The organism is Kluyvera sp. CHPC 1.251, assembly GCF_036759945.1.
Taxonomy (GTDB): Bacteria; Pseudomonadota; Gammaproteobacteria; order Enterobacterales; family Enterobacteriaceae; genus Kluyvera; species Kluyvera sichuanensis.
Genome location: NZ_JAPKIC010000002.1, coordinates 295,716 through 526,401, shown reverse-complemented (window position 1 = coordinate 526,401; position 230,686 = coordinate 295,716). Strand labels below are relative to the sequence as shown.

At 53.3% G+C, this 230,686-nt stretch carries 189 protein-coding genes, 2 tRNA genes and 2 pseudogenes (2 of these 193 only partly in view); 115 read left to right on the top strand and 78 right to left on the bottom strand.

Features of this window, described 5'->3' with window-relative positions; all coding sequences use genetic code 11:
* The 3 genes from V6940_RS06805 to V6940_RS06795 form a co-directional block, all read left to right on the top strand.
* Nucleotides 1-459 carry the 3' portion of a fimbrial protein gene (locus V6940_RS06805; RefSeq protein ID WP_333495313.1) on the top strand. The gene continues 114 nt to the left of window position 1, outside the view, so 459 of the gene's 573 nt are visible here — the last part of the coding sequence; its start codon lies off the left edge, out of view; it ends in the stop codon at nt 457-459.
* Nucleotides 460-765: 306 nt separating this feature from the next.
* The gene (gene dnaQ / locus V6940_RS06800) at nt 766-1,512 is read left to right on the top strand and encodes a DNA polymerase III subunit epsilon (protein WP_333495312.1); all 747 of its coding nucleotides are present in this window, start codon (nt 766-768) and stop codon (nt 1,510-1,512) included.
* Between the two features lie 130 nt (nt 1,513-1,642).
* Nucleotides 1,643-1,719: transfer RNA gene (locus tag V6940_RS06795), tRNA-Asp, on the top strand.
* A 59-nt stretch (nt 1,720-1,778) separates the two neighbouring features.
* On the opposite strand, the gene V6940_RS06790 is transcribed toward V6940_RS06795, so the two are convergent.
* Nucleotides 1,779-2,660, bottom strand: coding sequence for a LysR family transcriptional regulator (locus V6940_RS06790; RefSeq protein WP_333495311.1), 882 nt, complete (start codon nt 2,658-2,660; stop codon nt 1,779-1,781).
* A gap of 104 nt (nt 2,661-2,764) precedes the next feature.
* Between V6940_RS06790 and eamB the strand changes: the two genes are divergently transcribed.
* The gene (gene eamB / locus V6940_RS06785) at nt 2,765-3,352 is read left to right on the top strand and encodes a cysteine/O-acetylserine transporter (RefSeq protein WP_333495310.1); all 588 of its coding nucleotides are present in this window, start codon (nt 2,765-2,767) and stop codon (nt 3,350-3,352) included.
* A 1,222-nt stretch (nt 3,353-4,574) separates the two neighbouring features.
* Nucleotides 4,575-7,115 carry an autotransporter family protein gene (locus V6940_RS06780; protein ID WP_333495309.1) on the top strand — a complete coding sequence of 847 codons (2,541 nt, stop codon included), beginning with the start codon at nt 4,575-4,577 and terminating at the stop codon, nt 7,113-7,115.
* 65 nt (nt 7,116-7,180) lie between these two features.
* Here V6940_RS06780 and V6940_RS06775 read toward each other — a convergent pair whose 3' ends face one another.
* Both V6940_RS06775 and fadE read right to left on the bottom strand, forming a co-directional pair.
* Nucleotides 7,181-7,951: an amidohydrolase gene (locus V6940_RS06775; protein WP_333495308.1), complete on the bottom strand. Its 771-nt coding sequence runs from the start codon at nt 7,949-7,951 to the stop codon at nt 7,181-7,183.
* 129 nt (nt 7,952-8,080) lie between these two features.
* Nucleotides 8,081-10,525: an acyl-CoA dehydrogenase FadE gene (gene fadE / locus V6940_RS06770; RefSeq protein ID WP_333495307.1), complete on the bottom strand. Its 2,445-nt coding sequence runs from the start codon at nt 10,523-10,525 to the stop codon at nt 8,081-8,083.
* A 238-nt stretch (nt 10,526-10,763) separates the two neighbouring features.
* Here fadE and lpcA point away from each other — a divergent pair, with 238 nt between their 5' ends.
* Both lpcA and V6940_RS06760 read left to right on the top strand, forming a co-directional pair.
* The gene (gene lpcA, locus V6940_RS06765) at nt 10,764-11,345 is read left to right on the top strand and encodes a D-sedoheptulose 7-phosphate isomerase (RefSeq protein WP_035894459.1); all 582 of its coding nucleotides are present in this window, start codon (nt 10,764-10,766) and stop codon (nt 11,343-11,345) included.
* A 41-nt stretch (nt 11,346-11,386) separates the two neighbouring features.
* Nucleotides 11,387-12,154, top strand: coding sequence for a class II glutamine amidotransferase (locus V6940_RS06760; RefSeq protein WP_185669675.1), 768 nt, complete (start codon nt 11,387-11,389; stop codon nt 12,152-12,154).
* On the opposite strand, the gene dpaA is transcribed toward V6940_RS06760, so the two are convergent.
* Nucleotides 12,125-12,865 (bottom strand): peptidoglycan meso-diaminopimelic acid protein amidase, encoded by a 741-nt coding sequence (dpaA, locus tag V6940_RS06755; protein WP_333495306.1) that lies wholly within the window; start codon nt 12,863-12,865, stop codon nt 12,125-12,127. The two genes, V6940_RS06760 and dpaA, sit on opposite strands and share 30 nt — an antisense overlap.
* 560 nt (nt 12,866-13,425) lie before the next feature.
* Between dpaA and V6940_RS06750 the strand changes: the two genes are divergently transcribed.
* The 9 genes from V6940_RS06750 (at nt 13,426) to V6940_RS06710 (ending at nt 21,083) form a co-directional block, all read left to right on the top strand.
* Entirely contained in the window at nt 13,426-14,769 is a 1,344-nt protein-coding gene (locus V6940_RS06750) for a Na(+)-translocating NADH-quinone reductase subunit A (RefSeq protein WP_333495305.1), read from the top strand.
* 3 nt (nt 14,770-14,772) lie between these two features.
* Nucleotides 14,773-16,011: an NADH:ubiquinone reductase (Na(+)-transporting) subunit B gene (locus tag V6940_RS06745; RefSeq protein ID WP_185669693.1), complete on the top strand. Its 1,239-nt coding sequence runs from the start codon at nt 14,773-14,775 to the stop codon at nt 16,009-16,011.
* The gene (locus V6940_RS06740; protein WP_333495304.1) at nt 16,004-16,798 is read left to right on the top strand and encodes a Na(+)-translocating NADH-quinone reductase subunit C; all 795 of its coding nucleotides are present in this window, start codon (nt 16,004-16,006) and stop codon (nt 16,796-16,798) included. Before V6940_RS06745 ends, V6940_RS06740 begins: the two co-directional genes overlap by 8 nt.
* Nucleotides 16,791-17,429: an NADH:ubiquinone reductase (Na(+)-transporting) subunit D gene (locus V6940_RS06735; RefSeq protein ID WP_333495303.1), complete on the top strand. Its 639-nt coding sequence runs from the start codon at nt 16,791-16,793 to the stop codon at nt 17,427-17,429. The genes V6940_RS06740 and V6940_RS06735 overlap by 8 nt, the downstream gene beginning before the upstream one ends.
* A 6-nt stretch (nt 17,430-17,435) precedes the next feature.
* Complete coding sequence (nqrE, locus tag V6940_RS06730; protein WP_185669670.1) at nt 17,436-18,032, top strand: NADH:ubiquinone reductase (Na(+)-transporting) subunit E; 597 nt, start codon at nt 17,436-17,438, stop codon at nt 18,030-18,032.
* Between the two features lie 12 nt (nt 18,033-18,044).
* Entirely contained in the window at nt 18,045-19,268 is a 1,224-nt protein-coding gene (gene nqrF / locus V6940_RS06725; RefSeq protein WP_333495302.1) for an NADH:ubiquinone reductase (Na(+)-transporting) subunit F, read from the top strand.
* Nucleotides 19,269-19,270: 2 nt separating this feature from the next.
* Complete coding sequence (nqrM, locus tag V6940_RS06720; RefSeq protein WP_333495329.1) at nt 19,271-19,486, top strand: (Na+)-NQR maturation NqrM; 216 nt, start codon at nt 19,271-19,273, stop codon at nt 19,484-19,486.
* Between the two features lie 95 nt (nt 19,487-19,581).
* On the top strand, nt 19,582-20,637 hold the full coding sequence (gene dinB / locus V6940_RS06715) for a DNA polymerase IV (protein WP_333495301.1): 1,056 nt from the start codon (nt 19,582-19,584) through the stop codon (nt 20,635-20,637).
* 2 nt (nt 20,638-20,639) lie between these two features.
* On the top strand, nt 20,640-21,083 hold the full coding sequence (locus V6940_RS06710) for a GNAT family N-acetyltransferase (protein WP_333495300.1): 444 nt from the start codon (nt 20,640-20,642) through the stop codon (nt 21,081-21,083).
* A gap of 90 nt (nt 21,084-21,173) precedes the next feature.
* On the opposite strand, the gene pepD is transcribed toward V6940_RS06710, so the two are convergent.
* Complete coding sequence (gene pepD, locus V6940_RS06705; protein ID WP_333495299.1) at nt 21,174-22,631, bottom strand: cytosol nonspecific dipeptidase; 1,458 nt, start codon at nt 22,629-22,631, stop codon at nt 21,174-21,176.
* A 257-nt stretch (nt 22,632-22,888) separates the two neighbouring features.
* Here pepD and gpt point away from each other — a divergent pair, with 257 nt between their 5' ends.
* The 8 genes from gpt (at nt 22,889) to V6940_RS06665 (ending at nt 31,307) form a co-directional block, all read left to right on the top strand.
* On the top strand, nt 22,889-23,347 hold the full coding sequence (gene gpt, locus V6940_RS06700) for a xanthine phosphoribosyltransferase (protein WP_010427903.1): 459 nt from the start codon (nt 22,889-22,891) through the stop codon (nt 23,345-23,347).
* Nucleotides 23,348-23,453: 106 nt separating this feature from the next.
* The gene (gene frsA / locus V6940_RS06695; protein WP_333495298.1) at nt 23,454-24,698 is read left to right on the top strand and encodes an esterase FrsA; all 1,245 of its coding nucleotides are present in this window, start codon (nt 23,454-23,456) and stop codon (nt 24,696-24,698) included.
* A gap of 57 nt (nt 24,699-24,755) precedes the next feature.
* On the top strand, nt 24,756-25,157 hold the full coding sequence (gene crl, locus V6940_RS06690) for a sigma factor-binding protein Crl (protein ID WP_333495297.1): 402 nt from the start codon (nt 24,756-24,758) through the stop codon (nt 25,155-25,157).
* A gap of 588 nt (nt 25,158-25,745) precedes the next feature.
* Entirely contained in the window at nt 25,746-26,258 is a 513-nt protein-coding gene (locus V6940_RS06685; RefSeq protein ID WP_333495296.1) for a fimbrial protein, read from the top strand.
* A gap of 86 nt (nt 26,259-26,344) precedes the next feature.
* Complete coding sequence (locus V6940_RS06680; protein ID WP_333495295.1) at nt 26,345-27,046, top strand: fimbrial biogenesis chaperone; 702 nt, start codon at nt 26,345-26,347, stop codon at nt 27,044-27,046.
* Nucleotides 27,047-27,110: 64 nt separating this feature from the next.
* Nucleotides 27,111-29,681, top strand: coding sequence for a fimbria/pilus outer membrane usher protein (locus tag V6940_RS06675; protein WP_333495294.1), 2,571 nt, complete (start codon nt 27,111-27,113; stop codon nt 29,679-29,681).
* A 41-nt stretch (nt 29,682-29,722) separates the two neighbouring features.
* Nucleotides 29,723-30,259 carry a fimbrial protein gene (locus V6940_RS06670; RefSeq protein WP_333495293.1) on the top strand — a complete coding sequence of 179 codons (537 nt, stop codon included), beginning with the start codon at nt 29,723-29,725 and terminating at the stop codon, nt 30,257-30,259.
* A 73-nt stretch (nt 30,260-30,332) separates the two neighbouring features.
* A complete protein-coding gene (locus V6940_RS06665) occupies nt 30,333-31,307 on the top strand; it encodes a fimbrial protein (protein WP_333495292.1) in 975 nt (324 codons plus the stop codon).
* Nucleotides 31,308-31,511: 204 nt separating this feature from the next.
* Here the strand turns inward: V6940_RS06665 and phoE are convergent, their stop codons facing one another.
* Entirely contained in the window at nt 31,512-32,600 is a 1,089-nt protein-coding gene (gene phoE, locus V6940_RS06660) for a phosphoporin PhoE (protein ID WP_333495291.1), read from the bottom strand.
* Nucleotides 32,601-32,887: 287 nt separating this feature from the next.
* Between phoE and proB the strand changes: the two genes are divergently transcribed.
* The 5 genes and pseudogenes from proB to V6940_RS06635 all read left to right on the top strand — a co-directional run bounded on the left by proB (nt 32,888) and on the right by V6940_RS06635 (nt 36,339).
* The gene (proB, locus tag V6940_RS06655; RefSeq protein WP_185669662.1) at nt 32,888-33,991 is read left to right on the top strand and encodes a glutamate 5-kinase; all 1,104 of its coding nucleotides are present in this window, start codon (nt 32,888-32,890) and stop codon (nt 33,989-33,991) included.
* Between the two features lie 10 nt (nt 33,992-34,001).
* The gene (proA, locus tag V6940_RS06650) at nt 34,002-35,252 is read left to right on the top strand and encodes a glutamate-5-semialdehyde dehydrogenase (protein ID WP_333495290.1); all 1,251 of its coding nucleotides are present in this window, start codon (nt 34,002-34,004) and stop codon (nt 35,250-35,252) included.
* Between the two features lie 113 nt (nt 35,253-35,365).
* Nucleotides 35,366-35,441 (top strand) — tRNA-Thr (locus tag V6940_RS06645).
* Between the two features lie 234 nt (nt 35,442-35,675).
* Nucleotides 35,676-36,008, top strand: a pseudogene (locus tag V6940_RS06640) (tyrosine-type recombinase/integrase); the annotation flags it as partial.
* 19 nt (nt 36,009-36,027) lie between these two features.
* A complete protein-coding gene (locus V6940_RS06635) occupies nt 36,028-36,339 on the top strand; it encodes a hypothetical protein (RefSeq protein ID WP_333495289.1) in 312 nt (103 codons plus the stop codon).
* A gap of 709 nt (nt 36,340-37,048) precedes the next feature.
* Here V6940_RS06635 and V6940_RS06630 read toward each other — a convergent pair.
* The 3 genes from V6940_RS06630 to V6940_RS06620 are packed head-to-tail and all read right to left on the bottom strand — an operon-like array spanning nt 37,049 to nt 38,316.
* Nucleotides 37,049-37,384, bottom strand: a complete 336-nt coding sequence (locus tag V6940_RS06630; RefSeq protein ID WP_220423074.1) for a hypothetical protein — start codon at nt 37,382-37,384, stop codon at nt 37,049-37,051.
* Nucleotides 37,385-37,414: 30 nt separating this feature from the next.
* On the bottom strand, nt 37,415-37,774 hold the full coding sequence (locus tag V6940_RS06625) for an acyl-CoA dehydrogenase (RefSeq protein WP_220423073.1): 360 nt from the start codon (nt 37,772-37,774) through the stop codon (nt 37,415-37,417).
* A 14-nt stretch (nt 37,775-37,788) separates the two neighbouring features.
* Nucleotides 37,789-38,316 (bottom strand): hypothetical protein, encoded by a 528-nt coding sequence (locus tag V6940_RS06620; RefSeq protein ID WP_220423072.1) that lies wholly within the window; start codon nt 38,314-38,316, stop codon nt 37,789-37,791.
* A 190-nt stretch (nt 38,317-38,506) separates the two neighbouring features.
* On the opposite strand from V6940_RS06620, the gene V6940_RS06615 reads away from it, so the two are divergent.
* The 5 genes from V6940_RS06615 to V6940_RS06595 all read left to right on the top strand — a co-directional run bounded on the left by V6940_RS06615 (nt 38,507) and on the right by V6940_RS06595 (nt 41,546).
* Entirely contained in the window at nt 38,507-38,881 is a 375-nt protein-coding gene (locus tag V6940_RS06615; RefSeq protein WP_333495328.1) for a helix-turn-helix domain-containing protein, read from the top strand.
* Nucleotides 38,882-39,142: 261 nt separating this feature from the next.
* A complete protein-coding gene (locus V6940_RS06610) occupies nt 39,143-39,535 on the top strand; it encodes a DUF2787 family protein (protein ID WP_220423084.1) in 393 nt (130 codons plus the stop codon).
* A gap of 119 nt (nt 39,536-39,654) precedes the next feature.
* Complete coding sequence (locus V6940_RS06605) at nt 39,655-40,116, top strand: hypothetical protein (RefSeq protein ID WP_220423083.1); 462 nt, start codon at nt 39,655-39,657, stop codon at nt 40,114-40,116.
* A gap of 1 nt (nt 40,117) precedes the next feature.
* Nucleotides 40,118-40,570: a RadC family protein gene (radC, locus tag V6940_RS06600; protein ID WP_333495288.1), complete on the top strand. Its 453-nt coding sequence runs from the start codon at nt 40,118-40,120 to the stop codon at nt 40,568-40,570.
* A 46-nt stretch (nt 40,571-40,616) separates the two neighbouring features.
* Nucleotides 40,617-41,546: a tyrosine-type recombinase/integrase gene (locus tag V6940_RS06595; RefSeq protein ID WP_220423070.1), complete on the top strand. Its 930-nt coding sequence runs from the start codon at nt 40,617-40,619 to the stop codon at nt 41,544-41,546.
* Here the strand turns inward: V6940_RS06595 and V6940_RS06590 are convergent.
* Complete coding sequence (locus V6940_RS06590; protein ID WP_220423069.1) at nt 41,533-42,147, bottom strand: hypothetical protein; 615 nt, start codon at nt 42,145-42,147, stop codon at nt 41,533-41,535. The two genes, V6940_RS06595 and V6940_RS06590, sit on opposite strands and share 14 nt — an antisense overlap.
* A 221-nt stretch (nt 42,148-42,368) precedes the next feature.
* Between V6940_RS06590 and V6940_RS06585 the strand changes: the two genes are divergently transcribed.
* A complete protein-coding gene (locus tag V6940_RS06585; RefSeq protein ID WP_220423068.1) occupies nt 42,369-42,566 on the top strand; it encodes a helix-turn-helix transcriptional regulator in 198 nt (65 codons plus the stop codon).
* Nucleotides 42,567-43,285: 719 nt separating this feature from the next.
* On the opposite strand, the gene V6940_RS06580 is transcribed toward V6940_RS06585, so the two are convergent.
* Entirely contained in the window at nt 43,286-43,573 is a 288-nt protein-coding gene (locus tag V6940_RS06580) for a hypothetical protein (protein ID WP_220422898.1), read from the bottom strand.
* A 219-nt stretch (nt 43,574-43,792) separates the two neighbouring features.
* On the opposite strand from V6940_RS06580, the gene V6940_RS06575 reads away from it, so the two are divergent.
* The 4 genes from V6940_RS06575 to V6940_RS06555 all read left to right on the top strand — a co-directional run bounded on the left by V6940_RS06575 (nt 43,793) and on the right by V6940_RS06555 (nt 49,280).
* Entirely contained in the window at nt 43,793-43,993 is a 201-nt protein-coding gene (locus V6940_RS06575) for a helix-turn-helix transcriptional regulator (protein WP_220422899.1), read from the top strand.
* A 113-nt stretch (nt 43,994-44,106) separates the two neighbouring features.
* Complete coding sequence (locus V6940_RS06570; protein WP_207292298.1) at nt 44,107-45,219, top strand: hypothetical protein; 1,113 nt, start codon at nt 44,107-44,109, stop codon at nt 45,217-45,219.
* A 556-nt stretch (nt 45,220-45,775) separates the two neighbouring features.
* Nucleotides 45,776-47,218: a hypothetical protein gene (locus V6940_RS06565; protein ID WP_245005222.1), complete on the top strand. Its 1,443-nt coding sequence runs from the start codon at nt 45,776-45,778 to the stop codon at nt 47,216-47,218.
* 589 nt (nt 47,219-47,807) lie between these two features.
* Nucleotides 47,808-49,280 (top strand): Eco57I restriction-modification methylase domain-containing protein, encoded by a 1,473-nt coding sequence (locus V6940_RS06555; RefSeq protein WP_312887893.1) that lies wholly within the window; start codon nt 47,808-47,810, stop codon nt 49,278-49,280.
* A gap of 37 nt (nt 49,281-49,317) precedes the next feature.
* Here V6940_RS06555 and V6940_RS06550 read toward each other — a convergent pair whose 3' ends face one another.
* The 3 genes from V6940_RS06550 to V6940_RS06535 form a co-directional block, all read right to left on the bottom strand.
* Nucleotides 49,318-50,190 (bottom strand): hypothetical protein, encoded by an 873-nt coding sequence (locus V6940_RS06550; protein WP_220422901.1) that lies wholly within the window; start codon nt 50,188-50,190, stop codon nt 49,318-49,320.
* A gap of 964 nt (nt 50,191-51,154) precedes the next feature.
* On the bottom strand, nt 51,155-52,474 hold the full coding sequence (locus V6940_RS06540) for a tyrosine-type recombinase/integrase (protein WP_220422902.1): 1,320 nt from the start codon (nt 52,472-52,474) through the stop codon (nt 51,155-51,157).
* A 418-nt stretch (nt 52,475-52,892) separates the two neighbouring features.
* Complete coding sequence (locus tag V6940_RS06535; protein ID WP_333495330.1) at nt 52,893-53,252, bottom strand: hypothetical protein; 360 nt, start codon at nt 53,250-53,252, stop codon at nt 52,893-52,895.
* Between the two features lie 803 nt (nt 53,253-54,055).
* Between V6940_RS06535 and V6940_RS06530 the strand changes: the two genes are divergently transcribed.
* The 4 genes from V6940_RS06530 (at nt 54,056) to V6940_RS06515 (ending at nt 58,723) form a co-directional block, all read left to right on the top strand.
* Nucleotides 54,056-54,580: a hypothetical protein gene (locus tag V6940_RS06530; protein ID WP_333495287.1), complete on the top strand. Its 525-nt coding sequence runs from the start codon at nt 54,056-54,058 to the stop codon at nt 54,578-54,580.
* Nucleotides 54,581-54,620: 40 nt separating this feature from the next.
* Nucleotides 54,621-55,322 (top strand): hypothetical protein, encoded by a 702-nt coding sequence (locus V6940_RS06525; protein WP_333495286.1) that lies wholly within the window; start codon nt 54,621-54,623, stop codon nt 55,320-55,322.
* 103 nt (nt 55,323-55,425) lie between these two features.
* Nucleotides 55,426-57,024, top strand: coding sequence for a DUF1269 domain-containing protein (locus V6940_RS06520; protein WP_333495285.1), 1,599 nt, complete (start codon nt 55,426-55,428; stop codon nt 57,022-57,024).
* Nucleotides 56,996-58,723 (top strand): LeoA/HP0731 family dynamin-like GTPase, encoded by a 1,728-nt coding sequence (locus tag V6940_RS06515; RefSeq protein ID WP_333495284.1) that lies wholly within the window; start codon nt 56,996-56,998, stop codon nt 58,721-58,723. Before V6940_RS06520 ends, V6940_RS06515 begins: the two co-directional genes overlap by 29 nt.
* A gap of 148 nt (nt 58,724-58,871) precedes the next feature.
* Here the strand turns inward: V6940_RS06515 and zorD are convergent, their stop codons facing one another.
* The 6 genes from zorD to V6940_RS06485 all read right to left on the bottom strand — a co-directional run bounded on the left by zorD (nt 58,872) and on the right by V6940_RS06485 (nt 68,471).
* Entirely contained in the window at nt 58,872-62,114 is a 3,243-nt protein-coding gene (gene zorD, locus V6940_RS06510) for a type I Zorya anti-phage system protein ZorD (protein ID WP_333495283.1), read from the bottom strand.
* Nucleotides 62,114-63,796 (bottom strand): type I Zorya anti-phage system protein ZorC, encoded by a 1,683-nt coding sequence (gene zorC / locus V6940_RS06505; RefSeq protein ID WP_333495282.1) that lies wholly within the window; start codon nt 63,794-63,796, stop codon nt 62,114-62,116. The genes zorD and zorC overlap by 1 nt, the downstream gene beginning before the upstream one ends.
* Complete coding sequence (gene zorB1, locus V6940_RS06500; RefSeq protein WP_333495281.1) at nt 63,793-64,533, bottom strand: type I Zorya anti-phage system protein ZorB1; 741 nt, start codon at nt 64,531-64,533, stop codon at nt 63,793-63,795. The genes zorC and zorB1 overlap by 4 nt, the downstream gene beginning before the upstream one ends.
* A gap of 13 nt (nt 64,534-64,546) precedes the next feature.
* The gene (gene zorA1, locus V6940_RS06495) at nt 64,547-66,736 is read right to left on the bottom strand and encodes a type I Zorya anti-phage system protein ZorA1 (protein ID WP_333495280.1); all 2,190 of its coding nucleotides are present in this window, start codon (nt 66,734-66,736) and stop codon (nt 64,547-64,549) included.
* Nucleotides 66,737-67,161: 425 nt separating this feature from the next.
* Nucleotides 67,162-67,680, bottom strand: coding sequence for a hypothetical protein (locus V6940_RS06490; protein WP_333495279.1), 519 nt, complete (start codon nt 67,678-67,680; stop codon nt 67,162-67,164).
* Complete coding sequence (locus V6940_RS06485) at nt 67,680-68,471, bottom strand: winged helix-turn-helix domain-containing protein (protein ID WP_333495278.1); 792 nt, start codon at nt 68,469-68,471, stop codon at nt 67,680-67,682. Before V6940_RS06485 ends, V6940_RS06490 begins: the two co-directional genes overlap by 1 nt.
* Nucleotides 68,472-68,657: 186 nt before the next feature.
* Between V6940_RS06485 and V6940_RS06480 the strand changes: the two genes are divergently transcribed.
* A complete protein-coding gene (locus tag V6940_RS06480; protein WP_333495277.1) occupies nt 68,658-69,038 on the top strand; it encodes a helix-turn-helix domain-containing protein in 381 nt (126 codons plus the stop codon).
* A gap of 50 nt (nt 69,039-69,088) precedes the next feature.
* Here the strand turns inward: V6940_RS06480 and V6940_RS06475 are convergent, their stop codons facing one another.
* The 3 genes from V6940_RS06475 to V6940_RS06465 form a co-directional block, all read right to left on the bottom strand.
* On the bottom strand, nt 69,089-70,462 hold the full coding sequence (locus V6940_RS06475; RefSeq protein ID WP_333495276.1) for an HlyD family type I secretion periplasmic adaptor subunit: 1,374 nt from the start codon (nt 70,460-70,462) through the stop codon (nt 69,089-69,091).
* The gene (locus V6940_RS06470) at nt 70,449-72,620 is read right to left on the bottom strand and encodes a type I secretion system permease/ATPase (protein ID WP_333495275.1); all 2,172 of its coding nucleotides are present in this window, start codon (nt 72,618-72,620) and stop codon (nt 70,449-70,451) included. The genes V6940_RS06475 and V6940_RS06470 overlap by 14 nt, the downstream gene beginning before the upstream one ends.
* 103 nt (nt 72,621-72,723) lie before the next feature.
* Nucleotides 72,724-74,055 (bottom strand): TolC family outer membrane protein, encoded by a 1,332-nt coding sequence (locus tag V6940_RS06465; protein WP_333495274.1) that lies wholly within the window; start codon nt 74,053-74,055, stop codon nt 72,724-72,726.
* 399 nt (nt 74,056-74,454) lie between these two features.
* Between V6940_RS06465 and V6940_RS06460 the strand changes: the two genes are divergently transcribed.
* Both V6940_RS06460 and V6940_RS06455 read left to right on the top strand, forming a co-directional pair.
* Nucleotides 74,455-74,835, top strand: coding sequence for a hypothetical protein (locus V6940_RS06460; RefSeq protein WP_333495273.1), 381 nt, complete (start codon nt 74,455-74,457; stop codon nt 74,833-74,835).
* 236 nt (nt 74,836-75,071) lie between these two features.
* Nucleotides 75,072-75,425 (top strand): tryptophan synthase subunit beta, encoded by a 354-nt coding sequence (locus V6940_RS06455; RefSeq protein WP_333495272.1) that lies wholly within the window; start codon nt 75,072-75,074, stop codon nt 75,423-75,425.
* A gap of 95 nt (nt 75,426-75,520) precedes the next feature.
* On the opposite strand, the gene V6940_RS06450 is transcribed toward V6940_RS06455, so the two are convergent.
* From V6940_RS06450 to V6940_RS06440, 3 genes are read right to left on the bottom strand one after another with little or no spacing between them, the layout of a single operon-like run.
* Nucleotides 75,521-76,390: a transporter substrate-binding domain-containing protein gene (locus tag V6940_RS06450; protein ID WP_333495271.1), complete on the bottom strand. Its 870-nt coding sequence runs from the start codon at nt 76,388-76,390 to the stop codon at nt 75,521-75,523.
* Nucleotides 76,368-77,342, bottom strand: a complete 975-nt coding sequence (locus tag V6940_RS06445; protein ID WP_333495270.1) for a transporter substrate-binding domain-containing protein — start codon at nt 77,340-77,342, stop codon at nt 76,368-76,370. Before V6940_RS06445 ends, V6940_RS06450 begins: the two co-directional genes overlap by 23 nt.
* Nucleotides 77,287-79,479 (bottom strand): putative bifunctional diguanylate cyclase/phosphodiesterase, encoded by a 2,193-nt coding sequence (locus V6940_RS06440; RefSeq protein WP_333495269.1) that lies wholly within the window; start codon nt 79,477-79,479, stop codon nt 77,287-77,289. The genes V6940_RS06445 and V6940_RS06440 overlap by 56 nt, the downstream gene beginning before the upstream one ends.
* Before the next feature lie 541 nt (nt 79,480-80,020).
* On the opposite strand from V6940_RS06440, the gene V6940_RS06435 reads away from it, so the two are divergent.
* The 10 genes from V6940_RS06435 (at nt 80,021) to V6940_RS06390 (ending at nt 94,345) form a co-directional block, all read left to right on the top strand.
* Complete coding sequence (locus tag V6940_RS06435) at nt 80,021-82,213, top strand: sensor domain-containing phosphodiesterase (RefSeq protein ID WP_333495268.1); 2,193 nt, start codon at nt 80,021-80,023, stop codon at nt 82,211-82,213.
* Nucleotides 82,214-82,305: 92 nt separating this feature from the next.
* Entirely contained in the window at nt 82,306-84,369 is a 2,064-nt protein-coding gene (locus V6940_RS06430) for a methyl-accepting chemotaxis protein (RefSeq protein WP_333495267.1), read from the top strand.
* The gene (locus tag V6940_RS06425; RefSeq protein ID WP_333495266.1) at nt 84,356-85,405 is read left to right on the top strand and encodes a chemotaxis protein CheB; all 1,050 of its coding nucleotides are present in this window, start codon (nt 84,356-84,358) and stop codon (nt 85,403-85,405) included. The genes V6940_RS06430 and V6940_RS06425 overlap by 14 nt, the downstream gene beginning before the upstream one ends.
* Entirely contained in the window at nt 85,402-86,829 is a 1,428-nt protein-coding gene (locus V6940_RS06420; protein WP_333495265.1) for a CheR family methyltransferase, read from the top strand. Before V6940_RS06425 ends, V6940_RS06420 begins: the two co-directional genes overlap by 4 nt.
* Before the next feature lie 11 nt (nt 86,830-86,840).
* A complete protein-coding gene (locus V6940_RS06415) occupies nt 86,841-88,976 on the top strand; it encodes a hybrid sensor histidine kinase/response regulator (RefSeq protein ID WP_333495264.1) in 2,136 nt (711 codons plus the stop codon).
* A 17-nt stretch (nt 88,977-88,993) separates the two neighbouring features.
* Nucleotides 88,994-89,374: a response regulator transcription factor gene (locus V6940_RS06410; RefSeq protein WP_333495263.1), complete on the top strand. Its 381-nt coding sequence runs from the start codon at nt 88,994-88,996 to the stop codon at nt 89,372-89,374.
* A complete protein-coding gene (locus tag V6940_RS06405) occupies nt 89,371-91,056 on the top strand; it encodes a GGDEF domain-containing response regulator (protein ID WP_333495262.1) in 1,686 nt (561 codons plus the stop codon). The genes V6940_RS06410 and V6940_RS06405 overlap by 4 nt, the downstream gene beginning before the upstream one ends.
* A complete protein-coding gene (locus V6940_RS06400; RefSeq protein WP_333495261.1) occupies nt 91,053-91,577 on the top strand; it encodes a chemotaxis protein CheW in 525 nt (174 codons plus the stop codon). The genes V6940_RS06405 and V6940_RS06400 overlap by 4 nt, the downstream gene beginning before the upstream one ends.
* Nucleotides 91,561-91,920, top strand: coding sequence for a hypothetical protein (locus V6940_RS06395; RefSeq protein WP_333495260.1), 360 nt, complete (start codon nt 91,561-91,563; stop codon nt 91,918-91,920). Before V6940_RS06400 ends, V6940_RS06395 begins: the two co-directional genes overlap by 17 nt.
* Before the next feature lie 202 nt (nt 91,921-92,122).
* Nucleotides 92,123-94,345: a sensor domain-containing phosphodiesterase gene (locus tag V6940_RS06390; protein ID WP_333495259.1), complete on the top strand. Its 2,223-nt coding sequence runs from the start codon at nt 92,123-92,125 to the stop codon at nt 94,343-94,345.
* A 43-nt stretch (nt 94,346-94,388) separates the two neighbouring features.
* Here V6940_RS06390 and V6940_RS06385 read toward each other — a convergent pair whose 3' ends face one another.
* The 6 genes from V6940_RS06385 to V6940_RS06360 all read right to left on the bottom strand — a co-directional run bounded on the left by V6940_RS06385 (nt 94,389) and on the right by V6940_RS06360 (nt 102,395).
* On the bottom strand, nt 94,389-95,459 hold the full coding sequence (locus V6940_RS06385) for an ABC transporter ATP-binding protein (protein ID WP_333495258.1): 1,071 nt from the start codon (nt 95,457-95,459) through the stop codon (nt 94,389-94,391).
* Complete coding sequence (locus V6940_RS06380) at nt 95,452-97,221, bottom strand: ABC transporter permease (RefSeq protein ID WP_333010029.1); 1,770 nt, start codon at nt 97,219-97,221, stop codon at nt 95,452-95,454. The genes V6940_RS06385 and V6940_RS06380 overlap by 8 nt, the downstream gene beginning before the upstream one ends.
* Nucleotides 97,222-97,298: 77 nt before the next feature.
* The gene (locus tag V6940_RS06375; RefSeq protein ID WP_333495257.1) at nt 97,299-98,387 is read right to left on the bottom strand and encodes an ABC transporter substrate-binding protein; all 1,089 of its coding nucleotides are present in this window, start codon (nt 98,385-98,387) and stop codon (nt 97,299-97,301) included.
* Between the two features lie 763 nt (nt 98,388-99,150).
* On the bottom strand, nt 99,151-99,849 hold the full coding sequence (locus V6940_RS06370) for a response regulator (protein ID WP_333495256.1): 699 nt from the start codon (nt 99,847-99,849) through the stop codon (nt 99,151-99,153).
* Nucleotides 99,842-101,494: a sensor histidine kinase gene (locus tag V6940_RS06365; RefSeq protein ID WP_333495255.1), complete on the bottom strand. Its 1,653-nt coding sequence runs from the start codon at nt 101,492-101,494 to the stop codon at nt 99,842-99,844. The genes V6940_RS06370 and V6940_RS06365 overlap by 8 nt, the downstream gene beginning before the upstream one ends.
* Nucleotides 101,495-101,642: 148 nt before the next feature.
* Nucleotides 101,643-102,395, bottom strand: coding sequence for a DeoR/GlpR family DNA-binding transcription regulator (locus V6940_RS06360; protein ID WP_333495327.1), 753 nt, complete (start codon nt 102,393-102,395; stop codon nt 101,643-101,645).
* A gap of 82 nt (nt 102,396-102,477) precedes the next feature.
* On the opposite strand from V6940_RS06360, the gene V6940_RS06355 reads away from it, so the two are divergent.
* Nucleotides 102,478-103,065 (top strand): NUDIX domain-containing protein, encoded by a 588-nt coding sequence (locus V6940_RS06355; protein WP_333495254.1) that lies wholly within the window; start codon nt 102,478-102,480, stop codon nt 103,063-103,065.
* A gap of 60 nt (nt 103,066-103,125) precedes the next feature.
* Here the strand turns inward: V6940_RS06355 and V6940_RS06350 are convergent, their stop codons facing one another.
* From V6940_RS06350 to V6940_RS06255, 20 genes and pseudogenes are all read right to left on the bottom strand, one after another.
* On the bottom strand, nt 103,126-103,626 hold the full coding sequence (locus V6940_RS06350) for a hypothetical protein (RefSeq protein ID WP_333495253.1): 501 nt from the start codon (nt 103,624-103,626) through the stop codon (nt 103,126-103,128).
* 45 nt (nt 103,627-103,671) lie between these two features.
* Complete coding sequence (locus V6940_RS06345; RefSeq protein ID WP_333495252.1) at nt 103,672-105,240, bottom strand: formylglycine-generating enzyme family protein; 1,569 nt, start codon at nt 105,238-105,240, stop codon at nt 103,672-103,674.
* 47 nt (nt 105,241-105,287) lie between these two features.
* Entirely contained in the window at nt 105,288-106,502 is a 1,215-nt protein-coding gene (locus V6940_RS06340; protein ID WP_333495251.1) for an ABC transporter permease, read from the bottom strand.
* On the bottom strand, nt 106,492-107,217 hold the full coding sequence (locus V6940_RS06335; protein ID WP_333495250.1) for an ABC transporter ATP-binding protein: 726 nt from the start codon (nt 107,215-107,217) through the stop codon (nt 106,492-106,494). The genes V6940_RS06340 and V6940_RS06335 overlap by 11 nt, the downstream gene beginning before the upstream one ends.
* Entirely contained in the window at nt 107,217-109,178 is a 1,962-nt protein-coding gene (locus V6940_RS06330; protein WP_333495249.1) for a vWA domain-containing protein, read from the bottom strand. Before V6940_RS06330 ends, V6940_RS06335 begins: the two co-directional genes overlap by 1 nt.
* Complete coding sequence (locus V6940_RS06325) at nt 109,175-110,170, bottom strand: hypothetical protein (RefSeq protein ID WP_333495248.1); 996 nt, start codon at nt 110,168-110,170, stop codon at nt 109,175-109,177. Before V6940_RS06325 ends, V6940_RS06330 begins: the two co-directional genes overlap by 4 nt.
* Nucleotides 110,164-112,887 carry a virulence factor SrfC family protein gene (locus tag V6940_RS06320; RefSeq protein WP_333495247.1) on the bottom strand — a complete coding sequence of 908 codons (2,724 nt, stop codon included), beginning with the start codon at nt 112,885-112,887 and terminating at the stop codon, nt 110,164-110,166. The genes V6940_RS06325 and V6940_RS06320 overlap by 7 nt, the downstream gene beginning before the upstream one ends.
* On the bottom strand, nt 112,887-115,955 hold the full coding sequence (locus tag V6940_RS06315) for a virulence factor SrfB (RefSeq protein WP_333495246.1): 3,069 nt from the start codon (nt 115,953-115,955) through the stop codon (nt 112,887-112,889). The genes V6940_RS06320 and V6940_RS06315 overlap by 1 nt, the downstream gene beginning before the upstream one ends.
* 17 nt (nt 115,956-115,972) lie before the next feature.
* Nucleotides 115,973-117,496 carry an SrfA family protein gene (locus tag V6940_RS06310; protein WP_333495245.1) on the bottom strand — a complete coding sequence of 508 codons (1,524 nt, stop codon included), beginning with the start codon at nt 117,494-117,496 and terminating at the stop codon, nt 115,973-115,975.
* 50 nt (nt 117,497-117,546) lie between these two features.
* Nucleotides 117,547-118,689: a tellurite resistance domain protein gene (locus V6940_RS06305; RefSeq protein WP_333495244.1), complete on the bottom strand. Its 1,143-nt coding sequence runs from the start codon at nt 118,687-118,689 to the stop codon at nt 117,547-117,549.
* Between the two features lie 126 nt (nt 118,690-118,815).
* Nucleotides 118,816-119,298, bottom strand: a complete 483-nt coding sequence (locus tag V6940_RS06300; RefSeq protein WP_333495243.1) for a hypothetical protein — start codon at nt 119,296-119,298, stop codon at nt 118,816-118,818.
* 90 nt (nt 119,299-119,388) lie between these two features.
* Nucleotides 119,389-120,219: a hypothetical protein gene (locus V6940_RS06295; protein ID WP_333495242.1), complete on the bottom strand. Its 831-nt coding sequence runs from the start codon at nt 120,217-120,219 to the stop codon at nt 119,389-119,391.
* 567 nt (nt 120,220-120,786) lie between these two features.
* Nucleotides 120,787-121,746, bottom strand: a complete 960-nt coding sequence (locus V6940_RS06290) for a hypothetical protein (RefSeq protein WP_333495241.1) — start codon at nt 121,744-121,746, stop codon at nt 120,787-120,789.
* A 230-nt stretch (nt 121,747-121,976) separates the two neighbouring features.
* Nucleotides 121,977-124,271, bottom strand: coding sequence for a formate C-acetyltransferase (gene pflB, locus V6940_RS06285; protein WP_333495240.1), 2,295 nt, complete (start codon nt 124,269-124,271; stop codon nt 121,977-121,979).
* A gap of 29 nt (nt 124,272-124,300) precedes the next feature.
* Nucleotides 124,301-125,490, bottom strand: a pseudogene (gene tdcD / locus V6940_RS06280) (propionate kinase).
* 26 nt (nt 125,491-125,516) lie between these two features.
* Complete coding sequence (gene tdcC / locus V6940_RS06275) at nt 125,517-126,848, bottom strand: threonine/serine transporter TdcC (RefSeq protein ID WP_333495239.1); 1,332 nt, start codon at nt 126,846-126,848, stop codon at nt 125,517-125,519.
* A gap of 31 nt (nt 126,849-126,879) precedes the next feature.
* A complete protein-coding gene (gene tdcB / locus V6940_RS06270; RefSeq protein WP_185667243.1) occupies nt 126,880-127,869 on the bottom strand; it encodes a bifunctional threonine ammonia-lyase/L-serine ammonia-lyase TdcB in 990 nt (329 codons plus the stop codon).
* A 99-nt stretch (nt 127,870-127,968) separates the two neighbouring features.
* Nucleotides 127,969-128,907, bottom strand: a complete 939-nt coding sequence (gene tdcA / locus V6940_RS06265; protein WP_333495238.1) for a transcriptional regulator TdcA — start codon at nt 128,905-128,907, stop codon at nt 127,969-127,971.
* A 675-nt stretch (nt 128,908-129,582) separates the two neighbouring features.
* Nucleotides 129,583-130,209 carry a LysE family transporter gene (locus V6940_RS06260; protein WP_185667241.1) on the bottom strand — a complete coding sequence of 209 codons (627 nt, stop codon included), beginning with the start codon at nt 130,207-130,209 and terminating at the stop codon, nt 129,583-129,585.
* A gap of 95 nt (nt 130,210-130,304) precedes the next feature.
* Nucleotides 130,305-131,141, bottom strand: coding sequence for a LysR family transcriptional regulator (locus V6940_RS06255; protein ID WP_333495237.1), 837 nt, complete (start codon nt 131,139-131,141; stop codon nt 130,305-130,307).
* Between the two features lie 96 nt (nt 131,142-131,237).
* Between V6940_RS06255 and V6940_RS06250 the strand changes: the two genes are divergently transcribed.
* From V6940_RS06250 to urtA, 5 genes are all read left to right on the top strand, one after another.
* Nucleotides 131,238-131,972, top strand: a complete 735-nt coding sequence (locus V6940_RS06250) for an SDR family oxidoreductase (RefSeq protein WP_185667239.1) — start codon at nt 131,238-131,240, stop codon at nt 131,970-131,972.
* Nucleotides 131,973-132,243: 271 nt separating this feature from the next.
* Nucleotides 132,244-134,046, top strand: a complete 1,803-nt coding sequence (gene atzF / locus V6940_RS06245; RefSeq protein WP_333495236.1) for an allophanate hydrolase — start codon at nt 132,244-132,246, stop codon at nt 134,044-134,046.
* A complete protein-coding gene (gene uca / locus V6940_RS06240) occupies nt 134,039-137,656 on the top strand; it encodes an urea carboxylase (RefSeq protein ID WP_333495235.1) in 3,618 nt (1,205 codons plus the stop codon). Before atzF ends, uca begins: the two co-directional genes overlap by 8 nt.
* Nucleotides 137,657-137,666: 10 nt before the next feature.
* The gene (locus V6940_RS06235) at nt 137,667-138,365 is read left to right on the top strand and encodes a GntR family transcriptional regulator (RefSeq protein WP_333495234.1); all 699 of its coding nucleotides are present in this window, start codon (nt 137,667-137,669) and stop codon (nt 138,363-138,365) included.
* A gap of 65 nt (nt 138,366-138,430) precedes the next feature.
* Complete coding sequence (gene urtA / locus V6940_RS06230) at nt 138,431-139,702, top strand: urea ABC transporter substrate-binding protein (RefSeq protein ID WP_185667235.1); 1,272 nt, start codon at nt 138,431-138,433, stop codon at nt 139,700-139,702.
* A 721-nt stretch (nt 139,703-140,423) separates the two neighbouring features.
* On the opposite strand, the gene iutA is transcribed toward urtA, so the two are convergent.
* Nucleotides 140,424-142,625, bottom strand: a complete 2,202-nt coding sequence (gene iutA, locus V6940_RS06225) for a ferric aerobactin receptor IutA (protein ID WP_333495233.1) — start codon at nt 142,623-142,625, stop codon at nt 140,424-140,426.
* 541 nt (nt 142,626-143,166) lie between these two features.
* On the opposite strand from iutA, the gene urtB reads away from it, so the two are divergent.
* The 4 genes from urtB to urtE are packed head-to-tail and all read left to right on the top strand — an operon-like array spanning nt 143,167 to nt 147,319.
* A complete protein-coding gene (gene urtB, locus V6940_RS06220; protein ID WP_442910783.1) occupies nt 143,167-144,759 on the top strand; it encodes an urea ABC transporter permease subunit UrtB in 1,593 nt (530 codons plus the stop codon).
* The gene (urtC, locus tag V6940_RS06215) at nt 144,759-145,835 is read left to right on the top strand and encodes an urea ABC transporter permease subunit UrtC (RefSeq protein WP_333495232.1); all 1,077 of its coding nucleotides are present in this window, start codon (nt 144,759-144,761) and stop codon (nt 145,833-145,835) included. Before urtB ends, urtC begins: the two co-directional genes overlap by 1 nt.
* Nucleotides 145,828-146,619 carry an urea ABC transporter ATP-binding protein UrtD gene (gene urtD, locus V6940_RS06210; RefSeq protein WP_333495231.1) on the top strand — a complete coding sequence of 264 codons (792 nt, stop codon included), beginning with the start codon at nt 145,828-145,830 and terminating at the stop codon, nt 146,617-146,619. The genes urtC and urtD overlap by 8 nt, the downstream gene beginning before the upstream one ends.
* Before the next feature lies 1 nt (nt 146,620).
* The gene (gene urtE / locus V6940_RS06205; protein ID WP_333495230.1) at nt 146,621-147,319 is read left to right on the top strand and encodes an urea ABC transporter ATP-binding subunit UrtE; all 699 of its coding nucleotides are present in this window, start codon (nt 146,621-146,623) and stop codon (nt 147,317-147,319) included.
* A gap of 89 nt (nt 147,320-147,408) precedes the next feature.
* Here the strand turns inward: urtE and V6940_RS06200 are convergent, their stop codons facing one another.
* The gene (locus V6940_RS06200; protein ID WP_185667231.1) at nt 147,409-148,317 is read right to left on the bottom strand and encodes a LysR substrate-binding domain-containing protein; all 909 of its coding nucleotides are present in this window, start codon (nt 148,315-148,317) and stop codon (nt 147,409-147,411) included.
* A 136-nt stretch (nt 148,318-148,453) separates the two neighbouring features.
* On the opposite strand from V6940_RS06200, the gene V6940_RS06195 reads away from it, so the two are divergent.
* The gene (locus V6940_RS06195) at nt 148,454-149,647 is read left to right on the top strand and encodes an MFS transporter (RefSeq protein ID WP_333495229.1); all 1,194 of its coding nucleotides are present in this window, start codon (nt 148,454-148,456) and stop codon (nt 149,645-149,647) included.
* A gap of 12 nt (nt 149,648-149,659) precedes the next feature.
* Entirely contained in the window at nt 149,660-150,841 is a 1,182-nt protein-coding gene (locus V6940_RS06190; RefSeq protein ID WP_333495228.1) for an amidohydrolase, read from the top strand.
* A 52-nt stretch (nt 150,842-150,893) separates the two neighbouring features.
* Here V6940_RS06190 and V6940_RS06185 read toward each other — a convergent pair whose 3' ends face one another.
* Nucleotides 150,894-153,152, bottom strand: a complete 2,259-nt coding sequence (locus tag V6940_RS06185) for an FAD-dependent oxidoreductase (RefSeq protein WP_333495227.1) — start codon at nt 153,150-153,152, stop codon at nt 150,894-150,896.
* Between the two features lie 61 nt (nt 153,153-153,213).
* Here V6940_RS06185 and V6940_RS06180 point away from each other — a divergent pair, with 61 nt between their 5' ends.
* Nucleotides 153,214-153,906 carry an IclR family transcriptional regulator gene (locus V6940_RS06180; RefSeq protein WP_333495226.1) on the top strand — a complete coding sequence of 231 codons (693 nt, stop codon included), beginning with the start codon at nt 153,214-153,216 and terminating at the stop codon, nt 153,904-153,906.
* Here V6940_RS06180 and V6940_RS06175 read toward each other — a convergent pair.
* The 3 genes from V6940_RS06175 to V6940_RS06165 form a co-directional block, all read right to left on the bottom strand.
* Entirely contained in the window at nt 153,878-155,209 is a 1,332-nt protein-coding gene (locus V6940_RS06175; RefSeq protein ID WP_333495225.1) for an MFS transporter, read from the bottom strand. The genes V6940_RS06180 and V6940_RS06175 overlap by 29 nt on opposite strands.
* Nucleotides 155,210-155,533: 324 nt before the next feature.
* Nucleotides 155,534-156,424 (bottom strand): dihydrodipicolinate synthase family protein, encoded by an 891-nt coding sequence (locus tag V6940_RS06170; RefSeq protein WP_333495224.1) that lies wholly within the window; start codon nt 156,422-156,424, stop codon nt 155,534-155,536.
* A 122-nt stretch (nt 156,425-156,546) separates the two neighbouring features.
* On the bottom strand, nt 156,547-157,434 hold the full coding sequence (locus tag V6940_RS06165; protein ID WP_333495325.1) for a MurR/RpiR family transcriptional regulator: 888 nt from the start codon (nt 157,432-157,434) through the stop codon (nt 156,547-156,549).
* Between the two features lie 322 nt (nt 157,435-157,756).
* Here V6940_RS06165 and V6940_RS06160 point away from each other — a divergent pair, with 322 nt between their 5' ends.
* Genes V6940_RS06160 through nanQ form a run of 4 tightly spaced genes read left to right on the top strand, consistent with a single transcriptional unit; the run spans nt 157,757 to nt 161,325 of the window.
* On the top strand, nt 157,757-159,247 hold the full coding sequence (locus V6940_RS06160) for an MFS transporter (protein ID WP_333495223.1): 1,491 nt from the start codon (nt 157,757-157,759) through the stop codon (nt 159,245-159,247).
* A 52-nt stretch (nt 159,248-159,299) separates the two neighbouring features.
* Complete coding sequence (locus tag V6940_RS06155; protein WP_333495222.1) at nt 159,300-159,989, top strand: N-acetylmannosamine-6-phosphate 2-epimerase; 690 nt, start codon at nt 159,300-159,302, stop codon at nt 159,987-159,989.
* Complete coding sequence (nanK, locus tag V6940_RS06150; protein WP_333495221.1) at nt 159,986-160,861, top strand: N-acetylmannosamine kinase; 876 nt, start codon at nt 159,986-159,988, stop codon at nt 160,859-160,861. The genes V6940_RS06155 and nanK overlap by 4 nt, the downstream gene beginning before the upstream one ends.
* Nucleotides 160,858-161,325 (top strand): N-acetylneuraminate anomerase, encoded by a 468-nt coding sequence (gene nanQ / locus V6940_RS06145; protein ID WP_333495220.1) that lies wholly within the window; start codon nt 160,858-160,860, stop codon nt 161,323-161,325. Before nanK ends, nanQ begins: the two co-directional genes overlap by 4 nt.
* Nucleotides 161,326-161,415: 90 nt before the next feature.
* Here nanQ and V6940_RS06140 read toward each other — a convergent pair whose 3' ends face one another.
* A complete protein-coding gene (locus V6940_RS06140) occupies nt 161,416-162,684 on the bottom strand; it encodes an MFS transporter (protein WP_333495219.1) in 1,269 nt (422 codons plus the stop codon).
* Between the two features lie 321 nt (nt 162,685-163,005).
* Entirely contained in the window at nt 163,006-163,419 is a 414-nt protein-coding gene (hpaR, locus tag V6940_RS06135) for a homoprotocatechuate degradation operon regulator HpaR (RefSeq protein WP_185667227.1), read from the bottom strand.
* Nucleotides 163,420-163,683: 264 nt separating this feature from the next.
* On the opposite strand from hpaR, the gene hpaG reads away from it, so the two are divergent.
* From hpaG to V6940_RS06085, 10 genes are all read left to right on the top strand, one after another.
* Nucleotides 163,684-164,961, top strand: coding sequence for a 4-hydroxyphenylacetate degradation bifunctional isomerase/decarboxylase (gene hpaG, locus V6940_RS06130; protein ID WP_333495218.1), 1,278 nt, complete (start codon nt 163,684-163,686; stop codon nt 164,959-164,961).
* A complete protein-coding gene (hpaE, locus tag V6940_RS06125; RefSeq protein ID WP_333495217.1) occupies nt 164,958-166,424 on the top strand; it encodes a 5-carboxymethyl-2-hydroxymuconate semialdehyde dehydrogenase in 1,467 nt (488 codons plus the stop codon). Before hpaG ends, hpaE begins: the two co-directional genes overlap by 4 nt.
* Nucleotide 166,425: 1 nt before the next feature.
* Nucleotides 166,426-167,277, top strand: a complete 852-nt coding sequence (gene hpaD / locus V6940_RS06120) for a 3,4-dihydroxyphenylacetate 2,3-dioxygenase (RefSeq protein ID WP_185667224.1) — start codon at nt 166,426-166,428, stop codon at nt 167,275-167,277.
* Nucleotides 167,278-167,286: 9 nt separating this feature from the next.
* Nucleotides 167,287-167,667: a 5-carboxymethyl-2-hydroxymuconate Delta-isomerase gene (locus V6940_RS06115; RefSeq protein WP_333495216.1), complete on the top strand. Its 381-nt coding sequence runs from the start codon at nt 167,287-167,289 to the stop codon at nt 167,665-167,667.
* A gap of 277 nt (nt 167,668-167,944) precedes the next feature.
* Nucleotides 167,945-168,748, top strand: a complete 804-nt coding sequence (gene hpaH / locus V6940_RS06110; RefSeq protein ID WP_220440524.1) for a 2-oxo-hept-4-ene-1,7-dioate hydratase — start codon at nt 167,945-167,947, stop codon at nt 168,746-168,748.
* 15 nt (nt 168,749-168,763) lie between these two features.
* The gene (gene hpaI / locus V6940_RS06105; protein WP_333495324.1) at nt 168,764-169,555 is read left to right on the top strand and encodes a 4-hydroxy-2-oxoheptanedioate aldolase; all 792 of its coding nucleotides are present in this window, start codon (nt 168,764-168,766) and stop codon (nt 169,553-169,555) included.
* Between the two features lie 111 nt (nt 169,556-169,666).
* Nucleotides 169,667-171,043, top strand: coding sequence for a 4-hydroxyphenylacetate permease (gene hpaX / locus V6940_RS06100; protein WP_333495215.1), 1,377 nt, complete (start codon nt 169,667-169,669; stop codon nt 171,041-171,043).
* A 12-nt stretch (nt 171,044-171,055) separates the two neighbouring features.
* Complete coding sequence (hpaA, locus tag V6940_RS06095; protein WP_333495214.1) at nt 171,056-171,946, top strand: 4-hydroxyphenylacetate catabolism regulatory protein HpaA; 891 nt, start codon at nt 171,056-171,058, stop codon at nt 171,944-171,946.
* A 399-nt stretch (nt 171,947-172,345) separates the two neighbouring features.
* Nucleotides 172,346-173,908 carry a 4-hydroxyphenylacetate 3-monooxygenase, oxygenase component gene (gene hpaB, locus V6940_RS06090; protein ID WP_333495213.1) on the top strand — a complete coding sequence of 521 codons (1,563 nt, stop codon included), beginning with the start codon at nt 172,346-172,348 and terminating at the stop codon, nt 173,906-173,908.
* Between the two features lie 19 nt (nt 173,909-173,927).
* Nucleotides 173,928-174,443, top strand: a complete 516-nt coding sequence (locus V6940_RS06085; protein ID WP_333495212.1) for a 4-hydroxyphenylacetate 3-monooxygenase reductase subunit — start codon at nt 173,928-173,930, stop codon at nt 174,441-174,443.
* A gap of 79 nt (nt 174,444-174,522) precedes the next feature.
* Here V6940_RS06085 and V6940_RS06080 read toward each other — a convergent pair whose 3' ends face one another.
* From V6940_RS06080 to V6940_RS22755, 5 genes are all read right to left on the bottom strand, one after another.
* Nucleotides 174,523-175,275 carry an IclR family transcriptional regulator gene (locus V6940_RS06080; RefSeq protein WP_333495211.1) on the bottom strand — a complete coding sequence of 251 codons (753 nt, stop codon included), beginning with the start codon at nt 175,273-175,275 and terminating at the stop codon, nt 174,523-174,525.
* The gene (locus V6940_RS06075; protein WP_333495210.1) at nt 175,272-176,030 is read right to left on the bottom strand and encodes an IclR family transcriptional regulator; all 759 of its coding nucleotides are present in this window, start codon (nt 176,028-176,030) and stop codon (nt 175,272-175,274) included. Before V6940_RS06075 ends, V6940_RS06080 begins: the two co-directional genes overlap by 4 nt.
* 126 nt (nt 176,031-176,156) lie before the next feature.
* Nucleotides 176,157-176,918, bottom strand: coding sequence for an SDR family NAD(P)-dependent oxidoreductase (locus tag V6940_RS06070; RefSeq protein WP_333495209.1), 762 nt, complete (start codon nt 176,916-176,918; stop codon nt 176,157-176,159).
* Nucleotides 176,919-176,934: 16 nt separating this feature from the next.
* Entirely contained in the window at nt 176,935-178,671 is a 1,737-nt protein-coding gene (locus tag V6940_RS06065; protein ID WP_333495208.1) for an FAD-dependent oxidoreductase, read from the bottom strand.
* 351 nt (nt 178,672-179,022) lie between these two features.
* On the bottom strand, nt 179,023-179,322 hold the full coding sequence (locus tag V6940_RS22755; protein ID WP_442910782.1) for an ECs_2282 family putative zinc-binding protein: 300 nt from the start codon (nt 179,320-179,322) through the stop codon (nt 179,023-179,025).
* Between the two features lie 81 nt (nt 179,323-179,403).
* On the opposite strand from V6940_RS22755, the gene V6940_RS06060 reads away from it, so the two are divergent.
* The 8 genes from V6940_RS06060 to tauD all read left to right on the top strand — a co-directional run bounded on the left by V6940_RS06060 (nt 179,404) and on the right by tauD (nt 188,191).
* Nucleotides 179,404-180,702 carry a sensor domain-containing diguanylate cyclase gene (locus V6940_RS06060; RefSeq protein ID WP_333495207.1) on the top strand — a complete coding sequence of 433 codons (1,299 nt, stop codon included), beginning with the start codon at nt 179,404-179,406 and terminating at the stop codon, nt 180,700-180,702.
* A 92-nt stretch (nt 180,703-180,794) separates the two neighbouring features.
* Nucleotides 180,795-181,916: a ribosomal protein uL16 3-hydroxylase gene (locus tag V6940_RS06055; protein ID WP_333495206.1), complete on the top strand. Its 1,122-nt coding sequence runs from the start codon at nt 180,795-180,797 to the stop codon at nt 181,914-181,916.
* 279 nt (nt 181,917-182,195) lie between these two features.
* Nucleotides 182,196-183,605, top strand: a complete 1,410-nt coding sequence (mmuP, locus tag V6940_RS06050) for an S-methylmethionine permease (RefSeq protein ID WP_333495205.1) — start codon at nt 182,196-182,198, stop codon at nt 183,603-183,605.
* On the top strand, nt 183,592-184,524 hold the full coding sequence (gene mmuM, locus V6940_RS06045; protein ID WP_333495204.1) for a homocysteine S-methyltransferase: 933 nt from the start codon (nt 183,592-183,594) through the stop codon (nt 184,522-184,524). The genes mmuP and mmuM overlap by 14 nt, the downstream gene beginning before the upstream one ends.
* 251 nt (nt 184,525-184,775) lie before the next feature.
* Nucleotides 184,776-185,741: a taurine ABC transporter substrate-binding protein gene (gene tauA, locus V6940_RS06040; RefSeq protein ID WP_333495203.1), complete on the top strand. Its 966-nt coding sequence runs from the start codon at nt 184,776-184,778 to the stop codon at nt 185,739-185,741.
* A 10-nt stretch (nt 185,742-185,751) separates the two neighbouring features.
* On the top strand, nt 185,752-186,519 hold the full coding sequence (gene tauB / locus V6940_RS06035; protein ID WP_123650125.1) for a taurine ABC transporter ATP-binding subunit: 768 nt from the start codon (nt 185,752-185,754) through the stop codon (nt 186,517-186,519).
* Nucleotides 186,516-187,343: a taurine ABC transporter permease TauC gene (tauC, locus tag V6940_RS06030; RefSeq protein ID WP_333495202.1), complete on the top strand. Its 828-nt coding sequence runs from the start codon at nt 186,516-186,518 to the stop codon at nt 187,341-187,343. Before tauB ends, tauC begins: the two co-directional genes overlap by 4 nt.
* The gene (gene tauD / locus V6940_RS06025; RefSeq protein WP_333495201.1) at nt 187,340-188,191 is read left to right on the top strand and encodes a taurine dioxygenase; all 852 of its coding nucleotides are present in this window, start codon (nt 187,340-187,342) and stop codon (nt 188,189-188,191) included. Before tauC ends, tauD begins: the two co-directional genes overlap by 4 nt.
* Before the next feature lie 112 nt (nt 188,192-188,303).
* Here tauD and V6940_RS06020 read toward each other — a convergent pair whose 3' ends face one another.
* Together V6940_RS06020 and hemB are read right to left on the bottom strand one after the other, a co-directional pair.
* Complete coding sequence (locus V6940_RS06020; RefSeq protein ID WP_333495200.1) at nt 188,304-190,010, bottom strand: lysophospholipid acyltransferase family protein; 1,707 nt, start codon at nt 190,008-190,010, stop codon at nt 188,304-188,306.
* Nucleotides 190,011-190,221: 211 nt separating this feature from the next.
* The gene (gene hemB, locus V6940_RS06015; RefSeq protein ID WP_035895610.1) at nt 190,222-191,196 is read right to left on the bottom strand and encodes a porphobilinogen synthase; all 975 of its coding nucleotides are present in this window, start codon (nt 191,194-191,196) and stop codon (nt 190,222-190,224) included.
* 525 nt (nt 191,197-191,721) lie between these two features.
* Here hemB and ehaB point away from each other — a divergent pair.
* Together ehaB and V6940_RS06005 are read left to right on the top strand one after the other, a co-directional pair.
* Nucleotides 191,722-194,646 carry an autotransporter adhesin EhaB gene (gene ehaB, locus V6940_RS06010; RefSeq protein ID WP_333495199.1) on the top strand — a complete coding sequence of 975 codons (2,925 nt, stop codon included), beginning with the start codon at nt 191,722-191,724 and terminating at the stop codon, nt 194,644-194,646.
* A 92-nt stretch (nt 194,647-194,738) separates the two neighbouring features.
* Nucleotides 194,739-195,365, top strand: a complete 627-nt coding sequence (locus V6940_RS06005; RefSeq protein WP_333495198.1) for a helix-turn-helix domain-containing protein — start codon at nt 194,739-194,741, stop codon at nt 195,363-195,365.
* Here the strand turns inward: V6940_RS06005 and ampH are convergent.
* Entirely contained in the window at nt 195,362-196,519 is a 1,158-nt protein-coding gene (gene ampH / locus V6940_RS06000) for a D-alanyl-D-alanine-carboxypeptidase/endopeptidase AmpH (protein ID WP_333495197.1), read from the bottom strand. The genes V6940_RS06005 and ampH overlap by 4 nt on opposite strands.
* A 331-nt stretch (nt 196,520-196,850) precedes the next feature.
* On the opposite strand from ampH, the gene sbmA reads away from it, so the two are divergent.
* Together sbmA and V6940_RS05990 are read left to right on the top strand one after the other, a co-directional pair.
* The gene (gene sbmA / locus V6940_RS05995; RefSeq protein ID WP_333495196.1) at nt 196,851-198,074 is read left to right on the top strand and encodes a peptide antibiotic transporter SbmA; all 1,224 of its coding nucleotides are present in this window, start codon (nt 196,851-196,853) and stop codon (nt 198,072-198,074) included.
* A gap of 31 nt (nt 198,075-198,105) precedes the next feature.
* Nucleotides 198,106-199,209, top strand: a complete 1,104-nt coding sequence (locus tag V6940_RS05990; RefSeq protein ID WP_333495195.1) for a DUF1615 domain-containing protein — start codon at nt 198,106-198,108, stop codon at nt 199,207-199,209.
* On the opposite strand, the gene V6940_RS05985 is transcribed toward V6940_RS05990, so the two are convergent.
* Complete coding sequence (locus V6940_RS05985; protein WP_185667205.1) at nt 199,206-199,508, bottom strand: DUF2755 family protein; 303 nt, start codon at nt 199,506-199,508, stop codon at nt 199,206-199,208. The genes V6940_RS05990 and V6940_RS05985 overlap by 4 nt on opposite strands.
* A gap of 249 nt (nt 199,509-199,757) precedes the next feature.
* Between V6940_RS05985 and V6940_RS05980 the strand changes: the two genes are divergently transcribed.
* On the top strand, nt 199,758-199,952 hold the full coding sequence (locus V6940_RS05980; protein WP_185667204.1) for a DUF2754 family protein: 195 nt from the start codon (nt 199,758-199,760) through the stop codon (nt 199,950-199,952).
* Nucleotides 199,953-200,147: 195 nt separating this feature from the next.
* Here V6940_RS05980 and ddlA read toward each other — a convergent pair whose 3' ends face one another.
* A complete protein-coding gene (ddlA, locus tag V6940_RS05975; RefSeq protein ID WP_333495194.1) occupies nt 200,148-201,248 on the bottom strand; it encodes a D-alanine--D-alanine ligase in 1,101 nt (366 codons plus the stop codon).
* Nucleotides 201,249-201,523: 275 nt separating this feature from the next.
* Between ddlA and V6940_RS05970 the strand changes: the two genes are divergently transcribed.
* The 4 genes from V6940_RS05970 (at nt 201,524) to V6940_RS05955 (ending at nt 205,234) form a co-directional block, all read left to right on the top strand.
* The gene (locus V6940_RS05970; RefSeq protein ID WP_333495193.1) at nt 201,524-202,723 is read left to right on the top strand and encodes a multidrug efflux MFS transporter; all 1,200 of its coding nucleotides are present in this window, start codon (nt 201,524-201,526) and stop codon (nt 202,721-202,723) included.
* 306 nt (nt 202,724-203,029) lie between these two features.
* A complete protein-coding gene (locus tag V6940_RS05965; protein ID WP_333495192.1) occupies nt 203,030-203,284 on the top strand; it encodes a sigma-S stabilization anti-adapter protein IraP in 255 nt (84 codons plus the stop codon).
* Between the two features lie 105 nt (nt 203,285-203,389).
* Nucleotides 203,390-204,799: an alkaline phosphatase gene (gene phoA / locus V6940_RS05960; protein ID WP_333495191.1), complete on the top strand. Its 1,410-nt coding sequence runs from the start codon at nt 203,390-203,392 to the stop codon at nt 204,797-204,799.
* Between the two features lie 99 nt (nt 204,800-204,898).
* A complete protein-coding gene (locus V6940_RS05955; protein ID WP_185667199.1) occupies nt 204,899-205,234 on the top strand; it encodes a PsiF family protein in 336 nt (111 codons plus the stop codon).
* Between the two features lie 67 nt (nt 205,235-205,301).
* Here the strand turns inward: V6940_RS05955 and proC are convergent, their stop codons facing one another.
* Nucleotides 205,302-206,111 (bottom strand): pyrroline-5-carboxylate reductase, encoded by an 810-nt coding sequence (proC, locus tag V6940_RS05950; protein WP_185667198.1) that lies wholly within the window; start codon nt 206,109-206,111, stop codon nt 205,302-205,304.
* Between the two features lie 157 nt (nt 206,112-206,268).
* Here proC and V6940_RS05945 point away from each other — a divergent pair, with 157 nt between their 5' ends.
* The 4 genes from V6940_RS05945 to ppnP all read left to right on the top strand — a co-directional run bounded on the left by V6940_RS05945 (nt 206,269) and on the right by ppnP (nt 208,854).
* Nucleotides 206,269-206,721: a YaiI/YqxD family protein gene (locus tag V6940_RS05945; protein ID WP_220440106.1), complete on the top strand. Its 453-nt coding sequence runs from the start codon at nt 206,269-206,271 to the stop codon at nt 206,719-206,721.
* Nucleotides 206,722-206,994: 273 nt separating this feature from the next.
* Nucleotides 206,995-207,519 carry a shikimate kinase AroL gene (aroL, locus tag V6940_RS05940; protein WP_333495190.1) on the top strand — a complete coding sequence of 175 codons (525 nt, stop codon included), beginning with the start codon at nt 206,995-206,997 and terminating at the stop codon, nt 207,517-207,519.
* 294 nt (nt 207,520-207,813) lie between these two features.
* Nucleotides 207,814-208,491: an AroM family protein gene (locus tag V6940_RS05935; protein ID WP_333495189.1), complete on the top strand. Its 678-nt coding sequence runs from the start codon at nt 207,814-207,816 to the stop codon at nt 208,489-208,491.
* 78 nt (nt 208,492-208,569) lie between these two features.
* Nucleotides 208,570-208,854: a pyrimidine/purine nucleoside phosphorylase gene (gene ppnP, locus V6940_RS05930; RefSeq protein WP_333495188.1), complete on the top strand. Its 285-nt coding sequence runs from the start codon at nt 208,570-208,572 to the stop codon at nt 208,852-208,854.
* Nucleotides 208,855-208,894: 40 nt separating this feature from the next.
* On the opposite strand, the gene rdgC is transcribed toward ppnP, so the two are convergent.
* Entirely contained in the window at nt 208,895-209,806 is a 912-nt protein-coding gene (gene rdgC / locus V6940_RS05925) for a recombination-associated protein RdgC (protein WP_123649988.1), read from the bottom strand.
* An 87-nt stretch (nt 209,807-209,893) separates the two neighbouring features.
* Between rdgC and mak the strand changes: the two genes are divergently transcribed.
* Nucleotides 209,894-210,796 (top strand): fructokinase, encoded by a 903-nt coding sequence (gene mak, locus V6940_RS05920; RefSeq protein WP_333495187.1) that lies wholly within the window; start codon nt 209,894-209,896, stop codon nt 210,794-210,796.
* Nucleotides 210,797-210,895: 99 nt separating this feature from the next.
* Here mak and sbcC read toward each other — a convergent pair whose 3' ends face one another.
* Together sbcC and sbcD are read right to left on the bottom strand one after the other, a co-directional pair.
* Nucleotides 210,896-214,036, bottom strand: a complete 3,141-nt coding sequence (gene sbcC, locus V6940_RS05915) for an exonuclease subunit SbcC (protein ID WP_333495186.1) — start codon at nt 214,034-214,036, stop codon at nt 210,896-210,898.
* On the bottom strand, nt 214,033-215,235 hold the full coding sequence (sbcD, locus tag V6940_RS05910; RefSeq protein WP_333495185.1) for an exonuclease subunit SbcD: 1,203 nt from the start codon (nt 215,233-215,235) through the stop codon (nt 214,033-214,035). The genes sbcC and sbcD overlap by 4 nt, the downstream gene beginning before the upstream one ends.
* A gap of 191 nt (nt 215,236-215,426) precedes the next feature.
* On the opposite strand from sbcD, the gene phoB reads away from it, so the two are divergent.
* The 5 genes from phoB (at nt 215,427) to malZ (ending at nt 222,641) form a co-directional block, all read left to right on the top strand.
* Nucleotides 215,427-216,116 (top strand): phosphate response regulator transcription factor PhoB, encoded by a 690-nt coding sequence (gene phoB, locus V6940_RS05905; RefSeq protein ID WP_185667191.1) that lies wholly within the window; start codon nt 215,427-215,429, stop codon nt 216,114-216,116.
* A 21-nt stretch (nt 216,117-216,137) separates the two neighbouring features.
* The gene (gene phoR, locus V6940_RS05900; RefSeq protein ID WP_333495184.1) at nt 216,138-217,433 is read left to right on the top strand and encodes a phosphate regulon sensor histidine kinase PhoR; all 1,296 of its coding nucleotides are present in this window, start codon (nt 216,138-216,140) and stop codon (nt 217,431-217,433) included.
* A 409-nt stretch (nt 217,434-217,842) separates the two neighbouring features.
* Nucleotides 217,843-219,162 carry a branched-chain amino acid transporter carrier protein BrnQ gene (brnQ, locus tag V6940_RS05895; protein WP_333495183.1) on the top strand — a complete coding sequence of 440 codons (1,320 nt, stop codon included), beginning with the start codon at nt 217,843-217,845 and terminating at the stop codon, nt 219,160-219,162.
* Between the two features lie 127 nt (nt 219,163-219,289).
* Nucleotides 219,290-220,642 carry a proline-specific permease ProY gene (proY, locus tag V6940_RS05890; RefSeq protein ID WP_185667318.1) on the top strand — a complete coding sequence of 451 codons (1,353 nt, stop codon included), beginning with the start codon at nt 219,290-219,292 and terminating at the stop codon, nt 220,640-220,642.
* Nucleotides 220,643-220,820: 178 nt separating this feature from the next.
* Nucleotides 220,821-222,641, top strand: a complete 1,821-nt coding sequence (gene malZ / locus V6940_RS05885) for a maltodextrin glucosidase (RefSeq protein WP_333495182.1) — start codon at nt 220,821-220,823, stop codon at nt 222,639-222,641.
* On the opposite strand, the gene V6940_RS05880 is transcribed toward malZ, so the two are convergent.
* Entirely contained in the window at nt 222,635-223,537 is a 903-nt protein-coding gene (locus V6940_RS05880; RefSeq protein ID WP_333495181.1) for a LysR family transcriptional regulator, read from the bottom strand. The two genes, malZ and V6940_RS05880, sit on opposite strands and share 7 nt — an antisense overlap.
* Nucleotides 223,538-223,787: 250 nt before the next feature.
* On the opposite strand from V6940_RS05880, the gene V6940_RS05875 reads away from it, so the two are divergent.
* The 3 genes from V6940_RS05875 to V6940_RS05865 are packed head-to-tail and all read left to right on the top strand — an operon-like array spanning nt 223,788 to nt 226,921.
* A complete protein-coding gene (locus V6940_RS05875) occupies nt 223,788-224,429 on the top strand; it encodes a hydrolase (RefSeq protein ID WP_185667181.1) in 642 nt (213 codons plus the stop codon).
* Nucleotides 224,430-224,489: 60 nt separating this feature from the next.
* Complete coding sequence (locus tag V6940_RS05870; RefSeq protein WP_333495180.1) at nt 224,490-225,032, top strand: antibiotic biosynthesis monooxygenase; 543 nt, start codon at nt 224,490-224,492, stop codon at nt 225,030-225,032.
* Between the two features lie 20 nt (nt 225,033-225,052).
* Nucleotides 225,053-226,921 (top strand): amidohydrolase, encoded by a 1,869-nt coding sequence (locus V6940_RS05865; RefSeq protein ID WP_333495179.1) that lies wholly within the window; start codon nt 225,053-225,055, stop codon nt 226,919-226,921.
* Between the two features lie 61 nt (nt 226,922-226,982).
* On the opposite strand, the gene V6940_RS05860 is transcribed toward V6940_RS05865, so the two are convergent.
* Nucleotides 226,983-227,156, bottom strand: coding sequence for a hypothetical protein (locus tag V6940_RS05860; RefSeq protein WP_333495178.1), 174 nt, complete (start codon nt 227,154-227,156; stop codon nt 226,983-226,985).
* A 12-nt stretch (nt 227,157-227,168) separates the two neighbouring features.
* Here V6940_RS05860 and V6940_RS05855 point away from each other — a divergent pair, with 12 nt between their 5' ends.
* Nucleotides 227,169-228,527 carry an MFS transporter gene (locus V6940_RS05855; RefSeq protein ID WP_333495177.1) on the top strand — a complete coding sequence of 453 codons (1,359 nt, stop codon included), beginning with the start codon at nt 227,169-227,171 and terminating at the stop codon, nt 228,525-228,527.
* 74 nt (nt 228,528-228,601) lie between these two features.
* Here the strand turns inward: V6940_RS05855 and V6940_RS05850 are convergent, their stop codons facing one another.
* Both V6940_RS05850 and acpH read right to left on the bottom strand, forming a co-directional pair.
* The gene (locus V6940_RS05850; RefSeq protein ID WP_064547849.1) at nt 228,602-229,204 is read right to left on the bottom strand and encodes a peroxiredoxin; all 603 of its coding nucleotides are present in this window, start codon (nt 229,202-229,204) and stop codon (nt 228,602-228,604) included.
* Nucleotides 229,205-229,373: 169 nt separating this feature from the next.
* The gene (acpH, locus tag V6940_RS05845; RefSeq protein WP_333495176.1) at nt 229,374-229,955 is read right to left on the bottom strand and encodes an ACP phosphodiesterase; all 582 of its coding nucleotides are present in this window, start codon (nt 229,953-229,955) and stop codon (nt 229,374-229,376) included.
* Nucleotides 229,956-230,046: 91 nt separating this feature from the next.
* Here acpH and queA point away from each other — a divergent pair, with 91 nt between their 5' ends.
* On the top strand, nt 230,047-230,686 hold the 5' portion of the coding sequence (queA, locus tag V6940_RS05840) for a tRNA preQ1(34) S-adenosylmethionine ribosyltransferase-isomerase QueA (RefSeq protein WP_333495175.1). The gene runs 431 nt beyond the window's last position; 640 of the gene's 1,071 nt are visible here — the first part of the coding sequence; the start codon lies at nt 230,047-230,049; its stop codon lies beyond the right edge, outside the window.

Genomic DNA, 230,686 nt, shown 5'->3' with positions numbered 1-230,686 from the left:
TCAGTTACTTTCAACGTCACTGGGACGATTAAAGAGCCGTCCTGCAACGTAGCCATCACCCCCTCGAGCAGCATTGAGCTAGGCACCGTTGCTTCTCAGCACATGTCCGCACCTGGCGCAACGGGCAGGAATGTCCCTATTGGTCTTGAGCTTTCATCCTGCTCGACAAACTTAACCTCCTTTATACTGACGTTCGATGGCCAACCCTATGACGCAACGTACAACATGATTTATAAAAATCTTCAGGAGGGTGACTCTGCTGCGGATGGTGTTGGGTTACAGATATTTAGCGTCTACGGGGTCGCTTCCTTAGGGCCTGGTGAATGGCAGAAATACGCTTTTACCGATACATCCGGCGAGATGACCTTATATCTTATTGCCAGAATGTATTCTCCCTATGGGATAGTACGCGCAGGCAAAGTGAAATTCAGCGCCACATTTACGATAGTCTATAACTAGAAAATTCAGGGTTCCATGTGGAGACTTGCAGCCTTTTACTGTTAACCATCAGAAAAATAACATTATTCTATTCTCGTTAGTTTGCGATTTTTGCATGAGGGAATGTCATTTCGGGTCTTGACCTCACGATCACTATTGCCCACCACCCGACTACGGGTTTATCGATCCTTTCTGTACGCCGGCTCATTTTGAATGCAAAATAGCAGCGGCGTGAACATTCACGCCTAAGTTTGAAGCCTCTTAGGGCTGGTGATTTGAAAAGTAGAGAGGCTGTTTCTCTCCTGAATTTAAAGGGTTAGATGCATTATGGGCGATATTATTACTAACAATAGCGATAACCGGGTCATCGTCCTCGATACTGAAACCACCGGTATGAACCAAATCGGTGCCCACTATGAAGGCCACAAGATCATTGAGATCGGTGCCGTTGAGGTGATCAACCGTCGTTTAACTGGCAACAACTTCCACGTTTACCTCAAGCCCGACAGGCTGGTGGATCCCGAAGCGTTTGGCGTTCACGGTATCGCTGATGAATTTTTGCTGGATAAACCCACCTTTGCCGACGTCGCTGATGAGTTTATGGACTACATCCGCGGCGCGGAGCTGGTCATCCATAACGCGTCGTTCGATATCGGCTTTATGGATTATGAGTTTAGTAAGCTCAATCGCGATATTCCTAAAACCAACACCTTCTGCAAAGTTACCGATAGCCTGGCGCTGGCGAGGAAAATGTTCCCCGGCAAGCGCAACAGCCTCGATGCGCTCTGCTCACGTTATGAAATAGACAACACCAAGCGTACGCTCCACGGCGCACTGCTCGATGCCCAGATTCTGGCAGACGTCTATCTGACCATGACCGGCGGGCAGACCTCGATTAAATTTGCGATGGAAGGCGAAGCGCAGCAGCAGGCGGGAGATACCGGTATTCAGCGTATTGTACGTGCGGCAAGTAAGCTACGCGTGGTTTATGCGACTGATGAAGAGCTGGCGAATCATGAATCCCGCCTCGACCTGGTGCAGAAAAAAGGTGGAAGCTGCCTCTGGCGGTCGTAAAACGGCTGTTTTTGCTGGGAAAATAAGCGTGTGGGCGATTTTTGCAGCAAACGATTCAAAACAAGAGAAAAAGCGTTGACGGTTTGCTGGGGAGTCCGTAATATTCGCCTCGTTCCCAAGGGAACACAGCGGAGCGGTAGTTCAGTCGGTTAGAATACCTGCCTGTCACGCAGGGGGTCGCGGGTTCGAGTCCCGTCCGTTCCGCCACTTTCAGGAAGCCCGAATCAGCAATGATTCGGGCTTTCGTCGTTTCCAGCCCCTCACATTTATTTCTCCCCCAGCATTTCCACCATACACTCCATAAACACCTGCATAGCAGGGCTAACGGCTTTTCCGGCATGATGCGCGCAAAGGGCACTTATCTTCATCGGTGTTGGGCTAAACGGAAGCTCCTGAAGTTCACCGCTTGCCAGTTCACGCTCGACGGTGAAACGCGGGAGAAACGACACGCCAAGATTCCCCGCTACGCACTGTTTAATGCTCTCAATACTCCACAGCTCAATGGTATTCCCCATGGTGATAGCCCGCTGGCGCAGCGTACTTTCAAATATCTGCCGAAAAATACACTGGGGCTCGTTAATCACGAAGCTCACCGGAATGTGCTGATCCCGACGAGTGAAGTCGTAGCCTTGAAATTCGGGGGATGCCACCAGTACCAGCGGTTGCTCGCCGAAATGGCGTATCGTTAAGGCCTGATCGTTCCCAACCCGATAAAAGACCCCGAGGTCAACCTTATCGTCCAGCAGCGCATCGCGAATGACGTAGCAGTTCAGCGATTGCAGCGACAGTTTCACCTGTGGCGCTAGCTGCTTAAAGCGCTGCAGTACCTGCGGCATTTTATAGGCCAGCAGCGTCTCGCCCGTTGCCACGCGTAGCTCACCCGTCGGCTCGGCGTCCTGATGGGCCGCCATGCGAATAGAGGAGATAACGTTTGTCAGTTCATAAACGTGCGGCAGAATGTTTTTCCCGGCAGTGGTCAGGCACATCCGGCGCCCAATTTTCTCGAATAGCTGCATCGACAGCTCTTGTTCAAGCTGCTGAATATGAAAGGTAACGGTCGACTGGGTACAGCAAAGTTTTTGCGACGCGCGGAGAAATGACCCCTCTTCCACCACGGTTTTCAGCGTAATAAAGCGGCGTAAATCCATCGTGACCTCAATATATCGATATTTTCGAATTCTTAATTAGAAAACATTCATTTTTTTAAATAATTGGCTTCGGGTACTGTCAGGCAAAACTAAGGAGATAACAAGTGACTTCAACCCTGATAAGTGCTTTTTTTACCTATACCCTGATCACCGCGCTGACCCCAGGCCCGAACAATATTCTGGCGCTTAACGCCGTGACTACCCACGGTTTTCGCCAGAGTTCACGAGTGCTGGCTGGAATGGGGGCGGGCTTTTTAGCCATTATGCTGCTGTGCGCGGGGCTGACTTTTTCCCTGGTCAGGCTCGACCCGGCGATGACGCACTGGCTGAGCATTATCGGCGCCGCGTATATCGTCTGGCTTGCCTGGCGTATCGCCATGAGCGCACCGGGTGGGAGTGATGCCAGCCAGCCGCCAGTCAGCTTCTGGGCCGGCTGCGGGCTGCAGTTTGTGAATGTGAAAATTATGCTTTACGGCATTACGGCGTTATCGACTTTTGTGCTGCCCTATACGCGAGAGTGGCACTGGGTGGTTGGTGTCAGCATTCTGCTGGCGCTTATTGGCGTATTAGGCAACGTTTGCTGGGCGCTGGCAGGGCATCTTTTCCAGCGAGTATTTCAACGCTATGGCCGCCAGCTAAATTGGGTACTGGCGGCATTGCTGATTTACTGCGCGGTGCGGATGTTTGTCTGACAAGCGGGCCTGCTCGTAAGACATCACGAACTCTACCGCCGAATTGGCCGTGCCAGGGCGGTTGGTGCATCACTGTCGCCACGATCGAACCAGGCCTGAATCACTCGCGGCGTGGCGGCATTGTTCATCATCAGCAGCGTCACTTGACGCTTTGCCGCGGAAGCTTCCCGGTTGAATGCCAGCGACCGATGCGGCGCTCATAAAAATATTCAGGAATCATATATGATGGATGATACACATCATTAATATGATATTTCCATGGGTGATTCTTATCTATTGATTTATTTTATTTATTAAAAGTATGGAGTTATTGATGAGGTGGGTGTTAAGTGTGTCTATGCACTGACTTCATTAATCAATCTTATAGATTTTATTTCTATTATTTCCTGTCGGGCGTAATGCGATAATTATTGGGAATATTTACTGGTGTAGATAATGAGTTTAATTAAGTACGGTGAAGCTACTTTAAATCAATGGGTTAAACTTAAACTGTAGCTAAATAAAAGAACAAGCATAAGTAATTAGAACGCAATACCTCTTTCCAATATAGTCTATGCGTACTAAATCTCATCGTCATCAAAATGATAAGGAAATCACCTTTGTGAACAAGAGAATTCTTGCTATCGCTATTTCTATGGCTATGGGCTCGCTATATCATTCCAGTCGTGCTGCTACCACGTCGCAAATTAAAGCGGGGTCAGGTGAAACCGTTACGGTTACTGATGATGTTGAATATTCAGGGTTTAACTCCAGCGCGTTGTACGCCCATGATGGAGGGAAAGTTATCTCCGATGGGTTTGATATTCAGGGAGGCAGAGCGGGTAAAACGGTTTATGCTTCAGGTGGAACGATTGAAGTAGCGAATGGTTTAATATCGGGAGAGGACTTAATATCGGTATATGTTGATAAAGGTGGGCAGGTTTTTCTGGATAATATCCAGTTTGGCGACGGGTCCAGTAGCATTCAAGGAACCGGCGAAGGAAGCTTTATTTCCTTTGCGAACTCAATGATTGAGGGTTTTGATGGTTCACTGATCGTCCTTTACGACCAGGCGGGAGTGAGTCTTGATAATGTCCACCTTAACCAGGCGAGTTCTCAAAGTGGAACCGGTATTCTTCGGTTGGATAGTGGTAACAGTGCCATCATTAGTCACTCCAGTTTTAGCTCTGTTAACAGCAGCACAATAGGGGCTGAGGACGGCAGCAGTGTGGTGCTAAACGATGTGGAACTTACCACGACGCACGATAACGGCACCAATCTTAACCACTATACGGCTGTCTCACTGAATAATTCTACACTCAACGGGAAAAATACCACCATTACGGCAAACGGGGATGCGTGGGGTATTCAGGCCTCTAACGGTAGTTCCATTACGATGGATAACCTGACCTTTGAGATGAATGCCAATTCTGATGGCACCAATTATGGAATCTATCTTAATGACAGTTCATTGGCGCTAAGTGATTCCACCATCACCGCCACTGGCAACAACAACATACTCGTTATCGCTAATGGCGGCACGAAGCAGGGTAATAACGTCTCTTTGACCAATACGCAGATTACCTCTATGGGTAACGGCAGCACGGCGTTCTATGCCAGCGGTAACAGCCCTTACAGTATTACTGACAGTGATATTTCAGCGAGTGGCATCTCATCCTATGGCATATACGCCATCAGTACCTCCACGGCAAGCGAACTCACCAATACTAATGTAAGCGCGGAAGGTGAGGGTGCTGTCGCTCTCCGATTGGCCGATACCGGGAAAACCACCGTAACGGGTGGCACGCTCTATTCAAAAGACTACGCCGCGATCATTCTTCAGGACCGCAGCGACACGGGGGATTCGCTAGACCTGGCACTAAATGGCGCAAGGGTCATCAGCGATAGTAACCTGGCGTTAAGAGTGCTGGATTACAACAGCGGTTCAGGTTTGGTATTGGGTGATGTCAACATCGATGCCGCACATGGCACTGAGGTTACCGGCGATGTACTGGTGGAATCTACCAGCGCTGACAGCAATCTGTTCTTTAATCTGACGGATAGCTCCACACTCACGGGAGTCTTCAATACTGAGAATTACGCCGGAACCTCCACGCTCAATGTCGATGCAACCAGTCAGTGGAACGTCACCGGCAGTTCAACCTTGACGACGCTAAACAATGCCGGAACGATCTCCTTTGCAACTCCTGCCGATGCCAGCGGCTTTAAAACCATTACCGTTGACGGCGATTATTACGGTGCCGAGGGTAGCTATTTATCGATGAATACGCAGCTTGGCGACGATAGCTCTCCGACAGACAAGCTGGTTATTAATGGGGACAGCTCGGGAAGTACCAGCGTCAGCTTTACTAACGTTGGCGGCAGTGGCGCGTTGACCGTTGATGGGATAAAGGTTATCGATATCGCAGGGCTTTCCGGCGCGCTTTTCACCATGAGCGGGCGCGCGGTAAAAGGCGGCTACGAATACAACCTGTATCAGGGCAGCCTGAGCGACCCTACCGATGGCGATTGGTACCTACGTTCAGTCGCGACGCCGGATCCTACACCGGATCCGGATGAAGACGATGATGACTCAACCCCGGATGACGGTGGCTCAACCCCGGATGATGATGACTCAACTCCGGATGACGGTGGCACAACCCCGGATGATGATGACTCAACTCCAGACGACGGCGACATAACGCCAGACGATGGCGACTCGACTCCAGACGACGGTGATACAACGCCAGACGATGGCGACGCGACCCCAGATGAAGACGATTCAACGCCGGATCCCGATCCGACGCCAACACCGTCATATAACCCGCATCGCCCGGAAATCGGTGCCTACCTGGGTAACCAGACCGCCGCTATCAATATGTTTGCTCACACCATGCATGAACGTTTGGGGGAGCCTGAGTTTTCCCAGCCTAACAAGGCTGAGGCGGGTGCTGGTGGCATGTGGATAAGAGCATCTAATTATTCCACCGACAGCAAAGCGGCAGGTCAGTCGCTGAACGTGAATACCAACACCGCTATGTTCCAACTGGGCGGTGATATCGCTCACTGGGATAACAACGATCAGCGCTTCCTGCTGGGCGTGATGGCGGGCTACGGCCACAGCGATATCGACAGTACCAACCCAAATGCCTATAAGGCCGGTGCCAGTAAAGCCACGGGGGATGTTGATGGTTACAGCGTTGGCTTATATGCCACCTGGTTCGGTAGTGCGTCCAGGGCGACCGGTGGCTATGTTGATACCTACGTTCAGCACGGCTGGTTTGAGAACACCGTAAAAGGCCAGAGTCTGCCTTCTGAAAGCTACAATAGCCGACTGTGGCAGTGGTCTGTTGAATCTGGCTATGCCTTTGAACTGGGCAACACCGGCAACTACCAGTGGCTGCTTGAACCTCAGGCGCAACTGATTTACGACTGGTATAGCGCCGAAAACCATACCGAACAGAACGGGACGCGTATTCATAGCGCAGATGCCAATGGCCTCACGAGCCGACTGGGAGCCCGTCTCTATGGTCGTATAACAAAAGACGAAGGCATTCAGCCATTTGTTGGCGTTAACTGGTGGCACGGCGAATCGAATAACTCGCTGAAAATGGATGACGATCGTTTCTCGCAGGATATCCCGGATAATCGCTATGAGGTGGAAGCGGGTGTTCAGGCACGCATCAGCAATAACTGGCAGGGCTGGGCGAAGCTGAGCTCTGAAACGGGAGATAACGGCTACCGCAGAAGTGAAGGGGTTATTGGCGTTAAATATGTCTGGTAAATCGCCTGTAGCACAATAAAGCACAACGCCGTCCCGTACCTGGGGCGGCGTTTTTTTGGTGTTCGTTATCCCAGCGCGAAGGGATCGGCATCCTGCCAGGCCGGGAATTTCTCGCGATACTCCTGCAGCGCTGCCAGTGAAAGCTCACCGTCGATACGCGTAGCCTGATGCGGTTCGGCAGTGGCCAGAATCTCACCCTGCGGGGTAATAATCCGGCTGTCGCCACGATAGTGATGACCGTTGCCATCGGTGCCGACGCGGTTGCATCCCACCACATAGGCCTGGTTTTCAATCGCCCGTGCCGTTAACAGCGCCTGCCAGTGCAAAGAGCGGGGCGCCGGCCAGTTGGCGACATAGAGTGCCAGATCGTAGTCATTACGGTTACGCGACCACACCGGGAAACGCAGGTCGTAGCACACCAGTGGCAGAATACGCCAGCCACGCCACGTCAACACTACGCGCTTATCGCCAGCAATATAGTGCTGATGTTCATTCGCCATGCGGAACAGATGCCGTTTATCGTAGCGATGCACGCGGCCTTCCGGCTCGACGAGAAGAAAGCGGTTTACTGCGCCAACGCCCGTCTGCAGCGCCGCGCTGCCAGCAACCAGCGCATTGGTGCGTTCCGCCTGCTCCTGCATCCAGGCTACGACCTCGTCTTCCGACAACGATTGTTCTGCGGCTTCCATCGCAAATCCGGTGGTAAACATTTCCGGCAGGACTATCACATCACGCTCGGTAATCCCTTCCATCTGCCGGGTAAAGTGGCGCAGATTTGCAGGGCCGTCCATCCACACGAGGGGTTGTTGTAAAAGGGTAATCTTCAAGCCAGACATGGTGATACTCCTCTGTTGCAGGACGTAAATCTAACTGTAACACCTTATCAGGCCGCAGCTTTGCTGAGGACCGTTTGCATAAAAAAAAGCGGAGCCAGGCTCCGCTTTGAGGATAACGAATTGAAAACGTTACGCGGCTTCAACCTTGCGCACGTTGTCCGGCAGCTTTACCGGCTTAGTCGCCAGTTCGTCCGGAGCAAAGTCGTCAACGTTGATGCTACGCAGTCGGCTAACTTCTGCTTTAGTCAGAATGTCCGCTTCTTCCTGATCAATCAGGCCTTTAGCCAGCGCGTTACGTGCCAGTTCATCCAGGCGGGTAAACGGCAGGTTTTTGCCAATTTCTTTGCAGATCCGCTGGTGGATAGGGTCGGCTGCCATAACGTCAACCAGCGCTTCTTCCAGCAGGCCAACCGGGTTGTGCTCGCTCGGGGTCAGATACTGACCGCGGCCGATACGTGAACGGGTGGCGCTCGGTGTCTGCAGAATTTTTGCGACGCTGTGGTCCAGCTTATCGGACGGCGCGTTGTAATGACGGCCGGTCGGGAAGATAACCACGCGCATTGCCCCTGCGACAAAGCGGTTTGGGAAGTTCTTCAGCAGGTCGTCAATCGCCTGTTCTGCCTGATGCAGCGCATCCTGAACGCCCCAGTGCACCAGCGGTAAATCTGCTTCATTACGCCCTTCATCGTCATAGCGCTTCAGGACGGAAGAGGCGAGGTACAGCTGGCTCAGCACATCACCCAGACGGGCGGAGATGCGCTCGCGACGTTTCAGGCTGCCGCCCAGTACCGCCATCGATACATCCGACAGCAGGGCCAGGTTGGCGCTCAAACGGTTCAGATGCTGATAGTAGCGTTTGGTGGCATCGCGGGTTGGGGTCGGGCTGGTTAAGCCACGGGTGATACCCAACCAGAAGCTGCGTACTTTATTGCTACCGACGTGGCCGATGTGTTTAAACAGCAGCTTATCGAACGCGTTGGCATCTTTGTTCTGCGCCGCCGCCATCTCTTCCAGTACGTACGGATGGCAACGAATCGCGCCCTGACCGAAGATCATCATGCTACGGGTCAGAATGTTCGCGCCTTCAACGGTGATAGCGATGGGTGCACCCTGGTAAGCTCGCGCCAGGAAGTTACCTTCGCCAAGCATGATGCCTTTCCCGCCGGCAATATCCATGGCGTCAACGATGGACTGCTGGCCGCGGTGGGTACAGTGGTACTTCACGATAGCCGACAGTACCGCCGGTTTTTCGCCGAGCATAATGCCGTAGGTAATTAATGTAGCCGCTGCGTCCATCACGTAGGCGTTGCCTGCGATGCGCGCCAGTGGCTCTTCAATCCCTTCCATTTTACCAATCGACACTTTGAACTGGCGGCGAATGTGCGCATAGGCACCGGTCGCCAGCGCTACGGATTTCACGCCGCCGGTCGAGTTAGACGGCAGGGTAATACCACGGCCAACGGACAGACATTCAACCAGCATACGCCAGCCTTGACCGGCCATTTTCGGCCCGCCAATGATGTAGTCGATTGGCACGAAGATATCCTGACCGCGCGTCGGGCCGTTCTGGAACGGCACGTTCAGCGGGAAGTGACGACGACCAATTTCAACGCCCGGGGTGTTGGTTGGGATCAGGGCACAGGTGATACCCAAATCTTCCGCGCCGCCCATCAGTTTGTCCGGGTCAGACAGCTTGAAGGCCAGGCCCAGTACGGTCGCAATCGGTGCGAGGGTGATGTAACGCTTGTTCCAGGTTAAACGCATACCCAGAACCTGCTCACCCTGCCATTCGCCCATGCAGACGACGCCGGTATCCGGAATCGCACCGGCATCGGAGCCCGCTTCCGGGCTGGTCAGCGCGAAGCATGGGATCTCCTGACCACGCGCCAGGCGCGGCAGGTAGTGATCTTTCTGCTCTTCAGTACCGTAGTGCTGCAGCAGTTCGCCCGGCCCTAAGGAGTTTGGTACGCCGACGGTAATCGCCAGAATGCCGGAAACGCCGGAGAGCTTTTGCAGTACGCGAGCCTGGGCATAAGCAGAAAATTCCAGACCGCCGTACTCTTTCTTAATGATCATCGCGAAGAAGCGGTGCTCTTTCAGATAGGCCCACAGCTCCGGCGGCAGGTCTGCCATCTCGTGGGTGATCGCAAAGTCGTTAGCCATGCGGCACGCTTCTTCAACCGGGCCATCAATAAACGCCTGCTCTTCGGCGGTCAGCTGTGGACGCGGGTAGTTGTGCAGCTTTTTCCAGTCCGGGTTGCCGCGGAACAGATCGCCTTCCCACCAGGTGGTACCGGCATCAATTGCTTCTTTCTCAGTGCGCGACATCGGCGGCATCACTTTGCTGAACATACGGAAAACCGGCGTTGAGATCAGCGCTTTACGCATCGGCGTAAAGTTGAACGGCACCAGAATGATGGCCAGCGGCACCAGCAGCCACAGGTTCCACAGGCCAATCGCACCGAGAGCGGCGGTCCAGGCGAGCAGAATCACGCTGCCGAGCGTCAAACTAATACGGTGATAGAAGAGTGCACCGAGTACGGCAATGGTTAAAACAATACTCAAAATCATCATAGAGAAATGCCCCTGTCTTGTAGGAGGTCTGACCACTTGTGATGTTATGGTTGTAGTTGAAGCGTTTTTATTTAGCAATGTGTTTACAAAATAATTACAACCTCGCTCACATTGTTGCTGCTTTTTAGCGCACTAAAAATCCAAACATCGGGTGAATAGATTCGTGCTTGCTTCTCTGTACTGGCGCTATCCGGTACACTAACGATGACAATTTTATTAATGCTGAAGGATTATCCTCATGTACCAGGATCTTATTCGTAACGAACTGAATGAAGCGGCCGATACGCTGGCAAACTTCCTTAAAGATGAAGCCAATATCCATGCTATTCAGCGCGCAGCAGTCCTGCTGGCAGACAGCTTCAAAGCCGGTGGCAAAGTGCTCTCCTGCGGTAACGGTGGTTCTCATTGCGATGCGATGCACTTCGCGGAAGAGTTAACCGGTCGCTACCGTGAAAACCGTCCGGGATATCCGGCGATTGCGATTTCCGACGTCAGCCACCTTTCCTGCGTGAGTAATGATTTCGGCTATGAATATGTGTTCTCTCGCTACGTTGAATCCGTCGGTCGTGCGGGCGATGTGCTGCTGGGGATCTCCACTTCTGGCAACTCAGCAAACGTGATCAAAGCTATTGAAGCGGCGCGTGCGCAGGGGATGAAAGTGATCACGCTGACCGGCAAAGACGGCGGCAAAATGGCCGGTTCTGCGGACATCGAAATCCGCGTACCGCACTTTGGCTACGCCGACCGTGTTCAGGAAATTCACATTAAAGTGATTCACATCCTGATCATGCTGATCGAAAAAGAGATGGTTAAAGCTTAAGATTTTCGGGGCTCCGGCCCCGATAGCTGTGGGGGTGTGATATGTGCGAACTGCTCGGGATGAGCGCCAATGTGCCAACCGATATTTGCTTTAGTTTTACCGGGCTAGTCCAGCGCGGTGGGGGCACCGGGCCGCATAAAGACGGCTGGGGAATTACCTTCTACGAAGGCAAAGGCTGTCGCACGTTCAAAGATCCGCAGCCCAGCTACCAATCTCCCATCGCCAAACTGGTGCAGGACTATCCTATTAAGTCCTGCTCCGTCATTGCCCATATTCGCCAGGCGAATCGCGGAATGGTGGCGCTGGAAAATACCCACCCGTTTACCCGCGAGCTCTGGGGACGCAACTGGACCTACGCCCACAACGGGCAGCTTACCGGCTATAAATCGCTGGAGACGGGGCAGTTCCGTCCGGTCGGTGAAACCGACAGCGAGAAAGCCTTCTGCTGGCTGCTGCACAAGCTCACCGAGCGCTATCCACGCACGCCGGGCAACATGCAGGCGGTCTTTAAATACATTGCTTCGCTGGCGGATGAGCTGCGTGAGAAGGGTGTGTTTAACATGCTGCTTTCGGATGGTCGTTACGTGATGGCGTTCTGCTCAACCAACCTGTACTGGATAACCCGCCGTGCGCCGTTTGGCGTGGCGAAGCTTCTGGATAGGGACGTGGAGATCGATTTTCAGCAGGAGACCACCGCCAACGATGTGGTTACCGTGATAGCAACCCAACCGCTGACGGGGAATGAAACCTGGCACAAGGTGATGCCAGGTGAATGGCGCTTATTTTGTCTCGGGGAGCGTATAGTTTGATGCCAGCTGCGGCTGGACCACTTCGTGGCTCAGCGGCTTGCTCACTACATAACGCCCATCAACCACGGACACCATCGGCGGCTTATGCGTCTGCTGGAAGTAGTCGTAGCCCGGCTTAAGCTGCTGCCAGAAGTCGTTGAAGTACGAGTATTTGTGGCGCTGCATGTTGGCATCTGTCATGCGGAACGGATAGATGCTGACTTCAACGCTCGACTGACCGAAGACTAACGCGGCGGTCACGAACTGGAAGATCTCATCAATACCGGAATCGGTCATGGCGTAGCAGCCAATCGAGACACAGGCACCGTGAATCATCAGATATTTCCCTTCATAACCGTGAGCACGGTCATAGGCGTTCGGGAAGCCAATATTAATCGCTTTATAGAAGCGGCTATCCGGCTTCAGCTGGCTACGCTGCACCGAGTAAAAACCTTCCGGACTTTTGAAATCGCCCTGACGCTGCTTCGGCCCCAGGCCGCCTGAGTAGTTGCAGATCTTATAGCTATCGAGGAGTTGGTAGGTTTCACCCATCTTGACGAAGAGATCGAGCGTGCGCTCCTCTTTGAAAATCTGGATATAGACCGGGGAGCCCATCATTTGCTGCTTGTATTCTTTGCTGACAGGCGTCGTTGGCGTATTGCTGCTTAATAACCCAGCAAACGAAACGCACGGCATCAAAAGCATCGCAATAACAAATGCGATTTTGCGCATACTACTTGTTCCTTGATAAAAGATAACAACATGCCAGGAAGGCAATCAGGAGAAAAAAGCAGACAAATCTGTTTTTTGTGCGCTCACCTTAGCACCACCGCATTTTTTCGCAAGAGGGGCGGCGGGCGTTTACCATTTCGTAATGCAATCCCGCCTGAACCCGGTGCGTTGTGCTGTTTCTCTGCCTGACGACATCAGCTACAGAGAGTGTTGGATAAGCCGATGATTCACTAGCTATCTTTGTCTGAATCGCGCTCACTTTGCGTATCGGCTCGCAATTTAGCGGCTTCAAAAGCGGAACTGCTGCATCAGAGAAAGAGAAAATGGTAAACTTTCGTAACTGAATCATTCGAGATGGAATTGGGTGGCTTGGTTTTCATCCGAATGGTGAATGTATTTAACTCTCAGAACAGCGTAAGAAAGGATGCTTCAATCTCTCATATGCCCAATCACGGATGGTCATTGGGTTTCAGGTTTTACTCCTTTCTTTTGTTTCGTTAACCAAAACGCTGGCTTCAGCCTCGATCTGACGTCGTCGTTAACGGATACCTGCGAACAGTATGATTAAAATAACTAAAGGCCTCGATCTGCCTATAGCTGGCCTGCCCGACGGGCAACGCATTGATGATGTGACGGTCACGCGTGTTGCGGTGAAAGGTGAAGAATATATCGGGCTTCGCCCATCAATGGCGGTCAAAGAGGGCGACAGAGTTGCCAAAGGGCAGCTGCTTTTCGAAGATAAAAAGATTCCAGGCGTGCGTTTTACCGCCCCGGCCAGCGGCATCGTCAGCGCCATCCATCGCGGTGAGCGTCGGGTGCTGCAATCGGTAGTCATTGATATCGACGGCGATGATGCCGTGACGTTTAACGCCTACGCGCCCGATGAGCTGGCCACGCTGCCACGTGAAACGGTTGTCGCGCAGCTGATTGAATCCGGCCTGTGGACCGCGATGCGTACCCGTCCTTTTAGCAAGACGCCGGTGCCGGGCACCGACCCCGCGGCGATATTCGTCACCGCCATCGACACCAACCCGCTGGCGGCCGACCCGCAGCCGATTATTTTCGCCCAGCGGGATGCCTTCAACGCCGGGCTGACCGTCCTGACGCGCCTGACCGACGGAAAAGTTCACGTCTGCCAGGGCAGCGGCGGTAAGCTGGGCGGGCATCCACAGGGGCAAGTGACTTTTAACCAGTTCTCTGGCCCCCATCCGGCGGGGCTAGTGGGTACTCACATTCACTTCCTTGAGCCAGTGAGCCTGAACAAGCAGGTGTGGCACCTGAACTATCAGGATGTTATCGCTTACGGCAAGCTGTTCCTCGACGGCGTGCTTTGGACTGAACGCATTATTGCGCTCGGCGGCCCGCAGGTGAAACAACCGCGGCTGCTGCGCACCTGTATCGGCGCGGATCTTGACGCCATGCTGGTGGGGGAACTCCATGACGGTGAAAACCGCGTTCTCTCCGGCTCCGTGCTGAACGGCACGCAGGCCGTCGGGCCGCACGCCTTCCTGGGGCGCTTCCACCTGCAGGTCAGCGTGCTGAAAGAAGGGCGCGACAAAGAGCTACTGGGCTGGGTTGCGCCGGGGCGGGATAAGTTCTCTATCACCCGCACCACGCTGGGCCACTTCCTCAAGAAAAAGCTGTTCAACCTCTCCACCGATACGCACGGCGGCGAACGCGCAATGGTCCCGATCGGCAGCTACGAGCGGGTTATGCCGCTGGATATCCTGCCAACCGTCCTGCTGCGTGACCTGCTGGCAGGAGATACCGACAGCGCGCAGGCGCTTGGCTGCCTGGAACTGGATGAAGAAGACCTGGCGCTGTGCACCTACGTTTGCCCAGGAAAATACGAATACGGGCCGGTTTTACGTCGCGTATTAACGCAAATTGAGCAGGAAGGCTAAGTGATGGGCTTAAAACAGCTATTAGAAAAAGTTGAGCCGCACTTCACGCAGGGCGGCAAGCTGGAAAAGTACTACCCGCTGTATGAAGCAACGGCAACGCTGCTCTACACGCCGGGTCACGTGACGAAGGGCGCGGCGCACGTTCGTGATGCTATCGACCTGAAACGTATGATGATCCTCGTCTGGTTCGCCGTCTTCCCGGCGATGTTCTGGGGGATGTACAACGTCGGTCTGCAGACCATTCCGGCGCTGCACAAGCTCTACGGTGCTGAACAGCTCCAGCAGGTGATTGCCAGCAACTGGCACTACAGCGTGGCGCAGGCGCTGGGCGTGAGCTTCGCCCCGGACGCAGGCTGGCTCAGCATGATGATGCTCGGCGCGGTGTTCTTCGTACCTATCTACGCTGTCGTCTTTCTGGTGGGTGGCTTCTGGGAAGTGCTGTTTGCCATCGTGCGTAAGCACGAAGTCAACGAAGGTTTCTTTGTCACCTCGATTCTGTTCGCGCTGATTGTTCCGCCAACCATGCCGCTGTGGCAGGCGGCGCTGGGGATCTCGTTTGGTGTCGTCATTGCCAAAGAGATATTCGGCGGTACCGGGCGCAATTTCCTTAACCCGGCGCTGGCCGGCCGCGCCTTCCTGTTCTTCGCCTATCCGGCGCAAATCTCCGGTGATTTAGTCTGGACCGCGGCCGACGGTTTCTCCGGCGCTACGCCGCTCTCCCAGTGGGCGAGCCACGGCGGTGAGTCGCTGGTTAACGTCGTTACCGGTCAGCCGGTGAGCTGGATGGATGCCTTTATCGGCAATATCCCGGGTTCTATTGGTGAAGTCTCAACGCTGATGATTCTGCTCGGTGGGGCGCTGATTATCTTTGGCCGTGTGGCTTCCTGGCGCATCGTCGCCGGGGTCATGCTTGGCATGATGGCCTGCGCCACGCTGTTTAATCTGATTGGCTCCGACACCAACCCAATGTTCGCCATGCCGTGGTACTGGCACCTGGTGCTGGGCGGCTTTGCCTTCGGCATGATGTTTATGGCAACCGACCCGGTCTCCGCCTCGTTTACTGATAAAGGCAAATGGTGCTACGGCGCGCTGATTGGCGTGATGTGTGTGTTAATCCGCGTGGTTAACCCAGCCTATCCGGAAGGGATGATGCTGGCGATTCTGTTCGCCAACCTCTTTGCGCCGCTGTTTGATTACCTGGTGGTGCAGGCCAATATTAAGCGGAGGAAGTCGCGTGGCTGAAAATAAAAGTAACGATAGCATCGGCAAAACGCTGCTGGTGGTGCTGGTGCTTTGCCTGGTCTGCTCTATCGTGGTGGCGGGCTCCGCCGTTGGGCTTAAGCCTCTTCAGCAGGAGCAGCGCGCGCTGGATAAGCAGCGCAATATCCTGGCGGTTGCCGGGCTGATGCACGATAAAATGTCCGCCGATGAGGTCGCTGAGATCTACGCGACCCGCGTTGTACCGCGTCTGGTGGATTTAAAAAGCGGCGAGATTCTCGACAAAGATCCGGCGAAGTTTAACCAAAGCCAGGCGCTGAAAGACCCAGCGCAAAGCGTCGCGCTGGCCTCTGGCGAAGACCCGGCGGGAATTCGTCGTCGCAGCAACGTGGTGGAAATCTATCTGATTAAAGATGAGCAGCAGAAGTTACAGGAGATTGTCCTGCCGGTGTACGGTAACGGCCTGTGGTCGATGATGTATGCCTTTGTGGCGCTGGACACCGATGGGCGCACCATCCGCGGCATTACCTACTACGACCAGGGGGAAACCCCAGGCCTCGGTGGTGAAATTGAAAATCCGAACTGGCGTGCGCAGTTTGTGGGTAAACGGGTGGTGGACGATAGCGGCAAACCGGCGCTGCGCGTGGTGAAAGGCGCGGCACCGCAGGGTGACCTCTATGCCGTTGACGGCCTGTCCGGCGCAACGCTCACTGCTAACGGGGTGCAGCACAGCTTTGATTTCTGGATGGGTGAAATGGGCTTTGGCCCGTTCCTGAAACAGGTGCGTGAAGGAGGGCTGAACCATGGCTGAGCAGGGTGATATGAAAGAGATGAAGCGGGTACTCGTTGGCCCGCTTATCGCAAATAACCCAATTGCGCTGCAGGTGCTTGGCGTCTGTTCGGCGCTGGCGGTCACCACCAAGCTGGAGACGGCCTTCGTAATGACCATCGCGGTAACGCTGGTCACGGCGTTCTCGAGCATGTTTATCTCGATGATCCGCCATCACATTCCGAACAGCGTGCGTATTATCGTACAGATGGCGATTATCGCTTCGCTGGTTATCGTCGTCGATCAGCTACTGCGCGCGTTTGCGTTCGAGACCTCTAAACAGCTCTCGGTATTCGTCGGTCTTATCATCACTAACTGCATCGTGATGGGGCGTGCGGAGGCCTACGCCATGAAATCTCCGCCATTGGCGAGCTTTATGGACGGTATCGGAAACGGCCTGGGCTACGGCGCCATTCTGCTGATCGTCGGCTTCCTGCGTGAGCTTATCGGCAGCGGCAAGCTGTTCGGTGTCACGGTGCTGGAAACGGTGCAGAACGGCGGCTGGTATCAGCCTAACGGTCTGTTCCTGCTCGCGCCGAGCGCGTTTTTCATTATCGGTTTGCTGATCTGGGCGCTGCGTAGCTGGAAGCCGGAACAGCAGGAAAAGGAGTAACCGATTATGGCTCATTACATTAGCCTGTTTGTCCGCGCGGTGTTTGTTGAAAACATGGCGCTGGCCTTCTTCCTGGGGATGTGTACCTTCCTCGCAGTGTCGAAGAAAGTCTCTACCGCCTTCGGCCTGGGTGTGGCGGTAACGGTTGTGCTCGGCCTTGCCGTACCAATTAATAACCTGGTCTATAACCTGGTACTGCGCGACGGCGCGCTGGTTGACGGCGTGGATCTCAGCTTCCTGAACTTCATCACCTTTATCGGGGTGATTGCGGCGCTGGTGCAGATCCTAGAAATGATCCTCGATAAATACTTCCCGTCACTCTACACCGCGCTGGGCATCTTCCTGCCGCTTATCGCGGTGAACTGTGCCATCTTCGGCGGCGTGTCGTTTATGGTGCAGCGTGACTATAACTTCGGCGAGTCCATCGTTTACGGCTTTGGTTCCGGTATTGGCTGGATGTTAGCGATTGTCGCCATGGCCGGTATTCGCGAGAAGATGAAATATTCAAACGTGCCCGCGGGACTGCGCGGCTTAGGGATCACCTTTATCACCACTGGATTAATGGCATTAGGTTTTATGTCGTTCTCCGGTGTGCAGCTATAAGGGCCGTTAATCATGGAAATATTACTTGGCGTAGTGATGTTTACGCTGATTGTGCTGGTGCTGTCGGTGCTGATTCTGTTTGCCAAATCGAAGCTGGTGAACGCCGGGGACGTGGTCATTGAAATCAACAACGAAGCGGATAAGCAGATCAAAACACCGGCCGGTGACAAGCTGCTGAATACGCTCTCCAGCAACGGTATCTTTATCTCATCTGCCTGCGGTGGCGGTGGTTCCTGTGGCCAGTGCCGGGTGAAGGTGAAAGAGGGCGGCGGCGATATTCTACCGACCGAGCTTTCGCATATCACCAAGCGCGAAGCTAAAGAGGGCTGCCGTCTGGCCTGTCAGGTTGCCGTGCGTCAGGATATGAAAATCGAACTGCCGGATGAAGTGTTCGGCGTGAAGAAGTGGGAATGTGAGGTTATCTCTAACGATAACAAAGCCACGTTTATTAAAGAGCTGAAGCTTGCCATTCCTGCTGGTGAAAGCGTGCCGTTCCGCGCCGGGGGCTATATTCAGATTGAATGTCCGCCGCATAAAGTGGCTTATGCCGATTTTGACGTGCCGGATGAATACCGCGGCGACTGGGATAAGTTTAACCTGTTCCGCTACGTCTCTGACGTCAAAGAGCCAACTCTGCGCGCTTACTCAATGGCGAACTACCCGGACGAGAAGGGCATGATTATGCTCAACGTACGTATTGCGACGCCGCCGCCGTCTGCGCCTGACGCACCGCCGGGAATTATGTCCTCCTATATCTGGTCGCTCAAAGCGGGCGATAAGGTGACAATCTCCGGGCCGTTTGGCGAATTCTTTGCCAAAGAGACCGAAGCGGAAATGGTGTTCATCGGCGGTGGAGCGGGGATGGCGCCGATGCGTTCGCACATTTTTGACCAGCTTAAGCGCCTGCACAGCAAGCGTAAAATCAGCTTCTGGTACGGCGCTCGCTCGCTGCGCGAAATGTTCTATCAGGAAGAATTTGAAAAGCTGGCGCAGGAGAACCCGAACTTCACCTTCCATATCGCGCTTTCCGATGCGCTGCCGGAAGATAACTGGACGGGTTATACTGGCTTTATTCATAACGTCCTGTATGAAAACTATCTGCGTGACCACCCGGCACCGGAAGATTGCGAGTTCTATATGTGCGGGCCGCCGATGATGAACGCTGCGGTTATCAAAATGCTTAAAGATCTCGGCGTTGAGGATGAAAACATCATGCTCGATGATTTTGGAGGCTGATGATGTTAACGGTCTTTCTGGCGACGTTCGGCATTTTTGTGTTGGTGGTTTTTGGCATGTCGCTGGGCTATATCGTGAAGCGGAAAAGCCTGCAGGGCAGCTGTGGCGGAATTTCTTCTCTGGGGATGGAGAAAGTGTGTAACTGCCCTGAACCCTGCGATGCGCGTAAAAAACGCATGGCGAAGGACGCGCAGCGCCAGCAGAACCGTATCCTGTAGTTCCTCTCTTCGCCCGGCGCTGCCGGGCGATTTGTATTCTTCTCATTTGCCAATGTTGTGCTGTATACTTATCCAGTGGTAAGTGAGGGCTAACGATGCGCAAAATAATCCATATCGACATGGACTGCTTCTTCGCGGCGGTGGAAATGCGCGATAACCCGGCGCTGCGCGATATCCCTATCGCCATCGGCGGCAGTCGGGTACAGCGTGGCGTGATAAGCACGGCGAACTATCCGGCGCGTAAATTTGGCGTACGCAGCGCCATGCCGACCGGGATGGCGCTGAAGCTCTGCCCGCATCTCACACTGCTGCCGGGGCGTTTTGAGGCCTATCGTGAAGCGTCCAACCATATCCGGGAGATCTTCTCCCGCTATACCTCGCTTATCGAGCCGCTGTCGCTGGATGAAGCCTATCTGGATGTAAGCGCGAGCCCCCACTGCCACGGGTCGGCTACGCTGATGGCCCAGGAGATCCGCCAGACTATCTTTAACGAACTCTCGCTGACCGCATCGGCGGGGGTAGCGCCGGTGAAGTTTCTCGCCAAAATTGCCTCTGACCTCAACAAACCTAACGGCCAGTTTGTGCTGACGCCGGACGAGGTTCCTGATTTCCTCAAAACCCTGCCGCTTGGCAAAATCCCCGGCGTGGGTAAGGTGTCGGCCGCAAAACTTGAAAGCATGGGGTTGCGTACCTGCGAAGATGTACAAAACAGTGACCTTGCTATGCTGCTCAAACGTTTTGGTAAATTCGGGCGGATCCTCTGGGAACGTAGCCATGGGATCGACGAACGTGAGATCCATAACGATCGCCAGAGAAAGTCGATCGGCGTAGAGCGCACGCTGGAAGAGGACATCCATGAATGGGCCGACTGTGAAGCGATCGTCGAGCGTCTCTATCCCGAACTGGAACGGCGACTGGCGAAAGTCCGGCCGGACCTGCGTATTGCCCGGCAGGGAATAAAACTCAAATTTAATGATTTCCAGCAAACCACCCAGGAGCACGTCTGGCCGAAGCTGACCAAAGACGATCTGCTTGCCACGGCCTATCAGTCCTGGCAGGAACGCCGTGCAGGGCGCGGGGTGCGCCTGGTTGGCCTGCACGTTACGCTGCTCGACCCGCAACTGGAAAGGCAACTTCTCTTAGGGATATAACCATGCTGATTCGTGAATACCGTGACGGTGATTTTTCCACGCTGTGCCAGATTTTTCAGCGCGCGGTACGGGAAACCGCCAGCCAGCACTACTCGCCCGCCCAGGTAAACGCCTGGGTGCAGGTAGATGAAGCCCGATGGCGGCAAAAAATGGCCGACTCTCTGGTTCTGGTGGCTACGGTTGATGACGTGCCGGTGGGCTTTGTTACTGCCGTTGAGCTTTATATTGACCTGCTGTTTGTCGACCCATCGTATTCACGACAGGGGGTCGCCAGCGCACTACTGAAAGCGTTGTTTGCCAGGCTCCCGACGGGAACGTTAACGGTAGAAGCAAGTATCACGGCCAGAGCGTGTTTTGAACGGCTGGGATTTGTGGTGGTGGCAGAACAAGAGGTGAAAGCGCGCGGGGAGACGTTTGTGAACTATCGGATGGAAAAAATCAGGTAGGGTGGTGATATCCCCGGCGTCGTTCCACTCAGTCGGGCTACGTCGAATGTAGCCAGGCTAAGCGAAGCGCCGCCGGGAACGGCTCAAAACTTACTTCGCCGGAATCGCTTTCAGCAGTTCCGTCAGCAGTTGCCAGTACTGGCCAACGCTTTCGATATGAACCTGCTCATCTGGAGAGTGTGGCCCGGTGATGGTTGGCCCAATGGAGACCATATCCATGTCAGGATAAGGTTTCTTGAACAGACCACATTCCAGACCGGCGTGGATGATCTGAATGTTCGGAACCTTATTGAACAGACGCTGATAGGTTTCACGCACCAGGTGCATTACCGGAGAGTTAGCGTCCGGCTGCCAGCCTGGGTAGCCGCCTTTCGGCTGAGTTTTCGCACCGGCCAGCGCGCCCAGAGATTCCAGCATGCTCACCACGTAATCTTTACCGCTGTCGAGCAGGGAACGAATCAGGCAGTGAATGGTGGCGGTATCTTCAGTCATGGATACCACGCCCACGTTCAGCGAGGTTTCCACCACGCCTTTCGCCACGTCGGAGTTACGAATCACGCCGTTCGGAGTCGCGTTCAGCAGCTGAATGAACGCATCGCGAGAAGCGGCGGTCAGCGCTTTACCGTCAACGGTCTGGGTTTCCAGAACCAGCGTCAGGTTTTTCTCTTTCGCCGACAGTTCGTTTTGCAGAATGTGCAGGTAGGTATCAACCAGGCCTTTCAGCGCATCAGCTTTATCCGCTGGGATTGCCAGCGCAGCAGAGGCTTCACGTGGAATGGCGTTACGCAGGGTGCCGCCGGTGAAGTCGACCAGACGCAGATCCAGTTCGCTCGCGTGAGCCACCAGGAAACGGGCCAGCAGTTTGTTGGCATTGCCGAGACCGAGGTGAATATCACCGCCGGAGTGGCCGCCTTTCAGGCCTTTCAGCGTCAGCTTGAAGCCCTGGAAGCCCGCAGGAATCGCTTCACGAGTCAGCGGCAGGTTGCTGGTGAAGTCGATACCACCGGCACAACCCATGTAGATTTCACCCTCTTCTTCAGAGTCGGTGTTGATCAGAATGTCGCCCTGCAGCCAGTTTGGTTGCAGACCGAACGCGCCGTCCATGCCGGTCTCTTCGGTCATGGTCAGCAGCACTTCCAGCGGACCATGCTCAACGGACGCATCGGACAGCACCGCCAGCGCGGAAGCCATACCGATACCGTTATCGGCACCCAGCGTGGTGCCGCGTGCTTTTACCCACTCACCGTCGATGTACGGCTGAATAGGGTCTTTGGCGAAGTCATGAACGGTATCATTGTTTTTCTGCGGCACCATATCGAGGTGGGCCTGCAGTACAACCGGTTTACGGTTTTCCATACCCGGGGTCGCGGCTTTGCGAATCAGAATGTTGCCAACCTGGTCGCGCTCTGCGTGAAGACCTTTTTCTTTCGCCCAGCCAACGATATGCGCGGCGAGCTGCTCTTCATGATGAGAAGGGTGCGGAATAGAACAGATTTTGGCAAAAATATCCCACAGCGGCTGCGGGGATAATTGAGACAGTTCAGACACGGTGAGTCTCCTTACGGCGTTCTGCAAAAGTCGCTTGCAGGTAAAGGGTTAGCACATACACATACCACAAGACTGGCTTGCGCGATGGGGTTGAGAATACCACTTTCTGCCTCTTCCGGTAGAACAAACCACGTAAAAAGCGCGCCGGATTCCGCTTAACACTGGTTTTTAGTGCGTCAGATCTCTATAATCTCGCGCAACCCATTTCCCCCTTGAACATTTTTTAAGCCGTATAACATAGGCTGGGACAACTTCACATGAGCGAAAAATACGTCGTCACCTGGGACATGTTGCAGATTCACGCACGCAAACTGGCCGCACGCCTGATGCCTTCTGAACAGTGGAAAGGCATTATCGCCGTTAGTCGCGGCGGTCTGGTACCGGGCGCACTGCTGGCACGTGAACTGGGCATTCGTCACGTCGACACCGTATGCATCTCCAGCTATGACCACGACAACCAGCGCGAACTGACCGTTCTGAAACGTGCTGAAGGCGATGGCGAAGGCTTTATCGTTATTGACGACCTGGTAGACACCGGCGGTACCGCGGTAGCGATTCGCGAAATGTATCCAAAAGCTCATTTCGTCACCATCTTCGCTAAACCAGCTGGTCGTCCGCTGGTTGACGATTATGTTATTGATATCCCGCAGGATACCTGGATTGAGCAGCCTTGGGATATGGGCGTGGTGTTTGTGCCGCCTATCTCTGGCCGTTAATTCAGTCAATTAATGCGCTTCCAACGCCCGGTTATGCCGGGCGTTGTTTTTTTTAACGCCCCACGCGTTACAATACATCCAGGAAAGTATCTATGGAGGTTTTGTGATGCCAGAAGCTAATCTCAGCGAAACGCTATTCAAGCCGCGCTTTAAACACCCTGAAACGTCAACGCTGGTACGCCGGTTCAACAATGGTAGTACCTCCCATATGCAATCGGCGCTCAGCGGCAATAACGTACCGCACTGGTACCGCATGATTAACCGCCTGATGTGGATCTGGCGCGGTGTTACCCCGCAGGAAATTCTCGACGTGCAGGCGCGCATCGTGATGAGCAAGGCCGAACGTACCGACGACGAACTGTATGACACCGTAGTGGGCTATCGCGGCGGTAACTGGATTTATGAATGGTCTTCTCAGGCCATGCTCTGGCAGCAGAAAGCGACCCAGGAGCAAGACGAAGCCCTCAGCGGCCGCCATTGGCTGCACGCCTCTAACCTTTATAGCATTGCAGCGTACCCGCACCTGAAGGGTGACGATCTCGCCGAACAGGCGCAGGCGCTGGCAAACCGTGCCTATGAAGAGGCGGCTCAGCGCCTACCGGGTGAAATTCGCGAACTCGAGTTTGCCATTCCCGGCGGCTCGCCGGTGACCGGATTCCTGCATATGCCGAAAGGCAACGGCCCGTTCCCAACGGTGCTGATGTGTGGCGGACTCGATGGCCTGCAAACCGATTACTACAGCCTTTATGAGCACTACTTCGCGCCGCTCGGTATTGCGATGCTGACGCTGGACATGCCGTCGATTGGCTTCTCCTCTAAATGGAAGCTGACTCAGGACTCCAGCATGCTGCACCAGCACGCGCTGCGCGCGCTGCCGGATATTCCGTGGATCGATCACACTCGCGTCGCAGCGTTCGGTTTCCGCTTCGGTGCGAACATTGCCGTGCGCCTGGCCTACCTGGAAGCGCCGCGGCTGAAAGCCGTTGCCTGTCTTGGCCCGGTGGTACACGGCCTGCTCAACGACCCGCTGCATCAGGGGCGTGTGCCGGAGATGTATCTCGACGTGCTGGCTTCACGCCTGGGCATGCACGATGCCTCCGATGAAGCGCTGCGCGTCGAACTGAATCGCTACTCGTTGAAGACTCAAGGGCTGCTGGGCCGACGCTGCCCAACGCCGATGCTGTCGGGCTACTGGGATAACGATCCGTTCAGCCCGGAAGAGGAGTCGCGGTTAATTGTTTCGTCATCTGCGCAGGGCAAACTGATGCCGATCCCGTTTAACCCGGTGTACCGTAATTTCGATCGTGCTCTGAAAGAAATTGCCGGGTGGATCAATAATAGATTTTGTTAATATATTGCTAAATTCTATTGATTTGGTAAAACAGTTGCATCACTAAAGGAGATCGCAATGACGTTACCGAGTGGACACCCGAAGAGTAGATTGATCAAGAAATTCACTGCGCTTGGCCCTTATATCCGCGAAGAACAGTGCGAAGATAACCGCTTTTTTTTCGACTGTCTGGCGGTATGTGTAAACGTGAAACCTGCGCCGGAGAAGCGTGAGTTCTGGGGCTGGTGGATGGAGATGGAAGCAGAAGAACGCCGCTTCACCTACAGCTACCAGTTCGGCTTGTTCGATAAAGATGGCCACTGGCAGGCCGTCGCGATCAAAGACCCTGAGGTCGTTGAACGTCTGCAGCAAACGTTGCGCGGCTTCCATGAGCGGGCAAAAGATCTGCTGGCGACGCTGGATCTGGCGCTGGAACCCGCCGATGGCTTTGCCAATGAAGTGGTGAAGCGTACGGCATAAAATGTCCCCCTTCCTTGAGGGGGACATATAATAATATAACGTGAGTTTACAGCCGTCATTCTGCCCTCTGGGTATAATGACGTCTTGTTAATAACAATAGCTATATATTTTAAACGTATTTAACTGACGTAGAGCGACATTTTAAAAAATCATTTGATGTATAAATGATAAATAAAAATATCGCGAACAAATAGGTTATCCAGAGCAATAATCATCATCAATATCGATACTGATGTATCGACGAAAAGAAAGCCATTTTTGCGTTTAAATTCTTTTAAATCAATGTATTGGTAATGCCATTTTTTAGCGCATTGATAATATGTAGATATATGTGCTATATTTTTTCTGGTGCTATTTAGTGCTTTACTTAAAAATAAACTTTAGTTTATACAATTTGGTATTATTTCTGCTGCTGATGTTTCCTGTTTTTAATTTTATTTTAAGTTGATCTTCCTTTATTCGTTCGGTACGCTTGCATTTATCGATAATAAATATTTGTCTTATTTATACAGGAATATCGATAAAGTAGTGAACACACGGATGGCCTCCAGGATAGAGGCGAGAATTTATTAAACAGGAAATAGATAAATGAAAAAAACACTTCTGGCTGTCGTCATGGCAAGCTCCGTATTGGCTGGCGTGGCTCACGCGGCTGACGGTGAAGTTAAGTTTGTCGGTAATATTACGGCAACGGCATGCACCGTTGACTCTTCTTCAAAAAATCAGGAAGTTTCATTAGGTACTGTTGCAACCACCGCATTTACTGCCGCAGGTGACAAAGCGGCACCAAAAGACTTCCAGATTAAACTAACCAGTTGCCCTGAAACGGTAAAAAACATAGTCGTGACGTTTGATGGCATCGCAGACTCTACCAATAAAGCGCTGCTGGCGCTGGATTCTGGTATGACGGCAACCAATGTTGCGGTGGAAATCTCTGACACCTCTGGCAACGTTCTTTTTATGCGCGAAAATTCCGCTCAATACGCTGTCGCGAGCAACCAGGTCACGATCAGTTTAGTGGGACGTTATGTGTCAACGGCTGCGGCCGTCGGTGCCGGTACCGCGAACGCCACCACCCAGTTTACTATCGATTACCAGTAATCGTTATTTTCGAGTCTGCACATGCCCTATGTGCAGACTATTTCATATTGATGAAATGATATAACGATCCTTCAGAGTTAATGTTCATGAATATAAAACAGTTAATCGGCGGAGTGCTGCTGACCTTTTTATTATTAAACGGCAGCGCGCAAGCCGGTATCGTGGTCGGCGGAACGCGGCTTATCTACGATGGCAGTAAACGTGAAGCCTCCCTATCGATTAAAAATCCAGATTCAGTACCTTATCTTATCCAGACGTGGGCCGATGCGGATGGTGTTGCCGGGGGAAATAAAGGCGCGGCTAAACCGCCATTTATGATTACCCCACCGCTATTTCGCCTTGAGAGTGGCAGCGAAAATAGGGTGCGTATTATTCGCACCGGCGGAGACTTACCTGAAGATAAAGAGTCCGTATATTGGCTGAACGTGAAATCCATTCCTTCTTCTTCCCGCAGTGAAGAGAACGTTTTGCAAATTACGATCAAAACACGCATCAAATTATTCTATCGACCGGCCGGATTAAAGGGACTTACCGAAGACGATTACAAATCAGTGACCTTTAATCGGGCGGGCAATAAGCTTCATGTTACCAATCCAACGCCTTATTACCTGACGTTTTACTCTCTGAAAATGGGCAGCGCAGTGTTTGATACCACAAACATTATGGTGCCGCCCAAAGGAAGCGCGGACTATAAGTTGCCCGCATCGGCGGCAGGAAATCAGGTTGCATGGCAGTTGATCAATGACTATGGCGGAGACAGCAAAACGGTGACCACGTTATTGCGCTAAAACGCGGTTATGTTCAGGCCTGGAGAGTTCGGCGGAGTGGGTAACATCAAGTGTGGAAAGGGATATGCACACATTAAAAAAAGAAAAAATGCGGTACTCAGCGTGGCGGTATACGCCGCTTGCGACGCTTCTTTGCATGCTTTTCCCTCAGCAGGGGCATGCAGAAGAGTTTTTTAACCCAAACGCGTTGAAGATCGATAACGCTGACTATCATCCTGTCGACCTCTCGCAATTTTCTACGGTGGGAAACCAGTTACCGGGAACGTATCGCGTAGATGTTTATCTCAACGGCGCTCCGCGAGATACGCTTGATATCACCTTCGCCAAAGGGGCACATGGCGCATTGCAGCCAGCGCTCACCAGCGCACAGCTCAAACAGTGGGGCGTGGCAACCAGCGTGGCGCTGAACGCATTGCGTGATGCTGAAATCATCACCGATCTGCCTCGCTTAATCCCTCAGGCAAGCGCGCAGTTTGATTTCTCTCGCTTACGTCTGAACATTTCTATTCCTCAGGTGGCCATGAAGCCATCCGCTCAGGGCAGCGTTGACCCTAAATATTGGGACCAGGGTATGCCAGCCCTGCTGATGGACTACCGTTTTACCGGGTCCAACACCCGTATGGAGCGGGGCGGCGGGACAAGTGACAGCTATTTCACCAACCTGCGAAGCGGGATCAACATTGGTGGATGGCGTCTGCGCAATTACAGCACCTGGAACTATAACAAGAGCCAGTCTTCGGGCACTGAGGTGACCCATAGCACCTGGGACTCTATCAACACCTATGTTCAACATGATATCCCCGCGATTAACGGGCGTTTTACGGCGGGCGACAGCTATACCCCTTCAGATGTCTTTGACAGCGTGCAGTTTAAAGGGGCTCAGGTGGCGTCAGACGATAATATGCTGCCAGACAGCCTGCGCGGTTTTGCCCCAACGATACGGGGGATCGCGAGCAGCAATGCCCAGGTCACCATCAAACAAAACGGCAGCGTGCTTTACCAGACGTACGTGACGCCAGGGGCTTTTGTCATTGATGACCTTTACCCCACGTCGTTAGGCGGAGACTTAGAAGTCACTATTAAAGAAGCGGATGGATCTACCAGAACCTTTATCCAACCGTTCTCAAGCGTACCGATTATGCAGCGCGAAGGGCGCTTAAAATATGCGGTGACTGCGGGTCGATACCGTGCGCCGGATAACGATGATGATGAGCCCATTATGGGGCAGGCCACCTTACTCTATGGCCTCACGCATCGCGTCACGCTGTATGGTGGTTTTCAGGCCGCAGACAACTACACTGCATTTGCTTTAGGTTCTGGTTTTGGCCTGAATTCGCTGGGGTCGGTTTCTTTAGACGTTACCCAGGCCTATACCTCGCTGAGAAAGCCAAACGAGTCTGGTCGACAGTCAAAAGAGGGGCAGTCTATCCGCTTCCAGTACTCAAAAGAGATTGAAGCGACGGATTCGACAGTCACGCTGGCGGGCTATCGCTACTCCACGAAGGGGTTTTACTCCTTCAGTGAAGCGATGGACTATCACGATGAAGACGATGATAACTACCTGAAAAACAAACGTAGTCGGGTACAGCTCAATTTTACCCAGAACCTGAAAAGCTGGGGTTCGCTCTCGTTTACGGGCTACCAGCAGGATTATTGGTCTGACGATGGCCATGAGCGCAACATCAGCGTGGGATACAGCAACTCATGGAATAGCGTGAACTGGACGCTGATGTATACGTGGAGCACTACCACGGGGCGTGATGCCAACGATAACCGCATGCTCTCGCTGAACGTCAGCGTACCGTTAAGCCGCTGGCTGCCGGGTTCCTACGTGAGTGCAAATACCAACAACGATTTGCACGGGCGCTCAAATAATCAGCTCACATTGAGCGGTACGGCGCTTGAAGCGAACAATCTCTCCTATTCGGTAGGGCAGGGTTATGGTAATCGCGGCCAGCAGAATAGCGGGGCAGCAACGGCGACCTATCGTGGCACCTATGGCGCCGTGAATGGGGGGTACAACTACGACCACGATTCACGCCAGGTAAACTATGGCGCGCAGGGCTCACTTTTACTTCACGCTGATGGGCTAACGCTGGGCCAATCATTATCGGGGGATATGTCCTCTGTCGCACTGGTTCGGGCGCGTGATGCCGAAGGCGTCAATGTTCAGAACGGGACGGGTATTCGTACGGACTGGCGTGGATACGCGATTGTGCCGTATCTCTCCTCTTATAAACGTAGCCGCATTGCGCTGGATTCGAGCTCGCTGGGTGACGATGTCGAACTCAAGCAGAACGTCGTGTCCGTGGTTCCAACGGCAGGTGCCATCGTACTGGCCGAGTTTAAAACGCGAGTGGGGGCTCGTGTTTTGATGACCCTTCTCCACGGCGGTAAAGCCGTTCCATTTGGCGCAACGGTCACGATAGACGGCACTGATGATAATACCGGTATTGTCGGGGATGCAGGGCAGGTTTACCTCAGCGGGGTTCCAGAGGTGGGAGCGCTGACGGCGAAATGGGGCACGGCGGTCGATCAGCAATGTCATGCTGAATTCACGCTGCCGAAGAAAGATAAGCAACAAAGCCACATTACCTATTTGCCGCAGCTGAATCTGAATTGTGTAGAGAAATAATCTCTTGATGAATCCTTTATTAAATAACCGAGGGAATATGAATGCGTGTTAACCAATGGCGTGTATTACCCTTCTCCCTGATGATGCTCTCTCTATTGGCTCCATCGGTAAACGCTGATTCTGTCCAGCTCAACTTTACCGGCTCAATATTAGCAGGCACCTGTTCGGTAGATACAGCCTCCAAAAACCAATCCGTCGCAATGGGCGATGTGGGGACGATTATATTTAGCTCACCGGGCGACCGTTCCCCTGCGCAGACATTCTCTATTGTGTTGAGCTGCGAGGAGAACTCGCCGACGGGGGCGACGGTCACCTTTAGCGGCGCTACCGCCACGGGAGATGCCACGCTTTTAGCGCTGGATAGCGGTACCGATGCGACCACCGGTGTGGCGATAGTGCTGAGCGATAAAGAGGGCAATAAAATTGATTTGGGGAGCGCATCGTCGGTTTATAGCCTGGCGGAGGCGAGTGCTAACGAGATGCAATTTAACGCACAGTATGTCTCGTTAGTTGAACGGGGAGCCATTACGGCGGGGAAGGCAAATGCGACGGCGCAGTTTACGATTAACTATCCCTGAAAGATTAATGTGAGTACTCGTGTTTTCAGTTTAAACGGAATTTATCATTACTTTTAATGAAATGGATGGGTGTATGAATGGATTTCAGTGCCTGAAATTATTATTGCTGTTTCTCTTTTTATTGGGAGGAGGGAAAGCTTTTGCTGCGAAAAATTTTTGTTATTTTACTTACGCTGCTGAAGCAAGTGTTACCATTCCCACCGTCTCAACCAGTGTTCTGGATCCGGTTGGGAGTGTTCTGAGCACAACTGCTACGCCCTCAGGCCAAATATATTGGGGGTGGTGTGCAAAGCAATCGCCTTTCTACAATGAGATGCTCTATTCCTCGCAGCTAACCAGTATTAGCCACGTTTACGCAACTGATCTTCCGGGGATTGGTATTCGATTCACTGATAATAATTATGGTTATACCTTTGACCAGCCAGCGACCAGCTATCTTCTTCCTAAAGATTACGGATGGGATGTTGCATGGCAAGGCGGTATTGTCGAAATCGTCAAGACGGGTCGGGTTACTGCTGGAGTACTGCCTGCGAAAGTGTTGGGCCGTATTTATACGACAGCTGAACTGAGTCCAGTAAACCCCAATCAGGATGGGCTCGCTTTGACCGTTACCCTTTCCAGCCCAGTAGTTATTAACGCCAGCAGCTGTGCCGTTATCACCCCAACAACCCTCAACGTCCCTCTGGGCGATTACCACTCAACCGATTTTGGCGCAGTAGGCAGCACGCTCGGCAGCGCCAATATCGATATGACGTTAAGCTGCTACGACGGCGTGAAAGTGACGGCGGTGATTTCTGCTGATGAAGATGCTGCTCAGTCCGGGGTGATTAAACTGACTGAGGGTTCCGACTCCGCAACCGGGTTGGGCATTCAGATACTGGACGCTAATAACGACCCCTTACCCATTGGCACAGAGATAGCGGTGGGGACGACGACCGTTGAAGGTGAGTACAATATCAACTGGAGCGCGCGCTATATTAAAACGCTGAGCAAGGTGACGGCAGGTAAGGCCAACGCCCTTGCCACGGTAAACCTGAATTACGAATAAACGATGTACGCTGCTACACGGCAACGGTGCTGCGAAGTGCCGGATGGCGCTACGCTTATCCGGCCTACCGCGTGTTCCCATACGTAGGCCGGATAAGGCGAAGCCGCCATCCGGCAACCCCAATATAAAAGGCCAGCGAAATTCGCTGGCCTTTTATATTGATAAGAAAATAACGCCAGCTGTCTGACGTTATTATTTTCTATCTTAGAACTGGTAGGTCATACCAACGGCTACGACGTTATCCGTCATAATTGCCAGGCGTTTAGTGACCGCAGTTTCATCAACCAGGTTGATTTTATAATCAACAAAGGTGGACATGTTTTTGTTGAAATAGTAGGTCGCGCCCACATCAACATATTTCATCAGGTCCTGATCGCCGATCCCGTTTTCCAGGTTTTTACCTTTCATCTGCACATAGCCCAGGGATGGACGCAGACCGAAATCGAACTGGTATTGTGCTACCGCTTCGAAGTTCTGTGCTTTATTAGCAAAGCCCTGATCCGCCGCAACCAGACCTTTAATTGGGGTCATATTACGGGTTTCGGTATAAACCATTGCCAGGTAAATGTTGTTGGCGTCGTATTTCAGGCCAGTGCCCCAGGACTCTGCGTTTTTACCGCCGTTAGCCAGAGATTTTAGCTGCTGAACGTTGGTACGGTCAGAGTTGGTGTATGCTGCGCTGATAGCGAAATCGCTGCCGCCGAAGTCATAGGCAACAGAGGTACCGAAGCCGTCACCGTTAGCGGTATCGTAGGCGCGGTCATTTTTACCCTGATATTGCAGGGTTAAATCGAGACCATCGACCATGCCAAAGAAGTCGGTGTTGCGGTAGGTAGCCAGGCCGCTGGAGCGTTTGGTCATAAAGTTATCGGTTTTGCCGGTGGAGTCACCGCCGAATTCCGGGAACATATCGGTCCAGGCTTCAACGTCGTACAGCGCACCCAGGTTACGACCGTAGTCAAAAGAACCGAAATCTTTTAATTTCAGACCAGCAAATGCCAGACGAGTTTTCTGTGTAGAGGAGCTGCTGCTTTCTTCTTTATTGCCAGCAAACTCAGATTCCCAGCGACCATAACCGGTCAGCTGGTCGTTAATTTTGGTTTCGCCTTTAATGCCGAAACGAACGTATGTTTTATCGCCATCGGAGCTGGAATCATCGCTCATGTAGTGCATTGCTCTTACTTTGCCGTAAACATCCAGTTTATTACTATCCTTGTTATAAACTTCTGCTGCCATAGCTGAAGAAGAAGCAATAATACCCATCATCGTTAATGCCAGAGTTGTTTTTTGCATTTCTCAATCCCGATTTTTTAGCTTTAAAATTTGCTGTGAAAGACCACTGTGAAAAAACAGGAACGTTTTTATCCTTCCCATGTTAAAAATTTATGACAATGTCAGATTAAATATAAAAAAGTATGTTTAAGTTTTTCTGTCATAAAAATGTCAATATTCTCCACTAGGCTGCCTGATCCCGCGCAACAAAACCCCTCGCTTTCTGCGCTGCCTGTTGGCAAGCGGCCTGACACCTGCTACAACGTTGGTCTGGTATTGATATTTCTTATTTTTAACGGCAGAGAATCATGAGTGATAGTCAGACGCTGGTGGTCAAACTGGGCACCAGTGTTTTAACGGGCGGATCGCGCCGCCTGAATCGCGCGCATATTGTCGAACTGGTTCGCCAGTGCGCTCAGCTCCACGCAGCTGGGCATCGAATTGTCATCGTAACGTCAGGAGCAATTGCCGCCGGGCGTGAGCATCTGGGTTACCCTGAACTGCCCGCGACTATTGCTTCCAAGCAACTGCTGGCTGCCGTTGGCCAGAGCCGCTTAATCCAGCTCTGGGAACAGCTGTTTTCTATCTATGGTATCCACGTCGGCCAGATGCTGCTGACCCGCGCTGATATGGAAGACCGTGAGCGCTTCCTCAACGCTCGCGATACCATGCGCGCGCTGCTTGATAACAACATCGTTCCGGTGATTAACGAAAATGACGCGGTGGCAACTGCAGAGATTAAGGTTGGCGATAACGACAACCTCTCCGCGCTGGCGGCGATCCTGGCCGGTGCCGATAAGCTGCTGCTGCTGACCGATCAGCAAGGGCTGTTTACCGCCGACCCGCGCAGCAACCCGGACGCCGAGCTGATTAAAGACGTCTACGGCATTGACGATGAGCTGCGTGCCGTCGCCGGTGACAGCGTGTCTGGCCTGGGCACGGGCGGCATGGGCACGAAGCTGCAGGCCGCTGACGTCGCCTGCCGCGCCGGTATCGACACCATTATTGCCGCCGGTAGCCTGCCGGGCGTGATTGGCGACGTGATGGCGAATGTCTCCGTCGGCACCCGTTTCCACGCGCAGGATACCCCGCTGGAAAACCGCAAACGCTGGATCTTTGGCGCACCGCCGGCCGGTGAACTGATTGTGGATGAAGGCGCAACGTCGGCGATTCTGGAACGCGGGAGTTCATTACTTCCAAAAGGCATTAAAAACGTGACAGGCAACTTCTCTCGTGGTGAAGTGATCCGCATCCGTAGCCTTGCTGGCCGCGACATCGCCCACGGCGTAAGCCGTTACAACAGCGATGCGCTTCGCCTTATCGCCGGGCACCACTCGCAGGAAATTGATGCCATTCTCGGCTACGAGTACGGCCCGGTTGCCGTGCATCGCGACGATATGATCACCCGCTAAGGAGTTCAACATGCTGGAACAAATGGGCATTGCCGCCAAGCAGGCCTCCTACAAACTGGCGCTGCTATCCGGCCGGGAGAAAAACCGGGTTCTGGAGACGATTGCCGATTATCTGGAATCTCATAGCGATGAGGTCCTGCGCGCTAACGCCGAAGATTTAACCCAGGCCCGTGAAGGCGGCCTGAGCGAAGCCATGCTCGACCGTCTGGCGCTGACCCCTGCGCGTCTCGCTTCGATTGCGAACGACGTTCGTCAGGTGTGTACGCTGGCCGATCCTGTGGGGCAGGTGATTGACGGTGGGTTGCTCGATAGTGGCCTGCGTATCGAACGTCGCCGCGTCCCGCTGGGCGTAATCGGTGTGATTTACGAAGCGCGCCCGAACGTCACCGTTGACGTTGCCGCGCTGTGCCTGAAAACCGGCAACGCTGCCATTCTGCGCGGTGGGAAAGAGACCTATCGCACCAACGCCGCTACCGTCGGCGTGATTCAACGCGCGCTGAAAGAGTGCGGCCTGCCAGAAGCGGCAGTTCAGGCCATCGATAACCCGGATCGCGCGCTGGTCAGCGAGATGTTACGTATGGATAAATACATCGATATGCTGATCCCACGCGGCGGCGCAGGCCTGCATAAGCTGTGCCGCGAGCAGTCCACTATTCCGGTTATCACCGGCGGCATCGGTGTATGCCATATCTACGTAGATGACACCGCTGAGATTGAACCGGCGCTGAAGATTATCGTCAACGCCAAAACCCAGCGTCCAAGCACCTGTAACACCGTGGAAACGCTGCTGGTGAATCAGTCCATCGCTGACCGCTTCCTGCCGGCGCTGAGCAAGCAGATGGCTGAAAGCGGCGTGACGCTGCACGGTGACGACACCGTGATGCGCGAGCTGAAAGGCCCGGCGAAGCTGGTACCGCTGCAGGCAGAAGAGCTGGATAACGAGTTCCTGTCGCTGGATCTTAACGTGGTAGTGGTTCCGGATATGGACAGTGCGATTGCACACATCCGCCAACACGGCACCCAGCACTCCGATGCGATCCTGACCCGTACCCTGAGCAACGCCAACCGTTTTATCAACGAAGTGGACTCCTCAGCGGTGTACGTCAACGCTTCCACCCGCTTCACCGACGGCGGCCAGTTTGGTCTGGGTGCGGAAGTCGCGGTGAGCACGCAGAAACTGCACGCGCGCGGCCCGATGGGTCTTGAAGCACTGACCACCTACAAGTGGATCGGCTTCGGCGATGATACCATTCGTGCGTAATTGATAGCGGGCGGTGCAAAAATAGGCGGTTGATTAACCTGACTATTGACGCATCGCCCGGTTAGTTTTAACCTTTTGTCCCGTGATTCACGTTCGTGAACACGTCTTGCAGGGCCGATATAGCTCAGTTGGTAGAGCAGCGCATTCGTAATGCGAAGGTCGGAGGTTCGACTCCTCTTATCGGCACCAAAAAATCAATGAGTTACAGTTTTTCATCTGCATGTAATCCTGCTGTTTTATACCCCGCGTACTTACTGGCGTACTTATTTAGCATTACATAGCTGAGTGCCATGTGCCCTTTCACACAAATTCAAACTTTACAGACGTTCTTTTCATCCTGAGGACTGGGTAAGGTTCATTTGCTGTTTTAAGCACTACAGGTAAACGTGTTACGTCAGATCGACTGGATGGGGCCGTCGCTTTGAAAAAGGCACCATCCATCTGCGAGAAACCAAAACAGTGGTAGAACGCTACGTACAGCTATCTGATCAGGCAATCGACTTTCTCAAGGTTCTACGCCTTACCTCCGACAAATATCTGTTTCCTTCGCAGGCGACTAAAAAGCCTATCCAGCAGAAATACCTGACTGAAAACTCATGGCGTTTACGTGAAAGCGGTCAAATGCTTGATATACCTTATTGGACCCCTCACGACTTGTGGCGTACAGTGCGCACTGGATTATCTCGTTTGCAGTGTCCAAATGAGGTTGCAGAGGCTGTGTTGGGGCATACACGTGGCGGCGTTGAAGGCGTTTATTAATTTATAGGGAATAATGATGGCTAAACGAGGTTTTTTTAATTTGGGAAAAGCTGTTGATGACGTAAGAAAAGCTGATGGTATTGCAGATACAGGCTTGGCATCTTTGTCTTTAGTCGGAAAAGGGCTCTTTAACGTTGCTAGGTTCGCTGTTACAGAAGGGTTAGATCAATTAACCAAAACTACGGGGAAATCAATCATTGAGAATGAAAAATCCTCAGAAGAGCAAAAAGAGAAAGCGCGTGAAAATATAGCCAAAGCTGAAGCGCGGCAGGCAGAGCGAGAAGCAAAAGACCGCGAATGGGAAGCAAATCAGAAAGAAAAGATGTGAAAATCCAGATGATTGTGCAGTATACTGAAACCTATTTTATTAACAATTATTGGAAACATTGGTAATGGCAACGATTTACAGGGCTAAGTGTCTGGATTGTAAACACGAATGGACAAGTCGTGCTGGGTATGGGACACCTGATTATTGCCCCAAATGCAGAAGCACACGAGTAAGCAGTTCTCCTATTGGTTGAAATCAAAGTGTAATCTTAATGGATGGCATGTGTCATTCTCGACCTATTAAAGAAGAGAGTGCCACATGCCCATATCAAAATTTATTATATCCCTCGTTTGTTAACAAATTTTTATTAAGCCTACAAACATCGATGTACCTGCCATTTAGTACGGATATTATCCGGTATAACCAAATCCGGTTCTACCTCTTAACCTTCGTGTGGAAAATTCTGCGAGGTTAGTAAGTTGCACTCAATAGCATTTTGCACGCCACAATGGGTATATTCTTTTTGGTATCTGTAGAAGCTGTCATTGTGCTGATTCTGCATGTACCGGGCACGTTAGATTTAATAATGAATGGCGCATTAGCAGGAGGAGCTTTTTCTAGCTTAGTTGTATTGTGTGTGACCAACCACCTAAATACAATCATAGCTACAATGGTAAATATGATGAACTTACTCATGAGGTTTCCTTTTTGAGTAAAATATGAATTACTTCACCTAAAAGGAATCCTAATATTTGCAAGTTTAAGAATGTTATAACCCAGATACGTTTATATAGAACTGCCCGTTATTATCATCAGTTTTCTGTATTCGGTAAGTTATTGGTAAAGAGTTTTGCAGATCAGGTTTTGTGAACGTTAAGTCAGCCGCACACTGATAAACATCAAGCCCTGATTCATGGCTTATTGTTCTGACATTTTCTACTGTAATCCGCACATCCTTATCCAGTGTCATGCTTTTTTCGATTGTCTTTCTGGCAATATCCACGACTAGTTTTTTTGCATCATCACTACTACATTTTGGCGTTTTCTCGCCGCAGCCAGCCAGCAAACCAGCAGCAATTAATACCAGAAGTATTGCTCTTTTCATCTGTAGTTCCTTCATTAGTAAACGATACTTTTACTTCTTATTAAATTGACCATCCATTGTGCCTGCCGCAGAAGCCCCGCAGTATCCTTCGCAACCACGAGTCATTACGCTGGTCTTGCCGTTATTCAGTTCACTGATTATTGCGACACACTGGGTGGTATTATCATTCCAGACCCAGCGACGCTTCTGGTTTTCTCCAGCAGCTATTTGCTGTGCCGTACCATCCATATTGCATACGCCCGAACCATCCCCCGTTGAGGCATTAATGTTGAATTCAGCATTGCCCTTTCCCGGATTCAGGGTTAGAACCGCTCCGGGTTTTACGTACTGCGCTGCTGCGACAGGTAGCGTCATGGCTGCCATCAATAAGGCCAACAGTTTTCTATTCATTAATTAATTCCCTGTTAAGTGATACGGATGTTTTTGGTGATTTTCCCCAGTGCCAGCGGTCTGCTTTTTTCCACAAAGAAATAAACGACGTTGAATGCGGACTTGCGATGATTCCCTCGACCAAGAGATGGCCAATTGCGGAAAGATTCGATCTGTTCTTCTGAGTAGGGCGTGTCAGAGAAGTCAAACAGCACAAGTAAGGCTTTGCCGTCATGCTTCATCAACTTCTTAACTTCTGTACTGTTGACCGTCGCAGAGACATTCGAACGTGCCGCAGTTGGTTTACGTACTGCAAACTCAACGGCTACATCATCAATGACAAAATCAATGTAACCGTGACCGGATACAGTTCCTGGCAGCTTGCTTTTGACTTCCGGTGAGACGTTATCTGCAAACCAACCTAGTAAATAGCAGCGCACTAATGGCAGTAATTCCCGCTCGCTACATTCATTCAGACGTAGTGTTTTGACAAATTCTCGCCGGTAAAGAGAGCTGAAAAAGTACTCAAAGCAATCCGTTATCTCAGTAATGGTGGTTGCCACAATGTTCTCCTTTATTGTCCACCTTTGCTCGGCTGCTCCACAGAGGGGGCTTTCAATCTAGCCTAGTTGATTGGTTGTAGTTTTTTTTGTCTATAAAAGACATAAGTATCAATTTTATGTCCATTAGTGATGTTCATGCAAGAGTAAAAAAGCCCCAGAATTCCTCTTATGGACGTTCTGGAGATTAATGATGGTTAAACTGATGGCAGATTCAGCTGATAAGATGGTAGGACAGCGTATTCAGGCCAGACGTAAAGAAGCAGGGTTAACCGCTGCTGATCTTGCAGAGACTATCGATATCTCTCAACAACAACTTTCCCGCTATGAACGTGGAACGAATAAAATAAATATTGCTCATTTGGTCAAAATTGCCGTTGCTTTAAAAACTCCAATAAGCTGGTTCTTTATTGATTGTATGGAGGATTTAAATATTTCTGATATCCCGGTTAACTATGCCACTGGGCTTGACGTTGAATTAAAACGACGTCTCGAGCAAGTTTGGAATAAACTTGATAACACTAAGAGAAAAAGCTTAGTTATGTTTTTAGATGAGTTTATAAAATAATAACCAAATTAGTCCCTGAATGAAACTATTTGCATTAAAAGCATGACCCTGGTAAAATAACATTGCTGGATAGCGTCATATTGTCCAGTATCTGATACACACTGATAGCCAACTTAGCATTTCACTTTATTATTCCATCCTGATGGGAGGGCGCCTATCATCTAAACAGTCAGTATGGGCAATTATTTGTTTGTATCATCAATTCAAACGCATATTTACCGGAATAAAACGATGAGTGTTATCCATCAGGAAGGGCTAGCTATGCCCGTCGAACAGGAATTAATAAATATCATATTAAATGAAGCGGGAAATCCCCCGCAACATAAAGCCAGAATTACCGCTGTCAGTCTGTTATTTAAAGACCTGAGTTACAGCGCTGAAAAGGGCGGTTACCATCCTGTCGAAATACGGATTATTTCACGCAATGATGAATGGTATTTTGATTACATCACCGACTTCGGTTATATGGGGACGGTATACCCAGAACTGGAAAAGGAAATTGATATTAGCTGGAGTCAGCAATATGTCTTTCTTGCCCATGTTGGTGATCTGCCTGTTAACGCCGGAAGGGAGTTATTTGAACTCTGGCAATCCAACTTTATTCAGTATCACGCCATGAACGTCTACACTGTTACCGTCCTGTGGGAAAGCTAATCCCTCTGTACTAATTATTACTTTTTTATAGGAAATTATCTGTGACTGATAACAGAGGGATACGTGCGTCTCAACAGGGCGAACTGGACTGTCTTTGCGGTGCTTATTGCGTGGTTAACATGCTGAGCTGGCTGTATGACGGCAGAGTGAAACGACGCCCCCTAATGAACCGGCTTATTCAGGCTTACCAGCAGCGCTGGCCTTTGCATGAGTGGCTGACTGAAGGGATTGAGGAAGACCGCTTAGACTGGCTGATGGCTAAGGTGTTGCAGAAAGGGTATTACAGCTGCCATTTCCCGGTTCAAATCACCAGACCCTTCGCAGGGAAGCGGGGATTAACAGACGGGCGGCTTTTCAGGGAAATGCAGCGGTTTCTGGACGTCACTGACTACTCCCGCCTGATTATGCTCAGCGACCAGTTTCACTGGTCCCTTCTGGTCAAAATAGATGAAGAAACGCTCTGTTTCTTCGACAGCAACGGGCGAACCACCATGCCCCGTAAAGCTTTCTCCCTGCGTACTGGCGTAACCCGCCGCCAGCTGTTTCCCGACGCCATTTACTTCATTGAACGGGAGTTCTGAAATGACCATGTTTACTCAGCGTGAAACCCGTATCCTCGACCAGGCGCGTGACATTATCAGCCGGTACTACCAGCGTGGCGTTCAACTCTGTTCCCCTGATGATGTTCGACGGTGCGTGATGGTTGAGCTGGCACCGCTTGAACATGAAGAGTTTGGCATCATCCTGCTCGATAATAAGAATCAGCTGCTGCACCGCGAAATCCTGTTCAGGGGGACGTTAAACTCGGTCAGCGTTCACCCCCGTGAAGTTATCAAACGCGTGCTGAAACATAATGCCGCCGCAGTCATCCTTGTCCACAACCATCCCAGCGGCGAGCCTGAGCCCAGCCGTTGCGATATCAAGTTGACTAAAAAGCTTCAGGAGCTACTCGAAATGCTGGATGTGCGGTTACTTGATCACTTTATTGTGGCAGGAACTGAAACGGTGTCGATGGCTGAACGGGGGCTGGTGTGATGCTGAAAGTTACCTGGTTTAATGTACGTTATTGCGGGTTAAACGTATGAGAAGGGCTGCGTTACGTCAGATTCAGCCAGTGGTGCAAACTACCGTGTTCGATGCGTATATCAACGGCCTTGCTCCCTCAGGGAGGCGGGGTATCACCAGCCTGTTAAACCGCAGCGCCGGCATACTTAAACGCGGTGCGGATGCAGCAGTTTATCCGTGGGAACAACTTAACTACCCAGCCGTCGCTAAAGTACGTGCGGCACTGCTGGATGACGGTTACGCCGTGTCATCGGTCAATATGGCGCTGTCAGCACTGCGGGGCGTGGCGCAGACGGCTTTTAATCTCAATTGCATGAATGCCGAAACTCTGGCCCGAATCCGGTCAGTGAAGCGCGTGAGCGGCGATATCCAGCGTAAGGGAAGGGCATTAGACAAGCAGGAAATCCGGGCGCTGATTCAGGTCGCTAAACAGCATCCGCAACCGGCACGGCGCTGCCGTGATGCCGCTATTGTGCTGACACTTTGCGGAACGGGGCTGCGGGCCGGTGAACTGGTTAAACTTGAGCGCCGGGACTATGACAACGGCATCCTGACAGTCAGGCAAGGGAAGGGGCGCAAATACCGCGAAATTCATGTGGCGGATACAGTAGATAAGGCTATCCGCGCATGGTTGAAAGTTGGCGCAGACGAGGCTCACAGCGCACTGTTCAGCCGAATTCAGCGCAACGGTAAGGTCGCAAGCCAGCCGCTGACTACGACCGGGTTGACGGGTATCCTGGCTGATTTACAGCAGACGTCAGGTATTGCACGTTTCACCCCACATGACATGCGGCGCACCTTCATCACTCGTTTACTGGAGCAGGGCGTGGATATCAACACCGTCCGCCAACTGGCAGGCCACAGCGACATATCCACGACAACCCGCTATGACTGTCGTGGTGAGAGCATGAAAGTCAGCGCCAGCAAACGCATCAGGTGTTTTTAGCTTTTGAGCCTTTTCCAGACGCGGCTTTAGTTTTATCTTCAGCACTCAACCGCGCGTACTTTTGATTCTGGACGTTAATCAGTGCATTGATATTTTCAGGCTGAAGTGCCCACGCAACATCCTCACGCGTCCATTCTTTACCGTCAGAAAGTCGTTTTAACCGGGGTTTCCATATTCCATACTCATTAAGTTTTTCTGCTACCGAAGCATATTTCTCACGATCTGACTCCCCCGTATGAAGCTTGTCAAAGCGACCTTTTACAAGCTGGTAAACAGTGTAGATTTCCAGTGCCTTAGGGGACCTGGCCGGGACTATCATGGGGTGTTCCTCCGACCTATAAATCCCGTTTAGCTCTCCCTCATTGAGCAGGTCATTAAACATGTGATTCACGCAGGCACTCAGCACATCCGCCGCTTTCTCTGCAGCGAATTTATCCGGGCTAAAACCCGCTCCCGTCAGTTTCCGGGCAATCAGTGCCAGCTTTTGCCGGGTATCCCGTCCGAGATAAAGCTTCTTCTCCAGAAATTCAAAGACCTCGTTACTGCTTTTCCGTTCCCGGTGGCATTTAGCGTCAGCCTTGTTGCTTTGGTTACCAATCATCGTCACCTCCGTGACAGTTATTAGTACGAAATATCATCATTGAGCCTCAGTGAACATTACTTCTTTATATGACCATTCTGGAGACAGAAATAGGTGCTCTCGAATGACGTCCACATGAAAGATCCTCTTAACGTGCTCAACGAAGGCATCGTTGAGTGAATCCTTGCGTTTTTTGATGGTTGTAAATAAAGCCTTCCAAAACAGCTCAAAGGAGCACAAGCATGAGCACCAACCGTATTTTACGTAAAAAAGAGGTTCTTCATATGACGGGGGTCACGTCAACAACGTTGTACCGACTCATTTCGAAAGGCGCTTTTACTTTGTCAAAGAAGCTAACGGGTGACAGTGGCCGGGCTATGGGCGGGCTAAAAAGCGATATCTATAACGGGGTTAACAGCCGCATGCAGGCGGGAGAGTAAAATGAAAGAGATAAAATCTAATACAAATTCTACGAAACAAAATTTAGTCCCCTGGTTTGAAACCATGGGGCAACAGTTGGGATTGTCAGAACGGACCATAAGTGCTGTACTGAAGGAAAATCAGTCGCGGATAAGGAAACTTAATAAGCGGTCAGCCCAGCATGTTTCTCGGTTGATTAAGGAAGGAAAATGGGATAATTACAAACAACCGAATTCTTACAGTCGACTGGCGATGATACTCCAGAGGTGTACGTATATTCCGTGTGGAAGTCTGGCTTGTGCGCATTGCTCTGCAGCAAAACAGTTACACAACCAGTCTCTAGATTTGTATGGCGTATACAGTGAACTGGGCCATAATACAGTTTTTCTTAATTTTAAAAGCCCCTGCTACCCATGGGAATTGAGTGAGGGCCAACTGGTTAATCTACATGATCCCTCATGGCATGTATAAAACCGGTCAGAGGCTGTTCATGAGATAATTAACGCCCCTAAGGCAAAGCATCCCCGCTGATAATTCCAGCAGCGGGGATGTTCCGACAAAAGGTAACGACTAGACTGAGAGGGGTAGAAATTTTAGCTCATTCCAGCAATATGCAGCCAAGAATAAAATCGCTGTTTTCGGAAGGGTAAATATCTATCCATTGGGAGACTAAAGTCGACGTATAAAGACAGCTATACCGCATATATTTTCATTGATATCAGGCATGTCGCTGGCGTTATTATCGGATGGTCTTCGAGGCTTGTAATGGTGTTTTTTTGTTGTCGGAAAAGAGATCTTTATACATGTGGTTTACAAATGCGCTTAAGATATCTGCAGCTTTTTCTGCATCAAAATTATGTACATTAAAGCCTTCACCTGTCATTTCCTGGGCAATCAGTGCCAGTTTATGTCTGGTATCCCTTCCCAGATAAAGCTCCTTCTGAAGAAAATCAAATATCTTGTTATGGCTCATCCGCTCACGGTGACATACCGCATCCGCATTCCTACTCTTCTCTCTCATCGTCATCTCCAAATCTATCCTTTAGGTTAATTTATCACCATTGAGCCTCAGTGGGTGTGGCGTGATTTAATGGTCATTATTGGGATGATTTATGTCGTCGCATGACGTACTAATTTCGAAAGAAAGCCAAAGATTGACGTCTGGAGCTCAATCCGAAGCAAATCCTTGAGATTTTTCATGCTTGTAAATAGCGCCGCTCCTGAAACAGCTCAAAGGAGCACAAGCATGAACACCAACCGTATTCTCCGCAAAAAAGAAGTTCTTAACCTGACCGGGATCTCATCCGCGACGTTGTACCGACTCATAGCTAAAGGAGACTTTCCTAAATCTAAGAAGCTGACTGGTGATAGCGGTCGGGCTGTGGGCTGGGGAGCAAATGAAATTCAAAACTGGATTGAGTCGCGCGGGATTAGCAATACGCAGTGATCTGTAAGCCTTATCCAACCCCTGACATACCAATCATATAACCAGTAACAGTGATGATACCTGCATATGAAAGAGGGGATCACTGTTGCTGCTATGCACTATCGGAACAGAATATGACGCAACAATTTAATCGTGAACGGGTGACATCCTTACGTGACAAAACCTCACTTGGAGTTAATGGTGCAGGCCAGTCTACGCATGGAAGTATAGACAAAATAGCATGGGTAACGGACATGCATGACTGGGAAGAGAATCAGATACTCAGACAGCGTTTGTTTGGCCTAGCTTCAGGTGGGGGCTACCAGATCAAAGTTCGACCGGCTGGTAAGTATGAGTGTGGCGGGCACTATCGTCATGTAGTCGAGATCCGACTGAAAGCTAAATCGCGCAAACACCCCATATTGCTGGCAATCCATTTTGACCCAACCAGCAGACAGCGTGGGTTTCTGAGAGCAGAGCTTAGCCCCCAGCATTACTCACCGCTACAGATAACGGATTTGTTTCTTTGGCTGGGGCGGAAGGGACGCATCGGCAAGTATCTATATCGGGGATTACGTAATGCCTGGATAACAACTATCCACTACGCGCTGGATGTAGTGGGAATGAGGCTCCACGACTATTTAATCCGGCTGGTTGGTGCAAGGAGCGGCGACTTTAATGATTTGCATGGAGAGCAGGAAGGGTTACGGCTGGGGTCTACGACTATCGTCGCGTCAATATACGAAAAGGCCGATGCTCCGGGTCTGGCAACTGAGAGAAGGTATGAACAGGCTGTCCTTCTACTTGATGAGCAACAGTTTCGGCGGTTTCTGCGACTGGAATTGCGTTTATCACCCGGCAAGCAAAAGCTCATGCTTAACAACCTGCTAAACATGGAGAATTTGGTATCTAAACTCGCATTTTATGATCGTAATGCGCTGGTAGATTCCGAACTTGAGCCTGATTTTTCTCGCCTGCTACGTGAGTATGTTCCTTACCCGGTTGCCAGAGCGGATTACCAACCATCAGCGACCCTGAATGGTAAGCAGGTCAGCCCAGCGAAAAAAGCTGCTGATAAGCGCGTTGATAAACTCATGGAGCGCTATCGTGTTGAATTATTCGATTCAGAGGCTATATGGGCTATGTTACCGCTTGTGGTGGAAAAACTTGGGATTCTCGCGCAACCGCAATACTGGCAATTTAAGCATCGCCAGAAGTGGCTTCAGTTGCGACTGAAAGACGGGTAATTGTGGTTGGGCAGGGATGCCGTTTGCTTCAAAGCATGAAAATGGAGGACATGTTAAATCAGAAACCTGAAAGATGACGGTTTTAAACCACCCATTGTTGCAGAATTTTGGTGTGACAGACCAGCTAATTACCGCTGCTGTTTAGTGTCAGATTTGCACCTCGTACAATGGTAGGGGGAAACCGCCGATGGTTTTTTATTCCAAACATCGGCTTTAGTACCCTGATATTAACCGCAGGGATTAACGATTCTACCCATAGCACAGGATCCCTGTTTGTATTTACGATTCTGTATTTTTGTCAATTACATCGGTTAAAGCATTCCTCAAGGTAGTTATCAGGTATAACTCTATAATGATCACTATATAGTATGTATATGTCACTGCCATATTAATAGTGATAATCAGCAGCAGCGGAAATAGAGCGAGAAGAGCGTGAGTGTTATGAGTATGTTGGTAATATGAAAAAAAATTGGCCTTCATTAAGGTATTCGTAATTGATGTTGTAAAAAACAACTGTGTTTCTTGTGTTATGCAACTTTCAATCACGAGGTGTTCTGTGAAATATTCTGTGGGTTATATTATTAAGCGTGGTATTCTTGTTACACTCGATACTTATAATAATTTCATTGAGGATGTACATAACATACCTTTCATTGGGAAAGATGGTCGCCAGTCTCCCTCATACTATCTGGATATTCAACGGTTTTTGCAGCATCTGATTTGTAATAACTTTCTTTATGCTAAAGACACCCCGGAGGATAATCCATGGACGCAATACTCGCCAATATACAATAAGCTGGGGAAAAAGGAATTACCGTTTGTATTCAAACAGGATAAGTATCTGTGTTGTGACCGGGCGTTAGAGCTGCTGAAAGAGGCCGGAATTATTGATATTAAAAAACACTCTTATGGGAATGGGAAAAGCCGTACTTTTGCTTTGTCCAAGGCATACCTAAAACGCTGGTTTGAAGTTTCGCCTGATGATTACAAGCAGCGCGATGACCGTTACATTTATCTGTCTGTGGGTAAGCGTGTTCGTGACGTCAAGATCATGACGGAGGAACAACTGATCCACAAAGCGTTATCGCACTTTAATAAGCCCCGCCATGCTACGCGGCACGTATCCCGTGAAACTCAGCAATATATGCGTCAAGTGTATCTCAACATGGGGGCGTTGCGTATCAACCTTGATAAGCTACAGGCCTACGTTCCTGAAAACGAAAGGGATGCTGCTCTGAAGTCTCACTTCCTCCAGCATCTGGCTGAGCGTGGTTGCAGGATGGTTTCAAGTGTTCCATTGGTGGTTGAATATTTCCCTGAATACAAACTGGCAGAGCGGGGAACTCGTTCATTTGAGAAGAATGGCGGCTTTCAGGCGTTAAAGGCAGCGATCAAATGGGAAGTTGTTGTGGGTATTAACTACGACATCAAAAGCAGTCAACTGACTATTCTGAAACATGAACTGGAGCGATACGGCATCAAATGTAAGCGGCTGGGAAAGATCACCAAGAAGAAGGTCATGCGCAGGTTCAATGTTGATCAAAAAGCTGCTAAGTTGCTTATCTATACTCTGATTTACTCACTTGGAGAGTTTCGTAAGCACAAAGACAGCGCTGCATTTCGTAAGCTTTGTGATTTGTATGGCTACAGCGAAGCGGTGAAAAAGGCCGATGAGTGGATTGAGTTTGTTCGGCCAGTGAGAAGGGCACTTAACAAGTTGGTGGCGCGTTATCTTGATGAGCATGTTAATTGCCCCGGTCGTGGCTGGGCCATACGTAATGCCGTTCGTCAGTCTTTTATGGTTAAACCTGACAAGATCACTGCGAGTGTTCGTCGGTGTTTGTTGTCCCATATGATTCAGGGTATTGAGAGTAAGGCGGTGTATGAAGCAGTGCTGGCTAATCCCGGTGTATGCAGTTCGATTGAGCATGATGGGATGGTGAGTAACTGTGAGATATGCTGGAATCACCCTTATCTTGAATTGAAGACAAAACATTAATCTAATCTTGACCCGCCATCTTCATACAACCATTCAACATTACCTATAAAGATGTGGCAGCGCGTAAACTTAGGAAGTCAGATGTGATGCGCCGGAAGCTGCTGTCGCACATATTAAAGGGGCTGGAAAGTCAGTCTGTATACGATTATGTTGCCAGCCATAAGGGCGTTTGCGCACTGGAGCACGATGGGTTTGTTTCATATGAGGAGGTTACTGAATGGTCCCATCCATATCTTTTGATTGAGCGGAAGCAATAGATAAAAATTAACACTTTATTACTTTGTCATTTAAACATGAAAAATGAGAGTTTATTCTTAATTGAAATAATGTTTTTGTAATTATACCCTTTCAATATCAAAGGGGTATGATTTTGTTTAATGAGAAAGTGATAATATTATTGATGAGATTCAAAAATTGAATTCCTTTGTTGTTACTGTTTTTGATTTAGGTGATCGTCATGCCTGTACCTAAATCTTATTAACTATAAAGGGTTGTTTGTGAACTTTTAAGGATATCTAATGGTGTTTTGTGCTATTGTGGTCTGAAAAAAAATGTGTGATAATTGCTTACTTAATCAATTAACTTTGATGTGTGGTGTTTTATGTTAGATATGTATTCAAATACTTCTCTGCAAGGATATTTTACTAACGCTGAAGATATTAAACAAACTATGTTACAACTGTTTGGGGATATCTCTGGGGAAAAAATTCTAGAGCCTTGTTTTGGAGAGGGGGCCTTTCTAAAAGGACTCATTGGTGTTCCACGAAAAATAGATGCAATTGATGTTGATGAAAAACACTTTTCGTCACCACCTCAAATAGATTTTTGCAATTTTATTCATTTGGATTTTATCGATTATCATGTTAATCCAGATAAGTATAACAAAGATATCATTGCTACAGATTATGACGGGGTCATTTGTAATCCTCCATACGGTTTGAAATTTACTCAGGAGTATAGGAAGGTAATCAAGAACGCTTTTCCTGAAGTTTATGCTAGGGAATCTTATGGTCTGTTTTTTTATTTTTCATTGTTGAAATTGAAACCTAATGGACATTATGTATTTATAATTCCAGATACCTTTTTATCAAGTCGCAATCTTACTTTTTTACGGCGTTTTATTGTTGATTTTGCAGCTCCAGAATATATTCTAAAGTTCAAAAGTAAACGATTCGAATCTGTAAATTTTGGATATGGTAATCTTTGCATCATTTCTGGTTTTAAACGGAAGTTGGGTGATGAAGACATTGTTAAAGTTATTGATGAAAATTCCATTGATAGAACATTACTGCAAAGTTTAGATTCTGGAGTGTGCATCGAAGGTAAAAAATTTCGAGAATCAGTTAAAGAAGCATGGATTTTTGGCCAGGATTATCATCAAGATGATTTTTCAAGTGATATAACTTTAGGCGATATTGCTGATTGTAAAACAGGAATATATACAGGTGATAATGAGAGATTCTGTGGGTTCGATGAAAATAATCCACCAAGCCGAATTAACGGTCACCCTATAAGTCTGGAATCTATTAAGGTTGAATTAGATGAAAATGAGAAGAAAAACGGATTAATTGGTACGCAACGGTATGTGAAATTTATCCGCGGAGGACACAGGAAACCATTAGAAAAAACAAGTCATGGGCTTTTATGGACACCTGAGTCTATAAAATTTTATGCTACAGATAAAAAGGCACGTCTTCAAAATAGAACTTTTTACTTCAAAAAAGGTTTAGCTGTACCAATGGTTACCTCAGGGAGGATTTCAGCATCGTTATTTGACAATGCGGTATTTGATCAAGGTGTTGTTGGGGTTTTCCCAAAAAAAGAAATATATACAGCCTTACTTTTGATTTATTTAAATAGTGAATTTGCAACTAAGCAGAAAAACTTGGTTGCTCCTGGTGCTAATAATTCTGCCAATTATCTTAAAAAGATGAAGATACCAAATTTTAAATCCGATGATTTAAACAGAGCTCAAAAGATTCTTGAACAGGCAATCATCAAAGGCTGGGATGAAACTGACACGATCAGAAAAGAATTTATGAATAGTTTAATCGCCGGTTAATGTAAAAGCCCTTTAGCAACTAAAGGGCTTTTTAATATTACCATTTCAAATAGTGAGTTAGATTGTTTTGAGTTAAGTATTGCCAAAACTGAGGTGATAGATCATTTTCAAAATCTATTGCATTCTCACGTATATCCGATATTCCAGAACCTGTTAATTCGTCTATTTTTCTATACGTGCTGTCACCACAATGAACTTCCCAAAGATTACTTCTTTTTATTTTCTCTAGATAATTATTGTTTTCTTCTTGGCGAACTAAGAATAAAAGTGTTACTTTAGGATCCCAGTGTTTATAGGCTTGTCCTACGGCAAGCAATCTTAATGTATTACCTTTCTCGTTAGAACCAAAACCACTTTTAAAATCGATGATATAGTTGTTAGAACCTATTTTAAACATCTCATCTTCAATCATATTAATATCACCAACTAAGTTAAAAATGGTATTGGTAATATTAATGACATTTGCTTTTTCATCTGCGTTAGAAATAATGTTGTTTATGCTTGATGTAAAGGCATTTTGCACTTGGCTGAAATGAGGTGCTTCAATTCGTTTGAGATTTGGCATGGTTGTATAATCCCACGCAGCTTTGCAGAATCGCTCCCATAACTCACCATTTCTTCGTGAAAACGACATATATTCATAGGGCCAAAGCTGTTGCCTCATTTCTAAACTGAAAACTGTATAGCAATATTGAACTAGCATGTAAAATTTTGCAACATCTTCAATGCTTAAAGCATATTTTCTTCTTAATTCATAACCTATTTCTGTTTTTAGTACATCAATACTACTCTGCATAGCTTTTGTTTTAAGGTTGACAGTTATATTTTTTTTCTTAATATCTTCAAGTATCGGTGCTCCTTTTGTGTGGAAATAAGTGAAAATCTCATCTTTTAAGTTTTTATAGTCCATTCTTTTAGATCCTATCAATAAAATAGCTAGTATTATAACCTATATTTTGCGTTAGAAGAAATAATAAAATTATATATTTTAAGGATATTATAATGACCTTATAGATCATCAGAGGTTTCATCTCTCTTAAAATAAAAGGTAGTATATAGAACTATGTTTAAATAATAAAACGGTTGAATGAGTATCAGGACCTGAGCGGTACCGGAGTCGTACGCTATAATAAAATATGGAGTTGGGTATGAGCGTGTCATATGTTGCTCATCTGCATGGCATAAATGCTAGCTGGAGCTTTAAATGGAGAAAATAGTATGAAGAAGTTCCACTGATTGCTGTCACTACTGGTGAGGAAGTGGCTCCGGACTCCAAACGGTCTAGTGGCATTAGGCAATTTGCAGTCTTCAACGCCTATTAGGTAAAAAAGCGATTAAATCCGAAGTACTAAAATAGGTGGTGAAGTTCAGTCGGGAAAAAATGGATTGCGCATGCGCAACTGAATACTAGGAATCGCTGGCGGATAACGGTTTAGTTAGCGGAGCGTATGAAATACGGGCATTTTCCCGTATGCTGGGCTTGAGCCATGCACATCAGTAGTGAGGAACCCGGAAAGCAACGGTATAGCAGAAAGCTTCGTGAATTACATCAGCGTCATGTCTAAACCGGACTGTGGGGCGCTGTGCTAAATCTGGCGGTGGCGTTCATTCATTATACGAACATCATTCACACAGTGCGCTGGGATATTGATCGCCACAGGAATATATACTATGAAAGCTATCACGATCATAAGAGAGCAAAGATGTCTGGGTATATAGAGGCGAATCCATATTACACTACCTATGAGAATAGATAGTTAAATAAATGTAGATATAAGGGGGGTTTTTATAATCATCAATGAAGAATCTTTGCTGAACAATATATATACACCAATGAGCTAGGTATTTGGTATCATAACTCGCTGTAGCGTGAACTATTTCCTACTAAAACTAACCTCGACAACATTATCAGGGACATCATGACAGGGCTGAATTATTTCATGCTCAATGAAATCTCCCCATCTTAGAAACAGGTTCCGCAATTTCTCTGCTTGCTGACCAACTTGATAGGTTCTGATCAAGCGGTCTTTAGGGATGTGATTTAGAAGTAACTCGATCAACCGCTCAGGCGCATCCAGATATTCTGCGCAACCTGTGGCAACTGTTCGGCGCAGGTCGTGTGGAGAAAATGGGGCTGTTTCTGCCATATATTTTGTTCTCAACCGTTCGAGAGCACGAGTTATGGCATCGCCAGTGATGGGAAACCCTGGTTTGCTGACAGATTCGAATACCCAACCCCTTGTTGAAATGATGCGCTGTGTTTTCAGTAAGGCTAGAGTTAGTGGGTGCAGGGTCACAATATGACTTTTACCGTTTTTGGTTTCAGGTATTGTCCAGTGATCGCCATTAATTTGCTCCCAGCGCATATTTACTGCTTCAGAACGACGAACTCCTGTGAAAATAATGAGGCGTAATGCATTGGCAACAGCTTGGGAAAGGATAACGCTGGATGCGATACCTTGTCCTCCAGCGGCAATAGAACCACCACCATTTCCTGCTTCGTCTAATGCTTGCCATAACATTCGCAACTCGTCCCGCGGCAACCACCTCTCACGCGGTTTACCCATTGAGGCTCCAAACATCGCAGGCTTGAGTAAACGTGCTGGATTATGATCAATAAACCCCTGTAATGTTGCGTGATCAAGGGTCATGTTTAGCAAGATCAACCCTTTACGAACACCTTCAGCGCTGGTTTTCCTTACCCTAATGAAGTGTTCATAGATTAATGCTCGTGATAAATCACAGACCCTTACTGAACCTAAACCTTTTTCCAGATGACGACGAAATGTTCCCTCGTAATCTGACAGGGTACGTGCACCAATGGGCTTACTTTCCGCTCTGAAGGCCAGCCAGCTTTCCCACAATTGGGAGAAAATCGGCATTTGTTCGTTTTGTTGTTTTGTCGTTTTTCGGACGTAGCGTGGATCGATCCCTTGCTTAACCAACTCTACTGCTTCTGCATGCGCTTCACGCGCTTGAGCCAGCGTCATCGCAGGATAAGCACCCAAGGTGATTTTGATTTGTTTACCATTGAGATAAGGGCGATACAGCCAGCTCTTTGTTCGACTCCCTGATCGGGATTCTACTGATAATCCTGAACCGGCTTTTGACTTAACGCTGACGACAATACGTGCTTTCCCTTCGTCTGGCGTCAGGTTTGCTACCTGTCTGTCTTGGGTGATCATAGTTGCCATTTTGAACTCATCTCGCGTACTTGTTGGCGTACTTATATAGCATAATATAGAGTGAGGTTATATGGAACCAAATGAGACAATAAATTCATTAATTTATTGATATTAAGTATTAATTATAATGAGTATGAGATGTGGTGAGACATTGTGAAAACGGTTGTTTTTGTTTTCGTAATGCGAAGGTCGTAGGTTCGACTCCTATTATCGGCACCATCTAATTCAAGTAGTTACAGTCATTCCTCGTAATAATTACATGCGCTGAAAAATCTATTTAAGTGCTGGTGTAAGTAAATTCAGTCAACTCCTATTGTAAGTATCTCGGTAAAACGAACCACTCCCTTTTAGGGATCTTCCGACATACTGATTATGCCCCCTTAGGAGATCGCTAGGCGCAAGATCCGATTCACTGAGCACCAGATCATCATTGTGCTGAAGTCTGTCGAACCATTAAAGATGTGTGCCGTGAGGCTGCGATAGCGCAACGTGAGGTTTTAGGGGGGGAGTGCCAGATAAAACAGGGTGAAAGATCTGAACTACCCATCAGTAAATTCATCAATTCGCGATCATCTGCCGGAATGCTGCGCGCGATCCCCGTATTGCGGATAAAAGAAAGCGTAACTGGCAATAGATCAGGATGTAAATCGCTGCTCAGTCGATAACATCCATTATCCTGAATGATATCGAGATATCCGAGTCTCTGGTGGAAATCACGCTGTAACGTGCGCTCAGAAGCACAAAACTCATCGGTAACTGACTGAATAATCAGATATTTTTCATTCATCAGACGACTAGCAGGCGTACTGCCAGCCGATCGTGCCGGGAATCTGATATGTTAAGCAAGGTGACTCTCCATGACTAAATATATTGATAATTCATGTGGTTATTATGCAGGGGGTATTCGCAGGATATGTCGTACAAAAGAAAGTGGTAGCCTAAAAGGTCATGCCATTTAATTTATTGAAAATAAAAAATATTTATGAGCCTGGATGGAGTAACGGTCCATGCGACATATCCTGACACCTACCAGATGTAATGAACTGGAAATAATCTAATTACGGAAGAATATGTGGCTCGCTCCCTTTGTAACGTTATGGCTAAGATCAGATTTTCCTAATTATTCACAGAGGTAATATATATGTGAGATTTTCAGGAATATAGGCAAAGGTGAGCGTGCAATAGCAGGATTAATTATGGTGGTGATCGGGATGCGCCTCGTTGTACTTAGTCGGTACTACAATCACCTAGCCTTGGCGCGCCCCGTACTCGGTAATGACCTTATCCCCGAAAGTACGTATCTGCTGGTTTTCCCTTTTGAGCCGTGGCACCTCCAGACAACAATCATATATGGCATACGTTGAAACGCTGAACATTGATACCGCATGGTTTGCGGATGAGCTTCCCATTTTGTGCGATTTTACTGGAGTTTTTCTATCGCGGGCCGACATTAATAATGCGACTGGATCTCAGTCCCTGGAATCGGTAACTAGATTTTTTTCAGATTAACGCCAAAGTAGTGAATGCTTGCAATGACAAAGAGTTAAACACACAGTCACTGTTACCTCATTTAGGATGGACCCGTTACGTATGACTGACAAGCACACCACAATTACGGAGCTACAGACGCGTTTTTGCCTGAGTGAATTAAACGTAGCCAGCTGGAGCTGTATCCATTTTCAGCTCAATCCCGAGTCTATTCTGGAGGATGAACTCCTCACCGAATACCGTTTTTACCGCATCGAAGAAATGACTGATGAAAAGGCTGCGGTTCATCAGCTGGTGATGAGCAATGTGATCGCCAATATGAGCGATTTGTGCGTAACTCTGTTGTATATGCTGCCTAGCGACGGCCAGAGTATTCGTTATGAAGAAGAAACTCGGCTGCTGGCAAAGCAGGAGCCGGATGAAGGTGGCAGTAAAAAACTCGGCGTGGAGATGTTCTGCAACCTGTTGGCTGAAGTGCGTAAATATGGCGAGGGGCTGATCATCGTGAATCAGATCCCCAACAAACTAATCCCGGACGTTATTAAAAATACCAATACCAAAATCGTTCACTGTCTGTTTTCTGCTGTCGATCGCAATCTATATTTGAGAACCATCAACCGACGCTAATCATCAATATCGACGATAAAAACACTTTAAAGAGAGAAAAATGAATACCGCAGAAGACTTTAACCGCCTCTATGCCGACGTTTCACGCAATATTCAGCAGACGCTGACTGATATCGCTGCACTTCATGTTGAAAATGAAGAGGGAAAGCAGCAGCTGCAATCGATGGTCACTCAGTTGCAATCCCTGCAGGATGGCTTTGACCAGAAGCTCATGTGGCTGCAAAAGCACGCCGAATGGGACAAATTTACCCTGGCGTTCTTTGGCGAAACCAACGCCGGTAAGAGTACGATAATCGAATCGCTGCGCATCTTGTTTGATGAAGAATCCCGCCGCCAGCTACTGCAAAAAAACCACAACGACCTGGAAAAAGCCGAACTGGAACTACAGGAAATCTCGGAACGACTGCGCAGCGACTTAGGGCGAATCTATAGCGATGTGGTGGATAAAATCACTGATATCAGTTTTTCCGCTCTGCGTCTGATGCAAATTCTCGACAATGAAAGCGCCCTGCGCCAAAAACGGGAAGAGGAAGAGAGCAAGGAGCGCCTGGTGGTTGAAAAGACGGAAAGCCAGCTCCGCCTCCAGCTTGAGCAAAACGAAAGCCAGTCGCGATTGCAAATTCTGCAAAAACACACCAGCGCCAAAACACGATTAACCCTGTGCATTGCCGCCGTCATCTCTTTTATCGCAGGAGCAGGCGCGAGCGCCGCCGTGGTATTCAATATGTTTGTGGGGCAATAGGATGAGTGACGCACTGGATCTTCAGGCTAGTACCACGTCAGTACGTTTGCAACGAAAGCCCTCATTGAATATTCAGGAGCTCCTGAATAAAACGCTGCCTCACTTGGTTCAGACCGTAATCAGGAATGAGAGATTAAAGAACACCCTGCTCCAGGTTGATGGTCTCATTATCGGTACCGGCGAGGCGGATTTTACCAAAGGGAACACCCGCTATGCCTTACATATTGACGATAAGACCTTCCATCTGCTGGACGTACCCGGCATTGAAGGCAATGAGTCACGCTATATCACCCAGGTGAAGGAGGCTATCGCCGAAGCGCATATGGTGGTGTACGTTAACGGCACCAACAAAAAGCCTGAAACCGCCACCGCCGAAAAGATCAAATCATACCTCGAATACGGTACGCAGGTTTATCCGCTGGTTAACGTGCGTGGATATGCTGACGCCTACGAATTCGAAGAAGATCGCCACGATCTGACGCAGCAAGGAGGCGCAGGGGAAGCGCTGAAGCAAACCGTCGGTGTACTGCAACCGGTGCTGGGCTCCGATGTGCTGCTTCCTGGTAACTGCGTTCAGGGGCTGCTGGCCTTCTGCGGGCTAGCCTATGATGATGCGACGCAAAGCACCACTATCCACCCCTCGCGCGCGTACAACCTCGCCGCGCAACAGAAACGCTATTTCCAGCACTTTTCTTCTCGTCGGGATATGCAGGAATTTAGCCAGATTGATGCCATTGCCCGTGTCATTCGCAGTAAAGTCGCCACTTTTCGCGAAGATATTGTTGAAAGCAACAAAGGCAAAGTACGAGAGTCACTGGGCCAGTATCTACAGGTACTAAACACGCAACTCACCAATCATCGCGCATTTCTAAAGAAAACAGAGCCGGAATTTGACAAATGCCGCGCCGCCTTTGCTAACGCCATTGCAGCCTTTGAGCGCCGAATCATCAACAATCGCCGTAACCGCTGGAACGACTTTTTCAATGATCTGATGGAAAAAAGCGACGACATTGTTGAAGACGATTTTGGTGATAAAGAGGCGATTGCCCGGCGTATTAGCCAGCAGTTTAAATCGCGTCGCGTCGAGGTGGAAAAGTTAATGCTCCAGGACACAGAGGAGGGCGTTCAGGCCTTACAGGAGCAGATGATTCAAGCGGTGGCTCGTCTGTTACAAGATATTAAGCACATTGAGTTCCAACAGCATGTCGATTTCGCCCACGGCAGTGAATTCGAATTTGGTCGCGAGATTGCACTGGGTTATGACCTTGGGTTAAGGGATTTCGGCTCAATGGCCTTTAAAATCGGCAGCTACGCCTTAAGCGGCGCCACCATCGGTAGCGCCTTCCCAGTGATCGGTACGGCCATTGGTGCTGTAGCAGGCGCTTTAGTCGGCGTCGTCATGACCGTTGTCGGTTTCTTTACCAGCAAAGCGTCGAAAGTTCGCAAAGCGCAGGCGAAAGTACGCGACAAGCTAGAAAGCGCCAGAGATAAAGCGCTGGACGGTATTGATGATGAGGTCCGTAACCTGGTTGCGGCTATCGAGAATGAACTGAAAAGCAGCCTGCTGCAAAAAGTGAACGCCATGCATACGGCATTACGGCAGCCGATCGCCATTTTCGAACAGCAAATCACGCAAATCACTCATTTAAAAAATCAACTCGAGAACATGCCTTATGGAACAATTCAAACAGTTCAGTATTGAGAAGCAGGCTGCCATTAACTCGCTGCTACAGCTGCGCGGCATGCTGGAAGCGCTGGGAGAAATGGAGATCGATATCAGTGACGATCTGCAAAAAATTGCGTCGGCCATCACAGCCGTTGAGTCCGATGTGTTGCGCATTGCCCTGTTGGGGGCTTTTTCGGACGGTAAAACCAGCGTTATCGCCGCCTGGCTTGGCAAAATCATGGAAGATATGAATATCTCGATGGATGAATCTTCTGACCGCCTGAGCATCTATAAGCCGGAAGGATTACCCGGAGAATGTGAGATCGTAGATACCCCGGGGCTGTTTGGCGATAAAGAACGAGAAATCGACGGCAAACAGGTGATGTATGAAGATCTTACCAAACGTTTTATTTCCGAAGCGCATCTGCTTTTTTACGTTGTCGATGCCACTAATCCGCTTAAAGAGAGCCACAGCGCCATCGCAAAATGGGTGCTACGCGATCTGAATAAGCTGTCATCGACCATCTTCATCATCAACAAAATGGATGAAGTAACTGATTTAACCGATCAGGCGCTGTTTGCAGAACAGGCGGCCATCAAAAAAGAGAACCTGAAGGGCAAGCTACAGCGCGCGGCAAACCTGAATGCGCTAGAGCTTGAACAGCTTAATATTGTTTGCATTGCTTCAAACCCAAACGGTCGTGGCCTTCCCTTCTGGTTCAGTAAACCTGAACATTACGAAAGTCGCTCACGCATCAACGATCTCAAAACAGTCGCCGCCGATATTCTGAAAACCAATGTTCCCGAAGTGCTGCTGGCGAAAACCGGCATGGATGTGGTGAAAGATATCGTCACCCAGCGTATTACCAGCGCCCAACTGCATCTCAACAAACTCAGCACGTTCGTTGCGAAAAATGATGAAGATACTTCGCGTTTTACAAGCGATATCCAGCAAAGCCGTAACGAGGTCAAACGTCTGGCCGGCGAAATGTTTGAAGAACTTAGTTTGCTGGAAAAGCAGCTGATGAGCCAGCTACGTCCGCTGGAACTGGATGGCATTCGCCCCTTTATGGACGACGAACTGGGCTATAACGATGAGGGCGTCGGCTTTAAATTACACCTGCGCATTAAGCATATTGTGGATCGCTTTTTTGTGCAATCCTCCGCCGTCACGCAGCGATTGTCGGACGATATCACTCGCCAGCTTAATTCCAGTGAGAGTTTCTTAAGCGGAGTTGGTGAAGGGGCATTTAAATCCCTCGGTGGCGCGTTTAAAGGAATTTCCAAAATTAGTCCGGAGACGATTAAAACCACGATTTTTGCCGCACGCGATACCATTGGGCAATTAACGGGCTATGTCTACACCTTTAAACCATGGGAAGCGACCAAACTGGCTGGTGGCATCGCTAAGTGGGCTGGTCCGGCCGGGGCCGCATTTACCATCGGCTCTGACCTATGGGATGCCTATAAAGCGCATGAACGTGAGCGAGAGCTGGAAGATGCGAAAAACGCGTTGACCCGGATGATCAAAGATCCGTTCAGCGATATCTATAGCGTCCTGAGTTCAGATGAGAAGACTTTCGCGTTCTTTGCTCCCCAGATTCAAGAGATGGAAAATGTCATCCGCGATCTGACGGAAAAAAGCGACACCATTCGGAAAAGCCAGCAAAAGCTAAGTTTACTTCAGCAGCAGCTCGAGCAGTTTAACTGTTTGAGCGAGCAGCAAGCGTCCTGATACACAAACGGCAGCCCGCAGGCCACGCTTAGTTATAAATCAAACTAAACGTGGCCAGTCCATCGAACTCAACTCACAGCCCGTGTATTGCGGTTCGTTGCCTATATTTTACAGTTAAGGCAACAGATTGGACGTTTCGTGCTTATCGTCAGGCTCCTTTGAATACCGCATCGAAATCTGCGCCGCTTAAGTCAGGGGAAGCACAAAGCATATCCCTTGCCAGGGCTCGCCTGCGGTTCAGTAACTCGTCCAGCGTTTCCTCAAACGTCGTAATATCAGCATCTCTTACCGTCGGATAATAAACATAAACATCCTTCGTCTGGCCGATACGGTAAGCGCGATCTGTGGCCTGATCCTCTTTTGCCGGGTTCCAGCAGCGGGTGAAATGGATCACATGGTTGGCTTTTTGGACGTTAACCCCAAAGCCAACGGCAACGGTGGAGAGAATGATCACCCCGAAACCGGGTTGAGCCTGGAAATCATCAATTAATCGCTGGCGGCTGTTCTGGCTTTGGCTTTTGGTACTGGTATCACCATTGATAATCGTTGGACGAAAACCGAAACGCTGCTGAATCGCATGCTGGATTTCGCGCTGCAGATCGCGCAGCTCGGTAAAGATAATCACCTTGTCTTTGCTGGTATGTTTAATTTCGTCCAGGGTTTTCAACATCCAGTTAAGCTTTGGCGAGCCTTCCCGGTAACGAGGTTCTGGATTTACCACGGCAGGGTGAGCACAGATAAGTTTGAGTCGATGTAATAAACCCAACATCCCCGCACCGGCCTGCTGCATTCCTTCGCTAAGCGCTTGTTGCTGTTGCCAGTTAGCAATCGATGAAAGGTATAGCTGCTTTTGAGGACCGGAAAGCGGCAGCTGTTTGCAGCTGGCTACCTCAATTTTATTTGGCAGATCGCGCGCGACCTCTTCTTTGGTTCGACGCAACGTTTGCGGTTCGATCAACGCGCGTAAATTCTCTAATTTTTCGATATCTCGACCGGTTTCGCTCTCTATGGGGCGAACATAGTGTTTGCCAAACTCATTAAGTGCGCCTAATAAACCTGGCTGGGCGAAATCGAACAGGCTCCAGAGGTCTACCAGCGTATTTTCGACGGGCGTGCCAGTGCAGGCCACTTTGAATCTGGCCTGTACGGCATTGGCGGCATGAGTGATTAAGGCTGCTGGATTCTTAATTTTTTGCGCCTCGTCGCACACCATGATTGACCACGGCTGGCGCGCCAATGAAAACTCCTGATCGCGGAGCGTTTCGTAGGTCGTCAGAATGATTTTTGCATTGCCCGGCCAGCCGGGTTTGAGCAGGTTTTTAATCCCCTGAGATTGCAGATGCGTTGGAATGGCCTGTTTTGGGTATTTTACGGCTTTAATCGTCTCGCCATACAATTTCAGTACTGAAATACCCGCGGTGTAGAAGAAATTATCCAGTTCACGTTCCCAGTTGTCTAAAAGAGAGACGGGGGCAACGATGAGGCTTGGTGGTTCATCCGGAAATTTTTCAATAAACCAGACCAGAAAACTCAGAATTTGCAGCGTTTTACCCAGACCCATATCATCTGCCAGCAGGCAGCCGGCTGTTTCCTGAGGTGAACGAAGGAACAGCTGTTGGAGCCAGGCCACACCTTCGCGTTGATGCTCTTTGAGTTGAATGTGCGCTTTCAGGCTGAGCGGAATTTCAGGTTCTGCATGACGCGCACTGAGGAGCGAATCACGGCGTTGCTTGATATAGGCTGCTTCTTCAATATTTTGTTCAATTTTGAGTACAGCTCTGGCGGCTTTATCTACCGTATTGCCAGCTGATTCATCTTTTGCGTTTTGCTGTTTTTCCCAGTTCTTACTGAATGTTTTAGCGGTATCCAGCGATAATTCAGCGTCATTCCAGGGCGCGGTAATGTGCGTTTCGCCAGCGGTTTCCGCGTGGGTAATTCTCTCCTGCAGTTCATCAAAATGGCGCTGATTTTCAGGTTGCCAGCCATTTAGCGTCTCGACCGAAAATGCGGAGAAGTCGAAATCCTCAGGAAGCCAGTTTTCACTCTGCGTCTTGGTCAGCCAGGGCGACGATATTTTTTCAAATTCCCCAATGCCGATAACGCGATCGCCATATTTCCCGATATCCAGAACATCGCTAAATTCTTTACCTTCCACTTCCTGCTGCCAGCGGGTCAGCAGTGACTGACAGTCATGCCACTGTTGTTCGGTGAATTGACTCAGTTCCAGTTCGTAACCCTGCCAGGAGCCTGCGGGCATGCGTGCGGCAACGCTTATCCCCAGAGCCTGAATAAATTTTTCCAGCTCCCATGGGGCGGAGAAAATGAATGACACTTCTGGTTGCGGCACGGGCGAGATGGGCTCCAGAACCAGCGTAACATCCTCTATTTTGTTCTCATCATTGAGGCGAGGTTGAAGCCTGAAGTGATGGAAGAATATATGGGCATCAAACAGTGCCTGCTCGTGCTCTTCAGGGGCAATCACGCTCGCGGCATCTTCACCCAGGAAGGTATAGGGGTTGCGAACAAAGGAAAGCGCTTCGCTACCCGCCACTCGACGGCCTGGAATTGAGCGTATCGAGCTCAGCACCTCTTTCACTTCAGGGGGAATGATGACATGGCTGAGTTCGCCATTCTCGCCGGGGATGCGGTAGCTATCATGAACCTGCGCATTCTTATCAAAACTACCGAGCCAGTTGGCGGGTTGGTCCTCGAAGTGGGGCTCAATTTCGATAACGGCAGTATCGGCCACCGTTGCCTTACGCAGGCGCAAAGATAATGAAGTTGGTTTGATGACATGCGTTTTTTCCAGATAATCATCAAATTTTGCGGCGGCCAGTTTTGCACACTTACGGATAGCGGCCCATCCTAACTGATTAGTGGTTTCGCCTGGATCCTGGATTTGCTGCGCGCTGAGCTGTTCCGTTGCCTGCAAGAGGTTCCAGTTTTCCCTGGATAGAAGATATTGCTGATTTTCATAGATAAAAATGGCGCCGGTGCGACTAAAACGGATGGCGTTACGCGCTGGAAGCGTGACCCACTCGGCAATCCAGACGCGAAAATCACTATCGCTTAACGCGCCCTGGGAACGAAGCCCTGCACGTAATGGCAAGACGTCCGGGACGCCAATCAGAGGCAGGCTGCTGGCATGCTCCTCGTCTTCCAGCAGGTGATACAAGGCATTCCAGCTTAATAGCCAGCGGTCTGTTAGTGATATCAGATAGTCTTCTTCGGCCAACTGCTCCAGCCAGGATGCCAGAGCCCAAAGCGCCGGGTCATCAACCAACGATTGCGGAAAACTGATCCCAGTTTCCTCAATCTGGTACTGATTCTTCAGGTGGCGTTCTATCTGCTGACGGTTTCCCGTCAGTTTACTTAACAGACGTTTCAGCATTATTTGATCCAGTAACGATGAGGTTCTTTAGTCACGGGGGTGAAGCCGAGTCGAAGTAGTTCTCTTTCCGTCGTTTCATCCGCCGTTTTGAGCTGTACGGACAGAACCCCACCTTTTTGTCGATTATCGCTGACGATACATGAGGCGTTTTCAACCAGGCGCTGTATCGCCGTATCACGCAGCGGGTTGATAATTTTTACATCAGATACCGTGGTGAGGGGAGGCGCTTTTTTATCCACAAATTTGACGGGTTCTTCAGCCATCCAGCGGATCCCCAGTTTGCGCAGCTCTTCGTCGTATTTAAGCATCCAACCGGTGATGCGAACCTTGTTATAGCCCTCAGCCCTTGGCGTATGAGGCATGCGTAGCGCACAGCGCCCCTGGTCTTTTAGATGTATGTTGATGTCAAGGGTTCGTGATTCTGGGTTAAATGGTGCATGACCAATCCTATAGGCATACATCGCATTACCTGTTCCGGAAAACTCGACGAACAGGTAATCATTAATCTGCATAATCATGGCGTTATCGAGACTACGCCCACCTTGTAAATAGCTCAATCGCCCTTTATTCTCCTCGCGGAATTTAATAAAGTCGTTGCTTTGGTGTTGCCTGGCATCTGGCCCCATCACGATACGGGTGAATCCCATCTGGTTTGCGAAACGCAGCCAATAGTGCAGTCGAGCCTGATCCACATCGCCGTTTCCACGCAGCAGAGCGAAGAAATGCATTAAGTCTTGTTTTGCTAACCAGCCCCGCACCATAGCGGCAACGGGTTCAGCAACATACTGATGCCACTTATTTTGCTGACTCTTTAGCTGAGGGTTATCCCAGTACTCGAGCGCGGCCTGTTTCAGGGTAGAATGTGCCTGATCGCGGTAGGTCGAATGGTAATAGCGGGTGAGCGTCGCCGTGATGATGTCATCACGAAAACGCACCCACTGTGCCGCCAGACCTAATAGCCAACTGATTTTGTCCAGATACTGCGGATCGTCCAGAGTATCAAGCTGCGCCAAAAGCACCGTGAAAATACGTTTCCATAACCAGCTGCTATCGGGGATCTGCGCTATCTTCTCCAATGCTGATAGAGAATGGCTCTCACCTGATAATAGCTGTCTTGAAATGACGCCCCCCGCCTGAGGGGTAAAAATGTCGTGATAGGACTCTATGGTTTTCATCCACGACTTTTCTCTGCGGATAGCCGCTTTGACCACGGAATAGCCCTGGCCGATATGCCCACGTAGCGCACACCAATTCGGGTTTGTTTCCGGAGATTCATGCCGGTAAGCAAAGTAGCTTGAACACAGCGCAGCCCAGTCCCGGCGCTTTAGCGTTTTAGTTTCAATCCGACTTTTAATGGCGCGGTCTACTTCGGGGAAAAACTGCGCGTCTTCCAGCAGTATCGGCTGGCCAGGGTACTGTGGATCATTATCGGCAAGGCCATAAAACACCATCCGCCACTCTCGATCGTTCAGTTTCTCTGCAAGGCGAAAACGACGAAGGGCCGCTAGCCGCATTTCATGCGGTGGAGTGGGGATCTTTTCAGCCTTATCAAAACGTTTTTCCATGTCGAGGGCCGCGGAGGCCAGCGCGGGAAAATCATTTTGCAGATAATGGTCATTCTGCTGGCCGGAAGCAAGCTTAGCCGCGATGCGTTGTGAAAGAGCGTTCAGCGCGGGGATCATTGCGGCATGACCAGCTGACAAACTTCTTTATTGACGACCGGAGGGAAGTCCACCTCATCGGTACCATCGCGTTTATCCTTCAGCCCGAAGAATTGCATGCGCAGCTCGACGCGACGGCTGGCTTCTTTGCTTTCTTTTGCATTATTGAAAGAGACGCCACCCGCCAGGAAAAGCTTACGAATTTGAATCTGCTGTGCGGCAGAAATGCTATTTTGCAGAGGGCTGCGGCTATCAAGCAGGCTGCACATTACCCATTCAGAGCGCTGCAGGGAAAGATGCAGGTTATAAAGGTAAGAACCGTCCGTGTCGGTAAAGCCTTCAATGACGATTTGCTTAAACCATTTCTTGCCTTCGTCGCTGTCGGCTGCCTCAAGTACCAACGGCACAACATCCTGCAATGCTTTTTGCCCTTCGGCATTCAGGAAAAATCGGTTGTGATCAAAACGTCCCGCCTCACCGAAGCTGATGCGATTATCGTGGCAATCCACCACGATGGTTTTGTTCACGTTGCGGGCGTGCAGTTCCAGGCGTTCGCAGAGTCTGGAGATATCTTGTCCCCGTACCTTTTCACCTTGTTCCGCACGTTGGATGCGCTGAGTAACAGAGCTTAATGATGCCACCATGACCACCAGGAACAACACCATCATAGCGGTCATCAGGTCAGCGTAAGAGATCCAAAAGGGTTTCTCTGCTTCATCGCCGCGGCGCTTTTTAACGCCAAATGCATTTCCAAACATCTGCCGTCACCCCTTAAGCACGTACGCGTGACAGGACATCATCAAGCTCGCTGACGCTTTCTCCAATTTGCTCGACGGAGCCCGCAAGCAGAGTAGAGGCTTTCGCCATTTCAACGTCCAGTTTACCGAGCGTTTTATCGAGGCTACGCGTAACGCCTTCAGAGAAGTCTTCAAACCCTTTTCCAAGCACATCGCTGACGTTTTCAATAAATGTCTGTGCTTCGCGGTTATAGCTCTGCAAGCGTTCACCGTGCTGCTTAAGATCGGTAATGAATTGACTGCGGGTGGTCTGTTCCGATTGGGTATTGGCCGCAAGCAGTTCCAGCATAGCAATAGCTTTGCTGACAGCTTCTCGATTATTACGGTAATCCGCGACCACCGAAGAGAGTTCGCTGGTGGCCAGTGAAAGCGATGAACCCGCTGATTGTGCTTTATTCAGGACATCAGCGGTGAGGTGGTTGGCTTCCGATACCCGCTCGCCCGCATGTTCAAAACGCTCCGCAGCCGTACGCATTTTCTCTGCGCCGTTTTGCATATCCTGAATCTGTCGGTTGGTTTGTTCTGCGAGTTTGTTAAGGGTCTCTGTCGTGCCCTGATGCTGGCTGGCAACGGTTTCAATCAGCTGCTTGATCTGATCGTCAACCTCACTCATTACCCGCTGTGTCTGTTCATGCAGAGATTGCTGATTAGCCTGCTGATTGGCTGAAATCTGCTGCTGGCCCTTATCAATCTGGCCAAACAGACTGCCCAGCTGCTCCCCGAGTGCTTCAACAGATACGGCCATTTTTTCCATCGTCGCGCTTTGGCCCTGCTGCACTGAATTCTGAATGGCTTCAATAAAGGCGGACATATGTTCTGCCTGGGCTTTTTCCCGGGCTTCGCTGTCGGCGAACATTTTCTCGAGCTGGTGTGCCATACGCTCGCCAGCGCCTTCACCCTCAGCACCAATTTTGGCGACAGAGGCCTGTAAGCTGATAAGCATGTCATTCATGCCCGCCTGCATGGCCTGCTGGCCGGACTTCATTTCAGAGAGCAACTGTTCAATCAGCTGCGCGCTACCCTGACGAGAGTCATCGCTGACCTGACGCATATCCTGCAGCAGAGTAGAGAATCCGCTTTGCATCGTCTGAATGGCACCAACGGTTTGACCCATCATCTCGTTGAGATTGGTAAACTGCTGGCCAAAGGTGGTATCGAGCTTTGCCATAAATGCCGTCAGTACATCTTGCAGCATGTTCTGCACCATGCCGCTTTGATCGCCGCTGGCGGTTTGCACCGCACCGGCAATTTTATCCAGCGGTGACTTCAGGCTGTTTTCAATTGCACCGCTCACCTGATCGGCAAACTGCGAGCCTGTTTCGCGATAGGTGGTGCTCAACGTATTCGCCAGACGTTCATTTTCCACTTTCTGGCTTTCAGCAAGATGCAGCAGCATATCGCGTAAATCGGTGACCAGACTTTCTTTCAGGTGGCGTGCCTGAGTGGCACTTTCATTGCTGGATTTAACCAGCGAGGCAAGGTATTCCTCACCCACGCCGCTGTCATACAGTGCATCGAGGGCCGCGGTGAATTTTTCGAGATGTTTGTAGCACCTGGCAATGGACAATTTTTCCATCCAGGTGATGAGAATAGAGAAGAAAATAGCGAATGCCGAGCCGAGGAAAGCGTACAACACATCGTGCAGCAGGTTGTTAACGCTGCTGGTGACCTGCTCAGGTGTACTGGGATCAAAGTGGTTCAGACCGATCATCAGTCCATAGAATGTCCCAATAATCCCGACGCCGGTCAGTATGCCGGGCAGGTGTTTAAAGAATTCGGTGTTAAGGGGAATATCCACGAGCTGTTGTTCAGAGAAGTAGCTGGCGCTGGGGGCGGTAGCACGAACTTTGACAATTTTCTCTTCGCCACCGATCAGCTCATGCTGAGGATGCAGAGACTCGGCAAATTCGCTCCAGGCATGCTTAAGCTCCGGTTGAACAAACAAATTTTTCAGATAGTCGAGCTGATTCTCAGGATCATTATTCTCAATGCTATTAATTGATTGTGTATATTTTTTCAGCCGGCGAACAATGGTTACCGACTTATAAAAATAAAAGAAAATAAAACAGAGGAAAGCAAAACTGACGAGGCCCATAACGGTTGCTGGCACCATATAAGGTTGCACAGAGGTGAGCGCCAATAAAACGGAATTAAGCCAGGACATAGTTTTACCTGTGAAATATTAAAAAACACATACGATAGAATAACCATCGACAACATTTTGATTACCTTTAATCAAAATTTATGTGCAGCTACTCACTTTTCAATTTTTCGTTTCGATGCAGTAGAACTGGTGTTGTTGCCCCAGAGATTGACCAGGTATTGGGCGAGAGCACTGAAGTTGCATACGGAACGGAGGTTTAGTTTCCTATTATTCACCTCTCAAAAGCAAATTTCTTTACGTTGTGTCGTTTGTGATCATCGTCGTTCCGGGTATCGTGTTGCGAACTGCATTTCAATACTTGCAATAAGGCATCGTTGTGTTTTCACTGCGAGAAGCGTTAGTGGGCCGATGCCTTGCTTATCGAGCTCAACAGCTTTGGCATGAGCTTCACGTACTCGGAGTCAGAGGAAAAGGTAACCCATCTCCTACTCATCCCCCGGAAGGACATAATCATTGCAATAAAGATAAGGAATATCCTCTTTTGTGATGAGTCGCGTCCCCTTGCTCAGGCTATACATATCCACATTCGAAATGCTGGTTGGTTTAAGGTAAAAATCAGGCAATACCTTCTGTACGAGTTCGGCTGGGGCCGTTTCCCGGTTTGAGATCAGTATTTGGTGTGAAACCCAGATTCGGCTGGGGCCAAAGTCAGAGTGTTTAAACAGGATTGTTCTTTGCACAGTATTTTCGACATGTTTTTCATCAGTGATGATGCCGTTAATATTTGCCACACCCTTCCCGTTGCCTGTTTTGAGATCAAGAATGCCGCGAAACACCACATCTTCCCTGACAATTTGTATGGATGCCCGGCAAACAAAGTTGTCTGGATCACTCTCGTCAAAGGGATGCACGTACCAGAACGTACCGATCACAAGAAGCGCGCAGAGGAAAAGAATAATGTACGTTTGCGTACGAATATGAGCAGCGGCTAGGATGTTTTTCATTAGCTGTTATACCGTGGATAATAAACAGACTGGCAGGAATTTCTTCCGGAAGCAGGCAATGGCTTCGTACAGATGATGACCGAGATGTTTTTCGTCTCCGGGTAGGCAGTAATATAAAGATATTTTCCATCGGTACAGATTTGTGGGTTTTTATCCACAAAATAGTTGTGACGGGAAAAACTGCTGGCATCATTATTGAAATAATAGTGGCAAGTACCGGGTGTGATTTTTCCCTGAACGTAGTGCGCAAAATAATCATCCTGAAACCAGAGCGGGGACAGTAACGCACTGACTACAACTAATGCTAGCGCAATAAGGCTAATTTCTGCTGGAGTGATCCACACTTTTTTTATAGGGGCAGGGGAGTGTTCATCCTGCTCAAAAGCGGGCTCAGGCAGTTGAGGCAGAGAGGACGGTTCATTCTCCTGCACCGGAGTAGCGATTTTTTCAATAGAAATATCATTTTGAATCACTAACCCTTTACGAGGGACAGTGGTGATGATCGCTTTCTCAATCTTCAGATGCAGAAAGTTTTTGCGCAAAGACAAAATACTCTGATAGAACGCGTTGAAACTCACCTGGCGGTGCTGTCCTCCCCAGGCAAATTCCAATAGCTCATTCTGGGCGACGATCTGACCATGGTTTTGAATGAGTAATAATAGACATTGAGATGCCGTCGGTTTGAGCTTCAGTTGCTGCGGGTTGTCCACCATCATCAGACACTGTCTGGCAGGTATGAATATGATTTTATTTTCAATAAGATAACTTACATCTTCTTGTTCGGACATCATATTGCGACTCTTGATTAGCCATGCAGTTCGTCATGGTCAGGTTGACAACAGGGTATACAAAACGCCTATCAGGCATCGGTTTTGCTGATATTATCAGTAATTTAACAAAAATTACATTGCATTAAACTAGTTAAAACGCTTTAAAATCAAAATTTTGTGTATTTTTGACTATAAGGTCTTCCTCAAATGAATTCTGAAGCCACTGCGCACTATTTTCGCTGTGATACCGATTGCGAAATGTGGATAATGGGGATGCAAAATGTGGTTACCATGTTAACCAGTAAAAATTTATGGATGCATGCTTTTTATATTTTAACAAATCATTTGCACCGTTATTTCACTCGTGAAAAATTACAATCTCATCGGACAATTCGTGAACTGGTGATTGAACATGTTAAGTATATCTGGGAAATGGCGCCTGATGTAAGGGATAAAACATCTGTATACACTTTTATCCTCAGTCGTAACCATATTTCACGCAGCGCTATCCACAAAGTATTGCAGGAACTCTCTCATGAAGGGAAAATAATTCTTAACCGCGGTAAGCTTTCTGCATTTGAAGTCTGAATACTCACTAGCCGGATAATTGATAAATTTATCCAGCTAGTGAGAACCCTTTATCGTTCCCGCATTGCTTCTGCTTTGGCGCGAATTATTGGCTTGAGTAAATAGCTCAGAATCGTCTTCTTACCGGTCAGAATATCCACTGTTGCGACCATGCCCGGAATAATCTCCATGGGTTTCTCTTTGCTACCCAGATAGTTTTTATCCGTTTGCAAACGCACGACATAGTAACTGTGACCTTCTTTATCCGTCACCGTGTCCGGGCTAATCTGCATTACTTTCCCTTTAAGGCCACCGTAGATAGTATAGTCATAGGCGGTAAACTTGATCATCGCTTCTTGTCCAGGGTGAAGGAATGCGATATCGCGGGGATTAATCTTGGCCTCTATGACTAATTTCTCGTCTAATGGAACGATTTCGACCAGATCGCTACCTGGTTGAATGACGCCGCCGACGGTGTTAACCATGATCTGCTGTACTATGCCCCGAACAGGTGATACCACCATTGTTCTCTCAACCTGGTCTTCCAGCGCTTTCGAGGATGCCTGTGCCTTACTCAGATTGGTGATGGCCTCGTTCAGCTCGGCCAGCGCGTCACTTTGAAACTTGCTGCGGCTTCCGTTTATCTTACTTTCGGTCTCTTTAATTTCGGATTCCGCTTTTGGGATCGAGAGTGTAATCGAGTCAAGCTGCCCACGGATATCTACCTCTGAACGGCGCAGGCGTAGGATCTCTACCTTCGAAATCGCACCGGAGGCGATAAGCGGTTCAGACATCTTGATCTCCTGCTGGAGCAGCGACAGACTTTGCTTGTACTGTGCCATCTTAGATTGGAAATCCAGCAGCTCTTGTCGTTTCTGAACCAACTGCTCTTGCAGCGCGGTAATATCACTTTCAAGCTGGCTTTTGCGACTGTTAAACAACCCCATTTCACCTTTGCCAACGTCAGGGGCTTTTTGGGCGATTTCAGGTGAGATAACAAATGCTTTCTGATTCACTTCCGCCGTCAGGCGGTCGATTTTTGCTTGCAGCCCCAGTCTGTCCGCTTCCGTTTCACCCGCATTCGATGTAAAGCGGGTTTCATCCATATGGACCAGCGGTGTACCAACGTTAACGATCTCTCCCTCGTGGACATAAACCTGGGACACAATCCCACCCTCAAGGTTCTGTATTTTCTGCAGGCGGGAGGAGGGCACAGCTTTACCCTCACCACGTGTCACCTCGTCAATGTTGGCAAAACCAGCCCAAAGTAATGAGAGCAAAATCATGGTTAGCAGCGTCCACAGCGTCAGGCGGATGACTCGCGGCCCGTCGTCAAGAATGGCGAGATGAACCTCATTCAGACTGTCGTTATGATTAACGTTGCGGCGATGAAAATAGTGGCGCAAAAAAACGCGCAAGTATGCCAGGGTTTTAGCGAGCCGCATTGATTTGTCCCTTCTTCAGTGCATCCATAACAACTTCTTTAGGACCATCAGCAATAATGCGTCCCTTCTCAACGATCACAAGCCTGTCGACTAGCGAGAGCATGGACGCGCGATGGGTGACCAGCAAAACGGTTTTACCGACCATAAAGGGTTCCAGCGATTGTTTGAGTTTTTCTTCGCTGGTGTTATCCATCGAGCTGGTGGGTTCATCCAGCAGCAGCACTGGCGGATTCAGCAGCAACGCACGGGCGAGTGCCACCGCCTGACGCTGGCCGCCGGAAAGCTGCGAGCCACGCTCGCCAACCTGGAGGTTGTAGCCATCAGGATGTATATGAGCGAACTCGTTCACCCCCGCAATCTCTGCAGCACGCAGCATGGTTTCATCGTCAACGTAGTGGGCTCCTGAAAGCAGGTTATCGCGCAGCGTACCGGTGACCAGTTGAATGTCCTGGGCCACGTAACCAATACTGTGGCGCAAATCGCTGACGTCCAGTTGCCGGGCATCGATGTTGTCGATCAAAATATTGCCCGCGCTTGGTTGATAAAGGTTAACGATAAGCTTGCTGAGTGAGCTTTTCCCTGAACCGCTACGACCGATAATCCCGACGCGCTCCCCGGCATTGATCGTCAGATTGATGTTATGCAGCGCAACGTTTTTTTGTTCCGGGTAGCTGAAGTCAACGTTACGGAATTCGATAGCCCCTTGAAAATGCTCGCGCTTCAGCGGGTTTTCATCATCACGGCGCTCCTGTGGCAGCGACATCATGTATTCGGTGCTCTTGATAGTCAGCTTCGCCTGCTGGTAGCGTGCGATAAAGCCTGTCAGCTGGCCAAGCGGCATTAGCGCACGGCCGTTAAGCATATAGCAGGCAATGAGCCCACCCATGCTGAGTTTGCCGCCGATAATCATATACACCCCAATGATTATCATGATCACTCCGGCAAACTGCTGGAACCAACCGGTCAGGTTGCCTGCAAGGCTAGACAGCGTTTTGACGCGTAACTCGAGGCGACTCAGGCTGCCGAGGGTTTGTTCCCACTGGTACTGACGTTCGCTCTGCGCATTATTAACTTTGATTGCATCCAGGCTGCTTAAGGTCTCAATCAACAGCGACTGGCGTTCGCTGGCCAGCGACATGGTTTTCGCAACCGCGTCGTTAACCGGTTTTTGCAGCGCCCAACTGGCAGCAAGCGCAATAGGGACGGTCAGAACGGGGATCCACGCCAGCGGGCCGCCGATAATGCCAATGACGATCAGCAGAATCAGGGTAAACGGCAGATCGATCATGGTGGTTAGTGTGAGCGAAGAAAGAAAATCACGCAGTGACTGAAATTCGTGAATGTTTTGCGCAAAGCTCCCTACGCGTGCTGGCCGCGACGTCATCTGCATTCCTGTCAGTCGTTCAAACAGGGTCGATGAGATGATGAGGTCGCTTTTCTTACCGGCGATATCCAGACACACGCCGCGCAGCATTTTAAGCACCAGATCGAACACGAAGGCCATTGAAATACCGATCGCCAACACCCACAGGGTCACCGTAGCCTGATTCGGTACCACGCGGTCATAAACGTTCATGGTAAACAGCGGTGTGCAAAGGGCGATCAGGTTGATGAGTAAGCTTGCAAGTACCGCATCCATGTACAGGAAGCGAGAGAGCTTCAGGGTATCTATTAACCAGGATTTGGTGCGGGGCAGGAAGGATTCGCTTTGCAAATCATGCTCATGACGAGGATGGGCAAAAATCACCTGTCCGCTATAGATTCCCTGTAGTTCTTCGCCGGAGATGTTAATTTCGCCGCCTTCGCTTTCGCTGGGCATCAGACATGCAGAACCATCTTCATTCCAGCGCAGTAGCACAGCGGTGCCACCGTCGCGTCGCATCAAAATCGCCGGTAATGCCAGTGACGGAATTTTTTCCAGCGGGCGGTTTACTATTCTGGATTTTAGGCCCGCACGCATGGCTGCTCGTGAGAAAATCGTTAAGCTCAGTCGGTTATTTTCCAGCGGTAAGCCACTGGTTAATGTTGAACGACTGGCAGGTTTTCCGTGCAATGAACATATAATAAGCAAGCTATCTAAAAGGGGATCATCGTTACGGCTACGGGGATCGTGATAATGCTTATCTTCTGCATGAGATGATTCTGGTTGGTTATTCATATTCTCGATGTAAGCTCTCATTTATGAGCCATTACGGGCACAGTCTTTTCAGCATATTATTACTGGGCTAATAATATGCTGACGCATGAATAAATTATCTGAGTTAATTGAGTTCAGGCAATTTCTCACTGTTTGTAATATCAGCAGGTTGTGTTGCTGGCATTGCTGCAATATTTAGCGCAGACAGTAATTCTCCCATACGCAGAGTAATCCGATAGCTACTGGCAATTTCAAGATAACGTAATTCTACCAGGCGTCTTTTAGAAGAGAATACTTCATTCTCACTGTCGAGTAAGTCAAGCAGAGTACGTTCACCCAGGCTGAACTGGTCCTGATAGGCGCGGCGGACTTTAACGGTACGATCGGCGTATTCTGCCGCTGCGGGCAACTGGGCCTGTGCGCTTTTTAACGCTGACCATGCCAGGCGCAATTCCTGATTCATCTGCCGAAGCGTGTTATTGCGTACGTCCATAGCCTGATTTTTCTGGTATGCGCGGGACTTCATGGCCGCACTGTCGGAGCCGCCCTGATAGAGGTTATAGTGCAGCTTTACCATGGCTTCCCACTCCTCAGCATGCGATCGAGAGGCGTCGGTGTCGTTACTGATACCGCGAGAAATCGCGACATCCACGCGCGGGTAGAAAGTCGATTTCGATGCTTCGTACTGCTGGCGGGCGGCTTCAATGTCGGCATTTGCCGACTTCAACAGCGGATTATTCGCCTCCATCCGGCTTTTGGCCTCTGCCAGCGTGGCGGGCAGTTTCGCGGCAATACTTGCTGGAACAGTAAGATTTACCGGGTCCTGGCCCGTTTCGCTGACGAAGTCAGTCTGTGCATCTTCCAGGTTGGTCTTTTCCGTTTCAAGGTTGTTGCGAGCCTGCGCCAGGCGCGCTTCAGCCTGCATCAAATCGCCGGCGCGCCCTACGCCCTGGTCGGTACGCAGACGAATCTGGTCATAAATACGTTCGTGGTTAGCGAGGTCGTCTTCAGCGAGTTGTACATATTCCTGACGTTGCAGCACGTCCAGATAGGCCTGTATGACGCCCCAGGCTGTAGTTTCGCTTACGTTCAACAGGCTGAATGCGCGGGAATCGACAGTTGCTCGCTGCCGCGCGACTTCACTACGTGTCCCGAACCCGTTGAAGATGTTTTGATCGAGGCTCACCGTTGCAGAATTGGGCGAAAGATTTTCGCGTTCTCCACCGGTGGTGGCATCATTCAGACCTTTCTTGCCGGCATCGGCATTGAGGTTCAGAGACGGCAGATAGCCACCCTTTGCGGCACGAAGATCCTGGTCTGCAGAGTAGCGACTGTTCGCGGCGGCGTTGACTTCTGGATGAGTGGCCAGCGCAGCTTTAATCGTATTTTGCAAATCATCAGCATTTGCAGAGGCGGTTGCTAAAAATAAAGTTAAAGATACAAAAAATCGCTTCATTGAATCGAATGTCCAGTTTATTACGTTAATGACATCCCCGAGTAATATCTATTACTCTTTTATTACAAATGCTGAGATGCGGCTTACCACGACGGATCGAGCACCTTCGATTCCCCTCCAAAAGGGTTTCACTCGAAGAAACTTGAATGTTTTATGTCATTATAATTTACTTCTGGTTATTTTTTATTATATTCATGGCGCCGTCAAGGTTTGCGATAAGGTGTTTTTAAAAATGCTTTCCTCCCTCTTTTTTATAAAGTCATGTAGGGTGGTTAATATTATCAATGTCCATTTTTCGCCATTATTAATAATGATATTTGTGTTAGAAAATTGTACCTAACACCCTGGGTAAAATAACAAATTTATAAAAATAATATATGTTCATTAAGTGAGGTTACGGTGAGTAAGTTTCTCGGTGCGATCAACGCCGTCATCGGGCAGGTTAATGTCATTAAGGCAGATGGCTCTCAGCGTCTGGTGGTGGTCGGTGACAGAATCTACTGCGCTGAAGAGATTGCCACCGGGAGTCGGGGCGCTGGTCATGACGGTTTTATTAACAATAATGACATCAATCACACGGTTCTGACCGGCTCCAGTCATCAGACTCACACCACCCTGATGTTTACCAATAGCCAAAAAAACACATTTTCTCTGGATGTTCCTGTGGCCAACGGGCTATGGCGCCTGCCGCAACCCGCTATCAGTATTGATAACGTCACTCCGGATAACATCATTAATATCATTGAATTCCGTGCTGCAATGGCGGTGGTGCAGGGATAGGTTAGCGGGGAGGCAAAACGCAGCGACACGGTTACCCTGACCGTCAACGGGGGGAAGTTCATGTCGATCTGAACGGGCATCAGCGCCCTGTGGCTCCGGCAGTGGGGGCATGATGTTCATCGCATGTCGGTATAGTGGCTGGATCACTCGATCTGCCCATCCGATCATTATTCGCACTACTTGAAATGTGCCGCAGCGGATAACCCCGTTATGGTTCCGTTCTATTAAGGTATAAAATGTATTATATTCAACGAGATAAAGAAGGAAGGTTGACCCGGGTCGATGTGGCGCCGTTTGACGGCATGACCGAAGAAAGCTCCGCGGAACAAGGCGGTATTTCGGTACTAAAAGCCAGTGAAGATGAACAGGCCGACAATGAAAACGCGCGTCGATTGAGCCTGCTTGAGCAAAGCGACCTTGGCATGGTGCGTGTTCTTGATGACTTGATCTACCTGCTTATTCGCAAAGGCGTGATCAGCATAACTGACCTGCCGAAGATGGCTCAGGTTAAACTGACGAATCGCTCGAATGCTCGTCAGGAACTGGGTGGCCTGGAACAGTTGATCGGCAGCGATAACGGTATTTTTTAATCCGTACCGGCATGATGCCAGGGCATCGGAAAACACGATACCCCGGCATGCTGTGCAAGGACTCAGGCACGGCTAATCCTACGCCGCCAATACCGTTACTTTTTCGACGGCATCATACTGGTGGCATCCAGCCATTTTTTACTCAACTGCGTGTTTAACGGCGAGGACATAATTTCCCCTAACAGGCCATCTATCAGGCTTAAAAACTGGGGATCGTCATTTTTAAGCATGATGGCATAATGCATTTTGGGGCCAATGGTGGTCTGAGAAACGTTAAAATCGGTAGGGTGGGGGCTATTATTGATCAGAGGGAAAACCACGACGTCATCGAGGAACAAGGCCGCCGTACGGTGCTGAGCCATCATCTCAAATGCGTCTTTCACCAGCACCGTTGTCCGAAAGGACAGGTTTAAATGCTGTTCGCGGTTGATCCGGTTGGCCTCTAACAGATCTTTCGAACCTGCCAAAATACTGACCGTTTTCCCTTTCAGATCCGCCAACGTGTGAATGCCGCTGCTGCGCAGGGTAATAAACCGCATATCGGCATTGTGATAATCCCGGGTGAAGCGTACGCTGCCAATCCGCTCAGGCGTGTCGGCGTTAACGCCACAGTCCATGTCAATCTTACTACTCTTCAGGGCCGTGACCCGATCGGATAAGCTTACCGGCACAAAGCGAATGTTCAGATTTTTTATGCCCAGCTTCTTCCCTATCTGATGGGCGATTTTCTCGCAAAGCGCAATAGTGTAGCCAGTGACCTTGCCAGTGCTATCCGTAAAGGAGAACGGCACGCCCTCACGAAAGCCTATGTTGATAGTCTGACTCTCTTTCATATGTGCCAGCGTGGTGGAGGGCTCTTGCGCCCAAGCGCTACAGGCGGTGAGAGCAAGAATCATCGGCGTGCTTACCCGCAACTGACGTATAAAGTAGGGGGACCAGACGTTAGTCCGCTTTTTCGTAATCATAGATCACTTTATTTTTTGACGAGGTAAGTATTCTCAGCTCTTTAGACATCGGCTGATTCAGGTTGAGGTTTTGTGGGGAAATCGGCTCCAGAAACCACTTCTTGTATATCCTGGTAAAAGTGTTGCTGGTGATCAAATCCCGCATCGCACTGTCCATAAATTTCTTTAATTCAATATCATGCAGGGGAAACAGCAGCCCGGCAGGCACCGGTGAGCTGAGACGCTCCTCTGAAATGAAAAAGTCTTCTGGGTGTGACGATTGGGCTATCAGCGCCTTAAGCTGTACCGTACTGGCTACCTGCGCAGCAAATTTGCCATTCTGAATATCATCGAAGGCAACCTTGTTGTTGTTATCCAGTTCAACATTGATATTTAGCCCATTGGCGATGCTGAGTTGATGGAGCTGCCTGAGGTACACCGTACCGCTTTTTACCAGGATGCTATGCCCACTCAAAGATGCAAACGTGAAGTTATTGTCACTTCTTCGTGCCATAAATCGAATGTTGGCAAAGAAGAAGGGCGGTGAAAATTCTGCCAGTAGATGACGATCGGCAGAGTAAAACGCAGGGGTGCACATGATATCCATGTCGCGGGCATTGAGCTGCACAAATTGCGAGGCGGTGCTGGAATGTACCCACTTAACCTGAAGATCGCTGCTATTCAGTTCCGTCTTAAGGGACTTCACGATTTCATTGCAAATATCAATGGCATAGCCTGCCGGATGGCCTGCTTCAATGTAGGAAAAGGGGAATGCATCCTCCTCATATCCCAGGCGAATAGTGTTCGTCGCTTTGATTCGGGCGAGCGTATTTTCAGTACTGATGGTGTGGGCGTAGCCTGACCTTATTGGTCCTGCTAATAGCAGTGCTGACCACAACACTGCGCGTAGAAGCCAGCTAACATTCATTGAAATCCCCTTCGACAATTTCGCCAGCAAAGGTTTCCATGACATCTGCTTCCCGTACCGGGCGACTGTAGAAATAACCCTGAACGTTCTGGCAGGCTATTTCGCGTAAAATCGCGCGTTGCTCGGCGGTTTCAACCCCTTCGGCAGTGACCATCATGTTGTATTTCTGTGCAAACTGAATCAGCATGACGATCAGATAGCGGCTGGCGTTGTCCTGCTCCAGCTTCATCACGAGCGTACGAGCAATTTTTATGCGAGTGAACGGGTAGATAAGCAGGTAGTCCAGCGCCGCGTAACCGGTACCGAGATCGTCCATGGCAATCGATACGCCCAGAGAGTGGATCTCGTTGAGTACCGGCAGGGCAATACTCTGATTCAGCTTTTCCGACTCTGTTACTTCTATTTCCAGCCGCTCGGCAGAGAGATGGCTGCCCTGCAGTGCTTCTTTGATAACCTCTACCAGACCTGGGTTATGCAGCTGATAGGCCGAAATATTGACGGCCACTTTAACTCTTTCCGGCCAACGCGCGGCGGCTTTACAGGACTGGCGAATGATCCACTCGCCAAGAGGGACAATCACACCGGACTCTTCGGCAATGTTGATAAAGTCGTCCGGGTAGATAAGCCCTTTAGTCGGATGGTTCCAGCGAATCAGTGACTCATAGCCGCAAATGCTCTCATCCTGCAAATTAATAATGGGCTGGTAGTGAAGCTCAAACTCGTTGTTATCAATCCCGTTAATGATGTCCTGATTGATAAACATACTGTTGGTATGTTTCATCACCATCCCATCTTCGAAGAAATGAAAACAGTTACGGCCGTTGTGCTTGGAGGCATAAAGCGCCAGGTCGGCGTTGATCATGAGTGTTGAAGCACAGTTTCCCTGCTGCGGGGCACAGGTAATGCCGACGCTACAACTGATAGAGAACGTATGTGAACCCCAGGTAAATGGAGCGCTGAGGGCCAGAATAACCTTCTGAGCCAGCCTTTCGCCCTCGGCATAGTTGTCACCGCTGACCGTCTGCAAAATGGCGAACTCATCCCCACCTTGCCGCGCGGCAAGGTCATGAGGCCCCAACAGCTGTTTCAATCGTTGGGCGACGCTCATTAACACTTCGTCCCCCGCCTGGTGGCCGAAGGTATCGTTTACCGGCTTAAAGTTATCCAGGTCGATGAGCAGCAGATTAAAACGCTTATCACGCAGGTTAACGTCGGAGATATGTTCCGCCAGTACCTGACCAAAAGAGGTGCGATTGGGCAAACCTGAGAGGGAGTCGTGGTGGGCCATGTACTCCATTTTTTGCGACATATCCTGCATCTTCTGCAGGTAGTCGCGTTCGACCATGGCGATGCGCAGTTTCTCGATAGCGCCTGCCAGCCGGCCTATTTCGTCATCCTGTTCCAGATAAGGCGTTGTCTGGTCTATCTCTTCATGCGCTATACGGGTGAGAGAGTGAATTAACTGAGGCACAGGGTGGAATAATTTGCGCATAAAAAGGGTCACCAGCGCCAGGGTGCCCAGCAGGATCAACGCCAGCAAGATACTGCTTTTCTTGAGTATTGCATCGTAGGTGGCGTACAGCTCGTTCTTAAAGCCGATGCTGCTGACCAGGCTGCCGAGAAGGGTGCCAGAAGGGGTCATGATGGGAACTGAACTGATAAAGCACTCTTGCCCGTTAATGCTGGCAAAGCCAATGTAATACTTAGCCAGCACATCCTCGGCGCGTTTACCCTTAAAGCTGATCGTGTTTTCATCGACATCTGAACTGTTGCTGATGCCTTCAAACCCCTTATTGGGGGTATAAAGAAACAGCCACGTGGGGTGCTGTGTTTGCACCGACGCGAGGGATAACACATCCACCGGGTTGTAGCCGGTCTGAATGATTGAGTCGGTGTCTCCCAGCTTGTGGTCAGAAGTGATTTGGGTAATCTGCCCATCGGCGCTGGTTTCAACCGAAACGGTGGTGTAAATATTGCGTACAATATAGGTCAGAATTTGAGCATTAGCTTCCGCACGGAGTTCCCACTGCTGATAGGAAAAACTATCAATTAAGCTCCAGCTCGTGCAGGTTCCCGCGGCGAAGGCGATAACAATCCCCGCCAGTAAAAACTGCGTGATTTTTCCCGTAATGGAACGGTGCCAGTGCTTTATATTGCTAAAAGACAGTAGATGTTTGTTCACGGCGGATAGGATCCAAGAACGAGTAAACCAGAGTGTTATTATTTATTGCGGGATTTAATTGCTGCCATCATTATTGTTGCAATGATGTTGGTTAATTGTGTTGGTTATTAGAATAAACCAACAGCCGACAGCGAGTAGATAAAGTAAATGGCTCACAATAAAAACGATTCTTGAATATAAGTAGTGAGTGATGCCAAGTCAATTCTCAAAAGTGTACATAAAAAAGCATTTAATCAGACGATGTAAATATTCTGTTTGGTGAACTGAATCAAACGAAAATGAATGCTTTTATCATCAGCAATGAAGGTGCTTGTTTTTGCAGGTGAATGTTATCTGCGCAATCATTGGTACGCTAAAAATATTAAATGAATTTTTTTCATACCTTATAACTTGTCCATTTTTAACTAATACTGGTGATTTCTTTCCGCTATGGACATGAATAAGATAACTCTTAAGCAATGCCTGTCATTATATTCTGTCCACCTATCACATACAGAGACGGACATCACGTCTACGCTGATTTTGCTTAACGGATAACCTGTTGGAAACGACAACACAAAATAAAGCACTGCAGATATTTCAAGGCTGGGGACTGCCATTGGTTCTCCCTGGCCTGCTGTATCCGTTGGCCCAACAACTGAGCGCTTACCGCAGCATCAATGGCCAGTTCCTGCAGATATATGATCTGAAACTCGCGCTGATTACTTCTGTACTGGTGCTGTTCAGCTATCGGGCAATCCCTGGCCTCTTGCTACTGATCGTCAGTATTTGCTTCAGCAAGTCCATAAATCTGTCGCTTGACGTGGTGTGCCAGGTCGTGGCGGCGATAATCAGCTACTCCTGTTGCCGGCTTTATACTGGACGGCGTAGCTGCGCCAGCTTCTGGCGTATCAAAATTACCACCTACCGTATTTTTTGGCTCTGCGGGGTGAATGTGCTGTTGTTTATCGCCCTGCATAAGCTTGCCGCTCGCTACGGTTACGTTGATTCCACACTGGAACCCGGCGGACTCAAATTTGTGAGTATCGAAATGCTAATCAGCGTTCAGGGGATCATGAACGGCTGCTTAACCGGTATTCCGATGTTCTACACCCTATGTCGCGTGGTGCGTCGTCCGAAGAGCTTTCTGGCCTTTATTCACTTGTTCTGTGACTCGTTCAGAAAAAGCCTTAGCCTTTGGCATTTTCTGATCTGGGCGGGCCTGGTGCTGGCGTTAATGTTTTGCATGAACGCGCCGTTCAATTTCAATATCTTCTCGACGCTGTACAGCTTTGTTCTTCTTTTCCCGCTCATGCTGTGGAGTGCGGTGCGTATTGGTCACTCCTTTACCTGGCCTATATGGACGGTGATGCTGATTGTTCTGGCCAAACATAATGAGCACTACATTCTTCTGGATAGTGGCTTTATGCTGCATCAGGCGCTCGTCTCCAGCGCCATTTTTATCTTTTCCCTGACCATTTTGATCATGGGCGTTCTCGCTCGTTTTAATAAGCTGCGTTTTAACCAGGTGATGATGCTGGGGCTGACGGACCCTACCACGGGGATTCCCAACCTGCGGGCCCTGACCTCTGAACTGAAAAGCATCACTCATGCCACCATATGCCTGATTCAGGTGCCGGAACTGGAGCTTTTTTGTCGGCGGTATGGTTTTCATTTCCGCACACGTTACCAGAAAGGGTTAGCTCAACACCTGCGTAACCAGCTCCATGATGATGAAAGCATCTACTACCATGCTGGCTACGATCTCCTTCTCCGTCTACGGGACGCGAGCCCGGTACGCCTTATCAACCTGCATAAAGTGGCTAATGCGTTTCGTCTGTATCACAACAACCAGTGGCTGGGGTTTCGTAGTGGCCTTGGCTACTGTGCAATCGCGAGTGTTAATAAAGATATTTATAACCTTGCGGGTAAGCTTTCCATCGTTAGCGGCTTATCGTTATTAAATGGCAGGCCGGAAAACCTTGAGGCGCAGTCCAGCCGCGCGCTGGAAAGCAGCCTCGTGGGCAAAACCGATATGCGCATCCGGCTGCAAAATGCCCTCGATCATGACACCTTTGTGCTGATGGCTCAGCCCATCGTCAGCACTCATGGCGATGTGCGTTATCACGAAATATTAATTCGTATGGTGGACGACGAAGGTCATCTTATTTTTCCTGATAACTTTCTGCCGGTCGCGTATGAAGCGGGTCTGGCCCCTGACCTGGATCTGTGGGTCATTCGGCATACCTTGAAAGTGATGCAGCATCAGCCAGATTGCTGCTTCTCTATCAATCTGGCGCCAATCACGGTATGTCGTAGCGGGTTTATAACGGAAGTTGGCCCGTTGTTTGCGGAATACCAGGTTGCGCCTGAACGCATCATATTTGAGATTACTGAGGCGGATATTCTGACGGATATCGTGCAGTCCAATGAAACCATTCAGATGCTAAGAGCACTAGGCTGTCGTGTGGCGATAGATGACTTTGGCACCGGTTTTGCCAGTCATGCGCGGCTAATGAACGTAACCGCGGATATTTTGAAGATTGATGGTTCATTTATTCGGGACGTTACTCAGAGCGATATTTGTCACTATATCGTTGAAACCTTCTGCCGTGTTGCAAAAATGAAAAATATGCAAGTGGTGGCGGAATACGTCGAAAATGCCGAGATCCAGGCGTGTTTGGAAAAAATGGATGTGGATTGGCTACAGGGTTACCACGTGGGGAGGGCGGTTCCGCTCTTGTCATTAAAATAACGAGTTGTTGCATTGCTCTATCATTTCCTGGTCCTGGATAAGCGTTGAACGCTGAGGATCATTTCAGCAAACTAAAAAAGAATATAAAGTCAATGACTGCAAAAAAACATGTTGGTGAAAAATTATTCTACTTGCTGCATAAAATACACCTTGGCGTAGCGATGAAACTCGGTACGCTGCTGGTGTTATGTATTGCAGCATTGTTAACGGGTGCTTCTTTTTTACTTTCCTCTTATTTGTCCGATGCGCTGCAGGCGAATGCCCTGGAGATGCTTCAGGCCAATACCCGTATTTTCCATAACAATATTAATACTGAATATAAACGCATAATGAAGGATGCGGAACATTACAGTAATATTTATATTAACAACTACCAAAACGTCAGCAATAAATCGCTTCATGAAATGACGGCGGATGAACTCAAAGCGCTGTTGAGCGATTCCAAAGTTAATGCTCACTTCACCGAGCTGACGAGCGTCTTCGCGAGTACATTTTTACGCGAAGGAGACCAGTTTGTTCGAATGAACAGCTCGTTGCAGCAGACTAACGGTAAAGTCGCCACCACCACCGTGTTGAGCAAAGACAACCCCGCATTGCCAAATTTGCTTAAAAATAAGTCGTTCACGGGCGTAGTGACCCTTTTTGGTAAGCAGTTCATTAGCCATTACGAACCTATCGCCGATAAATATGGTCAGGTTGTTGGTGCCGTAGCCGTCGGTTTTGACGTGAAACAGGCTCTGCAGCCTGTTATTCAGGAGCTGCTGAATGTGCATGTGAGTGACGGCGGCTACGCCTACGTGCTTGATGCCGGGTATGAGCCAGGCAGGATGATTGTGCATCCGACGCTCACCAACCAGATGGTACTGAATCTCTCTGATGCCACGGGTTACAAACGCTTTGCCGACATTCTGGCACGCAGAAGCGGGACGGTTTATTACAAATCCGTCAGTACCTATGGGGCAATACCAAGAATGAAAGTGGCCGTGTTCCAGCCTATTGAAGGGCTGGACTGGATCATCGTCACCACCTGTTTTATGGATGATGTAGATAAAAGCAGCACGCTGGTACGCAACGGATTACTGCTTTTCACCGCGATTTTGTTGCCGATTATTTTGCTGGTGATTGCCATTGCGAGCCGTTTCCTTATCTCACGCCGTCTGAACAACGTGTTGAAGATTGCCCAGACCATTGCTGAAGGCGATCTTTCCTCTGATGTGCACATCGATCACCACGATGAAATCGGTGATTTGCTGGGCGCCATTGAGATGATGCGAATCCGCCTGCATTCGCTGGTCAGCGGGATGGTGTACCACGCGCGCTCGGTGCATGACGCGTCGCTGAACATCACCGAAGCGGTAGATGGCCAGGCCTCCACGAGTGTGGAAACGTCCTCCTCAGTGGCGGAGATAACCTCCACGATGGAAGAACTTTCGGCATCCTCTACGCAGATTGCGGAACACTCACGTGATGTGGTGGATATTGCTAATCGCACGCTGGACGACTGCAATAAAGGCTCCGTCTCCATGTCGCAGCTGCTCAATTGCATGGCGGATATCGATAGCGACAACCAGCAGAGTATGCGCGAAATTATGATGCTGGGAAATAAGTCAAAAGAAGTAAGCCGGGTTATGGTGATTATCAACAGCGTAGCCGATCAAACCAAACTGATCGCCTTTAATGCTGCACTGGAAGCGGCTAGCGCGGGTGAATCCGGTAAGCGCTTCTCCGTCGTGGCGGCGGAAATCCGCCGTCTGGCGGATTCGGTTACGGAGTCCACTTTTGAGATTGAAAACAAAATTAGCGAGATCCAAAACGCGATCAATAGATTGGTACTCAATGCCGAAAAAGGTGGCGAAAGCATTAAGGCGGGAACCCAGGCGTGTAAGGTCAGTGCCGCCCACCTGAATGATATTGTGATTACCGCCGAACAGACGTCCACCGCGGCCCTGCAAATTTCCCTGTCGACCCAACAGCAGAAAACGGCCAGCAATCAGGTTGTGATGGCGCTGCGGGAAATTGTTGTGGCCAGCAATTACACCTCGCAGTCAATCAAAGACATTCTGACGGTCAGCCAGGATATGACTCAGCTTGCGACAGCATTAAAGCAGAGTGCCAACTCGTTTACCCTGACGGATACACAAGATGAACGGGCGTAAGATCCGCGTTCTTATCGTCGACCACGGCAGCGTATCGCGCAATGAGCTGGTTCGACAACTGGAGAATAACCCGCACATCGAAGTGATTGGACAGGCGGCGCATCGCCGCCAGGCCCCACGGATGGTACAGCAACTGTCGCCGGATCTGCTGCTGTTGACCCTGGAAATGCACGCCCAGGAAAACATTGAAACCGTCGAAAATATCATGTCGACCAGCGCAATGCCGATTATGGTGATGCGCTTTTATCCGCTGGATAAGTGGGACGCGGAGTACATCGCCCGGGGAGCGCTGGCCGTGCTGCGCCACGAGGGATACGATGCCGTTTCAACTCAGGGGCTCCATCGCCAGGTGGAGATGCTGGTGGGCGTTAAGGTCATCCGCCACATCAAGCCGTTGCGCTTCTCTCCGGAGATGCCTGTGGTGGCGGTAGATGAACATGCACCCACCTGGCCATATGTGCTGGCAATAGCCTGTTCAACCGGTGGGCCTCAGGCGCTGAGCAAGCTTTTGCACGCGCTACCGGCCCATTTCCCGTGTCCCATTATTGTTGCTCAACATATCTCTGATGGCTTTGCGAAAAGCCTCGTGCAGTGGCTGGATAGCGTTACACCGCTACGCGTTCAACTGGCGCAGGTAGATGAAAAGCTGGAAGCCGGCTGTGTCTACATTCTGCCGCCGGAACAGCACCTGGCTATCAGAAAAGACCATCGCTTCTTCGGTGTGCCACGCCAGGAGAGCGATGTCTATCATCCTAGCTGCAATTTACTGTTGACCTCGGTGGCGGACGTTTATCGCGCTAAAGCCGTGGGTCTTATCATGACGGGTATGGGCAGCGATGGCTGCCTGGGCATAGAGGCTATCCTTCGCAAAGGGGGGAAAACGCTGGCACAGGATGAAGCCTCATCGATCGTCTACGGTATGAACAAAAACGCCGTCGACAAGTCGTTAATCAACCATACGTTGCCTCTCGATAAACTGGCTAGTGTACTGATGACGCTGGCGTTTATTGAATCCGCTGAGAATGAGTCATTATGATCCCTAATCTCGACGCATTTGAAACACTGATCAAAAAGCGCTCCGGACTCCATTTCGATAATGGCATGGAAGCCCTCCTGCGTTCGGCGCTACGCCAGCGTATGGCGAAGCGCGGGCTGGCTAATTTTTATCATTATTATGATGAGCTATGTGCATCACATGCAGAGTTTGATGGCCTGATAAGCCTGCTGACGATCAACGAAACCTACTTTTTCCGGGAAGTAAACGTCCTCGACTACATTACGGAAACCTGTGTTCCTCGTCTTCTGGCACAGCGTAGCGGTCCGATACGTATTTTGAGCGCAGGCTGCTCATCCGGCGAGGAAGCCTACTCGCTGGCCATCAAGCTGCACCAAAAATACCATGACTCGCAGGCGAACCGACTGGAGATCCACGGTGCCGATATCGATCCACTGATCCTCGATAAAGCACGCACAGCCTGCTACTCCAGCTATTCGTTCCGTGGCGTCGATCCGGTCATTCAGGACACCTACTTTACGCGCATCGGTAATAGCTTTCAGCTTCACGATAAAATTCGCCGTAGCGTCACGTTTCATCGCCTGAATATTATCAAAGAGCAGGTACTGCCTGAGTTTGACATTATTTTGCTTCGTAATGTCTCCATCTACTTTGATGTTGAAACCCGCCGGGAACTCCACAGTAATCTGCTGAAAATGCTGCAACCCGATGGGGTCATTTTCTTTGGCAACGCGGAAACGTTGGCCAATAACCTGGGACAGCTTCGGTTGGCGCAGGAAGGGGATCTGTTTTACTTCGCCTATCCCCATAACCAACCTTCTCGCTATGTTACTCCGACAGTGGTCCCCCGCATTAAAGTAGAACCGCTGCGGGAAGAGACCATTGTAAAACTGCCTGATGCTCCCGTGAGCCGTTCTCATAAACTTAGTGGCTGGCTGCAGAAAGCGGAGTCTTTTATGGCAGATAAGCGCTTCTTTGAGGCGCAGTCTTGCATTAACAGCGCGCTGGAGATCGATCCGGCAAATCGTGAAGCGCTGTTGATCCAGGGCGTTATTTTACTGGAGCAGTGTGAATTTTCGCTGGCCGTAGAGAACGCGCAGCAGGTACTGGATCAGGATGAGTGGTCTGCGGAAGCCAAGATGCTGCTGGGAATGGCGATGATGTGGCAGCACCAGACGCAGCAGGCCATCGCGTGGTTTAAGCAGGTCGTTTACCAGTATCCGTGCTACTGGCCTGCTCACTACTATCTGGCGGAATTGTATCGCCAGAACGAGCTCTGGCAGCCTGCTCAGCGCACATATCGTATTGCTCTTCAGCTACTTAATACCGAAGCCAGCCAACAGGGATCGGCGAAAGTGCTACGTCTACCGATGGACTTCTCGGGCAATTCATTTCGTTTTCTTTGCGAGTACCAGCTAGCGAAGTTTGCGCATCAGAGCGGGTAGAGAGAGCGACGATGGCTATTGATTTAAAAAAATTCGTTTTGCGCTTTATCGACGAAGGGCGGGGGCATCTACAAAAGCTCAGCGAAGGGGCGTTTCAGCTCTCTACCGGTGAGAACCCGGACGCGCAGGTTGATGAGATGTTCCGTGCCGCCCATACGTTGAAGGGCGGCGCGCGGATGCTGAAATTGCAAAGCATTGCCGACCTGACCCACCACCTGGAAGACGTCCTCAGCGAGCTGCGCGATAAAAAACTGCAGCCAGTGCCTGAGCTTGGGGCGCTTATTCATGAAGTGGTCGCTTATCTGTCGAATCAGCTGACGCAGCTTAACGCCAGCGAAGGGGATAACCAGCTGCCGCCTGCGGATCAGACATTGTGCGAGCGCCTGAGCCGTGCCAGCCGTGGGGATATGACAACCGTTGTTCCTGAGGCGCTTCCGCCAGAGCCTGAAGCGCCTACGGCAGCCAGTGGCGACGTCGCCATGGCCATTTATCAGGCCAACTCCGTGCGCGTGAAGCTGGATATGCTGGATGCGCTGATCGACATTTTAGGTGAGGTTATCTCTAGCCATGACCGAATCGATCAGCGGATGCAAAACCTCCTGCAGCTGGTTCCTCGCCTGCCGGGTCTGAGTGCGGAACAGCTGCGCCAGCATATCACCCAGTTCAGCGTCCATCTTAAAGATGACGTGCAGGCTCAACATTTACAGATGTTCGAGCTTTTCGACGTGGCAGCCCGTATTCGCATGCTCCCGCTTTCGATGCTGTTTGAACCTTTCTCCCAACAGGTGAGCGAGCTCGCTACCTCGCTGAAAAAGCAGGTGGACTGCCGGTTTATCGGCGGTGAGGTAGAAATAGACCGCCAGCTGATCGACCGCCTGGCGGATCCATTTACGCATCTCCTGCGTAACGCTGTGGACCACGGGATCGGCTATGCGGCTGACCGTCTGGCGCAGGGTAAGTCAGCCAGAGGTACCATCACCATTACGACTCAGCAGGATGGGAGCGGTATTTCGATCCGGGTAGAAGATGATGGCCGCGGGCTGGACTACGATGCTATCTGCGCGAAAGCCGTGGCTCGAGGTCTGGTTGATGCCGCAACGGCCGAGCATCTTTCGGAGCAGGAGTGCAATGAACTGATTTTCCACCCTGGCTTCTCGACCAGCAAAATTGTGACCGAAGTATCCGGCCGCGGTGTAGGTCTCGACATTGTGCGTAAGGCTATTGTCAGCGATCTCCATGGCTCATTGCAGGTCTTTAGCCGTCCTGGGCTTGGCACCTGTTTCCATCTGCGACTGCCCATCTCACTGGCGATGATGCGGATCTTACAGTTTGGAGTGCAGGGGCACCTATTTGGACTCACCTCGCAATACATTGTTGAAGTTGTCAAATGTGTTAACAGCGAAATTCGCGACATTGCCGGACGTCCGGCAATCGTGTTGCACAACGAATTTATACCGGTAGTTTGCGCTGGGGAGCTGCTGGGCATTCACCAGAGGCCCGGTGGCTCGGTCTCCTCCGGCGCCTCGGCGGACCTGCGCTTGATTATTATCCAGAATCAGTACGGCAAAATGGCGTTAAAGGTCGATAACCTGCTGGACGAGCGGCACATGATGATTAAGCCGCTGCCAAAGCATATGCAGAAGCAAGCGCTGGTGTCAGGAATGGTATTAACGCCGGATCACCAACTGGTGAGCATTCTGCATGTGCCAGTGCTGATGTCGATGGCGGAAAAACGGCGCCAGCCCAATGTGGCGGTGCATAAAACGGAAGAAGTACAGCATGCCTGGCATGTGTTGGTGGTGGATGACTCCCTCAACACCCGAGAAATTGAGAAAAACGTACTCGAGGCGAACGGTTATCAGGTGACCCTGGCAGAAGACGGGCTTGCTGGATTGCAAAAGGCGCGCCTGATGCAGTTCGATGCGGTGCTGACGGATGTGGAAATGCCCGGTATGGATGGCTTCACCTTTACCAAAACCCTACGTGGTGAACGCCACTACCAACACACACCCATCATTATTGTGACTTCCCGTGCAAAGGAAGAGGATCGCCGTCGCGGGATTCAGGTAGGTGCGGATGCCTACATTGCCAAAGGGGATTTTGAGCAGGATAGCCTCATTGAAACCCTGAAAATGCTGCTGTGTTAAGGGGTAAGGAGAGATAAATGCGAATTTTATTAGTGGATGATGATGTTTTTTCCGCAGAGCTGGCTTCTGTATTTTTGGGCATGAACGGGTACGAGGTTGTTATTGTCGCCAGCGCCATTGAGGCGCTCTCCTGTCTGGATGGTAATGAAGAAATCGATCTGGTTGTTAGCGACCTGCACATGCCGGATATCAGCGGTCTGGAATTACTGGAAATGCTACGCGGGCATGGCTGGGATAAGCCTTTCATCATTCTCAGCGCCAATGAAATCGCTGATTGTCCTGTCCACTACGATCGTTGGGTGAAGAAAGATGAAAACCTGGCGGAGACCCTGGTGGCTGCGGTGAATGACATCGCGCAGCCGGAATCATTTGTTGGAAAACCTGTTGCGCCAATATGAATCAAGAGCTTAAGCATCAATCTATGGTGTCCGCCCAGCAAAAAATCGCCCGATTGCGTCAGGGATTTCTGGAACGTATCCCGGATATGCTCCGCCAGGCGGAAGCGCTATTATCCCAACTCAGGCAGACCCCACTCGAGATAGACCGTAAGCAGTTACACTTACTGCTACACAGCATCCACGGCTCCTGCGCGTCGTTCGGCTTTAACTCTATTGCCGTGTTGTCTGCGGAAGGGGAGCGACTGCTATCCACTGACGGTATTGACGAAGTACGGCTTAACGAGCTGCACCGGATTATACAGCGGCTGTATCAGCTTTCGCTGGATGCCCTGAATCAGGAGCTCATTGGTGGCGATCGGGGAGGGGAGCTGACCCTGGCGGCATCACGCCCGGATTCGGGGTTTGTGCGCCGCACCAATCAACCCATTTACCTCTGTGATGATGACATCGATCAGGTTGAACTGCTGGCAACCCAACTGCGCTGTTTCGGTTTTTCCTGCCGGGTATTCACCGACACCAAAAGTTTTGCCGAAGCGGTGCTGGAACTGCCTCCGTCAGTGGTCATCATGGATGTGAGTTTCCCCGAGCATGCCTACGGCGGGCCGCTGGTGATGTCGGATCTGAAAAAGCGGGTCGGCACGGCATTCCCTGTACTCTATCTTTCCTGCCACAGCGATTTCCATGCGCGAATTAACGCCATTAAAGCTGGGTGCGATGGGTATTATGTCAAGCCGGCTTCGACGACCGATCTCGTTCAGGAACTACATCGTTTGACGCAACCGTCAATGAAAAAGCCCTATACGGTGTTGATCATCGACGATGAACCGGCAGTAGCCGAATACAATGCCGAACTGTTGCGTGCGGCGGGCATGAATGTTTACGTCCTGTCGCGGCCCCAATATCTGCTGCAAGTACTCAATGCTAACCCGATTGATATTGTGCTGATGGATTACCATATGCCGGAGTACAGCGGCGAGGAACTCACCAAACTTATTCGTCAGATCCCGCAACATATCGGTCTGCCCATCGCCTACCTGTCCAGCGAAACCAGCCAAAGCGCGAAGTTTGGCGCCATGAGCATCGGTGCAGAAGATTTTATTCTAAAGCAGGCCGATCCCCAGGAGTTGATCAATGCGGTATCCGTGCGTGCTGAGCGTATGCGTACCCTCCGGGCTCGGATGGCTCAGGATAGTCTGAGCGGGCTGTATAACCACTCGACAACGACCCATTTTTTAAAAAGCGCCATCGCGGAATCCAACTACAGCCGTATTCCTTTTAGCCTGGTCATGGTCGATTTGGATCGGTTTAAAACCGTCAATGACACCTATGGGCACGTCGCGGGCGATCAGGTCATTGTTGGGGTTTCTCAGCTCTTCTCTCACCGCCTGCGCAGCACCGATATTGTGGGACGTTACGGCGGAGAAGAATTTGCCATCATCATGCCAAACACCACCCAGGAACAGGCTGCGCAAGTGGTAGAGCGCCTGCGTCAGGGTTACGAGAAAATTACTTTCTCCATCAACCAGGTGACTTTCCATAACACCTTTAGCGCAGGAATCGCCACCTGGGTCTATGGGGATACCACTGAAACTATTCGGGGACGCGCCGATCAAGCGCTGTATGCCGCGAAGCAAAATGGCCGCAACTGTTACTGTATTGCCGACCTGGAGGGGAGTTTATGACACCGCAACTGGAACAGATTCTGGCGCAGTACCAGGTAGAGAAAACAGAGATTGCTAACGTGGATGAACCGCGACGTAGCCTCGTGCTGTTTTGCCTCGGCGATCGCCATTTTGCGCTTTATGGTTCCCAGGTTAAAGAGCTGCTTGCCGATCGCCCCATCTCCTGGGTGCCCGGCTGCGCCATGACGATGGAGGGTGTGATCAGCTATCGTGGGCGCGTTGAATCGGTTATCCGCCTGAATACCTTGCTAGAGATCGACAGCAAAGAGTCCACTGGAAAACGCATTATTTTGATTGGGCGCGGGGATGAAATGCAAAGCGGCATGCTGGTAGATAAGCTGGTTGATGTTCTGGACGTAATGGAAAGCCAGATCCTACCGCCGCCGGAGTCCCTCCCTCCTGCCATGCGCAATGTGGTGGTGGGTATCGTTAATATGGCGGGGATTTATTACTCCCTGTTGGATCTCAATCTGGTCTTCGAACGCTACCAGGAGACGAGCGGCTATGATGTCTCTCTCTAGCCTGGCTGCCGTTGGTATTCGGCTGGGCGATTTGAATTTTTATATACCGTCCAGCCAGGTACGAGGGTGTTCACTGATTACTGGTCCCTCATCGGCGATCCCCTCTTTCAGCGCCTGGCTGGGACTGCCGCCAGAATCTCAGCAAGGTATGCATCTGCATTTGCTGGTACCAATGAGTGGGGTTGAAACGGGTTGGCAACTCTGGGGGGCGCTGGAAAACGTCATGCTCCCGGCTGAAACTATTTTCCCACTGCCCCCGCTGCTGGCGCATAGCTGCCATATTCCAATGCTGAAGGCGCTTGTCAGCAATGATGGCTTTAGTCCGCTATTAAGCTGGGAGTAAGTTCTCACTTCTTATTTTATTGTTGCAGAGAATGCATGGATGCTATTTATAGAAAATATGGAGTTATGCGATAATACTTTTGTCAGGAAGTCATTAATGTCCAAAAATACACATTTACCAGCTATTGAATAATATAGATTTAATAGCTGGTGGTAATCGTTTGAATAACAAAGCTGGCGAGTTTTAAATAATGACACACCTCATGGGCGTGAAAACGGTAAACAATTCTAATAAATTAAGACGCTATTTATGTGTTGGTATAGTATTTTTTCTGCTGCAAATCCTTAATTATAACCTTGATCAGTGTGAGGATTTTGCCGGTATCAGCCTGCAATTCTATCCCCTGGCGCTACCGATGTTCTCTGCTCTGCTGGTAATATATCGATTCGACGCATGGCCAATTCTGGCTATTTTTTTTATGTATTGCCTCTATTTCCACCCCTTGTCTTCGATATTTACGTTTTCGGCCCAGTTGCTGGCTGCGCTCATTAGCCAGACTTTCTATTTTGCAGCAACCCGGCAGCGTGGTCAGGCCAGTTTTGGACGCAGTAAGCTGACGGCTCAACGTATTGGCTGGCTTGTATGCTGTAATGCCGTGCTATTCACGCTGTTCAACCACTGGATTCAGCCTTCCCCTGCATCGGGCCCTGGCAATGCGCTTTTTACCCTACAAACCTTTATTAACCTGCAGTGGTTGATGAATGCCTGCCTGACCGGTATTCCTTTTTTCTATCTTATTTTTAGAAGTGTGCAAAACCCAGGATGGTGCCGCTTATATTTTCGCCAGGTACAGTCGTCGATTCGTTCGGGTCCGCCAGTCTACTACCAGGTAATCTGGTTATGCCTACTAATAGGTATTATGTTCTGTCTGATCAGTCGTGAAGATAATATTTTAATCTTTACCGAGTATTCCTTGCTATGGTTGCTTCCCGTCATACTATGGGGCGCTATTTGTATTGGTCATTCTCTTATTTCCCCGGTGTGGGCGATTATGCTTATATTATTGAGTCACTTTACGAACAATTATATTGTTTATACCGACACTAACCTTTATTTACACAGCGTAGCGATCGTTTCAACGATGGTTTTTATCTTCTCCATTACCATTGTCCTGGCAGGGGTGTTAGCGGTGCGTAATCGCCGCTACCTGAAGCGTCTTCGGCAACTTTTTCGTTCGGAATCCAATACCGGGCTGCAGAATTTCCAGGCGCTTAAAATTGATATGCGTAAATATTCTGCCGCATGCCTCTGTTACCTGCGCTGCACGGAGTTAAATTCTCTGGAGCAGGTGCACGGCATGGAGTTCCGTTTTGAGTTTGTTAAAGCCATTAGTGCCTATATTAGCGATAAGATTCATGATACTGGGTCTATCTATTATACGCCGGGGCAAGGGCTTATCGTCCGCTTTACGATGGTTCCCGACATGGGAGATCTATATCGCTTTTTAAATGTATTTCGCTTTAACTGGAGAGGTTTTGAGTTAGGGCTGCCCTGCGGCGTCGCCTATACCGCTGAAAGGAGCCATCTGCAGAATCTTTCGCAGGCGGTAAAGCTGCTTAATACGCAAAGCTATATCTCGCTACTGCAGGGGAAGCCATTGGGTCTTGACCCGCATTCACCTGGCGATAACATCGTTAGTGAGGCGGTAATCCGTCATATCCTGCAAAAAGCCATCGACCGACAAGTTTTTGTGCTGATGGCCCAGCCTATTTTGTCCACCATGTTGGTGGCACAGCCGGTGATTTCTACTACCGGACTGACCTGCTATCACGAAATACTCATCCGTATGAAAATGGTCGATGGTAAGCTGATTTTCCCGGACACCATTTTACCCATTGCGCGCGAAGCTGGGCTGCTACCGGCGCTAGATATTACGGTAATTGAGCAGACGTTCCGCTTTATGCATTCGCGTTGGCAGAGTGATCCCGAAAGTCATTTCTCTATTAACCTGACGCCTGAGTCACTCAATAAATCTGATTTTATTGATAACGTCTTAATCTTATTTAAAAAATACAATGTGTCGCCGGAAAGAATTATTTTCGAGGTGATCGAGACGGATATGATTGATAACGCTAACGTCATTGAGGCGCTGCGTACATTGCGTCGGGTAGGATCTAAGATTGCGATTGATGATTTTGGCACGGGATTTTCCAGCTACTCCCGTTTGAGGATCCTGGAGGCCGATATCCTGAAGATAGACGGCTCGTTTATCCGTAATATTATCGACGATCCTTTCAGCCAGTGCGCGGTGAAATCTTTCTGCGAAGTCGCGAAGCTTAAAAATATGGAAATTGTCGCTGAATTTGTCGAAAACAAGGAGATTGAGCAGGCGTTGATTGATATCGGTATCGGCTGGTTGCAGGGCTACCATATTGGCAAACCTGTCCCAGTGGAAACGCTGGCGTTTGAAAAACATACCGTATAGGTCGGCAATCATAAGGGAGCGGCAATCGCCGCTCCCTGAGTTATCAGGATTTCGGGAACACCCAGACGTGTTTTTCCGGCAGCGACAGGTGGCAATGCTGCGGGTCGCGCACCTCATTGCCGTAGGCGCGGATAGCAAAATCATCCCCGGCGGTGCGGAACAGATACTCCCAGCGGTCGCCGAGGTACATGCTGGTGACCAGCGGCAGCTCAAGCTGGTTATCGCCCGGCCCGTCGACCAGCGCCACGCGCTCGACGCGGATCACCGCCGTGCCCTCGTTGCCAACCTGCACGCCTTCTCCCGCCTGGCCCCATAGCGCCCAGCCGCTGCCTTCTACGCGCGCTTTGCCGTCGCGGATCTCAGTCACTTTGCCGTGCAGGCGGTTGTTGCTGCCCATAAACTCGGCGGTGAACAGCGTTTTCGGCGAGCCGTACATCTCCTGCGGCGTACCCTGTTGCTCAATTTTGCCGTTGTTAAGCAGCAGGATACGGTCAGAAATCGACATCGCCTCGTTCTGATCGTGCGTCACCATCAGCGCTGAAAGGCCAAGCTTGATAATAAGCTCGCGCAGGAACACGCGCGCCTCTTCGCGCAGCTTGGCGTCGAGGTTGGACAGCGGCTCATCGAGCAGAATAACCGGTGGGTTGTAGACCAGCGCACGGCCAATCGCCACGCGCTGCTGCTGGCCGCCGGAGAGCTGGTGCGGGTGGCGTTTGCCAAGGTGCCCAAGGCCTAGCTGATCCAGCACGCCCTGCACCCGCTGGTTGATCTCCTGTGCGGGCACTTTACGCAGCTTGAGTGGGTAGGCCACGTTCTCAAACACCGTTTTATGTGGCCATAGAGCGTAGGACTGGAACACCAGCCCCAGGTTGCGCTCCTCGGCGGGAATTTCGCTGCGCGGGGTGCCGTCGTAGACCTTATTGTTGCCGATAGTAATCGACCCCTGCGTCGGTTTTTCTAATCCCGCGACTGCGCGCAGCAGGGTGGTTTTGCCGCTGCCGGATGGCCCCAGCAGCGAGACCACTTCACCGCGCTTGAGGTTCATGGTCACGCCTTTTAACACCGGGTTATCGCCGTAGGTTAAGTGCAGGTTCTCGACCGATAATTCAATCATGTAATTTCACTCCAAAACGAAGGGCAATCCCCAGGCCAATCACCACCAACACAATGTTGATAAACGAGAGCGCCGCGACGATGTCGATAGCGCCCGCCGCCCACAGAGAAACCAGCATCGAGCCGATGGTCTCCGTGCCCGGCGACAGCAAATAGACGCCCGTTGAGTACTCGCGCTCAAAGATCAGGAACATCAAAAGCCAGGAACCAATCAGCCCGTAGCGCGACAGCGGAATGGTGACGTGGCGGGTGATCTGCCCGCGCGTTGCGCCGGTGCTGCGCGCAGCTTCTTCCAGCTCTGGCCCCACCTGCAGCAGGGTTGAGGAGATAAGCCGCAGGCCGTAGGCCATCCACACCACGGTGTAGGCCAGCCAGACGCTGAACATGGTGCTGCGTAACGAGCGCAGCCAGACAATCAGGTTATCGCGCAGCCATTGCGACCACGGCATGCCGGAGAGCCAGCCGGATTTCAGCGCGTTATCGAGCCACATCGGCAGGAACAGGAACACCCACAGGAACGCCAGGCCGGCGAGCAGTCCGGGCACCGCGCGGGGAACCAGCACGCTGTAGTCGAGGAAGCGGGTGGTGTTATCCGGTTTACGGTGCATGGCGATGCCGATAAACAGATAGCAGCCAACCGCCAGCGCGCCGCCGATCACGCCAATCGCCATCGAGTTGACGATAGCGCGCAGCAGGTTCGGCTGCTCCCAGATGGTGCGGAAGGTACTGAGCGACAGCTCATCCCACAGCGAAACGCCCACGCCCCAGTTGGAGATAAAGGCACGCAGCACCACGCCCATCAGCGGCACGCCGATGGTGATGGTCAGCCAGAACGCCACCACGGCGCCTGCTATCCAGCGCCATTTGCCGAGCGGCAGCGCGCGGGCCTGCGAGGCTTTGCCCTTCATGGTAACGAAGCGGTTGGCGGTGCGCATCAGGCGGCGCTGCAGCATCACCAGCGGGATGGTCAGGCAGATCAGCACCACGGCGACTGCCGCCATCAGGTGGTATGACGGCGTGCCGAGCTTGTTGGTCAACTGGTACAGGTAGGTCGCCAGCACCATGTTGCCTTCCGGATCGCCGAGAACCAGCATCAGGCCAAACACTTCCAGTCCGAGGAAAAACAGCAGCACGACCGCGTACAGAATCGATGGACGAACCATCGGCAGGCTGACCGAGGTCATCACCTGCAGCGGGGAAGCGCCGGAGATACGCGCAGCTTCTTCGACGTCCGAACTGACGCTACGCAGCGCCGACGAGATATAGAGATAGGCGTGTGGCACGTGGGTCAGGCCGGCAATCACCACGATGCTCGACATATCGTAGATGTTCCACGGCACGAAGCCAATCAGCGACTGCGCCCATAGCGACAAAAAGCCCACCGGCCCGGCGGCGACCACGTAGCCAAACGCCAGCACCATCGGCGAAACAAAAATAGGCACCAGGATCAGCGGCTCAATCAACCGTCTGCCGGGCAGGTCGGTACGCACCATCAGGAAGGCCAGAATGCCGCCCAGTGGGATGGCGATAATGACCAGGCCGAAGGCGAGAATAAAGCCGCTTTTCAGCGCCTTATAGAAGTCAGGGTCGGTAAAAATAAAGCCAAAGGATTCAAGGCTCCAGGCCTTTGCCGGGGAGAAAAACGGCGCGGACAGGAAGCTTTGGATCACGATAAACGACAGCGGCGTGTAGATAGCCAGCGCGGTTATCAGCACGACGACGCCGCGCGGCAGGCTCTGCCACTTTCTACGTAATGCGTTCATAAGCAAAGAGATCCGATAACACGAATTCAGGAAGCGAGAACACAGCGCGCCAGCGAAGGCGCGCGTGGTTCAGGCGCTTATTTGGCCGCGGCTTCACGCCACTGTTTGATGTAATCCAGACGTTTTTTCGGCTGCAGATATTCCAGCAACGACTCATCAACCGGGATTGGCTTCAGCGCCGTGCCCAACATTTTGGTCATGCCGTCGATGTCGTTTTTGCCTTCGATATCGTTACGGATAGAGGGGATATCCGCCTGATTGGCCAGGATGCTCTGCCCTTTTTCAGACAGCACGTAGTCCATCCACAGCTTAGCAGCGTTGCTGTGCTCGGCCTGCTGGCTGATGAAGGAGACGCGCGACAGCACCAGGGTGTAATCCTTCGGATAGGAGATACCCAGCGACGGGTCGGTTTTGGCGCGCGCTTCGGCATAGGAGCCGAGGATGTTGTAGCCGATCAGGTTTTCGCCTGAAGAGACCCTTTCCATCATCGTGCCGGTAGAGGACTGCACCGCTAAGCCGCCTTTTGCCACGTCGGCCAGCGTCTTGAAGTAGTTAGGATCGGCTTTGTAATCCATCACCGACAGCATGAAGCCGACGCCGGATTTTTCGATATCGTAGGTGGTAACTTTGCTTTTGAACTTATCAACCTGACCGGCAACCAGCTTCGCCAGCGCGGCGTGTGAGTCCGGTACGTCAGCCGCTGGGATCAGGCGTTTGTTGTAGATAAACACCACTGGTTCATAGGTGGTGCCATAGGCTTTGTTGTGCCAGACCGCCCATTTCGGCAGCTGTTTTTGTTCAGCGGAAACGTACTCCATGGCGTAGTCGGTCGCGAGCTTCATCGCGGTATCCATGGAGGAGCTCCAGACCACATCACCGCTGCCGCCGCCGGAGGCCTGCTCGCTGATGAAACGGTTGTACAGTTCGGTGCTGTTCATATCGTTGTATTCAACTTTGATGCCCGGATAGGCGGCCTCAAAGCCCTGAATCAGCGGCCCGGCCGCTTTGGTGTCGGTGGTGGAGTAGATAACCACTTTGCCTTCTTTGGTGGCGGCATCGACGACCTTTTGGTAGTCGGCCGGGTAACCCTGAGGCAGCGCGGACAGGGCGGAGAACGACATGAAAACGGTAGCAGAGAGTAGGGATATACGGAATGTGTTCGACATTATTATTAACCTTTTAGTTACGTTTGAAGAACTAAAAATCAACATAGCGGATGGGGGGAGAGAGACAAGAGGGGGGAGGAAGTAGGCTGGTGGAAATGTGATTGTTGGCGTTGTTTCGGGAATTAACACCATAGAAACCGCGAGGGCGGTGTTTAGTTGTGGGGAATTTTTTGAGGGCGTAGTGCTCCCCTCCAGCGCGAGCCATATAAATTGCGCAGGCGCAGGGAGCGCGCAAGGGGCGGCCAATCGCCGCCGCCCCCTGCCCCCCCGGGCTCTGGCGGCAAAATCGCCGCTGCGCGGTTCCCTCAGCTTATCCCCTCCGGCTTCGGGTCGGGCGCGAGTTCACATCCCTGTGAACCACGCCCTCAGCCCACATCCCTGTGGGCTGACCCGGCCTACAGGGAACGCTTCGGCGATTTAGACGCCACCCAAAACCGTGCGGTCTTTCAGTTAACAGCAAAAACCAACACAAGTGTTACTGAAACGGCGGAGTCCCCGCTGGAAATCGGCGAGCCGTAGCACGGAAGACAAGGTCAGGACGCCATGGATGGCGGACTGAGGCGAACCGAGACAGGGACGTCGAGTTTCGCCGTGCCGCAGGCTGGAGTCGTAGGCGAGCGTAGTGCGAAGCACCGATTTCCCTGCGGGGCCGCGGGGATTGCGAAGGGGTGCGCGGCCGCACCCCTTGGCCCGTTCACAGGTGAAGAAGCACCATGTTCTGCCCAGCATAAAGTGAACGGAACAGCTGCACCATGCCGGATGGTTACTCCTGAGCCCCCCTCCGATACAACCGCCTCGGATGCCCAATACTCCCATACTGAATCTCAATCACAATAAACCCAATCTCCACGCAGTACTCCAGATACCGACGCCCCGTCGTCTTACTGATCCCCGCCTCCTCGACCACCTGCTCGACCGACCAGTTTACCTCTGGATGCTCGCTAAAAATCCGCTGCACCCGCGCCAGCGTCGCAGGCTCAATTCCCTTGGTGGAAGGCTGCCCCGATGCCTCACCGGCGGGCAGGTTGAACAGCTTATCCAGCGCGTGTTGGTCCACCACCTTCACCTGCCGCAGGGTGTGCTCCAGCAGCATAAAGCGCTCCAGCGACGCCTGCAGACGGTGAGAGAAAACCGGCTTAATCAGATAATCAAAGGCTCCGCTGCGCATCGCGTGACTACAGGTCTGCATATCGCTGGCGGCGGTGATAAAAATCACCGAACACTCAAACTGTTTCAGCAGCGGGCTGCCAATCAGCTCAACGCCCTGGCCGTCCGGTAAATAGTTATCCAGCAGCACCAGGCGCGGTCGATGCTGGAGGAGTAGTTCATGTGCCTGCGCCAGCGTGCTGGCGATCCCCACCACGCGCAGACGGAAGTTTTGCTCAATAAACTCCCGATGCAGCTGCGCCAGATGCGGCTCATCTTCAACAATAACAACCTCAAGAGGGCGGATATCAGTCATGGGAAGGTTCTGCGGTAAGCGCGGTCTGGAACGGGATGAAAACCGAAAATACGGTACCCTGCGGAACGTTATCGCTGATTTCGATGCTGCCGCCAGCCCGACGCACATAGCCGGCAACCAGGTAGAGGCCAATGCCGTGCTCTGAGCCGCTGAACTCGCTGCCGTCGGCGGATTTGCTGGTAAATCCTTGTTCAAAAATATGAGGCTTCATCGCTTCATCTACGCCACAGCCCCGGTCCGCCACCTCGATAACCAGCTCGTGGTTGCGATCAGAAATATAGATTTCCACCGGCGCGATGCGTGTGGTGGTGTTCAGCGTGGCATCAACGGCGTTGTCCACCAGGTTGCCAATGACCGACATCAGCTCGGTCTCGCTCAGCCCTTCCGGCAGCCGTGACACTCGGCAGGCCGGGTCGAACGTCAGCTCCACGCCTTTCTCGCGCGCGCTAACGTATTTCCCCAACAGCAGACCACACAGCGCCGGAGAGGCAAACTGCATTGAGAGGAAATCCAGCACCTGCTGGGCGCCTTCTGAATGCACCCGGATATAGCGCAGGGCATCGTCATAGCGCTGCATTTGCAGCAGACCGACCAGCGTCGCGGTCCAGTTAAGCTGCTCGTGGCGCATGATGCGCAGGTTATCGGCATAGCGGGTCACCTGGCTGAGCTGGTGGCTAAGCGTCGTGATATCGTTTCTGTCGCGGAAGCTGAAAACCCAGCCGCTTTGGGTTCCCGGCTCCACTTCAATGGCAACGCGGTTAACGATGGTTTCTCGATGATTCAGCACGGTGATGTGATCGTGATGACGACTATCGTACGCGGTATTGCCTGGCGCAAAGAATGACGGCGGTAGCTGAATAACCTCATCCAGCGGCTTGCCGAGCAGCGCCTGCTCACTCTGCTGAATATTAAGCATCTCCCTGGCGGCGCGGTTGATAAGGATTAGCTGCTTATCGGCATTGACCGCAAATATTCCTTCGTACATCGCCTCAAGCAGCGCTTTTTGCTGGAGCACCAGTTGGGCGATATCTTTCGGCTCGAGGCCGAACATCTGCTTTTTTAGCGTGCGGGCCAGCACCCAGGAGAAGATAAACAGCAGTAGCAGTAGGGCAATGCCGTACAGCCCGGTACGCCACAGCAGGCGGGCGTTAATATTGGCGATGTAGGAGGTGAGGTAGCCGACGGAGACAATACCGATAACCCGATGCTGGCTGTCGAAAATCGGCGCCTTGCTGCGCAGCGACACGCCTATCCCGCCTTTGCGTATAGAGATAATGGTTTTGCCCTGCAGCACTTCGGCATTATCGCCGCCGATCATCGGCAGGTTCAGGCGCTCTGGCGATTCCGAATGGTAGAGGTGCTGCTCGCGGACGTCGCCCACCACGATATAGCTGGCGTCGCTTTCGGCGCGTAGCGGCTGGATCAGCCGCGCAATGCCGGGAATATCCCGCCGCTCGACCATGGCGGCAAGCCCTGGCATCAGCGCAATCTCGCTGGCCTGAATCCGGGCACGCTGGCCCAAATCATGATGCAGTTGGCGGTCGATAAAATGAAACAGCAACGCGCCAAGCAGCGCCAGCAACAGGCAGGAGAACGCCAGCAGCGACAGAAACAGCTTCATCTGGAAGGTCAATCGGAGCGTCATACGGTTCGCCGCGGCCAGTACCGAAAGGAGTCATCCGAAAAGCCTATCATGCGAAAATACGAACCGTCATCGAGCGACCGCAGAGTTGTGAGCTACCTACCTTCTCCGGGTTAAAGCCACTTCCAGATGTAGGGGTATATGCGCCTCGTTACGCGATCACCGACACGCCGTTGCTGGCTAAGGCTGCCGCCAGCGGCGCATCCAGCTCGCCATCGATAATCAGGGTGCTGGCGAGATTCAGCCCGCCAATCGCAAAGGCAGAAGCGGCGTTAATTTTCTCCTGCGATGCCATCACGATGGTCTCCGAGGCCCGTTCGCTGAGCAGGCGCTTGACGGCCGCTTCTTCAAAGCTGCCGGTGGTAAAGCCCGCGTGGTGGTGCACGCCGGTCACGCCCATAAAAAACAGATCCGCGTTAATGCGGCTGACCGCCTCGCTCATGGCCGAGCCGGTGGTGACGACGGAATGCTTGAACAGCGTGCCGCCCAGCAAAATTACCTCAATCGCCGGGTAATCAATCAGCCCGACGGCAATGCTCGGGCTGTGGGTGACCACGGTAAAGGGCAGATCGACCGGCAGCAGCTTGATCATCTCGGTGGTGGTGGTTCCCCCGTCGATGATAACTACCTGACCTGCGCCGATCAGCGAAACGGCTTTCTGGGCAATGGTTTTTTTTGCATCCATTTGCACGTTTTTTCTTGCTTCGAACGGCGCAATGGCGGCAGAGACCGGCAGCGCGCCGCCATGGACGCGCTGGAGTAATCCGGCGGCGGCAAGCTCCCTGAGGTCGCGGCGAATAGAGTCTTCAGAAACCTGAAACTGCTGGCTTAGCTCGGTGGAGTGCACCTGTTTATCCCGGGCGAGAATCGCCAGGATCTGCTGCTTTCGTTGGCTGGCTAACATGTTTTTTTTCATGCTTGTTTTTTCTTGATGTTGCACGATTATGCGTGATAGTTTGCAAAATGTCATCGACAGGAGAGAAAAAATGAGCGCTATTGAGCCGTTAGTGAAAAATATTCAGTCGCAGCTGCTTTCTGACGACTGGTACACCCTGAAAAAATACACCTTCGACCTGCGCCGCCGCGACGGCACGTGGCAGCGGCAGAGTCGCGAAGCCTACGATCGCGGCCACGGCGCGGTGGTGCTGTTGTACAACCGCCGTAAGCAGACGGTGGTGCTGACCCGTCAGTTCAGGATGCCGGTATACCTTCATGACGGCTGCGGGATGCTCATTGAGGCGGCGGCGGGGCTGCTGGACAGCGCCTCTCCGGAGGCGCGCATTATTGCTGAAGCGGAAGAGGAAACCGGCTTTCGTATTACGCAAATCGAGCCGGTATTCAGGGCCTTTATGAGCCCCGGCTCGGTGACCGAAAAGCTGTGGTTCTTTATCGCGGAGTACCAGGATGAAGATCGCGTCAGCCGTGGCGGCGGCGTGGAAGAAGAGGGCGAAGATATTGAAGTACTGGAGTGGCCGCTCCAGCAGGCGCTGCGGGCGGTGGCCAGCGGTGAGATTATGGATGCCAAGACCATTATGCTGCTGCAGTATGTGGCGCTGAATAAGCGGTTGGGGTAGGGCGATTACCGTCAAACGAGAAATAAGGGATGCAGCTATCGCATCCCTTATGGATGTTGATTATTGATTTATAAGGTCAACGACTCGGTCAAATTCACTGTCTTCCTCGGCGGCACGGCTAGAAATAGAATTGCTGCTCTGTGTGCCCACTTTGATGGGTTCTTTACATGCTTTATGGAAGATGGTTTTCCCGCTTTTTGTCACGACTACGCCTGACATATCACCACGTTGCTCTTTATCGTAGACAATATACTCGTAAGGACCTTTGACAATACGGATCCAGTATAAAGAGCCGCCAGAAATCATCCCCGCGTTGTAGTAGGCGGTAACGCCATGCTGATTAGTGACGAGATTGAGCTCTGAAGTCGGTGTCTGCGTTTTCCCCAGAGCATACCCCGCTGCATCCTGAGCAATAAACGCACTGGCTAATTTATTGTTAGTTAATACGCACTCAAGCGTCAGTTGTTCCTGATCACCTTCGTTATAATGCTCGGCAAAGGCAGTATGGCTAACTGAAATACCACCTAAGATTACTGCAGTTATTTTTAGCGCTAATTTCACGGTCGTCACTCCTTAAGCAATATGCGTATTAACGATGGATGAGTGTTAATTACTGCCTTTAATTTTCTTGCAGTTTTCCAGCCAACTGGCGGTATCAATTTTGCCATCAGCCAGATATTTTTGCTGATTCTGCCAGTGAGCCGTGAGGAATGGCTTAAGGCCAGATAGTCGTTTATTCAGGGTGAGCATTTGATCGAAAACAGATACCTCCTGCTTCAGACCCTCTTGCCCATACAGAGTAGCTGAGTCGACTAGGCTGCTGGCGTAATACCCCGTAAGCTGCTGCAAACGATCGGATTGCTCACCGAGCTTGGTTTTTCGGAGTGCACAGTTGGCATCGCTGCTGTCTTTGTCCTTACACAGCAGTTCATAATTGTGATTCAGGAAGTCCAGAAAACGACCATCATCCTGCAACTTAGTGCAAAGGAAAGAACCTAGGTTAAGGCTTGCACGAATTGACTGTGCTCTTTCTTCCTGTTGTTGCTGGTTGCTGGCACGGAGCTGGTTTTCCAGATCTTTGAGTTTCTTTTTTAGCCCCGCATCTTCTACGCCTGAAGCCAGACTGCCGAGAGCTTTAGCCGTATCTTTTGACTCGTCTTTATTTTTTTCGGCCCCCTTATTCTCCTCGCCGAGCGTGGACCACTCTTTCTGGAGCGCTTTAACGCGGGCAGGTGAGGTAATGGTTTGAGAAACCAGAACAAGACGCAGACCGGTTGTTTTCCCTGTGGAAGGCTGAGCGCCATCGTAGTAGTTGATTTCTTTACGAGCAGCGCTACGGATCTCTGACTCGTTTGACATCACGCTACCGCCACGGACTACATAGCCACCAGCCTGGCCATGAAGTCTATTTATCTTGTTGAGATAAAAGGGATTGAACATCATCTCAGAGACATTGCCCAGCATATCGTACAGACCGAGAGGGTTGGGATTAAGCAGGCCAACAAGCTGAACTTTACCGTTTGATGACTGTGATCCGGAGTACCACTCAAAGTTCTTGATGTCATCCATCGGATAGCGCGTATCACGAAACTCGGCGCTGTTGACCTTCAGGCCACCGCGAGCGGCGAATTCCCATTCGGCTTCGGTTGGGAGGCGTAAAAATCCTGGATCGCCATCTTCCACCGGTAATTTATTGAGCGCATTGGTGCGTAACCACTGATTATATTTATCGGCGAGATTAACCGCCTCAAACCAGCTGATATTGGTCTCCGGGAGACTCAGTTTGCGAGATGGTGTTGGGCAGGTGCCACTGGTAAGTGCCTGATATTGCAGTGTTGTTAGTTCATATTTTGCTATTAAATAATAACGACCTTTGTTTTTATTTTTATCTGTAAAACTGCCAGAAATAAAGGTTGGATAGCTGTGTTCAACGACGCCCCAATCCCCGCCATCTTCTCCAAGGGTAATAGGTATATCACCGAGAGGCGTTGATGCTGGGATATCGACGCGGCGAAACACCATTGACCCCTCGCAGGGCATTGGCAAAATAATATCTTCGCTATCCGGTTTCGGGTTATAGGTTTTATCTGCCCAGGGTTCAGCCTGCACGGCAGACATTTTGATGAGCAGAGCAAGCGCCAGCCAGCGCGATAAATGAGAAGGAATAAAAGCCATGAACGATCTCCGCAAATAATAAATTGCCTGGCAAATAAGGGCTAAGGTTATATTTCGCGCAGACTCTGCGCGGGTTCAATATTAATAGCGCGGTAGGCGCCAATGCTGGCGACCAGCGTAGCGACTACAAGCGTTAGCAATAGCGCTATCAGTGCATGTAGCGGCGTTATCTTACAAAGCATCTGACCCGTTGCCTGGCTTCCGGCCAGGGCACGGTTAAAGACCTGGCTGGCTAAAAAATAGATAGCAAAGCCACCAATGTAAGCCAATATACTCAGCATGCAGCCCTGGATAATCACATAAATACCCACTGCCGAGCGGGTAAAGCCAAGCAGGCGGAGTACCGCGATATGCTTGCGCTTACGATCAACGTTCGCAATAAAAGAACCAACCAGCGAGGCAATACAGCCAACGAGTGCGGTAGCAGCAATGGTATTAAAAATAATGCCAAGCACTCGATTAATGCTTTTTACATTCTCAATATCGGCCAGACGGCTACTGGTTTCTATCCGCTGTGCCCTGAGATCGCGCTCAAGACTAGCTACCTGGTCAATATCTCGAGCATATAATCTGGCGCGAGCATAGCGTGGTAGTTTATTGGTGAGCGTGGCGCCTCGTGTATTTCCTAGTTCTGCTACTGAATAGCCGTCGCGAAAATGTTCAAGCGCCAGAAGGAGCGGCGTGCGCGTAAAAATGGCAGCACGGTTAAAATAGGTACCAGGCAAAATACCGACGACGGTAACGCTTTTACGCCCTGATTCTGCGCGATCGTCAAGTATCCTGCTGACCCTCAGCGTAACGGTGCTGCCCACGGTTACCGCCAGCTTCCGTGCGGCTTCCTGGGTAATGACCACATCACTTTCCTGACGGAGCGTCAGCGTTCCTAGTAGGGGATCGCCTTCATCGGTAGGAATGACTTCCGCATTTTCAATAAAATGTGTGCTGTCTGTTTGCAGATCGGCCAGCGTATTAAGCGAGCGTGTTTGCCCGATGGCAAAGCCTACATCAGGGCGTTGCTGTAGATTTTCTATCCAGCGCTGGTCATAACTGCCGCTGCTTAACATGCGAATTTCAAGGTTGCGGGGATCGCGAGTCAGCTCCTCTTGTAGCTGATTTACAATCCCAAAACGCAGGCCGAAAAGTAGTAACAGCGGCGCGATGACGGCGACGAGGGAAGATATGATGCAAAAAGAGATGATGCGGTCATGCCACAAATCCTGCATTGCCAGGCGGCCAAGCAGTCCGGCTCGGTTAAAGGACAAAGTAGGTTCCTCGCGGCTCATGCTCCGATGATGCGGTTAACGGTGCGATCTGGGCGGATAAGCAGGGTAAATTAAACTGCTGGACTAGCGGCCAGTCATGGCACACCACCAGCGCCATCATCCCTTCCTGGCGAACTAAATCGATAAACAGGCTAAAGAGTTGCTGTGCGTTGTAAGGATCCAACGCAGCAGTAGGTTCATCTGCTAGCACCAGTGCTGGGCGGTGTAAGATAGCGCGAGCGAAAGCTGTTCTCTGCCTTTCACCAAACGACAGTTGGGTGGGTAATTTCGCCAATAGGGGGGACAGTTTTAGCGCACTAATGATTCGGTCCAGCATCGATTTATCGGGAGTCAGCCCCAGCAGTTTGCACGGTAGCAGGATGTTATCTTTAACGCTCAGATAGGGGAGCAGCCCGCCATTTTGCAGAACAAAGCCAAGCTGGCGGGCACGAATACCCGCTAACTCGTTATGCTGCTCGTCATCGATCAGTGCGGCAATATTAAACTGCTGAATACCGTCGTTGAGCTCAAAACGTCCTATCTTCCCAGGGCTTAGTAGTAAACCGATGGCCTCCAGCAATGTGCTTTTGCCGCAGCCGCTTTCGCCCGTCACCGCCACTACCTGGCCTGGCCGCAGCATCAACTGTGGCAAGTTAACGTGGTGTGCCTGACTGCCCTGGCCGCGTACTATGCGCAGGTTTTCGATATGCAGCATCAGGGCATCATTTCCAGTGGGATAGGGTAAACGCGATCGCGTGGATCGCTTCCTGGAGCAAGGGCAACCCAGCGATCGACATCGGCGTTATATTTCTGATAGTGGCGTAGTTTAGATGACAGCGTGCGGATAAATTTCTCCTGCGATAAGCCATCCCAACTTTTCCATGTCTCTTCATCGAGATTTAATACGTCGCTCTTGTACGGTAGATCGGCCAGATATTCACCCAGTACGCCGAGATCGCTAATGCGAGCCTTATCCTGTTGTTTTAACTGATTTGGGTCTGTACCCATCGTCGCTGCAACGGTGCGTAACTGCTCGAACATTTTGGTTGGCGAGATCATTCCTTCGTTTGCGGCTTTCAGGATCTGACTCACGGCATCGCTTAAATCGCTTAATTGCCCCTTTGTCAGGAGGACGCGCACGTCGGTCGTTGGGATGTTTTGTTTAATCAGATCGCGGTCGCTAATCCAGGCCTGGAAGACAAGCGGAGCCTCGGTGTTATTGCGTTTTCCCAGATACGCCAGCTGCATAGCATGCCCAATAAGTGCGGTATCCTGGAGCAGTTTCTGTTCTGGTGTGAGCTTCTGTCCGTCATCTTTGGAATACAGTGCGCTACCGATTGCGGCATCGCCCATATACGCGGATTTCACCTGCTGCGTTATGGCTGAAGCCAGAGCATCAACCTGCTGACCAAACATTTTGATGTCGCCCGCATTTACTGCCTGATAAAGGTTGGAATGGGTGCTATCAAAATTGGAGAGATCGCGATACTGACTCTCTGCTTTCGCATGGTTTTCTTTGCCGGATGGCGTTTTCAGGTGCAGCGTATAGATGGCAATGCCGCGATTACCTGCTTCAAGGCGAAGCTGGCTCGCATCCATACCGGTGCCGGAAAGCTTATTGCTACCTTCAATGGCGCCAGCATCGGTAATTAACACAACGTATCGCGCGCCAAATGGGCTCCAGTCTATGCCATCAATTGCTGACATCACGCCGGAATAGGCATCTTCATCGTACAGTGAGCTTGATACCTTCGCTTCTTTGAGGTCGGCAACCTTTTTAAGGAAGTCTGCACCATCTTTTACCTGATTGGGGTCGGCAAAAATCTTTGAACGATACTCCAGACCCGGAACGGCTTTGGTGTTCGAACGATAAGAGACCAGACCAAATTTCACCTGACCTTCCAGGTGCTCTTGTTTGATCTTGTCATAGATCTTATTAACCGCTTCCTTGGTGCGCTCAATGTAGGGTCCCATCGAAATCGTGGAGTCGATAACGAAAACCACCGACGCGTTAAAACCCTTCAACTGATTTACACTGTCTTTTGGTTTTGGTGCCGGATCCGCTTTACTGACGGATGCTACATCCAGTAGGCGAGTGTAGAAGCCATCTTCAGTCATGACCTCTTCAGCTTTCAGGATCGGCAGCAGATAGAACTGCTTTTGCAGATCCACAAAATACTCAGGTTCTTGCGCCTGAATGCCTTCGGCATGACCATCTCGCTTTAGCTTAGCGCGCAGCGGTGCCACCAGTGCGACCGGGTCTGGTGCGGAGAGAATATCATCCAGGCTTTTCTTCTCTTTGAAGAAGATCAGGCGGTCACGGTTCGCCGGGTTGGTAAAGGCCAGCGTGAGCTGAATTTTCCAGTCAACGGTGCAGGATTTAGGGAGCCAACCGATGGTTTTACCATAGCTGTCTGGCCCAACTTTGATCCAGCCTTGCCCTTTATTATCCGACTTTTCATACACGTACAGACTGCTGAATGCAGGCTGGAGCTGACCATTATCATCACCAGCGTTTTTGACAAGCTTACAGCCAGGCGTGGTAAGTACGCGCTGGTATAACGTTTTCTTACCTTCCTGAAGTAGCGGTTTGTCTCCATCGGCAGCAAAAGCGTGCCCGCTGAGTATCAGCCCGCAAAGGGACAGAACGAGGTAACGTGCTGTATTTATGATCATTTCCCTAACTCCTCAAGGCGTTGTTTTGCCGTTTGGTTGTTGGGTTCTGTCTGCAGTACCGTTTCGTACCAATAGGCGGCAGTATCTTTATCCGGTGCTTTGAAACACTCGCTTGGCTGGTGGTATTTTGGGTCGTACTCACTCGCATAGACGATGGCAACTTTGGTGTCGCCGCCCTGGGCGCGGTTAGCATACAGACGCTGCGCTACGCCGCATTTCTTCGCGTCTTTTGCTGCCTGGACAATAGCGAGTAGTTTGTCGCTGTCGAGTTTTTCCTGTACGCAGCTTTGGACGAAATCCAGCTCGTTAAGGCTGTTTAAACTCTCGATGGTGCAGCCGTTCTGTTCGGTTTTTTCGGAGGTTGATGCCGTGGCTGGAGCTTCTTGCTGAGCCTGTGCTGCTGGCACAACGTCCGGGGATTTATCACGACCCAGGAACCACCACAGTGCACCGGCTATTACCACCAGGGCCAGTACCGACGTACCGATTAACGGCAGACGTGACGGGCTGGATTTCCGTTGTGTTCGATCTTCGGTATGGAGCACCGGCTCCACCAGATCAGGTTCCACAATGGCTGCGGGGGCTGAAGACGGTTCTGGCGTTTGTAGCATACTGCTGCCGCTGTAGTTACTGGTTTCACCACGAGCATCTGAAGAGAACAGTTCGTCGCGCACCAACTGGAGCGTAGTGCTGCGCTGCTCACCAGAAGCCAACGTTATCTGGATCTGAACCTGGCTTGCAGTAGCCAGCAGCGGATCCAGTAGCGTTGGGCCGATACGGAAACCGCTGCCGTTGGCCAGCGCGTAGCCACCGTTGACTATAAAGATGTGCGGTGCTGGGCTCCAATTACCGTCGGGTTGAAGGTAGTTTTGCTCGTTATTGCAAAGCGTAAAATTCAGCTCCGGCAATAGCGTATTATCGCCACGCAGGCGAACCATCAATTGCGCAGTACCCGGCACTGCTGGTTGGCAGGCGATGATTTTAGCTAGCATGGCATGTTCTCTTGTTTCAATTGGCTGATAATCAGGCCAAGTTGTCGATTATGTTCGAAGGAAATATCTCGTGTGGCGCTATGGCCCGCGTTATCCAGCACGACGCTCATTAGGGCTGAAAGCCAATCGCCCAGGTAGGTGATCCCCGGCTGTGGTGCAACGGCGGCAAGCTGAGGTAGCTCATCGCTGGCCAGCTTTGTCTGGCGTGCGAAGACCTTATTCTTCTCGCCTACATAACTGTTAGGCACTTTTTCTGGCGGCAGTGCGAGATAACCAAACCAGGCGATAAAATCGCGCATTGTCAGTTGAGCACGCAGCACCTGGCGCGCCATCAGATGTTCACGGCGGGTTCCCGTTTGTTCCTGACCTGCCAGTGCACGTTTTAGCGTGCCTTCCAGGTCTAAACGCGTAGCGGCAGTGATAAGTTCTTCACAGAGATAGTTGACTAATTCGTTACTCAAACCGAGCTGCCGCCACTGGGACATCTGCTGCGGTAATTCGCGCAAGTGAGCCACCCAGGCTTTAAAGGTCTGATGGGCGAAATCATCGTCTTGACCCACTCTTTCCTGAGGTACTGGCGCTGGTGTCTCGCTTGCTGTGGACACTGTCGTCGCAGAGGAAAACGGATCGGTGGCAAATGGATTGTCACCAAATGGATTGTCACCAAATGGGTTGTTGCCAAATGGATTGGCAATAACGGTATTTGCAGTCTGGCTCTCGCCGTTTGACTGTGGTTCCTGGTCGCGGATACTCAGATAGATATTGTTGAGCACGTGGGTTGGCAGATCCAGATGTGCCATTACCTCACCCATGCCGTGAGGACAGGCGGATAACCCCTGCCACAGTTCTTTGGCGATGGCTTGCTTTTTGACTATCTGCCCGTCGCCATCTTGTTCGAACCAGCGTCCTAACTGGCGGTCTCCTGTGTCCTGACGGCATTGTTCGAGCTGCTGGCGCAAACGTTCCAGCTTAAAGTTCAGATTGGCTACTCCGCGCAACGCCTGGGTCAGACGTGCCATACCGCCATCGTTGAGTTCGAGCATGGCCTGCCAGGAGGCTCGAGGTTCAGCTACATGGCGAATTACGTTTTTGCCGCATACGAAAGCGTTGGCCATGGTGTCGAGCACATCACGGTAGCGTTCGGTAACACCCACTTCATTAAGATGTTCCTGGCCTGAATCCCCCTCCACCTGCAGGAACGGATTATCGAGGCCGGGTTTACGCACCAGGAAACAGTTATTGAAGGGTTGATTTGGCGCCCATTGCTGTAGCCAGTCATACTGTGAGAAGCGCTCAAGCAGGGTCATGTGCACCATGCCTTCCATACCTTCTTTCAGTTGGGCTTCTGTATGCTGCAAGCTGTTGTTGATGCGCATGTCACACATAGTTATGGCCCAGAACAAGCCCGGCTTCCGCTCTTTGCGCTCCTCGGCACTTTTACCCTGCGTTTTCTCAACCCAACGATTCAGGACCGGGCCTACATCTACGACGTCGCTTTGCTTAGCGGAGCTGGCGCATACGACAAGCGCATTCATCTCCTGGTTATCGGTATAACGCTCGAAAAGATAGGCTACTTTTCCGCGAAGCAGAAGCTGAGAAATCGCGTTAAGCCCATCCCGGCCAGCTTCTTCCAATGCGGTGATCTTCAGACGACCGCGATAACCTGGGAAATCAAGCAGATCAACATGTTCTACGATGCTGTTCGCCTCAACTTCGGCCAGCGGGAAAATCAGTTCAGTGGTTAACGCAGCCAGCTCGGCTTGGGTTAAGCTGGCGCTGCCAATTTGCTGTTCTTCTTTCCAGTAGCGAATCTCAACGTTGCGATCCTGGCTGGAGCCCAGCCGATTAAGGCTATCAACGTTCATGATGCTGCCGCTGGTGTGATCGGTGAGCGTCTCCAGGGGAGCAAAGACCATCCGGGCATAGTTGAGCTTAGCGAGCACGTTTGCTAATGAACGGTAGGTTTCGGTGAGTGCGGGCTGCTCTCCCCACAGGAGTGAAAAGAGCTCAGCACGTTCACCAGGACTCAATGCAGGTGCAATTTTTAAAACCTGCGGCCACCAGGCATGTTCAAGCTTCTCAACTGATTTTTTAAAGGAGGCGTTCAGGTAATCCCACAGAGCCACGACATCTTCCTGATTTACCCCATTGTAGCCCTGGCTCTGCACGGTACGATGCAGGAAAGGGCGTAGATTTTCATCAATCCGGCTTTGGTCAATCTGGTAGCTAAGCTGCTCATGGTTAAAGTCGTTAAACCAGGCATTCGCCAGAATTTTTGCCAGATCGATTTCGCTGAACAGTCGTAAAGGAACCGGGTAACCGGCGGGGGCCGCCGGGGCCTGACGGGTAAAACGGGTAACGAGCCCGGTGGCTTCTTTTCCGCCGCCGACGGGGTTAACTTCTTTGATAAAGTTAACGCGGCGTTCTCCATACAACGCTTCCAGTGAGCCGTTGCTACCCGCCGCTAGTGCTGAAATGAGATATGATTTCCCGGCCTGTGAGATACCAAAAAATCCAACGGTCATTGGCGTTCTGGCAACCTGAGTCAGGCTATTTGCCTGATTGCGGGTGCGAAGCAGAGTCAGGCTGAGCTTGTCGGCTTCGTTATCCAGACGTCGTGAACCACCGCGAACGGTATCCACCCAACCGAGCGCATCGAGACAACCCTGAGCGATAGCTGCCCAACCTTGAGTGAGATATTTTTGATCGTTATTCATTATTTTTTAACACTCCCGCTATCGAGCCAGTGTCGGCTATCAATGAGCCCAGTATCCGGCATGGTATTGAGTTCCAGGTCTAAATCACGTTTGCTAAACGATTTATCGGTATTGCTGCTTACGTCGGCGATGGTCAGGAGATCGCTAATCAGCCCTAATTGGCGAGCGCGCTTTCCTTTGTCGATTGTCAGTCTGACTTTGAGGTATGGCGATCCGTTATCTGTAGACGCGGCGGTGGAGAATTTCTTACGACCTTCTTCACTAAAACGCAGCGTGTAGAGCGGCGCAGCCGCCCAGCGCTCGGCATCCAGCTGGCGATAACCCAGACGCAGGTCACCGCGCATGATGATGCTTTGCGTGGTCTTCTCACCGTTTTCATCGGTAATAGCCGGTAGCTTGATCTGTCCATTTTCAGATTCAATATGGCGATATACGATGTCGGCATCACGGATCTGACTGTCCATATCAATGGTGCCGATATGGCGAATAGTTGAGTATGGTTTCAGCGCCGATGTCCGGAAATGGAAGTTCGGAATGCTGTGATTGGCACAGAGCTGGGTCAGCATTGCGCCCACGGATGCGGTGCTTTTCGGGTCGTCAATCTGACCATTTTTATGGAACGGATACCAGGTTCCGGTCTGATAACCGTGCAGGGGTAAAATACGTCCCGGAGGCAGCGGAAGGTTTCGACGAATAATTGCCTGAATACCCGGCAGTTGTGACGGCCGTCCGGTCAGCAGAAGCAGATCGCAGTTGTAGCAGGCTAGCACTTCACACAGTGCCGTTAAGGCCTTATCAATATTGAATTTGCCTGAACAGAGGTCGCTGTGCAGTCTGGACAGCGGCAGATTAAGCGTGATGTTTTCCAGTTTAAAATCGCTAGGGCCGCCGGCTTTCTGCACTTCACGACGAACAAACCCTTCCACTTCATCGCTTATACAACCTGCAAACAGCAGCTCGTCAACGCGTTGGTTAATCAGGGTATGAGTTTGCTCATCCTGCAGATCATATTGTTCATACTTGCTCAAAATATTTAGCGCGAGAGGAACAAACAGTTGCAGACTGAGCTGCTGACGCAGCACTGCCTCGGCAGCACTAATATTCTGCGAGCCGCACAGCTGAGACATAAGTGTTTCAACGGACATCACACCCGCTTCGCGCAGCGATGCTTCAAATGCAGGAAGAATATAGGATTGAATAACGTCCAGTAGAATATCGTCGCCCGCAATCTTGACGCTGTCACGAAAACGCTGGTGAGGGATGATATGCACGTTGGCACCACCGCCGGAAAGACCGTTGCGATCGAGATGGTAGTCGGTGATCACCAGGTCAGTGGTACCACCACCAATATCGATGGATGCAACCGTGATGCTTTCACGACTGTCGCGGTCAGGGCGGCCAAGTGTATTGAAGAAGACTTCCGGATGACCAGCAAAGTTTTGGTTAATTTCGGTGTAGAGATAGACCAGCTGTGCGCAGGAGGCTTCGTCCCATTCAACCCTGATTTTAGGCAGTGGGATCTTGATGTGCGCCTGGGTATGATCTTCCTGCTCATCCTGATACGGATCGTTCTCACCGTTGTGCCAGCGTAGCGATTTCCAGACGAGGCCGACGGCCTGGCGCATTCTTTCATCCAGGATGCAGCGTTCAGCCATTGGCATTCCCGGTGGAACGGTCAGAATAATATGTCGCAGCTGGCGTGGAATGCCCGCATGTCCCTGACGGATGCGCTGTTCTGGGCTGTTAATCTGGCTAATCGCCTGAGTCAGAACTTCCGACAGCATAAAGGTCATGAGTGAGCTGCGTGAGTAGCGTGGCGTAAAGACGGGAATACGGTCCATCTCATCTTCAATGGTGTGTAGCGCTTCACCACGTTCATCGATGAGGTTGGCAAACGGTGCTGCGGTTGCTAATGGGTTGCTGTCCTGCACATAGCTGCCGTTAAAACGCCAGCCTTGACCATAATATTTTTCGTCCCAGAGATAGCGTTTCGGGCTGGATAAGCCCGTTGAACCTTCACTGCCTTTACGGCGAGCAGCCAAACGGCTGGCTTCACCGCCAATGCGAGCAATGGTTGGCCATTGGAATGCATCGTGGCGACCGCTGCGCACTGAGCAGTGATCTTTCCCAAAAAATGCCTGTGAGAATTCGACCCGGCTTTCAAAGGGGTCGGTGTAAACGTGTTCTGGCGCGCTGAGATCGCGAAGCTTGAGGACATAATTATGCCGCATGCCTGAGCCAGACTGACCATGATCCTCAATCAGAATACCGCAGGTACGAGAGTTACCCACGTCGAGTATCAGATCGACCGCGATGGGTTTAATGGCATTCGTTTCCCGATTCGCAATGACTCTGAACTGCGGCAGTTCAATAACGGGGGCCGTTTGATTTTGCAATCCTTCAACGGGAATCGCCATCAGTGAAAGGAGATTAAGGTAGTGCGCCAGAGGATACTGCATAGCAAGCTCTTGCTCACGTTCGTCAATATCCCGGCCTTTGCTAGCCTCTTTGAACACCTCTTTGAGCCAATCTACGATCCACTCTTGCGCGAGGTACCAGTTCAGAGCATATGTTGCTGTTGCGACGGCGAAGGTTGCTCCCGCATTGACATCTTCCTGGTTTGGACTGAGGTCGGCGGCTGCCTGCTGCTTGGCCATAATACGCGTGTCGATAGCCAGCGTCATACGATAGCTATGCCCGTCCATATCTGGTTCAGCTAGCTTCACTATACGAAAACGTGCCCAGTTCAGCGGCCCTTCCTGATATACATTTGGCGGGCTAAAGCGCAGCAGGGGAAGCGGCAGCCAGATACCATCAAACAACTTAAGGCTCTGATCAACGGGGATATCGTACTGGCTTTTTGCCTTCTCAATATTTTCAGGCGTCGGTTGATAGAAATAGTAATCACGCTGCTCGTTATAGATTAAACGAGTCAGGATACCATTCGCTAATTTCACAAATTCGCCGGCAGGCTGACGTCCTGGGGATAGACCGAAATCCATAAATTGGATCCCGGAGTCACCGACTAGAGTGATTTGACGGTCAAAAGAAACAATCTCAGGCAACATAGTTATCTCGTCCCTGTTCAGGAATTAGGTTGAAGCATACGGATAGGGAACGTTTTTTCCCCGTCGTTGCTGCCAATACAATCGGCGCGGCCGGCAGCAGGCGATTTGCACTCGATGGTTGGAACAATAAAATTCGAGCCGTCGCTGCATTTCATCTGCTGAGGATTAGTAATGCTAAGCGCCCCTTGCTGTACGTTACCGCTGGCCGGTCCGCTGCAGGTCACGCCGTTGGACTGGCGTACGCTGACGGTGCCATTGCCTTGTGCAAAGTTATATTTCAACTGCAAAGGACGCCCGGTGAGCTTGTCCTGTATGCCGCCATTGACGCGCCATTCACCGTTAAGGAATTGTGCGGGACCATTGGGCAGGGTCGCGGGAAGCGTCAGGGGGGTGCCCTGCGCCGGGATTACCGGTGGGGTGGTCACGGGGTCGACGCCAGGGAGGGGCGTTTGTGCATCTGGTGTTTCAGGGGCGACCGGGTCCGCTGGGTTAGGCTGCGGACTCGTATTTGCTTCATCCACGATAGTTGGCGGAGTGGTGGCACTACCCTCGGTATCTGCACCCGTAGAAGTCAGTGCAGAGGCGTCTGACGGGAGCGCTGATGCTTCAGCTGATGCAGAGTTCTCTGTTGGCGCTGCGGTCACTATCTTATGGGAATCAACCACTGTACCGTCTACTGCGCCAGGTACGACGGTTGACCCAACGACGGTTTCCATGCCTGGCTGGGAGACTCGCGTTGTCACATCCGGAGACGTGACGTTAGGGGGAGGGATGATAGGGTCCGTAACTGCCGCGGTTTTATCTGTAGAAATGGCCGGTAAGCCAGGAATAGAAACGGACGGCGCACACCCACGCAATAGCCCTAATAGTAGAGCGAGCAATAGCAGTGCAAGGAGTAACCACAGCAACCAACGCCAGTTCCAGCGCCAGCGACGTGTACGCGTCTGCACGTCCATGGCTGAATCGACGACTGGAGCGACGACTGGTTTCGCTGCTTCCTGCAATTTTTCGGCCGCTAGAGGGGCTACCGGAACTGACGATGGGCTCAGCCAATGCATCGGACTGCGCTGTTCCCCTTCTGGGTGAACAAATCCCCAGAAGGTAATCACCAGAATGCCGTTGACGAGGTAAACAAATTCATAGTCGGGGAAGTTGACTACCGACTTTAACAATTGGGCAAAAACGCGACGGTCTCCACCGGTTCCGCTCTGCTCTGTATTGAGCAGCTGTTCGCTGAGTGACTGAACCGCCGTTTGAAACGCAGTAAACTGCTGTCGAGCTGACTCTCGCTCGGCCTCATTTGCGCCGCTCCATGGAATCACATCACCCGGGAAGCTACTGTACCAGTCGGTTCTGTCTCCGCCTTGATCATTTTGCGGAATGGCCAGATGCCGTGCCAGATCTCGACCGGCATCAAGACGATAGATAGCTTCACGTAGCTGGAAGGCCATTTTAAACACCGGATAGCCTGTTTCACCCAGCGCCTTGAATGAAGAGTTATGCCCGGTGCGCAGCAGTGGTCCCTGTATTGAATTTCGCATTATCTAACCCTTTGAAGGCTATGGTTTAATAAAAGCCGCAGTCATGCAGGCTAATTCTTGCTCGCGCCAGGCGTCCAGGTAAAATCCCAGCCATACTGTTTGGCTAGCGACTCCCTGTTAGGATAAAAACTGTCCAGACGCTCCACTTTAATATCGCCATCAATGTTTTTGAGTCGTGCGATGGCCGCTACGTTATTGCGCTGATTGCCATCCGTGAGCGTAGATGTTATCGGCGGCTGATCGGGAACATAGATAGTGATGGTGGCATTTGTGCCTTTCCAGTTATCCGTTCCGCCATAGATGAAGCTGTAAACCAGTACCTCATCGATGTCTTGCCAGTGGCTGCCGTTGATGAAGAGCCATTCTCCATCCTGGTCATTACCTTCGCGCAGATCCTCTTGCAGCATCATGTACGGTGGTTTGTCGTAGCTGCCGAGATATTTACTAAGGGCTTCTGCACCGCCAATTTTGCCGTTTTTAAGGCGAATAAAGGCCGCGATATCGAGGTCGATAGGCTCTTTTTGATTACCTTGCTGCCAGGTCAGGTTGACCTTAATGCGGCCAAAATCCTTTCGTTTCACCAGGCTAATAGTGGGATTATCCTGAGTTAATTCAGTGCTGGTGGGAGCGATAACTGGAGTGGCAACGGAAGCAGGCACCTGTGGCATGGGAGCGCGATGCTTTGACCACCACCAGTAGGTACAGGCGAGTAGTATTAAAAGGAGTAGCAGTAATAGCCAGGGGAGAAAACGTCGCCATAGCGAGGGAATTACCGTCGTAGGAAGAGGAGAAAGAGCTTCTTGTTTCACGATGGCCCAGTTGATTAACACGGGTTCTCCGCCCACGCTATAGCAGTTGAGATCGCGTGAATTCGTTAATAGCGTTTGCAGCGTATGCGCTGAGTGCTCATCACCTCGAGCGGTCAATTGGCTGATGAATCCCGCTAAGATCTCTTGATACTGCAGACGTTTTGCTTGTACGGAAGCCTGTTCAGCTTCGCTAAGTGCAGAGAACGTCTGTGCCAGACCCTGGCGCGCAGTCCACCATTCCAGTTGTCCTTCTGAATTACGGCGAGCAGTGGCAAAGAGCAGCCCAAGAGATGGCGGAAGATGACGGTGTATGAGGGCAACCGTTTCTTCATAGATAGCCAGTGTTGCGTCATCAATTGGTGCAGCTGTTGTTAATCGTTGCATAACCAGAATCGTTGTTGTTGTGAAATAGTTGCGGCGGGTTTTCCAGCACGCATAGTCAGGGTCAGGGTCAGGGTCAGGCCGTCAGTGAAAAGTGGCCTATGTTTTAGAGCCACTCGCATTTCACCTTTAGTTAACGGTGTTTGCTTCCTCCAGGACTTTTATATGCTGCCTGGCATCCGCGACTTTTTTCTCAATTTCTGTAATTTCACTGGCGCTGCTGGCCTTCTGCGACTGCTTCTGCAGATCCTGTAAACGCTGTATTTCTTTCTGGCGTTCACTGCTTTTCAGTTTGCTGGACTTAACCTGTGCGAGGGTTTGTGACAGATCGGATTGCACTTTATTTAACCTGGCCCGCTCATCGGCCAACTTTTTATCCAGATCTTGCTGTCGATTTTGGGTATAAGTTTGCTGCTGCTTAGCTGACTCGTTTTGATATTGACTGAGTCGAACTTGCTGTTCTTTTTGATCGACCTGTTGGCGATAACCGCCAGACGTTGCGCAGCTTAGCTTGGTTAAGAAACTTGGATCTTGTGCATGTAAGTCGCAGTCCTGAGGTGAAGTAGTGCAACCCGTCAGTACGATAGCTGCGAGAAGTAAGTATTTTCTCATCGAATAGTCCATGAATAGCGTTAAATTAAGACGGCTTAATATCGATAAGCCGTCGACTAAAAAACCGATATAGATGTCGGTTAATTGCTGTTATCCCAGAGAAATGGCCTGGCGCTGTTCGTACAGGTCGTTAGTCTCTTTTTCCAGGTCGGCAATTTTGCTATTCAGGGTTGCGTATTCTTTGTTCAGGCTAGCAAGCTTAGCCTTGTCAGCATCGGTCGTGGCTGTCTGTCCCTGTAAGGCAGTTTTATAGGCGGCATCTTTGTCCTTCATACCTTTCATCGTTTCTTTCATTTTGCCGATGTTGGCATCAATTTGGGCTAGCTGGGTCTTGGCGCTGGCTTTATCAAACCCGGCCTTATCTTTTTCAATGCTGATACGCGTTAAGGTTGCCTGGTTATCGTTGATAACTTGTTTCATCGCGAAGGTTGATTTATCCACTGCCACAGTATCTTTATTGATATCTGTATTCATTGCCTGAAGGCGATCTGCGGTTGTTGCATAATCTTTTTTCAGGCCATCAAGATAGTAGTTGGCTGTCATACCCGCTGCACACCCGGCTGCTCCACCGATTGCGGCACCAGCCAGCGCTTTTTTACCGTCACCAGCGAGAGCGCCGACTAACGCCCCCAGCACTGCGCCTGCTACCGCGCCTGTACCACAGCCCTGTGCACCTGATGCGCTAAAAAATTGGGCCTGTTCAGTGGTGTTCAGTCGAGGATCGGGTTTTGTCCCGGATAGCAGAGAACTGCCAGTATTGGCACAGCCACTCAGCAACAGCGTTACGGAGATTAACAAGCATGCTGTATTTCGGTTAAAAGCGTTCACTATTTTTTCCTTAACAAATGAATTAAGTAACAATAAAAAAGCATCATTATGAATAAAATTTAAGCAAGTAATGTTTTGAATTAGTTGAAACAAAATCCTGCATTTTAAAAAAAGTTAAAAATATATATATTATTATCGCAAAAGAGTCTAATAATAAGCTCGGGATTAATACCGGTGCGTTACTATCTGTGCGAAAACAATAATAAAATGAATTATTTGTTTTTTTTCAATGTGAATTTTTTATTTATCATTTGTGATGTGAGTTCAGGCCGATATTGTTGGGTTTATCACAGCGTACTCGTGATAAATCACCGGTAAAGGCATAAAAAGGGAGGGTGTCCCTCTCACAAACATAAAATTTTACTGAAGTATATCTTGTTATTCACGGAGTGAATTTGTCTTAACTCTACACGATTGTTTACGCTTGCAGTTAAGGTATTGATTGTATAGATTGATCTGCGTCAAAAATCAAATGCAATTTAACAAAAACACTAAAAATGGGAGGTGTATTCATATATTCAGCTTTGTTTTGGACGTTAAGTATTTTGAGATTTTTTTTGAAAATAGTGCACCTCCCGTTATGCATCTGTAGTGAAGAGGTGAATTGTCACCGTACATGCCTGGATGTTGATTTATTACGACACCAGGCATTCCGTATTTTTATTTTGCGGCGACAAGCTGAGATACTCTTTGCTGTGTCATGTCGTACTGGCATTGGAACATTCTGATGATGTCTGTATCTGAACCCTTAAGTGAAATTTTTCCGCAGATTGATTCTTTATTTCTTATCCACTGTCTTTGCTCGGGCAGCAACGCTTTTTGTCTTGGCTGACCAAGTTCATGCCAGGTTGTACTTAGGTTTCTATCAGCTTCCATAAAGCGTTCACGGGCTTCATTTACCGTTAGTTCCTGCTGTGATGGCGCTGCTGTTTCAGCTACTGGCTGCGATTGTGGGGTTGCAGGAGTTTCAGACTGTTCGTTTTGCACCTGCGTTTGTGTTTGCTGTTTTAATTGTTCTTTTTTAGCTGCTTGCTCAGCCTGCTGTTCGGCAAGAGCCTGTTGCTGTTTTGCGCGCTGAACTTTTTCCTGCTCAACAATTGGCTGCATTATTGATAGCGTGGAGATAAATGCGGCTCCTGCGGAAGCACCGTTATTGGCTACTGACTTTACAAATACTGTTTTTTTGTCGTCCGTTGGCTGAACGGTGTAGTCAATTTTCGTTGAAAAAGTATTGGCATTCTGTTCCAGGTTGTAGCTCTCCATCGTTTTATCAAAGTTTCGTTGGTAATTTTTGCTGTAAAACTCACTGAGATCATTGTACTCATTAGCATCAATTTTCAGACTGACAGTAGCTGAACATGTTCTTAATGTACTATTTGGGTCTTTACTGGTCGTAATAATGTTAGATACGGTAAAAATGACTTTTTCCAGTGAGGATCGTTTCAATGCATTTGTCACTGAAGACGGTGCAACGGATTCAGGGGCCGTTTGTTCAAGTGCGAATTTTTGTAATAGCTCTACTAATGTTTGGGTGCTGATGTCGGATGAACATTCAATAGTATCGTCCCCACATCCCGCTAAAACGAAGGCGGGAAGTAGGAGTAGCGCTTTTTTATTCATTTCAGTTTGTGCCTCAAATGCATCATTATTTTATAACGGTATCGGCCGATTCATCAGAGACTTGAGATAGAAAGTTGACCCAGGATTAAACCGCTAACCGCCAAAACAAAAAAAGGTGCACAACTGTGCACCAAAGGAGAGACAAACACACTTTTTTGTCAACAACATATCGCTTAACTGGCCGCACGTTCCCGCGCGGCCAGCCATGCTATTTCACGGGGCTTCCAGCGTTATAGCGCCTGGGTGAACGTCCGCGAAATCACATCCTGCTGCTGCTCGCGGGTCAGCGCGTTAAAACGCACCGCATAGCCCGAAACGCGGATCGTCAGGTTGGGATAGTTTTCCGGATGCTGAATGGCATCCAGCAGCATCTCCCGGTTCAGCACGTTAACGTTCAGGTGCTGTCCGCCCTCGACGTGCGCCTCGTGGTGGAAGTAACCGTCGAGCAGCCCCACGAGGTTAGTTTTCCGCACGCCATCCTCTTTGCCCAGCGCCGCCGGTACGATGGAGAAGGTGTAGGAGATCCCATCTTTGGCGTAGGTGAACGGCAGCTTCGCCACTGAGGTCAGCGAAGCGACGGCACCTTTGCGGTCACGGCCGTGCATCGGGTTAGCCCCTGGTGCAAACGGCGTGCCGCCACGGCGACCATCCGGAGTGTTACCGGTTTTCTGGCCGTACACCACGTTAGAGGTGATGGTCAGAATGGACTGCGTTGGCACGGCGTCGCGATAGGTTGGCAGCACCTGGATTTTCTTCATAAAGCGCTCAACCAAATCGCAGGCAATGCTGTCCACACGCTCATCGTTGTTGCCGTACTGCGGATACTCCCCTTCAATCACGAAATCGACCGCCAGCCCGGTATGATCGCGCACCGGTTTTACCTGTGCGTATTTGATAGCAGAAAGGGAATCCGCTGCCACCGACAGCCCGGCAATGCCGCAGGCCATGGTGCGATAAACATCGCGGTCGTGCAGCGCCATCAGCGAGGCTTCGTAGCTGTATTTATCGTGCATGAAGTGGATGATGTTGAGCGCGCTGATGTACTGCACCGCCAGCCAATCCATAAAGTGGTCGAGGCTCTCCATCACCGTATCGTAGTCGAGCACTTCATCCATCAGCGGTGCCGTTTTCGGGCCGACCTGAATCTTCAGCTTCTCATCTACACCGCCGTTGATCGCGTACAGCAACGTTTTGGCGAGGTTGGCGCGCGCGCCAAAGAACTGCATCTGCTTACCGATAACCATTGGGCTCACGCAGCAGGCAATGGCGTAATCGTCGCTGTTAAAGTCGGCGCGCATCAGGTCGTCGTTTTCGTACTGCAGCGAGGAGGTGACGATAGACACCTGGGCGGCATATTTTTTAAAGGCCACCGGCAGCGCTTCTGACCACAGCACCGTCAGGTTCGGCTCCGGCGCAGGCCCCATGGTGTGCAGGGTATGCAGATAGCGGAACGCGTTCTTAGTGACCAGCGTGCGTCCGTCCATTCCCATCCCGCCGATCACTTCGGTCGCCCAGATAGGGTCGCCGGAGAACAGCGTATCGAACTCCGGTGTACGCAGGAAGCGCACCATGCGGATCTTCATAATGAAGTGGTCAATCAGCTCCTGCGCCTGCTGCTCGGTCAGTAAGCCGGCCTTGAAGTCGCGCTCAATATAGACATCGAGGAACGACGCGGTACGGCCGAGCGACATCGCGCCGCCGTTCTGCGATTTCACCGCGGCGAGGTAGGCAAAGTAGAGCCACTGTACCGCTTCCTGGGCGTTACGCGCCGGGCGGGAGATATCGCAGCCGTACTTCGCCGCCATCTCCTGTATTTGCAGCAGCGCGCGGCGGTGCTCCGACAGCTCTTCGCGCAGGCGAATAGTGGCTTCGAGGTTCTGACCGCGTTGCAGGTTGGACTGGAGGTCAGCGAACTGCTGTTCGCGTTCACGCACCAGGTACTGAATGCCGTATAGCGCCACGCGGCGGTAGTCGCCGATGATACGCCCACGGCCATAGCCGTCCGGCAGACCGGTCAGCACGCCGGATTTACGGCAGCGCAGCATGTCCGGGGAGTAGGCATCAAACACGCCCTGGTTGTGGGTTTTACGCAGCTCGGTGAACAGGTATTCGAAGTTCGGGTCCATCTCACGGCCGTAGGCATCGAACGAGCTTTTGATCATGTTGACGCCGCCGTAAGGGTGCAGCGCGCGCTTAAGCGGTTTGTCGGTTTGCAGGCCGACGATCTTTTCCAGACTCTGGTCGATATAGCCTGCGTCGTGAGCGGTAATGGTGGTGGCAATATTGGTATCGAAGTCGACCGGCGCGTGCGTGGCGTTCTCGATGCGAATACCCGCCATCACCTTCTCCCAGAGGGCGAGGGTGGCCGACGTCGCTTCAGCCAGGAAGGATTCATCCCCTTCGTACGGCGTGTAGTTATGCTGAATAAAATCGCGGACGTTAATACTCTCTTTCCAGTCCGTGCCGTCAAATCCCTGCCATGCTTCGGCGTACAGCTTATCGCCGGTATCGATATTTACCTTCATGGATATTCTCTCTGCTGACTAACCGTTAATTACGCGTATTCGACGCTGGCGCTAATTTCGCCTAAATGAATCGCATCGATGGCAATCATCTTTTCTTCATTCGTTGGAATAACGCTGCACACCACGCGGGCATCGTGGGTGGAAATAATTCGCTCGCCGTAGGCGTTCGGTAAATTATTTCGCTCGCTGTCGATATTCACTCCCAGTACGGCGAGGTGCTCAATCACCAGGCGGCGAATTAAAACGGAGTTCTCACCGATACCGCCGGTGAAAATAATCCCGTCGAGGCGATGCAGCGAAGCCGCGTGCCCGGCAATATGGCGGGCGATGCGGTGGACGAAGGTTTTAATCGCCAGTTGGGCGCGTTCATGGCCTTCATGCCACGCTTTTTCCAGTACCCGCAGGTCAGAGGAGAGGCCGGAAATGCCGAGCAGGCCAGACTCCTTATTCACCACCCGTTCCAGGTCAGCGAGCGTCTGCTGGGTTTCACTGGCAACCCAGGCCATAGCGCCGAAGTCCACGTCGCCGCTGCGGGTGCCCATCATCAGCCCTTCGAGCGGGGTCATACCCATGGAGGTATCCACGCTCTGACCGTTACGTACCGCACAGATAGAGGCGCCATTACCGAGGTGGGCGACCACCAGGCCGGAGTCCTGCTCTGGCAGGCTAAGCAGGTCGTGGGCGCGCTGAGAGACGTAGCGATGCGAAGTGCCGTGGAAGCCGTAGCGGCGTACGCCCAGCTCTTCAAAATATTTCCACGGCAGGCCGTAGAGATAGGCTTCTGGCGGTAATGTCTGGTGGAAGCTGGTATCAAATACCGCCACCTGCGTGACGCCGGGGAACAGTTGCTGCGCAGACTCAATACCGCTGAGGTTGGCGTAATTATGCAGCGGCGCCAGCGGTGAAACTCTGCGGATATTCTCAATCACTTCATCAGTAATAATGGCGGATTCGGTAAAGATATTTCCGCCGTGGGCAATACGGTGGCCAATTAAGGCCACGCTGTCATTTAAATCACGCTTTTCGAGTTCAAAGGCAATTGCCTTTAATGCGCCTTCGTAGCTGGCTCACCTCCATTTACGGATAAGAACGCATTTTCAGTGTTAATCCCGTCAGCAATACCCGCCATTAATACATCACAGTTGGTTGCATCCAGTACTGAAAACTTAATTGAAGATGATCCACAGTTAATCACTAATACGACCGGGAATTCATTCATTTTACGACTCATCCTGAGCTTACAGATTAAAACAGTTTGTACACGATGTTGAGAATGGTCAGCAGACCAATAATGGTGACAAACACGTTATCCAGACGACCACGGTATTTCGCCAGCGATGGCGCTTTACGGATGGCGTACATCGGTAACAGGCACAGCAGGGAAGCGATAATTGGCGCACCCATGGCTTCAATCAGGTCCAGAATGTTCGGGTTGGCGTAAGCGACGACCCAGGTGGAGCCCATGATGAAGATCATGCTGATGGTGTTCAGTTTCCCGGAGGAGACTTTGGTTTTATCGCCTTTGTAGCCAAACTTCAGCACCAGGCCGTTCAGCCCTTCCAGCGTGCCGAGGTAGTGGCCGAAGAAGGATTTGAAGATAGCGACCAGTGCGATGATAGACGCACCGTACTCCAGCGTGGTGGCGAAGGTCGACTTGGTGCCCGCCATGGAGGAGAAGTGGTTTGCCAGGTAAGAGAGCACCGGAATGTTCTGCGCTTTGGCTTCCGCCATGTTCTGCGGAGAGAGCGTAAACAGACAGCTAAAGGCGAAGAACATCACCACGGCCACCATCAGAACGCTGGCACGGGAGATAATCTGTGAACATTTCTGCTCGGTGAATTCACGGCCGAAGTCCTTCTCATACTCTTCGCGCTTGGAGACCACGAAGGAAGAGACGATCGGCGAGAAGTTAAAGGAGAACACCATGATGGAGATACCCAGCCATACGGTCACCAGGATACCGTCATGCCCGGTCAGCGCGATATTGCTGAGATCGACCTGATCGATAGCGGCAGAGTTCCAGTAAGGGATCAGCGACAGCGAAATCAGCACCAGGCAGGCAATGAACGGCCAGACCAGGTAGCTCATCACTTTAACCATCAGGTCTTTACCAAACCAGATAACGAAAGCCATCAGCAGCAGCAGGAACAGGGCAACAAAGCCACGGTTCAGCGCTGGCATCTGCAGCTGGTTTTCCCAGAAGGTCATAAAGGTGTTGGTAATGGTGACGCCATAGATCCACAGCAGCGGGCAGATGGCGAAGAAGTACAGGAAGGTGATCACCACGCCGCCCGTCTTACCAAAATGCTCCTCTACCGTTTCGGTGATGTTGCCGGAGGGGTTAGACCCTGACAGGCACAGACGCGCCAGCGCGCGGTGGCAGTAGAAGGCAATAGGGTAAGCCAGCAGCAGCATCAGGAGAATGGGGATTAGCCCACCAAACCCGGCGCGAATCGGGAAGAACAATACCCCGGCGCCGATGGCGGTGCCGAATAAACCCAGGGTCCACGTAGTATCTGATTTACGCCAGACAGATTGTTTGGTCTGGCTGGATATAATGCTTTCAGTAGTACTCATATCCTATCCTCAGCGAAGTGTAATAGTAGAATTAAGCGTCAACTAAACCGGTAATTTGTGATACGCGAGATAAGTCGATATTCCCGCCAGAAATAATGCTGACCGTTTTTCTGTTTTGGATATAGCTATCTAATTTGCCGCTTAATAATGCCGCACAGGCCAGGGCGCCAGCACCTTCGGTAACGACTTTATTACGCTGAATAAGGGCGATCATGCTTTTGCGAATTTCATCTTCGTTGACCAGCACAATATCATCGACGAGGTCACGAACGATTTCATAGGTTAAATTACCCGGGCGAGAGACGTCACAGCCGTCTGCCAGGGTGCCGGTCGTTCGGTGCGTGGTTATATTTCCGGCATAATAAGAGGCCGCCATGCCGTGAACGTTTTCGGATTGAACGCCAATCACTTTAATCGTTGGGTTAATTGATTTAATGGCGATAGCAATACCGGCAATTAAACCGCCGCCGCCGATTGGCACAATCACGTTATCGACATCATAGAGGTCTTCGAGAATTTCCAGACCAATGGTGCCTTGCCCGGCAATCACTTTCGGGTCGTCATACGGTGGGATAAAAATACGGCCTTCCATTTCAACAATTTCGCTCACTTTGGCGATGGTGTCGTTGAAGTTATCGCCGTGCAGAACCACTTCTGCAGAGTAGTCACAGGTGGCTGCCACTTTAGATTTCGGCGCGCCTTTTGGCATCACCACTTTGCCGTCAATGCCCAGCATTGCGCAGGAGAGCGAAACGCCCTGCGCATGGTTGCCCGCCGAGCAGGCCACCACGCCTTTGCGTCTTTCGGCTTCGGTCAGGGAGCTAAGCTTATTAAAGGCACCACGGATTTTAAACGAACCCGTACGTTGCATATTTTCGAACTTCAGGAAGATATCGCCTTTGCATTGCTCACTAAAATAGTTTGAGCGCGGCATACCGGTTTTATAAATTTTACCTGCCAGGCGTTTTTTGGCTTCAATAATATCTTCAATTGCAACTGGGAGATCGTATGTAATATGCATTATAACCTCATAACCTAAGTATTAGGGTAATAGATGTCCGTCACCACTGACCGATAAATAGATCGGTGGTATTTGTACTGGGCTTTTAAAACTACTGGGCTATTTAATATTCATTATTTGTTTTTGCCTGCGTCCATTGCAGGCCGAGTATTCCTTTGCTAATTGCACCAGAATTGATGCGGCTTTTTTTATTCGATAATTCTTTGACCACACGGCGGCGTAGCGCGCCACGGGAAGTACTTCTTCAACATCGAGAGTAATAAACTGGTCTGAGCCAAAAGGTGCGGTCATATCGCAAGGAATCACCGTCAGAAAATCGGCATTGAGAACAAGATTATAAATAGTGACCACCGAGTCGGTCTTAACAATGTTTTCAATGCTGATGCCATTTCGTTGTAGCGTAATAAGCAGTTCGCTGTAGTAGCCCATATTGGTTTGTGGTAACACCCACTGTGCGTCTTTTAGCGAAGCCAGCGTGGGGTTACCGCTGCATGTTCGGGATTTGTTCGCCACCACCACAAACTCTGACTCAAAAAGCGGCTCAACGTGCAGGTCCTGCAGCTTCATCTCATCGCTTAAGGTGCCAATCGCGAAATCCAGGCGACCATCGCGCAGGGCGGGCAGGAACGAGGAGAGCTGTGCTTCGAACATTGAGATCTGTACCTTCGGGAACACCTCTTTAAACTTTTGAATCATGTCAGACATAAAGGTGAAGCCAATCAGCGACGGAAAGCCGAATGAGACATCTACCGTTGCATCGTCGGTCATGCTGTTCATCTCATTCACCATGTTGGTCATCTCACGGGTGATGGATTCCGACCAGGAGAGCAGCACCTGGCCTGGGTGAGTCAGCGTGACGCCGGTATTCTTCCGCACGATAAGCTCGGCACCAAAGTAAGTTTCAATATCGCTTATGATTTTACTGACTGCGGGCTGCGTTAACCCCAGCTCTTTTGCCGCAGAACCAATAGAACCACTACGGATCACTTCCTGAAAGACCACCAGATTCTGTATTTTAGGGAGAATAAATGTGTTCATAACAATCCGTGTTAATTACTTTGTTGACGGAAATAAGTGTAACAAATTAACAGGGCGGGGATTTGTGCGAGCACTCACAAATTGTCTTTTGATGAATTTCAGCATGCTATGGTTTGCTTAATAAATTCATTAATATCAATAAGTTGTTTGTTTTAATATAACGTTTTGTCCTGATTTTAATCAAAAAATAATGGGGGGATAACAATATTTTATGGCGATAACGATGGCCATTTTTTTTCGCCGTTAATAATCGCCATCTGGCGAACTTTCAAGCAATTATCGGGTGATTAACGGTCAATAAATGGCTTAAATTTAATGTGTAATTTATCAACTTAAATTTTAAATGAACCATTATGCTTATTAAAGAATGGCGGGTGTCACATTTTCCGCCCGCGATTGTGCTGAAAGATACGTATTAGTTATTAACTCTAAAAATATTATCTACAATTTATTATCATATATAACATTTATTTAACTGTGGTTTTTTGCCCGATTTTTGGGCGTTCATTTTGGTTATGAAATCGGTTGCTTTTGTTTTGTGTTGTGAAAAGTTTGATAGGCAGTGTTTTGTGTTGATGCTCACAGATCTGCATTCTTCTTTGCGAGGGGGAAATGCGGGGGAGGATAAAGCGAAGAGAAAAGGGTAACCCGATGGGCCACCCTAATAGCCAGATATCAGCTCAGCGCCACCTTAATGCCCAGCGCAATCAGCAGTCCGCCCAGCATCTTATCAATAATCTTCTGCGCCTTTGCCAGCCCACGACGTACCGGCGCGCTCTGGATAAGCACCACCAGCATTGGCCACCAGATAACCGAGACGGTGAGGATCACCCCGGCGTACCACAGTTTCTCCGGGAAACCGGATTTCACGTTCAATACCTGAGTGAAAATAGAGAGGAAGAACAGCGTGGCCTTAGGGTTCAATAGGTTGCACAGATAGCCCTGCAAAAACGCTTTTTTTAGCGTGGTTTCCTGCTGAACAACACCGGTCATATCCATGCTTTTATGCCCACGAGCCAGCAGCGCCAGTAAACCCACCCAGATAAGATAGGCCGCGCCCGCGTATTTCAGAATATCGAACAGCCATGGCGTGGTGGTGATCACTACCGCCAGACCGGCTACGCAGTAAGACATATGCGTCAGCACGCCGCAGGTGATGCCAAAGGCGGTCATCATGGCAGGCAGTCGGCGATAGCGTGCGGCGTTTTTAATCACCATAAAGAAGTCCGGGCCGGGTGACAAAATGCCGAGCGTGGCAATAGACGCAACGAACGCCGTTGCACCAATAGAAGGTATGAACATTAGGGTGGTCTCTTATCAGGAAGGCGAATAAATTAGAGCGGGATCACAAAACCCACTATGACCGGAATCAAGGTTTCCGCGTAATTATCCGCGCTTTATCCTGCAAGCGTCGCCGTCTCGTTGAGCTGCTCCAGCAACTGATTGACCGCCGGGTTCTCCACCGCCTGAACCGCATAGCAAATGCCAATCCGCCGCAGCAGCGGATACCCCGGCAGCGCCCGGGCGCTGAGGTCGCAGCGGGCTTCTATCAGCGAGTGCGGCGCAATTGCCAGACCAAACCCCGCCTCGACCAGATCCAGCGCCAGCGTAAAGCTGCCCGCATTGGCGCTGGGCGCACCGGCCGCCGTGCCGTAAAACGGCAGGAAGCGTTGATGAGAATCGTGGGCCGGATACATCACCCAGGGGTAGCTATAGAGCTGCTCCAGCGTCAGTTCATCCACCTGCGTCAGCGGATGATCGCCTGGAAGCGCCAGCATATAGTGCTCGTCGAACAGCGGCATAAACAGCTCGTCTTCGCAGCGCAGGCTCTCGCAGCCGAGACGAATATCCCCGGTACAGCCAGGGTCGAGCGTGACCAGTGTATCCGGCATCTCAAGACGAATGCGCTGTAGCAGTGAGGCCAGACACGGCGAGGCGATGTCCTGCTCGACGCCGATATTCAGCGGCGCGCGGTCCTGGCGTTTACGAAAGCGCGAGGTGAGGGTCGCCATCTCCTGGAGCATACGGCAGGCGTGCGGATAGAGCGCGCGCGCATCTTCCGTCACCTCCACGCCGCGGGGCTTACGTACAAAGAGTTGCGTACCGAGTTCCTCTTCCAGCGCTTTCACGGTGGCAGAGAGCGCAGGCTGTGTCAGACTTAACTGTTCAGCCGCGCGGGTAATGTTGCGCTCTTCAAATACGCAGATGAAGGCGCTGAGCTGTCGCTTATCCATAGATTTATTTTATGGCTGTGAAAAAAACAAACCATTTTTCACCATTCTCATCCGGATTTAAAGTAGCGCCATCAATTTTATTTATGAGGAATACCAATGAACGCTGCATCTAAACCATTAGTCGTGATTACCGGCGCCAGCTCCGGGATTGGCCTGGCCACTGCAAAACTGCTGTCAGAACGCGGACATGCGCTGCTGCTGCTGGCGCGTCGTGTGGATCGTATGACGGCGCTGAATCTGCCGCGCACCCTGTGTCGTTCGGTAGACGTCACCAACCGTCAGGCGGTGGCCGATGCCATTGCCGAAGCGGAACAGCAGTTCGGGCCGGTTGATGCGATGGTCAACAACGCAGGCGTGATGCTGCTGGGCAACATCGACGATCAGAACCCGGATGAATGGGAGCAGATGATCGACGTTAACGTCAAAGGGCTGCTGAACGGGGTTCACGCGGTGACCAAAGGGATGATTGAGCGTAAAGCGGGCACCATCATCAATATCAGCTCGATTGCCGGGCGCAAAACGTTCCCGAACCACGTGGTCTACGTCGGCACCAAGTTTGCGGTGCATGGCCTGTCCGAAAACCTGCGTGAAGAGCTGTCGCCGCACAACGTGCGCGTGGTGGTGATTGCACCGGGTGCGGTGGAAACCGAACTGCTGAGCCACACGACCAGCGACGACATTAAAGCCGGTTATCAGAGCTGGAAGCAGGATATGGGCGGTAAAGTGCTGAGCCCGGAAGATGTGGCCCATGCTATCGAGTACGCCTATTCCCAGCCGCAGTACGTTTGTATTCGTGAAATTGTGCTGGCGGCGACCCGTCAGGGCGCATAATTTATCGCGAAATAAAAATAGATAGCCTCATTGATAACATTGTTATTCGTGAGGCTATTTTCATAATAGATTATTCTGACCTGATTCCACGCTATTTATTTTTCCTATGACCTGCTGCACTATTATTGCGCCTGATGTGCTTTTACGGTGCGCATTAATATTGTTACCACTTTCTTTGTTAATTTAAAATCACAATAAAAACATAGTGTTAAATATCTGGCACGTGCCTTGCTAATTGAATTCCATCTTGTATACCAACAGGAATTCAACGATGGCATTAATGACAGGACAAACGCTGGCCGCATGGCGTCAGCAAATCAGTCAGGACAGCGACTCCGTTCTTACGCTTTTAATTGAACATGTTAATACCTTCTCCGCAGAGGATAACGCGTGGCTGGCGATCGCCAGCGAAGCGCAGTTGAAGGCACAATTAGCCGCGTTAATTCCGCTGTATCAAAATAACCCGCAAGCCCTGCCATTATTTGGTATTCCGTTTGCGGTCAAAGACAACGTGGACGTGGCGGGATGGCCGACCACCGCGGCCTGCCCGGCATTTGAATATATTGCCGAGCAGGATGCAACGGCGGTTGCCCGGCTGAAAGCCGCCGGGGCGATTGTGGTGGGCAAAACCAACCTCGACCAGTTCGCCACCGGGCTGGTGGGTACGCGCTCTCCCTACGGTGCGGTGGTCAATACTTTCAACCCCGATTACGTCAGCGGTGGCTCCAGCTCCGGCTCGGCCTCCGTGGTGGCGCGTGGCCTGGTGCCGTTCGCCTTTGGCACCGACACCGCCGGTTCCGGGCGTGTGCCCGCCGGGTTTAACAATATCGTCGGCCTCAAGCCGACCAAAGGCTGGCTCTCTGCTAAAGGTGTGGTACCGGCCTGCCGTCTCAATGACACCCTGTCAGTATTTGCCCTGACGGTAGACGACGCCTTTTATATCGCCTCGCTGGCGGGCGGCGCGGATGCTGAGGATGCTTACTCGCGCACCAACCCGGCGACGGCACCCGCTACGTTTGCGCCGACCCCGACCTTTGCCGTGCCGGAGACGCTGAACTTCTTCGGCGACGTACAGGCGCAGGCGGCATGGGAGCAGGCGCTTGATGCGATGCGCGAGGGTGGGGTAACGCTCAAGCCTATCGATTTCTCCGTCTTTACCCAGCTTGCTGAACAGCTCTATCAGGGGCCGTGGGTCGCTGAGCGCACGGCAGCCGTGGGCGACATGCTCCAGCACCCCGAGCAGATGGATCCGACCGTTTATACCATCGTTTCTGCGGGCCTGAACTACAGCGCGGTTGACGCCTATAACGCCGAATACCTGCGCGCCGAGCTGGCGTTAAAAATCCAGCAGACGTTGGGCGAGGTTGACGCGCTGGTGGTGCCAACGTCGCCCACCATCCATACCCTGAAGGAGATGGAGCAGGAACCGATTCGCTTCAACTCCCGGTTCGGTACCTATACCAACTTCACCAACCTTGCTGACCTCAGCGCGCTGGCGCTGCCCGCGCCGTTCCGCGCCGGTGGACTGCCGGCGGGTATCACCCTGCTTGCCCCCGCGTGGCACGACCGGGCGCTGGCCGATTTTGGCCAACGCTGGCAGCAACAGCTGGCGCTGCCATTAGGGGCGACCGGGCTGCCGTTCACGCCAAACGCCACCGCGATGCCGCCGTCCCCGCATCATGTGCGCATTGCCGTGGTCGGCGCGCACCTGCGCGGTATGCCGCTCAACTTCCAGCTCACCACCCGTCATGCCGTCTTTGTGGAAGCCACGCAGACGGCGGCGACCTATCGCCTGTACGCGCTCGCCAATACCCAGCCGCAAAAGCCGGGGCTGGCCCGTGATGCCTCCGGTGCGGCGATTGACGTTGAGCTGTGGGATATCCCGCTGGCGCGCTTTGGCGAGTTCGTGGCGGAAATTCCGTCGCCGCTGGGCATTGGCTCGCTGGAGCTTTGCGATGGTCGCTGGGTGAAGGGCTTTATCTGTGAACCGGCGGCGCTGAACGACGCCGTGGACATTACCGAATTTAAGGGCTGGCGGCACTGGGTTGCCCGTAAGGAGAACCACCATGTTTAACACCGTGCTGATTGCTAACCGTGGCGAAATTGCCTGCCGCGCGATCCGAACCCTGAAACGTCTGGGCATCACCAGCGTAGCGGTCTACTCCGAGGCGGATAAAAACGCCGAACACGTTAAGCAGGCCGATATCGCGCTGGCGCTGGGCGGCGAAAAGGCCAGCGACAGCTACCTGAAAATTGACGCGATTATTGCCGCTGCGCGGGAAAGCGGCGCGCAGGCTATCTGGCCGGGCTACGGTTTTCTCTCGGAAAGCCTGCCGTTTGCCGACGCCTGTGACAAGGCGGGCATTGTGTTTATCGGCCCTACCGCGCAGCAGATTGGCGAGTTTGGCCTGAAGCACCGCGCTCGCGAGCTGGCCGCTGAGGCAGGTGTACCGATGACGCCGGGTACCGGGCTGCTTAACTCGCTCGACGAGGCGCTGAACGCGGCGCAGAACATTGGCTATCCGGTGATGCTGAAAAGCACGGCGGGCGGCGGCGGGATAGGCTTGACGCGCTGCGCCGATGCACAGGCGCTGGCGCAGGGCTGGGAGAGCGTGCGCCGTCTGGGCGAGCAGTTCTTTAGTGATGCCGGGGTGTTTGTTGAGCGCTGCGTGGATCGCGCGCGTCATATCGAAGTGCAGATTTTTGGCGACGGCAAAGGCAACGTGGTGGCGCTCGGCGAGCGCGACTGCTCGCTCCAGCGCCGCAACCAGAAGGTGGTGGAAGAGACGCCTGCGCCAAATCTCCCGGCGGCGACCCGCGCATTGATTCTTGAGGCGGCGGTGCAGCTCGGTAAGCTGGTCAACTACCGCAGCGCCGGGACGGTAGAGTTTATCTACGATGCCGCGCTGGACGCGTTTTATTTCCTCGAAGTGAATACCCGTCTCCAGGTTGAACACCCGGTGACGGAATGCGTTACCGGGCTGGATCTGGTGGAGTGCATGCTGCGCGTGGCGGCTGATGAACCTATCGACTGGGCGCGTCTGGCAAAAGCGCCGCAGGGGGCGGCGATTGAAGTGCGCCTTTATGCTGAAAGCCCGCTGAAAAACTTCCAGCCGAGCCCCGGCGTACTGACTGAAGTGGTTTTCCCGGACGATGTGCGCATCGATACCGGCGTGACCACCGGCAGCGAAGTGTCCGCGTTTTACGACCCGATGATCGCCAAGCTGATTGTTCATGCTCCAACCCGCGCGCTAGCGCTGGCAAAACTGGCGACGGCGCTCGACGCCACGCGACTGCACGGCATCGCCACTAACCTCGACTACCTGCGGCAGATTACCGCCAGCGAGGCGTTTATCAGCGGCACCGCCTGGACGCGCATGCTCGACAGCGTGGTGGCGCAGTCGCCGATGATTGAAGTATTGCAGCCCGGCACCTGGAGCAGCGTGCAGGATTATCCGGGCCGTCAGGGCTACTGGGATATCGGCGTGCCACCGTCCGGCCCGATGGATGATTTTGCCTTCCGTCTGGCGAACCGCATTGTCGGTAACCACGAATCGGCGGCCGGGCTGGAGTTCACCCTTCAGGGGCCGGTGCTGCAGTTCCATGCCGATGCGCTGATTGCCCTGACCGGGGCTGATTGTCAGGCGAAGCTGGACGATGAAGCGGTGCCGATGTGGCAGCCCGTAGCGGTGAAGGCGGGGCAAACCCTGAGTCTGGGCCGTGCGCAACGCGGCTGCCGGGGTTATCTGGCGGTGCGCAACGGCCTCGATGTGCCGGTTTATCTCGGCAGCCGTTCCACCTTCGCGCTGGGGCAGTTCGGCGGCCACGCGGGGCGCACGCTGAAGGTCGCGGACCTGTTGCCAATCTCACGTCCAGAGCTGGCGGCCTGCACCACGCCTGCGCCCATTTCCGAGCCGAAGGCACTCTCGGCGGCGCTGATCCCTGAATACGGTGAAGTCTGGCGCATTGGCGTGCTCTACGGACCGCACGGTGCGCCGGACTTTTTCACCCAGGAAGCTATCGACGAGTTCTTCGCCAGCGACTGGCAGGTGCACTACAACTCCAACCGCCTCGGCGTGCGTTTAGTCGGCCCCAAACCGAGCTGGACACGCCCGAACGGCGGCGAGGCGGGACTGCATCCGTCGAACGTGCATGACTGCGAATACGCCATTGGTGCGATTAACTTTACCGGCGACTTCCCGGTGATCCTCACCCGCGACGGCCCAAGCCTCGGCGGCTTTGTCTGCCCGGTGACCATCGCCAAAGCGGAACTGTGGAAAGTGGGGCAGGTGAAGCCAGGCGACCGCATTCGCTTCTACCCGATTAGCGTGGAAGATGCGGTGGCGCGGGAAAATGCCATGGACCGCAGCGTCGACACCCTGCAAACCACCGCGCTGCCGGAGTTTGCCATGCCGTCGCTTGCCGACCGCGACGGGGTTTCCGCCGCTGGGCTGGTGTCGCTGCCAGCGACCTTCAGCACCCCGGCGATTGTTTATCGTCAGGCGGGCGACAACTACATCCTGATTGAGTACGGCGAAAACGTGCTGGATCTGGCGCTACGCCTGCGCGTTCACGTGCTGATGGAGCAACTGCGCGAACGGGCGCATCCGGGTATTAAAGAGCTTTCCCCCGGCGTGCGTTCGCTGCAGGTGCGTTACGACAGCCGTGAAATCAGCCAGCCCGCGCTGGTGGCGCTGCTGCTGGAGCAGGAGGCACGCATCGGCGATGTCACCCGCATGAAGGTGCCGTCACGCATCGTCCATCTGCCGATGGCCTTTGAGGACAGCGCCACGCTGGACGCCGTCAGCCGCTACGCCGATACCGTGCGCGCAACCGCGCCGTGGCTGCCGAACAACGTCGACTTTATCCAGCGTATTAACGGCCTGCCGACGCGTGAAGCGGTGATGGAGACCCTGTTTGACGCCAGCTATCTGATTCTGGGGCTGGGGGACGTCTACCTCGGCGCGCCGTGTGCGGTGCCGGTTGATCCGCGCCATCGCCTGCTGAGTTCCAAGTATAACCCGGCACGCACCTTCACTGCCGAAGGCACGGTGGGTATTGGCGGCATGTACATGTGCATCTACGGCATGGACTCGCCGGGCGGCTATCAGCTGGTGGGGCGCACGCTGCCCATCTGGAACAAGTTCCTCAAAAACGGGCAGTTCAGCGAGGGCGAACCGTGGCTGCTGCGCTTCTTCGACCAGGTGCGTTTCTACCCGGTGAGCGAAGCGGAGCTGACCCTGCTGCGCGATGATTTCCGCGAAGGCCGTGCGGCGGTGCGCATTGAAGAGACGGTGTTTGATTTTGCCGAGCACCTGCAGTTCCTCGATGACAACGCCGACGAAATCGCCCGTTTCCGTCAGCTTCAGTCTGCGGCGTTTGAAGCGGAGGTGGAGCGCTGGCATCTGGACGATCAGGAGGCCGACGTTGAAAGCCTGTTGCCGACGCAGGAAGAGGCCATTGACGACGGCGCGCTGCCGGTTACCGCCGATATGAACGGCAATATCTGGAAAGTGCTGGTCGCGCCGGGCGAGGCAGTGGAAGCCGGTCAGACGCTGGTCATCGTGGAAGCCATGAAAATGGAGCTGGCGATTCACGCCCCGCAGGCGGGCACCGTAAAACGCATCGGCTGCCAGCCGGGCCGCCCGGTGAGTCCCGGCGACGCGCTGCTGTGGCTGGAATAGGGAGAAGCAGATGACGGAAGCGAACGGCAAAAAGCGCACGGTGGGGCTGGCGGAGCGCATCTATCTGGCGCTGAAAAACGACATTTTTGATTTCCGCCTGATGCCCGGCGAGCACTTTAGTGAAAACGAAATCTCCGAGCGCATGGCGGCCAGCCGCACGCCGGTGCGCCAGGCGCTGTTCTGGCTGGAGCACGAAGGCTACGTGCAGGTTTACTCACGCAGCGGCTGGCAGGTGAAACCGTTCGACTTCACCTATTTCGAAGCGCTGTACGACTTTCGCATCGTGCTGGAGATGGAGGCGGTGAAGCGTCTGTGCGCTATGTCATCGCAGGAGCGTACGGCACATCTCGCGCCGCTGCTCGCCTTCTGGTGCGACGCGCCGCAGATGCCGCCGGGCAAGGAGCTTTCGCGGCACGATGAGGCGTTTCATACCGCGCTGGTGAGCGCCACCGGCAACGGTGAGATGGCGCGCGTGCACGTCGAGTTGACGGAGAAAATGCGCATTATTCGCCACCTCGACTTCACCCGCGAGGATCGCGTGGACGCGACCTACAGCGAACACGCCCAGGTGCTTCGCGCCATTGTGCAGCAGCAAACCGAAGAGGCGCAGCGGATCCTCACTGCACATATTTCACAGAGTAAGGCCGAGGTCAGAAAAATAACCCTACATCGGCTACAGCAGGCCCGTTTACAACCCGTTTCACCGTAGTTGCGGCATCCGCCCCATCCCGGTGGGGAACTTTTATCACTCAATATCGTTTAGGGGTTTTGGTCATGAAAAGACGTTCTTTACTGAAAGCATTTGCCCTGTCGGCCACCTTTTTGAGCATGGGCTTCTCTTTGCAGGCGTACGCAGCAGACACCATTAAAATCGGCATTATGCATTCGCTCTCCGGCACCATGGCGATTTCCGAAACGCCACTGAAGGACGTAGCGCTGATGACCATCGATGAGATCAACGCCAAGGGCGGCGTGCTGGGCAAAAAGCTGGAGCCGGTAGTGGTTGACCCGGCCTCCAACTGGCCACTGTTCGCGGAAAAAGCGCGCCAATTGCTGACCCAGGATAAAGTGGCGGCGGTGTTCGGCTGCTGGACCTCGGTATCGCGTAAATCCGTGCTGCCGGTGTTTGAAGAGCTGAATGGCCTGCTGTTCTACCCGGTGCAGTACGAAGGTGAAGAGATGTCGCCAAACGTCTTCTATACCGGCGCGGCGCCAAACCAGCAGGCGATTCCGGCGGTGGAATATATGATGAGTGAAGACGGCGGCAGCGCGAAGCGCTTCTTCCTGCTTGGCACTGACTATGTTTATCCGCGCACCACCAACAAGATCCTGCGCGCCTTCCTGCACTCGAAAGGGGTTCAGGATAAAGATATTGAAGAGGTCTACACGCCGTTTGGCTACAGCGACTACCAGACCATCGTGGCTAACATCAAAAAATTCTCCGCGGGCGGTAAAACGGCGGTGATCTCCACTATCAACGGCGACTCTAACGTGCCGTTCTACAAAGAGCTGGCCAACCAGGGCATCAAAGCCACCGATGTCCCGGTAGTGGCGTTCTCGGTCGGTGAAGAAGAGCTGCGCGGCATTGATACCAAGCCGCTGGTGGGGCATCTGGCGGCGTGGAACTACTTCGAATCGGTGAGCAATCCGGTGAACGAGAAGTTCGTTGCGGATTACCGCGCTTATGCCAAAGCGCACAAGCTGCCGAATGCCGATACCGTGGTGACCAATGATCCGATGGAAGCGACCTACGTCGGCATTCATATGTGGGCGCAGGCGGTTGAGAAGGCGGGGACGACCGACGTGGATAAAGTGCGTGCGGCGATGGCCGGGCAGACCTTTGCGGCGCCGAGCGGTTTTACGTTGACCATGGACGCGACGAACCACCATCTGCATAAGCCAGTGATGATTGGTGAAATTGAAGAGAACGGTCAGTTTAACGTGGTGTGGAACACCGATAAGCCGGTGCGTGCACAGCCGTGGAGCCCGTATATTCCTGGGAATGATAAGAAGCCGGATACGCCGGTGAAAACGGGTGGGAAGTAAGGTTTGGTCGTGGTGGGGATAACCTGGTATTTGTTAGTAAGGTGAAAGGTTCCGTTCACTTCACGTTGAGTAGAATATGAGGATACTTCACCGGTGAACGTGTTAAGGGGGATAACCGCATCCCCCTTAACAATCCCCGCGGCCCCGCAGGGAAATCGGTGCTTCGCACTGCGCTCGCCTACGAACTCCAGCCTGCGGCACGGCGAAACTCGAGATTACTCGGCCCATCCATGGGCCTCGCCCCTTCGGGGCCAACGCAAGCGTTGTTCAAAATTGCTCCCGGCAATTTTGTCCTGTCTCGGTTCGCCTCAGTCCGCCATCCATGGCGTCCTGACCTTGTCTTCCATTCTCCGTCTCGCCGATTTCCAGCGGGGACTCCGCCGTTTCAGTCACTCTGGTTTTTGCTGTTAACTGAAAGACCGCACGGTTTTGGGTGGCGTCTAAATCGCCGAAGCGTTCCCTGTAGGCCGGGTCAGCCCACATGGATGTGGGCTGAGGGCGTGGTTCACATGGATGTGAACTCGCGCCCGACCCGAAGCCGGAAGGGATAAGCTGAGGGAACCGCGCAGCGGCGATTTTGCCGCCAGAGCCCGGGGGTGCAGGGGGCGGCGGCGATTGGCCGCCCCTTGCGCGCTCCCAGCGCCCGCGCAGTTTATATGGCTAGCGCTGGAGGGGAGCGCAACGGAGTGATAAACCCAAATGCATCTCCCCTTATTGGATATCAGAACAGCACCGAATAGTTCACCCCAAACGTCCGCCCACGACCTTTGTAGTCATACAGCGACGCCGGGCCATAGCCTGGGCTGTAGTACATTGGCGCACGCTGACCCCACACGGTGGTGTAATCGCGGTCGAAGAGGTTTTCGACGCTAAAGCTTAGCTTACCAACCGGCAGAGCATAGCTGCCGAGCAGGTCGATAGTGGTGTAACCGTCAATCTCATTGCCCGCTTCGTCACGCAGCTTAAACGACGTGGTGCTCTGCACGCGTAGGCTCCACGGGTCCGGTGCCCAGCCAATATAGGCGGTGGCTTTTGACGGACTCGCAACCTTCACGTCATATTTTTCCCAGCTGCCGTTCACCTTCGACTCGGTTTTCAGCACGTTGAAGTTGCCGCCGGTGCTCCAGTTGGTGTCCGGAATAAAGTAGTCCACCGCGCCTTCCACGCCGTAAATGCGACGTTTGTCGTCCACCACGCTGATGGTCAGATCTTTATTCGCCTTCACGTTCTTATCGGACAGCGAGTAGTAAGCCGCGATTTGGGTACGCAGGTTATCGCCGGTGTAGCGCCAGCCAAGCTCATAAGAGTCAACTTTGATGCCCTGTAGCTTGCTATCGCTGACGTTGACGCTGTTGGTCAGCGCCCGATGGCCGTTCACCGCCGCTGCATAATCGCCGCGACCGTAATATTTGCCCGGATCCGGTAACTCTACGCCTTGCGAGAAGTTAAACCACGTTTGCTGACGTTCGGTGATATGCATTAACAGACCGGCGTTAAACAGGTAGTTGTCATAGTCTGTCGAACCGCCAGGAATCGCATCGGCGGATTTGATGGCACCGGAAGCAATTTGCTCCTGTACAGCGTAACCAACGAAATCATCGACCTTGTTCTCGGTGTACTGGTAGCGCACGCCGCCGCTCAGAGTGAAGATTTCGTTGATGTCGTAGCTTGATTGTAAAAACGCCGCCAGGTTGCTGATGTCGTAGGAAGGGTAGCGCCCGGTGGTATAAATCTGCTGGTTGTTCATCCCGCCGGAAGCGTTCGCCAGATCCTTATTGAAGTACATCTGGTTGGAAGTAAAGCGCTCGTGATCGGCATCCAGCCCGTAGGTGAGTTGCCAGCCATCCAGCGGCGTACTGTTCAGCGTTAGCTTGGCGCCGTACTGATTGGTTTCCTGCTGAGACGACGAGAAGCTGGTTAACTTCATATTCTTGTCGACGGTCGGGAACGGATAGAACTTAAGGGACTCATCGCGATAGTAAATCTGCCCGACCAGTTCCTGACCAAGGAAGCTGCTGTTGGAATACTGGAGGCTCATCAGGTGGCGTTCGGTGCCCGGAATACGGTCGGAGTTCAAGCCGCTGCTGACGTAAGGTTTGGTGGCACCGGTAAGCGCGGAGAAGTTTTTCCCCAGATTCAGACCATAATCATCATCGCCCTGGCTCTTGTAGTACTGGGTCACCAGCTGTAGCTGCTGGTTTTCATCAATGTTCAGCGTCCCGGTGCCCATCAGATCCAGACGGTCGGAATACTGTAGCCCGGTCTGGGTGTTGTCGAGCAGGGTGGCGTCGCCGTTGCCGTCGTACCAGCCGCCAAACTTCTGATAGGCCACCGACATGCGCCCGGAGATATGTTCGTTACCGCCTGAAACGGCGCTGGCAATACGCTCGTCGTGATCTTTACTGCTGTTGAAGCCGCTCTTCGTACCCGCTTCAAACTCGACCTGAGTTTCCGGCTGGCCTTTTTTGGTCACGATATTGATAAGCCCGCCGGTACTGCCGCCGCCGTACAGCGAGGTGGCGCCGGAGATCACTTCAATGTGTTCAATGTTGAATGGGTCGATGGAGTCCAACTGGCGGCTGTCGGTACGCGAGGAGTTGAGGCGCACGCCGTCAATCAGCACGACCAGCGGGCGACCGCGCACGTTCATGCCGTAGTTGGTGCGGCTCTGGCTGCTGACGTCCAGGCCGGGAATCAGTTGGGCCAGCGCGTCTTTCAGTTCTTTACCGCCCTGAATCTGTTGTTCCAGTTCGGCATTTTCGATAACCCAGGTGGTTTGCGCCATCTCGGCTACGGTGCGGTTGTTACGGCTGGCGGATATCACCATATTTTCGTCATCGCTTTGTTGGGCGACGGCGGGCGCCATCATGGCAAGCAGCAAGGGGTTAAGCGCCCAGAGAGTATATTTCTTATTAATCATCATCATTCCTGCGCACGGGCAGACAACGATCGGCCCAAAGATGCGCGTAGTGAGTTAAAGAAGCAGCAAGGTGCTGCATGTTTCCCGGCGAGCGCGACGTTCGATGGGAACGGCGATCGCCTGAGACGGTTACTACCGCGTCCGATAGCGGGAAAGACCGGTACGCAGCAAGCGAGGTGAAAAAATGAAAATGGGAAGTTTGTAGATAACGTTTCTCATTATCAACAACCGATTTTGATAGTTGCATATTTCTTCACACTTTGAATAATTTTTTTTCGTCCTGATATAACCACGGAAATAACATGGAATAAGCAATCAAATGGACATAAATAATTATTTTGATCCGCTTCCTGACCTATTTATTTTCCCTATGACGAACTGCGCTATTACCGTGCGTGGATGTGCTGTGGCGGTGCGGTAGAATATTGAATAAAGATATTGTTTTTATTTTAACGTTATTAAAATCAATTAGTTATATATTTGGCATGCGCATTGCTAATTGAATTCCATCTTGTATACCAACAGGAATTCAACGATGAACATAATGATGAGACAACGCGCGGCGCTGTACTTCCCCGCCTTGCTGTTTCTCCTTTTAAGTGGCCTGTTGACCAGCCTTCCGGCGCGAGCCGGTGCGGTGGCCGATTATGGTCATGCCAGCCGTACCGAGCAGGCACAGCTGCTTCAGGCATGGGCCGCCGCCCCGCAGGCTGACCGTCTGCCGCTGCTGCAGGCGCTGAGCCAGGAAACGGTGGTCAGCGATGCTGAGGGCCAACTGTTTACGGAAAAAAATGGCCAGTTAACGCCGCTGGAAGGGCGCGCCGCGCCTGCTGGCAGTACCAAAAAAGTGTTTATGAATAACCGTATTCGTGGACTGGTGGCCAGCGCGTTAGCCTCGCATCAACTGGTCAGCAACGACGTGAAGGTGCGCCTGAACGCGGCGCTGACCTTGCAAAACAGCGCCCAGCAGGACCAACTGCCGATGCTCAGCCAGCGTCTGGCAGTGGAAGCGGATGCCGGTGTGCACACCGCGCTGGCGATTGCCGTCGCCAATTTACAGCTCTCCGATAGCCGGGCGGCGCAGCGTCTCAACGCCGTGAAATTGCTCGGCGAAGCCAGCGACCCTCAGGTGCAGGCGAGCCTCAGCCGACTGACGCAACCGCAAAATGAACCCGACCCGGCGGTACGCGCCGCCTCCGCCGAAAGCCTTAAGCAGGTGCAGCAGCGCCTGAAGTGGGGCGACTGGCTGGGGCAGGCGTTTAGCGGTATTTCGCTCGGCTCTATTCTGCTGCTTGCCGCGCTGGGGCTGGCGATCACCTACGGCCTGCTGGGCGTTATCAATATGGCCCACGGTGAGATGCTGATGCTTGGCGCCTACGCCACCTGGATGGTGCAGGATGCGTTTCAACGCCTGGCGCCGGAGTGGCTGGCGCTTTATCCGCTGGTGGCGCTGCCGGTGGCTTTCTTTATGACCGCGTTGGTCGGGATGCTGCTGGAGCGCACTATCATTCGCCACCTCTATGGCCGCCCATTGGAGACGCTGCTGGCCACCTGGGGCATCAGCCTGATGCTGATCCAACTGGTGCGCGTGCTGTTCGGCACGCAGAACCTTGAGGTGGCGAACCCGGCCTGGCTTTCCGGCGGCTGGAACGTGCTGCCAAACCTGGTGCTGCCGTACAACCGCATCGCGGTGATCCTCTTCGTGATCGGCGTGCTGGCGCTGACCTGGCTGCTGCTCAATAAAACCCGCCTTGGCATGAACGTGCGGGCGGTAACGCAAAACCGCCGTATGGCGGACTGCTGCGGGGTGCCGACCGGGCGCGTGGATATGCTGGCGTTTGGCCTTGGTTCCGGCATTGCCGGGCTGGGCGGTGTGGCGCTGTCGCAGCTTGGCAACGTCGGCCCGGAGCTAGGGCAGGGGTACATCATTGACTCCTTCCTGGTGGTGGTGACCGGCGGCGTAGGGCAACTGGCTGGCACCGTCGTGGCCGCGCTGGGGCTGGGCGTGCTGAACAAAGTGCTGGAGCCGCAGATTGGCGCGGTGCTGGGCAAAATTGCCATTCTGGTCCTGATCGTGCTGTTTATTCAGAAACGGCCGCAGGGGTTGTTCGCATTCAAAGGGCGGGTAATTGACTGATGAGCCAACCTATTACGTTAACTCTCGCGCGGCGTGCGCCGCGATTGACCTGCTCGCTGGCGGCACTGGCGCTGGTGGTTCTGCTGGTGCTGCCGTTTCTGGCGCTGCTGCCAGCGGATAATCCGCTGGCTATCTCCACCTACACGCTGACGCTGATGGGCAAGATCCTCTGCTATGCGGTCGTGGCGGTGGCGCTGGATCTGGTCTGGGGCTACGCCGGGCTGCTGTCGCTGGGCCACGGGCTGTTCTTTGCTCTCGGCGGCTACGCGATGGGCATGTACCTGATGCGCCAGGCGTCGGGCGACGGCCTGCCGGCATTTATGTCGTTCCTATCGTGGAGTGAGCTGCCGTGGTTCTGGACGGGCACCCAGCATTTTGCCTGGGCGCTGTGCCTGATTATCCTCGTTCCCGGCCTGCTGGCGCTGGTGTTTGGCTACTTTGCCTTCCGCTCGCGCATTAAGGATGTCTACTTCTCGATCATGACCCAGGCGTTGACCTACGCCGGGATGCTGCTGTTTTTCCGCAACGAAACGGGCTTTGGCGGCAACAACGGCTTTACCGGTTTCACCACGCTGCTGGGCTTTCCGGTATCGGCGACCGGCACGCGTATTGCGCTGTTTGTCGCTACCGTGCTGCTGCTGGCGGGCTCGCTGGTGATTGGCCTGATGCTCACCCGCAGCAAGTTTGGCCGGGTGTTAACCGCCGTGCGCGATGCGGAAAACCGCCTGATGTTCTGCGGCTACGACCCAAAAGGCTTCAAGCTGTTCGTCTGGACGCTCTCCGCTGTGCTGTGCGGGCTGGCGGGGGCGCTGTACGTGCCGCAGGTGGGGATTATTAACCCCAGCGAAATGTCGCCAACCAACTCGATTGAAGCCGCTATCTGGGTGGCGCTCGGCGGACGCGGCACGCTGATTGGCCCGATTCTCGGCGCGGGGATCGTCAACGGGGCGAAAAGCTTCTTCACCGTCGCCTTCCCGGACTTCTGGCTCTTTTTCCTCGGCCTGATGTTTATTCTCGTCACCCTGTTCCTGCCGCGCGGCGTGATTGGCCTGCTCAAAAGGAGGAAGCATGACTGATTCCCTGTTCACCCAGCCGCAGCCGCAGGACCGCTATCGCGAAACCACCGACCCGGTGCTGCAGCTGGAAAATATCAACGTCAGCTTTGACTCGTTTCGCGCGCTGACCGACCTGTCTCTGTCGATTGGCGTCGGCGAACTGCGCTGCGTCATTGGCCCCAACGGCGCGGGAAAAACCACGCTGATGGATGTGATCACCGGCAAAACGCGGCCGGACAGCGGCAAAGTCACCTACGACCAGAACGTCGACCTGATGGGGCTGTCGTCGGTAGAGATTGCCCGCGCGGGCATTGGTCGCAAATTCCAGAAGCCAACGGTGTTTGAGGCGATGAGCGTGATGGAAAACCTCGAAATCGCCCTGAAGATGGATAAATCGGTCTGGACCTGCCTGCGCGCCACGCTCAACGGCAGCCAGCGGGATCGTATTGATGAAGTGCTGGAGCTACTGCGGCTCACCGCCCACCGTCATCGCCCGTCCGGGCTGCTTTCCCACGGGCAAAAGCAGTTTCTGGAAATCGGCATGCTGCTGGTGCAGGAGCCGCATCTGCTGCTACTTGATGAACCCGCCGCCGGGCTGACCGATGCGGAAACGGACTATATTGCCGAGCTGTTTCGTGAGCTGGCGGGCAAGCACTCGCTGATGGTGGTGGAGCACGATATGGGCTTTGTTGAAACCATTGCCGACCACGTCACCGTGCTGCACCAGGGGCAGGTGTTGGCCGAGGGGTCGCTGCGTGACGTGCAGGCTAATGAGCAGGTTATCGACGTCTATCTGGGGCGCTAATATGTTACAGGTGAATGAGTTAAATCAGTATTACGGCGGCAGCCATATTCTGCGCGGCCTGTCGTTTGAGACCACACCGGGCGAGATAACCTGCCTGCTGGGGCGCAACGGCGTGGGTAAAACCACGCTGCTGAAATGCCTGATGGGCATCATCCCGACGAAATCCGGCACGCTGCACTGGCAGGGCAAACTAATTAATCACTGCAAGCCACACCAGCGGGTGCAGCAGGGGATTGCTTACGTGCCGCAGGGGCGCGAGATTTTTCCGCGTCTCACGGTCGAAGAAAACCTGCTGATGGGGCTGTCGCGTTTTTCCGGCTCGCAGGCCAAAAGCGTGCCGGAGGAGATTTACGAACTGTTTCCGGTGCTGCGCGAAATGAAGCTGCGGCGGGGCGGGGATCTGTCTGGTGGCCAACAGCAGCAGCTGGCGATCGGCCGGGCGCTGGCGTGTAAGCCGCAGCTGTTGATCCTCGACGAGCCAACCGAAGGGATCCAGCCGTCGGTGATCAAAGAGATCGGCGCGGTGATTCGCAGCCTCGCCAACCGTGGCGATATGGCGATCCTGCTGGTGGAGCAGTTTTATGATTTTGCCGCCGAGCTGGCGGACAGCTACCTGGTGATGTCGCGCGGCACAATTATTCAACGTGGGCGCGGCGACGAAATGGAGGCGCAGGGCGTGCGCCAGTTAGTGGCGATATGACAGTGGGGGGGCCGTTGTAGGCCGGATAAGGCAACGCCGCCATCCGGCAATGTGCACCGTATTGCCTGATGGCGCTACGCTTATCAGGCCTACCAGCTATACCCCTGACACGCCCCGCGCAGCCGCGATAAAAACTGCTGGGCGTTGGCCGTGAGCGCTGATTTCTGCGACCAGACCGCGCAATACTGCGCGGCGGGCAGGGTGGAGACCGGCAGCGTGACGATTTTCCCCTCCAGTTTAAGCGGCTGGCTCATGGCGCGGGCGACGATGGTCAGGTAGTCGGATTCCAGCACCATATTCAGCCCGGTGATCACCGAATCGGTACGCAGCGGCGCAATGGCCAACTGGCGATAGAAGTGGGCGAGTTCATTCTGTAGCTGCTGGTAGTAGCCCATCGGCGACTCTGGCAGCAGCCATTTTGCCCGCCGCAGCGCCATCAAATCTCCCTCATTCGCCAGCGGATGCCCGTGGCGCGCCACCACGCAAAACGGCGTGGTGAATAGCGGCTCAATCATCACCCCTTCCGGTGGGTGCATCGGGTCGATGGAGCCGACGGCCAGGTCTATCTCACCGCTGCGTACGCCGGGCAGCAGCGAAGAGAGCTGCCCCTCTTTGAGGGTGAGCGCCACCTGCGGCAGCGCCTGCTTAAAGGCGTCGGCGACGGCGGGAAACACCGTTAGCGCAATGAGCGACGAGTAGCCGATGGTCAGGCGGCCGTGAGTGGCATGGTTTATCTGCTCCACCTCATCGGCAGCGCGCCGCAGCTCCTCCAGCACCCACTCTGCGCGCTGCGAAAACGCGCAGCCTGCTTCAGTCAGGGTGATGCCTTCTTTGCTACGCAGTAAAAGTTGCGTCCCCAGGGTTTGCTCCAGCTCACGCAACGTGCGGCTGAGCGCGGGCTGAGACTGCCCCAATTCGCGGGCGGCCGCACGGATGCTGCCGCTGCGCGCCACCTGCTTTAGCGCCTGCAGCTGGTTCACTTTTGGTAAATATTTCACCGCTTACCCCTATCAGAAAAAAGCATCACCTATAGAAAAATTACATCTTCCCGCCTTTCGGGTAAAGGGCCAGGATACGTAGGGGCAATCGTCCTCACACAACATCTATCCTCATGAGACACAAGGCGGAAAAATAATGAAAAGTCAGTCTCAAATGATCTTTTTGCTGTTTATTGGCTACGTATTTGTCTACATCGACAAGACCGTGACCGGCTTTGCTTTATTGCCGATCGAAAAAGAGTTTGGCCTGAACGCCGAACAGCTGGGCTATATCACCGGGATCTTCTTCCTCGCCTATTCACTGTTTCAGGTGCCTGCTGGCTGGCTGAACGACCGTATTGGTTACAAAACCATGCTGGTGCTGTCGCTGGCGGCGCTGGGTATTTTCGCACTTTGCTTCGGTGCGCTGGGCGCGAGTTTCGGCCTGCTGCTGCTGTTTCGTTTTCTGGCGGGGGTGGGCCATTCCGGCTATCCGTGCTCGTGCGCCAAGGCGGTGGTCAGTAATTTCAGCGTCGAGAAGCGCACCTTCGCCCAGTCGATTTTGCTCTCCTCCGCGGGGCTGGCGATGACCATCGGGCCGATTATCGCGGTGAACGCACTGGCGATGATGGGCTGGCACACCTCGTTTACCGTACTGGGGGTGATGGTCTGCGTGATTGCCGCGCTGATTGCGCTGCGCGTACCGCGCCAGCAGGTGACGCCGAGCGTGAAAAAGCAGTCCGTCTCCGGCGCGGCGCTGTGGCGTAACCCGACGGTTATCCTGCTGTTTCTGTCGATTTTCTGCGTCAACATTCCCAGCTACGGCCTGATGGCGTGGCTGCCGAAATTCTTCGTCCAGCATATGGGGATGTCGCTGTCGGCTTCCGGCTATGTGGTGGCGGCGGGCGGTCTTGGGATCTGGATCTCTTCGCTCGGCACCGGCTGGCTGGTGGGCAAATACTTCCTCAACCGCGAACCGCTGGTGATTGCCATCAGCGCGCTGCTGAGCGCCGTGGCGATTTTTGCCATCTTCCATGCCGCCACGCCGCTGGCCGCCAGCCTGCTGCTGTTCGTCGGTGAGGTCTTCCTGATGGCGACGTTTGTCACCGCCTTTACGCTGCCGATGAAGCGGCTGCCGGAAAATATGATGGGCTCGGCGATTGGCCTGATCAATACCGGCGGCACGCTGGGCGGCTTTGTCTCACCTATCGTGATTGGCTACCTGGTGGAGAACACCCACGGTTACGCCAGCGCGTTTACGTTTCTGTCACTGGCGATGGTCTGCTCCGCTCTGGCGGTGCTGCCGCTGATGAAGCGCCGTACCGTCGCCAGCCTGCCTGTTGTTGAGTAGAAGGAAAATCTGATGAATCACACCACTGAACAGTTAATCTCTGCGGCCTTTGAAGATGCGCTGCGCTGGCGTCGTCATATTCACGCCCACCCGGATTTATCGTTTCAGGAGAAGCCAACGGCGGACTATATCGCCCGCGAGCTGGCGTCGTTTACCGGTCTGGAAATCAGTCGCCCGGTGGAGAATTGCGTGATTGCCGTGCTGCGCGGGGCGCATTCGGGGCCGATGTGGGCGCTGCGCGCCGATATCGATGCCCTACCGCTGCAGGAAGAGAGCGGTGAAAGCTTCTGCTCAACCGTGCCCGGCGTGATGCACGCCTGCGGTCACGATGCCCATGCGGCGATGCTGATGGGGGCGGTCAAAGTGATCTGCCAGCTGCGCGACCGGCTGCACGGCAGCATCAAGTTTATCTTCCAGCCTGCCGAAGAGGTGCCGCCGGGCGGCGCGCGCGAGCTGGTTGAACTGGGCGTGGTGGACGATGTGGAACATATTTTCGGTCTGCACGTTTTCCCGACCAGCCCGGTAGGAACCATCGCCTTAAAAGAGGGCGTTTATGTGGCCTCCAGCGACAACTTTGATATCACCATTCGCGGTAAGGGCGGTCACGGTTCGATGCCGCAGCACTGTATCGACCCGGTGACCATCGGCGCGGAAATGGTGGGAGCGTTGCAGCAGATTGTGGCGCGCAATATCGACCCCGGCACCGCGCCGGTGCTAACCATCGCCACTTTCCAGGCGGGCGATAGCTATAACGTTATCCCCGACAGTGCGCGCCTGGCAGGTACGTTGCGTACCCACAATCAGCAGGTGCGGGAAACGGTACCGGGGCTGATGTCGCGCATTGTGAACGGTATTGCGGCAGCGCACGGCGCGGGCTGCGATATCCAGTGGCAGAAAGGCTACGCGGTGGGCAACAACCATGAGGTAACCAACGCGATTGCTCGTGAGGCGATTGGCCGCCACTTCCCGGCGGGCACGCTGAAGCTGGAAGAGAAGGCGCTGTTCGGCAGCGAAGATTTCTCCTCATACCAGGAGAAAATTCCGGGGACGTTCTTGTTTATCGGCTGCGGTAATAAAGAAAAAGGGGCGACGTGGAATGTGCATAACCCGCATTTCCGCATTGATGAGGATGCGCTGGCGGTAGGGATTAAAACCCATATTGCGCTGGTGGGTCAGTTGTTGAATCTTGAGTAGGGTTACCCCTCAGCCTAACCCTCTCCCCGCAGGGGAGAGGGACCGTTTTGCGTTATTTGATGTTAAGCGAATAAACGGCTGGCAGCGCACCGGCTGATTTTACCAGTTCAAGCGTGATTTTTGACGCCGCCATCGGCGTCTCCAGCGTATGTTGGCAAAGCGAATGGTGGTTGTCTTTCACTTCTGCAATCAGCAGGTTATCAACCCATAACCGATAGTGGGTGGCGCAGTGCGGCGTAACCGCCTCGGCATGGCCCATCTGCACGGTTTCCATCGCATTATCGAAATCGTTATCCAGCATCAGCGTCAGCGAGCGGATTGTCTGCGGCGTATCCCATTCCCAGGTCAAACGCGGCGCGGCGTCATCCGGTGCGGGTACCCAGCCGTTAGTCTGCTGTTCCGGTCGCAGGCGGCCGTTGAGCAGATTTTTCACGTCATAGCAGCGCAGCGGTGTGGCGAAACGCAGGGCGGGCATCACCTGATGTGGGCGGCGGCGCGGCACCCAGAAATCAAATGCCTCAACGCCGAAATCACCGTCAACCACCTGGCGAGGGTGCTTCGCAACGCGAGCATTCTGGCTGTTGAAGACCGTCATTATGCCCGGTAGCTCTACATCGCTCAGCGCAATCTCAACGTCGCTGTTGCGCTCAAAAGCGATAAACAGATAGCGGTCAGTATCGCTCTTGCCGTTAAATTCCACGCGGTATTCACCGGCTTGCTGAACCGACAGCGTACGTTCATCCAGCAGCGTGTCTGCGCAGTAGTTGGCGGCCTTTTGGCTGCTCAACAGGCTAATTTTCACCGTCTGAGAGGACGCTGCCCGCAGGGTAAAATGCAGCGCCGGAAGCGACTCACCGGCCTTCACGGGCAGCAACAGCGCCATGCGTTCATCCAGCGCCATCCAGCGGCCGCTGGCGGGAAGTTCGCTCAACGCCATTTCACTGCTGGCGGAGACCCGAGCGCCGCGCGCCGGATCGCGTAGCTGCTGGCGTGGGATATAGCAGCCGGACTGCTGCAAATGCTGCTGTAACTTTCCGATATGATTCGCTTCCGCCAACTGCGGCGCACTGAGCTGATGCTGTTGGCACAGCGCGGCGGCGCGGCCAACGACTTCCCCGAGTAGCCCACAGGTACACATCACTCGGGCGCTGCCGAAGGCCACGTGAGAAGCCGAGATCAGGCGTCCGGTCAGGAACAGATTGTCCAGCGAGCGGCTGTAGAGACTGCGATAGGGAATAGTGTAGGTGCCTTTGCTGTGGAACTGACGGCAGCCATCATGCTGGCTGTAGACGCCATCCGCCGGGTGCAGGTCGATGGACCAGCCGCCGTATCCCACCGCATCGTAATGGTCACGCTGCTCGATGATGTCCTGCTGGCACAGCAGATGATCGCCGATAAAACGACGGCTTTCGCGTTTACCGGGAATAGAACCGACCCATTCGATGGTCAGGTTCTCCGCTTCCGGAAACTCGCCGGAGTTTTTAATGTAATTCCACACGCCCCAGACGATTTTCCACAGCTCCCACTTAATTTGTTCGCTGTCGTGAACGGTATCAAGGCGGCCGCCCCACTCCAGCCACCATAGATCGCAGCCGTTAAGGGTAGAGGTCAGGCGTTTGTAGCGCGGAATAGCTTCAATGTCCTGGAGAGCGAAAGAGGGCGGCACGAACTTCACCGCTTCGCTGCTTTTACGGGTATAGAAATAGATGGAGTGACCGAGTTTGTGACCGAAATTGTCGCCAGGCGCCATTTTTTCGCCCAACTCTTCGGCATCTTCCGCACCGATGCGGTACTCTGCCCCAGCGAGATGCCCCAGCACGCCATCACCCGTAGCATCGCAAAACTGCGCGGCTTGAATATGGTAGAAAGTTTCGTTGACGGCGTTAAAACCTGTCGCTTCGGTAATCCGCTGGCCTTCGCGGTTCACGGCATAAATGGCGGTGTTGAGCAGTAGGGTAAGGTTCTTCTCGCGCTGCGCTAAATCCAGCAGCAGCAGGTCGAACATCATCGGATTGCCTTCTTTGTTACGCCACAGATTCTCTTCGAGGATCTCGCCCATGATACCGCCTTCACGTGACCAGCGGTTGTTATTGCCCATATGCGAAGTGGCGCCGTTAGCCCACAGACGAACTTCACTGGAGGCGTTGCCGCCAAGCACCGGGCGGTCCTGCACCAGGACCACTTGCAAACCGTCACGGGCGGCAGCGAGGGCGGCGCAAAGCCCGGCCAGACCGCCGCCAGCGACCAGAAGATCGGTGCGCAGCGTCTGGTGGGGAAAATCTCGTTCATGGGTTTGCTGGAAAATTTGCATAAATTGTAATTCCTGCCTTTCTGGCGATAAAATAATAGTCTTTAAAAAATGGGATCCCGCTATGTCGTCTCAACCTAATCAAAGCCTTATCGACGGCATTCGCTGCCTGCAATATCTGGTCTCCAGCGATCGGGCTATTGGTTGTCGCGAACTGGCGCGCCTGATGGGCATTAACCCCACCCGCGTGAATCGCCTGCTGATGACCATGGCCGCTATCGGTCTGACTACTCAGGATGAGCAGCGTCGCTACCTACCAGGACCTGGCATTCACGCGCTGGCGGCGCAGGCAATTCGCGGTTCCACGCTGTTCTCTAAGGCCCTCCCTTTGCTGGAAACCTATGCCCCGAAAGATATCGTGGTGGCAATGGGTGTCCTGTGGGAGGACCAGGTTATCTACATCTTCCACTCCCGCCCTGGCAGTCATATCAGCCAGGCGCTGGCGGGATTCCATATGATGCCGGCCTGTCAGTCGGTCATCGGTATTGCGCTGCTGGCGGCAGAAAGCGACGAAGTGCTAGCGGCGCGCTTCAGTGCCGATGAAATGACACGTATTGCGCCGTATCTTCAGCAGCAGCGCCAGCAGGGGCACGTGGTCTGGCAGCACGATGACGGTGAGCTGTCCCTCGCGCAGCCTATCCAGTTCGGTTCTCATAAAGCCGCGCTGGCCTTTGCCGGGATGTACGACGCCACCCCAGAGCAAACGGCTTCGCGGCTGGCTGAACTGATCACGCTTTGCGACCGGCTGACGGCATAGTGCTGTCGCCGTCGAGGTCAATCTTTCCGACCACGAACAGATAAGAGCAAATCCCCAGACAGGCCAGTACGGCGATGAAGCCGAGCGCTGGGGCAAAGTTGTGTCCGTCGATCAGCGCGCCGATAGCAATCGGGACAACGATGGACGAGAGTGCGCCGGTAAAGTTGAATACGCCGCCTGCCAGGCCAATCAGATGACGTGGCGCGAGAGCGGTCACGAACACCCAGGTAATTGTCGCCAGGCCGTTGCCGAAGAAGGCGATGGACATAAACAGAATGATGAGCGTTGGGTTATCGGTGTAGTTGGCGCCGAGAATAAACAGCGTCAGCGCCATGCCGAGGATCACCGGTGCCTTGCGGGCAAAGCTGGTGGAGACGCCACGCCGGATCAGGCGGTCGGAAACAAATCCTGCCAGCAGCACGCCGACGAAGGCTGCAAGGTAAGGGACGGAAGCCACGTAGCCAGATTTAATGAAGTCCATATGGCGATACTGCACCAGGTACGTCGGAAACCAGGTCAGGAAGAACCAGAAGGTGGCGGAGATGGTGAACTGGCCGAAGTAGATGCCAATTAGCTTACGGCTTTTGAACATCAACCCAAGATCCTGCCAGCTGAACGGGCGCTTTGCGGCGTTCTCGCGGCTTTCCATCACGGCACCGCCTTCGCGCAGGTGATCCAGTTCGGCTTTCGATACGGTTTTATGATCCAGCGGATCGCGGTAGACGCAGTACCACAGTACGCCCCAGATCATCCCCACCACGCCGGTAATCAGAAACAGACCTCGCCAGCCGAAGAGATCCTGTACGTGGAACAATACTGGCGTCATCAGCGCCATCCCGACAAATTGGGCAGAAGAGTAGATGCCGATAGCGGTCGCGCGCTCTTGCTCCGGGAACCAGCTGGAGATGACGCGGTTGTTCGACGGCATGACCGGTGCTTCAAAGGCTCCCACGCCTAAACGCAGGCCGACCAGCGAACCAAAGCTATTAGCGACGGCGTGCAGCGCGGTAATCAGCGACCAGATAAACAGCCCAACGCCATAAACCAGGCGAGAGCCAAGGCGGTCAATCAGAAAGCCACCGGGGATCTGTAGCGCGGCGTAGATCCAGCCGAAAGCGGAAAAAATTAACCCCATTTGTAGCGGAGTAAACTGCAGTTCTCCGGACATTTGCGTGGCGGCAACCGAGAGGTTAGTTCGATCCATGTAATTGATAATAATATTAATAAACACCAGGCCTAGCACAAAGAAGCGTACCCGTCCGGTTGAACGGGCGGCAGATCCTGTTATCGGTTGTTCTGACATAGTGGTGTTCTCATCATGTGAGGTTTTAAAGGGTACGAAGCGTAATATCATTGTTGTTAGTGTTTCTTTTATAGAAACACTTAGTGGGATGCAAAGCGAGATATTAAGAAGTGTGATCTGTATTAGATTTGTACAGGAATGAAACCGGTTTTAGGTTTTGGGAGAGGAAATGGATGTGGGATGGAGTGTATCCCCCTCACCCCAAAGGGGAGAGGGGAACGAATGTGCGGGAAGATAGTACGGCACTCAAAATTGGCGGGACTTTCTCCCTCTCCCTTTCAGGGGAAGGGCCGGGGTGAGGGGGCGAGCACCGAACCCTCACATTCAGATAAAATCAGCGGCGCGAAACTTCGCCAGCGCATCCTGCTTCTGCTCCGCCGTCATTGGGCGCAGCGGACGGCGCGGGTCGCCAACATCAATGCCGTGCAGCTGCATCGCCAGCTTCCCGGCCGCCACGCCGCCGTACTGCACCAGCACGCGGATAATGGCGATCACTTTATCCATGCAGGCAGCGACGTCCTGATGGTTACCCTGATTGAAGCTGTCGATCAGGCGATGATACAGCGGTGCCGCATAGTTATAGGTGCTACCCACCGCGCCAACTGCGCCGCAGGCCAGCCCTGCCGGTAAAAACTCATCCACGCCGAATGGAATATCAAACTGGCCGTTTTTCACCCGCAGGCAGCGCTGGAATTCGTACATGTCGCTGGAGTTAAACTTCATCCCGGACAGATTCGGGATTTTATCCGCTGCGGCAATCAGGAACTGCTCCATATCCAGGTTCAGCCCGGACATCCCCGAGTGATAGTAGTAGAAACCTTTTGATGGTGCGGCGGCAGCGTTCAGTCGGCAGTATTCCACCAGATCATCAACGTTTGAAGGTTTGAAGAAGCACGGGCCAATCACCGAGGTGGCGAAAATATCTAACGTCTCCGCGTGACGGCTTAGCTCCAGCGAATCGGCGATGCTCAGCGCACCGGTATGCAGCGTGATGCTGAGCTTACCGTGGCTTGCCGCGACCCAGCGCTCGGCGACCTTTTTACGCTCGGCAACGGAGCAGTGGATGCCCTCACCGGTAGTGCCAAGAACGTACACGCCCTTCACGCCCTGGCCAATAAGATGCTCGGCAATCTGGTCAATGACCGGATAGTTCACTTCACCATGGGCGTCGAAAGGGGTATGCGGTGCGGCGATAAGACCTGTTAGCTTTTCCATGTAAACCTCAACTGGTGTTTTTCTTCTTAACTAAAAGTTAAATGAAGCATAACTCCAATTTGCGGTTAAATGATACCCACGACGAAAAGCGAGAGTATCAGAGTGTGATCGATAGCACTAAATCAAGCCTGACGAGGGTCTGCCAGCGCATCCATGGTGCGCAGCTTGTTGGCCTTCGCGCGTTCCGGATCTTTTTGCACCAGCAGGGTGTAGATGAGATCCAGCACGAACAGCTGGGCGGTCTTGGTGCCGATAGAATCGCCCTGCAGTCGTCCCTGTCGGTTACCGTTGATCAGGGTGAAATCAGCCACTTTGCTCAGCGGAGAGCCGAGGTTGTGGGTCAGCGCAACGGTGGTGGCACCGGCGTCTTTAGCCAGCTGCAGTGCGTGGGTGGTTTCTGGCGAATGGCCTGAATGGCTGATGCCGACGGCGACGTCGCCCGGTTTCAGCAGGGAAGCCTGCATATACATGAAGTGGTTGTTGGTCAGCGCGTCCACGCGCATACCGATACGCATCAGCTTGTGTTTCATATCTTCGGCGGTGATACCGGATGCGCCCACACCGAAAATATAGGTGCTATTGCAGGCGTGCAGGGCATCAACGACCTGCTCGACCTGCCGCATATCAAGTAGATTTAGCGTCTCGGAAAGCACGTTGGCAATCACCCCTTGCAGCTTCAGGCCGATGGTGTGGGCATCATCATTTTCCACCACCTCGGCGTCCAGCAGGGTGTTGCTGTCGTCGCTGTCGACCATCGCCAGCTCAATGGCGAGCTCCATTTTGAAGTTCTGAAAGCCCTTGTAGCCCAGCAATCGGCAGAAGCGGATCACCGAGGCTTCCCCTGCGTTGATCTCCTGCGACAGATCGGCAATAGAAAGCTGTGTCACTTTGTGAGGGGAGGTCATGATGTAGTGGGCAATACGTTGTCCGACGCGGGTCAGACTGCTCTGCATGGCCCCCAGAGTATCAAGTATTTTTCCGGCTTTGACCGGTGAGTTCGGACTCTCCATTGCTTCCTGCTCTTCACGCTGACTGTGGGCATTCATGATGGGGCAGCGCCTGCGGTCAGGCAAGAAAATCGGCGTAAAAAGCGCGTAATCGCCGCCATTTTACCCGCTCCGTTGCTGAACCTGAGCCAATGTTGTGACCCAGATCGATTTTTTCTCCTCCTCCACGCTTACCCCTATGACGTTGTTCACACATTTCATGATGCCTTCTTGTGGTGTTTTGCTTCCTGTTAATAAATTAAATGGAGTTTTACTTCAATAGAGTGTGACGCCCGCTTTCTTTCGGCGTTTAGGTAGTGGAATTTGCTCATCACAGGAGAGCAACATGAGTGGAATTACAAAGGCCATTCCATGGTACAAACACCTTAATAAATCCCAGTGGCGGGCTTTCTCTGCCGCATGGCTTGGCTATTTGCTTGATGGTTTTGATTTTGTCTTAATTGCCCTGGTGTTAACGGAAGTACAAAGCGAGTTTCAGCTCACCACCGTTCAGGCGGCGAGCATTATTTCGGCGGCGTTTATTTCTCGCTGGTTAGGTGGCCTGCTGCTCGGCGCAATGGGCGACCGCTATGGCCGCCGTCTGTCGATGGTCACCAGTATTATTCTCTTCTCGGTCGGCACGCTGGCCTGTGGTCTGGCACCAGGCTACGCCTCGATGTTTATCGCCCGTATGGTTATCGGTATGGGGATGGCGGGGGAGTATGGCTCCAGCGCTACCTACGTCATTGAAAGCTGGCCAAAACATTTACGTAATAAGGCCAGCGGCTTCCTGATTTCCGGTTTTTCCGTCGGCGCGGTGGTGGCGGCCCAGGCTTACAGCCTGATCGTGCCACTCTGGGGATGGCGCGCGCTGTTCTTCATTGGCATTTTGCCGATTATCTTCGCGCTGTGGCTGCGAAAAAATATCCCCGAAACCGAAGACTGGAAGGCGCGTCAGGCGAGCAAAACGCCGGTACGTACCATGGTCGATATCCTCTATCGCGGTCGGCTGCGCGTGCTGAATATCGTGATGAGCGGTATGGCTATCGCGGCGCTGTGGTTCTGCTTCGCGGGTAATTTGCATAACCCAGCGATCGTGCTGCTGTTGGCGCTGGTGTGTACGGTTATTTTTGTCAGCTTTATGGTGCAGAGTAGCGGCAAACGTTGGCCGACGGGCGTGATGCTGATGGTGGTGGTGCTGTTTGCCTTCCTCTACTCCTGGCCTATTCAGGCGCTGTTACCGACCTATCTGAAAAGCGAACTGGGCTACAACCCGGCGACCGTCGCACAGGTGCTGTTCTTCAGCGGCTTTGGTGCGGCGGTGGGCTGTATCGTCGGCGGCTTCCTTGGCGACTGGTTGGGTACCCGCAAAGCCTACGTTTACAGCCTGCTGGCTTCGCAGGTGCTGATTATCCCCGTCTTTGCCATCGGCGGTTCAAGCATCTGGGGGCTGGGTATCCTGCTGTTCTTCCAGCAGATGCTGGGTCAGGGGATTGCCGGGATCCTGCCGAAGCTGATTGGCGGTTATTTCGATACCGACCAGCGTGCCGCAGGGTTGGGCTTTACCTACAACGTGGGTGCGCTCGGCGGCGCGGCGGCGCCGGTCATCGGGGCGCTGGTGGCGCAGCATCTGAGCCTCGGCTCTGCGCTCTGCTCGCTCTCTTTTGGCCTGACCTTCGTGGTTATCCTGCTTATTGGTCTGGACATGCCGTCCCGCGTTCAGCGCTGGCTGCGTCCGGAAGCGCTGCGTACGCATGATGCTATTGACGGTAAACCATTTAGCGGCGCGGTGACGCGCCAGAGCGAAAAATCCGTTCCGGTTTGCGGTAAGCATTAATTCAAGGCGCCCGGACGCGCCGGGCGATCATATTGAAGTTAAGGATGTACTTATGTCGTTGTTAGAAAAGATGGATGCAGCAATTAAGCAGCACGGTGGGCTTATCGTTTCCTGTCAGCCGGTACCCGGCAGCCCGTTAGATAAACCGGATATTGTCGCGGCAATGGCGCTGGCGGCGGTGCAGGCGGGGGCCGTGGCGGTGCGCATCGAAGGGATTGAAAACCTGCGGGCGACGCGTGCGCTGGTTGCCGTGCCGATTATCGGAATTGTGAAGCGCGACCTCGAGGACTCCCCGGTACGCATCACGCCGTTTCTGGAAGATGTCGATGCGCTGGCGCAGGCCGGGGCCGATATTATTGCCTTCGATGGGACTGAGCGCGTGCGCCCGGTTGCGGTGGCGGAAACCATTGCCCGGATCCATCACCATCAGCGCGTGGCGATGGCGGACTGCTCCTCGCAGCAGGATGCGGCGTTCTGTCATCAACTGGGGGCCGATATTATCGGCACTACGCTCTCTGGCTATACCGCCGACGTGGTGCCAAAGGAGCCGGACCTGCCGCTGGTGGCTGCGCTCAGCGCGAAAGGATATCGGGTGATTGCCGAAGGGCGGTTTAACGCCCCGGCGCAGGCGGCGCAGGCAATGGCGCGCGGCGCCTGGGCGGTGACCGTGGGTTCCGCCATTACTCGCCTTGAACACATTTGCCAGTGGTACCGCGACGCGATGACAGAGGGCGCGGTATGAATACGCTGGCGATTGATATCGGCGGTACCAAACTTGCCGCGGCGCTTATCAACGCGCAGCGGCAGATAGTCGAGCGTCAAACGCGACCGACACCTGCTAGCCAGACACCGGGTGCGCTGCGTGAGGCGCTTCAGTTATTAATTGCTCCGCTCGTAGGGCGAGCGGATCGTGTCGCCGTTGCCTCAACCGGCATTATTCGCCACGGCGTGCTAACGGCGCTTAACCCGGACAATCTCGGCGGACTGGCGCAGTTTCCGCTGGTAAAGACGCTGGAGCAGCTCAGCGGGCTGCCGTGCCTGGCAATCAACGACGCGCAGGCGGCAGCATGGGCGGAGTATTGCGCGCTGCCGGGCGAGGTTCATGAGATGGCGTTTATCACCGTCTCCACCGGCGTGGGGGGCGGAATTGTCAGCCATGGCAAATTGCTTTCGGGTCATCAGGGGTTGGCGGGGCATATCGGCCACACGCTGGCGGACCCGCACGGGCCGATGTGCGGTTGCGGGCGCAGAGGCTGCGTGGAGGCGATTGCCTCGGGCCGGGCGATTGCCGCTCAGGCCGTGGACGATTTGCGCGGTCTGGATGCCAAAGCTATCTACGCGCACTATCAGCAGGGCCACCCGCAGGCGACGCGCCTGATTGAACGTTCGGCCCACGCCGTGGCGCGGTTGATTGCCGATCTTAAAGCCAGCGGCGACTGCGAATGCGTTGTGCTTGGCGGCAGCGTTGGGCTGGCCGAAGGTTATTTGTCGTTGGTTTGTGCCTCGCTGGCGCAGGAACCGGCGGCGTTTCACACCCCTATCATTGCTGCTCATCACCAGCACGATGCCGGTTTACTTGGCGCGGCGCTGTGGGCAGAGGAGTTTCCATTATGATTATTGGCGATAGCCGCCACCCCGAAAAGGCAGGGTTGCCTCCTGCGCTGCTGGCGGCGCTGAAGCTGGCCTTAGAGGCCAATCCTCAACGCTGCGAACCGGGCTGCCACGTTTTACAGGGCGATGATATCTTTATGAATGTGATGCAGTTTATGACACAGCCTGCGCAGGCTAAGCGGGCTGAACTGCATGCGGACTATATTGATGTGCAGATCCTGCTGGCGGGAGAAGAGCACATTGATTTCGGGCTTGTCGACAGCGCCCGGCAGTGCGATGAATGGCACCGCGAAGAGGATTACCAGCTGTGCGATGAGATGGCGGGGCAGCAGTCCGTTACGTTGCAGGTGGGAATGTTTGCGGTGTTTTTCCCCGGCGAACCGCATAAGCCGGGCGTTCAGGTGAAAGTTCCTGCGGAAATAAAAAAGGCGGTGGTGAAAGTGCATCGCAAACTGATGGAAGGATAGGCTTTTGAGCCACCCCGGAGTCGGCTAGCGCCTCGACCGGGCTACATTAACAGTAGCCCGGTCAGGCGTAGCGCCGCCGGGGGGGTTAGGTCAGCTGGCCGGGTTCACTTCCAGCTCAGGCTCTGGCGAACGCAGCAGCGCCCACAGAATAATCGCCCCAATCACGTCAAACGCCGCCAGCACCGCAAACAGCGGGCTGAAGCCTAAGGTGTCAGCCAGGGCGCCAACCACTAAGGCGAACAGCGTGCTCGCCGTCCATGCCGCCATACCGGTAAAGCCGTTGGCGGTGGCCACTTCGCCCGGATCGAACATATCGGAAGAGAGTGTAATCAGCGCGCCGGACAGCGACTGGTGAGCAAAGCCGCCGACGCACAGCAGGGCGATGGCGACAAACGGGCTGCTGAACAGGCCGACCATGCCCGGCAGGATCATCAGCGCTGCGCCCATGGTCACCACCAGTTTACGGGATACCACGATATTCACGCCAAAGGTGCGCTGGAAAATCCCCGGCAGATAGCCACCGATGATGCAGCCCATATCGGCAAACAGCATTGGGATCCACGCGAACATGGCGATATCTTTCAGGTTAAAGCCGTAGGTGTGCACCATAAACAGCGGGATCCACGCGTTGAACGTCCCCCATGCCGGTTCGGCAAGGAAGCGCGGCAGGGCGATACCCCAGAATTTACGCTGACGCAGCAGTTGACCGATATGCACCTTATCCACCACCTTGCGCTCCGGCTGGCCGTTGGTGATGTAGTCGAACTCCTCTTTGCTCAGGCTTTTGCACTGCCCTGGGCGGTTATAAACCAGATACCAGCCCAGCGCCCAGACCATGCTGGCAATCCCGACGATGATAAATGCCAGACGCCAGCTGTGAATGAAGATGGCCCATGCGACCAGCGGCGGCGCAATAATCGCCCCCATGGAGGAGCCGACGTTGAAATAGCCGACGGCAACGGAACGTTCGTTATCCGGGAACCATTCGGTAACGGACTTCAGACCGGCGGGGATCATCGCACTCTCGGCGAAGCCACCCAGGCCGCGGAACAGCGCCAGACCCTGCCAGCTGTTGGTGAAGGCCGCGCCAATACAGAAGATGGCCCACATGCCGCCAAACAGGGTGTAGCCAACTTTGGTGCCAAGGGTATCCAGCACATAACCCGCGATAGGCTGTGCGATGGTGTAACAAGCGGAGAAGGTTGCCACAATCCAGGAATATTGCTGGGTCGTGATGTGCAGATCGCTTTGCAGCGTTGGTGCTGCGGCCGAAATAGTATTGCGGGTTAAATAACACAGAATCGTGCCAAGCGTGACAAGAGCCACCATAAACCAGCGCGTATGACCAGTGGTGCGCATAAAACTTTCCTTTACTTCTTAGAATGTGAAACGGCCTGTGTTGGGTGGACAGGCACAACTACGGTCATACAGAGAGAAGATAATTTGCCGGGCCAAAAAGAGGCTGGAGCAACGCACTGCGGTCCATTTATGAGATTTAGTGAATCCGTGTCACATTTTTTCCGAATACTAAACTCATGTTTCAGAAATTTTTGTGATCTAATTCAAAATTATTAAGATGGCATACCACCTAAGTGTATCAAGGTAAGTAATGGCGTAATGAGGCGTGAAGAGAGCGGGATGCTGCCTGATTTACATCAATAAACAGGCAGATTTTGGAAACTATTTTTGCAGGGAGATGAACTCGTGCAGCAAGGCGGTGAGCTGCTTCATTTTTTCAGGCGTGAACTGTTTTTCAATCTGCTGATAGGCCTCTTCCACTTTTGCCTGTGCGCGCTCGTAAAGCGCGTACCCCTCTTTGGTTAGCGAGACGTACAGCTTGCGCTGATCGTTCACCGGCTTTAAGCGCAGCACCAGGCCATCGCGCTCCATACGCGTGAGGATCCCGGTCAGGCTGGGGCGCAAAATACAGGTAGCGGCGGCCAGGTCGTGGAAATCCATCGATGGGTTATCGACCAGCACGCGGACAATGCGCCACTGCTGCTCCGTCAGGTTGTGCTGCTTTACGATCGGCCGAAAATAGGTCATCGCCACTTCCCGCGCCTGCATCAGGGCGATGGTTAAAGAATCGTGCATTCTGCCACTCCAGCCTTCTCATCATTAATATATGAACAATATAGCAATGTTGCTTTTATCTACAGCTGATTTTTACCGAAACCTGACGTTAACGCAATGTTGTTTTTATAACTAATTGATAAGCATAAGGTGTATTTATTTTATGTGAAATTATTGTTAATCAAGTCACAAAAAATTGACTTGTGTTTGCTAAATGAGCGGCGGAAGCATAAAACACATCATTAACATATTAATGAATTGTTCGTCGTCTCTGAGGAGCTGTAAATGAAAGGTACCGTTTTCGCCGTGGCGCTCAACCACTGCAGCCAGCTTGATGCCTGGCGCGACGCGTTCGAGCAGGCCCCCTACAAGGCACCGCCTAAAACCGCCGTCTGGTTTATCAAACCGCACAATACCGTTACCGAAGCCGGTCAGCCGATCCCGTTCCCACAGGGTGAAACGGTATTAAGCGGCGCGACGGTGGCGCTGGTGGTGGGCAAAACGGCCCGTAAAGTCCGCGTCGAAGAGGCCGCTGACTATATCGCCGGTTACGCGCTGGCGAACGAAGTCAGCCTGCCGGAAGAGAGCTTCTACCGCCCGGCGATTAAAGCCAAATGCCGCGACGGCTTCTGCCCGCTGGGTGACGTGGTGAGCGTTGATAACGTTGACAACCTGACCATCATCACCGAAATCAACGGTCGTCATGCTGACCAGTGGAGCACCGCTGACCTTAATCGCAGCGCCGCTGAGTTGCTGAGCGCGCTGAGCGATTTCGCCACCCTGAACCCAGGCGATGCCATTCTGATGGGGACCCCTCATAACCGCGTTGCGCTGCGCCCCGGTGACCAGGTGCGCGTGCTGGCTGAAGGCTTCCCACCGCTGGAAAACCCGGTGGTTGCCGAAGCGGATGCCCGTCCGGTGCCACGCCCGCACGACCACGGCACGCTGTTCGCGTTGGGGCTGAACTACGCTGACCACGCCAGCGAGCTGGACTTTAAGCCGCCGGAGGAGCCGCTGGTATTTATCAAAGCGCCTAACACTTTCAATGGCGACAACCAGACTTCGGTGCGCCCGGATAACGTCGAGTACATGCACTACGAGTCTGAGCTGGTGGTGGTGATTGGCAAAACCGCGCACAAGGTGAGTGAAGCCGACGCCATGGACTACGTCGCGGGCTATACGGTCTGCAACGACTACGCCATCCGCGACTACCTGGAAAACTACTATCGCCCGAACCTACGGGTAAAAAGCCGCGACGGGCTGACGCCGATTTCCCCTAACGTCGTGCCTAAAGCGGCGATTCCTGACCCGCACAACCTCACTCTGCGCACCTACGTCAACGGCGAGCTGCGCCAGGAAGGCACCACCGCGGATCTGATCTTCAGCGTGCCGTTTCTGGTCTCGTACCTCAGTGAATTTATGACCCTGCAACCGGGCGACATGATCGCCACCGGCACGCCGAAAGGGCTGTCCGACGTGGTGCCGGGTGATGAAGTGGTGGTGGAAGTTGAGGGCGTGGGTCGCCTGGTGAACCGGATTGTCAGCGAGGAGTCTGCAAAATGAAAAAGATTAACCATTGGATTAACGGTAAAAACGTCGCCGGTCAGGACTATTTTCACACCACCAACCCGGCAACTGGCGAGGTGCTAGCAGAAGTCGCCTCCGGCGGTGAAGCGGAAGTGAATCAGGCAGTGGCGGCGGCGAAAGAGGCCTTCCCGAAGTGGGCTAACCTGCCGATGAAAGAGCGTGCACGCCTGATGCGCCGTCTGGGTGACCTGATTGACCAGAACGTGCCGGAAATTGCGGCGATGGAAACTGCCGACACCGGCCTGCCGATCCACCAGACCAAAAACGTGCTGATCCCACGCGCGTCGCACAACTTCGAATTCTTCGCTGAAGTGTGCCAGCAGATGAACGGCAAAACCTACCCGGTTGACGACAAGATGCTCAACTACACCCTCGTACAGCCGGTGGGGGTGTGTGCGCTGGTATCGCCGTGGAACGTGCCGTTTATGACCGCCACCTGGAAGGTCGCGCCGTGTCTGGCGCTGGGCAACACCGCGGTGCTGAAAATGTCTGAACTGTCGCCGCTGACCGCCGACCGTCTGGGTGAGCTGGCGCTGGAAGCCGGTATTCCGGCGGGCGTGCTGAACGTGGTGCAGGGCTACGGCGCCAGCGCTGGTGATGCGCTGGTACGCCATCATGACGTACGCGCCGTCTCCTTTACCGGCGGCACCGCTACCGGGCGTAACATCATGAAAAACGCCGGGCTGAAGAAATATTCTATGGAGCTGGGCGGCAAATCGCCGGTGCTGATTTTTGAAGACGCCGACATTGAACGTGCGCTGGACGCCGCGCTGTTCACCATCTTCTCCATCAACGGCGAACGCTGCACCGCCGGTTCACGCATCTTTATTCAGCAAAGTATCTACCCGGAATTCGTTAAACGCTTTGCAGAGCGCGCCAACCGTCTGCGCGTCGGTGACCCGAACGACCCGAATACTCAGGTCGGTGCGCTGATAAGCCAGCAGCACTGGGAAAAAGTCTCCGGCTACATCCGCCTTGGTATCGAAGAGGGCGCGACCCTGCTGGCCGGTGGCCCGGAAAAACCGACCGACCTGCCTGCGCATCTTAAGAACGGCAACTTCCTGCGCCCAACGGTGCTGGCGGATGTCGATAACCGCATGCGCGTCGCCCAGGAAGAGATTTTTGGCCCGGTAGCCTGCCTGCTGCCGTTCAAAGACGAAGTGGAAGGTCTGCGCCTGGCGAACGATATTGAGTACGGCCTGGCCTCTTATATCTGGACGCAGGACATCAGCAAAGTGCTGCGTCTGGCGCGCGGTATCGAAGCCGGGATGGTGTTCGTCAACACCCAGAACGTGCGCGACCTGCGCCAGCCGTTCGGCGGCGTGAAGGCCTCCGGGACCGGTCGCGAGGGCGGCGAGTACAGCTTCGAAGTGTTCGCGGAGATGAAAAACGTCTGCATCTCCATGGGTGACCATCCAATCCCGAAATGGGGAGTCTGATATGGGTAAGTTAGCGTTAGCAGCAAAAATCACGCACGTGCCGTCGATGTACCTCTCTGAAATTCCTGGGAAAAACTTCGGTTGCCGTCAGGCGGCCATCGATGGGCATAAAGAGATTGGCAAGCGCTGCCGTGAGATGGGCGTCGACACCATTATCGTGTTCGATACCCACTGGCTGGTCAACAGCGCCTACCACATCAACTGTGCAGAGAGCTTTAAGGGCATCTACACCAGCAACGAGCTGCCGCACTTTATCCGCGACATGACCTACGACTACGAAGGCAACCCGGCGCTGGGTCAACTGATTGCCGACGAAGCCGTGGCGCTGGGCGTGCGCGCCAAAGCGCACAACATTCCGAGCCTGAAGCTGGAGTACGGCACGCTGGTGCCGATGCGCTATATGAACGCCGATAAGCATTTCAAAGTGGTTTCTATCTCGGCGTTCTGCACCGTGCACGACTTTGCCGACAGCCGCAGGTTGGGCGAGGCGATCCTGAAAGCCATCGAGAAATACGACGGTACGGTGGCGGTGTTTGCCAGCGGCTCGCTGTCGCACCGCTTTATCGACGACCAGCGTGCGGAAGAGGGGATGAACAGCTACACCCGTGAGTTCGACCATCAGATGGACGAGCGCGTGGTCAAGCTGTGGCGCGAAGGCAAGTTCAAAGAGTTCTGCACCATGCTGCCGGAGTACGCCGATTACTGCTACGGCGAAGGCAACATGCACGACACCGTGATGCTGCTGGGGATGCTGGGCTGGGATAAATACGACGGCAAGGTGGAGTTTATCACCGACCTGTTTGCCAGCTCCGGTACCGGGCAGGTGAACGCCGTATTCCCGCTGCCAGCGTAAGGAACAACCATGCCGCACTTTATTGCTGAATGCACTACCAACATCCGCGAGCAGGCTGATTTACCGGGCCTGTTTGGCAAGGTGAACGAGGCGCTGGCCGCCACCGGGATTTTCCCGATCGGCGGCATCCGCAGCCGCGCCCACTGGCTGGATACCTGGCAGATGGCCGACGGTAAGCACGACTACGCGTTTGTGCATATGACGCTGAAAATCGGCTCCGGCCGCAGTCTGGAAAGCCGTCAGGAAGTGGGGGAGATGCTGTTTGGGTTGATTAAAGCCCACTTCGCCACGCTGATGGACAGCCGCTATCTGGCGCTGTCGTTTGAGATGGACGAGCTGCACCCGACGCTGAATTACAAACAGAACAACGTGCACGCGTTATTTAAATAAGACATTGGCACGGTCGGTCCCCTCGCCCCTTTGGGGAGAGGGGGCACCTCAGCGGCCTGATGCCCTCACCCCGGCCCTCTCCCACGGGGAGAGGGAGAAAACACGCGCTCGGTCAGTCCCCTCGTCTCTTTGGGGAGAGGGAGAAAACACGCGCTCGGTCGGTCCCCTCGCCCCTTTGGGGAGAGGGTTAGGGTGAGGGGGCACCTCAGCGGCCTGATGCCCTCACTCCGGCCCTCTCCCACAGGGAGAGGGAGAAAACACAGCCACAGGAATCACTATGCTCGATAAACAAACCCGTACCCTGATTGCCCAGCGGCTGAATCAGGCTGAAAAACAGCGTGAGCAGATCCGTGCCGTCTCGCTGGATTACCCGGACATTACCATCGAAGACGCCTACGCCGTACAGCGCGAATGGGTTGAGATGAAGATTGCTGAAGGGCGCACGCTTAAAGGCCACAAAATCGGTCTGACCTCAAAAGCGATGCAGGCCAGCTCGCAGATTAGCGAACCGGACTACGGCGCGCTGCTCGACGATATGTTCTTCCATGACGGCAGCGACATTCCGACCGATCGCTTTATCGTGCCGCGCATTGAAGTGGAGCTGGCGTTCGTGCTGGCAAAGCCGCTGCGTGGACCGAACTGCACGCTGTTCGATGTTTATAACGCCACCGACTACGTGATCCCGGCGCTGGAGCTGATTGACGCCCGCAGCCACAACGTGGACCCGGTAACCCAGCGGCCGCGCAAGGTGTTTGACACCATCTCCGACAACGCCGCCAATGCGGGCGTGATCCTCGGCGGCCGCCCGATTAAGCCTGACGAACTGGACCTGCGCTGGATCTCCGCACTGCTCTACCGCAACGGCGTGATTGAAGAGACCGGCGTTGCCGCAGGGGTGCTCAACCATCCGGCCAACGGCGTGGCGTGGCTGGCAAACAAGCTGGCGCCGTACGACGTTCAGCTGGAAGCGGGGCAGATTATCCTCGGCGGATCCTTCACCCGTCCGGTACCGGCGCGTAAGGGCGACACCTTCCACGTCGACTACGGCAACATGGGCGCGATCACCTGCCGGTTCGTATAAAAGGAAATGACGATGATGAAGAACAGTTTTAAAGACGCGCTGAAAGCCGGCCAGCCGCAGATTGGCCTGTGGCTGGGGCTATCCAGCAGCTACAGCGCCGAACTGCTGGCGGGAGCGGGCTTCGACTGGCTGTTGATTGACGGTGAACACGCGCCGAACAACGTCCAGACCGTGCTGACCCAACTGCAGGCGATTGCGCCATACCCAAGCCAGCCGGTCGTGCGTCCGTCGTGGAACGATGCGGTGCAGATTAAACAACTGCTCGACGTGGGCGCGCAGACCCTGCTGGTGCCGATGGTACAGAACGCCGATGAAGCGCGGGCAGCGGTTGCCGCGACCCGCTACCCGCCGCAGGGTATTCGCGGCGTAGGCAGCGCGTTGGCACGTGCATCGCGCTGGAACCGTATGCCGGACTATATCCATCAGGCTAACGACGCGATGTGCGTGCTGGTGCAAATTGAAACCGGCGAAGCGGTCAGCAACCTGGCGCAGATCCTCGACGTGGACGGGGTCGATGGCGTATTTATCGGCCCGGCGGATCTCAGCGCCGATATGGGCTTTGCCGGTAATCCGCAGCACCCGGAAGTGCAGGCGACGATTGAAAAGGCCATTGTGCAGATTCGTGCGGCGGGGAAAGCGCCGGGCATTCTGATGGCCAGTGAACCGCTGGCGAAGCGCTATCTGGAGCTGGGGGCGCTGTTTGTCGCCGTCGGTGTCGATACCACGCTGCTGGCCCGCGGCGCAGAAGCGCTGGCGGCGCGCTTTGGCGCGGAGAAAACCTCGCTGGGTTCGTCCGGCGTGTATTAACCCCTGTCGGGCGGCGCTGCGCTTATCCGGCCTACCCGTAGGCCCGGCAAGCGCAGCGCCCCGGGCAAAACCAGCTTCACCCTACGCAAATTCCCATCAGAGGAAAGGATAATGAGCGACACATCACCTGCAATCCCGGAGCAACTCAACCCGGCCGACCAGCACAAGCAGCTGACGGCGGGCCAGCAATCGGTTATCAATAAACTGTTTCGTCGTCTGGTTCTGTTTTTGTTTGTGCTGTTTATCTTCTCATTCTTAGACCGTATTAATATCGGCTTTGCCGGGCTGACGATGGGGGCGGATCTCGGCCTCAACGCCACCATGTTCGGTCTTGCCACCACGCTGTTCTACGCCACCTACGTGATTTTCGGTATTCCCAGCAACATTATGCTGAGCATCGTCGGCGCGCGGCGCTGGATTGCCACCATTATGGTGCTGTGGGGCATCGCCTCCACCGCCACTATGTTCGCCGTCGGGCCAAAAAGCCTCTACGTGCTGCGCATGCTGGTGGGCATTACCGAAGCCGGGTTCCTGCCCGGCATTCTGCTGTATTTAACCTATTGGTTCCCGGCGTTTTTCCGCGCCCGCGCCAACGCCCTGTTTATGATTGCCATGCCGGTAACCACCGCGCTGGGTTCGATTGTCTCAGGCTATATTCTGTCGATGGACGGTCTGCTGAACATGCACGGCTGGCAGTGGCTGTTCCTGCTGGAAGGCTTCCCGGCAGTGCTGCTTGGCGTGATGGTCTGGTACTGGCTTGATGACTCCCCGGCGAAGGCCAAATGGCTGACCGACGAGGATAAAAAGTGTCTGCAGGAGATGATGGATAAAGACCATCTGACGCTGGTGCAGCCGGAGGGCGCGATTAGCCACAGCGCCATGCAGCAGCGCAGCCTGTGGCGCGAAGTGTTTACGCCGATCGTCCTGATGTACACGTTAGCCTACTTCTGTCTGACCAACACCCTGAGCGCGATCAGTATCTGGACGCCGCAGATCCTCAAGAGCTTTAACGAGGGCAGCAGCAACATCACTATCGGCCTGCTGGCGGCGATCCCGCAGGTTTGCACTATTCTCGGCATGATTTACTGGAGCCGCCATTCGGATAAGTACCAGGAGCGTAAGCACCACACGGCGCTGCCGTTCCTGTTTGCCGCCGCCGGCTGGCTGCTGGCTTCGGCCACCAACCATAGCTTGATCCAGCTGTTGGGGATCGTGATGGCTTCGACCGGTTCCTTTAGTGCGATGGCGATCTTCTGGACCACGCCGGATCAGTCCATCAGCCTGCGGGCGAGGGCGATCGGTATTGCGGTGATCAACGCCACCGGCAACATCGGATCGGCACTGAGCCCGTTTATGATCGGCTGGCTGAAAGATGTGACCGGCAGCTTTAACAGCGGATTGTGGTTTGTTGCTGCGCTGCTGGTGCTAGGGTCGGTGATTATCTGGACGATCCCGATGAAATCCTCGCGCCCGCGCGCCACGCCGTAAGGAGCCGCCGCTATGTGCCAGCGTGCGATTACCAATATCGACATCAGCACCGAGTATGAGGAGAGTCTCGGCAGCAAGGATGTGCACTATCAGTCGTTCGCCCGCATGGCGGCGTTTTTTGGCCGCGATATGCAGGCGCATCGACATGATCAGTTTTTCCAGATGCACTTTCTTGATACCGGGCAGATTGAGCTGCAGCTCGACGATCATCGCTATTCGGTGCAGGCACCGCTGTTCGTGCTGACGCCGCCGTCGGTACCGCACGCGTTTATCACCGAGTCGGATAGCGACGGCCACGTGCTGACGGTTCGCGAAGATTTGGTCTGGCCGCTGCTGGAGGTGTTGTATCCCGGCACCCGGGAGGCGTTTGGCCTGCCGGGGATGTGCCTGTCGTTGGCGGACAAGCCCGACGAGCTGGCGGCGCTGGCGCATTATTGGCGGCTGATTCAGCGCGAGTCGACGTCCGATCTACCGGGGCGCGAACACACGCTGGTGCTGCTGGCGCAGGCGGTGTTCACGCTGCTGCTGCGCAACGCGCCGCTGGATGACCACGCGGCAAGCGGCGTACGCGGCGAGCTGAAGCTGTTCCAGCGCTTTAACCAGATGATTGATACCCACTATCACCGTCACTGGACGGTGCCGGACTATGCCAGCGAGCTGCATCTGACCGAATCCCGGCTGACGGATATCTGTCGCCGCTTCGCCAACCGGCCGCCGAAGAGGTTGATATTCGACAGGCAACTGCGTGAGGCCAAGCGGCTGCTGCTGTTTTCCGACAGCGCGGTGAGCGAGATTGCCTGGCAGCTTGGGTTTAAGGATCCGGCCTATTTTGCCCGCTTTTTTAACCGCTTAGTGGGATGTTCGCCGAGTGCGTTTCGCGCGCAGAAAGTACCGGTGTCGTAGGTTCCCCCTCACCCTAACCCTCTCCCCATGGGGGAGAAGGGACCGATCGTGCTCAATTTTCTCCCCTGCCCCTTTGGGGAGAGGGGACCGATCGTGCACGATTTTCTCCCCTGCCCCTTTGGGGAGAGGGGACCGATCGTTCTCGATTTTCTCCCCTGCCCCTTTGGGGAGAGGGGACCGATCGTGCTCGATTTTCTCCCTCGCCCCTTTGGGGAGAGGGCCGGGGTGAGGGGCAAACACGCACCAAACCCTACCCAGATCACAGAACCACCCCTCGCCCGAAAAGTACCAGCCGTTGACCCAAAAGTCTCTTCACCGTCTGCCCTTTAAACGCTTCAATTACGAAACAAGAACAAAACATAAATTTAACAAATCCGATGAATACTGGAGTGTACCCGAATGAAACCTGAAGATTTCCGCGCAGACACGAAACGCCCATTAACCGGTGAAGAGTACCTGAAAAGCCTGCAGGACGGCCGTGAGATCTACATCTACGGTGAACGCGTCAAGGATGTCACCACCCACCCTGCGTTCCGCAACGCGGCGGCCTCCGTGGGCCAACTGTACGATGCGCTGCACAAGCCGGAAATGCAGGACAAACTGTGCTGGAACACCGATACCGGCAGCGGCGGCTACACCCACAAATTCTTCCGCGTGGCGAAAAGTGCCGACGACCTGCGCCAGCAGCGCGACGCCATCGCCGAGTGGTCACGTCTCTCCTACGGCTGGATGGGACGTACCCCGGACTACAAAGCGGCCTTCGGCAGCGCGCTGGGCGCGAACCCGGCGTTCTACGGCCAGTTCGAGCAGAATGCCCGCAACTGGTACTCGCGCATTCAGGAAACCGGCCTGTACTTCAACCACGCGATCGTCAACCCGCCAATCGACCGTCATAAGCCAGCGGATGAAGTGAAAGACGTCTACATCAAGCTGGAAAAAGAGACCGATGCCGGGATTATCGTCAGCGGCGCGAAGGTGGTGGCGACCAACTCGGCGCTGACCCACTACAACATGATTGGCTTTGGCTCCGCGCAGGTGATGGGCGAAAACCCGGACTTCGCGCTGATGTTCGTTGCGCCGATGGATGCCGAAGGCGTGAAGCTAATTTCCCGCGCTTCCTACGAGCTGGTGGCGGGCGCAACCGGCTCGCCGTACGACTACCCGCTCTCCAGCCGTTTTGACGAGAACGATGCGATCCTGGTGATGGATAAAGTGCTGATCCCGTGGGAAAACGTGCTGATCTACCGCGATTTCGATCGCTGCCGTCGCTGGACGATGGAAGGCGGTTTCGCCCGTATGTATCCGTTGCAGGCGTGCGTGCGTCTGGCGGTGAAACTCGACTTCATTACCGGCCTGCTGAAGAAATCGCTGGAGTGCACCGGCACCGCGGAGTTCCGCGGCGTGCAGGCGGATCTCGGTGAAGTGGTGGCATGGCGCAACATGTTCTGGGCGCTGAGCGACTCCATGTGTTCTGAAGCAACCCCGTGGGTTAACGGCGCGTACCTGCCGGATCACGCGGCGCTGCAAACCTACCGCGTGATGGCCCCAATGGCCTACGCCAAGATCAAAAACATCATTGAACGTAACGTCACCAGCGGTCTGATCTACCTGCCGTCGAGTGCGCGCGATCTGAACAATCCGCAGATCGACCAGTATCTGGCGAAATACGTGCGTGGCTCCAACGGGATGGATCACGTCGAGCGTATCAAGATCTTAAAACTGATGTGGGATGCGATCGGCAGCGAGTTCGGCGGCCGTCACGAGCTGTATGAAATTAACTACTCCGGTAGCCAGGATGAGATCCGCCTGCAGTGTCTGCGCCAGGCGCAGACCTCCGGCAACATGGACAAAATGATGGCGATGGTCGATCGCTGCCTGTCTGAATACGACCAGAACGGCTGGACGGTGCCACACCTGCACAACAACGCTGATATTAATCTGCTGGATAAGCTGCTGAAGTAATTCGCAGCGGGAGGTCACAATGCAATTAGATGAACAACGTCTGCGTTTTCGCGATGCCATGGCCAGCCTGTCGGCCGCCGTTAACGTCGTCACCACCGAAGGGGAAGCGGGCCGCTGCGGGATCACCGCCACCGCCGTCTGCTCGGTGACGGATTCGCCGCCGTCGGTGATGGTCTGTATCAACGCGAACAGCGCCATGAACCCGGTATTCCAGGGCAACGGTAAGCTGTGCATCAACGTGCTCAACCATGAGCAGGAGATCATGGCCCGCCACTTCGCCGGAATGACCGGAATGGCAATGGATGAGCGCTTTGGGCTTTCCGGCTGGCAGCGCGGCGTGCTGGAGCAACCGGTGCTGAAAGGGTCGCTGGCAAGCCTGGAAGGCGAAATTCGTCAGGTGCAGACCATCGGCAGCCATCTGGTCTATCTGGTGGAGATTCAGAACATTGCATTGGGGGAAGCGGAGAGCCACGGGCTTATCTATTTCAAACGCCGTTTTCATCCGGTGATGATGGAAGCGGAAGCCCTGGCTTAAGGGGGCCGTCGATTCTCCGGCGTCGGCGCTCACGCGCTTCGGCCGGGCTACGATTTCAGGGTAGCCCGGCCGAACGTCGTTACGGTTTAAAGCCGAGGCTTTCGGAAAGCGCAGCCGCCTGCTGGCGAAGCAGGGCAAGGGTAGGGCTGTCGGCATTGAGATTCAGTATCTGCGTCTCATCAAACAGCGTCAGCGCAAAATAGATAGCGCCGCTCAGTTCAAACACCGGCGCGCTGACCGAGCTGATGCCCGGCACCGGTGCGTCATGCTGCATATCCAGGCCAAGCGCGCGGATCTGCGGAAACTCTTCACGTTTCGCCTTACTCAGTGCCTGACCGGTCGCGCTTTTATAGGCATTAGCGATGATATCGTCAGGCATCCAGGCACAGAAGGTGCGCCCAATGGACGACGACGCTAGCGACATCACTGACCCAAGACGAATTTCGCTGTACAGCGTATGGCGTGGTTCGGTGAAGCTAATCACCGTCGGGCCGTGGTTGCCCCACACGCTTAAGGCCACGCCGTGCCCGGTGCTTTCAGCAAGCAGTCGGGTAACGCGTTCCCCTTCGCGCTGCGGATTCAGATAGTGCAGCCCTAAAATCCCCAGCTCCTGCGACAGCGAACCTGCGCTGTACAGGCCGCTCTGCTCGTCTTTGCTCACCAGACCCGCGCGCACCAGGCTAATCAGGTAGGGGAAGACTTTGGCCGAGCTCATCTGTGCGGTGCTGGCAATCTCTTTGAGGCTTTTACGGATGCCGCTGGCGATAAGCGATTCCAGAATATCGGCGGCGACTTCCACCGACTGTACCCGACGCTGTGATTTTTCGCTCATTGGGCGTCTCCGCTCAGGGCCAGGGCTTCCGCTTTTAGCAGGTTGCCGATCGCCATGAGTTTCTGTTCATCCAGTTGATGAGAGGCCGAGAAGGCGCTGATGGCCAGCTGCAGGTTGCCGTCACCGTCCAGTACCGGGGCTGAGAGCGCCGAGACGGAGGGGGTGGGTACGCTGCGGGAAATCGACAGGCCCTGCTTGCGGATATGAGCCAGCGTCTGCTGAAAGTCGTCGCAGCTAAACAGCTGGCGGTCATCGCGGGTGAAGGTTTGCGCCCGGATAATCTCATCGCACGCGGATTCAGGCATCAGGGCGGCAAACAGCTTGCCAGTGGCGGTGCGGGTTAGCGACAGGGCGGAGCCCTGCTTAAAGCCGAGGTTCATCACCATGCCGTATTCGCGGTAGAAAATGACCACCGGGCCAAAGCGGGTCCAGACGGCGACAAATACGTTCAACTGGTGCTGCTGGCCCAGACGTTCGACGGCGGCAATTGCCGCGTTCACTTTTGGCGCGGCGTACAGCGCGTTGATCCCCAGACGCAGCGACAGCGAACCGGGCTCGTACTTTTGCGTCACCGGGTCTCGCTTGAGCATGCCGGTGCGTTCCAGACTCACCAGATAGCTGAAAATCTGGGCGGGGGCGGAGTCGACCCGTTCGGCGATTTCGGTCAGGCTCATCGGTGCGGACTGTTCGACCATCACCCGCAGAATGTGCCCGGCGACCTCAACGCTCTGAATCCCTCGTTGTTCCGACTTCATGATGACGCTGCGCTCCAGATTGGCTTCTGAAAGAAGGGGATAGGTACTCTAGCATAGTCATCGGAGAGGAGGGAGTTTCCCGGCGTCGCGTTGCCCGGCCGTGCAACGCGTCGCCGGAAGGGCTCGTTAGCTGACCAGATAGCCTCCATCCACCGGCAGCACCACGCCGGTCACATAGCTTGCGGCACTGGAAGCAAGGAAAGTTACCGGCCCCACCAATTCCTGCGGCGACGCCACGCGCCGCAGCGGGATGTGGGTTAAATAGCTTTCAAGCGTGCTTTTATTTTCCCGCGTGGTGGTGGTCATATCGGTATTCACTACCCCCGGCGCGATGGCGTTTACACGAATGCCATGCCCGGCCAACTCCGCCGCCAGCGTGCGGGTCAGCTGCGCCAGGCCGCCTTTGGAAACGGCGTAAGAAAACGCGGTAGGGGCCGCCACGAAGGATTGAATCGAGGCGACGTTGATAATATTGCCTTTACTGGCAATCAGCGACGATAAGAACGCCTTGCACATATTAAACGGCCCCAGCACGTTCACCGACAGCGTCAGGTGTAGCGCTTCGTGGGCATCGTCAGAATCAAATGGGATGCGTTTTAAAATTCCGGCGTTATTCACCAGCACGTCGAGGTGACCAATATTGGCCGTCACCTCTTCGGCCAGCTCTTCGCAGCTCTCAATATCGCTGACGTCCACACCAAAGCTCCAGACCTTCGCGCCCTGATGACGCAGTGCCGCCGCCGTCTCTTCGACCGCCGCGCTATCCACGTCGACCAGCACCACCCGTGCGCCGGCCTTCGCCATTCCTTCCGCCATTGCCGCACCGTTACCGCGCGCCGCGCCGGTAATTAACACCAATTTATCGTTCAGGCTAAACTCGCTATTCATCGCTTCTGCTCCTCGGCTATGACGCTTTTTTGATGACAGGCTCTGCACCGGCAACCGTCTGCCCGGCAATGTACTTCGCGACGGCGTAGCCAAAGGTTAACGCCGGGCCGAGGGTTATCCCTGCACCAGGATAGTTGCCGCCCATAATGCTGGTGGCATCGTTGCCGATGGCATACAGCCCGGCAATAGGCGTGCCGTCTTCAGCCAGCGCCCGGCAGTGTTCGTCAACCGGAATCCCGTTATAGGTGCCGATATCCCCCGGATGAATTTTCACCGCATAGAACGGCCCCCGTTCGATAGCCTTCAGGCACGGGTTCGGCTGGTGCAGGGCATCGCCCTGATAGCGGTTGTAGGCTTTCGAACCTTTACCGAACGCTGGGTCATGACCGCTGGCAGCGCCCTGATTAAAGGTAGTGACCGTTTTTACCAGCCCCTGCGGATCAATTCCGGCCTGGCTTGCCAGCGCTTCCAGCGTCCCTCCTTTCAGCAGATAACCGGACTTCAGATGGCGGCCTATCGGCAGCGGGAAGGGGGCGACGCTGCCTAAACCATAGCGGCGCAGGGTAGGGTGGTCGCAGATAAGCCATGAGCAGGTTTCGCTTTCCCCTTCACAGGCTTTGATCATCGCCTGCACATAGTCGTGGTAGGAATTGGCCTCGTTGGTAAAACGCTGCCCCCTGGCGGTGACTGCAATCACGCCGGGCTTGGCGCGGTCAATAAAGTGCGGCATTACGCCCTGGCTGCCGTCGGCGCGTGTTGTCAGCGAGACCGGAGACCACGCGGCGGCGTTCGCCAGATGGCTATCAATCTTGCCACCGAGCGCCTCAAACAGCCTGAAGGTGTCGCCGGTGTTGGATTCCACCGTTGGGCTCCAGTGTTCCTTACCGGTAGGCGCGTGACGATAGTTGGCTTTACGGCGCTCGACGTCATGCGAGAACCCCCCGGCGGCCAGTACAACCCCTCTGTTGGCATAGACGGTAATGATTTCATTGTCTTTTTTAATCTTCGCCCCGACCACGCGCCCGTTTTCATCGAGCAGTTCCTGAATCGGTGAGTTGCGCCAGATAGGGATGTTTTTATCCAATGCGGATTTTGCCAGACGGCCCATCAGCGCATTGCCGTTGGTCAGCAGCATCCCGCGTCCTAACGTCAGGGTTTCCCAGAAATGCTTCGACAGGCGTTTTGCGGCATAGACCGCTGACTGCAGCGAGCGAGTCGCGTTCATCAGATGGCGAATATCTTTGCCGGAGCCAATCATCATGCCGAATACCGTCAGCTCAGGCAGCGCGGGCTCCAGGTGCTTGAGGCTGTCGCCCAGCTCACGGGCATCGAACGGTTTTGCCACCATCGAGCGCCCGCCTTGCATCGCCCCAGGCGCTTCCGCGTGATAGTCAGGGAAGGTCAGCGGCATTTCAAAATCGACGGCCGTGTTTTGCAAGAAGAAGTCCACCGCCTGCGGGCCGTGCTGCAAGAAGGCGGAGACGCGGGCATCGTTGTAGCTCGCCCCGCCTTCGTGGCGCAGATAGGTTTTTACCGCCTCCGGTGAATCATCGTGGCCGTAGGCTTGTGCCAGCTTTGTGCAGGGGATCCACAGCCATCCGCCCGATCGCGCTGCGGTGCCGCCGAAGCGGGCGCGTTTTTCAATCATCAGCACATTGAGCCCCTGATGTGCCGCGGTTACGGCGGCAGACATCCCCGCCGCGCCCGTACCGACTACCAATAGATCACAGTGAAATTCTTTAGCATTTGACATGACGTTCTCCGTTTACCACCGACGGCCATTTTCTGGTCAGTTGTCATGCAAGCTAGCAATGAGTTTGATAATGATCAATTGTTTTGCATTTATATAATTTGAAAGTGCGATCGCGGATCGAATTTTGCCGGATCTGACAGGGAGACGACCTTCGATGCCGATCGTGATCGGACGGGAAATGTGGGGTGATGGAATGAACGGTGGGCAGGGGGGAAGTCTTTTTAATATTGAATAGATTAATAATTCGGGATTACCGAAATAATTCAGAAGTATTCTGTACTAACCTGACGTTATTTATCTCGATGGGTAATTAATTAGTGCTATTAATCAATCTAAACGCGTACGGCAATGTTATTGCGAGGTCTGTTTTTTTAATTGCGATAAAGCGTGCATTATCATCTCTTCCGCCCTCTGACGGGCAAATTTAGTCAGCGTCGCTTTGCTAAAATGCTGGCCGCAGCCGCTGCAGCATAAAGGATATTCATCAGCGGAGTTCGTTATTTTTTCAACATCGGTAATTTCTGTTGTATGGTTACATTTAGGACATGAATATTTTATTAAAATCACAAACCGGCCTCCTTTATTCTTGCTATAAAATAGTTCAATAGCACATATTGTTAAAGCATTTGTGATTATTAAATAGCCACTCATTATGTGTTGGTTGATGAAGTGGTTGTTTTTTAACCGCGCAGTAAAGCAAGCGGAGCGCTAACGGAAAAGGACGGGAAAGCAATGGATAAGCAATTCGCGCAGGGGAGCATGAGCGAAGCCGATAAGCTCGCGGATCTTCTCAACCACAATACGGATTGGATCTGGGAGGTTGACGCGCAGGGGCGCTATGTGTGGGTGTCCAACGTGGTGAATAACCTGCTGGGCTACTCGCCTGAAGAGGTGCTTGGTCGCGCGCCGTTTGATTTTATGGAACCGGCAGAATCGGAACGGGTGCAGAAATTCTTTGGCGATGTGCTGACTTCCCGGCAGCCCTTCAACGGCATGATTAACCGCAACCGTCGGGCAGATGGCAGTGCGGTGATCATCGAAACCAGCGGTATTCCGCTTTTTGATGCCGAGGGAGAGTTAACCGGGTATCGCGGTATCGACCGCGACATCTCTCAGCTGGGTGAACGGGTATTGCAGCTGGAGTCTATCTACCAGAACACGCCGCTGGCGCTGTGCGTGATTAACCGCTTTGGACAGCTCACTAAAGCAAATAAAGCGATGGGCGAGCTGCTCGGTCAGCCGGAGGATGCGCTGATTGGCCAGTGCCTGCGGGATATCATGCCGGAATGGAATCTGTTGTTTCAGCAGGATTTTATTCGACTTGATGCCGGAGAGGAGATCGCCAGCAAAGAGGTTTTCCTCTACGGGCGTTATTTCTATATTAAGCCAATGCCGGTATATAACGCGGGCGGAAACGTGGCGGGGATCTCCTCCGCGTGGATGGATATTACCGACCGCAAGCTGGCGGAGCAGCAGCTCGCCAGCGCCAACCAGGTGCTGTTGCAGTACGCCGAGCGGGACCATCTGACCGGATTGTTCAACCGCCGCTACATGGATGAACGGCTGAACTATGAGATCACCCGCGCCCAGCGTGAGGGGGCATCACTCTCACTGTGCATGGCCGACCTCGACTTTTTCAAACGCTATAACGATACCTACGGCCATCAGGCGGGCGATCGCGTGCTGAAGGCGGTGGCGGACACGCTGAGGGGAGGGCTGAGGCCGGACGATAGCGTCAGCCGCTACGGCGGCGAAGAGTTTTTAATCATGCTTCCGGACACTGGGGCAGAGGGGGCTCGAATGGTGGCCGAGCGTCTGCGCGAACGGGTGATGGATCTGAATATCGAGCATGAAACCAGCCCGCTTGGCGGCGTGCTGACCATCAGTCTTGGCGTGATGACCTGGGATGCGCCGCTGTACGTGTGCAGCATCCAGAGCCCGGCGGATATAGGTGCTGAGCTTATCCATAGCAGTGATGCGGCGCTTTATCGCGCCAAACAGCAGGGGCGTAACCGCGTCGTCGCGGTGTAAGCAGAAGGCTCGGCAATTGATTCACCACAAAGAGGCCCACTGCGGGCCTCTTTATAATCGGGCCTACTCCTCTACTGTGATGGTAAAGAAACATGGCTTATCAACTGAACCTCAACTGGCCGGAATTTTTAGAAAAATACTGGCAGAAGCAACCGGTCGTCCTGAAGAACGCGTTCCCGAACTTCGTTGACCCGATTACCCCGGACGAACTGGCCGGTCTGGCGATGGAGATGGAAGTCGACAGCCGTCTTGTTAGCCATGTCGACGGCAAATGGCAGGCCAGCAACGGCCCATTTGAAGATTTTGACCATCTGGGCGAGGAAAACTGGTCGCTGCTGGCGCAGGCGGTGAACCACTGGCATGAACCTTCCGCCGAACTGGTGCGTCCGTTCCGCGTGCTGCCGGACTGGCGGCTGGACGATCTGATGATCTCCTTCTCGGTGCCGGGTGGCGGTGTGGGGCCGCATATTGACCCGTACGACGTGTTTATTATCCAGGGCATGGGTCGCCGCCGCTGGCGCGTGGGTGATGCGCTGCCGTTAAAACAGCACTGTCCGCACCCGGCGCTGCTGCACGTCGAGCCGTTTACGCCAATTATTGAAGTGGAAATGGAGCCGGGCGATATTCTCTATATTCCACCAGGATTCCCGCACGATGGTTATACCTTCGAAGCGACGCTGAACTACTCTGTTGGTTTCCGCGGGCCGAACGGTCGCGATCTGATCAGCAGCTTTGCCGATTACGCGTTGGAAAACGATCTGGGCGAGAAGTACTACACTGACCCGGATCTGACCTGCCGCGAACACGCAGGGAAAGTGGAAGATCATGAGCTGGAGCGTCTGCGCACCATGATGATCGATATGATCCGCCAGCCGGATGATTTTAAGCAGTGGTTCGGCAGCTTTATCAGCACGCCGCGTCATGAGCTGGATCTTGCGCCAGCCGAGCCGCCGTACGAGCCGGAAGAGGTTGCTGCCGCGCTGGAAGACGGTGAAACCCTGCGCCGTCTGAACGGCCTGCGGGTGCTGAATATCGGCGGCTGCTTCTTTATTAACAGCGAGCGGGTAGAAACCTGCGAGCCGCAGGCGATGGACGCGCTGAGTCACTTTACCGAAGTGGATAAAACACTGCTGGGTGAGGCGCTGCAGAATCCGGCGTTTGTGGTGGAGCTGACGGCGTTGATTAATCAGGGGTACTGGTTCTTCGACGAGTAGGCGGTGAGGGTGCGCGTTGTACCCTCACCCCGGCCCTCTCCCTGAAAGGGAGAGGGAGTAAAGCGGCCCCCTCGCCTCATTGGGGAGAGGGAGAAAACCATCCCTACCAACGATGCCGAACGGTTCCCTCGCCCCTTTGGGGAGAGGGCTAGGGTGAGGGGAAAACCCCGCACCCTCCCTCATTTCTGGTGATCCCCCCGTTTTGCAATTGCTGACCAATCGTTGTATAACCTCCTTCTGATTTGGATGTTTAGATGTCCATACGTTTAGAAGGTAATAATGCAAAACACAACACAACAACAAGGTGGGCAGTTAAAGCGCACCATGAAAACCCGCCACCTGATTATGCTGTCGCTGGGTGGCGTTATTGGCACAGGGCTATTTTTCAATACCGGCTATATCATCTCCACCACCGGCGCGGCGGGTACGCTGCTGGCCTATCTGATTGGCGCGCTGGTTGTCTGGCTGGTGATGCAGTGCCTTGGCGAACTGTCGGTGGCGATGCCGGAAACCGGGGCGTTTCACCTTTACGCCTCACGCTACCTCGGCCCGGCCACCGGCTACACCGTGGCGTGGCTCTACTGGCTGACCTGGACGGTGGCGCTCGGTTCGAGCTTTACCGCCGCCGGGTTCTGTATGCAGTACTGGTTCCCGCAGGTGCCGGTGTGGATCTGGTGTCTGCTCTTCTGCGTACTCATTTTCGGCCTTAACGTTATTTCGACTCGCTTCTTTGCCGAAGGCGAGTTCTGGTTCTCGCTGGTGAAGGTCATCACCATCGTGGCGTTTATCATCCTCGGTGGCGCGGCTATCTTTGGCTTTATTCCGATGCAGGACGGCTCGCCGGCGCCGGGGCTGTCGAACATTACCGCTGAGGGCTGGTTCCCGCACGGCGGGCTGCCAATTCTGATGACCATGGTCGCGGTGAACTTTGCTTTCTCGGGCACCGAACTTATTGGCATTGCCGCAGGCGAAACCGAGAACCCGCACAAGGTGATTCCGGTCGCCATCCGCACCACCATTGCGCGGCTGATTATCTTCTTTATCGGTACCGTGTTTGTACTGGCGGCGCTGATCCCGATGCAGCAGGCTGGGGTGGAAAAAAGCCCATTTGTACTGGTATTTGAAAAGGTCGGGATTCCGTACGCGGCGGACATTTTTAACTTCGTGATTCTGACGGCGATTCTTTCGGCGGCGAACTCCGGGCTGTATGCCTCCGGCCGCATGCTGTGGTCGCTCTCTAACGAACGTACGCTGCCGCGCTGCTTCTCGCAGCTGACCAAAAACGGCGTGCCGCTGGTGGCGCTGTCGGTCAGTATGCTCGGCGGGCTGCTGGCGCTGTTCTCAAGTATCGTCGCGCCGGATACCGTGTTTGTCGCGCTGTCGGCGATTTCCGGTTTTGCGGTGGTGGCGGTGTGGATAAGCATCTGCGCCTCACACTTTATGTTCCGTCGCCGCCATCTGCAGCAGGGGAAAGCGCTGAGCGAACTGCACTACCGCGCGCCGTGGTATCCAGTGGTGCCGGTGCTGGGCTTTGTTCTCTGCGTGGTGGCCTGTCTTGGCCTCGCTTTTGACCCTTCACAGCGGATTGCGCTGTGGTGCGGGATCCCGTTTGTGGCGCTGTGTTATGGTGCCTACTATCTCACACGTTCACGCCCGACCGAGGAGGCGCCGCAGCATGCCGCAGAATAATCCCTTAACCTCAATTCTGACTGACCATCCCTTTGTACTGCTCGACGGTGCGATGGCGACCGAGCTGGAGGCGCGCGGCTGCGACCTGGCCGACAGCCTGTGGTCGGCGAAAGTGCTGATGGAAAACCCGCAGCTGATTTATGACGTGCATCTCGACTACTTCCGCGCCGGGGCACAGGTGGCGATTACCGCCAGCTATCAGGCGACGCCGGACGGCTTTGCCGCGCGCGGTCTGGATGAAACCCAGGCTCGCTCGCTGATCGCCAAAAGCGTGGAGCTGGCGAAGCAGGCTCGCGACTCGTACTACGCGGAAAACCCGGCGGCGAAGGGGCTGCTGATTGCCGGTTCCGTGGGGCCGTACGGAGCTTATCTGGCGGACGGTTCAGAGTATCGCGGCGACTACCAGCGCAGCGCGCAGGTGTTTCAGGATTTTCATCGCCCGCGTGTTGAAGCCTTGCTGGAGGCGGGCGTTGACCTGCTGGCCTGCGAAACCCTGCCGTCGTTTGATGAAATTCGCGCACTGGCGCAGCTGCTGGAAGAGTACCCGGTGGCGCAGGCGTGGTTCTCGTTTACCCTGCGCGATGCTCAGCACCTGAGCGATGGCACGCCGTTGCGGGATGTGCTGGCGTTACTGGCGGACTATCCGCAGATTCTGGCGGTGGGTATTAACTGTATCGCGCTGGAAAATACCGTCGAGGCGCTGGAATATCTGCATGGCCTGACGCCGCTGCCGCTGGTGGTTTATCCCAACTCCGGCGAGCATTACGATGCGGTAAGCAAAACCTGGCATCACCACGGCGAAGCCTGCGCTACGCTGGAAGGCTATCTACCACAGTGGCTGGCAGCAGGGGCGAAGTTGATTGGCGGCTGCTGTCGGACCACGCCGAAGGATATCGCGGCGCTGAAGGCGCACTGCTGATACGGTAGTTACCCGGGGGTCACATGTAGGCCGGATAAGGCGACGCCGCCATCCGGCGATGTGCGCCGGGCTGCCTGATGGCGCTTCGCTTATCAGACCTACGATATCTCCGGGGAAATCCCACTCCCCAACTATCTTTTGCCACTTTTCTTCTAAAAACGAATTGGAATTAACAAGCATTTTTAATTCCTTTATCAAATACCCCGCGCCGGAAATACTGCCTCCATAACAAGACATGGGAGCAGGACATTATGGCAATCGCATCGCGTTTCACCCTTATCGCCGCTACGCTGGCACTGTTGGCATTCCAGGCACAGGCCGTGGACGTCACCATCGCCTATCAAACCTCCGCGGAACCCGCCAAAGTGGCGCAGGCGGACAAAACCTTCGAAAAGCTGAGTGGTGCAAAACCGGACTGGCGCAAGTTTGACAGCGGCGCGAGCATCGTCCGCGCGCTGGCTTCCGGCGATGTTCAGATTGGCAACCTCGGCTCAAGCCCGCTGGCCGTTGCCGCCAGCCAGCAGGTGCCGATTGAAGTTTTCCTGCTGGCCTCACAGCTCGGCAACTCCGAAGCGCTGGTGGTGAAAAAAGCCATCACCAAGCCTGAAGACCTGATTGGCAAACGTATTGCCGTACCGTTTATCTCTACCACTCACTACAGCCTGCTGGCGGCGCTCAAGCATTGGGGCATCAAGTCTGGTCAGGTACAGATCCTGAACCTGCAGCCGCCGGCGATTATTGCCGCCTGGCAGCGCGGCGACATTGACGGTGCTTACGTCTGGGCGCCGGCGGTGAATGAGCTGGAAAAAGACGGCACCGTGCTGACCGACTCGTCCAAAGTCGGTGAGTGGGGGGCGCCAACGCTCGACGTGTGGGTAGTACGCAAAGATTTTGCCGACAAGCATCCTGAGGTGGTGAAAGCCTTCGCCAAAAGCGCGATTGACGCCCAGCGCGGCTATATCGACAACCCGGATAAATGGCTGGCCCAGCCGGAGAACATCAGCAAGCTGGCGCGCCTGAGCGGCGTTCCTGAAGCGGACGTTCCTGGGCTGGTGAAGGGCAACACCTATCTCACCGCCGAACAGCAGGCACAGGCGCTTAACGGCCCAGTGAATAAGGCGATTGTCGATACCGCGCAGTTCCTCAAAGAGCAGGGCAAAGTCCCGGCGGTGGCGACTGACTACAGCCAATACGTCACCGATCGTTTCGTGAAGTAAGGAGGCCATGATGCTGCAAATCTCGCATCTTTCTGCCGACTACGGCGGTAAACCGGCGCTGGCAGATATCAATCTCACGCTGGATAGCGGCGAACTGCTGGTCGTGCTGGGGCCGTCCGGCTGCGGTAAAACCACGCTGCTGAACCTGATTGCCGGATTCGTGCCGTATCAGCATGGCAGCATCATCCTTGATGGAAAACACGTTGATGGCCCGGGGGCCGAGCGCGGCGTGGTCTTTCAGAACGAAGGATTACTGCCGTGGCGCAACGTGCAGGATAACGTCGCGCTGGGGTTGCAGCTGGCCGGGGTGAACAAAACCGAGCGTCGGGATATTGCCGCGCTGATGCTGAAAAAGGTCGGGCTGGAGGGCGCTGAGAAGCGCTTTATCTGGCAGCTCTCCGGCGGCCAGCGCCAGCGGGTTGGCATTGCTCGCGCGCTGGCGGCGAACCCGCAGTTGTTGCTGCTGGATGAACCGTTCGGCGCGCTCGACGCCTTTACCCGCGAGCAGATGCAAACCCTGCTGCTCAAGCTGTGGCATGAAACCGGCAAAAAGGTGCTGTTGATTACCCATGACATCGAAGAAGCGGTGTTTATGGCGACCGAACTGGTGCTGCTGTCGCCGGGGCCGGGCCGCGTGCTGGAGCGTTTATCCCTCGATTTTGCCCGTCGATTTGTCGCCGGTGAATCGTGCCGTAGCATCAAGTCTGACCCACAGTTTATTGCCCAGCGCGAATACGTGCTGAGCCGAGTGTTTGAGCAACGGGAGGCGTTTTCATGAGCGTGGTGATTAATGATAAACCGCGGCCACGCACGCTGAAGCTGCGCTGGCCGCTCTCGCGCCACCTGACGCTGAGCCTCGCTACGCTGCTGGTGCTGCTGGCTATCTGGTGGGCGGTCGCGGCGGCACACTGGGTTAGCCCGCTGTTTTTACCGGCGCCGGGGCAGGTGCTAAATAAGCTGCTGACCATCGCCAGCCCGCAGGGATTTATGGATGCCACGCTGTGGCAGCATCTGGTGGCGAGCCTTGGACGTATCGTCGTGGCGTTGCTAGCAGCAACGATAATCGGCATTCCGGTGGGGATCGCCATGGGCCTGAGCCCAACGGTGCGTGGGATCCTCGACCCATTAATTGAACTCTATCGCCCGGTGCCGCCGCTGGCCTATCTGCCGCTGATGGTTATCTGGTTTGGGATCGGTGAAACCTCGAAGATCCTGTTGATCTATCTGGCGATTTTCGCTCCGGTAGCGATGTCGGCGCTGGCAGGTGTGAAAAGCGCGCAGCAGGTACGTATTCGCGCCGCACAGTCGCTCGGTGCCAGCCGCGCTCAGGTATTGTGGCTGGTGATTTTACCCGGCGCGCTGCCGGAGATTCTCACCGGGCTACGCATTGGGTTGGGCGTGGGTTGGTCGACGCTGGTGGCCGCCGAGCTTATCGCAGCGACCCGCGGGTTAGGTTTTATGGTGCAGTCCGCCGGGGAGTTTTTAGCCACCGACGTGGTGCTGGCTGGCATCGCGGTGATCGCGATTATCGCTTTTAGTCTGGAACTCGGGCTGCGTGCGCTTCAGCGCCGTCTGACCCCCTGGCATGGAGAAATACAATGAGTGAACGTCTGGCAATTACCCCGCTGGGGCCGTATATCGGCGCGCAGATTTCCGGCGCGGACCTGACCCGTCCGTTGAGCGATAACCAGTTTGAACAGCTGTATCACGCGGTGCTTCGCCATCAGGTAGTGTTCCTGCGCGAACAGCTGATTACCCCTGAGCAGCAGCGTGAACTGGCGCTGCGCTTTGGCGACCTGCACATCCACCCGGTTTACCCACATGCGCCGGGCGTGGACGAGATTATCGTGCTGGACACTCACGACAATAATCCGCCGGATAACGACAATTGGCATACCGATGTCACCTTTATTGAGACGCCGCCTGCCGGGGCGATTCTGGCGGCAAAAGAGCTGCCTTCCACCGGCGGTGATACGCTGTGGACCAGCGGCATTGCAGCCTATGATGCGCTCTCCGAGCCGTTTAAGACGCTGCTGAGCGGCCTGCGTGCTGAGCACGATTTCCGTAAATCGTTCCAGGAGTATAAGTACCGCAAAACCGAAGAGGAACACCTGCGCTGGCAGGAGGCGGTTGCCAAAAATCCACCGTTGCTGCACCCGGTGGTGCGCACGCATCCGGTGACTGGCAAGCAGGCGCTGTTTGTGAACGAAGGGTTTACGACCCGGATTGTCGACGTAACGGAAAAAGAGAGCGAGGCGCTGCTGAGCTTCCTGTTTACCCACGTGACCAAGCCGGAGTTTCAGGTGCGCTGGCGCTGGCAGCCGAACGATGTGGCGATTTGGGATAACCGGGTGACGCAGCATTATGCGAATGCGGACTATCTGCCGCAGCGGCGGATTATGCATCGGGCGACGATTCTGGGGGATAAGCCGTTTTATCGCGCGCCGTAAAAGAACATTACGCCGGACTGTTCCCTCTCCCCTTTGGGGAGAGGGTTAGGGTGAGGGGATTGTGCACGTAGTACCCTCATCCCAGCCCTCTCCCTGGAAGGAAGAGGGGGCACTACTGATCTAAATGCGCCCCGATATACCGCTGATACCGATTCGCCTTCAGATAGGTCAAATCCACTAACACCAGCCCATCCACGCAGTTGTTAAACTCCGGGTCGCTGCCAAAGTCGATAAACTGCACGCCGCCGGGTTCGCACACTTCCGAATACTGCTTGTATAGCGGCGGAATACCGCAGCCGAGGTTGCCGAGTAGCGATTTTAGCCGCGTCAGATCTTCGCTGTAATCCTCGCCGCCGAACTGCGCCAGCACATCGGGCAATGATGCCGGGTACGGGCGACGTGACTCCGCCAGCGGATGCGTGGCCGGGAACCACAGGCGATAAAAAGCGACCAGCAGATCCCGTGCTGACGGCGGCAGTCCGCCTGAAATAGAGACTGGGCCAAACAGGTAGCGGTAGTGCGGATAGCGCGCCAGATAGGCACCGATGCCGGACCACAGATAATCCAGCCCGCGTCGACCCCAGTAGCGCGGCTGAATAAAGCTGCGTCCCAGCTCAATCCCGTGTTGCAGAATGTCGTCCATGCGCGCGTCGTAGTGGAACAAACTGTAGCTGTAAATACCGTCCAGCCCGCGCTTTTCTAACTGCATGGCGGTAGGCATAAAGCGATAGGCACCGACGATTTCCAGATCTTCTTCATCCCAGAGGATCAGATGCAGATAGTCATCATCATAGCCATCGACATCGCGGCGCTTACCGCTTCCTTCCCCCACTGCCCGGAAGGCAATTTCACGCAGGCGGCCCAGTTCGCGTAGCAGCGGCGCATCTTCCTGACCGTTACGTTGCCACAGGTAAATCACTTTGCCGTCAGCCGTGCGCCCCAGACACTCAGCCTGGTTCAGCTCGCGCTTCAGTAACGCGCGGGCTTCCGGGCGAGCAATGGCGCTTTCGGTTTTAAATATCCCCGGCAGCCCTTTACCTAACAGATGTACGTGGCGATAGCATTTCTCGGTCATTTCACGCGGCGTAGCCTGTGGGTTAAACCACGCGGACCAGGCGATCTGCTCGCCAATGGTCACCGGCAGGCTGCCGTTACGGCGGCGGAACATCTGCTGCATCAACAGCAGCAGCGGCAGATGTTGTGATATCAACGTGCTGGCGTAGAACAGTGCGCTATTCCGACCGTCTATCCATGCCGGTAGCAGCGGCGCGCGGTATTTGGCCGCGAGCTTAATAAAACCGGAATGCCATTTTTTATCGCGGATCCCCCGACGTGTCAGCCGTGATACTTCGCCTGCCGGGAAGAAAATCAGTACACCGCCATTTTGCAACTGCGCGTCCATCTGCTGGAGCGCCGCTTTTGAGGTGCGGCCGTTGATGTTATCAACCGGAATAAACAGCGAGCTGAGCGGTTCAAGGTGGGTCAACATACGGTTGGTGACGACTTTCACATCGCGACGCACGCGGGAAACAGCGTAGAGCAGGGCCAGACCATCGAGCGTGCCGGTAGGGTGGTTAGCGACGATGACCAGTGGGCCATTTTCAGGGATTTGTTCCAGGCAGCGAACCGGAACGGCGCAGTCAATATTGAGATGTTCCAGCACCTGTTCGACGGTATCTAACCCTTTCAGGTGGCGGTGGCGTGCGGCAAACTGTTGAAATTCTTCTTCATGCAGCAATTTCTTCAGAACTTTTTTCTGCCAGGGGGCGGGCCTCGCCTGAGGCCACAGGTCATCGAGTACGTTGTCGAGACTAAACATGGTGGCTCCTCCTCCGTCATGCTGTGACAGTAGAAGGGGGATATGTCGGTTGTATGGCGGTTTAGTGACGTTTTGAGGGGGCCTTGAAATGTATCCCGGCCAAGCGCAACGCCGCCGGGAAAACCCGGAGTAGGCGTAAACGCCTCGTCCGGGCTACCTGCACAAGCGTAGCCCGTCCAGGCGTAGCGCCGCCGGGAAATCCAGCGCGTAATTAACGCAGGATTTTCTTCTCGGCTAAGTCGAGCGCGAAGTAGCTGAAGATAAGGTCCGCGCCTGCGCGTTTGATGGCGCCCAGGCTTTCCAGCACCACTTTCTCTTCATCAATTGCGCCGGCCTGCGCGGCGAATTTAATCATCGCGTATTCACCGCTCACCTGGTAGGCGCCAATCGGCAGCTCGGTACGCTCACGGATATCGCGCAGGATATCGAGGTACGCACCCGCCGGTTTCACCATCAGACAGTCGGCGCCCTGAGCTTCGTCCAGCAGCGACTCGCGAATCGCCTCGCGGCGGTTCATCGGGTTCATCTGATAGGTTTTACGATCGCCCTTCAGCGCGGTGCCCGCCGCTTCACGGAACGGGCCGTAGAAGGAGGAGGCGAATTTGGTGGAGTAGGACATGATGGCGGTATCGGTGAAGCCTGCCGCATCAAGCGCCTGGCGAATGGCCTGCACCTGACCATCCATCGCTGCGGAAGGGGCGATAAAGTCCGCGCCTGCCGCGGCGGCAACGACGGCCTGCTTGCCAAGGTTGGCAAGAGTCAGATCGTTATCGACACCGTGGTCGCACAGCACGCCGCAGTGGCCGTGAGAGGTGTATTCACAGAAGCAAGTATCGGACATGACGATCATCTCCGGTACGGTCTGCTTGCAGATACGCGACATACGCGCCACCAGACCGTCTTCTTTCCAGGCATCGCTGCCGGTGTCGTCGGTATGGTGTGAGATCCCAAAAGTCATCACCGAGCGGATGCCGGCGTTTGCGATGCGTTCAATCTCGCGTGCCAGATGTTTCTCTGGAATGCGCATCACGCCCGGCATCGCCTCGATGGCTTTGTAATCGTTGATTTCTTCTTCAACAAAAATCGGCAACACCAGGTCATTTAAGCTCAGTGTTGTCTCTTCAAACATAGCGCGCAGCGCAGGAGATTTGCGCAGGCGACGGGGGCGATGGAGTAAGTCTGTCATGGTATGCCTGATGTTTGTGAAACAAGGAACGCTATTGTAACCGAATCAGGGCGAAGATGTTTTACCAAAGTGGTGCTTATGCGGTTGGTGGAGGCAGGGGCTCAGTGAATGTAAGAGGTAGATTAATAATAATCATGGTAGATAATATTATCTTCTTATTATCCCTTTAAGATATATATAATTTGTGTGCTTTTATTTTATTTATAGATGAACCTTTTAGGTGTTTCATTGTGTATGGTTTTCAGATTTTATTTTTATTCATTCGTTGAATTTAAAGTTCTTAGTTTATTTATTAAATCTTTCATTGTTTTATTTTAATTTATTGATTTTTCTATCTTATTTTCTTTTGTTTTATATTTTGGTGGGCGGTTTTATTTATTCTTTTTGTCCGGATTCGAACTATGCATAAACTATAATTGAACCATTTGTCATGAGCGTCGCATAATTCTCTCCGCATACATAGAATGTTTTATTGCAATTGTTAATTGATGGACCAACATATATATCCCTGAGGAGGGATGACAAATGCACTCCTGGAAAAAGAAACTTGTAGTATCACAATTAGCATTGGCCTGCACTTTGGCGATCGCTTCTCAGGCAAATGCTTCTACTGATATCTCTGGCACCACCTACACCACCTTTAACCACTATAACGATGCAACTTATTCTGACGGCGTTTACTTTAATGGTTATGCAGGCTGGAACAACTACGCGACCGATAGCGTTTATAACGGCAATATCTATCCGGTAATCAATAACGCTACCGTTAACGGCGTGATTTCTACCTATTATCTGGACGATGGTCTTTCTACCAACACCAATACCAACAGTCTGACCATTAAAAACAGCACCGTTCACGGTATGATCACCTCTAAGTGCATGACCACCGATTGCGCGGATCGTGACGCAACGGGTTATGTTTACGACCGTCTGGCGCTGACCGTTGATAACTCCACCATCGATGATAACTACGAACATTATACTTATAATGGTACGTATACCGATGGCACTGCAGATACTCACGTTGTTAACGTATATGACCTGGGTACTGCGATCACTCTGGATCAAGAAGTTGATCTGGTTATTAAAAATAACTCTCACGTAGCCGGTATTTCCCTGACCCAAGGCTATGAGTGGAGCGATGTTGACGATAATACCGTCAGCACCGGTGTAAACAGCAGCGAAGTATTTAATAACACTATCAACGTGACTGATTCTACCGTGACCTCTGGCTCATGGTCTGATGAAGGTACCTCCGGTTGGTTCGGCAATAACAGCAATGCCAGCGATTACAATGGCTCCAGCTTCACCGCTGATGACGTTGCAATTTCAGCTATTGCTAACCCATCTGCTGATAACGCAATGCAGACCACCGTTAACCTCAGCAACGCTACCCTGAACGGTGATGTCTTCTTCTCCAGCAACTTCGACGAGAACTTCTTCCCTAACGGCGCTGACAGCTATCGTGATACCGATTCCACCGTAGATACTAACGGTTGGGACGGCACCGATCGTATGGATGTTACTCTGGATAACGGCAGCAAGTGGGTCGGCGCGGCTATCTCTGCGCACCAGGTTGACACTGACGGCGATGGTGTTTACGACAGCTATGCGGCAGGTACTGAAGCCACTGCTACGCTGATTGACGTTGCAGCTAACAGCCTGTGGCCATGGTCAACCTATGGGATTGATAACAGCGATACATCGTATGACGAAAATGGTCACGTGGTCGGTAAGAACGTTTACCAGAGCGGCCTGTTCAATGTGACCCTGAAAAATGGTTCGCAGTGGGATACCACTAAAACTTCTCTGATCGATACTCTGAGCATTAACAGCGGTTCCGTTGTCAATGTTGCTGATTCCAGCCTGGTTTCTGACACCATTTCTCTGACCGGCAATTCTGCACTGAACATTAAAGAAGATGGCCACGTTGCGACTGATGAACTGACCATCAACAACAGTACCGTCACTATTGCTGATGATGTTGCTGCTGGCTGGGGCGTAGACGATGCGGCTCTGTATGCCAACACCATCAACGTCACCAACAGCGGTGTTCTTGATGTGGGTAACAGCACCGCGTATGCGCTGCAGACCGACACGCTGAATCTGACCAGCACCACAAACTCTAACGGTAAAGTGAAGGCTGGCGTATTCGATATTCATAGCAACAACTTCGTGCTGAATGCCGATCTGACCAACGACCGTACCAACGACACCACCAAGTCTAACTATGGCTACGGTGTTATCGCCATGAACTCTGACGGTCACCTGACCATCAACGGTAACGGCGATTCAGATACCTCTTCCGACCAGTCTGAAGTGGATAACGCTGGCGATAGCGTTGCAGCAGCAAGCGGTAACTATAAAGTTCGTATCGATGACGCAACAGGTAAAGGTTCCATTGCTGATTACAAAGGCAAAGAGCTTATCTACGTTAACGATCAGAACAGCACCGCAACCTTCTCTGCGGCAAACAAAGCCGATCTGGGTGCTTACACCTATCAGGCTAAGCAGGTTGGCAACACCGTAGTGATGGAACAGACTCGCCTGACCGACTACGCGAATATGGCCCTGAGCATCCCATCTGCTAACACCAACATCTGGAATCTGCAGCAGGATGCCCTGAACACCCGTCTGAACACAGCTCGTCATGGCTTCACCGACAACGGTGGCGCATGGGTCAGCTACTTCGGCGGTAGCTTCAGTGGTGACAACGATGTCCTCAACTACGACCAGGATGTCAACGGCATCATGGTGGGTGTGGATTCTAAGATCGACGGCAATAATGCACAGTGGATCGTCGGTGCCGCTGCGGCCTTCGCGAAAGGCGACATGAACGAACGTACCGGTCAGGTTGACCAGGACAGCCAGTCTGCCTACATCTACTCCAGCGCTCGTTTCGCAAACAACATCTTTGTTGATGGCAACCTGAACTACAGCCGCTTCAACAACGACCTGACTGCAAACATGAGCGACGGTACCTATGTTGACGGCAACTCTACTGCAAATGCATGGGGCTTCGGTCTGAAAATGGGCTACGACTGGAAAATCAACGATGCGGGTTACGTGACTCCGTACGGGGCAATTTCTGGTCTGTTCCAGTCTGGCGACCACTATCGTCTGAGCAACGACATGAAAGTTCAGGGCCAGGACTACGACAGCCTGCGTTATGAACTCGGTTTCGATGCCGGTTACAGCTTCAACTTCGGCGATCAGGCGGTATCTCCGTACTTCAAACTGGCTTACGTGTATGACGATTCCAGCAACGATGCCACCGTTAATGGCGACAGCATCGACAACGGCGTGAAAGGTTCAGCGGTTCGCGTTGGTCTGGGTAGCCAGGTTAGCTTCACCAAAAACTTCAGCGCTTACACCGGTGTTAACTACCTCGGCGGCGGCGATGTTGATCAGGATTGGGCGGCTAACGCCGGTGTGAAATACACCTGGTAATCCTCATAACACCGGGAAGGAAACTTTCCGGTGTTTTACGCTTTATTCCACGCCCGTCATGATGACGGGCTTTTTTGCAGGGATTGCATAACATGCCTTCTTCAAGCAAGCCGCTCAATGAATTCATGGCTCTTGATAAAAAACTGTCTCAAATAGGGACGCGCTTCCAGATTGCTGCAGGGGAAATGCTTCTTCCTGCCAATTGCACCATGAATGATGTCACGGTTGTCGTTCAGCAGGGCGCGGTGTCGCTGCACCGCAGTGAGGGGCATATTCTGTACGGCATCGTCCACAGTCCGTCGATTTTTGGTCTGGCGGGTGCAGCGAATACCATCCGTAATGAATACCAGTTGGTCGCAGAGAGCGACTGCCGTGGTTACTATCTTCCGTCACGGGAAACGCTCAAGTGTCTGGAACGCTATCAGCTATGGCGAGACGCATTTTACTGGATGACATGGCAAACCCGGATGCTAGAAATGCGTGACAGACAGCTCATTGGCACCAACCATTACCATCAGATCCGCTCTACGCTGCTGACGATGATCGACTGGGATGAAGATATCCGTTTGCGAATGGGGGTGCTGAGCTATATTCAGCAGCGCACGCGAATCTCACGTTCAGTCATAGCCGAAGTGCTCTCCGCGTTACGCAAAGGGGAGTATATCGAGATGGAGAAAGGCAAACTCGTTAGCATCACTCGCTTGCCTACTCACTATTAAGACGCCGGAATGACGGCAGCTTTGTTGCCGCTCAGTTCGGTCACCAACTCGTTGATACCGTCGCTCATATTCACAAAACGGGTAAGCGGAGAACGCGTGACCACCACAAATGCGCCCACGTTAGCCTGAGGTATCATCGCCATATAGGTGATAAAACCGCCGCCACCGCCGGTTTTCTGGATAATACCCGGCCGCCCATTTTTCGGCGCCATATAGACCCAGCCTAGCCCTAACGCATCAGCATGGCCCGGAACGTCCATACCCACCACGCGCGTGAGCTGATTGCGCTTGTAGACCAGGGTTTGCATGCGATCGGCCTGACTGCTGCGATGATAGAAATCAGATGAAAGATACTGCTGCATCCAGCGCATCATATCGCCCGGCGTGGAATAAACACCGCCGCTGCCCATGGCCGCGAGCGTGTTATTGCACGGACTTGCTCCTTTTTCCGCCACCATCAGACGACCACATTGATCCGGAGAGGGGGTAAAGGTGGTGTCCTTCATGCCCAGCGGACGGGCGATTTGCTCTTCAAACAGCTGCGGGTAAGGTTTATGCGTTGCGTTGCCCAGCGCGTCGGCCAATAGGTCAAACGCCAGGTTCGAATAGCTCGCCTGTGAGCCTGGCGCAGCGTGCAGTTTTGCCGTGGAGAGATAGCTCCAGCGCTGAGACTGCGTTGGCCAGACGAATACCGGGCGATTAGCCGCGCCGCCCGGCATTTCGCGCGGCAGGCTGCTGGTATGGGTTGCCAGATTGACCAGCGTTATCGGCGCGCCGTTATAGGTGGGAACGCGTGAGCCCGGCGGAGCATATTTGCTGAGCGGATCGTCAAGCTTCACCACGCCCTGGTCGAGCAGTTTTACCAGCATCTCGCTGGTCATTAGCTTACTCAGTGAGGCAATGCGGATAACGGAATCGAGCTGGGGATGCACGTTGTTGCCTGGGCGCGTCTCGCCAAAGCTTCTGAACACCCGCTGGTTGCCATCGATGACCACCAGTGCCATGCCGGTTGCGCCGCTACCGTAATAAATATGATTGGCGTAACGGTCAACAATATCGGACGCAAACGCGGGGGTGGTAAGAGGCTGTGCAGCCTGCACCGAGGTCAATGACGCCACGCAGAGCGCGGCAGAAAAAAACAGACTACGTTTCAACGGAGGCATCCATGAATTGAAATGGGGAGATAACGCGTATTTATACTAAAAATACAACGAATCGGCATCAGGCGCAGCGCCATTAAACGGTATGATAGCGGGAAAAACGTAACCGAGCGTAAATGCAGTGATTATTCATTGAGGTGGATACGCACTTTTGTGATCCGGCGCGTATGATACATACGATGCCATCTGGCGAACTCTATCGCCATTTTCAGGTCTGATTGCACAGTTACATCGCCTAATACCTCTTTACGGTAAAAATGATCCGTAGCGGTATTCTGTTGTCACAGCACAAAGCAGAATCATAAGAAGTTAGCAGGAGAGCACTATGTTTAAGTCTTTTTTCCCTAAGCCGGGTCCCTTTTTTATCTCGGCATTTATTTGGGCATTAATAACGGTCATTTTCTGGCAGGTGGGGGGAGGCAGTTGGTTGCTGCACCTCACCGGAGCGAGTCGTGATGTGCCAATCAGTGCGGCGCGCTTCTGGTCGCCGAATTTTATGGTCTTTTACGCCTACTATGTGGCGTGCGTTGGGTTATTCGCGGCTTACTGGTTTATTCGTAGCCCACACCGTTGGCAACTTTGGTCAATATTGGGAACCGCGCTGATCATTTTCGTCACCTGGTTCCAGGTCGAAGTCAGCGTAGCGATTAACGCCTGGTATGCGCCGTTTTACGATCTGATTCAGTCTGCCCTCTCGGCACCGCATAAAACGACGATCTCACAGTTTTACCAGGAGGTCGGTGTCTTCCTGGGGATTGCGCTTATTGCCGTGATTGTTGGCGTTATGAGTAATTTCTTTATCAGCCACTATGTCTTCCGCTGGCGTACTGCGATGAACGAATACTACATGGTCCACTGGCAGCATCTGCGCCATATCGAGGGTGCCGCTCAGCGTGTGCAGGAAGATACCATGCGTTTTGCCTCTACTCTCGAAGATATGGGGGTTAGCCTGCTTAACGCCGTCATGAAGCTGATTGCGTTTTTACCGGTTCTGGTCGCGCTCTCCCCGCATGTCCGTGAGTTGCCGATTGTGGGTTATGTACCATATGGTCTGGTGATTGCCGCTATCGTATGGTCATTGTTGGGAACCGGTTTATTAGCCGTCGTGGGGATCAAACTCCCAGGTCTGAACTTTAAGAACCAGCGTGTGGAAGCGGCCTACCGTAAAGAACTGGTATATGGGGAAGACAATGCTGAACGCGCCACGCCGCCAACGGTAAAAGAACTCTTTAGCGCCGTGCGTCGTAACTACTTCAAGCTTTATTTCCATTACACCTATTTTAATATCGCCCGTATTATTTATATTCAGGCGGATGCCGTTTTCGGTTTGTTCCTGCTGTTCCCATCGATTGTTGCCGGTACGATTACGCTGGGTTTAATGACCCAGATCAGCAACGTTTTTGACCAGGTTCGCAGCTCTTTCCAGTACCTCATTAACTCCTGGACAACGCTGGTGGAACTGATGTCCATCTACAAACGTCTGCGCAGCTTTGAACGAGAACTGGATGACAAAGAACTACCAGATGAAATCGCTCAACCGCAGGTTTAATAACAACGCTTTCATTTTATAAGGATATCTCATGGCGATTGCCGCATCGCGCTACCTTGCGCTCCCTCTGCCTTTCCTGGCGGTACTGCTCAGCGCCTGTACCAGCCAGCAGGCACCCACGATGAAGGCGGGAGAAAAACCGGTAGATGTGGCAAGCGTTGTGCGGCAAAAAATGCCGGCCAGCGTGAAGGACCGCGATGCCTGGGCACAGGCGCTGGCGAAAACGTTTGAAAGCCAGAAGCTTTCGCCAACCGAAGAGAATATCTGTTCGGTGCTGGCGGTGGCCCAGCAGGAGTCTAACTACCAGGCAGACCCGGCGGTGCCGGGGTTAAGCAAAATTGCCTGGCAGGAGATCGATCGTCGTGCCGAGAAGATGCATATTCCGGTCTTCCTCGTGCACACGGCGCTGAAAATCAATTCGCCTACCGGCAAGAGCTACAGTGAACGGCTGGATAGCGTCAAAACGGAAAAACAGCTCAGTGCCATTTTTGATGACTTTATCGGTATGGTGCCGATGGGGCAGAAGCTGTTTGGCTCGCTGAACCCGGTACACACCGGAGGGCCGATGCAGGTAAGCATCGCCTTTGCCGAGCAGCACCAGAACGGCTATCCATGGAAGATGGACGGCACCGTGCGTCAGGAGGTCTTTACCCTGCGCGGCGGCTTATGGTTTGGCACCTATCATCTGCTGAACTATCCGGCCAACTACACGGCGCCGATTTATCGTTTTGCTGATTTTAACGCTGGCTGGTATGCCAGTCGCAATGCGGCATTCCAGTACGCGGTGAGCAAGGCCACTGGCGTAAAATTAGCGCTCGACGGTGATGTGATTCTCTACGGTAGCGATGAACCTGGCAGTACGGAAATGGCGGTCAGAAAGCTTGCCAGCCAGCTATCGCTTAGCAATAGCGATATCCATCGTCAGCTGCAAAAAGGCGATAGCCAGGCGTTTGAAACCACTGCGCTCTACAAAGGTGTTTATAAAATTGCTGAGCAGAAGGCGGGTAAATCACTGGCAAAAGAGATGTTGCCGGGGATTCAGCTTGAAAGCCCGAAGATCACCCGTAAATTAACCACGGCGTGGTTTGCAAAACGGGTGGATGAGCGTCGGGCCAAATGTATGGCCAGCAATTAATCGTGATGACGCAGGCGGCGCACGAGGGATACAACGCCCAGAATAGCGCAGCCTGCCAGGAACGGCACCACGCCAAATAGCGTACTCACGCCAAGGCCAATTTCAACGCGCGGACGACCACTGTCCTGCATTTGCATCAGATGCTCATAGACACCGGGTGCGTGAACCACCAAAGTCAACAGCTGCGCGCCGACCGAAAAACAGAGCAGAACGAAAAGCGCGTAGGCCAGGTTGCCTGAGGCGGAGGAGTCCCTCTTTTTCCCACTGAACATGAGTTTTGACAACGTGAAATCTGTCATTGAGACCTCCAGGATAACGTAAATGCCGATCGTTTCGTGATACTGGAGTGAGTGTGGCAGCAGAAAGGGATTGTCAATATCGGATTTATGGTAAATTTTGAGCAGGAATAGTCCTGGATTATCACTCTGGCTTATTGATTATCCGTTTTCGGCTTGACGTTAATTGATTTAACATCTGCGAATTGTTGTTTACACCACAGACGCTGGCGCGGGTTTATGGCATCATCTTTTTTTTATGCTGGAGCCGCTATGAACCTGCCTGCAAAAATTCGCCGTGATTGGCATTACTACGCCTTTGCCATTGGTCTTATCTTTATTCTGAACGGAATAGTGGGGCTGCTTGGGTTCGAAGCTAAGGGCTGGCAAACCTATGCCGTGGGGATGGTGACCTGGGTGATTAGCTTCTGGCTGGCCGGTTTTATCATTCGCCGTCGGGAAGAGTAGTTCATTTGGTGGATTTGTTATGCCTGCATCAGCTTCACAGTTGGCTGCCTGATGGCGCTACGCTTATCAGGCCTACAAGAGTTGTATCGTTACTGTAGGCCGGATAAGGCAACGTCGCCATCCGGCGATCAGCGCCGAATTGCCTGATGGCGCTGCGCTTATCAGACCTACAAGAACTACATCGTTGTGAAGCTATTACCCGTTCATCGACGTTTTCAGCGCCTTATCGGCCTGATAACGTTCCAGCGCCAGCTCAATCAAACGCGTAATCAGCGAAGTGTAATCCAGACCGCTGGCCTGCCACAATTTTGGATACATACTGATATTGGTGAAGCCCGGCAGGGTGTTGATTTCGTTAATTACCACGTCGTTATTTTCGGTCAGGAACACGTCAACACGCGCCATCCCGCTGCAGCCTAAGGTCTGGTAGGCTTCAATCGCAACATGACGAATTTTGTCGTTCACTTCGGCGGAGATTGCCGCCGGAACCACCACTTTCGCGCCGTTATCGTCAATATACTTGGTGTCGTAGGCGTAGAATTCGCTGTTCAGGACGATTTCGCCACAGGTGCTGGCCTGCGGGTCATCATTGCCGAGCACCGCACACTCAATTTCACGCCCTTTAATGCCCTGTTCAACCACCACTTTGTGGTCAAATTCAAACGCCAGCGCCACGGCCTGCTGATACTGTTCGGCGCTGTTCACCTTACTGACGCCGACGGATGACCCCTGGTTTGCCGGTTTAACAAACAGCGGCAGGCCGAGCTTCGCTTTAATTTCCTCGAACGAGAAGCTGTCGCGGGTGCGACGGGTTAACGTCACAAATGGCGCGATAGAAAGCCCAGCGTCGCGCAGCAGACGCTTGGTGACGTCTTTATCCATACACGCAGCGGAACCCAGGACGTCAGAGCCGACGAACGGCAGGTTTGCCATACGCAGCATGCCCTGCAGGGAACCGTCTTCACCCAGGGTGCCGTGAACAATCGGGAAAATCACATCGATGGCATCCAGCGGCTGGCCGCTTGCAGCATTGATCATCTGCTGATGCGCTTTGCCAGGGATATGTGCCAGTGTGATATCGGAAGGGCGTAGTGCGATATGGGCCGGGTCGTGGGCGTTTAACAGGTAGTTTTGCGCATCGCTGATATGCCACTGCCCCTGCTTATCGATCCCCAGCAGAACGACCTCAAAACGCGTCTTATCAATCGCTTCTACGATATTTTTAGCTGACTGTAGGGAGACTTCGTGCTCCGCTGATTTGCCGCCAAAAACAATCCCAACCCGCAACTTTGCCATCTCAAATTCCATCCATTCCAAACGCAAAGCACATAACATACCACGGGTGTGGGGAGGCATCTGCCTTTTCCATACCAAAGTGCGTAAATCACAGGCAAGGCTTAAGAATAAGTGACTGCATAATAGCGCCTGAAGCGTGATATTTATCACACAAAAGCGCTGAGTGGCTGATATTGTTCTGAAATAATGCATTAAGCATCTCTGACAATACGGCGCAAAGCGCAACTTGCTAACCTGTTTACTTGTCCTCGCAAAAAGAACGAATACGTGTAGTTATGGAATCCTGGAAGGTTAACCTTATTTCTGTTTGGCTCGGTTGTTTTTTCACCGGGTTGGCTATCAGCCAGATCTTACCGTTTTTGCCGCTTTACGTGGCGCAGTTGGGCGTCACCTCCCATGAATCTCTCTCCATGTGGTCCGGGTTAACCTTCAGCGTCACCTTCCTGGTTTCTGCGATTGTTTCGCCAATGTGGGGCAGCCTGGCCGACCGTAAAGGCCGTAAGCTTATGCTGCTGCGTGCCTCGTTGGGGATGGCGATTGCTATCCTGTTGCAGGCTTTTGCAACCAACGTCTGGCAACTCTTTATCTTGCGTGCGGTAATGGGCTTAACCTCAGGCTATATTCCTAACGCGATGGCGCTGGTGGCCTCTCAGGTACCGCGTGAGCGCAGCGGCTGGGCGCTCAGCACACTGTCCACGGCGCAAATCACTGGCGTTATCGGTGGGCCGCTGCTGGGCGGCTTCCTGGCCGACCACGTTGGCCTGAGAATGGTCTTTTACATCACCGCGTTCCTGCTGCTGGTGAGCTTCCTGGTGACGTTGTTCCTGATTAAAGAGGGCCCGCGCCCGCAGTTCAATAAAGGGGAGAAGCTCAGCGGGAAAGCGGTATTTGCGACGCTGCCCTATCCGGGGCTAGTGATTAGCCTGTTCGTCACGACCATGGTTATTCAGTTATGTAACGGGTCTATCAGTCCGATTCTGGCGCTGTTTATTAAATCGATGTCACCCGACAGCGGCAATATCGCCTTCTTAAGCGGCATGATTGCCGCCGTCCCCGGCGTATCGGCGCTCATTTCGGCCCCGAGGCTGGGTAAACTGGGCGATCGTATCGGCACGGGCCGCATACTGTTGGGGACGCTGACGTTTGCGGTGGTGCTGTTCTTTGCTATGTCGTTTGTTACCACGCCGTTTCAGCTGGGCGTGCTGCGCTTTATTCTTGGCTTTGCCGATGGCGCGATGCTGCCTGCGGTACAAACGCTGCTGCTGAAGTATATTAGCGAGCGCGTCACCGGGCGTATTTTTGGTTATAACCAGTCCTTTATGTACCTGGGTAACGTGGCCGGTCCGTTAATAGGTGCCTCCATTTCGGCGATGGCCGGTTTCCGCTGGGTATTTATTGTCACCGCGGTAATTGTGCTGATTAACCTCTGGCAATTAGCGGTAATGCTGCGTCGGGCGCAACCCGTACGTCAGTAATACCGGTATTGAGAGGGGAATAAACGCGGTGGCGTTTATTCCCTGATTATCGCACTACACTCTTCATATTACCTCTTTGCGCCCTGCATTATTAAATGAGAAAAACGTTTCGCTGGCGGTATTGGTAAGTAATTCCATGATATTGATGAGGATTATATTTTTACCGAGGACTATTGCAGAATACGTAATATATTGTAATTCTATTCGGTGTTGCTGAAAGGGGAATAGCACCGTAGGGTTTCACGGTCTATTTATTTTTTTCAGGGCTTGAGTCCTGCCCACGCCGTCATACAAGGAAAACGCGCGATGAAAAATTTCATTGCAGAACTGCTGGTCAAACTGGCCGAAAAGGAAGATGAAGCAAACGCGTTACGTATTCAGGTCGATGCACTTGAAGTGGTGGTGACCACGCTTTTACAGCATTTACAGCAAGGTTCTGGCCCGGCACTGGAGGATGAAATAGCCGCGACGTTGAATAAACTCGCTCCCACAGAACACGCCGAAGACCATAATAGCGAACTCTTATATAACCACGTTAAACGGTTATTTCTGCATCCCTAAAATTAGTAGGTAATGACATCATTTGGGGTGTCATTAAAATGTCACGCACTTTTCTTACAGTCTCCATGTTTCATTTTTTAAGTATTTGTACATGGAGAAACTAACGTGAAATACAGTGCTATTTTTGCCGCATTATTACCTCTGCTGGGTTTATCTGCCGCACACGCGGACACATCAACTGCCGTTCTGGATAACCGCGCCGCGCAAGGGGATATTACCCAGCCGGGCGGTGCTCGCCGTTTATCTGCCGATCAAACCGAAGCCATTCGCGCTTCTTTGAATAATAAGCAGGCCAAAAACGTTATTCTGTTGATTGGCGATGGTATGGGCGATTCTGAAATTACCGCTGCGCGTAACTATGCTGAAGGGGCGGGTGGTTATTTCAAAGGTATCGATGCGCTGCCGTTAACCGGGCAGTACACGCACTACGCGCTGAATAAAAAAACCGGTAAGCCGGATTATGTAACCGATTCTGCGGCGTCCGCAACGGCCTGGAGTACCGGGGTGAAAACCTATAACGGTGCGCTGGGCGTGGACATCCACGAAAAAGATCACCAGACCATTCTTGAGCTGGCAAAAACGGCTGGCCTGGCAACAGGGAACGTTTCTACCGCCGAACTGCAGGATGCCACTCCTGCTGCGCTGGTATCACATGTGACTTCGCGTAAATGCTACGGCCCAAGCGTGACCAGTGAAAAATGCCCAACCAACGCGCTGGAGAAAGGTGGCAAGGGCTCCATCACCGAACAGTTGCTGAATGCGCGCGCGGATGTGACGCTGGGCGGCGGCGCGAAGACCTTTGCTGAAACCGCAACGGCGGGGGAATGGCAGGGGAAAACGCTACGTGAACAGGCGCAGGCGCGAGGCTATCAGCTCGTTGATAATGCCACAACGCTGGCGGCGATTACCCAGGCAAATCAGGATAAGCCGCTGCTGGGCCTGTTCTCCGATGGCAACATGCCGGTACGCTGGGAAGGGCCAAAAGCCTCTTTCCACGGCAATCTCGATAAACCGGTCGTGACCTGCGCCCCGAACCCGAAACGCGATGCCAGCGTACCGACTCTTGCGCAGATGACCGATAAAGCGATCTCTCTGCTGAGCACCAGTGAAAAAGGGTTCTTCCTGCAGGTAGAAGGCGCGTCTATTGATAAACAGGACCACGCGGCAAACCCGTGTGGCCAGATTGGCGAAACGGTTGATCTGGATGAAGCGGTACAGAAAGCGCTGGAATTTGCGAAAAAAGACGGCAATACGCTGGTGATCGTCACCGCTGATCACGCTCACGCCAGCCAGATTATCCCACCGGAAACGAAGGCTCCTGGCCTGACGCAGGCGCTGAACACCAAAGATGGTTCGGTGATGGTGATGAGCTACGGCAACTCGGAAGAAGAGTCGATGGAGCATACCGGCACCCAGCTGCGCATCGCGGCCTATGGCCCGCACGCGGCGAACGTGGTTGGCCTGACCGACCAGACGGACCTCTACTACACCATGAAAGCGGCGCTGGGGCTTTAAGCCCTGACACCCGCCCGACGGCAATATTTTGTCGTCGGGTTGGTAATATTCCTTCCAGCGACCAGACTTACAGAGTTCTACTCACAAAAGGATGGTGCAATGAAAACAACATTACTGGTTACCCTACTGTGTGGTCTGTTTACGGCGGGTGCCGTGTCTGCGGCAACGACGGCGGCAGCGCCGGAGAAAACCCTGACGCCGCAGCAGCAGCGCATGAGCACGTGTAATCATGAAGCCGCGTCAAAAACCCTGAAAGGTGATGAGCGTAAAACCTTTATGAGCAGCTGTCTGAAAGGGGAGAGTGCGGCCGCTGACGGCAAAAAACTGACCCCGCAGCAGCAAAAAATGAAGGATTGTAACGCGCAGGCAGCAACCAAAACCTTAAAAGGTGATGAACGTAAAACCTTTATGAGCACCTGTCTGAAAAACAAATAAGTAACGGCGCCGTAGGCGCTTTTTTATGGCAAGAAAATCAGGCCCGGCACGATGCCGGGCCTGAGACTTATGACTTGCTCATTTTCTCTGATTTTTCCATGCATTTGGCCATCGCTTCGATGACCGCAGAGCGGAAGCCTTTCTCTTCCAGCACGCGCACGGCTTCAATAGTGGTACCACCAGGGGAGCAGACCATATCCTTCAGCTCGCCCGGATGCTTACCGGTTTCCAGCACCATCTTCGCCGAGCCCATGACCGCCTGTGCGGCAAACTTATAGGCCTGAGCGCGCGGCATTCCGCCCAGCACGGCGGCATCGGCCATCGCTTCTATAAACATAAAGACGTAGGCTGGCGCTGAGCCGCTGACGCCTACTACCGGATGGATCATCGCTTCGGCGATTTCTTCAGCCGCGCCGAAGCAGCGGAAGATATTCAGCACATCGGCGATATCTTCCGGCGTCACCAGCGCGTTCGGGGTGACGGAGGTCATCCCGGCATTCACCAGCGATGGGGTATTAGGCATGGCGCGTACGATTTTACGATCGTGACCCAGCGCGCGCGCCAGCTGCTCCAGGGTTACGCCCGCCGCGATGGACACCACCAGTGAGTCTTTATTCAGGCTAGAGGCGATATCACTCAGCACTTTAACCATAATGCCCGGCTTCACGGCACCAAAGACGATGTCGGCAACCTGAGCCACTTCCTGCGGACTTTGTGCCGCATTAATGCCGAACTCGTCGCGCAGCGCGGCCACTTTATCCGGTGACGGCGTGTAGACCCAAATCTGCCCAGGAAGTACCTGGCCGCTGGCAATCAGGCCACCAAGAATGGCTTTCCCCATGTTGCCGCAGCCAATGAAGCCAATCTTCTTCTCCATTTCTCTCTCCCTCTGTCTGTTTTTTTCGTAGTTTACTGTTATAGGCGATTCCCGGCGATGGGTAACCTACTTTTATCATTCAACTGGCAATTATTACGTACGCGCCCCGGCTCTCTGTATAATCACGCTTTGCGATAATATTCACTCTGGAGTATCGATGACCATTTGGGTTGATGCGGACGCTTGTCCGAACGTGATTAAAGAGGTGCTGTTTCGCGCCGCAGACCGCACGCAGATTGAGCTGGTGCTGGTCGCTAACCAGTATCTGCGTGTGCCACCATCGCGTTTTATCCGCGCGATGGTGGTACCAAAAGGGTTCGATGTGGCCGATAACGAAATTGTTCGTCTCTGCGAGCCCGGCGATCTGGTGATCACTGCCGACATCCCGCTGGCGGCTGAGGTGCTGGAAAAGGGCGGCGCGGCGCTGAATCCTCGCGGTGAACGTTACAGCGAGGCGACCATCAAGGAGCGCTTAACCCTGCGTGATTTTATGGACACCATGCGCTCCAGCGGTATTCAGACCGGTGGACCTGCGGCGCTCTCCCAGCGCGATCGACAGCAGTTTGCCGCTGAACTGGATAAATGGCTGCTGGCGGTAAAACGCGGTTGACGTGATTTCTGTCACATAAGTGTGCTACCTTTTGCCGCAACGTCTGGCTTGTCAAAGCCCGGCACTTTCATGTACTGTTAGCGACACGCTTTGTGGCATGTTTTTTTTACGCTTAAACGGCGCGGTATAAAAGCCCATCGCGGTGAAACAGGTCTCTGATTACACCTTGGTGTAACATAAGGTTTACACTTACTTGTGTACTAGTTTGGTGATATCATTAACGCTTCATCTACTTATCCCGCATTTACGCGTCATCAGGGGGAATTCCAGGTCATGACACAGCCGATTTTTCTTATCGGAGCCCGAGGCTGCGGAAAAACGACGATAGGTCAAGCGCTTACCCATGCCTGCCATTTTCACTTTGTTGATACTGACCTGGCGTTACAGCAGCAGTCCGGTATGAGCGTGGCGGAGATTGTCGACCTCGAAGGCTGGGGGGGATTTCGCGCACGCGAGACTCAGACGCTGATGTCGGTCACCCAACCGAGCACGGTGGTAGCAACGGGCGGCGGTATCATTCTCGCACCGGTTAACCGCGAATTTATGCGCCAGAATGGCGTGGTTATCTATTTGAACGCTCCGGTGCCGGTTCTGGCGCGTCGTCTGGAAGCATTTCCAGAAGCATCCCAGCGTCCGACGCTGACCGGTAAACCGATTAGCGAAGAAGTGGCTGAAGTGCTGGCGCAGCGAGATGCGCTGTATCGCGAAACCGCCCACTACGTTGTTGATGCCTCTGCGGCGCCTGAGCGCGTTGTTACCCTGATTCTTGATGCTCTGCACCTGGCCACGGCCAGCTAGCAGGGCACGCCTGCTGTCCCTCTTTATTCTGCGTTTTCTCCTCCTCAGGTTTTACCTCTGACTGCCGATATAACCATTTTTATTTTGTGGTTATGTTGTGCGTAAGTCACATTTTTGGTTTATCATTAATGTTATAGAAAAGTTAAAATCAAACTTTATCAGGAGAGTACTGGAAATAACGGGAATCTTTACATTCTGCCCGACGGATGAACTGCTACGCTTTTGAGCGGTATTTTTCATCCATCCAGGTGGCTATGTGTAAAGCGAACATCAGAGAAGCAGAAGGTAGATAACATGAGTGCAACGATGGCGATTCTTACGATTGGGGTAGTGCCCGTCAGTGAAGTGTTGCCGCTATTGACCGAGCACATCAGGGAAGATCAAATTACCCACATTAGCCTGTTAGGCAAAATGAGCCGTGTGGAAGTCATGGAAGAGTATGCACCAGAACCCGGTGAAGAACGTTTGCTGGTTCTGTTAAATGATAACCAGTTTGCTGAAGTTTCCCGCCTGAAAGTCGAGCACAGCCTGCAGGCCGTGATTGAGGTGCTGGACAATCAATCTTATGACGTCATTCTGCTACTGAATACGTTTAAATTACGCAGTATGGTGGCGCGCAATGCGATTCTGCTGGAGCCCCAGCGTATTATTCCACCGTTGGTCGCCTCTATCGTCGAGGGGCATCAGGTCGGGGTTCTGGTCCCCGTAGAGGCCATTCTCGATGCCCAACAGGAGAAGTGGCAGATGCTGTCCAATTTGCCTTACTACGCGCTGGCTAACCCGCTTCGCGATACTGACCAGCACCTGATTTCAGCCGGTAACTCGCTGCTGGATCAAGGGGCTGATGTGCTGGTGTTAGACTCGCTGAGCTATCACCAGCGTCACCGTGACCTGCTACAAAAGGCGCTGGATGTGCCGGTTCTCTTGTCGAATGTGCTGGTGGCCAGACTGGCGGCAGAATTATTGTGTTAAGCGTATGATTTCGCGTGACAGGTTTCTGTTCGCAACCCTATATTGGTCTTTTGACGACGAGATAATAAGGGCCTGTTTATGCTTCAGAGCAACGAATACTTTGACGGAAAAGTGAAATCCATTGGCTTTACCAGCAGCAGCACGGGTCGTGCTAGCGTGGGCGTGATGGCGGAAGGCGAATACACCTTCGGTACCGCGCAGCCGGAAGAGATGACCGTGATTAGCGGCGCGCTGAACGTGCTATTACCGGGTGAAATCGAATGGAAAGTCTATTCCGCTGGGGAAGTGTTCAACGTACCGGGCCACAGCGAATTTAACCTGCAGGTTGCAGAGCCAACCTCTTATCTGTGCCGCTATCTGTGATGCATTCCCTTCCTGCTGAGGCAGGAAGGGAATTTCCCGCTTAACGTTGGGCTTCGCCGCCTAAACCTTCTACCAGGCTTTTAATCATCGCCGCCAGCTCGCCGGTCATCAGAATAAAGTCTGCGTCGAAACGCTGAGCATAGTCGTCACGGTCGATATCTTCGTTCTGATCGCGCAGTTCGTCACAGAACTTCAGACGCTTGATGGAGCCGTCATCGCACATCACGAACTGAATGCGTTGCTGCCAGTCGAGCGCCAGCTTGGTCACCAGCTTACCGGCTTCGATATGGCAGGCGATCTCATCGCATACCAGATCCTGTTTCTTCGCACGGATCACGCCGCCGTCTTCGAGGATCGCTTTCAGCTCGGCTTCATCCAGAATCTGGAAGCTTTGCGCCGCCGATCCGGAACGTACCCATTCGGTCAGGGTCAGTTCGATTGGATTTTCCAGCGTCAGCGGCACCACCGGCAGCGAGCCGAGACTTTTACGCAGCAGCGCCAGGGTATCTTCCGCCTTTTTGGCGCTGGCGCAGTCAACCATAATCAGATCGTTAACGGTGTCGATCCACATCATCGTCTGGCTGAAGCGGCTAAAGGCACGCGGCAGCAGAGAGTGCAGGACTTCATCCTTCAGCGAATCTTTTTCGGTTTTCTTGAGCTTACGGCCCTGATCGGCTTCGAGCTTTTGGATCTTCGCTTCCAGCGCCTGTTTAATCACCGGAGAGGGCAGGATCTTCTCTTCTTTGCGGGCGCAAATGATGATCTGACCATTTACTGTGTGCGTCAGCGCATCGCTGTGTGAGCCCATCGGCGGTACCCAGCCGGTTTTTGCCATATCCTGGCTGCCGCATGGGGTGAAGGTCATCTCAGCGAGCTGTTTCTCCATCTCTTCCGCGCGCAGGGAGATGTCGCGGCTGAGACGATAAACCATTAAATTTTTGAACCACAGCATGATAATTTCCACGGTGTTGTCGTTAAATCAGCGGGCAATGATAACGAATTGTCCTCGCCCTTGCATTGTTTTAAACAGGAGTTATGAATGCGAATTGGTATCGATCTGGGTGGAACGAAAACCGAAGTCATCGCGCTAAGCGACCAGGGTGAGCAGCTTTATCGCCACCGCTTGCCCACGCCACGTGATTATCAGCAAACCATTGAGAACATTGCGCATCTTGTTGCTCTCGCCGAAGAGGCAACCGGGCAAACAGGCACGGTTGGCATGGGCATTCCCGGCTCAATTTCCCCCTATACCGGAGTGGTGAAAAACGCCAACTCTACCTGGCTCAACGGCCAGCCGTTTGATAAAGATCTCAGCCATCGCCTCAATTGCGAGGTGCGACTGGCCAATGATGCTAACTGCCTGGCGGTATCTGAAGCAGTGGACGGTGCGGCAGCAGGGGCGCAGACGGTGTTCGCGGTGATCATCGGTACCGGCTGCGGCGCGGGCGTGGCGCTGGGCGGTCGCGCGCACATCGGCGGTAACGGCACGGCGGGCGAGTGGGGGCATAATCCGCTGCCGTGGATGAACGATGACGAGCTGCGCTTCCGGGCGGAGGTGCCGTGCTATTGCGGCAAGCAGGGCTGTATTGAAACCTTTATTTCCGGCACCGGCTTTGCCACCGACTATCAACGTTTAAGCGGCAAGGCGTTGAAGGGAAATGAGATTATGCGCCTGGTTGATGAGGGTGACGCGCTGGCCGAGCAGGCGCTCCACCGTTACGAACAGCGGCTGGCAAAATCGCTGGCGCACGTGGTGAATATTCTTGACCCTGACGTAATTGTGCTGGGCGGCGGGATGAGCAACGTTGAACGGTTGTATCAGACGGTGCCGGAGCTGGTGAAAGCGTGGGTATTCGGCGGCGAGTGTGAAACGCCGATTCGCAAGGCGCTGCACGGGGGCTCCAGCGGAGTCCGTGGGGCGGCGTGGTTGTGGCCGGCGTGATTTGGCCCTCAGCCTAACCCTCTCCCAGAGGGAGAGGGGACCGTTCGGTATCGCTTTTCACCCTCTCCCTCTGGGAGAGGGCCGGGGTGAGGGGAAACCTCACTCCACGCTAAACATTTTATCCAATCGGCTATACCCCAATCCGTTGATCTTCTTCACCTTAATTTGTACCGGGATCCGCTCTTTCATCGCCTCTACGTGGCTAATCACGCCGATGATTTTACCGCTGGCGTTGAGCGTATCCAGCGCGTCCAGCGCCGTATCCAGCGTTTCGCTATCCAGCGTGCCGAACCCTTCATCGAGGAACAGAGAGTCGATGCGCGTTTTATGGCTTACCAGGTCGGAGAGCGCCAGCGCCAGAGAAAGGCTGACGAGGAAGCTTTCACCGCCGGAGAGGGTGCGGGTATCGCGGACCGCATCTGCCTGCCAGGTATCGACCACTTCCAGCTCCAGCGCGTCGCTGACCTTACGCTGAAGCAGATAGCGACCGTGCAGGCGGCTGAGCTGTTCGTTGGCGAGCCACACCAGATTATCCAGCGTCAGCCCCTGAGCAAATTTGCGGAACTTATCGCCCTCTTTAGAGCCAATTAGCGCATTCAGATGCGCCCAGTCCTCCAGCGCAGCGCTGGCTTTTTCTATCTCCAGGAACAACGACTGCTGCTGCTGGCGGTTCTCTTCATCCTGCTTCAACTGCTGGCGCAGTTCGCCCTGGCGTTCGCTGTTTTCACGGAGCTGTCGGGAAATGTGCTGGAGCTGCGTCTGGGCATCTGCCAGCGTCAATACTTCGCTCAGCGTTTCCGGTCGCTGGGTCAGATGGCGCTGTAGTGCCTCCTGCGCCTGTGCCGCTAACGTCTGGCGCTGCTGATGCTGCGTTTCCAGCGTCTGTTTAAGCTGCTCCAGGCGCTGACGTTCATGTTGATCCAGCAGCGCACTGAGGAAGTCCTGACGATCGCTAAAGTGCGACTCGGCCAACGCCTGGTCGAAGGCCTGCTCGGCCTGCTGCAGACGCTGTTTCTCCTGCGCTTCCTGCTGCTGGAGCGTGTGCCACTGGCTCTCCAGCGATACGCAGTCATGGTGCACCTGCTGCCAGCCGTCGAGGGTGACCGGGTGGAAATCTTCTGGATTTTGCACTGCAGGAAGGGTATCGAGCAGCGGTTGGATTTGCACGAGCTGCTGCTGAATTTCCTGATGCTGTTTTTGCTGCTGCTGCCAGCGCTGGGTATCCGCCTCACGGGCAGCTAGCCAGCGGTGCTCTTCGCCAGGCTGCGGGACAGCGAGGCCGAAACCGGCAAGCGTCTGGGTCAGCAAAGCGGCGCTCTGCGCCAGTTCATTCTGCTGTTGGGTATGCTGGGCGCGTAGCTCGCGGAGCTGTGCATCGAGCGTCAGGCGCTGGCTGTACTGATAACGCTGCTGTTCGGCCTCTTCCTGCGCTGCCAGCCAGCCGTTGATATCGTCAGCAGGCTGTAGCGTAATATCCAACCCCTGAATGACCGTTTGCCACTGTGATGTAAGTGCTTGCTCTCGCTCACAAAGTGTTTCCAGCTCGGCATTTTCCTGCTGCTGCTGTTTTTCCAGCGCGGCCTGCTGACCGCGCTGCGTGGCGCCTTCTTCCGCCAGTTGGGCGACCTCTTTCTCCAGCGCATCGCGGCGGGCTTTGTTGGCATCCGGGGCTAACGCCTGGTACTCCGCCAGCGCCGGGTGGCTGGTCGAGCCGCACAGCGGGCAGGGCGCGCCTGGCTGCAAACGCGCACGCTCGGCCTCGAGACGCACGATTGTCGCCTCCAGCTCGCAGATGGCATTGACGTCGTCGCGCTGCTGCTTTTTCTCTTTATAGACCTGGCGGAGCTGGGTGAGCCCGGCGGTCAGCGTCTCCAACTGCTGTTGGCGCTGCTGCTGTGCGTGCAAAAGCTGCTGGCGGCGTGTTTGCAGCGGTATGAACTGTGAATGCAGTGCGCTTAGCTGCTGGCGCAGCGGGCGGGTTGCCGCGTGCTGGGCTATCTGCCCGGCCACGTCTTCCTGAGTCAGCGTCAGCGCCGAAGGAGGCAGTTGGGCGAGCTGTTTTTCCAGATCAACCAGGCGCTGCGCAGCGGTCTCCAGTTGAGCACGTTCACGGGACTGTTGGCTGAAAGCGCTGCGCCAGCCGGTCAGTTCCCCCAGCCACTGCTGGATGTGTTCGTTTTCCTGCAGCCACTGCTGAAGCTGGGTTTGGGTCTGCTGGAGCGCGGCGGCCTGCTGCTCAGCGCTCAGACGAAGACGGTCGCGAAGGCGGCGGGAATCATGTAAGCGAGTATTTACTTGCTCTACTAACTGATGGGTTTTCACCACCGTGGCGGCCTGTTCCTGTAGCTGCGTCCAGCGCGGGCGTAACGCTTCCGCAGGCTGCGCCCGGTTGAGCGCTGCAAGCTGCGGCTGCGCCTCTTCCAGCGCCTGACGGGCGGTATTGAGCGACTGCTGGTGGATCTTCCCGTCCTGTTCCAGCTCCTGCTGACGGGTGAGCCACTGTTGATGCAGCGCAGCGATGGTCTGCTGTTGTTGCCACTGCTGCTCGTCAGAAGTAAGTGCCTGCAAACTCTGTGTCAGGGTCTGTTGCTGCTCTTCGCTCAACAGCACCACGCCGCTGGCCTGCGCCTGAAGCTTCTCCAGCTCGCCACGCGCCTGCTTATGTTTTTCAAAGACCTGCGCTGAAATCTGGCCATAGATTTCGGTACCGGTCAGCTCTTCGAGCAGTTCCGCGCGTTCTTTGGGCTCGGCGTTGAGGAAGGCGGCGAACTGGCCCTGTGAGAGCATCATCGAGCGGGTAAAACGACCGTAGTCGAGTCCGGTCAGCGAGGCGGTCATCTCCAGTTTGTCTTTAATTTTATCCGCCAGAATTTGCCCGTCGTCGCAGCGGGCGAGTTCAACGCGCGGCGCCTGTAGGTTGCCGTCCGGCTGATTGCGGGCGCGGTTCTGGCTCCAGAAGGCGCGGTAGGCTATGCCCTGAACCTCGAACTCGACTTCTGCCAGACATTCGGCGGTGTCGCGGGTCATCAGATCATTTTGCGACTGGGAGACATTACTCAAGCGCGGCGTCTTGTGGTACAGCGCCAGGCAGATGGCGTCCAGCAGGGTGGTTTTCCCCGCGCCGGTTGGGCCGGTAATGGCAAACAGACCGTTGCTGGCAAACGGCTCCTGGGTGAAATCGATTTTCCACTCACCCTTGAGCGAGTTAAGGTTTTTCAGGCGCAGGCTGAGAATTTTCATGGCTGTTCCTCCTCGCCAAGACTCTGGAGGGTCTCATTAAACAGCGCGTGCAGGCGCTGTTGCTGCGGCTCCTCCAGCGTTTCCAGTGCCAGACGACGCTGAAATACCTCTTCGACGCTCAGCTCGCTCAAGGTTTCGCGTTCAAGGCTTGCCAGAATGCGCTGGCGTTGTTCACGACTGCGGCGCACCAGCAGCACGTCGACCGGCAGGTCGTCGGTGATGGCCTGAATTTTACGTTGAATATCATGCAGGTATTCGTCGCTGGTGATTTCAATATCCACCCAGGTGCTCGGCGCTGCGGCGGCATCGCGCCATTCGGCGAGCTGGGCGCTGATAGCGTCAAAATCGCCTTTGATCACTGCCAGCGGCTGAGTCACGGGTACGGTAAGCGGCGTGACGTCGGCAAGTTTGCCGTCAGTGAAGCTCACCAGATTGACACTTTTGGCTTTGCCGGTTTCATCAAAGCTGAGAGCGATAGGTGAACCGCTGTAGCGAATATGCTCGCTGCCGCCGATTTTCTGCGCCCGGTGAATATGGCCCAGCGCGATATAGTCGACAGGCGGGAAGTTTTGCGCCGGAAACGCGTCCAGTGTGCCAATATAAATGTCGCGCACCGCGTCACTTTTGCTGGCTCCGACGGTGGTCAGGTGTCCACTGGCAATAATCGGCAGCGTGGCATCGCCGCGCAGGTCGCAGGCCTGCTGGTATTGCTGCTGGTAATAGTCGGTGATACTCGCCAGCACCTGCTGGACTTTTTCGCCGCCGGAGAGCCCCGCCTGACTGGTAATAATGTCACGTGGGCGCAGGAACGGCACCGGGCAGAATACCGCGCCGGGCGTGCCGTCGCGGCGATTCAGAATAAAGGGGGCATGACCGGCACTGGCGATCACCGTGGTATTCAGAAATGAGAGAATATCGCGGGATTCATTCAGCGTTGCCACGGAGTCATGGTTGCCCGCCAGCACCACCAGATGGCAGCCGGTCTGCTGCAAATTGACCACAAATCGGTTGTACAGCTCTCGCGCATAGCTTGGCGGGGAGCCGGTATCGAAGATATCGCCCGCGACAATAATGGCATCCACCTGCTCCTGTTCGGCGGTGGTGAGCAGCCAGTTCAGGAACGCGTCATGTTCAGCCGCGCGGCTTTTGCTGTAGAAGTTCTGGCCAAGGTGCCAGTCCGAAGTGTGGATGATGCGCATAGCGGTTCCGTGAGAAGTGGCGTAAAGTTGATTATAAACATCAGCCTACGTTGAGGTCGATGAGCGCGTTTTGGGTGTGTCATAAACCGTAAACCGCGATCATCTAACGGTCATGTTTTTCATAAATCTGTCATAAATCTGACGCATAATGACGCCGTATATAATACTGATGTCTAAAAACAGGGCAAATAATGGCAAGACGTATTCTGGTCGTTGAAGATGAAGCGCCAATCCGCGAGATGGTCTGTTTCGTTCTGGAGCAAAACGGTTTTCAGCCGGTGGAAGCAGAAGATTACGATACCGCTATCAGCAAACTGAATGAACCCTGGCCCGACCTTATTCTGCTCGACTGGATGTTACCGGGCGGCTCGGGACTGCAATTTATTAAGCATATCAAACGTGAAGCGCTGACGCGTGACATTCCGGTGGTGATGCTGACGGCCCGTGGTGAAGAAGAAGACCGCGTGCGGGGCCTCGAAACCGGCGCCGACGATTACATCACCAAACCTTTCTCACCAAAAGAGCTGGTCGCCCGCATTAAAGCGGTGATGCGCCGTATTTCACCGATGGCGGTGGAAGAGGTGATTGAGATGCAGGGGCTGAGCCTTGACCCGACTTCTCACCGCGTGATGACCGGTGAAAATCCGCTGGATATGGGGCCAACCGAATTTAAGCTGCTGCATTTCTTTATGACGCACCCGGAGCGCGTGTACAGCCGCGAACAGCTGCTGAACCACGTCTGGGGCACCAACGTTTATGTTGAAGACCGTACCGTCGACGTGCATATTCGTCGTCTGCGTAAGGCGCTGGAACACAGTGGTCATGACCGCATGGTGCAAACCGTTCGCGGCACGGGTTATCGTTTCTCTGCCCGTTTCTAATTTTTGACAGGAGTGTGACGCGTGCTGGAACGGCTGTCATGGAAAAGGCTGGTGCTGGAGCTGCTGTTATGCTGTCTCCCGGCCGCGATACTGGGACTGATTTTTGGTTATCTGCCGTGGTTTTTACTGGCGGCGGTGACCGGGCTGCTTATCTGGCATTTCTGGAATTTATTACGGCTCTCCTGGTGGCTTTGGGTCGACCGAAGTATGACCCCTCCGCCGGGACGCGGTAGCTGGGAGCCCTTGCTCTACGGGCTTAACCAGATGCAGCTGCGTAATAAAAAACGCCGCCGCGAGCTGGGCAATCTGATTAAACGCTTCCGTAGCGGTGCCGAATCGCTGCCAGATGCGGTGGTGCTCACCACCGAAGAGGGGGCCATTTTCTGGTGTAATGGCCTGGCCCAGCAGCTGCTGGGGCTTCGCTGGCCCGACGATAGCGGGCAGAACATCCTCAACCTGCTGCGTTACCCTGAATTTACCCAACACCTCAAAAAGCGTGATTTCTTAAAGCCGTTACATCTGGTGCTGAACAGCGGCCGCCATCTGGAGATCCGCGTGATGCCGTATACCGACCGTCAGCTGTTGATGGTGGCGCGCGATGTTACGCAGATGCACCAGCTGGAAGGGGCGCGGCGGAACTTCTTCGCCAACGTCAGCCATGAGCTGCGCACGCCGTTGACCGTGCTGCAGGGCTACCTGGAGATGATGCAGGAGCAGGTGCTGGAAGGGAATGTACGAGAGAAAGCACTGCACACTATGCGTGAGCAGACGCAGCGCATGGAAGGGCTGGTTCGACAGCTGCTGACGCTCTCTAAAATCGAGGCTTCACCGACGCTGGCGCTGAACGAAAAGATTGATGTGCCAATGATGCTGAAGGTGGTGGAGCGTGAGGCGCAGACGCTCAGCCAGCATAAGCACCAGTTCCACTTTGAGATTGATGAGTCGCTAAAAGCGCTGGGTAACGAAGAACAGCTACGAAGCGCGATGTCGAACCTGGTCTATAACGCCGTTAACCATACGCCGGAAGGCACGTTGATTACCGTGCGCTGGCAGCGCGCGCCGCATGGGGCGTTGTTCAGCGTTGAGGATAACGGTCCGGGGATTGCGCCTGAGCACCTGCCAAGGCTGACCGAGCGTTTTTATCGCGTTGATAAAGCACGCTCGCGACAGACCGGCGGCAGCGGTTTGGGGCTGGCAATTGTTAAACATGCGGTTAATCATCACGATAGCCGGCTGGACATTACCAGTACGCTCGGCAAAGGTTCGTGTTTCAGTTTCCTGCTGCCGGAACGTTTAATTGCCAGAAATAGCGAGTAATTTCGCGCTTGTCAGCTTAACTTTCCACAGACCAGCCTCGGCTGGTCTGTTTGCTTTGCAGTCAAGTAAACGCCGCGTGATTTACGAACGTCTGATTATTTTTTGTTCGCATGATTAGCCGGATGTTTTTCTTAAATCCAGTTAATACGTCTGCCTATTTTTTCACTATCAATATAATCATCTGGTTTTGCGATCCCGTGTTGCTTTAAAACGTTATAAGCGTTTAAATTGGCCCCCATGCAGTCGTAAACAGACTGTATATGCGCGGTAAATCAAAAAACTATTCTTCTCTACGCCGCGAAGGGAGCATATCCCGCTGAGTTTATTGTCAGTTTCCTCTGCATCATTCCACAGGCGCTGACACAATAAATTTGTTTTACAACACCACATCCACAGGCTGTAGTTACATATGACCCATCAATTAAAATCGCGTGACATCATCGCTCTGGGCTTTATGACCTTCGCGTTGTTCGTTGGCGCAGGCAACATCATTTTCCCTCCAATGGTTGGTTTGCAGGCCGGTCCTCACGTCTGGACCGCCGCGATCGGCTTCCTGATTACCGCCGTTGGTCTTCCGGTGCTCACCGTGGTCGCGCTGGCGAAAGTGGGCGGCGGCGTGGACAGCCTGAGTACGCCAATTGGTAAAGTCGCGGGTGTGCTGCTCGCTACGGTCTGCTACCTGGCGGTGGGGCCGCTGTTTGCGACCCCGCGTACCGCGACCGTTTCGTTTGAAATCGGTATCGCGCCGCTGACCGGCAGCGGTGAGCTGCCGCTGTTCATCTACAGCCTTGTCTACTTCGCGCTGGTAATTCTGGTGTCGCTCTATCCGGGCAAACTGCTGGATACCGTGGGCAACTTCCTCGCGCCGCTGAAAATTCTGGCGCTGATTGTGCTGTCCGTTGCTGCCGTGATGTGGCCGGCTGGCCCGATTAGCCACGCGATGGAAGCCTATGAAACCGCAGCGTTCTCCAACGGTTTCGTGAACGGTTATCTGACCATGGATACGCTGGGTGCGATGGTGTTTGGTATCGTTATCGTCAACGCCGCACGTTCCCGCGGCGTGACCGAAGCGCGTCTGCTGACCCGCTATACCATCTGGGCTGGCCTGATGGCGGGCGTTGGTCTGACGCTGCTGTACCTGGCGCTGTTCCGCCTGGGTTCTGATAGCGCGACGCTGGTCGATCAGAACGCGAACGGTGCAGCAATCCTGCACGCTTATGTACAGCACACCTTCGGTGGCGCGGGTAGCTTCATGCTGGCGGCATTGATCTTCATCGCCTGTCTGGTCACCGCGGTGGGCCTGACCTGTGCTTGCGCCGAGTTCTTTGCGCAGTACCTGCCGTTCTCCTACCGTACGCTGGTCTTTATCCTCGGCCTGTTCTCTATGGCGGTGTCGAATCTGGGGCTGAGCCACCTGATTCAAATCTCTATTCCGGTGCTGACAGCGATTTATCCGCCATGTATCGCACTCGTAGTGCTGAGTTTTACCCGCAATTGGTGGCATAATTCGGGCCGCGTTATTGCACCACCGATGTTTATCAGCCTGGTATTTGGTATCCTTGACGGCATCAAAGCCTCTGCCTTTGCAGATGTGCTGCCAGCGTGGACTGCCCGTTTACCGCTGGCCGAGCAAGGCCTTGCATGGCTGATGCCGACGGTTGTGATGGCGGTTCTGGCGATTATCTGGGACCGTACAGCAGGTCGTCAGGTGACATCCAGCGCCCACTAATCGGCGTTTGCATCAAGGTGTTTTAACCACGGAACGTGATGTTCCGTGGTTTTTTATTTTGGGTACTTTCACCTAAGTCGTTCGCGCCAGGCGCGATGATGATGGGTATGACATGGCACTGGAAACGATGGAAAACAACAAGCTGAAGCGCGGGTTAAGCACCCGACACATTCGCTTTATGGCCCTCGGATCGGCCATTGGTACGGGGCTGTTCTACGGCTCCGCCGATGCGATTAAGATGGCCGGGCCCAGCGTTCTGCTGGCCTATATTATTGGCGGCGTTGCCGCGTATATCATCATGCGTGCACTGGGCGAAATGTCCGTGCATAACCCTTCTGCCAGCTCCTTCTCTCGCTATGCGCAGGATAACCTGGGCCCGCTGGCAGGCTACATCACCGGCTGGACCTACTGCTTTGAGATCCTGATAGTGGCGATAGCTGACGTCACCGCCTTTGGTATTTACATGGGCGTCTGGTTCCCGGCGGTACCGCACTGGATATGGGTGCTCAGCGTGGTGCTGATCATCTGCGCCATCAACCTGATGAGCGTGAAGGTGTTCGGCGAGCTGGAATTCTGGTTCTCGTTCTTCAAAGTCGCCACCATTATCATCATGATCGTGGCCGGTTTTGGCATCATTATCTGGGGTATCGGTAACGGCGGGCAGCCAACGGGCATTCATAACCTGTGGAGCAACGGCGGCTTCTTTAGCAACGGCTGGCTCGGCATGGTGATGTCGCTGCAGATGGTGATGTTTGCCTACGGCGGTATTGAGATTATCGGTATCACCGCCGGTGAAGCGAAAGACCCGCAGACCTCTATTCCGCGCGCGATTAACTCCGTGCCGATGCGCATTCTGGTGTTCTACGTGGGTACCCTGTTCGTCATTATGTCCATCTACCCGTGGAACCAGGTCGGCACCAACGGCAGCCCGTTTGTGATGACCTTCCAGCATCTGGGGATCACCTTCGCGGCCAGCATCCTTAACTTTGTGGTACTGACGGCATCACTGTCGGCGATTAACTCCGATGTGTTCGGCGTGGGTCGCATGCTGCACGGTATGGCGGAGCAGGGCAGCGCACCGAAGGTGTTCGCTAAAACCTCCCGTCGCGGTATTCCGTGGGTGACGGTGATGGTGATGACCATCGCGCTGCTGTTTGCGGTGTACCTCAACTACATCATGCCGGAAAACGTCTTCCTGGTGATTGCGTCGCTGGCGACCTTCGCCACCGTGTGGGTGTGGATTATGATCCTGCTCTCGCAGGTGGCCTTCCGTCGCCGCCTGTCGGCGGATGAAATCAAAGCGCTGAAGTTTAAAGTGCCTGGCGGCGTGGCGACGACCATCGTCGGTATCGTCTTCCTGGTCTTTATTATCGCGCTGATTGGTTACCACCCGGATACCCGCATTTCGCTGTACGTGGGCTTTGCGTGGATCCTGCTGCTGTTAGTCGGCTGGGCATTGAAAACCCGTCGCAGCAAATAATCTACCCTGGCACGTAACCCGGACGAGGTGCGTATGCACCGACTCCGGGTCTTTCCCGGCGTCGCGTTTTCTCTCTCAATCCTCCGCCCCCGTCCTCCTCCCTACAAAAAAGTACAAAAGATGAGTAGGGTGCACTAGTCGTATGGCAAGGTGGGCTCACTTTGAGGATAGGGGATAGATGATGTTGAACGCCTGGCACCTTCCTGTTGCTCCCTTTATTAAACAGCAGCAGGACAAACTCATTATCACGCTGTGGCTTCGCGGCGATGACCTGCCGCAGCGAGTGACGATGCGCTCGGAAGTCGATAACGAAGAGATGGCGGTATCGATGCGCCGCAGTGGCAAAGCGCCGAGCCATGATATCGTGCAATGGCGTGCGGAAATTGGTCTGCATGAAGGTCAACCGCGCCGTCGTTACGCCTTTAAACTGCTGTGGGATGACCGCCAACAGTGGTTTTCACCCAAAGGCTTTAGCGCCTTTCCGCCAGCCAAGCTGGCGCTTTTTGCCTTTGATAGCCCGGATGCAGGCCCGCAGTGGGTGACCGAACAGGTTTTCTATCAGATTTTCCCGGACCGTTTTGCCCGCAGCCCGTCGCGTAGCGACCAGCAGGACAACGTCTACCATCATCACGCGGCCGGTCACGACATCATTCTACGCGACTGGGATGCACCGCTTACCGCTGAAGCGGGCGGCTCGACCTTTTACGGCGGTGATCTCGACGGTATCAGCGAAAAGCTGCCCTACCTGAAAGCACTTGGGGTGACTGCGCTGTATCTGAACCCGGTGTTTACCGCGCCCAGCGTGCATAAATACGATACTGAAGATTATCGTGAAGTGGACCCGCAGTTCGGCGGCAACGACGCGCTGCTGCGCCTACGCCATAACACCCAGCGTGAGGGGATGCGCCTTGTCCTCGACGGTGTGTTTAACCACAGCGGCGACACTCACGCCTGGTTTGACCGCCACAATCGCACGGCGAAGGGAGCCTGCCATCACCCGGACTCAGCGTGGCGCGACCACTACAGCTTCTCACCAGAGGGTAAAGCGCTGGATTGGCTAGGCTACGCTAGCCTACCGAAGCTCGATTACCGGTCTCAGGCGCTGATTGATGAAATCTACGGTGGTGAAGACAGCATCGTTCGTCACTGGCTGAAAGCGCCGTGGAATATGGATGGTTGGCGGCTGGACGTGGTGCATATGCTGGGTGAAGCGGGCGGCGCGAAAAACAACCTGAAGCACGTGGCGGCGATAACCCAGGCGGCGAAAGCCGCGCGGCCGGATGCCTATGTGCTCGGTGAGCACTTTGGTGATGCGCGTCAGTGGCTACAGCAGGATGCGGAAGATGCGGCGATGAATTATCGCGGATTTACCTTCCCGCTGTGGGGTTTCCTCGCCAATACCGATATCTCCTACGACCCGCAGAAAATTGATGCGCAGACCTGCATTGCGTGGATGGAAGATTACCGTGCCGGGCTGTCACATCAGCAGCAGCTACGCATGTTTAATCAGCTTGATAGCCACGATACGGCGCGCTTTAAATCGCTACTCGGTCGTGATGTGGCGCGTCTACCGCTGGCGGTGGTCTGGCTGTTTAGTTGGCCCGGTGTGCCCTGTATCTACTACGGTGACGAAGTCGGGCTGGACGGCGATAACGACCCGTTCTGCCGTAAGCCATTCCCGTGGGATGAAAATAAACAGGATAAAAACCTGCTGGCGCTCTACCAGCGTCTGGCGGCGCTGCGTAAAGCCACGCCTGCGCTGCGTCTTGGCGCCTGCCAGGTGCTCTATGCGGTGGGAGATGTGGTGGTGTTCCTGCGCGTACTTGGCGCGGAGCGGGTGCTGATTGCGATTAATCGCGGTGAAGCCTGCGACATCACGTTAGCGGACTCTCCGTTGCTGCATGTGGCCCGCTGGCAGCGCCGGGAAGGCGAGGCGCAGCTGGAAGGTATGCGCCTGACGCTTCCGGCTGTCTCCGCGTCGGTGTGGACCGGTCACTGATAGAGACGGCGGATCTCAGCGCTGGCGAGCAGGGTTTCACGCCACCAGCGCTGAGCGAGCCCGTCGCTGCCGTTGCGCCAGGCGATATAGGCGACATCTTTCTGGCGAAACGAGTCTACCGTTTTCTCCACCAGTTCTCCTGCTGCCAGCCACGGGCTGGCAATATGGCGAGGGAGGAACCCGCAGCCCATACCGGCGCGAAGCAGCGTCACCTTGCTGTGAAAATCGTCGACGCGAATCTGCGGTTGTTCGTCCATCAGGTTGGTCTGCAAGGGGTGACATACCCGCGCGCTGTCGCTTATCACCACCGCGCGATGTAAACAGAGCTGCTCGTTAGTTAGGCCTTCTGAGGCGGTCGCCAGCGGATGATTTGGTGCCACCACAAATACGTTATCCAGCGTGCCGAGCATACGATATGACCAGGCGGCCGAGGTGGGCGGTTCGTTAATTGCGCCGAGGATAATATCCGCGCCGTTATGGGTGAGCTCTTCCCAGGAACCGGCCAGCGTATGATGGGTAAAGCTGAGGCGGGTTTGTTTATTTAGCTCGTAAAAATCCTCGATCGTCGGCAATAGCGCGGCAAAGGGAAACGAGTCGTCCAGCGCAATCGCCAGCTCTTTTTCCCAGCCAGAGGTTAGCTGTATCGCCTGCTTTTCCAGATCTTTCGCCGCATTGAGCAGTAGGCGGCCCTTTTCCAGCATCATGCGTCCGGTATCGGTGAATTTTGCCCGATGCCCGGAGCGGTCGAGCAGCGTAATGTTCAGGTCGCTTTCCAGCTTTTGAATCATATAGCTAAGCGCGGCGGGCGTTTTAAACAGCGAATCGGCGGCGGCGGCAAAGGTCCCGTGTTTCTCAAGAGCATCAAGAATAAGCAGTACGTCCAGATTGATTCGCATAATGAAAAATATCCTGAAAATTAAACCACTACGTTGTAACGAATAGTGAAAAACAATGCCAGTGAATAAATTAGATATAAGCATCGCATTTTTTTGATGCTGATTTATTACCGTCACAAGATGGTAAGTTTTCTTTAATAACTCGTTAGAAATTTCCCGCTATACTCAACAAGCTTTCTGATTCAGGATCCTGCTGCTGACGGCAGTTTAAGACCGTTGTCTTTTAACCTATTGATTAAGAAGGTGTGTTATGTCTATCCGGGAACTGATTGACCCTAAAAACTCTGCGCTTATTTTTATTGACCATCAGCCACAAATGTCATTCGGCGTGGCGAATATTGATCGCCAGACATTAAAAAATAATACCGTAGCGTTAGCGAAAGCCGGGAAAATATTCAATGTTCCGGTCATTTATACCTCCGTCGAAACGAAAAGTTTTAGCGGTTATATCTGGCCTGAATTACTCGCCGTTCACCCTGACGTTAAGCCTATCGAACGTACCTCAATGAACTCCTGGGAAGACGCTGCTTTTGTGAAAGCGGTGGAAGCAACCGGGCGTAAAAAACTGATTATCTCCGCGCTGTGGACCGAAGTCTGCCTGACCTTCCCGGCGCTGATGGCGCTGGAAGCAGGCTATGAGGTATATGTTGTGACCGATACCTCTGGCGGTACCTCCGTTGATGCCCACGAACGTTCTATCGACCGCATGGTGCAGGCCGGTGCGGTGCCGGTGACCTGGCAGCAGGTGCTGCTGGAGTACCAGCGCGACTGGTCGCGTAAAGAGACCTATGACGCGGTGATGGATCTGGTGCGTGAACACAGCGGCGCTTACGGGATGGGCGTGGATTACGCCTACACCATGGTGCACGGCGCACCTGAGCGCAAAGCCTAAGGCAAGCGATCCGGTGGGGCGATCACCCCGCCGGTTTGCAAGCGCAAGGAACCTATCGTCATGACGCAAAAGCATGTCACGCTGGTCATTACCCACGCTATTCGCCCCGAACACGTTGCGCAGTATGAAGCCTGGCTGGGCGAGATTATGCCTATCGCCGCTAACTATCCGGGCCATCTGGGGGCCAACGTTATTCGCCCGGTCGATGGGCAAACGGCCTGGAATATCATCATCCGCTTCGACACCATCGAACATCTCTACGCCTGGACGCAGTCCGACGTGCGACGCAAGCTGGTTGAGGAGATTGCCCCGGTGCTGGGTGAGGGTGATCGTACCGAAGTACGTACCGAAGCCGCCTTCTGGTTTACCCCGCCCGCCGCCAACGTTCGCCAGCCCAAACGCTGGAAACAGTTTCTGATAACGCTGCTGGTGATTTTCCCCAGTACCAATCTGGTGCCCGCGATTACCGGCATGCTGCTGCCGTCGTTAAAGGGAACCCTGTCGCTGCATTTTATCAATGATGCCTGTGTGGTCGCGCTGGTGGTCTGGTTCTGGATGCCCATCGTGACCCGCCTGTTTGCCGGTTGGCTGAAAAAGGCCTGAACCGACGCGAGGAGAACACTATGTCACAAACCGCTACCCTGATTTTAACCCAGGGGCAGATTCACACGCTTGACCCGCAGCAGCCGCTAGTAGACGCGGTGGCCATTGCCGACGGCAAAATTCTGGCCGTCGGCAGCGACGCGCAGATGATGTCCTGGGCGGGCGAAGGCACACAGATTGTCGACCTTCACGGTCACACGGTGATCCCTGGCCTCAACGACTCTCACCTGCACCTGATTCGCGGTGGGCTGAACTACAACCTCGAACTGCGCTGGGAAGGCGTACCGTCGCTGGCAGATGCGCTGCGTATGCTCAAAGAGCAGGCCGACCGTACGCCTTCGCCGCAATGGGTGCGCGTGGTAGGCGGCTGGAGCGAGTTCCAGTTCGCTGAACGCCGGATGCCAACGTTGCAGGAGCTTAACGACGCCGCGCCGGATACGCCGGTATTTGTGCTGCACCTCTACGATCGCGCGCTGCTCAACCGCGCCGCGCTGAAGGCGGTGGGCTACACCAAAGATACGCCAGCCCCTGCGGGCGGCGAGATTGTCCGCGATAACAACGGCAACCCGACCGGGATGCTGATTGCTAAACCTAACGCGATGATCCTCTATGCGACGCTGGCCAAAGGGCCGAAGCTGCCGCTGGAGATGCAGGTCAACTCCACCCGTCAGTTTATGCGTGAGCTGAACCGACTGGGGCTGACCAGCGCCATTGATGCGGGCGGCGGCTTCCAGAACTACCCGGAAGATTACGAAATTATTGAGCAGCTGCACGCCAATAAGCAGATGACTATCCGCATCGCCTATAACCTGTTTACCCAGCGTCCGAAGCAGGAGGTCGAGGATTTCGAACGCTGGACGGATATGCTGAAACCGGGGCAGGGTACCGACTTCTACCGTGCCAACGGCGCTGGCGAGATGCTGGTCTTCTCGGCGGCCGACTTTGAAGATTTCCTGCAGCCGCGTCCGGATCTGCCGCCGGGTATGGAAGATGAGCTTGAACGCGTGGTTCGTCACCTGGTCGAGCATCGCTGGCCGTTCCGCCTGCACGCCACCTACGATGAATCAATTAGCCGCATGCTGGACGTGTTCGAGAAAGTTAACCGTGATATTCCGTTCAACGGCCTGCACTGGTTCTTTGACCACGCGGAGACCATCACCGAGCGCAACATTGAGCGTGTGAAGGCGCTGGGCGGCGGGATTGCGGTGCAGCACCGTATGGCCTTCCAGGGGGAATACTTTGTTGACCGTTATGGCAAAGATGCGGTGAAACACACACCGCCGGTCGCGAAAATGCTGGAGATGGGCGTTCCTGTTGGTCTGGGTACGGACGCCACCCGCGTGGCAAGCTACAACCCGTGGACGGCGCTGTACTGGCTGGTTTCAGGGCGTACCGTCGGCGGCATGGCGATGTATGACGATGAAAACCGTCTGCCGCGCGATGTCGCGCTGGAACTGTGGACGGCAGGTAGTGCCTGGTTCTCCAGCGAGCAGGGGAAAAAGGGACGTATTGCCGCCGGGCAACTGGCGGATTTGGTGGCGCTATCAAAGGACTACTTCAACGTGCCGGAAGAGGAGATCAAAGGGATTGAATCGGTAATGACGATTGTCGATGGCCGCGTGGTCTATGCCGCCGGGCACTTCACGCCGATCGCCCCGCCGTCGATTCCGGTGGTGCCGGATTGGTCACCGGTGGTGAAAGTACCGGGCCACTATCGCTCCGCGCCTCCGGGTTCTGAGCATATCGGCGCGGTGGTTCAGATGCACCAGTGCTGCGGCAGCTGCGGCGTACACGGGCATCAGCATGACATTGCGCGTCAGTCTGGCATTCCGGTATCCGACGATCGCGCCTTCTGGGGCGCACTTGGCTGCTCCTGCTTCTCGTTCTAACCCGCTCTCAGGTGGTCAGGTTCACTGACCGCCTCTTCTTGTGATCCTCGCCTTATTGTTATCAATATATTTCAAATTTGTGATCTTTGTTGGTGCGTTCCGTCTGGATCTTTGCGCCTGCCTCTTCTAATGTCATTAACATCTTAATGATTAGATAATAATCAATAGATTTGTATATATCAGAATCGAGCAAGGCAAGCGCAATACCGCGCTGGCCACCGTTTTCACGTGCCAATGGGGATGCCAGATGAGTCACGTTTATACCGATAAACCGATATTAAACAGCCTGACCGGCAGTGAAGAAGAGCAGCGGTTATTAAAAAAGGTGGTGTGGAAAATCATGCCGGTGTTGTTTGTCGCCTACTTTTTCTCTTTCCTTGACCGCGTCAATATTGGCTATGCCAAGCTGCAGATGCAGAGCGCTATTGGCTTTACCGATACGCAGTATGCGATTGCGGCGGGGATCTTTTTTATCGGCTATGCGCTATGCGAAATTCCCAGCAATATGCTGATGGATAAAATCGGCGCACGTAAAACGCTGACTCGTATCATGCTGCTGTGGGGCACACTTTCCGCCTGCACGATGTTTGTGCAGACTATCAACCAGCTTTATGCGCTACGGATCTTGCTGGGTATTTTTGAAGCTGGGTTTGTACCGGGGGTGATCCTCTACTTTACCTACTGGTTCCCGAGTCATATCCGCGGGCGCATCACCGCCATCTTTCTGGTCGCCACGCTGACCGCGCCGATGATTGGCGGCCCCGTTTCCGGGGTGATGTTGCAATATATGCACGGTTGGCAAGGGTTGGAAGGCTGGCAGTGGATGTTCCTGCTGGACGCGCTGCCGGTCTTTTTCATCGCGGGGGTTATCTATTTTAATCTCGCCGATAGGCCGGAAGAGGCGACATGGCTAAGTCCGCAGGAAAAGGCGCTGCACCAGCAGATGATGCAGAAAGACCGGGAAAAGCAGGGCATCACGGCGGGTTATGGCACGCATGGTAAAAAAGCGATGCTGGGGGCGCTGGCTGACCCGAAAGTGTTCCTGCTAATAGCCTTTATTTTTGCCACCAACTGCGGCGCTTATGCGTTTAACTTCTGGCTGCCGACGATGATTAAGGAGATGGGGGTTGGCAATATCGCGGTTATCGCGCTGCTGGGAGCGATTCCGTTTGCCATGGCGATTCTGGGGGAACTCACGATTTGCCGCAGCTCCGATATCCGCCGTGAACGCCGTTGGCACTTTGTATTTGGTGCGACGCTTGCTGCTGTGAGCTTGATTGCGGTGGGTTATCTGGAGGTGCCGATGTACCTGAAGCTGGTGCTGCTGGGTGTTGCCGGGTTTGGCTTTAGCGGTGCATCGGGGATCTCCTGGACTTTCCCGTCGACCTATCTCGATCCGGTGAAAGCGCCGGCGGGGATTGCGATGATCAGTATGATCTCCACGTCGTCCGGCTTCTTTGCGCCGTGGGTAATGGGTGTGACGCGGGATATGACCGGGAGCAGTAATGCGGGGCTTTACAGCATTGCGGCGGTGCTGCTGGTGAGCGTGATTATCATGATTTTCTTTGCACCGAAGCGGGCGGTGTATGTGCAGCAGCCATCATAACGGGGTGTATAATAGACTCCTGCAAAACAAAAAGGCTCGCAATGCGAGCCTTTTTTTGACGAAACGTCAGCCGATTACAGGCTTGATACGTTTTCGCTCAGGTACTTAGCAACGCCGTCCGGAGATGCGTTCATGCCTTCTTTCCCTTTTTCCCACTGCGCCGGGCATACTTCGCCGTGCTGCTCGTGGAACTGCAGCGCATCTACCATACGCAGCATTTCGTCGATGTTACGGCCCAGCGGCAGGTCGTTAACCACCTGGTGACGAACCACGCCGTTAGCGTCGATCAGGAAGGAGCCGCGCAGCGCAACGCCTTCGTCTGGGTGTTCGATGCCGTAAGCTTTCTGAATTTCACGCTTAACGTCGGCAACCATTGCGTATTTCACTGCACCGATGCCGCCTTTGTCGACAGGGGTATTACGCCATGCGTTGTGAACGAATTCGGAGTCAAAAGAGACGCCAACCACTTCAACGCCGCGCTTCTGGAACTCTTCGTAACGTTTGTCGAAGGCAATCAGCTCGGACGGGCAGACAAAAGTGAAGTCCATCGGCCAGAAGAACAGAACGGTGGCTTTACCCTGGGTGTGCTGTTTGAAATTGAATTTCTCAACGATTTCACCGTTGCCCAGTACCGCTGCTGCGGTAAAGTCAGGCGCTTGACGAGTAACCAGAACCATGGGGTTCTCCTTTGAATTTATAAGGTTAATGGAACGCAACGCGGGCCAGTATAGGGAGGGTAAGCGGGGAACACAAAAAGACTATGACGATTAATAAGATAGGATTCACCTATCAATTATTATTTTACCAAAGGAATAAGCATAGCCGTTCCGTGGCCTGATGCAAGCCCTACAGCGCTTTGTTTTTCGCCTGCGCCATCATCTGCGGATAAAACTGCCAGAAGCGGGTCTCCAGCGCATCATAGTGTGCGTCGAGATCATGCCATGAATCGCGCAGCGCATCGAGCTTCGGGCGGCGGCTGGCCATCCCGTTCAGCACCCGCTGAATAAAGTCCATCTCGCCGTAGCGCTCCAGCCAGCGTTCAGACCACAGGTGTTCGTTCAGCGTCTGAAAGCGTGCCGGAGCATCCGGAAGGACCATAGCGACTTCGCTGCGAGCATAGCGGGTGAACTCAGGTAGAGCTATCTCCGGCGAGATTTGCGCCCAGTGGCGCGAAAGGAAATGGTCCCACATCACGTCGAGGGTAATCGGCGCGACGCGGCGCGTTTCGGGGCGGAACCATTCGCGCGCCTCTTTTACCTGCGGCAAATTGTCGGTCATCACGTCAACGCGGCGATGCATATAAATGCCGTCAACGATGTCGGCCGGGTAATCCTGCTGCGGGTTGCCGCGAACAAAATCAGCCAGCAGGTTTCCCGATAGCGAGCTATTGGCCAGGTGAGCAAGGTGCAGGTGAGCGAGAAAATTCATTGTTAAACGTTTATCCAGAGGGGTAAGGGTTGCAGGGATGTCTCCCCGGCACTAGACTACCCGCCTCATTATTAAGCCCAGAGTCACAGTCATGCGCGTTGCCGATTTCTCCTTTGAACTACCCGAATCCCTGATTGCCCACTATCCACAAGCCGAGCGTAGCAGCTGTCGCTTACTCTCTCTGGACGGGCCGACGGGCGCGCTGACGCACGGTACTTTCACCGATTTGGTCGACAAGCTCAACCCTGGCGATCTGCTGGTCTTTAACAATACCCGCGTGATCCCAGCGCGCCTGTTTGGCCGTAAAGCCAGCGGCGGCAAGATTGAAGTGCTGGTCGAGCGTATGCTGGATGATAAACGTATTCTGGCACATATTCGCGCCTCTAAGGCGCCGAAGCCGGGGGCGGAACTGCTGCTGGGCGATGATGAAAGCATTAAGGCGACGATGGTTGCGCGCCATGACGCGCTGTTTGAAGTCGAGTTCGATGACGAACGCAGCGTGCTGGATATTCTGAACGCTATTGGCCACATGCCGCTGCCGCCGTACATCGACCGTCCGGACGAAGACGCCGACCGCGAGCTGTATCAGACCGTGTATAGCGAAAAACCAGGTGCCGTTGCGGCACCGACCGCGGGCCTGCACTTCGATGAACCGCTGCTGGCGAAGCTTCGCGAAAAGGGCATCGAGATGGCGTTTGTCACCCTGCACGTGGGCGCGGGTACCTTCCAGC

Excerpts from the sequence above, each read along its gene's own strand:
- V6940_RS06580 (WP_220422898.1), bottom strand. The coding sequence starts at position 43,573 with ATGACGATGAGAGAGAAGAGTAGGAATGCGGATGCGGTATGTCACCGT.
- V6940_RS06685 (WP_333495296.1), top strand. The coding sequence starts at position 25,746 with ATGAAAAAAACACTTCTGGCTGTCGTCATGGCAAGCTCCGTATTGGCT.
- nqrE (WP_185669670.1), top strand. The coding sequence starts at position 17,436 with ATGGCTCATTACATTAGCCTGTTTGTCCGCGCGGTGTTTGTTGAAAAC.
- tdcC (WP_333495239.1), bottom strand. The coding sequence starts at position 126,848 with ATGAGTACTACTGAAAGCATTATATCCAGCCAGACCAAACAATCTGTC.
- V6940_RS06550 (WP_220422901.1), bottom strand. The coding sequence starts at position 50,190 with ATGGACTATAAAAACTTAAAAGATGAGATTTTCACTTATTTCCACACA.
- V6940_RS06325 (WP_333495248.1), bottom strand. The coding sequence starts at position 110,170 with ATGCTAGCTAAAATCATCGCCTGCCAACCAGCAGTGCCGGGTACTGCG.
- V6940_RS05850 (WP_064547849.1), bottom strand. The coding sequence starts at position 229,204 with ATGGTTCTGGTTACTCGTCAAGCGCCTGACTTTACCGCAGCAGCGGTA.
- brnQ (WP_333495183.1), top strand. The coding sequence starts at position 217,843 with ATGACCCATCAATTAAAATCGCGTGACATCATCGCTCTGGGCTTTATG.
- nqrF (WP_333495302.1), top strand. The coding sequence starts at position 18,045 with ATGGAAATATTACTTGGCGTAGTGATGTTTACGCTGATTGTGCTGGTG.
- V6940_RS06595 (WP_220423070.1), top strand. The coding sequence starts at position 40,617 with ATGAGAAGGGCTGCGTTACGTCAGATTCAGCCAGTGGTGCAAACTACC.
- V6940_RS06775 (WP_333495308.1), bottom strand. The coding sequence starts at position 7,951 with ATGTCTGGCTTGAAGATTACCCTTTTACAACAACCCCTCGTGTGGATG.
- hpaA (WP_333495214.1), top strand. The coding sequence starts at position 171,056 with ATGTGCCAGCGTGCGATTACCAATATCGACATCAGCACCGAGTATGAG.
- hpaD (WP_185667224.1), top strand. The coding sequence starts at position 166,426 with ATGGGTAAGTTAGCGTTAGCAGCAAAAATCACGCACGTGCCGTCGATG.
- V6940_RS06085 (WP_333495212.1), top strand. The coding sequence starts at position 173,928 with ATGCAATTAGATGAACAACGTCTGCGTTTTCGCGATGCCATGGCCAGC.
- V6940_RS06615 (WP_333495328.1), top strand. The coding sequence starts at position 38,507 with ATGGTTAAACTGATGGCAGATTCAGCTGATAAGATGGTAGGACAGCGT.
- zorD (WP_333495283.1), bottom strand. The coding sequence starts at position 62,114 with ATGCTGAAACGTCTGTTAAGTAAACTGACGGGAAACCGTCAGCAGATA.
- V6940_RS05875 (WP_185667181.1), top strand. The coding sequence starts at position 223,788 with ATGTCTATCCGGGAACTGATTGACCCTAAAAACTCTGCGCTTATTTTT.
- V6940_RS06480 (WP_333495277.1), top strand. The coding sequence starts at position 68,658 with ATGAATTCTGAAGCCACTGCGCACTATTTTCGCTGTGATACCGATTGC.
- V6940_RS05970 (WP_333495193.1), top strand. The coding sequence starts at position 201,524 with ATGGAATCCTGGAAGGTTAACCTTATTTCTGTTTGGCTCGGTTGTTTT.
- ppnP (WP_333495188.1), top strand. The coding sequence starts at position 208,570 with ATGCTTCAGAGCAACGAATACTTTGACGGAAAAGTGAAATCCATTGGC.
- atzF (WP_333495236.1), top strand. The coding sequence starts at position 132,244 with ATGGCATTAATGACAGGACAAACGCTGGCCGCATGGCGTCAGCAAATC.
- V6940_RS05880 (WP_333495181.1), bottom strand. The coding sequence starts at position 223,537 with ATGCGAATCAATCTGGACGTACTGCTTATTCTTGATGCTCTTGAGAAA.
- V6940_RS06670 (WP_333495293.1), top strand. The coding sequence starts at position 29,723 with ATGCGTGTTAACCAATGGCGTGTATTACCCTTCTCCCTGATGATGCTC.
- V6940_RS06065 (WP_333495208.1), bottom strand. The coding sequence starts at position 178,671 with ATGTCAAATGCTAAAGAATTTCACTGTGATCTATTGGTAGTCGGTACG.
- V6940_RS06345 (WP_333495252.1), bottom strand. The coding sequence starts at position 105,240 with ATGGCTTTTATTCCTTCTCATTTATCGCGCTGGCTGGCGCTTGCTCTG.
- V6940_RS06450 (WP_333495271.1), bottom strand. The coding sequence starts at position 76,390 with ATGATTACGAAAAAGCGGACTAACGTCTGGTCCCCCTACTTTATACGT.
- hpaI (WP_333495324.1), top strand. The coding sequence starts at position 168,764 with ATGAAGAACAGTTTTAAAGACGCGCTGAAAGCCGGCCAGCCGCAGATT.
- V6940_RS06060 (WP_333495207.1), top strand. The coding sequence starts at position 179,404 with ATGGATAAGCAATTCGCGCAGGGGAGCATGAGCGAAGCCGATAAGCTC.
- urtB (WP_442910783.1), top strand. The coding sequence starts at position 143,167 with ATGATGAGACAACGCGCGGCGCTGTACTTCCCCGCCTTGCTGTTTCTC.
- iutA (WP_333495233.1), bottom strand. The coding sequence starts at position 142,625 with ATGATGATTAATAAGAAATATACTCTCTGGGCGCTTAACCCCTTGCTG.
- V6940_RS05945 (WP_220440106.1), top strand. The coding sequence starts at position 206,269 with ATGACCATTTGGGTTGATGCGGACGCTTGTCCGAACGTGATTAAAGAG.
- hemB (WP_035895610.1), bottom strand. The coding sequence starts at position 191,196 with ATGACAGACTTACTCCATCGCCCCCGTCGCCTGCGCAAATCTCCTGCG.
- V6940_RS06375 (WP_333495257.1), bottom strand. The coding sequence starts at position 98,387 with ATGTCGAACACATTCCGTATATCCCTACTCTCTGCTACCGTTTTCATG.
- malZ (WP_333495182.1), top strand. The coding sequence starts at position 220,821 with ATGATGTTGAACGCCTGGCACCTTCCTGTTGCTCCCTTTATTAAACAG.
- V6940_RS06610 (WP_220423084.1), top strand. The coding sequence starts at position 39,143 with ATGCCCGTCGAACAGGAATTAATAAATATCATATTAAATGAAGCGGGA.
- nanK (WP_333495221.1), top strand. The coding sequence starts at position 159,986 with ATGAATACGCTGGCGATTGATATCGGCGGTACCAAACTTGCCGCGGCG.
- V6940_RS06305 (WP_333495244.1), bottom strand. The coding sequence starts at position 118,689 with ATGCAACGATTAACAACAGCTGCACCAATTGATGACGCAACACTGGCT.
- V6940_RS06400 (WP_333495261.1), top strand. The coding sequence starts at position 91,053 with ATGACACCGCAACTGGAACAGATTCTGGCGCAGTACCAGGTAGAGAAA.
- V6940_RS06335 (WP_333495250.1), bottom strand. The coding sequence starts at position 107,217 with ATGCTGCATATCGAAAACCTGCGCATAGTACGCGGCCAGGGCAGTCAG.
- V6940_RS06735 (WP_333495303.1), top strand. The coding sequence starts at position 16,791 with ATGGCTGAGCAGGGTGATATGAAAGAGATGAAGCGGGTACTCGTTGGC.
- urtA (WP_185667235.1), top strand. The coding sequence starts at position 138,431 with ATGAAAAGACGTTCTTTACTGAAAGCATTTGCCCTGTCGGCCACCTTT.
- sbcD (WP_333495185.1), bottom strand. The coding sequence starts at position 215,235 with ATGCGCATCATCCACACTTCGGACTGGCACCTTGGCCAGAACTTCTAC.
- V6940_RS05980 (WP_185667204.1), top strand. The coding sequence starts at position 199,758 with ATGAACCTGCCTGCAAAAATTCGCCGTGATTGGCATTACTACGCCTTT.
- V6940_RS06320 (WP_333495247.1), bottom strand. The coding sequence starts at position 112,887 with ATGAATAACGATCAAAAATATCTCACTCAAGGTTGGGCAGCTATCGCT.
- V6940_RS06405 (WP_333495262.1), top strand. The coding sequence starts at position 89,371 with ATGAATCAAGAGCTTAAGCATCAATCTATGGTGTCCGCCCAGCAAAAA.
- phoE (WP_333495291.1), bottom strand. The coding sequence starts at position 32,600 with ATGCAAAAAACAACTCTGGCATTAACGATGATGGGTATTATTGCTTCT.
- V6940_RS06675 (WP_333495294.1), top strand. The coding sequence starts at position 27,111 with ATGCACACATTAAAAAAAGAAAAAATGCGGTACTCAGCGTGGCGGTAT.
- hpaX (WP_333495215.1), top strand. The coding sequence starts at position 169,667 with ATGAGCGACACATCACCTGCAATCCCGGAGCAACTCAACCCGGCCGAC.
- V6940_RS05985 (WP_185667205.1), bottom strand. The coding sequence starts at position 199,508 with ATGACAGATTTCACGTTGTCAAAACTCATGTTCAGTGGGAAAAAGAGG.
- gpt (WP_010427903.1), top strand. The coding sequence starts at position 22,889 with ATGAGCGAAAAATACGTCGTCACCTGGGACATGTTGCAGATTCACGCA.
- proA (WP_333495290.1), top strand. The coding sequence starts at position 34,002 with ATGCTGGAACAAATGGGCATTGCCGCCAAGCAGGCCTCCTACAAACTG.
- V6940_RS06195 (WP_333495229.1), top strand. The coding sequence starts at position 148,454 with ATGAAAAGTCAGTCTCAAATGATCTTTTTGCTGTTTATTGGCTACGTA.
- V6940_RS06635 (WP_333495289.1), top strand. The coding sequence starts at position 36,028 with ATGGCTAAACGAGGTTTTTTTAATTTGGGAAAAGCTGTTGATGACGTA.
- phoB (WP_185667191.1), top strand. The coding sequence starts at position 215,427 with ATGGCAAGACGTATTCTGGTCGTTGAAGATGAAGCGCCAATCCGCGAG.
- fadE (WP_333495307.1), bottom strand. The coding sequence starts at position 10,525 with ATGATGATTTTGAGTATTGTTTTAACCATTGCCGTACTCGGTGCACTC.
- dnaQ (WP_333495312.1), top strand. The coding sequence starts at position 766 with ATGGGCGATATTATTACTAACAATAGCGATAACCGGGTCATCGTCCTC.
- V6940_RS06470 (WP_333495275.1), bottom strand. The coding sequence starts at position 72,620 with ATGAATAACCAACCAGAATCATCTCATGCAGAAGATAAGCATTATCAC.
- V6940_RS06155 (WP_333495222.1), top strand. The coding sequence starts at position 159,300 with ATGTCGTTGTTAGAAAAGATGGATGCAGCAATTAAGCAGCACGGTGGG.
- V6940_RS06750 (WP_333495305.1), top strand. The coding sequence starts at position 13,426 with ATGATTAAAATAACTAAAGGCCTCGATCTGCCTATAGCTGGCCTGCCC.
- V6940_RS06630 (WP_220423074.1), bottom strand. The coding sequence starts at position 37,384 with ATGAAAAGAGCAATACTTCTGGTATTAATTGCTGCTGGTTTGCTGGCT.
- V6940_RS06425 (WP_333495266.1), top strand. The coding sequence starts at position 84,356 with ATGAACGGGCGTAAGATCCGCGTTCTTATCGTCGACCACGGCAGCGTA.
- V6940_RS06585 (WP_220423068.1), top strand. The coding sequence starts at position 42,369 with ATGAGCACCAACCGTATTTTACGTAAAAAAGAGGTTCTTCATATGACG.
- mmuM (WP_333495204.1), top strand. The coding sequence starts at position 183,592 with ATGCCGCAGAATAATCCCTTAACCTCAATTCTGACTGACCATCCCTTT.
- proY (WP_185667318.1), top strand. The coding sequence starts at position 219,290 with ATGGAAAACAACAAGCTGAAGCGCGGGTTAAGCACCCGACACATTCGC.
- V6940_RS06590 (WP_220423069.1), bottom strand. The coding sequence starts at position 42,147 with ATGATTGGTAACCAAAGCAACAAGGCTGACGCTAAATGCCACCGGGAA.
- V6940_RS06490 (WP_333495279.1), bottom strand. The coding sequence starts at position 67,680 with ATGAAAAACATCCTAGCCGCTGCTCATATTCGTACGCAAACGTACATT.
- crl (WP_333495297.1), top strand. The coding sequence starts at position 24,756 with ATGACGTTACCGAGTGGACACCCGAAGAGTAGATTGATCAAGAAATTC.
- V6940_RS06255 (WP_333495237.1), bottom strand. The coding sequence starts at position 131,141 with ATGGATAAGCGACAGCTCAGCGCCTTCATCTGCGTATTTGAAGAGCGC.
- nanQ (WP_333495220.1), top strand. The coding sequence starts at position 160,858 with ATGATTATTGGCGATAGCCGCCACCCCGAAAAGGCAGGGTTGCCTCCT.
- hpaB (WP_333495213.1), top strand. The coding sequence starts at position 172,346 with ATGAAACCTGAAGATTTCCGCGCAGACACGAAACGCCCATTAACCGGT.
- dinB (WP_333495301.1), top strand. The coding sequence starts at position 19,582 with ATGCGCAAAATAATCCATATCGACATGGACTGCTTCTTCGCGGCGGTG.
- V6940_RS06020 (WP_333495200.1), bottom strand. The coding sequence starts at position 190,010 with ATGTTTAGTCTCGACAACGTACTCGATGACCTGTGGCCTCAGGCGAGG.
- V6940_RS06185 (WP_333495227.1), bottom strand. The coding sequence starts at position 153,152 with ATGCAAATTTTCCAGCAAACCCATGAACGAGATTTTCCCCACCAGACG.
- V6940_RS06315 (WP_333495246.1), bottom strand. The coding sequence starts at position 115,955 with ATGTTGCCTGAGATTGTTTCTTTTGACCGTCAAATCACTCTAGTCGGT.
- V6940_RS06250 (WP_185667239.1), top strand. The coding sequence starts at position 131,238 with ATGAACGCTGCATCTAAACCATTAGTCGTGATTACCGGCGCCAGCTCC.
- hpaG (WP_333495218.1), top strand. The coding sequence starts at position 163,684 with ATGAAAGGTACCGTTTTCGCCGTGGCGCTCAACCACTGCAGCCAGCTT.
- V6940_RS06745 (WP_185669693.1), top strand. The coding sequence starts at position 14,773 with ATGGGCTTAAAACAGCTATTAGAAAAAGTTGAGCCGCACTTCACGCAG.
- V6940_RS06365 (WP_333495255.1), bottom strand. The coding sequence starts at position 101,494 with ATGACGCTCCGATTGACCTTCCAGATGAAGCTGTTTCTGTCGCTGCTG.
- V6940_RS06235 (WP_333495234.1), top strand. The coding sequence starts at position 137,667 with ATGACGGAAGCGAACGGCAAAAAGCGCACGGTGGGGCTGGCGGAGCGC.
- V6940_RS06310 (WP_333495245.1), bottom strand. The coding sequence starts at position 117,496 with ATGCGAAATTCAATACAGGGACCACTGCTGCGCACCGGGCATAACTCT.
- V6940_RS06515 (WP_333495284.1), top strand. The coding sequence starts at position 56,996 with ATGGAACAATTCAAACAGTTCAGTATTGAGAAGCAGGCTGCCATTAAC.
- V6940_RS06355 (WP_333495254.1), top strand. The coding sequence starts at position 102,478 with ATGAGCGCTATTGAGCCGTTAGTGAAAAATATTCAGTCGCAGCTGCTT.
- V6940_RS06390 (WP_333495259.1), top strand. The coding sequence starts at position 92,123 with ATGGGCGTGAAAACGGTAAACAATTCTAATAAATTAAGACGCTATTTA.
- uca (WP_333495235.1), top strand. The coding sequence starts at position 134,039 with ATGTTTAACACCGTGCTGATTGCTAACCGTGGCGAAATTGCCTGCCGC.
- V6940_RS06790 (WP_333495311.1), bottom strand. The coding sequence starts at position 2,660 with ATGGATTTACGCCGCTTTATTACGCTGAAAACCGTGGTGGAAGAGGGG.
- tauA (WP_333495203.1), top strand. The coding sequence starts at position 184,776 with ATGGCAATCGCATCGCGTTTCACCCTTATCGCCGCTACGCTGGCACTG.
- urtD (WP_333495231.1), top strand. The coding sequence starts at position 145,828 with ATGACTGATTCCCTGTTCACCCAGCCGCAGCCGCAGGACCGCTATCGC.
- V6940_RS06165 (WP_333495325.1), bottom strand. The coding sequence starts at position 157,434 with ATGGAGAGTCCGAACTCACCGGTCAAAGCCGGAAAAATACTTGATACT.
- V6940_RS05935 (WP_333495189.1), top strand. The coding sequence starts at position 207,814 with ATGAGTGCAACGATGGCGATTCTTACGATTGGGGTAGTGCCCGTCAGT.
- tdcB (WP_185667243.1), bottom strand. The coding sequence starts at position 127,869 with ATGCATATTACATACGATCTCCCAGTTGCAATTGAAGATATTATTGAA.
- sbmA (WP_333495196.1), top strand. The coding sequence starts at position 196,851 with ATGTTTAAGTCTTTTTTCCCTAAGCCGGGTCCCTTTTTTATCTCGGCA.
- hpaR (WP_185667227.1), bottom strand. The coding sequence starts at position 163,419 with ATGCACGATTCTTTAACCATCGCCCTGATGCAGGCGCGGGAAGTGGCG.
- mak (WP_333495187.1), top strand. The coding sequence starts at position 209,894 with ATGCGAATTGGTATCGATCTGGGTGGAACGAAAACCGAAGTCATCGCG.
- V6940_RS06415 (WP_333495264.1), top strand. The coding sequence starts at position 86,841 with ATGGCTATTGATTTAAAAAAATTCGTTTTGCGCTTTATCGACGAAGGG.
- pflB (WP_333495240.1), bottom strand. The coding sequence starts at position 124,271 with ATGAAGGTAAATATCGATACCGGCGATAAGCTGTACGCCGAAGCATGG.
- V6940_RS06330 (WP_333495249.1), bottom strand. The coding sequence starts at position 109,178 with ATGATCATAAATACAGCACGTTACCTCGTTCTGTCCCTTTGCGGGCTG.
- urtE (WP_333495230.1), top strand. The coding sequence starts at position 146,621 with ATGTTACAGGTGAATGAGTTAAATCAGTATTACGGCGGCAGCCATATT.
- V6940_RS06055 (WP_333495206.1), top strand. The coding sequence starts at position 180,795 with ATGGCTTATCAACTGAACCTCAACTGGCCGGAATTTTTAGAAAAATAC.
- V6940_RS06575 (WP_220422899.1), top strand. The coding sequence starts at position 43,793 with ATGAACACCAACCGTATTCTCCGCAAAAAAGAAGTTCTTAACCTGACC.
- V6940_RS05990 (WP_333495195.1), top strand. The coding sequence starts at position 198,106 with ATGGCGATTGCCGCATCGCGCTACCTTGCGCTCCCTCTGCCTTTCCTG.
- V6940_RS06535 (WP_333495330.1), bottom strand. The coding sequence starts at position 53,252 with ATGAATGAAAAATATCTGATTATTCAGTCAGTTACCGATGAGTTTTGT.
- V6940_RS05870 (WP_333495180.1), top strand. The coding sequence starts at position 224,490 with ATGACGCAAAAGCATGTCACGCTGGTCATTACCCACGCTATTCGCCCC.
- V6940_RS06410 (WP_333495263.1), top strand. The coding sequence starts at position 88,994 with ATGCGAATTTTATTAGTGGATGATGATGTTTTTTCCGCAGAGCTGGCT.
- V6940_RS06140 (WP_333495219.1), bottom strand. The coding sequence starts at position 162,684 with ATGCGCACCACTGGTCATACGCGCTGGTTTATGGTGGCTCTTGTCACG.
- V6940_RS22755 (WP_442910782.1), bottom strand. The coding sequence starts at position 179,322 with ATGAGTGGCTATTTAATAATCACAAATGCTTTAACAATATGTGCTATT.
- V6940_RS06455 (WP_333495272.1), top strand. The coding sequence starts at position 75,072 with ATGTATTATATTCAACGAGATAAAGAAGGAAGGTTGACCCGGGTCGAT.
- V6940_RS06540 (WP_220422902.1), bottom strand. The coding sequence starts at position 52,474 with ATGGCAACTATGATCACCCAAGACAGACAGGTAGCAAACCTGACGCCA.
- V6940_RS06530 (WP_333495287.1), top strand. The coding sequence starts at position 54,056 with ATGACTGACAAGCACACCACAATTACGGAGCTACAGACGCGTTTTTGC.
- V6940_RS06075 (WP_333495210.1), bottom strand. The coding sequence starts at position 176,030 with ATGAAGTCGGAACAACGAGGGATTCAGAGCGTTGAGGTCGCCGGGCAC.
- hpaE (WP_333495217.1), top strand. The coding sequence starts at position 164,958 with ATGAAAAAGATTAACCATTGGATTAACGGTAAAAACGTCGCCGGTCAG.
- V6940_RS06605 (WP_220423083.1), top strand. The coding sequence starts at position 39,655 with ATGCTGAGCTGGCTGTATGACGGCAGAGTGAAACGACGCCCCCTAATG.
- tauD (WP_333495201.1), top strand. The coding sequence starts at position 187,340 with ATGAGTGAACGTCTGGCAATTACCCCGCTGGGGCCGTATATCGGCGCG.
- proB (WP_185669662.1), top strand. The coding sequence starts at position 32,888 with ATGAGTGATAGTCAGACGCTGGTGGTCAAACTGGGCACCAGTGTTTTA.
- V6940_RS06465 (WP_333495274.1), bottom strand. The coding sequence starts at position 74,055 with ATGAAGCGATTTTTTGTATCTTTAACTTTATTTTTAGCAACCGCCTCT.
- ddlA (WP_333495194.1), bottom strand. The coding sequence starts at position 201,248 with ATGGCAAAGTTGCGGGTTGGGATTGTTTTTGGCGGCAAATCAGCGGAG.
- V6940_RS05865 (WP_333495179.1), top strand. The coding sequence starts at position 225,053 with ATGTCACAAACCGCTACCCTGATTTTAACCCAGGGGCAGATTCACACG.
- V6940_RS06760 (WP_185669675.1), top strand. The coding sequence starts at position 11,387 with ATGTGCGAACTGCTCGGGATGAGCGCCAATGTGCCAACCGATATTTGC.
- V6940_RS06300 (WP_333495243.1), bottom strand. The coding sequence starts at position 119,298 with ATGAGAAAATACTTACTTCTCGCAGCTATCGTACTGACGGGTTGCACT.
- V6940_RS06430 (WP_333495267.1), top strand. The coding sequence starts at position 82,306 with ATGACTGCAAAAAAACATGTTGGTGAAAAATTATTCTACTTGCTGCAT.
- V6940_RS06380 (WP_333010029.1), bottom strand. The coding sequence starts at position 97,221 with ATGAACGCATTACGTAGAAAGTGGCAGAGCCTGCCGCGCGGCGTCGTC.
- sbcC (WP_333495186.1), bottom strand. The coding sequence starts at position 214,036 with ATGAAAATTCTCAGCCTGCGCCTGAAAAACCTTAACTCGCTCAAGGGT.
- acpH (WP_333495176.1), bottom strand. The coding sequence starts at position 229,955 with ATGAATTTTCTCGCTCACCTGCACCTTGCTCACCTGGCCAATAGCTCG.
- aroL (WP_333495190.1), top strand. The coding sequence starts at position 206,995 with ATGACACAGCCGATTTTTCTTATCGGAGCCCGAGGCTGCGGAAAAACG.
- V6940_RS05955 (WP_185667199.1), top strand. The coding sequence starts at position 204,899 with ATGAAAACAACATTACTGGTTACCCTACTGTGTGGTCTGTTTACGGCG.
- radC (WP_333495288.1), top strand. The coding sequence starts at position 40,118 with ATGACCATGTTTACTCAGCGTGAAACCCGTATCCTCGACCAGGCGCGT.
- V6940_RS06680 (WP_333495295.1), top strand. The coding sequence starts at position 26,345 with ATGAATATAAAACAGTTAATCGGCGGAGTGCTGCTGACCTTTTTATTA.
- V6940_RS06115 (WP_333495216.1), top strand. The coding sequence starts at position 167,287 with ATGCCGCACTTTATTGCTGAATGCACTACCAACATCCGCGAGCAGGCT.
- V6940_RS06665 (WP_333495292.1), top strand. The coding sequence starts at position 30,333 with ATGAATGGATTTCAGTGCCTGAAATTATTATTGCTGTTTCTCTTTTTA.
- V6940_RS06005 (WP_333495198.1), top strand. The coding sequence starts at position 194,739 with ATGCCTTCTTCAAGCAAGCCGCTCAATGAATTCATGGCTCTTGATAAA.
- zorA1 (WP_333495280.1), bottom strand. The coding sequence starts at position 66,736 with ATGTCCTGGCTTAATTCCGTTTTATTGGCGCTCACCTCTGTGCAACCT.
- V6940_RS06170 (WP_333495224.1), bottom strand. The coding sequence starts at position 156,424 with ATGGAAAAGCTAACAGGTCTTATCGCCGCACCGCATACCCCTTTCGAC.
- dpaA (WP_333495306.1), bottom strand. The coding sequence starts at position 12,865 with ATGCGCAAAATCGCATTTGTTATTGCGATGCTTTTGATGCCGTGCGTT.
- V6940_RS06290 (WP_333495241.1), bottom strand. The coding sequence starts at position 121,746 with ATGAATAAAAAAGCGCTACTCCTACTTCCCGCCTTCGTTTTAGCGGGA.
- V6940_RS06625 (WP_220423073.1), bottom strand. The coding sequence starts at position 37,774 with ATGAATAGAAAACTGTTGGCCTTATTGATGGCAGCCATGACGCTACCT.
- V6940_RS06445 (WP_333495270.1), bottom strand. The coding sequence starts at position 77,342 with ATGTCATGGAAACCTTTGCTGGCGAAATTGTCGAAGGGGATTTCAATG.
- V6940_RS06360 (WP_333495327.1), bottom strand. The coding sequence starts at position 102,395 with ATGTTAGCCAGCCAACGAAAGCAGCAGATCCTGGCGATTCTCGCCCGG.
- V6940_RS06420 (WP_333495265.1), top strand. The coding sequence starts at position 85,402 with ATGATCCCTAATCTCGACGCATTTGAAACACTGATCAAAAAGCGCTCC.
- V6940_RS05965 (WP_333495192.1), top strand. The coding sequence starts at position 203,030 with ATGAAAAATTTCATTGCAGAACTGCTGGTCAAACTGGCCGAAAAGGAA.
- V6940_RS06395 (WP_333495260.1), top strand. The coding sequence starts at position 91,561 with ATGATGTCTCTCTCTAGCCTGGCTGCCGTTGGTATTCGGCTGGGCGAT.
- V6940_RS06525 (WP_333495286.1), top strand. The coding sequence starts at position 54,621 with ATGAATACCGCAGAAGACTTTAACCGCCTCTATGCCGACGTTTCACGC.
- nqrM (WP_333495329.1), top strand. The coding sequence starts at position 19,271 with ATGTTAACGGTCTTTCTGGCGACGTTCGGCATTTTTGTGTTGGTGGTT.
- V6940_RS06385 (WP_333495258.1), bottom strand. The coding sequence starts at position 95,459 with ATGATTGAATTATCGGTCGAGAACCTGCACTTAACCTACGGCGATAAC.
- V6940_RS06190 (WP_333495228.1), top strand. The coding sequence starts at position 149,660 with ATGAATCACACCACTGAACAGTTAATCTCTGCGGCCTTTGAAGATGCG.
- tauB (WP_123650125.1), top strand. The coding sequence starts at position 185,752 with ATGCTGCAAATCTCGCATCTTTCTGCCGACTACGGCGGTAAACCGGCG.
- urtC (WP_333495232.1), top strand. The coding sequence starts at position 144,759 with ATGAGCCAACCTATTACGTTAACTCTCGCGCGGCGTGCGCCGCGATTG.
- tauC (WP_333495202.1), top strand. The coding sequence starts at position 186,516 with ATGAGCGTGGTGATTAATGATAAACCGCGGCCACGCACGCTGAAGCTG.
- zorC (WP_333495282.1), bottom strand. The coding sequence starts at position 63,796 with ATGATCCCCGCGCTGAACGCTCTTTCACAACGCATCGCGGCTAAGCTT.
- V6940_RS05855 (WP_333495177.1), top strand. The coding sequence starts at position 227,169 with ATGAGTCACGTTTATACCGATAAACCGATATTAAACAGCCTGACCGGC.
- lpcA (WP_035894459.1), top strand. The coding sequence starts at position 10,764 with ATGTACCAGGATCTTATTCGTAACGAACTGAATGAAGCGGCCGATACG.
- tdcA (WP_333495238.1), bottom strand. The coding sequence starts at position 128,907 with ATGAACACATTTATTCTCCCTAAAATACAGAATCTGGTGGTCTTTCAG.
- V6940_RS06070 (WP_333495209.1), bottom strand. The coding sequence starts at position 176,918 with ATGAATAGCGAGTTTAGCCTGAACGATAAATTGGTGTTAATTACCGGC.
- ehaB (WP_333495199.1), top strand. The coding sequence starts at position 191,722 with ATGCACTCCTGGAAAAAGAAACTTGTAGTATCACAATTAGCATTGGCC.
- rdgC (WP_123649988.1), bottom strand. The coding sequence starts at position 209,806 with ATGCTGTGGTTCAAAAATTTAATGGTTTATCGTCTCAGCCGCGACATC.
- frsA (WP_333495298.1), top strand. The coding sequence starts at position 23,454 with ATGCCAGAAGCTAATCTCAGCGAAACGCTATTCAAGCCGCGCTTTAAA.
- V6940_RS06175 (WP_333495225.1), bottom strand. The coding sequence starts at position 155,209 with ATGTCAGAACAACCGATAACAGGATCTGCCGCCCGTTCAACCGGACGG.
- V6940_RS06160 (WP_333495223.1), top strand. The coding sequence starts at position 157,757 with ATGAGTGGAATTACAAAGGCCATTCCATGGTACAAACACCTTAATAAA.
- V6940_RS06260 (WP_185667241.1), bottom strand. The coding sequence starts at position 130,209 with ATGTTCATACCTTCTATTGGTGCAACGGCGTTCGTTGCGTCTATTGCC.
- mmuP (WP_333495205.1), top strand. The coding sequence starts at position 182,196 with ATGCAAAACACAACACAACAACAAGGTGGGCAGTTAAAGCGCACCATG.
- V6940_RS06080 (WP_333495211.1), bottom strand. The coding sequence starts at position 175,275 with ATGAGCGAAAAATCACAGCGTCGGGTACAGTCGGTGGAAGTCGCCGCC.
- V6940_RS06485 (WP_333495278.1), bottom strand. The coding sequence starts at position 68,471 with ATGATGTCCGAACAAGAAGATGTAAGTTATCTTATTGAAAATAAAATC.
- V6940_RS06370 (WP_333495256.1), bottom strand. The coding sequence starts at position 99,849 with ATGACTGATATCCGCCCTCTTGAGGTTGTTATTGTTGAAGATGAGCCG.
- V6940_RS06710 (WP_333495300.1), top strand. The coding sequence starts at position 20,640 with ATGCTGATTCGTGAATACCGTGACGGTGATTTTTCCACGCTGTGCCAG.
- proC (WP_185667198.1), bottom strand. The coding sequence starts at position 206,111 with ATGGAGAAGAAGATTGGCTTCATTGGCTGCGGCAACATGGGGAAAGCC.
- V6940_RS06570 (WP_207292298.1), top strand. The coding sequence starts at position 44,107 with ATGACGCAACAATTTAATCGTGAACGGGTGACATCCTTACGTGACAAA.
- zorB1 (WP_333495281.1), bottom strand. The coding sequence starts at position 64,533 with ATGTTTGGAAATGCATTTGGCGTTAAAAAGCGCCGCGGCGATGAAGCA.
- V6940_RS06180 (WP_333495226.1), top strand. The coding sequence starts at position 153,214 with ATGTCGTCTCAACCTAATCAAAGCCTTATCGACGGCATTCGCTGCCTG.
- V6940_RS06475 (WP_333495276.1), bottom strand. The coding sequence starts at position 70,462 with ATGCGGCTCGCTAAAACCCTGGCATACTTGCGCGTTTTTTTGCGCCAC.
- hpaH (WP_220440524.1), top strand. The coding sequence starts at position 167,945 with ATGCTCGATAAACAAACCCGTACCCTGATTGCCCAGCGGCTGAATCAG.